The 223,280-nt window shown below is 66.9% G+C and carries 172 protein-coding genes and 1 tRNA gene (1 of these 173 cut by a window edge); 81 read left to right on the top strand and 92 right to left on the bottom strand.

Features of this window, described 5'->3' with window-relative positions; translation table 11 throughout:
• The first annotated feature begins 85 nt into the window (after positions 1-85).
• Positions 86-295 carry a DUF1206 domain-containing protein gene (locus tag Pla123a_RS17360; RefSeq protein WP_146589277.1) on the top strand — a complete coding sequence of 70 codons (210 nt, stop codon included), beginning with the start codon at positions 86-88 and terminating at the stop codon, positions 293-295.
• Positions 296-374: 79 nt separating this feature from the next.
• Here the strand turns inward: Pla123a_RS17360 and Pla123a_RS17355 are convergent, their stop codons facing one another.
• Positions 375-1,268, bottom strand: a complete 894-nt coding sequence (locus Pla123a_RS17355) for a PEP-CTERM sorting domain-containing protein (RefSeq protein ID WP_146589275.1) — start codon at positions 1,266-1,268, stop codon at positions 375-377.
• Between the two features lie 435 nt (positions 1,269-1,703).
• Here Pla123a_RS17355 and ahr point away from each other — a divergent pair, with 435 nt between their 5' ends.
• Positions 1,704-2,708 (top strand): NADPH-dependent aldehyde reductase Ahr, encoded by a 1,005-nt coding sequence (ahr, locus tag Pla123a_RS17350; protein ID WP_146589273.1) that lies wholly within the window; start codon positions 1,704-1,706, stop codon positions 2,706-2,708.
• Positions 2,709-2,834: 126 nt separating this feature from the next.
• Here the strand turns inward: ahr and Pla123a_RS17345 are convergent, their stop codons facing one another.
• The 5 genes from Pla123a_RS17345 to Pla123a_RS17325 all read right to left on the bottom strand — a co-directional run bounded on the left by Pla123a_RS17345 (position 2,835) and on the right by Pla123a_RS17325 (position 9,045).
• Complete coding sequence (locus tag Pla123a_RS17345; RefSeq protein WP_146589271.1) at positions 2,835-3,707, bottom strand: hypothetical protein; 873 nt, start codon at positions 3,705-3,707, stop codon at positions 2,835-2,837.
• Between the two features lie 334 nt (positions 3,708-4,041).
• Entirely contained in the window at positions 4,042-4,299 is a 258-nt protein-coding gene (locus Pla123a_RS17340) for an antitoxin family protein (RefSeq protein WP_146589269.1), read from the bottom strand.
• A gap of 48 nt (positions 4,300-4,347) precedes the next feature.
• Positions 4,348-6,150 (bottom strand): aspartate--tRNA ligase, encoded by a 1,803-nt coding sequence (aspS, locus tag Pla123a_RS17335; RefSeq protein ID WP_146589267.1) that lies wholly within the window; start codon positions 6,148-6,150, stop codon positions 4,348-4,350.
• A 214-nt stretch (positions 6,151-6,364) separates the two neighbouring features.
• Positions 6,365-7,381 carry an NAD-dependent epimerase/dehydratase family protein gene (locus tag Pla123a_RS17330; protein ID WP_146589265.1) on the bottom strand — a complete coding sequence of 339 codons (1,017 nt, stop codon included), beginning with the start codon at positions 7,379-7,381 and terminating at the stop codon, positions 6,365-6,367.
• Between the two features lie 254 nt (positions 7,382-7,635).
• Positions 7,636-9,045: an excinuclease ABC subunit UvrC gene (locus Pla123a_RS17325; protein ID WP_146589263.1), complete on the bottom strand. Its 1,410-nt coding sequence runs from the start codon at positions 9,043-9,045 to the stop codon at positions 7,636-7,638.
• Positions 9,046-9,393: 348 nt separating this feature from the next.
• On the opposite strand from Pla123a_RS17325, the gene Pla123a_RS17320 reads away from it, so the two are divergent.
• Complete coding sequence (locus tag Pla123a_RS17320; RefSeq protein WP_197528069.1) at positions 9,394-11,685, top strand: RNA polymerase sigma factor; 2,292 nt, start codon at positions 9,394-9,396, stop codon at positions 11,683-11,685.
• 112 nt (positions 11,686-11,797) lie between these two features.
• On the opposite strand, the gene Pla123a_RS17315 is transcribed toward Pla123a_RS17320, so the two are convergent.
• The 7 genes from Pla123a_RS17315 to Pla123a_RS17285 form a co-directional block, all read right to left on the bottom strand.
• Positions 11,798-13,600 carry a phospho-sugar mutase gene (locus Pla123a_RS17315; RefSeq protein ID WP_146589259.1) on the bottom strand — a complete coding sequence of 601 codons (1,803 nt, stop codon included), beginning with the start codon at positions 13,598-13,600 and terminating at the stop codon, positions 11,798-11,800.
• Between the two features lie 50 nt (positions 13,601-13,650).
• Positions 13,651-14,961 (bottom strand): acyltransferase family protein, encoded by a 1,311-nt coding sequence (locus Pla123a_RS17310; RefSeq protein ID WP_146589257.1) that lies wholly within the window; start codon positions 14,959-14,961, stop codon positions 13,651-13,653.
• 150 nt (positions 14,962-15,111) lie between these two features.
• Positions 15,112-16,221 (bottom strand): alkene reductase, encoded by a 1,110-nt coding sequence (locus Pla123a_RS17305; RefSeq protein ID WP_146589255.1) that lies wholly within the window; start codon positions 16,219-16,221, stop codon positions 15,112-15,114.
• Between the two features lie 146 nt (positions 16,222-16,367).
• Positions 16,368-17,498: a hypothetical protein gene (locus Pla123a_RS17300; protein WP_146589253.1), complete on the bottom strand. Its 1,131-nt coding sequence runs from the start codon at positions 17,496-17,498 to the stop codon at positions 16,368-16,370.
• 11 nt (positions 17,499-17,509) lie between these two features.
• Positions 17,510-17,815 carry a hypothetical protein gene (locus Pla123a_RS17295; protein WP_146589251.1) on the bottom strand — a complete coding sequence of 102 codons (306 nt, stop codon included), beginning with the start codon at positions 17,813-17,815 and terminating at the stop codon, positions 17,510-17,512.
• A 210-nt stretch (positions 17,816-18,025) separates the two neighbouring features.
• Entirely contained in the window at positions 18,026-18,376 is a 351-nt protein-coding gene (locus Pla123a_RS17290; RefSeq protein WP_146589249.1) for a hypothetical protein, read from the bottom strand.
• A gap of 530 nt (positions 18,377-18,906) precedes the next feature.
• Positions 18,907-19,557: a metal-dependent transcriptional regulator gene (locus tag Pla123a_RS17285; protein ID WP_146589247.1), complete on the bottom strand. Its 651-nt coding sequence runs from the start codon at positions 19,555-19,557 to the stop codon at positions 18,907-18,909.
• A gap of 117 nt (positions 19,558-19,674) precedes the next feature.
• On the opposite strand from Pla123a_RS17285, the gene Pla123a_RS17280 reads away from it, so the two are divergent.
• From Pla123a_RS17280 to rsgA, 9 genes are all read left to right on the top strand, one after another.
• Positions 19,675-20,646 (top strand): alpha/beta fold hydrolase, encoded by a 972-nt coding sequence (locus Pla123a_RS17280; RefSeq protein WP_197528068.1) that lies wholly within the window; start codon positions 19,675-19,677, stop codon positions 20,644-20,646.
• Entirely contained in the window at positions 20,643-21,530 is an 888-nt protein-coding gene (locus Pla123a_RS17275; protein ID WP_146589243.1) for a triphosphoribosyl-dephospho-CoA synthase, read from the top strand. The genes Pla123a_RS17280 and Pla123a_RS17275 overlap by 4 nt, the downstream gene beginning before the upstream one ends.
• 20 nt (positions 21,531-21,550) lie before the next feature.
• Positions 21,551-22,042 carry a 6-pyruvoyl trahydropterin synthase family protein gene (locus Pla123a_RS17270; protein ID WP_146589241.1) on the top strand — a complete coding sequence of 164 codons (492 nt, stop codon included), beginning with the start codon at positions 21,551-21,553 and terminating at the stop codon, positions 22,040-22,042.
• Between the two features lie 197 nt (positions 22,043-22,239).
• Positions 22,240-22,710: a chemotaxis protein CheX gene (locus tag Pla123a_RS17265; protein WP_146589239.1), complete on the top strand. Its 471-nt coding sequence runs from the start codon at positions 22,240-22,242 to the stop codon at positions 22,708-22,710.
• A gap of 188 nt (positions 22,711-22,898) precedes the next feature.
• Positions 22,899-23,888: a flagellar motor switch protein FliG gene (gene fliG, locus Pla123a_RS17260; protein WP_231956525.1), complete on the top strand. Its 990-nt coding sequence runs from the start codon at positions 22,899-22,901 to the stop codon at positions 23,886-23,888.
• A 154-nt stretch (positions 23,889-24,042) separates the two neighbouring features.
• Positions 24,043-24,966, top strand: a complete 924-nt coding sequence (locus tag Pla123a_RS17255; protein WP_146589235.1) for a hypothetical protein — start codon at positions 24,043-24,045, stop codon at positions 24,964-24,966.
• 253 nt (positions 24,967-25,219) lie between these two features.
• Positions 25,220-26,368: a Gfo/Idh/MocA family protein gene (locus Pla123a_RS17250; protein ID WP_146589233.1), complete on the top strand. Its 1,149-nt coding sequence runs from the start codon at positions 25,220-25,222 to the stop codon at positions 26,366-26,368.
• Positions 26,369-26,635: 267 nt separating this feature from the next.
• The gene (locus tag Pla123a_RS17245) at positions 26,636-27,181 is read left to right on the top strand and encodes a hypothetical protein (protein ID WP_146589231.1); all 546 of its coding nucleotides are present in this window, start codon (positions 26,636-26,638) and stop codon (positions 27,179-27,181) included.
• A 294-nt stretch (positions 27,182-27,475) separates the two neighbouring features.
• Positions 27,476-28,534, top strand: coding sequence for a ribosome small subunit-dependent GTPase A (gene rsgA, locus Pla123a_RS17240; protein WP_146589229.1), 1,059 nt, complete (start codon positions 27,476-27,478; stop codon positions 28,532-28,534).
• A 572-nt stretch (positions 28,535-29,106) separates the two neighbouring features.
• Here the strand turns inward: rsgA and Pla123a_RS17235 are convergent.
• The 9 genes from Pla123a_RS17235 to Pla123a_RS17195 form a co-directional block, all read right to left on the bottom strand.
• Positions 29,107-30,519 carry a Gfo/Idh/MocA family protein gene (locus Pla123a_RS17235; protein ID WP_197528067.1) on the bottom strand — a complete coding sequence of 471 codons (1,413 nt, stop codon included), beginning with the start codon at positions 30,517-30,519 and terminating at the stop codon, positions 29,107-29,109.
• A 94-nt stretch (positions 30,520-30,613) separates the two neighbouring features.
• Positions 30,614-32,932: an MMPL family transporter gene (locus Pla123a_RS17230; protein WP_146589227.1), complete on the bottom strand. Its 2,319-nt coding sequence runs from the start codon at positions 32,930-32,932 to the stop codon at positions 30,614-30,616.
• Between the two features lie 120 nt (positions 32,933-33,052).
• Positions 33,053-34,507, bottom strand: coding sequence for a replicative DNA helicase (gene dnaB, locus Pla123a_RS17225; protein ID WP_146589225.1), 1,455 nt, complete (start codon positions 34,505-34,507; stop codon positions 33,053-33,055).
• A 209-nt stretch (positions 34,508-34,716) separates the two neighbouring features.
• On the bottom strand, positions 34,717-35,247 hold the full coding sequence (gene rplI / locus Pla123a_RS17220) for a 50S ribosomal protein L9 (RefSeq protein WP_146589223.1): 531 nt from the start codon (positions 35,245-35,247) through the stop codon (positions 34,717-34,719).
• A 150-nt stretch (positions 35,248-35,397) separates the two neighbouring features.
• On the bottom strand, positions 35,398-35,841 hold the full coding sequence (locus tag Pla123a_RS17215) for a single-stranded DNA-binding protein (protein ID WP_146589221.1): 444 nt from the start codon (positions 35,839-35,841) through the stop codon (positions 35,398-35,400).
• 114 nt (positions 35,842-35,955) lie between these two features.
• Positions 35,956-36,345 carry a 30S ribosomal protein S6 gene (gene rpsF, locus Pla123a_RS17210; protein WP_146589220.1) on the bottom strand — a complete coding sequence of 130 codons (390 nt, stop codon included), beginning with the start codon at positions 36,343-36,345 and terminating at the stop codon, positions 35,956-35,958.
• A gap of 136 nt (positions 36,346-36,481) precedes the next feature.
• Positions 36,482-37,039 carry an aminoacyl-tRNA hydrolase gene (gene pth, locus Pla123a_RS17205; RefSeq protein ID WP_146589218.1) on the bottom strand — a complete coding sequence of 186 codons (558 nt, stop codon included), beginning with the start codon at positions 37,037-37,039 and terminating at the stop codon, positions 36,482-36,484.
• Between the two features lie 81 nt (positions 37,040-37,120).
• Positions 37,121-37,756: a 50S ribosomal protein L25 gene (locus Pla123a_RS17200; RefSeq protein ID WP_146589216.1), complete on the bottom strand. Its 636-nt coding sequence runs from the start codon at positions 37,754-37,756 to the stop codon at positions 37,121-37,123.
• 298 nt (positions 37,757-38,054) lie between these two features.
• Positions 38,055-38,999: a ribose-phosphate diphosphokinase gene (locus Pla123a_RS17195; RefSeq protein WP_146589214.1), complete on the bottom strand. Its 945-nt coding sequence runs from the start codon at positions 38,997-38,999 to the stop codon at positions 38,055-38,057.
• Between the two features lie 288 nt (positions 39,000-39,287).
• On the opposite strand from Pla123a_RS17195, the gene lpxA reads away from it, so the two are divergent.
• A complete protein-coding gene (gene lpxA, locus Pla123a_RS17190; RefSeq protein WP_197528066.1) occupies positions 39,288-40,151 on the top strand; it encodes an acyl-ACP--UDP-N-acetylglucosamine O-acyltransferase in 864 nt (287 codons plus the stop codon).
• A gap of 155 nt (positions 40,152-40,306) precedes the next feature.
• Complete coding sequence (locus Pla123a_RS17185) at positions 40,307-41,548, top strand: aminotransferase class I/II-fold pyridoxal phosphate-dependent enzyme (RefSeq protein WP_146589210.1); 1,242 nt, start codon at positions 40,307-40,309, stop codon at positions 41,546-41,548.
• A 20-nt stretch (positions 41,549-41,568) separates the two neighbouring features.
• On the opposite strand, the gene Pla123a_RS17180 is transcribed toward Pla123a_RS17185, so the two are convergent.
• Positions 41,569-44,136, bottom strand: coding sequence for a CehA/McbA family metallohydrolase (locus Pla123a_RS17180; protein ID WP_146589208.1), 2,568 nt, complete (start codon positions 44,134-44,136; stop codon positions 41,569-41,571).
• A 610-nt stretch (positions 44,137-44,746) separates the two neighbouring features.
• On the opposite strand from Pla123a_RS17180, the gene Pla123a_RS17175 reads away from it, so the two are divergent.
• Positions 44,747-47,260: an ankyrin repeat domain-containing protein gene (locus Pla123a_RS17175; protein ID WP_146589207.1), complete on the top strand. Its 2,514-nt coding sequence runs from the start codon at positions 44,747-44,749 to the stop codon at positions 47,258-47,260.
• Between the two features lie 96 nt (positions 47,261-47,356).
• Here the strand turns inward: Pla123a_RS17175 and Pla123a_RS17170 are convergent, their stop codons facing one another.
• From Pla123a_RS17170 to Pla123a_RS17160, 3 genes are all read right to left on the bottom strand, one after another.
• Complete coding sequence (locus Pla123a_RS17170; RefSeq protein WP_146589205.1) at positions 47,357-47,908, bottom strand: DUF7691 family protein; 552 nt, start codon at positions 47,906-47,908, stop codon at positions 47,357-47,359.
• A gap of 149 nt (positions 47,909-48,057) precedes the next feature.
• Positions 48,058-49,440 (bottom strand): sigma-54-dependent transcriptional regulator, encoded by a 1,383-nt coding sequence (locus tag Pla123a_RS17165; protein WP_146589203.1) that lies wholly within the window; start codon positions 49,438-49,440, stop codon positions 48,058-48,060.
• Between the two features lie 8 nt (positions 49,441-49,448).
• Positions 49,449-50,849, bottom strand: a complete 1,401-nt coding sequence (locus Pla123a_RS17160) for a sensor histidine kinase (protein ID WP_146589201.1) — start codon at positions 50,847-50,849, stop codon at positions 49,449-49,451.
• A 222-nt stretch (positions 50,850-51,071) separates the two neighbouring features.
• Between Pla123a_RS17160 and Pla123a_RS17155 the strand changes: the two genes are divergently transcribed.
• Positions 51,072-52,097 (top strand): DUF1559 domain-containing protein, encoded by a 1,026-nt coding sequence (locus Pla123a_RS17155; protein WP_231956523.1) that lies wholly within the window; start codon positions 51,072-51,074, stop codon positions 52,095-52,097.
• A gap of 129 nt (positions 52,098-52,226) precedes the next feature.
• On the opposite strand, the gene Pla123a_RS17150 is transcribed toward Pla123a_RS17155, so the two are convergent.
• The gene (locus Pla123a_RS17150; RefSeq protein ID WP_146589197.1) at positions 52,227-53,759 is read right to left on the bottom strand and encodes a sulfatase family protein; all 1,533 of its coding nucleotides are present in this window, start codon (positions 53,757-53,759) and stop codon (positions 52,227-52,229) included.
• Positions 53,760-53,933: 174 nt separating this feature from the next.
• On the opposite strand from Pla123a_RS17150, the gene Pla123a_RS17145 reads away from it, so the two are divergent.
• The 3 genes from Pla123a_RS17145 (at position 53,934) to Pla123a_RS17135 (ending at position 57,197) form a co-directional block, all read left to right on the top strand.
• Complete coding sequence (locus tag Pla123a_RS17145; protein ID WP_146589195.1) at positions 53,934-54,347, top strand: GntR family transcriptional regulator; 414 nt, start codon at positions 53,934-53,936, stop codon at positions 54,345-54,347.
• A gap of 241 nt (positions 54,348-54,588) precedes the next feature.
• Positions 54,589-55,512 (top strand): ABC transporter ATP-binding protein, encoded by a 924-nt coding sequence (locus tag Pla123a_RS17140; RefSeq protein ID WP_146589193.1) that lies wholly within the window; start codon positions 54,589-54,591, stop codon positions 55,510-55,512.
• A gap of 236 nt (positions 55,513-55,748) precedes the next feature.
• Positions 55,749-57,197: an ABC transporter permease subunit gene (locus Pla123a_RS17135; RefSeq protein WP_146589191.1), complete on the top strand. Its 1,449-nt coding sequence runs from the start codon at positions 55,749-55,751 to the stop codon at positions 57,195-57,197.
• 467 nt (positions 57,198-57,664) lie between these two features.
• On the opposite strand, the gene Pla123a_RS17130 is transcribed toward Pla123a_RS17135, so the two are convergent.
• Positions 57,665-59,086, bottom strand: a complete 1,422-nt coding sequence (locus tag Pla123a_RS17130) for an MFS transporter (protein ID WP_146589189.1) — start codon at positions 59,084-59,086, stop codon at positions 57,665-57,667.
• Positions 59,087-59,288: 202 nt separating this feature from the next.
• On the opposite strand from Pla123a_RS17130, the gene asnS reads away from it, so the two are divergent.
• Complete coding sequence (asnS, locus tag Pla123a_RS17125) at positions 59,289-60,683, top strand: asparagine--tRNA ligase (protein WP_146589187.1); 1,395 nt, start codon at positions 59,289-59,291, stop codon at positions 60,681-60,683.
• A gap of 253 nt (positions 60,684-60,936) precedes the next feature.
• Here asnS and Pla123a_RS17120 read toward each other — a convergent pair whose 3' ends face one another.
• The 6 genes from Pla123a_RS17120 to Pla123a_RS17095 form a co-directional block, all read right to left on the bottom strand.
• Positions 60,937-61,305 carry a hypothetical protein gene (locus Pla123a_RS17120; RefSeq protein WP_146589185.1) on the bottom strand — a complete coding sequence of 123 codons (369 nt, stop codon included), beginning with the start codon at positions 61,303-61,305 and terminating at the stop codon, positions 60,937-60,939.
• Positions 61,306-61,344: 39 nt separating this feature from the next.
• Positions 61,345-62,259, bottom strand: coding sequence for a TRAFAC clade GTPase domain-containing protein (locus Pla123a_RS17115; RefSeq protein ID WP_146589183.1), 915 nt, complete (start codon positions 62,257-62,259; stop codon positions 61,345-61,347).
• 74 nt (positions 62,260-62,333) lie between these two features.
• On the bottom strand, positions 62,334-63,569 hold the full coding sequence (locus tag Pla123a_RS17110; RefSeq protein WP_146589181.1) for a formylglycine-generating enzyme family protein: 1,236 nt from the start codon (positions 63,567-63,569) through the stop codon (positions 62,334-62,336).
• Positions 63,570-63,646: 77 nt separating this feature from the next.
• Complete coding sequence (locus Pla123a_RS17105) at positions 63,647-64,270, bottom strand: hypothetical protein (RefSeq protein WP_146589179.1); 624 nt, start codon at positions 64,268-64,270, stop codon at positions 63,647-63,649.
• Between the two features lie 273 nt (positions 64,271-64,543).
• On the bottom strand, positions 64,544-65,671 hold the full coding sequence (carA, locus tag Pla123a_RS17100) for a glutamine-hydrolyzing carbamoyl-phosphate synthase small subunit (protein WP_146589177.1): 1,128 nt from the start codon (positions 65,669-65,671) through the stop codon (positions 64,544-64,546).
• A gap of 64 nt (positions 65,672-65,735) precedes the next feature.
• Positions 65,736-66,782: a thioredoxin-disulfide reductase gene (locus Pla123a_RS17095; RefSeq protein WP_146589175.1), complete on the bottom strand. Its 1,047-nt coding sequence runs from the start codon at positions 66,780-66,782 to the stop codon at positions 65,736-65,738.
• Between the two features lie 233 nt (positions 66,783-67,015).
• On the opposite strand from Pla123a_RS17095, the gene acs reads away from it, so the two are divergent.
• Complete coding sequence (acs, locus tag Pla123a_RS17090; protein ID WP_146589173.1) at positions 67,016-68,971, top strand: acetate--CoA ligase; 1,956 nt, start codon at positions 67,016-67,018, stop codon at positions 68,969-68,971.
• Between the two features lie 136 nt (positions 68,972-69,107).
• Here acs and argF read toward each other — a convergent pair whose 3' ends face one another.
• The 3 genes from argF to argB form a co-directional block, all read right to left on the bottom strand.
• A complete protein-coding gene (gene argF, locus Pla123a_RS17085; protein WP_146589171.1) occupies positions 69,108-70,025 on the bottom strand; it encodes an ornithine carbamoyltransferase in 918 nt (305 codons plus the stop codon).
• An 86-nt stretch (positions 70,026-70,111) separates the two neighbouring features.
• Positions 70,112-71,329: an aspartate aminotransferase family protein gene (locus Pla123a_RS17080; RefSeq protein ID WP_146589169.1), complete on the bottom strand. Its 1,218-nt coding sequence runs from the start codon at positions 71,327-71,329 to the stop codon at positions 70,112-70,114.
• Positions 71,330-71,393: 64 nt separating this feature from the next.
• Complete coding sequence (gene argB, locus Pla123a_RS17075; protein WP_146589167.1) at positions 71,394-72,317, bottom strand: acetylglutamate kinase; 924 nt, start codon at positions 72,315-72,317, stop codon at positions 71,394-71,396.
• Between the two features lie 266 nt (positions 72,318-72,583).
• Between argB and Pla123a_RS17070 the strand changes: the two genes are divergently transcribed.
• A complete protein-coding gene (locus Pla123a_RS17070; RefSeq protein ID WP_146589165.1) occupies positions 72,584-72,922 on the top strand; it encodes a tetratricopeptide repeat protein in 339 nt (112 codons plus the stop codon).
• Between the two features lie 200 nt (positions 72,923-73,122).
• Positions 73,123-73,623 carry a hypothetical protein gene (locus tag Pla123a_RS17065; RefSeq protein ID WP_146589163.1) on the top strand — a complete coding sequence of 167 codons (501 nt, stop codon included), beginning with the start codon at positions 73,123-73,125 and terminating at the stop codon, positions 73,621-73,623.
• Positions 73,624-73,705: 82 nt separating this feature from the next.
• Here Pla123a_RS17065 and Pla123a_RS17060 read toward each other — a convergent pair whose 3' ends face one another.
• Positions 73,706-75,322: an SPFH domain-containing protein gene (locus Pla123a_RS17060; protein WP_146589161.1), complete on the bottom strand. Its 1,617-nt coding sequence runs from the start codon at positions 75,320-75,322 to the stop codon at positions 73,706-73,708.
• 69 nt (positions 75,323-75,391) lie between these two features.
• Positions 75,392-77,065, bottom strand: a complete 1,674-nt coding sequence (locus Pla123a_RS17055; protein ID WP_146589160.1) for an SPFH domain-containing protein — start codon at positions 77,063-77,065, stop codon at positions 75,392-75,394.
• A 480-nt stretch (positions 77,066-77,545) separates the two neighbouring features.
• Here Pla123a_RS17055 and cimA point away from each other — a divergent pair, with 480 nt between their 5' ends.
• The 3 genes from cimA (at position 77,546) to Pla123a_RS17040 (ending at position 79,816) form a co-directional block, all read left to right on the top strand.
• Positions 77,546-79,123: a citramalate synthase gene (gene cimA / locus Pla123a_RS17050; protein WP_146589158.1), complete on the top strand. Its 1,578-nt coding sequence runs from the start codon at positions 77,546-77,548 to the stop codon at positions 79,121-79,123.
• Between the two features lie 187 nt (positions 79,124-79,310).
• Positions 79,311-79,646: a hypothetical protein gene (locus Pla123a_RS17045; RefSeq protein WP_146589156.1), complete on the top strand. Its 336-nt coding sequence runs from the start codon at positions 79,311-79,313 to the stop codon at positions 79,644-79,646.
• Positions 79,616-79,816: a hypothetical protein gene (locus tag Pla123a_RS17040; protein WP_146589154.1), complete on the top strand. Its 201-nt coding sequence runs from the start codon at positions 79,616-79,618 to the stop codon at positions 79,814-79,816. The genes Pla123a_RS17045 and Pla123a_RS17040 overlap by 31 nt, the downstream gene beginning before the upstream one ends.
• Before the next feature lie 104 nt (positions 79,817-79,920).
• Here the strand turns inward: Pla123a_RS17040 and accD are convergent, their stop codons facing one another.
• The 4 genes from accD to scpB all read right to left on the bottom strand — a co-directional run bounded on the left by accD (position 79,921) and on the right by scpB (position 83,175).
• Positions 79,921-80,775, bottom strand: a complete 855-nt coding sequence (accD, locus tag Pla123a_RS17035) for an acetyl-CoA carboxylase, carboxyltransferase subunit beta (protein ID WP_146589152.1) — start codon at positions 80,773-80,775, stop codon at positions 79,921-79,923.
• Positions 80,776-80,905: 130 nt separating this feature from the next.
• Positions 80,906-81,484: a histidine phosphatase family protein gene (locus Pla123a_RS17030; protein WP_146589150.1), complete on the bottom strand. Its 579-nt coding sequence runs from the start codon at positions 81,482-81,484 to the stop codon at positions 80,906-80,908.
• Between the two features lie 25 nt (positions 81,485-81,509).
• Complete coding sequence (gene rpe / locus Pla123a_RS17025) at positions 81,510-82,220, bottom strand: ribulose-phosphate 3-epimerase (RefSeq protein WP_146589148.1); 711 nt, start codon at positions 82,218-82,220, stop codon at positions 81,510-81,512.
• Positions 82,221-82,530: 310 nt separating this feature from the next.
• Positions 82,531-83,175 (bottom strand): SMC-Scp complex subunit ScpB, encoded by a 645-nt coding sequence (gene scpB / locus Pla123a_RS17020; RefSeq protein ID WP_231956521.1) that lies wholly within the window; start codon positions 83,173-83,175, stop codon positions 82,531-82,533.
• A 309-nt stretch (positions 83,176-83,484) separates the two neighbouring features.
• On the opposite strand from scpB, the gene sthA reads away from it, so the two are divergent.
• Entirely contained in the window at positions 83,485-84,900 is a 1,416-nt protein-coding gene (gene sthA, locus Pla123a_RS17015) for a Si-specific NAD(P)(+) transhydrogenase (RefSeq protein ID WP_146589145.1), read from the top strand.
• 207 nt (positions 84,901-85,107) lie between these two features.
• On the opposite strand, the gene Pla123a_RS17010 is transcribed toward sthA, so the two are convergent.
• The gene (locus Pla123a_RS17010; RefSeq protein ID WP_146589143.1) at positions 85,108-88,437 is read right to left on the bottom strand and encodes a valine--tRNA ligase; all 3,330 of its coding nucleotides are present in this window, start codon (positions 88,435-88,437) and stop codon (positions 85,108-85,110) included.
• A gap of 203 nt (positions 88,438-88,640) precedes the next feature.
• Here Pla123a_RS17010 and rph point away from each other — a divergent pair, with 203 nt between their 5' ends.
• On the top strand, positions 88,641-89,372 hold the full coding sequence (gene rph / locus Pla123a_RS17005) for a ribonuclease PH (RefSeq protein WP_146589141.1): 732 nt from the start codon (positions 88,641-88,643) through the stop codon (positions 89,370-89,372).
• Between the two features lie 130 nt (positions 89,373-89,502).
• On the opposite strand, the gene Pla123a_RS17000 is transcribed toward rph, so the two are convergent.
• Positions 89,503-93,675, bottom strand: coding sequence for a VWA domain-containing protein (locus Pla123a_RS17000; protein WP_197528065.1), 4,173 nt, complete (start codon positions 93,673-93,675; stop codon positions 89,503-89,505).
• Between the two features lie 348 nt (positions 93,676-94,023).
• Here Pla123a_RS17000 and Pla123a_RS16995 point away from each other — a divergent pair, with 348 nt between their 5' ends.
• From Pla123a_RS16995 to Pla123a_RS16985, 3 genes are all read left to right on the top strand, one after another.
• Positions 94,024-95,946, top strand: a complete 1,923-nt coding sequence (locus Pla123a_RS16995) for an SLC13 family permease (RefSeq protein ID WP_146589138.1) — start codon at positions 94,024-94,026, stop codon at positions 95,944-95,946.
• A gap of 154 nt (positions 95,947-96,100) precedes the next feature.
• The gene (locus Pla123a_RS16990; protein ID WP_146589136.1) at positions 96,101-97,294 is read left to right on the top strand and encodes a S1C family serine protease; all 1,194 of its coding nucleotides are present in this window, start codon (positions 96,101-96,103) and stop codon (positions 97,292-97,294) included.
• A 511-nt stretch (positions 97,295-97,805) separates the two neighbouring features.
• Positions 97,806-98,333 carry a hypothetical protein gene (locus tag Pla123a_RS16985; protein ID WP_146589134.1) on the top strand — a complete coding sequence of 176 codons (528 nt, stop codon included), beginning with the start codon at positions 97,806-97,808 and terminating at the stop codon, positions 98,331-98,333.
• Between the two features lie 101 nt (positions 98,334-98,434).
• On the opposite strand, the gene tsaD is transcribed toward Pla123a_RS16985, so the two are convergent.
• From tsaD to Pla123a_RS16970, 3 genes are read right to left on the bottom strand one after another with little or no spacing between them, the layout of a single operon-like run.
• Positions 98,435-99,484 (bottom strand): tRNA (adenosine(37)-N6)-threonylcarbamoyltransferase complex transferase subunit TsaD, encoded by a 1,050-nt coding sequence (gene tsaD, locus Pla123a_RS16980; RefSeq protein ID WP_146589302.1) that lies wholly within the window; start codon positions 99,482-99,484, stop codon positions 98,435-98,437.
• Positions 99,484-100,728 (bottom strand): S41 family peptidase, encoded by a 1,245-nt coding sequence (locus Pla123a_RS16975; RefSeq protein WP_146589133.1) that lies wholly within the window; start codon positions 100,726-100,728, stop codon positions 99,484-99,486. The genes tsaD and Pla123a_RS16975 overlap by 1 nt, the downstream gene beginning before the upstream one ends.
• A gap of 51 nt (positions 100,729-100,779) precedes the next feature.
• Positions 100,780-101,850: a DUF1207 domain-containing protein gene (locus Pla123a_RS16970; RefSeq protein WP_197528064.1), complete on the bottom strand. Its 1,071-nt coding sequence runs from the start codon at positions 101,848-101,850 to the stop codon at positions 100,780-100,782.
• A gap of 200 nt (positions 101,851-102,050) precedes the next feature.
• On the opposite strand from Pla123a_RS16970, the gene Pla123a_RS16965 reads away from it, so the two are divergent.
• The 5 genes from Pla123a_RS16965 to Pla123a_RS16945 all read left to right on the top strand — a co-directional run bounded on the left by Pla123a_RS16965 (position 102,051) and on the right by Pla123a_RS16945 (position 108,452).
• The gene (locus Pla123a_RS16965) at positions 102,051-102,419 is read left to right on the top strand and encodes an MTH1187 family thiamine-binding protein (protein ID WP_197528063.1); all 369 of its coding nucleotides are present in this window, start codon (positions 102,051-102,053) and stop codon (positions 102,417-102,419) included.
• A 30-nt stretch (positions 102,420-102,449) separates the two neighbouring features.
• Positions 102,450-102,929 carry a flavin reductase family protein gene (locus Pla123a_RS16960; protein WP_146589127.1) on the top strand — a complete coding sequence of 160 codons (480 nt, stop codon included), beginning with the start codon at positions 102,450-102,452 and terminating at the stop codon, positions 102,927-102,929.
• A 220-nt stretch (positions 102,930-103,149) separates the two neighbouring features.
• Positions 103,150-105,393 carry a polyphosphate kinase 1 gene (gene ppk1, locus Pla123a_RS16955; RefSeq protein WP_146589125.1) on the top strand — a complete coding sequence of 748 codons (2,244 nt, stop codon included), beginning with the start codon at positions 103,150-103,152 and terminating at the stop codon, positions 105,391-105,393.
• A 142-nt stretch (positions 105,394-105,535) separates the two neighbouring features.
• The gene (locus Pla123a_RS16950) at positions 105,536-105,910 is read left to right on the top strand and encodes a cupin domain-containing protein (protein ID WP_146589123.1); all 375 of its coding nucleotides are present in this window, start codon (positions 105,536-105,538) and stop codon (positions 105,908-105,910) included.
• Positions 105,911-106,181: 271 nt separating this feature from the next.
• Positions 106,182-108,452: a glycoside hydrolase family 2 protein gene (locus Pla123a_RS16945; RefSeq protein WP_146589121.1), complete on the top strand. Its 2,271-nt coding sequence runs from the start codon at positions 106,182-106,184 to the stop codon at positions 108,450-108,452.
• Between the two features lie 702 nt (positions 108,453-109,154).
• On the opposite strand, the gene Pla123a_RS16940 is transcribed toward Pla123a_RS16945, so the two are convergent.
• The 6 genes from Pla123a_RS16940 to Pla123a_RS16915 form a co-directional block, all read right to left on the bottom strand.
• Complete coding sequence (locus tag Pla123a_RS16940) at positions 109,155-113,828, bottom strand: M56 family metallopeptidase (RefSeq protein ID WP_146589119.1); 4,674 nt, start codon at positions 113,826-113,828, stop codon at positions 109,155-109,157.
• Entirely contained in the window at positions 113,825-114,247 is a 423-nt protein-coding gene (locus Pla123a_RS16935) for a BlaI/MecI/CopY family transcriptional regulator (RefSeq protein ID WP_146589116.1), read from the bottom strand. Before Pla123a_RS16935 ends, Pla123a_RS16940 begins: the two co-directional genes overlap by 4 nt.
• 370 nt (positions 114,248-114,617) lie before the next feature.
• Positions 114,618-115,202, bottom strand: a complete 585-nt coding sequence (locus Pla123a_RS16930) for a hypothetical protein (protein ID WP_146589114.1) — start codon at positions 115,200-115,202, stop codon at positions 114,618-114,620.
• Positions 115,203-115,340: 138 nt separating this feature from the next.
• Entirely contained in the window at positions 115,341-116,246 is a 906-nt protein-coding gene (locus Pla123a_RS16925; protein WP_146589112.1) for a lipase family protein, read from the bottom strand.
• 160 nt (positions 116,247-116,406) lie between these two features.
• Positions 116,407-117,585, bottom strand: coding sequence for an aldo/keto reductase (locus Pla123a_RS16920; protein ID WP_197528062.1), 1,179 nt, complete (start codon positions 117,583-117,585; stop codon positions 116,407-116,409).
• Between the two features lie 83 nt (positions 117,586-117,668).
• On the bottom strand, positions 117,669-118,565 hold the full coding sequence (locus tag Pla123a_RS16915) for a secretin N-terminal domain-containing protein (RefSeq protein ID WP_146589108.1): 897 nt from the start codon (positions 118,563-118,565) through the stop codon (positions 117,669-117,671).
• A 301-nt stretch (positions 118,566-118,866) separates the two neighbouring features.
• On the opposite strand from Pla123a_RS16915, the gene Pla123a_RS16910 reads away from it, so the two are divergent.
• Positions 118,867-120,579, top strand: a complete 1,713-nt coding sequence (locus tag Pla123a_RS16910) for a hypothetical protein (RefSeq protein ID WP_146589106.1) — start codon at positions 118,867-118,869, stop codon at positions 120,577-120,579.
• Between the two features lie 75 nt (positions 120,580-120,654).
• On the opposite strand, the gene Pla123a_RS16905 is transcribed toward Pla123a_RS16910, so the two are convergent.
• The 7 genes from Pla123a_RS16905 to Pla123a_RS24710 form a co-directional block, all read right to left on the bottom strand.
• Positions 120,655-121,857 carry a 6-phosphofructokinase gene (locus tag Pla123a_RS16905; protein WP_146589104.1) on the bottom strand — a complete coding sequence of 401 codons (1,203 nt, stop codon included), beginning with the start codon at positions 121,855-121,857 and terminating at the stop codon, positions 120,655-120,657.
• A 241-nt stretch (positions 121,858-122,098) separates the two neighbouring features.
• The gene (locus tag Pla123a_RS16900) at positions 122,099-122,827 is read right to left on the bottom strand and encodes a polyprenol monophosphomannose synthase (RefSeq protein WP_146589102.1); all 729 of its coding nucleotides are present in this window, start codon (positions 122,825-122,827) and stop codon (positions 122,099-122,101) included.
• A 58-nt stretch (positions 122,828-122,885) separates the two neighbouring features.
• The gene (locus Pla123a_RS24715) at positions 122,886-123,710 is read right to left on the bottom strand and encodes an RDD family protein (RefSeq protein WP_197528060.1); all 825 of its coding nucleotides are present in this window, start codon (positions 123,708-123,710) and stop codon (positions 122,886-122,888) included.
• 280 nt (positions 123,711-123,990) lie between these two features.
• Entirely contained in the window at positions 123,991-124,926 is a 936-nt protein-coding gene (locus Pla123a_RS16890) for an SDR family oxidoreductase (RefSeq protein WP_146589100.1), read from the bottom strand.
• Positions 124,927-125,025: 99 nt separating this feature from the next.
• Positions 125,026-125,559: a hypothetical protein gene (locus tag Pla123a_RS16885; RefSeq protein ID WP_146589098.1), complete on the bottom strand. Its 534-nt coding sequence runs from the start codon at positions 125,557-125,559 to the stop codon at positions 125,026-125,028.
• Positions 125,552-127,258, bottom strand: a complete 1,707-nt coding sequence (locus Pla123a_RS16880) for an ExeA family protein (RefSeq protein WP_146589096.1) — start codon at positions 127,256-127,258, stop codon at positions 125,552-125,554. The genes Pla123a_RS16885 and Pla123a_RS16880 overlap by 8 nt, the downstream gene beginning before the upstream one ends.
• A gap of 79 nt (positions 127,259-127,337) precedes the next feature.
• On the bottom strand, positions 127,338-127,508 hold the full coding sequence (locus tag Pla123a_RS24710) for a hypothetical protein (RefSeq protein WP_197528059.1): 171 nt from the start codon (positions 127,506-127,508) through the stop codon (positions 127,338-127,340).
• A 184-nt stretch (positions 127,509-127,692) separates the two neighbouring features.
• Between Pla123a_RS24710 and Pla123a_RS16875 the strand changes: the two genes are divergently transcribed.
• The 10 genes from Pla123a_RS16875 to Pla123a_RS16830 all read left to right on the top strand — a co-directional run bounded on the left by Pla123a_RS16875 (position 127,693) and on the right by Pla123a_RS16830 (position 136,686).
• Complete coding sequence (locus tag Pla123a_RS16875) at positions 127,693-128,358, top strand: phosphoribosylanthranilate isomerase (RefSeq protein ID WP_146589094.1); 666 nt, start codon at positions 127,693-127,695, stop codon at positions 128,356-128,358.
• 191 nt (positions 128,359-128,549) lie between these two features.
• The gene (ahcY, locus tag Pla123a_RS16870; protein WP_146589092.1) at positions 128,550-129,911 is read left to right on the top strand and encodes an adenosylhomocysteinase; all 1,362 of its coding nucleotides are present in this window, start codon (positions 128,550-128,552) and stop codon (positions 129,909-129,911) included.
• A gap of 273 nt (positions 129,912-130,184) precedes the next feature.
• Positions 130,185-130,508 carry an ArsR/SmtB family transcription factor gene (locus tag Pla123a_RS16865; RefSeq protein WP_146589090.1) on the top strand — a complete coding sequence of 108 codons (324 nt, stop codon included), beginning with the start codon at positions 130,185-130,187 and terminating at the stop codon, positions 130,506-130,508.
• Positions 130,509-130,583: 75 nt separating this feature from the next.
• A complete protein-coding gene (locus Pla123a_RS16860; protein WP_146589088.1) occupies positions 130,584-132,005 on the top strand; it encodes a permease in 1,422 nt (473 codons plus the stop codon).
• A gap of 12 nt (positions 132,006-132,017) precedes the next feature.
• Entirely contained in the window at positions 132,018-132,266 is a 249-nt protein-coding gene (locus Pla123a_RS16855) for a thioredoxin family protein (RefSeq protein WP_146589086.1), read from the top strand.
• Positions 132,263-132,727, top strand: coding sequence for a nitrophenyl compound nitroreductase subunit ArsF family protein (locus Pla123a_RS16850; protein WP_146589084.1), 465 nt, complete (start codon positions 132,263-132,265; stop codon positions 132,725-132,727). The genes Pla123a_RS16855 and Pla123a_RS16850 overlap by 4 nt, the downstream gene beginning before the upstream one ends.
• A 41-nt stretch (positions 132,728-132,768) precedes the next feature.
• Positions 132,769-133,251, top strand: a complete 483-nt coding sequence (locus Pla123a_RS16845) for a nitrophenyl compound nitroreductase subunit ArsF family protein (RefSeq protein ID WP_146589082.1) — start codon at positions 132,769-132,771, stop codon at positions 133,249-133,251.
• Positions 133,248-133,925, top strand: a complete 678-nt coding sequence (locus Pla123a_RS16840) for an aromatic aminobenezylarsenical efflux permease ArsG family transporter (RefSeq protein ID WP_146589080.1) — start codon at positions 133,248-133,250, stop codon at positions 133,923-133,925. The genes Pla123a_RS16845 and Pla123a_RS16840 overlap by 4 nt, the downstream gene beginning before the upstream one ends.
• A gap of 275 nt (positions 133,926-134,200) precedes the next feature.
• The gene (locus Pla123a_RS16835; RefSeq protein ID WP_146589078.1) at positions 134,201-134,854 is read left to right on the top strand and encodes a hypothetical protein; all 654 of its coding nucleotides are present in this window, start codon (positions 134,201-134,203) and stop codon (positions 134,852-134,854) included.
• 323 nt (positions 134,855-135,177) lie between these two features.
• Positions 135,178-136,686: a PEP-CTERM sorting domain-containing protein gene (locus tag Pla123a_RS16830; protein ID WP_197528058.1), complete on the top strand. Its 1,509-nt coding sequence runs from the start codon at positions 135,178-135,180 to the stop codon at positions 136,684-136,686.
• Here the strand turns inward: Pla123a_RS16830 and Pla123a_RS16825 are convergent.
• Positions 136,683-139,139 carry an alpha-L-rhamnosidase-related protein gene (locus Pla123a_RS16825; protein WP_146589074.1) on the bottom strand — a complete coding sequence of 819 codons (2,457 nt, stop codon included), beginning with the start codon at positions 139,137-139,139 and terminating at the stop codon, positions 136,683-136,685. The two genes, Pla123a_RS16830 and Pla123a_RS16825, sit on opposite strands and share 4 nt — an antisense overlap.
• A 341-nt stretch (positions 139,140-139,480) precedes the next feature.
• On the opposite strand from Pla123a_RS16825, the gene Pla123a_RS24705 reads away from it, so the two are divergent.
• Both Pla123a_RS24705 and Pla123a_RS16820 read left to right on the top strand, forming a co-directional pair.
• Positions 139,481-139,807, top strand: a complete 327-nt coding sequence (locus tag Pla123a_RS24705; protein ID WP_197528057.1) for a hypothetical protein — start codon at positions 139,481-139,483, stop codon at positions 139,805-139,807.
• On the top strand, positions 139,755-141,368 hold the full coding sequence (locus Pla123a_RS16820; protein WP_197528056.1) for a S16 family serine protease: 1,614 nt from the start codon (positions 139,755-139,757) through the stop codon (positions 141,366-141,368). Before Pla123a_RS24705 ends, Pla123a_RS16820 begins: the two co-directional genes overlap by 53 nt.
• Positions 141,369-141,401: 33 nt before the next feature.
• On the opposite strand, the gene Pla123a_RS16815 is transcribed toward Pla123a_RS16820, so the two are convergent.
• The 3 genes from Pla123a_RS16815 to Pla123a_RS16805 form a co-directional block, all read right to left on the bottom strand.
• Entirely contained in the window at positions 141,402-143,441 is a 2,040-nt protein-coding gene (locus Pla123a_RS16815) for a YgiQ family radical SAM protein (RefSeq protein ID WP_146589070.1), read from the bottom strand.
• 179 nt (positions 143,442-143,620) lie between these two features.
• Positions 143,621-146,362 (bottom strand): dockerin type I repeat-containing protein, encoded by a 2,742-nt coding sequence (locus Pla123a_RS16810; protein WP_146589068.1) that lies wholly within the window; start codon positions 146,360-146,362, stop codon positions 143,621-143,623.
• Between the two features lie 267 nt (positions 146,363-146,629).
• The gene (locus Pla123a_RS16805; protein WP_146589067.1) at positions 146,630-147,085 is read right to left on the bottom strand and encodes a DUF4339 domain-containing protein; all 456 of its coding nucleotides are present in this window, start codon (positions 147,083-147,085) and stop codon (positions 146,630-146,632) included.
• Between the two features lie 374 nt (positions 147,086-147,459).
• Here Pla123a_RS16805 and Pla123a_RS16800 point away from each other — a divergent pair, with 374 nt between their 5' ends.
• A complete protein-coding gene (locus Pla123a_RS16800; protein ID WP_146589065.1) occupies positions 147,460-151,686 on the top strand; it encodes a lamin tail domain-containing protein in 4,227 nt (1,408 codons plus the stop codon).
• On the opposite strand, the gene pyk is transcribed toward Pla123a_RS16800, so the two are convergent.
• From pyk to leuS, 7 genes are all read right to left on the bottom strand, one after another.
• Positions 151,687-153,114, bottom strand: coding sequence for a pyruvate kinase (gene pyk, locus Pla123a_RS16795; protein WP_146589063.1), 1,428 nt, complete (start codon positions 153,112-153,114; stop codon positions 151,687-151,689).
• A 268-nt stretch (positions 153,115-153,382) separates the two neighbouring features.
• Positions 153,383-154,405 carry a hypothetical protein gene (locus Pla123a_RS16790; RefSeq protein ID WP_146589061.1) on the bottom strand — a complete coding sequence of 341 codons (1,023 nt, stop codon included), beginning with the start codon at positions 154,403-154,405 and terminating at the stop codon, positions 153,383-153,385.
• Between the two features lie 113 nt (positions 154,406-154,518).
• Complete coding sequence (locus Pla123a_RS16785; RefSeq protein ID WP_391542652.1) at positions 154,519-154,842, bottom strand: Dabb family protein; 324 nt, start codon at positions 154,840-154,842, stop codon at positions 154,519-154,521.
• An 87-nt stretch (positions 154,843-154,929) separates the two neighbouring features.
• Positions 154,930-157,152 carry an ATP-dependent zinc metalloprotease FtsH gene (ftsH, locus tag Pla123a_RS16780; RefSeq protein WP_231956520.1) on the bottom strand — a complete coding sequence of 741 codons (2,223 nt, stop codon included), beginning with the start codon at positions 157,150-157,152 and terminating at the stop codon, positions 154,930-154,932.
• A gap of 326 nt (positions 157,153-157,478) precedes the next feature.
• Positions 157,479-158,249 carry a toxin-antitoxin system YwqK family antitoxin gene (locus Pla123a_RS16775; protein WP_197528055.1) on the bottom strand — a complete coding sequence of 257 codons (771 nt, stop codon included), beginning with the start codon at positions 158,247-158,249 and terminating at the stop codon, positions 157,479-157,481.
• 178 nt (positions 158,250-158,427) lie between these two features.
• On the bottom strand, positions 158,428-159,720 hold the full coding sequence (locus Pla123a_RS16770) for a glucose-1-phosphate adenylyltransferase (protein ID WP_146589056.1): 1,293 nt from the start codon (positions 159,718-159,720) through the stop codon (positions 158,428-158,430).
• Between the two features lie 156 nt (positions 159,721-159,876).
• Positions 159,877-162,510: a leucine--tRNA ligase gene (gene leuS, locus Pla123a_RS16765; RefSeq protein WP_146589054.1), complete on the bottom strand. Its 2,634-nt coding sequence runs from the start codon at positions 162,508-162,510 to the stop codon at positions 159,877-159,879.
• Positions 162,511-162,783: 273 nt separating this feature from the next.
• Between leuS and Pla123a_RS16760 the strand changes: the two genes are divergently transcribed.
• The 7 genes from Pla123a_RS16760 to Pla123a_RS16730 all read left to right on the top strand — a co-directional run bounded on the left by Pla123a_RS16760 (position 162,784) and on the right by Pla123a_RS16730 (position 170,724).
• Positions 162,784-164,079 carry a homoserine dehydrogenase gene (locus Pla123a_RS16760; RefSeq protein WP_146589052.1) on the top strand — a complete coding sequence of 432 codons (1,296 nt, stop codon included), beginning with the start codon at positions 162,784-162,786 and terminating at the stop codon, positions 164,077-164,079.
• Positions 164,080-164,110: 31 nt separating this feature from the next.
• A complete protein-coding gene (locus Pla123a_RS16755) occupies positions 164,111-164,479 on the top strand; it encodes a hypothetical protein (RefSeq protein WP_146589050.1) in 369 nt (122 codons plus the stop codon).
• A gap of 46 nt (positions 164,480-164,525) precedes the next feature.
• Complete coding sequence (locus tag Pla123a_RS16750; protein ID WP_146589048.1) at positions 164,526-165,755, top strand: cofactor-independent phosphoglycerate mutase; 1,230 nt, start codon at positions 164,526-164,528, stop codon at positions 165,753-165,755.
• Positions 165,756-165,797: 42 nt separating this feature from the next.
• Positions 165,798-166,184 carry a GxxExxY protein gene (locus tag Pla123a_RS16745; protein WP_146589046.1) on the top strand — a complete coding sequence of 129 codons (387 nt, stop codon included), beginning with the start codon at positions 165,798-165,800 and terminating at the stop codon, positions 166,182-166,184.
• Between the two features lie 64 nt (positions 166,185-166,248).
• Entirely contained in the window at positions 166,249-168,027 is a 1,779-nt protein-coding gene (locus tag Pla123a_RS16740) for an aspartate kinase (RefSeq protein ID WP_146589043.1), read from the top strand.
• Positions 168,028-168,203: 176 nt separating this feature from the next.
• Entirely contained in the window at positions 168,204-168,869 is a 666-nt protein-coding gene (locus Pla123a_RS16735) for a hypothetical protein (RefSeq protein ID WP_146589041.1), read from the top strand.
• Between the two features lie 190 nt (positions 168,870-169,059).
• The gene (locus Pla123a_RS16730; RefSeq protein ID WP_197528054.1) at positions 169,060-170,724 is read left to right on the top strand and encodes an amidohydrolase; all 1,665 of its coding nucleotides are present in this window, start codon (positions 169,060-169,062) and stop codon (positions 170,722-170,724) included.
• 16 nt (positions 170,725-170,740) lie between these two features.
• Here the strand turns inward: Pla123a_RS16730 and lptE are convergent, their stop codons facing one another.
• Together lptE and Pla123a_RS16720 are read right to left on the bottom strand one after the other, a co-directional pair.
• Positions 170,741-171,286, bottom strand: a complete 546-nt coding sequence (gene lptE, locus Pla123a_RS16725; protein ID WP_146589039.1) for an LPS assembly lipoprotein LptE — start codon at positions 171,284-171,286, stop codon at positions 170,741-170,743.
• A 99-nt stretch (positions 171,287-171,385) separates the two neighbouring features.
• Positions 171,386-172,786, bottom strand: a complete 1,401-nt coding sequence (locus Pla123a_RS16720) for a tetratricopeptide repeat protein (RefSeq protein WP_146589037.1) — start codon at positions 172,784-172,786, stop codon at positions 171,386-171,388.
• Positions 172,787-173,070: 284 nt separating this feature from the next.
• On the opposite strand from Pla123a_RS16720, the gene Pla123a_RS16715 reads away from it, so the two are divergent.
• Together Pla123a_RS16715 and Pla123a_RS16710 are read left to right on the top strand one after the other, a co-directional pair.
• Positions 173,071-175,725 (top strand): M1 family aminopeptidase, encoded by a 2,655-nt coding sequence (locus Pla123a_RS16715; protein WP_146589035.1) that lies wholly within the window; start codon positions 173,071-173,073, stop codon positions 175,723-175,725.
• A gap of 86 nt (positions 175,726-175,811) precedes the next feature.
• Positions 175,812-176,663: a hypothetical protein gene (locus Pla123a_RS16710; RefSeq protein ID WP_146589033.1), complete on the top strand. Its 852-nt coding sequence runs from the start codon at positions 175,812-175,814 to the stop codon at positions 176,661-176,663.
• Between the two features lie 163 nt (positions 176,664-176,826).
• Here Pla123a_RS16710 and Pla123a_RS16705 read toward each other — a convergent pair whose 3' ends face one another.
• Positions 176,827-179,709 carry a DNA translocase FtsK gene (locus Pla123a_RS16705; protein ID WP_146589031.1) on the bottom strand — a complete coding sequence of 961 codons (2,883 nt, stop codon included), beginning with the start codon at positions 179,707-179,709 and terminating at the stop codon, positions 176,827-176,829.
• Positions 179,710-180,075: 366 nt separating this feature from the next.
• Between Pla123a_RS16705 and Pla123a_RS16695 the strand changes: the two genes are divergently transcribed.
• Entirely contained in the window at positions 180,076-181,104 is a 1,029-nt protein-coding gene (locus Pla123a_RS16695; protein WP_146589029.1) for a hypothetical protein, read from the top strand.
• Positions 181,105-181,253: 149 nt separating this feature from the next.
• On the opposite strand, the gene truB is transcribed toward Pla123a_RS16695, so the two are convergent.
• Positions 181,254-182,126, bottom strand: coding sequence for a tRNA pseudouridine(55) synthase TruB (gene truB, locus Pla123a_RS16690; protein ID WP_146589027.1), 873 nt, complete (start codon positions 182,124-182,126; stop codon positions 181,254-181,256).
• Positions 182,127-182,669: 543 nt separating this feature from the next.
• Here truB and rsmG point away from each other — a divergent pair.
• The 5 genes from rsmG (at position 182,670) to Pla123a_RS16665 (ending at position 186,808) form a co-directional block, all read left to right on the top strand.
• Positions 182,670-183,383 carry a 16S rRNA (guanine(527)-N(7))-methyltransferase RsmG gene (gene rsmG, locus Pla123a_RS16685; RefSeq protein ID WP_231956519.1) on the top strand — a complete coding sequence of 238 codons (714 nt, stop codon included), beginning with the start codon at positions 182,670-182,672 and terminating at the stop codon, positions 183,381-183,383.
• Between the two features lie 246 nt (positions 183,384-183,629).
• Entirely contained in the window at positions 183,630-183,986 is a 357-nt protein-coding gene (locus Pla123a_RS16680) for a DUF3467 domain-containing protein (RefSeq protein ID WP_146589025.1), read from the top strand.
• Positions 183,987-184,114: 128 nt separating this feature from the next.
• The gene (locus Pla123a_RS16675; RefSeq protein ID WP_146589023.1) at positions 184,115-185,206 is read left to right on the top strand and encodes a cysteine desulfurase family protein; all 1,092 of its coding nucleotides are present in this window, start codon (positions 184,115-184,117) and stop codon (positions 185,204-185,206) included.
• A 25-nt stretch (positions 185,207-185,231) separates the two neighbouring features.
• Positions 185,232-185,957 carry a protein kinase domain-containing protein gene (locus Pla123a_RS16670; protein ID WP_146589021.1) on the top strand — a complete coding sequence of 242 codons (726 nt, stop codon included), beginning with the start codon at positions 185,232-185,234 and terminating at the stop codon, positions 185,955-185,957.
• Positions 185,958-185,959: 2 nt separating this feature from the next.
• Entirely contained in the window at positions 185,960-186,808 is an 849-nt protein-coding gene (locus tag Pla123a_RS16665; RefSeq protein ID WP_197528053.1) for a PP2C family protein-serine/threonine phosphatase, read from the top strand.
• Here the strand turns inward: Pla123a_RS16665 and Pla123a_RS16660 are convergent.
• The 3 genes from Pla123a_RS16660 to Pla123a_RS16650 are packed head-to-tail and all read right to left on the bottom strand — an operon-like array spanning position 186,805 to position 188,062.
• Positions 186,805-187,245: a universal stress protein gene (locus Pla123a_RS16660; RefSeq protein WP_146589016.1), complete on the bottom strand. Its 441-nt coding sequence runs from the start codon at positions 187,243-187,245 to the stop codon at positions 186,805-186,807. The two genes, Pla123a_RS16665 and Pla123a_RS16660, sit on opposite strands and share 4 nt — an antisense overlap.
• A complete protein-coding gene (locus Pla123a_RS16655) occupies positions 187,242-187,757 on the bottom strand; it encodes a CBS domain-containing protein (RefSeq protein WP_146589014.1) in 516 nt (171 codons plus the stop codon). The genes Pla123a_RS16660 and Pla123a_RS16655 overlap by 4 nt, the downstream gene beginning before the upstream one ends.
• Before the next feature lie 17 nt (positions 187,758-187,774).
• Positions 187,775-188,062 carry a hypothetical protein gene (locus Pla123a_RS16650; RefSeq protein WP_146589012.1) on the bottom strand — a complete coding sequence of 96 codons (288 nt, stop codon included), beginning with the start codon at positions 188,060-188,062 and terminating at the stop codon, positions 187,775-187,777.
• Positions 188,063-188,358: 296 nt separating this feature from the next.
• On the opposite strand from Pla123a_RS16650, the gene Pla123a_RS16645 reads away from it, so the two are divergent.
• The 8 genes from Pla123a_RS16645 to fliM all read left to right on the top strand — a co-directional run bounded on the left by Pla123a_RS16645 (position 188,359) and on the right by fliM (position 198,184).
• A complete protein-coding gene (locus Pla123a_RS16645) occupies positions 188,359-189,825 on the top strand; it encodes a sigma 54-interacting transcriptional regulator (protein ID WP_197528052.1) in 1,467 nt (488 codons plus the stop codon).
• A gap of 119 nt (positions 189,826-189,944) precedes the next feature.
• The gene (locus tag Pla123a_RS16640) at positions 189,945-190,391 is read left to right on the top strand and encodes a hemerythrin domain-containing protein (protein ID WP_146589008.1); all 447 of its coding nucleotides are present in this window, start codon (positions 189,945-189,947) and stop codon (positions 190,389-190,391) included.
• Positions 190,392-190,520: 129 nt separating this feature from the next.
• The gene (locus Pla123a_RS16635) at positions 190,521-190,931 is read left to right on the top strand and encodes a bifunctional nuclease family protein (protein ID WP_146589006.1); all 411 of its coding nucleotides are present in this window, start codon (positions 190,521-190,523) and stop codon (positions 190,929-190,931) included.
• A 23-nt stretch (positions 190,932-190,954) separates the two neighbouring features.
• Entirely contained in the window at positions 190,955-192,250 is a 1,296-nt protein-coding gene (locus Pla123a_RS16630) for a hypothetical protein (RefSeq protein ID WP_146589004.1), read from the top strand.
• Between the two features lie 92 nt (positions 192,251-192,342).
• On the top strand, positions 192,343-194,727 hold the full coding sequence (locus Pla123a_RS16625; RefSeq protein ID WP_146589002.1) for a right-handed parallel beta-helix repeat-containing protein: 2,385 nt from the start codon (positions 192,343-192,345) through the stop codon (positions 194,725-194,727).
• A 59-nt stretch (positions 194,728-194,786) separates the two neighbouring features.
• Positions 194,787-195,680, top strand: coding sequence for a dihydropteroate synthase (gene folP / locus Pla123a_RS16620; RefSeq protein ID WP_231956518.1), 894 nt, complete (start codon positions 194,787-194,789; stop codon positions 195,678-195,680).
• Positions 195,681-195,785: 105 nt separating this feature from the next.
• The gene (locus tag Pla123a_RS16615; protein WP_146589000.1) at positions 195,786-197,066 is read left to right on the top strand and encodes a glutamate-5-semialdehyde dehydrogenase; all 1,281 of its coding nucleotides are present in this window, start codon (positions 195,786-195,788) and stop codon (positions 197,064-197,066) included.
• Positions 197,067-197,110: 44 nt separating this feature from the next.
• Complete coding sequence (fliM, locus tag Pla123a_RS16610) at positions 197,111-198,184, top strand: flagellar motor switch protein FliM (protein ID WP_146588998.1); 1,074 nt, start codon at positions 197,111-197,113, stop codon at positions 198,182-198,184.
• Here fliM and Pla123a_RS16605 read toward each other — a convergent pair.
• Complete coding sequence (locus Pla123a_RS16605) at positions 198,181-200,025, bottom strand: carbon starvation CstA family protein (RefSeq protein ID WP_146588996.1); 1,845 nt, start codon at positions 200,023-200,025, stop codon at positions 198,181-198,183. The two genes, fliM and Pla123a_RS16605, sit on opposite strands and share 4 nt — an antisense overlap.
• Before the next feature lie 167 nt (positions 200,026-200,192).
• Here Pla123a_RS16605 and Pla123a_RS16600 point away from each other — a divergent pair, with 167 nt between their 5' ends.
• Complete coding sequence (locus Pla123a_RS16600) at positions 200,193-201,560, top strand: DUF1015 domain-containing protein (protein WP_146588994.1); 1,368 nt, start codon at positions 200,193-200,195, stop codon at positions 201,558-201,560.
• A 165-nt stretch (positions 201,561-201,725) separates the two neighbouring features.
• On the opposite strand, the gene Pla123a_RS16595 is transcribed toward Pla123a_RS16600, so the two are convergent.
• The 3 genes from Pla123a_RS16595 to Pla123a_RS16585 all read right to left on the bottom strand — a co-directional run bounded on the left by Pla123a_RS16595 (position 201,726) and on the right by Pla123a_RS16585 (position 204,306).
• Positions 201,726-202,529 (bottom strand): hypothetical protein, encoded by an 804-nt coding sequence (locus Pla123a_RS16595; RefSeq protein WP_146588992.1) that lies wholly within the window; start codon positions 202,527-202,529, stop codon positions 201,726-201,728.
• A gap of 70 nt (positions 202,530-202,599) precedes the next feature.
• Positions 202,600-203,454 carry a hypothetical protein gene (locus Pla123a_RS16590; RefSeq protein WP_146588990.1) on the bottom strand — a complete coding sequence of 285 codons (855 nt, stop codon included), beginning with the start codon at positions 203,452-203,454 and terminating at the stop codon, positions 202,600-202,602.
• 6 nt (positions 203,455-203,460) lie between these two features.
• A complete protein-coding gene (locus Pla123a_RS16585; protein WP_146588988.1) occupies positions 203,461-204,306 on the bottom strand; it encodes a hypothetical protein in 846 nt (281 codons plus the stop codon).
• Positions 204,307-204,547: 241 nt separating this feature from the next.
• Between Pla123a_RS16585 and Pla123a_RS16580 the strand changes: the two genes are divergently transcribed.
• The 3 genes from Pla123a_RS16580 (at position 204,548) to Pla123a_RS16570 (ending at position 206,658) form a co-directional block, all read left to right on the top strand.
• Positions 204,548-205,294 carry a ParA family protein gene (locus tag Pla123a_RS16580; RefSeq protein WP_146588986.1) on the top strand — a complete coding sequence of 249 codons (747 nt, stop codon included), beginning with the start codon at positions 204,548-204,550 and terminating at the stop codon, positions 205,292-205,294.
• Between the two features lie 37 nt (positions 205,295-205,331).
• Positions 205,332-206,369, top strand: coding sequence for a ParB/RepB/Spo0J family partition protein (locus Pla123a_RS16575; protein WP_231956517.1), 1,038 nt, complete (start codon positions 205,332-205,334; stop codon positions 206,367-206,369).
• Between the two features lie 215 nt (positions 206,370-206,584).
• Positions 206,585-206,658: transfer RNA gene (locus tag Pla123a_RS16570), tRNA-Pro, on the top strand.
• 233 nt (positions 206,659-206,891) lie between these two features.
• On the opposite strand, the gene Pla123a_RS16565 is transcribed toward Pla123a_RS16570, so the two are convergent.
• The 7 genes from Pla123a_RS16565 to Pla123a_RS16535 form a co-directional block, all read right to left on the bottom strand.
• Positions 206,892-207,410: a sulfotransferase family protein gene (locus tag Pla123a_RS16565; RefSeq protein ID WP_197528051.1), complete on the bottom strand. Its 519-nt coding sequence runs from the start codon at positions 207,408-207,410 to the stop codon at positions 206,892-206,894.
• Positions 207,411-207,496: 86 nt separating this feature from the next.
• Entirely contained in the window at positions 207,497-208,720 is a 1,224-nt protein-coding gene (locus Pla123a_RS16560; protein WP_146588980.1) for a hypothetical protein, read from the bottom strand.
• A 95-nt stretch (positions 208,721-208,815) separates the two neighbouring features.
• On the bottom strand, positions 208,816-209,256 hold the full coding sequence (locus Pla123a_RS16555) for a hypothetical protein (RefSeq protein ID WP_146588978.1): 441 nt from the start codon (positions 209,254-209,256) through the stop codon (positions 208,816-208,818).
• 101 nt (positions 209,257-209,357) lie between these two features.
• Positions 209,358-210,467 (bottom strand): DUF1559 domain-containing protein, encoded by a 1,110-nt coding sequence (locus tag Pla123a_RS16550; protein WP_146589288.1) that lies wholly within the window; start codon positions 210,465-210,467, stop codon positions 209,358-209,360.
• A gap of 35 nt (positions 210,468-210,502) precedes the next feature.
• Entirely contained in the window at positions 210,503-212,476 is a 1,974-nt protein-coding gene (locus tag Pla123a_RS16545) for an alkaline phosphatase family protein (protein WP_146588976.1), read from the bottom strand.
• 111 nt (positions 212,477-212,587) lie between these two features.
• A complete protein-coding gene (locus Pla123a_RS16540; protein ID WP_146588974.1) occupies positions 212,588-213,592 on the bottom strand; it encodes a PEP-CTERM sorting domain-containing protein in 1,005 nt (334 codons plus the stop codon).
• A 127-nt stretch (positions 213,593-213,719) separates the two neighbouring features.
• On the bottom strand, positions 213,720-214,418 hold the full coding sequence (locus tag Pla123a_RS16535) for a PEP-CTERM sorting domain-containing protein (RefSeq protein WP_146588972.1): 699 nt from the start codon (positions 214,416-214,418) through the stop codon (positions 213,720-213,722).
• 487 nt (positions 214,419-214,905) lie between these two features.
• Here Pla123a_RS16535 and Pla123a_RS16530 point away from each other — a divergent pair, with 487 nt between their 5' ends.
• Positions 214,906-215,796, top strand: a complete 891-nt coding sequence (locus Pla123a_RS16530) for an AraC family transcriptional regulator (protein WP_146588970.1) — start codon at positions 214,906-214,908, stop codon at positions 215,794-215,796.
• Between the two features lie 192 nt (positions 215,797-215,988).
• On the opposite strand, the gene Pla123a_RS16525 is transcribed toward Pla123a_RS16530, so the two are convergent.
• A complete protein-coding gene (locus Pla123a_RS16525) occupies positions 215,989-217,503 on the bottom strand; it encodes a hypothetical protein (RefSeq protein WP_146588968.1) in 1,515 nt (504 codons plus the stop codon).
• Between the two features lie 59 nt (positions 217,504-217,562).
• The gene (locus Pla123a_RS16520) at positions 217,563-218,102 is read right to left on the bottom strand and encodes a sigma-70 family RNA polymerase sigma factor (RefSeq protein WP_146588966.1); all 540 of its coding nucleotides are present in this window, start codon (positions 218,100-218,102) and stop codon (positions 217,563-217,565) included.
• Between the two features lie 352 nt (positions 218,103-218,454).
• Between Pla123a_RS16520 and Pla123a_RS16515 the strand changes: the two genes are divergently transcribed.
• The 3 genes from Pla123a_RS16515 to Pla123a_RS16505 all read left to right on the top strand — a co-directional run.
• Positions 218,455-219,528 carry a DUF1559 family PulG-like putative transporter gene (locus tag Pla123a_RS16515; protein WP_146588964.1) on the top strand — a complete coding sequence of 358 codons (1,074 nt, stop codon included), beginning with the start codon at positions 218,455-218,457 and terminating at the stop codon, positions 219,526-219,528.
• Positions 219,529-219,627: 99 nt separating this feature from the next.
• Entirely contained in the window at positions 219,628-222,630 is a 3,003-nt protein-coding gene (locus Pla123a_RS16510) for a PEP-CTERM sorting domain-containing protein (protein ID WP_146588962.1), read from the top strand.
• 551 nt (positions 222,631-223,181) lie between these two features.
• On the top strand, positions 223,182-223,280 hold the 5' portion of the coding sequence (locus Pla123a_RS16505; RefSeq protein ID WP_231956516.1) for an endonuclease/exonuclease/phosphatase family protein. Its footprint extends 756 nt past the window's final position; only the first 99 of its 855 coding nucleotides appear in the window; the start codon lies at positions 223,182-223,184; the stop codon falls past the right edge of the window.

Here is a 223,280-nt window from a genome sequence, read left to right as displayed (position 1 = left end):
ATCTTCCACACCGCCTCTAAGGCGACCAAGCCACCGCATCAAGACCAATCTTACTACTGTCAGAGGGTTAACGGCGTAACGTGGCGTGGTGTTCGCCATCATCGGCGGCTTCATTGTCTACGCCGCGGTGACCACCAACCCCGAGAAGGCCGGCGGCCTGCCCGAAGCGCTCCACTGGATCCGAGCCCAGGCGTACGGCCCGTGGCTGATGGCCGCGGTCGCCGCGGGGCTGTTCTGCTACGGCGTGTACAGTATCGTCGAGGCGGTCTACCGACGCGTGCAGACGCCTGCCTAGCAAACTCCCTCAAACAACAAGAGCCCCCCTGGCAAGCGTGCTCAGGGAGGCTCTTTTACGCGAATGAACTCAGCAACGCCTAGCGGCGACGCTTGCGCCCCACGGCGGTTAGGCAGCCGAGCAGCGCCAGCGCGACGCTGGCCGGCTCGGGCGTAACTACCACGTTGTCGATGATGACGCCGTTGGCGCCGTTCGCCGAGTTGAAGACGTCCATGCCGCCCAGCAGGATGTTGCCGCCGCTGTAGAACCCGCCGCTGTTGTCGTAGGTGTCCATCACGACGCCATTGAGCATGTAACTAACAAGGTCACCGTTGACGCGAACGCCGACCTTTACCCACGAGCCACGCGGGTTGGTCGATGCTGGCCCAGCGGAGGCGTCGAAGCCTGCCGGGAGGACCGGCTGGTCGGCGTAGTCGCCAAGGCCGGTGTACCCCGTGCTGGTAGCGTTGCCCTCGGCGTAAATGCCGAGGTCGCCGGTGCCGTCGCCGCCTTCGCCGGAGTAGACCCACGCGAGCGGCCCGCCGGAAGCGCCGAATTCGTAAGGGGCGACTGGGGCGTTGTTGTCGAGGAACAGGCCGGCCATGCCGTGCTCGGTCGATCCGCCACCGCCGTCGTTGTAGACAAACATGTCGGCCAGCAGGGTGTAGTTGCCCGAGAAGCTCATGCCGGTGGGGTAGATGGCGTAGGACTCGCCCTCGTTGACGGGGCCGTCGTCGACTTTGTTGACCTGCACGAACACGCCGGTGGTGTCCGTGCCGCCGCTGGGGTTGGCGATGCCCAGCGTGCTGTAATCGAAGGCGAAGTCAACGCTGCCATCGGGACCAACTTCGCCCTCTTGCTGGCTGACGATCGACCACCGGGTCCCGGCGGCGCCGTCGTTGAAGTCGTCTGAGAAGAGTGCTGCGTTTGCCGCAGCAGCAAACAGGGTCGCCGCGGCCGCGGTGGCCGCGAGCACAGGTAGAGTCCGAGTCATGAGGTCGCTCCTTAGGTGTTCGATCGCCTGTATCGACACGCCGCAAACCGGCGGCAGCGCTTCGGTTGATCGTGTTCGGCTTCCCGGTGGCCGTCAACCAAACAAGTTGTTGCGCAACGACTTCTGCGCGAGGTAAAGAGCCGCTTGCGCAACCGGTAGAGAATTCTCCCTCGGTTAACCGCTCAACGGCCCGGCGACCGTCCGACGAAGCCGTCGCAGAGCTGCAGCGGTCGGATTGGGAACCAGGTCGCCCGCCGCGTCAGGACAGCGGAAGGCACAGCCCCGGGGACTTCTGAACCGACCGGCCCGTCCCCTAACCTTGCCTCGACAGTAGCATGCGATGCCGAGCCTAGCACGGACGCCTCTAGCGCCTGCATAATCGACGGCTGAACGGCTCCGACTCCCTGCCCCAAACCTTTGCCGAGAGATCTCCGAATGATCCACGCCTACGCCGCGTCTGCTCCCGAAGCCGACTTCGAGCCATTCGAGTATGACCCCGGTGAGCTCGCGGCCGACCATGTCGAAGTCGAGGTCGAGTTCTGCGGCGTCTGCCACAGCGATCTCAGCATGAAGAAGAACGACTGGGGCATCTCCCAATACCCGTTTGTCGGCGGGCACGAGGTTGCCGGCCGCGTCGCCGCGGTAGGCGACCGCGTGCGTGGGCTCGAGGTCGGCCAGCGGGTCGGCGTCGGCTGGACGTCGGGCTCCTGCCTGCGGTGCGACCAGTGCCTGTCGGGCTACCAGAACCGCTGCCCCGACGCCGAGGGGACCATCGTCGGCCGCCACGGCGGCTTCGCCGACCGCGTCAGGGCGCAGGCCGCGTGGTGCCTGCCGATCCCCGAGGGCGTCTCGTCGGTCGACTGCGGGCCGCTGTTCTGCGGTGGGCTGACGGTGTTCAACCCGCTAGTTGAGAACGACATCGCCCCGACCGCCCGCGTGGCGGTCGTCGGCATTGGCGGCCTGGGGCATATGGCGTTGCAGTTCGCCAACGCGTGGGGCTGCGAGGTGACCGCGTTCAGCACCTCGCCGGAGAAGGAGGACGAGGCCCGCCAGCTGGGCGCCCACCACTTCCTCAACTCGCGTGACGAGCAGGCGCTCAAGTCGGCCGCCGGCTCCTACGACATGGTGCTGGTGACCGTCAACGCGTCCCTGGACTGGGATGCCTATATCAACACCCTCCGCCCGGGCGGCACGCTGCACCTGGTCGGCGCCGCCGAGAAGATCGAGGCGACCGTGTTCCCGCTGATCGCCGGCCAAAAATCAATCAGCGCGTCGCCAACCGGCGCAATCGTCCGCGCCAAGGAGATGCTCGAGTTCTGCGCCCGCCACGACATCAAACCGCTGACCGAGCAGTACCCGATGAGCCAGATCAACGAGGCCATGGCGCGGCTCGAGTCGGGCGAGGCGCGGTACCGGGTGGTGCTGAAGGCCGGGGAGTAGATGGGGGCTAATAGCTGGTCGCCGCTACCGAGCGGCGGTTGCTGGTTCTTCGGAAGGATCGCCAGCGCGCTGAACCTGCCCCAGACCTTTCCTCGAGCGCCCGCCCAGTCCAGTGCCGCTTAACGGCTACCCGTAGAAATGGTTTGGCTGACCCATATTGTAGAATCTCAATATGCGCTCGAACGTTGCTTTGTCATCGTCCAGTTGGTCAGGCGGAAACAGCTCACCTGACATTCTTTGCCAGTACCACTCTCCGTCCAACTTCTGTCGCACCATATGGTCGTGCGCTATCAACCCCAACACTAGGCGATGATTCAAAAGAGGTCGTAGTATGGGGTCTAAAACCTTCCACTTATCGGCTAATACGCGTCGATAGCCAGTGATGAACTCTCGATCAGATACCGGTTTCGGGAAAATCCGATTCTGTGGATTGAACGCCAAGGCGGTATCGAGAACTACAACACCATGCAGTCCTGATTTCTTCACCTGGCGCACGCCGTCCCGCACGCGTTTGCTCACACTTGCTTCACTCTTTACTCGCATTGCGGCCATTCCGTATCGTACTCCATCCAAACCGAACGTAATGTCTGGCTCCTCATAGCGAACGTCATCGAACGAAGCCGCGATGCAAGCCCCGCCAACATGGAGTTCGAAAACAGCGTCGCGTCCCCTAGAATTGACGCGATCCTTTTGTGGAAGATCCGAATCTTTCACAACGCTGGACAGAAGTCGTTTGAATGCAGGGTCGGCTGCGTTAAGGTCGTGTTGGTCCAGAATGAAGCTAAGAGATTGAAGGTCGCGTACACTCTCAATCGCACGTTCGAAACGAGGATCATCAGGATCGACTCTTCCTTTTCCATTCGCGAAGAGTCGTTGGATATCTCCAATCCTGGAAGTTGAAGCGACTTTGATTCCAGCGGCCTCCAGTTTCTCGATAACGTTCTTAAGTTCGTCGGGGCGGCTTCGCTTCGGAATCCTTGGCGGTACGTAGATTTTCATGGCCATTTCCTAACCGACGCGGACTTCCAAGAAATAGAAAGGTCGACTCCCAGTTAATAGCGAAGTCGCCGCTGCCGAGCCGATCTAGATCCAATTATCAGGTTAAGCAATAGGCCGCTACTGATAGATCCCTGGGACCAGAATAGGTTCATTCTGCGAGAACTTTCGCGATACCCCTAGTAGGCGGCCGCCTCACCCAATTTTTCGAAGACAAAGTTCGTGGTCCGTGCACTACCGGCAAGCGAGGCAAGGAGCGTGCAGCACTTGAGGCGCCGCGGCACGTTCCGCACGAGGGCGCTAAACCAATTGGCGGCGGCAACAGAGGTCGCCCCATCTACGCTGGCCCATCGGGATCGCCGTACAGCAGCTCATCGTGATCTGCGGAGGACCATTGCTGGGCATCCGCCGGCTGCGGAGTCTCGTCGGCGATCTGCCAAAGGTCGCTCTGCGGCGATGGCGATTCGCCTGTAGCATCGGCCTCATCCGTGGCCCGGCCGATGACTACCCGGACGTGCGCACCCTCAGGCAGGTTCAGCGGCGTGCTCGGCCGCAGAATGCCGTTTTCGTAGATCGCGTCGACTTGCTCGTCCATACCGGCAGTATACCACCGCGACTAGCCGCAAGGCAAACCTACTGCCCCCTACATATCCACCTTCACCGCCAGCTCCTTCAGCTGACGCGCGTCGACTGTGCCCGGTGCGCCGGTCATCAGGTCCGACGCCTTCTGGGTCTTCGGGAAGGCGATGACGTCGCGGATGTTGTCGATGCCGCCGAACAGCATCACCATCCGGTCCAGGCCCAACGCGATGCCGCCGTGCGGGGGCGCGCCGTACTGCAGGGCCTCGAGCAGGAAGCCGAAGCGGTCCTGGGCCGTTTCCTTGTCGATGCCCAGCAGCGTGAAGACCTTGCTCTGGGTCTCGGCGTCGTGGATCCGGATGGTGCCGCCGCCTGCCTCCGAGCCGTTGATCACTAGGTCGTATGCCTGGGCGCGGCACTTCTCCGGGTCGGACTCGAGGAACTCCAGGTGCTCGGGCAGCGGCGCCGTGAACGGGTGGTGCATGGCGGACCACTTGCCCTCGGCCTGGGGGTTGTCGGCGTCCTCGGCCCGCTCGAACATCGGGAACTCGACGACCCAGCTGAAGTGCATGTCCTTCGGGTCGTACAGCTTCATCTCCTCACCGATCTTGGTCCGCAGCGCGTGCAGCACCTTGCAGGTGCCGAGCCACTTGTCGGCGGAGAACAGGATCAGGTCGCCCTCCTCGGCGCCGAGCCGCTCGCCCATCTCGGCCAGCAGCTCGTCGGAGAAGAACTTGGCGATGTTGCTGTTCAGCACGGGGTTGCCTTCTGGGCCCTTCTCCCCGCGGAACCAGGCGAGGCCCTTCGCGCCGAAGCCCTTGACGAACTCGGTCAGCGCGTCGATGCCGCGGCGGCTGTAGTGTTCGGCGCCCTTCTTGACGCAGATCGCCCGGACGTGGCCGCCCGACTCGACCACCGACTTGAACACGCCGAAGTCGCTCTGGGGGGCGATGTCGGTCAGGTCGACAATCTCGAGGCCGAACCGCAGGTCGGGCGCGTCGTGCCCGAAGCGGGTCATCGCCTCGTCGTAGGTCATGCAGGGCAGCGGCAGCTGGACGTCGATGTCGAGGACCTCCTTGGCGAGCTTCTCGACCAAGCCGTCGATCATGCCGGTGATGTCTTCCTGCTCGACAAAGGCCATCTCGAGGTCGACCTGGGTGAACTCCGGCTGCCGGTCGGCGCGGAGGTCCTCGTCGCGGAAGCAGCGGGCGACCTGCACGTAGCGGTCGTAGCCGGCCATCATCAGGACCTGCTTGTACAACTGCGGCGACTGCGGCAGCGCGTAGAAGTGGCCGTGGTGCACCCGCGAGGGGACCAGGTAGTCGCGGGCCCCCTCCGGCGTGCTGCGGCCGAGGATCGGGGTCTCGATGTCGATGAAGCCGTGCTCTTCGAAGTAGTCGCGCATCCGCTTGGTGAGCTTGTCGCGGAGCATCATGGCGCGCTGCATCACCGGCCGACGCAAGTCGAGGAAGCGGTGCTCGAGCCGCAGCTCCTCGCCCGGCAGGTCGGTCACCTTGGCCGACGGCGAGACCGGCGGGGTCTTGGCCTTGTTGAGCAGCTTGAACTCGGTGGCGCGGAGCTCGATGTCGCCGGTGGCGAGCTTCGGGTTGTGCTGCCCCTCGGGCCGGGCCGCGACGTTGCCGGTAACCTGGATCACAAATTCTGCGCGCAGGTCCTTGGAGGCCTCGATGAACGCCTCGGGCGTGTCGGGCGGGTTGAACGCAATCTGCGTCAGGCCGTACCGGTCGCGGAGGTCCACGAACAGGCCGCCCCCGTGGTCGCGGTAGCTGTCGACCCAGCCGCAGAGGGTCACGACCGAGCCGGCGTCGGATTCACGGAGTTCACCACAGGTGTGCGTGCGGAGCATCGTCAGAAATGGGAAGGGGGAAAGGCGAAAGGGGAATGGAGGCTCCCCCGGATCGGTTAAAGCGAATCGCTGATTGTACTTGCGCCGGCGGGGGCCGGAAAGTGAGGGAGTCTTCCCAGGGAAAGTGCCGCCATAGCACAGCCCACCCCGCCAGGAGTGGGACAATCCTGCTGCCGGGCTAGTCCCACCCCTGGCGGGGTGGGCTACCGCAGGACTAACCGCTGGGTTGGTTCAGCCACTCCCCGAGCCGTCGCATGCCCTCTTCGGTCGAGACCCGCGGCAGGTAGCCGAAGTCCCGCTTGGCGGCCTCGATATTGAAGTAATGGTGCGTCGAGAGCGACCGGGCCAGGAACCGCGTCATGCGGGGCTCCTCCCAGTTGCGGGTCAGCCGGTGCCAGCGCTCGAGCGTCAGCCCCGCCGCAACCGCCTTGCGGGCCGACACCGCTTTGTCGACCGGCGGCAGGTCGACCAGCGCGAGGATCTCGTCGATCCAGCCCCAGCAGTTGACCGGCTTGCCCTGGCTGACGAAGTACGCGCTGCCGGCCACTGAGCTGTCGGGCTCGGCGAGCGCGTCGGCCGCCAGCAGGTGCGCCTCGGCGGCGTTCTCGACGTAGATCGTGTCGACCAGGTTGTGGCCGTCGCCAACGCGGCGGAGCTGGCCGGAGCGGGCCCGCTGGATCAGCCGCGCGGTGAGGTGGTGATCCCGCGGCCCCCACACCAGGTGGGGCCGCAGAGCGCACACCTTGAACTCCCGCCCGTCGGCCAGCGGCTGGCCGTTCATCGACAGCGCGAAGTTTTCGGCGATCGCCTTGGAGTGCGGGTAGTGGGCAAGCCACTTGGTAGGGTACGGCGCCGACTCGTCGACGTTCTTCTGGTGCCGCCCGTCGAATGTGACGCTCGGGCTGCTGGTGAACACCATCCGGTCGACATTCGAATCCTGGCATGCGCCGAGCAGGTTGAGCGTCCCCTGCACGTTCGACTGAAAGTAGTCGTACCAGCGGCCCCACACGCCGACCTTGCCGGCGACATGAAACACGCAGTCGACCCCCTCCACGGCGCGGTTCACCGCCTCGCGGTCGGCCAGGTCGCCGGCGTGCATCTCAACCCCCGCGGCCGCCAGCTCGGGGTAGTCGCCCCGCGCCAGCCCGCGTACCTGATCGCCGCGGGCGAGCAGTTGTTCGACAATGTACCGGCCAAGGAATCCGCCGGGGCCGGTGACGAGGGCGAGCATCGAAGAGTCGCGGGGAATGGTTTCAAGGAGCCGGCGAGCTACGCCTCGCCGCGGTCGGGGGGACCCATTACCTTCCGCGGAATGGGCCGCGAAGGCAAGGGCCGCCGGCCGAGAGGCGTTCTCGGGTGCCGGGGGCGCTCCCGCCAGGGAAGCCCCCGAGAGGTACTGGCCAGGGGTGAGTACATCTCGGGGGCTTCCGCTAGCGCGGAGCGCCCCCGGCACCCTCCAGTGTTGCCCCCACGCCTGCTCCTGCCCTACTCCCCCAGCGTCCGCTTCCGCCGCAGCAAGTGGTGGTAGTGCTGGGCGAAGCGGTGCGACTCGTCCCGCACGTACTGCAGCAGCCGCAGGGCGAACGAGTTGCGGCTCAGCTCGATCGGCTCGCTCTCGCCGGGGCGGTAGATCAGCTCCTCTTTTTTGGCGAGCGAGATCACGGTCGGCGGCTCGATGCCGAGCGACTCGAACGCCTGCATCGCCCGCGAGAGCTGGCCCTTGCCACCGTCGACTAGCAGCAGGTCGGGGAACGCCTGGTCGGTCTCCTCGAGCCGCTTGAAACGCCGGGCGACTACCTCGCGGATGCTGGCGAAGTCGTCGATTCCCTGCACCTCGCGGATGCGGTACCGGCGGTAGCCCGGCTTGAACGGCAGGCCGTCGATGAACTGCACCAGGCTGGCGACCGTCTCCTGCCCCGCCAGGTGCGCGATGTCCACGCCCTCGATCACGCGGATTGGCTCGGGCAGCTTGAGCACCTTCTGCAGCCCGGCCAGGCCCTTCTTGGGGTCGACGTAGAACACCTCGGGTTGGGCGTCCTTCTCGAGGTCGCCCCGCTCGTCGAGCCGCTCGAGCAGCGTGATCTCGTCGCGAAGCCGAGCCGCCTTCTCGAACCGCAGCTCGGCGGCGGCCTCCTTCATCTCGGCCTGCAGCTCGCGGAGCAGCTTCTTCTTGCCGCCGTCGAGGAAGGTCTTGAGCCGCGCGATGTCGCGGCGGTAGTCCTCCTTGCTGACCCGCAGGTTGCACGGCGCGGTGCACTGGTCGATCGACGCCAGCAGGCAGGGGCGGAACCACCGCCACCGCTCGTCGCCGTCTTCGATGTCGAGGCTGCACGTGCGGAACTTGAAGATCCGCTGCAGCACCTGCAACGCGCCGCGCAGCGCGTACACGCTGGTGAACGGCCCGTACAGCTTGGCCGCCGACGACTTCGGCGTGCGGGTGATCTCGACCCGCGGGAAGTCTTCGTGCGTGGTGATCTGCAGGTACGGGAACGACTTGTCGTCGCGGAGCTCCTTGTTGAACTTCGGCTGGATGTCTTTGATCAGCCGCGCCTCCATCAGCATCGCGTCGACCTCGCTGTCGCACTCGACGCACTCGATGTCGTGCGCCTCGCGGACCAGGTCGCGGGTGCGGGCGTCGGCCGCGGCGGCGGCCAGGAAGTAGCTGCCGGCACGCGCGCGGAGGTTCTTCGCCTTGCCGATGTAGATCACCCGCCCGGCCGAGTCGTGGAACAGGTACACGCCCGGCGTGGTGGGGAACTTGCTCTTGACCTTCTCTGCCGCGCGGGCGAAGAACTCGCCCTGCGTCTTCGGCAGTTCCGGCGCAGCGGCGCCGGTGTCCCCGGCCGGGGTCGACTCGATAACAGCGGGCTCGTCTGGGGCGGCGTCTTCGGGCATGGGCGGAATAAGTAAGCTTAGAACCGCCGCGCCTGGCCGGAAAGTGGCGTTTCCCCTGCTGGCCCCCTGCTAGCGTTGCGGGAATGCCAAGGAATAACACTCCCATTAGCCGGCGAGCTACGCCTCGCCGAGAGTCCTGGGGTTCGCTCTGATCGTCAGGAGTGCGTTCCCTGGGACATCCGCCGAGGCGTAGCTCGCCGGCTATTTTTTGCGGTTCTTTGCCATGCCGCCCTCCCCTGCTCTACGATGAGCGGGCTTTTCCTGATTTCCTCAGATTTCTCGCGCCCGGGGTCACTCTGTCCACGGCACTACGGATGTAGCAACCCAACCGCAGCGAGCACGCCGCCGATGCCCCACGCCCAACCCGCGCTGAAGCTGACGACCGACGAGGACTGTGAGGCGCCCGCCGCCTCCGGTCAGCTCGCCGCCGAGCCGACCGACGCCCAACTGCTCGCCCGGTTCGCCGCCGAGCGGGACGAGCACGCCTTTGGCCAGCTCGTCGAGCGGCACGGCCCGCTGGTGCTGGGGGTCTGCCGCCGCAACACTTTCTGCCCCGAGGACGCCGAGGACGCGTTCCAGGCGACCTTCCTGGTGCTGGCCGAGTCGGTCCGCAAGATCCGCCGACGGGCGTCGCTGTCGGCCTGGCTGTACGGCGTCGCCCTGCGGGTGAGCGGCCGCGTCCGCCGAGCAGGCCCGCACGGCGCCACGCAGAACCTGGAGGGCGATGTGGTCCTGCACGCCGACCCCTTGGACGAGCTGCTCGCCCGGCACGACGGCATGGTCGCCGACGAGGAGCTGACCGCCCTGCCCGACAAGCTCCGCCGCCCGCTGGTGCTGCGGTACCTGGCCGGCAAGAGCAACGTCGAAACGGCCGCCGAGCTCGGCATCTCGGTCGCCGCGCTCGAGGGCCGGCTGAAGCGTGGCAAGAGCGAGCTCCGCGCCCGGCTGCGCCGCCGCGGCGTCACGCTGGCGGCGGTGGTCGCCGTGCTGAAGGCGACCCGCGCCGAGGCCGCGTTGCCCGAATCGCTGATCTCCACCGCCACGGCCGTAGCCTGCGGCGGAACCGGGACAACCGCTGAACTCAATGCCAATCCCACCGTTAACCCCATCGCCGCCGAGGAACTTAGCGCCATGCACGCCTTAGGAATCCCCAAGCTGCTGATCCCGCTCACCGCCGCCGGCGTCGCCGTGCTGGCGTTGGGCGTCCACCTGGCGTACTCGCAAGGTACCGATGAGGGCGGCGGCGCAGTCCCGCTGCAGCACGCGGTTGAGCAAGTGGTCAGCGAAAGCGAGTTCGCGGTCGCCGCGGCGCCGGCCAGCCAAAGCTCCCCGGAACCCGCCATCGCCCCCGTTCAGAATCCTCCGGCGTCTGCGCTCATGAGCCGCCTCAGACCGCAGAGCGAATCAGTCGCCAAAATCGAAGCCGCTCTCAGCAAGCCGCTAACCAGACAGGGTCTCGAATTTCTCGACATCCCGCTGGAAGAGTGCATCGACTTCTTGCGGAACGAGTACGAAATCGAGATTCAGCTTGACGAGAAGGCGTTCGACGACCTAGGAATCGGGACCGACGAGCCAGTCACAATCAACCTGCGAAACATCAGCCTCGAATCCGCCTTGAACCTGATGCTAGCGCGGCTCGACCTGACGCATGTGATCGCAAACGAGGTGCTGCTCATCACGGGGCAAGAAGAGGCTGAAACGCACTCGTCAACCAAGCTCTACCCGACCAGCAGACTCGGCTACGACGCCGAGCAACTGCGGCAGACGTTTATCACGATCGTCGCTCCCCACACCTGGTCCGAGAACAAGGGCGAAGCCGAGATCGAGGCCCTCTCCAATGGCGACCTGCTCGTGCGGCAGACCTACGCCGGGCACCGCGAGCTGGCAAAGGTGCTGGAGCAGCTCGCGGCGGTTCCACCGGGCGAACAGGCCGCGGAGCCTAAGGACCGTGACGATCAGGTGACCACAAGAGTCTACCAAGCTTCCGATCTCGGGATCCCCCCCAAGGAGTTGCAAGAGCTCGTTGCGGCCGTAGTGCAGCCAGACACCTGGGCCGACGAGAGCCGCGCCGGAATCAACGCATCTGGCGAACACGGGCTGGTGGTGAGCCAGTCTGAAAGCACGCACAAGCAGATTAACGCTTTGCTGCAGCTTGTGCGGCGCGCCAAGGGAGCGGCGCCCGCGGCAGAGACAGCCACGACCACGCCAGACAACGCGGCCAGGGAGCGAAGCGACGACCTGTTGCAGTCACTGCTGCGGCGACGCGAGGAAGTGCTGCGAGAGGTTCAACGCAAGCAAGATGCCTACGAAGCGTTGGCACAAGAAAGCGGGTCGATCGTCGATCCACAGAATGCCGTGGAGAACCAGCTCGACGTAGTTCTGCTCACTAAGCTTCAGGACGAGCTGCTCAGCCTACGACGCATGGAGGCCTTGGAAGGCAAGCCGTCGGGCGACTTCCGCCAGGAACTCGAAGCCGAGGTCGACAGTATCGAGCAACGCCTCCGCCAGCGTTCCTCTAACGACACCGAGCTGCAACGGCGCCGCGAAGAGATCGAGCAGCTCCAGCAGGTCGCGGCCGAGCTCTCCAAACAGATCGAGGACCTGAAGACCGAGCAGGCTCTCCGCAACGCCGATGAGTAGCAAGCCTCAGTAGCCGGCGAGCTACGCCTCGGCGGTTGCCCCTGAGCATGCTCTCCTGACGATCGGGCCGTTCACCAGGGCTTCCGCCGAGGCGTAGCTCGCCGGCTGCTTGTCAAACTCCGGCGAACTTCCGCAGGTCGGCTTCCATCTCGTCGAGGCGCGCCTCGAGGTCGGCCTTGGTCTCGTCGAGGTCGTGGAGCTGCTCGGCGGGCGTGTAGGCGAACATGTAGAATTTGATCTTCGGCTCGGTGCCGCTGGGGCGGCAGGCGACGTAAGTCCCTTCTTCCTGCGTGTCGAGGATCACGAGGTCGCCGGTCGGACCCTCAAGCGGCGCCGACGGAGCCGTGCCGCCGACGGCGATCTTGACGTTGTTTAGGTAGTCCCGCACCTGCTTGATTGGCAGGCCGCCGACGGCCTCGAGCGGATCGGTGCGGAAGGCGGCCATCACCTTCTTCATCTCGGCCATGCCCTCGCTGCCCGGCATCTGCACGTTGACCAGCCGCTCGGCGTGGCAGCCGTGCTGCCAGAACAAATCGTCGAGCTTCTCGTGCAGCGACTTGCCGTTGGCCTTCAGCTTGGCGGCCAGCTCGCACGCCAGCATCGACGCGACCGCGCCGTCCTTGTCGCGGGCATAGGTGCCGGTCATGTAGCCGTGCGACTCCTCGCAGCCGTAGAGGAACTTGTCGGGGCCGTTCTCATCGATCGCGCCGGCGATCCACTTGAAGCCGACCAACAGGTCGCCCACCACCTTGGCGCCGTAGCTGTCGGCGATGCGGCGGACCATCTGCGTGGTGACCAGCGTCTGCACGACAAAGTGCTCTTGGGTCAGCGTGCCGGGGTAGGTCTCGACGACGTAGTCGCACAGCAGGGCGCAGATCTGGTTGCCGGTCAGGGTCTTCCAGTCGTTGCCGCCGGAGATTACCGGCGCGGCCAGGCCGATGCGGTCGCAGTCCGGGTCGGTCGCGACGCACAGGTCGGCGCCGCTGGTCTTGGCGTGCTCGATCATCGCGTCGAACACCACCGGCCGCTCGGGGTTCGACACGTGGCCCGGCACGTTGGGAAAGTCGCCCGAGGGCTCGGCGTGCGGGCCGAAGATCTCCACGTCCTTGAAGCCGTCGCCGGAGAGCGCCGGCACAACCGCCGTGGCGCCCACGCCGTGCAGCGGCGAGTACAGCACCTTCAGTTCCCGCGGGCCGGGTCGGCCCTGCGCGACAACGTTCTCGATGAACGCCTTGTCGACCTCGTTCTCGCAGAACACGATGTCGCCGTCCGCGACGGCTTTGTCGAAGTCGACGCGGATGATCTCCTGGCAGTTCATCACCCGCTCGATGATCCCCTTGTCGTGCGGCGGCAGCACCTGGCCGCCGGTGCTCCAGTACACCTTCACCGCGTTGTCGCTGGGAGGGTTATGGCTGGCGGTGACCATGATGCCGGTCGAGCAGTTCTTGTAGCGGACCGCGAACGACAGCTCGGGCGTGCTGCGGTAGCCCTGCAGCATGTAGACCTTGAAGCCGGCGGCGACCATGATCTCGGCGCACAGCTTGGCGAACCGCTCGCCGTTGTGGCGGGTGTCGCGGCAGAGTGCGCATGACAGCTCGGCCCCCTCGCCCAGCGTGTCCTTAATGTAGTTGGCCAGGCCCTGGGCGCTCTCGCCGATAGTGCGGTCGTTGATGGCGTTCGAACCGAACGGGTACATCTTGCCGCGGCGGCCGCCGGTTCCGAACGGGATGATGGTCCAGAACACGTCATCGAGGGTCTGCCAGTCGCCCCGCTCGACGTGCTCGACAATCTGGTCGGCGTACTCGGCGTAGCGGTCCTCGGTGAGCCAGGCGGTTAGGTTCTCGAGGGCGGAGTCGGTCAGCTTGCCGTCGGCGACCGCGCCCTTGGCGGCGGTCAGCGCTTCGTCGATGGTCATACGGGTTCTGCGGGTTTTCGATGGTTCCAACTGCCAGAGCGAACCATAAATTAGCACAGAAGACCCGGGCGGCGTAGCGGGGCCACGTTCGGCGTTCTTACCGCCAGGACGCGAGAGCGATTGCAGCCCGCCGGGCGGCATCTCGACGCCCGATAAAGAAGTGAACCGCCAAGACGCCAAGTCGCCAAGGGGCTAGGGGCAGTCCGCGAACCGACAATCAGTGTGGGCAATCGTGCTGACTCGCGAGCGGGTCGGGCGGGCACTACCCAACCGCCAGGCTTGGCGTCTTGGCGGTTCCCAAGCTTCAGCCAAGAGAGGTGCGGACGCCTGCCCCGCAGACAGGCGAGCGAGGGCCCTTCGACCAGGTGGTGCAAGGCCGCCGCCAGCACGACGGCGACCGCCACCGCGGCGGCGACGCCAAGCCCCGGGGCGATGCCTGCGGCTTCGGCCGAACGCATGATCACGTAGCCGATGTTCTGGTGCACCAGGTAGAGCGGGTACGAAAGCGCGCCGAGGTAGACCAGCCCGCGTTGGTTGAGCCACGGCAGCCGGCCGTGGACGGCGGCGGCCAGCAGCCCCGCCAGCCCGATGCCGACGACGCCAGCGGTCACACCGTGGTGCAGCACGTCGGCCAGCAAACAGAGGGTGACGCCGAGCACGGCCTCGAGGCTGTCGATCCGCCGCTGCTTCAGCGAGTACAGCAGGATGCCGACGCCGAACAGCGGGATGTACTTCAGGCTGCCGAGGGTCATCAGCTTGGTGACGTGCGCGGCGGCGGCCGGCAGCAGGCCGTGCTCGGCGCCCAACGAGATCAGCAGGGCGGCGACCGACACGGCGACCCAAGCGACCACCGCGGTCAGCGGCCGCCGGAACACGCCGCTGCGGAACAGCAGCAGCATGTTGGCGTAGAAGATCACCTCGGCCTGCAGCGACCAGTACGCGCCGTCAACGTGCTCGGCGCCGAGCAGCGACTGGACCATCGTCACGTTCAGCAGCGCGTCCCGCGGCGAGACCTCCTGCCCCGGCAGCCCGAACCAGGCGACCACCGCGAAGGTCAACCCAACCGCGACCCAGTACGCCGGGTACAGCCGGCTGAACCGGCCCCACACGAACGAGAACCAGCCCGTGGTCCGCTCGAGCGTCATCAGGATCACAAAGCCGCTCAGCATAAAGAACAGGTCGACGCCGTACTCGCCGAGGGAGACCGACCAGCCGAGCGGCGTCGCGCGACCAAACAGCGCCTCAAACCGCGTGGTGAAATGGAACAGAACCACTGCGACGGCGGCCAGTCCACGCAGGGCGTCGAGTTCCAGGATGCGGCCCGTCGAGGGAGCAGCGGAGGAGGCGTTCGGCTTCGTCATGCAGGCAGTCGCCGGGCGGGAGGAGGGAGTCCGCCACGGGAGGATGCAATCGAGGCGCCAGCCGCCAGAGCCCGGCAAAACGCCGGCAATCTGCCCGCGACTCTGTTGCGGAAACACAACCACCTTGCGATTTGGCCACAACGAGGCCCGCTACGCGGTCGCTTCGTACGCCGGGAAGTCGGTGTACCCGCTGGCCCCGGTCGGCGAGTACCAATCCTCCATCGGCGCCTCGGGCGCCAGGGGCCAGCCGTTGGCGAACCGCTCGGCCAGATCCGGGTTGCTGATGAACGGGCGGCCGAACGAGATCAGGTCGGCGTCGCCGCTGGCGATCGCCTGGTCGGCCGACTCGCGGTCGTAACCGCAGTTGCCCATCAGCGTGCCGTGGTAGTGCTTGCGGACCTCGGCGAGCGTGACCGGCTCGCCCAGCTCGTGGAAGCCGAAGCCGAGGCCGTCCATCACGTGCAGGTAGGCCAGGTTGAGCTGGTCGAGCTGCTCGAACGCGTGGGTGAACTGCTCGCGGTAGTCGGGCGATCCCATGCCATTGAACGAGCCGTTGGGCGACAGCCGCACGCCGACGCGGGTCGAGTCCCACACCTCGGTGACGGCGGCCATAACCTCGCCGAGCATCCGGTAGCGGTTCTCGATACTGCCGCCGTACCGGTCGTCGCGGTGGTTGGTCTTGGACTGCAGGAACTCGTCGAGCAGGTAGCCGTTGGCCGAGTGCACCTCGACGCCGTCGAAGCCGGCCTCCTTGGCCCGCGCGGCGGCGTTGCGGTAGTCCTCGACGATTTCGGGGATCTCTTCGGTGTCGAGCGCCCGCGGGGTTTCGTAGGGCTGCTTGCCGGTCGGCGTGTGCGCGTGCTCGCCGTCGATCGCGATCGCCGACGGGGCGACCGGCGGGGCGCCGGCGTGGAACTCGCTGTGCGAGGCGCGGCCGGTGTGCCACAGCTGCATGAAGATCCGCCCGCCGGCGTCGTGTACGGCTTCGGTGACCTTGGTCCACCCCAGCTGCATCGGGTTGGTGTAGATGCCGGCCGACTCGTTCCAGCCATTAGCCTGGGGCGAGACGGTAGTCGCCTCGGAGATGATCAGCCCAGCCGACGCCCGCTGCGCGTAGTAGGTCGCGTTTACTGCCTGCGGCACGCGGCCCTTGCCGGCCCGCCCCCGGGTGAGGGGCGCCATCACCACGCGGTTCTTCAGCTGAAGTCCGTGGAGGTCGTAGGGCGAGAGCAGCGAATCGGTGCTGGTGGCTTGAGCCATGCAGATTCCTTGGGGCTAGAGGGCGGGGGCCAGAGCGGCTAGCGCGGGCAGGTCGGCGCGGTGGGGAGTTAATCATAGCGCCAACGCTTGCTTCGGCAACCGGCAAGCTGGAAAGGGGCCCTATCGCTGGCGGACCCGTGTGGCGCTCAATCGGTGGCGGTTGGCGCCGCTGCCAGCAGCTGGCGGGCCCACTGCCGCGTCGGGGTGGTCACGCTCTCATCCGCGGCAACGGCTTCTAGCCGCTCGCGCGCCGCCGAGGATTCGCCCTGCTGGCTCAACGCGATCGCCGCATAGACGCGGGCTGCCTCGCCGAGGCGGCTGGCCCCGTCGAATCGAGAAACCGCATCGCCACCCGACTCGGCGAGGGCGTTGAAGTCGGTCAAGGCGTCGGCGGGCTTGCCCTGATGCAGCAGCAGCTTGCCGTGGAACAGCAAGTAGTCACCTGCGAACTCTGGGGCGCCCTCGAGGTGCGCGAGGTGCTCGGCACACTTGTCGAGCTGTTGCGGCCCGACAGCGCCGAAGTTCAGCAGGCGCAGCGCCTGGAGGTGGTCTTCTTGATGCGTGTGCTCCTGGACCTCGGCGTCGGTGAGCGGCAGGAACCGGCCGGCTGGGATCACCTCAACGCCGTCCGCTCCGGCCAGGTGGTCGACCAAGTAGTAGGCGTGGGCCGCGCCGAAGACCACGGCGATCCGCTGGCCGCGATGCTGCTCGGCCAACTTGCAGACGTTTTCGACGATGTGGTCGTTCCGCGCCTGCCACGGAGACTTGCCGACGGCGAGCCGCTGCAGGTCGGCGTGGTAACGGCGCCACAGCTCGTAGTTGGCGTCGGAGTTCGCGAGCTCGAAGGTCAGCGGCTGAGCGTTCTTCGCTTGGAAGACCGCCTCGATCCGCTGCAGCTCAACGCCGTGCCCGGCGGTGCGGAGCCCGGACAGCCACTGGCCTAGTTGCAGCTGGTAGGTTGGTTCCAACCAGTCGCACTGCTCGACCGCCAGTCCAAGCTGGTCGGCCCACGGCTTGGTCACACGCGATAACTCGTAGGGGGCGTAGCTCCACGGGTCGGGAGCATTGAAGGGCGCCTCGACCGCAAGCAGATCGGGCTCCGCCTTCACCAGAAACGCGCGCAGGTGGCCCGGCGTGAACCCAGCGGGCATGTCGGTGAGAAAATGCTGCGTCCCGACTACGACAACTTGGGTAGGCTCCGCACCGGCGGAGTGGGGGGAGCCAAGCAGCGACAAAGCGAGGACCGAGGCAATCCAGAACACGACGGGCTGCCCCACCGGAGCGTCCCCTAAGCTTCTTCGATGACTTCCTTGACCGGCTGCACGAAGTGCGGCGACTTGCCCTTGGAGGTCAGCTCTTCGGCCTTCTTTTCGGCCTCTTTCTTCTGGCTGTAGTCGTACAGCGCGACCCGCTTGAGCGACTGGTTGAAGACGCCCCAGAACGCCTTGAGGCGGACCTCGGCGGCGGCCTTCTTGGTCTTGCGGGTGGTCTTCTTCTTGGCGGCCTTCTTCTTCTTGGGGGCTTCTTTCTCCAGCTTCTCGGCTGCCTCGGCCTCGGCACGTAATTCCTTGCGACTTACTACTTTACGTGCCATCTAACCGATGCCTGGGAGGGAGGAAAGAATACGACCACCAAAATCCAAGTCCTGAATATACCGGAATTTGCGGCCGCTGACTATCGGCGCCCGCCCACCCGATGGCGGGATGCGGCGCAACCTGCGGCGATCCATTGGTCGACTTGATGGCGGCACAATTTCAAGGCCGCTCAGCCTGAAGGCCGCCCTGAAGGCCGCCCCAACGGCCGTTTAGTCGCGGGCGATCGTGATTCCCAGCTTTTCTGCCTGGATCGTCAGCGCCGGCTGGAAGTAGATGATGGGGCGGTGCGACTTCTTGCCGTTGCGGACCGGCGATCGCTCCCGCGCCCAGAAGTACGTGCGGTCGACCAGCTTGCGTGGCAGGCGGCCGCGCTCGACGGTGTCCACCACGGCGTCGATGAATTCGACCTCCGAGGGGCGCCTCGCCTGGAGGCCCAGCACCAATCGTTCGCGGAAGGTGGGCTCCTTCCCCCCCTGCTGCGCGGCGAACAGCCCCGCGGTCAGGCAGAATACCAGAGCGATGCTCAGAAATGCGGCGGACTTGTGGCGGTAACGGCCCATATTCGTGCGTTGGTTCGGCTTGCGGTTTCCCCCTCGCGAGCGGCGCAGGGGCGGATAATTAGCAGGCCCGCCGCTCGCCGGCAATGCCGATTCGCCACCCGCCACCCCGATAGCGGGGCCCTGTGGGCGCGCGGTTTGCAACAGCGTGAAACGTGAAATAAAAGCTCGCCAGCAAGGTTTCGCGGACTAGGATTATTGTGTAGGTTTGCCCGTCCCACGGCGGCGCCAAACCGGCTCATGTCGCCCGCCGCCGGGAGACGATAACTACACGCACACGCAAGCAACCGCCGGCCGCAAGCAATCGCCTGCGTCGGCGGACACGATTCAAACTTTCCGGTCGCCATTCCGTCGGGAGGACCACTAATTTGATTGGCCCGGGTCGGTAACATGGCAGCGCGCAGCGCTGTTCGACCTGCGTCTTTCTTCAAGCGACTCCACTCCGTCGCAAGCGACCGGGAGTTTGTTACAAGAGAAGGCCGCGTGGGTTCGCCCCACGCGGCCTTTTTGCTGCGCTGTCGCTTTCGCTGCGTCTACTCAACCATCACGCGCGACGCCTCGTCGGCGCTCAGCGTGCGCCGCCCGGCGTCGACCTGGACGACCAACGCGCCCTCGGTCGAGGGCGGGGCCAGCCGACCCTCGGCGCCGATCTCGAGCCCCGCGTCGCTCAGCTTCCGCAGGAACTCAGGCGACTGGTCCACCACACGCGTAACCCGGAACGGCACGCCGGGCGGGTGGTCGGCCAACGGCCCGTCGGACGGCGCGGCGATCGAGCCGTCCGACGCGGGGATCGGCTCGCCGTGCGGGTCGACCGACGGGAAGCCGAGTTGGGCGTCGATGCGGTCGACCAGCCAGTCGCTGACCGCGTGCTCCATGTTCTCGGCCTCGTCGTGGACCTCGTCCCACGAGAGCCCGAGCGTCTGCACCAGGAACAGCTCGATCAACCGGTGCCTGCGGATGACCCGCATCGCGAGCCGCTCGCCGGACGCAGTCAGGTGGACCCCTTCGTACGGCGTGTAAGTCGCCAGGCCGCTGTCGGCCAGGGTCTTGAGCATGCTGGTGACCGTGCCGGGCGACACGCCCAGCGCGGCGGCGATCTGCCCGGTGGCGATGGTCTCCGCCTCGTGCTCCCCGGCGAGGTGCACGATGGTCTTCAGGTAGTTCTCGACAGTAAGGCTAGCCACACGGCGTGCTCCTGGATGATAATCACGGGGCTGAATCACCCTTACCTCGAGGGGCGGATACCCCAGCCACAGCAGTGGGCCCGCCTTCCTCAACCACTAGCACTCCCCAGCGTAATCATGCCAGTCGGCGATGCCAATCTAGCCCCCGCCGCCCGCCCGGCCGACGCCGCGCCGGGTGCTAGACCTGCCGCCGAGCTCCCGCCTGAGGTCCGACGGCACGTCGAGTTTCCCAGCCACTGGCTGTCGACTCCGCAGGGGCGGCTGCACTACGCCGACGAGGGCCCCAAGGGCGCCGAGCAGACGCTGCTGTTCGTGCACGGCAATCCGACCTGGAGCTACCACTGGCGGCGGCTGATCAAGAAGTTCCGCGGCGAGCGGCGGTGCGTCGCGATGGACCACCTCGGCATGGGCGGCAGCGAGCTGCCACCCGAGCCGCTGCGGCTCGCCGACCACATCGACAACGTGGTGCGGTTGATCGACACGCTCGACCTGCGCGGGGTGACGCTGGTCGCGCAGGACTGGGGCGGCTCGATCGGCCTGGGCGCGCTCGAGCAACGCCGCGACCGCTTCGAACGGATCGTGCTGTTCAACACCGGGGCGTTCCCGCCCGAGAAGATCCCGCTGCGGATTGATGTCTGTCGCACGCCGGTGCTCGGGCGGTGGGCCCTGCAGGGGCTCAACGCGTTCTCGTGGGCCGCGCTCCGGATGACGCTCTCCCGCTCGCCCGACCTGCCGCCGGGCGTCGGCGAGGCCTACCTCGCGCCGCACCCCGACTGGCGCCGCCGCCGCGCAGTGTACGACTTTGTCGCCGACATCCCCCGCAACGCGTCGCACCCAACGTGGCAGACGCTGGAGAAGATCGAGGGCGGCCTGCCCGCGCTCGCCGAACTGCCGATCTGCCTGATCTGGGGGATGAAGGACTGGTGCTTCGCGCCGTGGTGCCTGGAGCGGTTTCTTAAATCGTGGCCCGCGGCCGAGACCCACCGCCTGCAGGACGTCGGCCACTGGGTAGTCGAGGACGCGCCGGTCGAGGCCGAGAAGATCGTCGCGCAGTTCTTGGGCTCGACCCCGGCGGCGGGGCGGCAATGAGCCCCGCCGACCCGGCCCGGCCGGGCAGCCTGGGGGCGTGCGCGACGCTCGCCTGCCTGTGGGAGGCAACCGCCCCCAAGCCGGGCAACGTCTACCGCGGCGCCGACTTCGCCGACATGTCCTACGGCGACTTCGTCACGGCGGCGGTCGCGGTGGGTCAGGTGTTCGACAGCGCGGCCGACCAGACGGTGGGCGAGCTGACCCTCAGCGCGGTTCAGGCGATGCGGGCGGCGGTCGCGGTCAACACGCACCTGGGGACCATCCTGCTGCTCGGGCCGCTCGCGAAGGGCGCCGGCCCCGCTGGCGGCATCTGCGGCGCGGCCGCCGCGGTCGCCCGACAAACCACCCGCGACGACGCCCGGCTCGCCTACCAGGCGATCCGCCTGGCCGCCCCCGGCGGGATGGGCGAATCCGCCAAGGCCGACCTCAGCGAGCAGTCGCCCGCGGTCACGCTCTACGAGGCGATGACCCTCGCCGCCGACCGCGACCTGGTCGCCCGCCAGCACGCGGGCGGCTTCGCCGACGTCGCCGCGGTCGCGGCGCAGATCGCCACGCTCCTAGCCGACGGCGCGCCGCTCGCCGACGCGATCGTCCACGCCCACACCGCGCAGATGGCCGCCGCGGCCGACACGCTGATCGCCCGCAAGTGCGGGCCCGGGGTCGCCGCGGAGTCGGCCGCGCGGGCCGGGCGGGTGATCGACGCCGGCCCTCTCGGCAGCGACGCCTACCAGCAGCAGCTGGCCGACCTCGACTTCTGGCTCCGGTCCGACGGCCACCGCCGCAACCCCGGCGCGACCGCCGACGTGGTCGCCGCGGCGTTGTTCTGCCTGCTGGTCGAGGATCGGTTATCCTGGCCGGTGCGGTTCTACGGCGCCCCGAGCTGACCTCCCTCCAGAATCCAATCATGTCCGAGCAATACCACGTGCGGGTCGCCAAGGAGCACTTCGTGTTCTCGGCCGCCCACTTCATCACCTTCGGCGACAACATCTGCGAGCGGCTGCACGGGCACAACTACGCGGTCGCGGCCGAGGTGCACGGCCCGCTGGACGCCAACCAGTATGTGGTCGACTTCATCCTCGTGCGGGACACGCTGGCCAAGCTGACCCAGGAGCTCGACCACCACGTGCTGCTGCCGACCAAGCACCCCACGATCCGCGTCGAGGTCGCGGGTCAAGAGGTGACCGCGACCTTTGAGGAACGCCGGTGGGTGTTCCCGCTCGGCGATTGTGTCCTGCTAGAGGTGGAAAACACTACCGCAGAGCTGCTCGCCCGCGTGCTCGGCGAGCGGTTGCACGAGCGGCTCCGCGAGGGCGGCTACGCAAGCCCTGCCGCCATCACGGTTTCGGTCGACGAGTGCAACGGCCAGGAGGGCGTCTGGAGCTGGACGGCCGATTGACCCGTTCCGGTTGTGCGGGCCCTGCCCTCGGCGCAACCGCTACACCCGGCGCCGAAGTGTGGGCCGTCTGCCGTAAAGCGGGCGCGGTTGGTCCCCGCGTCGCTGTGGGAACCTAGTCTTGGGGTACACACAGCTCCGCACCCGTGCGGCGGCACTCCGTCTGCCCTCTGGGCGCCACCTGAGTCAGTGGATGCACAATGCAAGCCGAACACATTAATCCGTTCCTGAAGGCCGTCTCTAACACGTTCAGCACGATGCTGAATGCCGAGGCCCGCCGCGGCGACCTCACGCTCGGCGACCCCAAGGTGCGCAAGTATCCGATCAGCGGCATCATCGGCCTGTCGGGCCACGCGATCGGCACCGTGGTGATCAACCTCTCCGAGGAGGTAGCGATCAAGGCGGCGTCGGTCATGTTGATGGACGAGATTACTGAGCTGAACGACGACGTCATCGACACCGTCGGCGAGCTGGCCAACATGATCGCCGGCCAGGCGAAGGTCGAGCTCGAGCAGTACGAGCTGTCGGTCAGCCTGCCGAACGTCGTGACCGGCGTCGGCCACGAGGTCCGCTTCCCGTCGTCGTCGCCCCCCGTGAGCGTCAGCTACGACACCGACTTCGGCCCGCTGCTGCTGGAGGTTGGCTTCGAGCCCTCCAAGGTCATCGCCTAGCCAACCCGCACGGCGCGGCGCCAGCACTGCTAGCCGCGCCGGGCGGCCCGCCAGGGCCGCTACAGTCCGCCTAATCGTTACTTCTTCTCATGAGCGCCTCCGCTGGGCGCCGATACCAGACTGCGCGTAGCGCGGAATGGAGCGTCCCCACCGCGCAGGTCTTTGGGCCCCAGGGAAGAGTTTGCGCCGTGTCCGACATCCACAACGCCGCCGTGCTGCTGATGAGCCTCCCCGAGGACGACGCGGCCGATCTGCTGAGCCGACTCGAACCGTCCATGGTGGAGCAAGTCTCGATCGAGATCGCGCGCACCAAGCGGATCCCGGCCGACGAGCAGATGTCGGTGATCCGGTCGTTCGCCGACGCCAACCCCAACACCGGCAGCGGCGCCGGCGGGCTCGACCTCGCCCGCAACCTGGTCCGCAAGGCGCTCGGCTCCGAGGCGGGCGACACGCTCGACAACATCCGCCAGTCGATCGAGGCCCTGCCCTTCGGCTTCCTGCGGAACGTCGACAGCCAGAACATCCTCACCTACGTGATCGACGAGCACCCGCAGACCATCGCGTTGGTGCTGTCGCACCTGCCGGCGGCCTTCGGCGCTCAGATTCTGGCCGGCCTGCCGCAGGAGAAGCAGCTCGCCGTGGTCCGCCGCGTCGCCGGCATGGGTCAGACCAACCCCGAGATTATCCGCGAGGTCGAGCGCGGCCTCGAGCGCCGCATGAGCAGCGTCATGAGCCAGAGCTTCCAGATGGCCGGCGGCATCGAGTCGGTCGCCGCGATGCTGAACGTCTCCGACCGGTCGACCGAGCGGACGCTGCTCGAGAACCTCGCCACCGAGGACCCGCAACTCGTCGAGGAGATCCGGCGGCTGATGTTCGTCTTTGACGATATTGCCAAATTCAACGACCGCGACATCCAGAAGATCCTCAAAACGGTCGAGAACTCGCAGTGGGCGCTCGCCCTCAAGGGCGCCAGCGCGGAGCTCAAGGACAAGGTCCTCGGCAACATGTCCCAGCGGGCCGCCGACATGCTCCGCGAGGAAATGGAGTACATGGGCGCCGTCAAGCTGTCGGCCGTCGAGGCCCAGCAGCAGGAGATCGTCGACCTGGTCCGCGGCATGGAAGACTCCGGCGAGATCGAGATCAACGCCAACGGCGAAGAGGAGATGATGGTGCAGTAGCCCCCTCGGGGCTCGGCAGGGTGTAGACGGCCGCCGCGGCTGGCCGTTTTATGAGGTAGGCTTGGGTAGGTCGCGTAAATTCCGTCTGCCAGCCACCTGCCCTGATCTCCTCCCACGCCGGTTCTCGGCCCTACCACGAGGTCTTACCGCACCCATGCTGACGCCGCTACGCGCCATGACCCTGCTCGGATTCGTTTGGCTGCTGCCTGTCTCGGAGATCGCCGAGGCACGCGGCCCTCGAGGGGGAGGAGGCCGTTCTATCGGCGGCTTCTCTCGTGGCGCTCCGGCAGGCGGGTCGCTCGCGGCCCCCGGCGGCCGGCTCAGCGCCCCCGCGGCGGGACAATTCTCGGCCGGCCAGCGCGGCGGCGGCCAGTTCGCCCCCACCGGCGCCAGATCGCCGGCCGACGTCCAGCAGTTCCTCTCTGGGCAAACGCCACCTGCCGCCGCCGGCCAGCAGTACCGCAATAGCCAGCAGCAACGCAACGGCCAGTACGGCGCCGCCGCGCAGTCGGCCGCCCAGAACTTCCAGAACGGCCCGCAGCCGTTCTCGCCCGCCTGGTACGCCGACCACCCCCAGGCGTGGCAGTACACCCACCCCCACGCCGACGCGGCGGTGGTCGCGTCGGCCGCGGCCGTGACCGGCTGGCTGGCGTACGGAACCTACCCGATGGCCACATCGTCCTCGACCACGGTCGTGTACGAGTCGACCAGCCAGACCGCCATTAGTGAAAACGCACCGCTCAGCTCGCCATCGGACGCCACGCCCCAGTGGCTGCCGCTCGGCGTGTACGGGCTGAGCCCCACGACCGGCGCCCTCAGCGCCCAGTCGGTTCAATTGTCGGTCGCCCAGAACGGCGCGCTGCGGGGCGTCTACTTCGACCAGCTCACCGGCACGACCCAGAACCTCAGCGGCCGCGTCGACAGCTCCAGCGGCCAGGCCGAGTGGTCGCTCGACGGCTCCTCGACGCGGTTCACGACCACCCTTGCCGACCTCACGCAGCCGAGTGGGACCGTGCAGGTCACACTCGCCGGCGGCCAGCAGACGGCCTGGACGCTTACCCGGGCCGACGGCTCGTAGTTCGTCGCAGGGGAGCCGCGGTTGATGGGTGCCGGGGGCGCTCCCGTAGGGAAGCCCCCGAGACGCGCCAACCGGACCTCGAGGACAGTCGGGGGCTTCCGCTAGCGCGGAGCGCCCCCGGCACCCGCTCTCTGGTGTTACCCCGCCAAGTCTCTAAGCCCGCGTGAGCTATCCACGGGCAGCTAGCCGTAGCCATCGCCGAGCCGCTAGAATGCGGGGGAATTCATTCCCCCGGAGGACAGCGGCTCGAGCTATGAAGACGATCAAGGCAGGCGTAATCGGCACCGGTTTCATTGGCCCCGCGCACGTCGAGGCGCTGCGGCGGCTCGGCTTCGTCGAGGTGATCGCGGTCGCCGAGCGCGGCGCCGAGCTCGCCCAGGCCAAGGCCGACGAGCTCTCGATCCCCAAGGCGTACGGCGACTACCACGAGCTGCTCGCCGACCCCGATGTGCAGGTCGTGCACAACTGCACGCCCAACCACCTGCACTTCCAGGTCAACAAGGACATCATGGCCGCCGGCAAGCACGTGGTGAGCGAGAAACCGCTCGCCATGGACTCTGCCGAGTCGCGCGAGCTGGTGAAGCTCGCCAAAGAGTCGGGCGTCGTGAACGCCATCAACTTCAACTACCGCTACAACCCGCTGGTGCAGCAGGCCAGGTTGATGTGCGCCGGCGACCAGGTCGGTCGCGTGCTGGCCGTGCAGGGCAACTACCTGCAGGACTGGCTGCTCGAGGAGACCGACTGGAACTGGCGGCTCGTGCCGGAGATGTCGGGCAAGAGCCGCGCGGTGGCCGACATCGGCTCGCACCTGTGCGACATCGTGCAGTTCGTCACCGGGCTGAAGATCGTCCGCCTGATGGCCGACCTGCAGACCCTCCACCCGACCCGCAAGAAGCCGAAGCAGGAAGTCGCCACGTACTCCGGCCAGGAGCTGAAGCCCGAGGACCTGGAGGACGTGCCGATCAACACCGAGGACTACGGCTCCATCCTGGTCGAGTTCGACTCTGGCGCGCACGGCGTGCTGACGGTCAACCAGTGCGCCGCGGGCCGCAAGAACCGCTTGTTCTACGAGATCGACGGCGCCAAGTGCGCCCTCGCCTGGGACCAGGAACGCCCCAACGAGCTCTGGATCGGCCGCCGCGGCGAGCCCAACCAGATCATGCCGAAGGACGCCAGCCTGATGCTGCCCGGCGCCCAGGAGTACGCCCACTACCCGGGCGGCCACGGCGAGGCCTGGCCCGACGCCGGCAAGAACCTGTTCCGCAACGTCTACGGCTTCATCGCCGGCCAGCGCGCCGGCGGCGACTTCGCCACCTTCATCGACGGCCACAACGAGATCGCCATCTGCGACGCCGTGCTGGCGAGTAATGAACAGAAGCAGTGGGTCGACGTGGCGTACTAGGCTGGCGGGCGGTCCGAGCCGGAACCGCCTCGGCGCTCCCGTTTGCCAATATGTACACGGCCCGGCTACCAGGCCAGGTTCGCATGACTTACGTCGAAACGCCCCCCCACGCAGTCCTTGGAAGCTGATGACAAAGAATTCTGGCGACCATACTCTCGCGATTCTCAAGGCCGGTATCGCTGGAATTCCGCTAGTCGGAGGTTCTATCGCAAGCTTGATCGGCGACTACATTCCAACGGCTACTGAGCGTTCTCGAGAGAGAGAGCTATGGAGCTACTCCGGATACGTGTCGCTGATTTGGGAAAACGGATTGACCCCGAAGCGGTAAACAAGGACGAATTCTCCGAGCTGTTCAAGTCGTGCTACCTGACAATCGCACGCACGCATCAAGAATCCAAGCTAAGAGCAGCGGCGGCACTGATCGCGAACATATTGTTGAAGTCTGGGGACGACGACAAATTGAGCTACACGGAGTTAGATCATTTCGCTCGCTGCGTTGATTCTCTTTCAATCGGTGCTGTGGAGACACTAGGGCGCGTTGTCAGTATTGCAAGAGTCCACGAAAGTTGCAGGTTCGGTCGGGAAAATGTTCGCCTTACCTTCGAGAGTATTCACGCCAAATCCAATGGAATGGCTGCTGATCTGCTGATGAGCCTGCTAGAAGAACTAAACTCCCTTCATCTGGTCCACCTAACCGGCTCCCCGAGTGTTCGAACAGAAAGCTATGGGAACTATCCACTTGAGCTCCCTCCGATCGGTGCCCGTTTCGCTACGCACATATTGCAGGTTGATTCCAAGCCAGGAAGCGGTTAGTAACCTGTGATGCCACCCCAGGACGCCTGCCGCTAGGCGGGCAGAACACCTCTTTCACAATTGGCCCCGACCGGGCGTATTACAGGCGTTAGCGCGGCCCTTGAGGCTTAAGTTTGTTACGGGTGCCGATGCCCCAAGGCAATGCCCTGGGCTATTGTAAATTGCCCCTTCAGGGCAAGGGCACCGGCTGCCTCATCGGGCTGAGCGACCCCTCCCGCATTCGATCGGTCGATCACCGCGAACCTCTTCCCGCGCTCCTGTGTCTACGGCCCTGAACCCACAGGGCCCAGAGTCATGGACACCGAGCGACTTACTGCGATTGGTTGGAAGCCCTGCTTCGAGCGGCAGCTGCCCGCCGATGTGGGAGACGGGCTCGTGGTGGCGCGGGTGTCGGCGCACTACGGGAGTCAGGTGCTGCTGCTCGGTGAGGCGGGCGATCGGCGGGCACCAGCGCAGCTCGCTGAGGCGGCCGGGGAACTCGCGGTTGGCGACTGGCTGATTGTCACCGCCGCCGACGGCCGGGCGGTGCAGCGGCTCGAGCGGCAGACGCTGCTCTACCGCAAGGCGGCCGGCGAGCAGGCGCGGCCGCAGCTCATCGCGGCCAACATCGACACCCTCTTCATCGTCAGCTCGTGCAACGCGGACTTCAACCTGTCGCGGACCGAGCGGTACCTGGCCCTCGCCATCGAGGCGGGCGCCGAGCCGGTCGTGGTGCTGACCAAGGCCGACCTGTGCGAGGACCCAGCCAACGATCCGGCCCACTTGCGCCGGCAGGTCGAGCGGCTCCGCCCCGGCCTCATCGTCGAGACCCTCGACGCCCGCGACCCGGAGCAGGCCAATGTGCTGCGGACCTGGTGCGGGCCGGGGCAGACGGTCGCGCTGCTCGGCTCTTCGGGCGTGGGGAAGTCGACGCTGGCGATGGCGCTCGGCGTGGGCGACCTGGCGACCGCCGCCATCCGCGAGGACGACGCCAAGGGCCGCCACACCACCACCGCCCGCTCGCTATACCTCATGCCGGGCGGCGGCGTGCTGGTCGACAACCCAGGCATCCGCGAGCTGCAGCTGCCGGCCTGCGTGGCGGGCGTCGAGAGCGTGTTCGAGGACGTCGTCCGGATCGCCGAAGGGTGCCGGTTCCGCAACTGCCGCCACGAGGGCGACGCCGGCTGCGCGGTAATCGCCGCGGTGGAGTCGGGCGAGCTCGACCAGCGGCGGTACGCCAACTACCTGAAGCTGCTGGCTGAGCAGGCGCACAACGCACGGACGCTGGTCGAGCGCCGCGAGCAGGACCGGCAGCGGGGGCGGTACATCAAGTCGGTGCTGAAGGACCACCGGCGGCGGCGCGAGGAGACGTGAGCCGCCGAGTGCAGCGTTCTAGGGTGGCATTCGAGAAATCGATCGCCCCGCCGTTTTCTTGTGGCGACGGGCCACTGAGCGCGGTCCAATAGTAGCGCTGGTTGGTAGACGCCGGGAGCCAACGGCGGCTGGGATGACCGGAGGCTTTTGTCCCTGCTGACGTGCAGAAAGGGACAAAAGTCGGAACTCAAGAATGGGGGCCAATCGCGTCGAGGCTGCTATAGCAGGGTGAAATGGGCCTCGGGGCGTGCGGTGGGCGGCGACTTTTGTCCCTATAATTGCGGGTCGGAATTGGGGACAAAAGTCGCGTGGGGAGTAAGAGATGGAGGAGCTACGCTCCACTGTTTCTTGGCCCCCTCTCCTAGCCTCTCCCCCCTTTGGGGAGAGGGATTGTGCTCGCCGCTGCGCGGCATTGCTGCCAACAGCCAACAGCCAACAGCCAACAGCCAACAGCCAACAGCCAACAGCCAACAGCCAACAGCCAACAGCCAACAGCCAACAGACCACAGACCACAGACCACAGACCACAGACCACTGACCACTGACCACTGACCACTGACCACTGACCACTGCTACACGTTGATCTCGTACCCTTCGCGCTGCTCGCGGGCGATGAACGAGTCGGCCTGGGGGTCGTCGACGAACTGCTCGCGGTCGGTGTCGTAGACCAGCTTGCGGCCGAGCCGCATCGCGATGTTGGTCGCGTGGCAGACCGACAGCGCCCGGTGGTGCGAGGCGGCGTCGGAGATCGGCTGGCGGCGGCTGCGGATGCTGTCGACAAAGTCGCCCATGTGCGACTTGGGCGCCGGGCGGCCGTAGAGCTGCTCGAAGTAGTCGTCCGGCAGCGGGTTGTCCTTGAGCTCCTCGACCGGGGCGCCGGTCAGCTTGCCGCGGTTGACGAACAGCCGCTGCTTGTCGCCCTCGAACAGGATGCCGTTGTCGAAACCAAGATCGTCGGCGCGGTCGCGGATGTCCATCACCAGGCCGTCCTCGAAGGTGCACCGCACCTTGAAGCTGGTGGCGCAGTTGAAGCGGTCGTCCTGGGTGGGGTAGCCGTCCTTGAACGGCACGGGGTGGTTGACCTCGAGCGGGTCGATCTCGATCCGGCCGACCGGGCCGCCGCTCTTCTGGGCGGCCCACATCGCGATGTCGACGTGGTGGGCTCCCCAGTCGGTCAGCTTGCCGCCGGAGTACTCGTAGAACCAGCGGAAGGTGTAGTGGGCGCGGCCGTTGGGGTTGTACGGCACCGAGCCGTACGCCGCGTCGGCGCGGAAGTCGGTCAGCGGGGTCTGGCCCTGCCACCTCTCCCAGTTGAGCTGGGCGGGGACGTCGATCACGGGGATCGGCCGTGCGGGGAGCGAGCCGCCGATCGCGCAGGTCAGGTGCTGCAGCTTGCCGACCCGGCCGTGGTGCACCAGGGCCGTGGCCTTGGCAAACATCTGGCCCATCTCGGTCCGCTGCTGGGTGCCGACCTGCAGGACGCGGCCGGTCTTGTCGATGGTCTCGAGGATCTGCTGGCCCTCGCGGATGGTCAGCGTGAGGGGCTTCTCGCAGTAGACGTCCTTGCCGGACTGCATGGCCTCGATGACGATCTTCGAGTGCCAGTGGTCGGGCGTGACAACCATCACGGCGTCGATGTCGTCACGGTCGAGCACGCGGCGGTAGTCTTCGAAGTGCAGCAGGTCGCCGCCGTGCCCGTTGCGGTTGTTCTGGTCGCGTACCGCCTCGTAGGCGCGGCCCCGGTGCACGGCGTCGACGTCGGCCAGGGCGATGGCCGGTCCGAACTGGCACGCGCCGCGGAAGATGCCCATGAATCGGTCGCCGGTGCCGACGAAGCCGAAGCGGATCTTGTCGTTGGGCGCGGGGGGGGTGTCCTCGGCGCTCGCGACGCCGGGCAGCAGACCGCCGGACAGCAGCCCGCCGGCCCCCGCCGTGAGGGCGCCCGCCTTTATGAATCCCCGCCGGTCCAGGTTCGTGTGCTTCATCAATCGACCTTAAAAAAAGAGAAGTGACCGCCGCGTCGCCGAGCCAGGGGCGCCGCTTACCGAAGTAGGATTATGGACGATTGGCGCGCCGGGTTCAAACTTTTCCCTTCACGCGAAAACCCCGCTCCTGCCAACTTAAAACTAGGGAAAAGTAGCACGGCACCAGCAGCGTCCGCACGACGAACGTGTCGAGCACGACGCCGAGCGAGAGCGCGAAGCCGAGCTCGATCATGCCCCGCAGGCTGCCCGCCATCATCGACACGAACGTGCCGGCCATGATCACGCCGCAGCTGGTGATGATGCCGCCGGTCTGGATGATCGCCCGGCGGAGGCCCTCGCGCGGCCCGAGCCGCCGCTGCTCTTCCAGCACGCGGGTGGTGAGGTAGATGTTGTAGTCCTGCCCCACCGCGACGAGGATCACGAACAGGAAGATCGGCGCCTTCCAGTCGAGGCCGTGGTAGGTCGGGCCCCACAGCCAGCCGAAGAACAGGTCGGTCGCGCCGAGGGTGACCCAGTAGCTCAGCAGGACGGTCGCCACCAAGTACAGGCACGCCAGCGGGCGGCGGGTCAGCACGAGCAGCACCGCCAGGACGGCGAGCACGCTGTAGAGCTGGATCGTCCGCTGATCGGTCGCCGCGACCCGCTCGAGGTCGACCAGGCCGGGCGTGGCGCCGGCCAGGCGGAACTCGGCGTCGCGCCACGGGTTGGGCTCGCCGCGCAGCTTGGGGAGGTTGTTGATTTGCCGCAGCGACTCCCGGATCGCCGGGACCATGTCGCGACCCGCCTGGCCAAACGGGTCGCCCGCCAGGATCAGCGACATCTGCAGCACCTCGCCGCTGTAGCCCCGCGCGCTGGAGACGAAAGAGTTGATCGACAGCGGGCTGCCGGCCGCCGCGGAGCTGTACAGCGCCGCAAACGAGAACCGCCGCTGCTGCTTGGGGTCCCCGCCGGTCGGCAGGTAGGGGCTGCGGACGTCCTGCACGCCCGGCAGGTCGTACAGCGCGTTGTGCAGCAGAGCGACGTCATACCGTGCGTCGGGGACGCTGAGGTCGGCGCCCGGCAACCGCACGACGAGCTTCATGGGCGCGAGCCAGCCATCGCCGAAGTACCGGCCCACGAGCTTCGCGCCCTCCAGCGACCGGCTCTGCTGCGGCAGGCTCGCCAGCAGGTTGTGCTCGGTCGGCGCGTGCCAGCCGAACCACACCAGCGGCGACATCACGGCGACGCAGACGAACAGCACGGCGGCCGGGCGGGCGAGGACCGTGTCGGCCACGGTCGCCCAGACGCCCCACGTGTCGTCGACCGGGTCCTCGGTCGGCGCGCCGCCGGGCCAGAATACCCGCGGGCCGAGCGCCCTCAGGAGCGACGGCGCGAAGCTGACGCAGGCCGCCAACGCGACCGCCAGGCAGAGCGCGATGATCGGCCCGCTCGAGGCGAACTTGCCGTACTCCGCGAACGCCATGACCCCGAGGCCCAGGATCGTCGTCAGCGCGCTGCCCGCCAGGGCGCCGCTCACGTTGCGCAGTGCGATGCCGGGCGCCCGGTGGGGCGTCACCCCGCGGCCGAGCTCTTCCCGGTAGCGGGCGATCAGGAACAGGCAGTAGTCGGTCCCCGCGCCAAACAGGATCACAATGACAAACACCCGCGTGGTCGTGAAGACCTTCAGCCCCACGTCCAGCGCGCCGCCCGGCCCGAGGACGTTGGCGAGCAGCACGATCAGGCTCATCGCCACCGACACCGACAAGCCGATGGTCGCCAGCGGCACCAGCACCAACAGCGGCGCCCGGTAGATCAGCACCAGGCAGGCCAGCACCAGCAGCAGCGTCGCTTGGTGGGTCGCCTGCAGGCTCTCGCGGGCGGCGGCGAGCGTCTCCGCGCCGATGGCGGCCGAGCCCGTAAGCGAGAACCGAAGCCCCACGGGGGCGTTCACCATGCGGGCGCCGATCTGGTCTTCGATGCTCTTGAGCACCCGGATATTGTCGACCGACATCAGCGGGTTGCTGAGGCGGAGGATCACCATCTCGGCCGCGCCACCGGGGGCGAGCAGCATGCGGCTCACCAGCGGGCGTTTGGCGTGCCAGACGCCAACGATCGGCAGCTCGCCCCCCTCCCCTTCCAGCAGCAGAGCGACGTCGAGCGCGAACTGGCGGTCGGCGACCGTGAGCGGGTCGCCGTCGCGGTCGAACAGCAGCACGACCTCGCTGTGGCTCGACTCCTCGGGGAACGCTTCCCGCAGGAGCTCGTCGGCCGCCACGCTGGCGGCGGTCCGCGGCAGGTGCTCGAGGTCGCCCTCGTGGGCGACGGTCTCCCAGTCGGGGGCAACCAGCCGCAGCGACACCGCCAGCGCCACCCACGCCAGCAGCACGATCACCCAGTGCTTATTGGCGAGTTGGCGCAGGATTCGGGCGGGCATGCGAACGCGGGCCGGGCGAGAGGGCGGAAAACCGACTGGCTAGTCCTGCAGCGTAGCCGTTGGAAGGCCGGCGGCCAAGGAGCGAGTCGTCGGTCCTGCCCGGCGGCCGGCCGCACCCCGCTAGAACGAATCGTCCCCGCCGTAGCTCGGCAGGTCGTCGTACCGCTGCGGAGCCGCGTTCACGAACCGGGTGTAGTCGTGCAGCCAGGTGAGCTTCACGTCGCCGACCGGGCCGTTACGCTGCTTGCGGATCAGCAGCTCCGCCTCGCCGCGGCAGCGTTCGCGGTCTTCCTCGTTGGTCTGGTAGTACTCCTCGCGGTGCACAAACATGACGACGTCGGCGTCCTGCTCGATGGCGCCGGACTCACGCAGGTTGCTGAGCTGCGGCTTGTTGTCACGAGAGTTCTCTACCTGCCGGTTGAGCTGGCCGAGGCACAGCACCGGCACGTCGAGCTCGCGCGCCAGGCCCTTCAGGCGGCGGGCGATCTTGGCGACCTGCTCCTGCCGCGGGTCGCTCGGCTGGTCCGGGTCGATCAACTGCAGGTAGTCGATGGCGATCAGTCCGAGGCCGTCGCGCCGCTTGATCCGCCGCGCCACGGCCGAGATCTCGGTCATCGTGCGGCTCGGCGAGTCGTCGATGAACAGCGGCGCCGAGCTGATCTCGCCGGCGACCTGGATCAGCTTGCTGCTCTCCTCACCCGTGATCTGACCGTTCCGCAGGCGGTGGCCACTCACCCGGGCGCGGGAGCAGAGCAGCCGGTCGGCCAGCTCGATCGCCGACATTTCGAGGCTGACAAACAGCACGGGCTGGCCGCAGTCGACCGCCACGTGCTCAACGATGTTCATCGCCAACGCTGTTTTGCCCATCGAAGGTCGGGCGGCGAGGATGATCAATTCCGAGCCGTGCATGCCGCCGGTCATCTCGTCGAAGTCGTCGAAGCCGGACTCGACGCCGCCCGCGTCGTGGCCTTCCTGCATGCGGTCGTTCATCCGCGCGAGCGACGCCTGCAGCACGTCGCGGATGGAGTTGACCTGACCCTGCCCCTTCTCCTCGAGGATGCTGAAGACCCGTTCCTCCGCGCGGCTCAGCACGCTGCGGGGGTCCATGCCGGCGTCGAAGGCGTCGGTCAGGATGTCGGCGCCCGCGTGGATCAGCGAGCGGAGGATCGACTTCTCCCGGACGATCTTGGCGTAGTACTCGGCGTGCGCGGCGGTCGGCACCGCCTCGCCGATCTCGGCCAGGTAGGCGCCGCCGCCGATCGATTCGTACTCGCCGGCGTCCTTCAGACGCTGCACCAGCAGCACGACGTCGATCGACACGCCCTCGGAGTGCATGTTCTGGATGTGGCGGTACAGCCGCGCGTTGGCGTCGCCACTGAAGTCCTCGGCCGACACCAAGAGGGCCACGTCGTCGAAGACCTCGGGGAGCAGCAGCAGGCTGCCCAGCACGGCGCGTTCCGCCTCGGGACTCTGCGGCGGGGTGCGGCCCAAGAAGTCCTGGGCGAGCCCGTTCGACTGCGAGTCGCGGGCGCCGCGTCCCTTGCCGTTGCGGCCGTTTTCTCTCCCTGACGCCATGGCTGTTGCTCCGTCAACCAGAAACTAGCTGCGCCGCCGCCCGCACGTGGGCCCCAACAACAGCGCGATGAGAGACAACCCGCCGCCCCCCCCGAAAGCTGGGTGGGGACGGGCATAGCGATTCGCCGCGCAGCCCCAGGGTGGAGCTGCGCGGCGATTCGAATAAGCGTTTTGCAGATGGGAGGCTGGCGTGGCCAGCAGTCGGCTGCCTACTCGGCGCCGACAGCCGGGACGACCCAGACCTTCAGCTCGCCCTCGACGTCGGCCGACAGGCGGAACTTGACGGTGTACAGGCCGAGCTCCTTGAGCACGCCCTCCAGGCGGACCTGGTCGGCGGCCAGGGTGACGCCGCTCTTCTTGAGCGCGGCGACGATCTCGGCGGCGCCGACGCTGCCGTAGAGGTGCCCCTCTTCGGTGGCCTGGGCCTCGATCGTGACGCTCTGCTTGCTGATCTCTGCGGCGCGGCTGCGGAGGTCGGCCTGACGCTGCAGGGCGAGCTGCTGCAGCTTGGCCTTGTGCTTCTCGACCATCCGCTGGTGGTGGTCCGAGGCGACCGTCGCGAGGCCCTGCGGCACCAGGTAGTTGAGTGCGTAGCCCGGCTTCACCTCAACCACCTCGCCCTGCGAACCAAGGTGCTCGACCGACTGGATCAGCAGAACCTGGTACCCGCCGTGCGGGCCCTTCGGCAGGCGCTTGTTGTTGCTGGACTTACGCTTGATCTTCTTCTGCTTGGTCGGCATGGAACGATTCGCTTGAAAAAGGGCCGCTGGACTGATGGAACCGGTCGGCCGGCAGGGCCGGCGGTTGATTTGTCACCGGGCCGCGGCCACGTGGGACCGCCTGCCGGCAGGAATCGAACTCTGAGTATTGAAACTCTGTGTGTGCTGCGATCAGAACGGGATGTCGTCTTCGGGCGGGATGTTGGCGCCCGCGGACGACGACGCCGGGGCGGGTTGGCTGTAGGCGTCGGATCCGCCACGCGGGCCCCCGCCGCCAGAGCCACCGCCGGTGCGGCCGCCGAGCATCTGCATCTTGTCGGCGATCACCTTCAACTTGGAACGCTTCTGACCGTCTTTTTCCCAGGTGTCGAGCTTCAGCCGCCCTTCGATCAGCACCGGGGCGCCCTTGCTCAGGTACTCGTTGGCGACCTCCGCGGTCCGCGACCAAAGCGTCACGTCGACGAAGGTGGTTTCATCGACCCACTGGTCGCCCTTCTTGACGCGGTCGTTGACCGCCAGCCCGATCTCAGCGACCGCGGTGCCGCTCGGGATGTACCGCAACTCAGGGTCGCGGGTCAGGTTGCCGACGAGGATAACTCGGTTGTAGCTGGCCATTATGCTGATCCTTGGAGTGGCGAGGGCCTACTGAACAAGCGTCCAGTACGCCAGTCAGGCTAGCCTAAAGCCCGCGACGAAGCAAGCGAGGCGAAGCCGGTCCTGCCAATACGCCTAGGCGCCGGTGGCGGCGGGCTCGCCGGACTCCTCGGCGGACTCCTCTTCCTCCTCGGGCGACGCGGTGGCGTGGGCCAGGATCGGCTCAACCAGACGCGGGTGGATCTTCAGGACCAGCTGACGCAGCACCTGGTCGTTGAGATCGCACAAGCGGTTGAGCGCCCCAACCTCGGTTCCGGGGAGCTTGAAGTACATCAGCCAGTAGGCGCCCTTGCGCTGCCCGTTGATCGGGTAGGCCAAGCGGCGTTCTTCCCACAAGCGGCTCACCAGCACGTCGCCGCCGAGCTCGCTGATGTGCTGCTCGACGCTGGCCGAGGCAGCCGACTGGTCGCGCGCAAACTTGTTGGCGTCAAAGATAAACAACCCTTCGTAGACGTTGCCGGCCATGCCGCCACCTCCGAAATCACCCGTTAATGCGGCGCCGGAGCGCCGCTTGAAATTCGTTCCACGCTACCCGTTGGGGTGCGTCACTCGCGTTTAGTCGCCGCCCTGGCCTGCCGCACTTGGCCTGCCGCCCGGTCAGCTAGTTGTATTGATTCATCGCGTCGGCGATCCCGCTCTGGGCCCACAGGGCGACCGAGTCGGCTGCCCGACCTACCGCCGCCTGAGCCTCGTCCGCCTCCTCGGCGGTGAAACGCCCCAGCACGAAGTCGGCCGCGTCCCAACGCTCCGGCACCGGGCCGACGCCTATCCGGAGCCGCGGCGCCTCTTCGGAGCCAACCGCCCGGATAATATCCTTCAGCCCGTTTTGGCCCCCGGAGGAGCCGCCCGCCCGGTACCGCAAGCGGCCCAGAGGCAGATTGAAATCGTCGCAGATGATCAGCACGTTTTCCAGAGGCGCCTTGTAGAAGGCAACCGCCTGCTGCACGGCAAATCCGCTGCGGTTCATGTAGGTTTGCGGCCATATCAGCAGCGATTTCTCGCTCCCAATCCGGCACTCCGCGACCCGGCTGTCGAACTTGGCCCGAGGGACCTCGCCGGACCACCGCTCGAAGAGCAGATCCAGCGCCTCGAACCCGACATTGTGCCGCGTTTTGCCGTACTTCTTGCCAGGATTACCCAGCCCAACAATCAACTTCATGGCTTCGACGTTCCCGCCGCCAGAGGCAGGCCCTCCGGCCTCCGGTCCAAACCGTTCCCGGCCCAGACCGACCAACGGGCGTTACGAATCCGACTCTTCGTCCTCTTCCTTCTTCCCGATTACCTCGGGCTCCGAGCCGCCGCCCACGGCGCCCTCTTCATCGTCAGCCGGCTCGCCGGCCGGCGGTACGCAGTGGACGATCACTTCCTGCTCGTCCAGCAGCACCTTGGCGTCCTTCGGCAGGTCGATGATTTTGTCGGCGTGCAGGCTTTCGCCCAGGTGCAGCCCCGAAGCGTCGATGTGCAGCTTCTCGGGGATCTGCGAAGGCGAAACCTCGATGCTGACGGTGTGGTGAATGAATTCGAGCACCCCGCCCTCGTTCTCGCCCGGGGCTTCGCCCTTGAGCTCGACCGGGATCTCAACCGTGACGCGGTCGCCCGCCTGCACGCGGAGCAGGTCGACGTGCAGCAGCCGTTTGCCGAAGGCGTCCCACTGCAGGTCCTGCAGCAGGGCCTGGCCGCTGGCGGCGCCCTGCAGCTCAACCAGCTTGCCGCCGTGCCGCAGCACGGTCCGCAGCTGCTCCTTGGCAAGCGTCAGGCTAACCGAGCCCTCGCCGTGGCCGTACAGCACGGCTGGGATCTTGCCGGTCGCCCGCAAGCGACGGTTGTGTAGTTTGCCGACCTTGTCGCGCGGCTCTGCCTTCAGGATGTCCGACATGACGATGTGACTCCGAGTCAATAAAAGAAACCGGCCTCACGCCCGCTAGGACAACGGTCCCGCGTGACGGCTCCGGTGGTGTTGACGCTTTTCGGCGACGCGTGCCCCAGCGGCCGCAAGCGGGCGGCTGGGAATCCCAGATTGTGACAGGATTCTGGCCGAGATCAAGGGGTATTTGGCGCCGCAAGCGTAGGGTTCACCCCTGCGACTGGCCCAGATCCGCGGATTCCGGGGCCGGATTGGCGTGCGCAAACCTTGCGGCCGTTCCGGCGCCTGCTCCTGCCCGGTGGAAAACCTGTTAGCGGAACAGCTTGCTGACCGACTCGTTGCGGTGGATCGCCTTGATCGCCTCGCCCAGCAGCGGGGCCGCGCTGAGGATCTTGGTCTGGGGCAGGATCTGCTCCGGCTTCAGCGGGATCGAGTTGGTGCAGACCAGGCTGGCGAGTTCGGCCTCGCGGAGGTTGTCGATGGCGGAGCCGCACAGCACGGCGTGCGAGCACGCGACGTGGATCTCCTTCACCCCGTGGTCGTGCAGCACCTTGGCGGCGCCTCGGATCGAGCCCGCGGTGCTGATCATGTCGTCGAACATCAGGGCGACCTTGCCCTTAACCTCGCCGCCCAGGATATTCGCCTGCACTGTCTGCGTGGCGCTGACCCGGCGTTTGTCGATGATCGCCACCGAGCCGCCGAGCCGCTTGGCGTGGCCCAGCGCCCGCTTGATGCTCCCCTCGTCCGGGCTGACGATCACCACCTCTTCGAGGTTGATGTCGGACTGCAGGAAGTACTCATTCAGCACCGGGGCCGCGTACAGGTGGTCGACCGGCACGTCGAAGAAGCCCTGGATCTGCGGGGCGTGCAGGTCCATTGTCAGCACCCGGTCGGCGCCCGCCCGGGCAATCATGTTCGCCACCAGCTTGGCGGTGATCGGCACCCGGCCCTCGTCCTTGCGGTCCTGCCGCGCGTAGCCGTAGTACGGGATGACCGCGGTGATCCGCTCGGCGCTGGCCCGCAGGCAACTGTCGATCATCACCAGCAGCTCGATCAGGTTGTCGTTGACCGGCGGGCAGGTCGGCTGGATAAGGAAGACGTCGCGGCCGCGGACGTCTTCGTCCACCTTGCAAGAGATCTCCCCGTCCGGAAATGTCCCCAGTGAGATCTTGCCGAGCGGCACCCCCAGGTATTCGGCGATTTCGCGGCTCAGCTTCTGGTTGGCGCGGCCGCTGAGGAGCTTCAGATCGTGCATGGGAGGGGCGTTCGGGTAGCGAAAGAAGGCGGGCCCAGCATCATTGCAAGAATCGCGACCGGGTTCCAGTGGCGGCCCGCGGACCTCCTCCACATGGGTGGTGCTAGCAAGGCCCCGCGGCCGCGATGGGCACAACGGAGGCAAAACCGCTCTGGTTGGTTAAGCCCGCACGACCTGTGCGTCCGATACCCAGAGCTGGCGACCACCGCCCGAGACGCCCAACGCACGGGGCCCCTTCCGCAAGGGCCAGGCGACCAGGCGCTCGAACCGCATACTGGAGGAACTGCTGTGGCCCACGACCCATTGGCCCGTATCAGCCGCCAAGCCAGCATTGGCGAGCAAGTTTCCATTGGCCCCTTCTCCGTTATCGAGGCCGGCGTCCGCATCGGCGACCGCTGCCGGATAGCGGCCCACGTCACGGTGAAAACCGGCGTGACCCTCGGCGACGACAACGCCATCGAAGAGGGCGCCGTGCTGGGCGGAGCCCCGCAGCACCTCAACCGCATCCCGCACCCTGGCCCGGTGATCATCGGCGACCGCAATGTGATCCGCGAGCACGTCACGGTCCACCAGGCGATGCACGCCGACGGGCAGACCCGCATCGGCAGCGAGTGCCTGCTGATGGTCGGCTCGCACGTGGCGCACGACTGCCAGATCGGCGACAATGTGGTGCTGACCAACAACGTGCTGCTGGCCGGTCACGTGCAGGTCGGCGACCGGGCATACCTGGGTGGCGGCTCCGCGGTGCACCAGCACTGCCGGATCGGCCGCGTCGCGATGGTGGGAGGCCTGGCCCGCGTGGCCCAGGATGTTCCTCCTTTTGTGATGATCGACGGCGACAGCTCGCTGCTGGTCGGCCTGAACCGGGTCGGGCTGAAGCGGGCCGGTTTCTCCGCCGACGAGATCAACCTCATCAAGGAAGCCTACCGCCTGTACTACCGCAGCGGCCTGAGCTTCAACGAGCGGCTCGAGCTGCTGGCGGAACACTTCGCCGGCGGGGCGGCCGGCGAGTTCAGTGAGTTCTTCCGCGGCGGCTCACGGGGGTTCGTCCGCGAACGCCGCTCGCCGCCCAACGTGGCAATCCGCCCGATGCACGAGGCCGTGGTCGAGCGGCGGGAAGCCCCCGCCCCCGCGATCAAGCGGGCCGGCTAACCACCGCCTGCATCGCGGGGTCCGCCCCGCCGGCAATATTGAGGATCGCCAACGGGGCGGCTCTACAAGGGGTCTGCCCTGGGGCGTAGACTAATGGGCCTTGCGCCGACCGGCGACTGCCGGCCACGCCACTGTTTCTGCCAGGCCTACCACCCATGACCGACGAAAACCGCCCCTCCAGCTACGAGCCGAAGAACGACTTCCAGATCCAGGTCGCCCAGCGGGTGACCCGGCTGCCGCCGTACCTGTTCGGACGCATCAACAAGCGGATCCACCAGAAGCGGACCGCCGGCGACGACGTCATCGAGCTCGGCATGGGCAACCCGACCGACCCGCCCGAGGAGCTGGTCATCGAGAAGCTGGTCGAGGCCGCCCGCGACCCCCGCAACCACCGCTACAGCAAGTCCAACGGCATCGGCAACCTCCGCAAGGAGGTCGGCGCCAAGTACTTCAAGAAGTACGGGGTGCGCCTCGACACCGACGAGGAGGTGATCGTCTGCCTGGGCTCCAAGGAGGGCTTCAGCCACATGTGCCTGGCGATGATGGGCCCCGGCGACACGGCCATCGTCCCCGCCCCGTACTTCCCGGTGCACGTCTACGCCATCGCGCTGGCCAGCGGCAACGTCATCCAGCTCGACGTCACCGACCACGACCGCTTCCTCAAGAACATCGCCTACACCTGCGAGACCCTCTACCCGAAGCCGAAGCTGCTCTGCCTGTGCTACCCCCACAACCCGTCGAGCGTGGTGGTCGAACAGGCGTTCTTCGACGAGGTGGTCAAGCTCGCCAAGAAGTACGGCTTCATGGTAATCAGCGACTTCGCCTACGCTGACGTCGCGTTCGACGGCTACAAGCCGCCCAGCTTCCTCGCCTCGAAGGGGGCGATCGACGTCGGCGTCGAGTTCACCACCATGAGCAAGGGCTACAACATGGCCGGCTGGCGGGTCGGCTTCTGCTGCGGCAACCGCGAGATGGTCTCCGCACTGGCCACCATCAAAGGCTACTACGACTACGGCATGTTCCAGGCGATCCAGGTCGCCGCGATTATGGCCCTCCGCCACACCGACGCCGCGGTCGAGGCCCAGAGCGTCATCTACCAGTCCCGCCGCGACGCATTGTGCGACGGCCTGGCCCGCCTCGGCTGGGAGGACTCCCGCCCCAAGGCCGGCATGTTCGTCTGGCAGCCGATCCCCGAGCCGTGGCGTAGCCGCATGAGCACCATGGACTTCGCCATGATGCTGCTCGAGGAGGGCAACGTCGCGGTGAGCCCCGGCAGCGGCTTCGGCCCCGCCGGAGAGGGTTTCCTGCGGATGAGCCTGGTAGAGAACGAGGAACGCCTCCGCCAGGCGGTCCGCCAGATCAAGGCCTGCCTCAAGGAAGCCGAGACGCGATACTAGCCAACGCCCCTGCCATTCGCTTAGTGGTGGTGATTCACGTGATCGTGCCCGTGCGTCGGCGCGTGGTCGGCTTCGACCGGCAGCGGGGCGTCGAGCAGGTCGCCGTTGGCCTGGAAGCCGCCGCCGTCGACGTCGATGAAGATCGGGTTGCTGACCGCGATCGGCATCGCGGCTCCCTCCGCCTCGCCGTAGACAACGCCCAGCCGGTTCCCCTCGCCCAGCGCGACGACGATCACGTGCGCGTCCTGCTCGAGCGGCAGTTCGAGCTCACACTCGAACCGCACGGCCCCCTCGCCGCGGAACTTGTCGGCGTCGGCCGTCCTCAGGAAGTTCAGCTCGGGGACCGCCCGGCCGTTCAGGATCACCTGCACGCGGTTGATGTCGAGCCAGTTGGGGCACTGCACACGGACATGCAGCGTCGGCTTCGCGTCGACGCTCACCAGGTCGTCGCCGGGTCCGGTGGTCTTGCCGGCGGCGGTCGCCTCGACCTCGAGGTACGGACCGTTGGTCATCACCACCTGGCCGTGCTCGAGCGCGTGGCACACCTCCTGGACGCTGGCCTCGGCCGGGTTGTCGGTCGAGCACCGCACGAAGTTCCGCAGCCAGCCGCTGCCGTAGTAGTTGTAGTGGGCGTCGGTGTTGACCAGGCCCGGCACGCGGTAGCCAAGATTGAGCATCTGCATCCAGCGGAGCATGGCGTTGCCCCGGCCGCCACGGCCCTCCTCGGGCCCGGCGAAGATCGTGTCGAGCGGGTGCACCTCCATCACGTCGGCAAAGTGGAACATCTGGCGGAAGCCGCGGTCGGACTGGCCGTCCTCGTCGCGGTCGCCGAGCATCTGGGCGACGTTCGGGTGGTTGATCTGCACGACCTTGTCGCTGCCGCTGTCCCACATCGCCAGCCGCTCAATCTGCACCTCCGGGTCGGGGTGGGTCGTCGGACCGCCGCCGTTCTGGGTCCGCGGCTTGTGGACCAGGGGGAACGCGTTCTGGTGGTTCAGCGGCAGCGGCGCCCCGGTCAGCTCCATGCCGGTGCAGGTCAGCACACGGTCTTCGGCGTCGAAGTACCGCAGGTCGGCGTCGTAGGAGTCGACCCGCTGGTGCTCCGTGCAGGGGATGAACTCGAGGTGATCGGCCAGCAGGTTCAGCACCCGGCCTTGCTGGCTCGCCGTGTTGTCGCCCGAGGGGGACGAGTGGCTGTGCAGCTCGGCGCTGATCCAGCCGGTGGTGTCGACCGAGCGGGTGAGTCGCTCGTTGAGTTTGGTCGTCTCGTTGGCGGCGACGCTCAACTCCTTGATCACCGCGTCGAACTCCGGGCCGCGACTCACGACCACCTTGTACTCGCCCGGCAGCAGCTGAACGTCGAACCGCCCGTTGGCCGTGTGCCACAGGTTGCGGACGCCGTGCACGGCGCTGTCGGGGCCCCAGCTCGGGTCGGCCACACCCTGGCCGAAGAACGCCAGCCGGCACGGGACGCCCTCGCCGGTGTCGTCGGTGATCTTGCCCGTGATCCGACCGACTGGCGGCAGCGTCACGACTAGGCTCTCGGCCGCCTCGCCGAGCTGCATCACGTGATCCTGGTCCTTGCGGCCGAGCGATTCGACCACCCAGCGGTACTCGCCGGGCGGCAGCGCGGCCTCAACCACGCCTTCGGCGTTGGTGCGGCCGCTCGCCACGACTGCACCGTTGGCCACTGCTTTGACCAGCGCCCCGTCGACCGGCGTTCCGTCGATCGGCTCACGCCCGTCGTTGACGGTCACCTTCACTTGGGTAGTCGACGCGCCTTGGTCGGCCGCTACGCGGGCGAGCAGCTCTAGGGTGTCCTTCGCCGGGTAGACGCGGCGTTCGACCACCAGCGACTCGCCGGGCTGGATCACCGCGTCGCCGCTCTCGGGCCGGTAGGTTAACTCGTACGGCCGACGCCGCTCGCCCTCTTTGGCCGCGATCTTCCAACCGGGCGTGGCCACCGTGACGCCGTAGGCTTGGCGCCAGTAGTCGTCGTGGCACCACCACAGGTTGGCGGCCTTGTTCAGGCCGAACGAGAACTCGTTGTCCGCCCGGACGCCGTCCTCGGGGACGAGCTTGAACGGCTGGTCGCCCTTGTTCTTGAACACGGTCCGCACCGAGAGGTAGTCCACGCCGTCGGCCAGCTCGTAGCCGACCACTGCCTTGATCCCCTTGGCCACGGCGTTCTTGCCCGGCTTCAGCCGGAACGCCTGCCGCGCGGCGCCGTCGACCGGCTCCAACTCCGCGGGCCATTTCGCCGCCTTGCTGCACCTCCAGCCCCGGGCGTGGGGGTACAGGCAGCTGAGCTGATCGCTCGGCTCGTCGACCCGCGTCAGATCGATCAGCGCGCCGCCGACCTGCTTGACGGTGAGGTTCGCGTTGCGGGTCGCGACCGCGTCGGCGATGACGGCCACCAGCCGGTCGCTCTTCAACGCGTAGTCGCCGTAGATGGCGTCGACCTCCTTGCCGGCCGGAACGAACGCGTCCCAGTTCTGCTCGGTGAGCCGGGCCTGTTCAGCCGCAAACGAACACGGCGCCAACGTCAGACCAATCAACAACGCAACCAAGATCCGCCAACGGGTCATTGGGAGTACCCCAGGTAGGAGTGATTTAGGTAGGGATGCACCGGTCAACCTTAACCGGGTCGCCGCGCCCACTCTACCCGCCTCCCGACGCGTTGGAAACGATCTTCCCCGCGGTATCGGGAAAGCCGCCGCGGGCCGCGTGAAGATTTGATGAACAACCCCACAAACGCGCACCGCAACCGCGCGCCTCTTGAACGTACCCGGTGACTTTTGTCCCTAATTCCGACATCGGTTCCTAAGGACAAAAGTCGGGGACGATCTCTCCCATCGCCCTACGCTACCTCTGCAATAGCAGCCTCTGCGAGATCCAACCTCCGCGTTTGCCCCACGACTTTTGTCCGTTCGCGCCCGCCAGCGCGGACAAAAGTCGCACCTAGGCCCGGCGACCCGTCAGTGACTGCCGGCGGGATTGCGGATCGCCAGCAGCCTTTTATTGGACCGCGCTGAGACGGCGATTTCTACAACGAAATGCCATGCAGCCTGTGATTGTGGAGCGGTGATTATCTACCGTGATTGAAGGCAGGGAATCGCGAGGTCGCCTAGAAGCGGAGATATCGTAACCTGCTACAATGATCCGCCTCATCTGTTGTCTCCAATCTTAGTGCGCCCCATGACTAGCCACTCACTCTTAGACGCCGCATCTGCCGGCGACCTGAAGACCGTGAAGTGCCTCTTGGCTGCCGGTCACGACGTCGATCAGCGCGGAACACCGCTTTCGAAGGCAGAGCTAGAGCGGGCCAAGGCCGCGGCCGAACTTGGCGGGCTGGACGTCGCGATGGACTTGATCCGCCGCCACTTCGACTACACGCCGCTAATAGCCGCGGTGAGTGAAGGGCACTTTGAAGTCGCCGCCATGTTGCTTGACGCCGGCGCCGCCCCGGACGCTGACGACAGCCTTGGGCGGACGCCGCTTTCGCTTGCTATCGGCTGGAAGAACGGCGGGCTGGCCGAACGCCTAGTCTCGATGGGCGTGGCGGTGAACGGCAAGGACTCCGATGGCGACACCCTGCTTACCCAGGCAATCCGCGCACAACTGTGGGGCGTCGCCCATGCGTTGCTCGACGCTGGCGCAAATCCGGCGCCCAAAGGTATCGCGGGAAGCAGCCCGATGCACGCGGCCTCCGAACAAGAGGGACCAGTCGCCGAGAAGCTCTTTCTGCGCTTGCTCGAGATGGGGGTGAAGCCTGACGCCCCGGCGATCCTGGCCAACGCGATCGACAAGCACTCTCCGACGGTTGTTAAAAGACTGTGCGACTCGGGTGCAAAGCTTCAAAGCAAGACGTCGTACGGCGATCCCCTGCTGCACGCGTTCCAGCGCGGCGACCTCGATTCGCTGCGACTCTTGTTGAGGTGCGGAGCCAAGGTCGTTGAACGCAAGAGCGACTGGGGGGTGCTTGGGTACGGCGCAATGTCGTCTGCGGATCCAACCGTCATCTTCGAGTGCGCCGAGGTTCTGCTTGCTGAGGGCGCGAACCCGAACCACTCCGACGGCCGCGGATTCACCCCGCTGCACGCCAGTGTGCGTGCGGCGAACCCCGGGTTCGCTGCCTGGCTAATCTCCAAGGGCGCGAAGCCAAGCCCGCTCTTCGACGGCAATCAAACGCCGCTCGATCTCGTCGAGGAGGAACTAAGGTGGGCAAAGCGGGCAGGGGCGGAAGCCAAGCTACAAGAGCTGCGTGAAATACTCGAAGCAGCCGGCGGACGCAAAGGCAGGCAGCGAGTCGAGCGTCCCGACGACAACCCCGTTTTGGACCTGCCGCCTAGCGAGCGGAGGGGCATTTGCGAGATTGGATTCTCAAAAGCCTACCAGATTATGGTCAAGGGAGAGATCGACGCCTTCACGAGTATGCTGCAGAAGGACAAAAAGATCGACAGCGTCGAGCGGGACGCCTACTCCCGCATGGGCACGCTGCAGCGGCCGATCGGCGATTTGCTTTCCATCGTCAAGCTCAAGGGCCAACCGTGGCTGTACGTCAGCGGCTGCCGCCCTCATCACGACAGCCCGATGCAGGCGTGGAGCAAGAAGGCCCGCCTGCCCGTCCTCCTCGTACGGGAGGAAAGCGTATCGGGCACGCTCTCCTACGCGTTGTACGACCGAGGCGAGTGCCAGGAAGCTTTCGAATCGGACGGCCAGTGGTTCCGCGGCGGGGTCGAAATTGATCCGGACGTACACGACGATTCCGAACGAATGCAGGGCACGGACTTCCGCTCGCAGCTGCGCGACCCCGAGGAGATGGATTGGTCGCTGTATGAGTCCGAGTGGGAATTTGTCGAGCAGTTCCTGCGCAGCCAGGACGCGTACCTGACATTTGTCCAAGCGACTCTTCCCAGCGACGAAACCCAGCCGGCTATTGTCTGCGGCTACCACCCGGACGAGGTCACCGCCGAGCAAATCGAGCGAGTCGACTTTGCCTACTACAAGCCGGACGAATACCAACAGCGGGCGGCAAAGGCGCCGAAAACGGACAATCTCTACGAAGCGATTCGTGGGGCCGACGTCGAACAGACGCGAGCGGCCTTGGCCGCAGGGGCCGAGCTGAATCAGCTTCCGCCGCGACACAAGCACGCGTACCTAACGCTCGCGTTGGGCGGCGCCCTGCACCTCCACGATCATAGTATTGTCGACCTGTTGCTATCGGCCGGGGCGGATCCAAACTTCGGCGGGCATGAGCCACCGCTGGTCTACCTAACCGATCGGGGCGGTCGCCTGGATGACCAAGTAACTCTCACGTCAAAACTGGTAGCGGCAGGCGCCGACATCAACAAGGCAGTACCGAAGACGCCCGGGGACGAGTTCGTGCCCTACGCCCACACAGCGCTCCATGTGGCCGCCCGCGCGGGCGACCCAATTGTCGTGAAACTTTTGCTACGCAGCGGCGCCGACCCGAGTCTCAGAGACTCCTATGATCAGACCGCCCTCCAGCTTGCGCGGTCAAGGCTCAAGCACGTAAGGAAAGACCTGTTAAGGCAAGAGCCGAGTTTCACCACGGCCGCCGATGAAATCCGCGCCAGGGAAACCGTCGACCTGCTAGCGGCGGTCGAGCGTGGCGATCTCGACCCGGCTTCGCTGCCTACAGATGACGAACTGATCGCGTCCGGCCAGCTCCATCCGCCGAAAGATTGACTCGCGGTCAGGCATTGCTCCACGGGTACGCAGCGATTCACTGCAGCGTAAGGCCGGCGGGCCGGCCTCAACGAAGCTGTGCGTCTGCCGCGACCCCTACGCATAAAAGAACACCATATCCAGGTGCGCCGTGCGGCCCGCTTCGAGCCAGTCGATGTACTCGTCGAGCAGGTCTTCGATGTCCTCGTCGACGGTCTTGGTAAGGCGTTTGCGCGCGGCGGCGATCGCCTTGTCGATCTCGCCCCGCTTGAGGTGCCCGATCGACGGGAAGTCGTCGTTCTCGGGCAGCGGGACCGGCGGGCCGGACTCGGTGAGCAGCTCCTCGAGGCCGCAGTCCTCGACGGCCTCCCACCGCACGCCGGCCCACATCTCGGGCAGCAGCTCGTCGCCCAGGCAGCGGCAGAGCGACTGCAGGGCGTAGCCGTACTGGTGGGCGTCGTCCTCGCTCTCTGGCGCGCTCTGCGTCCCGGCCATCACCAGCTCGCGGAGCGCGGCGGCGAGGCTCAGCTCGTCGTCGTCGAGGTCGTCCTCGTCGAACTCCTCGGGGGCGCTCTCGATGACCCGCGTGACGAGTTGCTCGTCACCAGAACCGACTGCCTTGCTCAAAGCGTCGATGTCGACGACGTAGGCCGTCAAGACATAGCTCATCCTAACCGACTCCAAAAGGGCTCGAGGAAACGGCGCCGGCGGGCGTCATCCGTCTGTCCCGCGGCTCAGCTAAATATTGTCGACCTGCCCGGTGGGCGGCAAGACCTTTCTTCGCAAACAGGGCCATCTTGGCAAAGTCGCCCCGACCGCTACGGGTCGGCGTCGACCCCCAGCTGGTCGAGCTTGCGGCGGAGGGTCGTGCGGTGCAGCCCCAACGCCCGGGCGGCGGGGGCGCACTGCCGGGCGTGCTGGTCGAGTGCGGCCTGCAGCAGCGGCGGCTCGACCTGCTCCAGGTAGCGGTTGTAGACCTGGCCGGCGGCCTCCGGGTCGGCGATCAGCTCGCGGGCGCGGTCGGCCAGGGCGGACTCTAAGTTGCGCGACGCGGCCGGGTCGGCCGCCTTGGGCTCGATCGGGGGGAGGTGCTCCGGGAAGATGTCGCCGGCCGGCGACACCAGCAGCGCGTGCTCGATCGCGTTGCGGAGCTCGCGGACGTTGCCGGGCCAGTCGCGGGACTCGAGCTCGGCGATCGCCTCGGCCGAGAGCGACGCGTCCGGCCGCCGCGTCCGCGCGAAGTGCGCCGCCAGCAGGGCGATGTCCTCGCGGCGATCCCGCAACGGGGGCAGCTCGATCTCGTACGCGCACAGCCGGTAGAACAGGTCCTGGCGGAAGTCGCCGGCGTGGACCATTGCGCGGAGGTCGCGGTGCGTGGCGGCGATGGTGCGGAAGCTGGTCTTGACCGGCTGATCGGCGCCCACCGGCAGGACCTCGCCCTGGTCGAGGGCGCGGAGCAGCTTGGCCTGGATGGCGAGCGGGATCTCGGCGACCTCGTCGAGGAACAGCGTGCCGCCGTCGGCCTGGGCGAGCAGCCCGCGGCGGGTCCGCTGGGCGCCGGTGAACGCGCCCTCGACGTGGCCGAACAGCTCGGCCTCGGCGACCGTGGGGCTGAGCGCGGCGACGCTCACCGCGACAAACGGCGCGTCGGGCCGGGGGCCATTGTGGTGGATCGCCTGGGCGGCGACCTCCTTGCCGACGCCGGTCTCGCCGCGGAGCAGCACGGGCGCATCGGCGTGGGCGGCGAGCGCGATCTTGTGGAACACGGCCTGCATGCGGGGCGAGCGGCCGATCACGCCGGCGACCGCCGACTCTTCCTCCTTCGGGCTCGCTGGCTGCGGCGCGGGCCGCAACGCCCGCTCGATGACCGACCGGATCTGCGCGAGGTCGAACGGCTTGAGCACGTACTCGAACGCCCCCTGGCTCACCGCGCGGACCGCGGTCTGCAGGTCGCCAAAGGCGGTGATGATGACGATCGGCACGTCGCCGCAGAGCTCGCGGAACGACCGCATCGCGGACAGCCCGTCCTGACCTGGCAGGCGGACGTCGAGGATGATCAGGGCCGGCGGTTCGGCCGCGGCGGCGTCGAGCCCCTGCTCGACCGAACTCGCAGAGGTGACCCGGTGACCCATGCCCTCGCCCAGCCGGGTGATGCCCCAGCAGATGGAGCTCTCGTCGTCGATGACTAGCAGGTTGGCCATGTGGGTCGTTAGGGTTTGTCCGTTGGAGCGAGCGGCAGGGTGAGCTCGAAGCGGGTGAGATCGGCGTCGCGGCGCCAGCAAAGCTGGCCGCGGTGACGCCGGGTCGCCTGCTGGCTGAGGGCCAGGCCGAGCCCGACGCCTTCCGGCTTGCTGGTGACAAACGGTTCGAACATTCTAGCAGCCAGCTCGTCGCTTGGCCCGGCGCCGTTGTCCGTAACGCACAGCCGCCATCGGTCGTGGTCGGCGTCGGTGGCGATCCGGACCACGGCCGGCGCGGCGCCCGGGCTGCCGACCGCGGCCTGGGTGGCGGCTTCCAACGCGTTCTGCAGCAGGTTAATCACGACCTGCGTGATCGCCTCGCGGTCGACTGCAACGACTGCTTCGGGGGCGCCAGGCGTCCACTCGACACACGCGGCGGCGTGCTCGGCCGACGGCGTCACTAGCGGGAGCGCCTCGGCCACAAGGTCGTCGAGCCGGGTCGGCTGGCGGCGTGACTCGCCCTCCTCGACGCCGAGCCGCAGGTACCGCTGCAGCTGGCTCTCGATCAGCCGCAGCTGCCGTCGCGCCACCGCGATCGCGTCGTCGTTCCGAGCGGGGCACTGCTCGGCGTGCAGGTCGATCGCCATCCGGGCGCCGGTCGCCGCGTTGCGGATCTCGTGGGCTAGTCCGGCGCCGAGCATGGCGAGCGTCTTGGCCCGTTCGGCGCCGCGGATCTCCTCCTCGTACACGCCGAGCCGCTCCGCCGTGCGGTTGATCGCCCGGCAGAGCTCGGCCAGCTCGTCGTCGCGCGGCGGCAGGGCGAGCGGGCGGTGGTCGCCCTCGGCCAGGCGGCCGACCTCGGCGCCGAGCCGCGCCGTGGTGCGGGCGATCCGCTTCGCGATTTGGTTGACCGCGATCGCCACCGCCGCCAGCGACAACGCGCCAACGATCAGCGGCGGCGCGACCGCCGCCCACAGCGACCGGCGGTACTCGGCCAGCGGGATTAGCACGTGCAGCAGCTCGCCCGGCGCCCGGCCGGCCCGCTGCGGCATCCGCATCGCCGCGTGCAGCCGCCACTCGCCGGCGACCTCCACGGTCTGACTCAACGTGATCGAGTTGGCCGTGTCGACCAGCTTGTCGACCGGCAGTTGCTCGGGCGGGTCGGCCAGGCTGGCGGCCCGCGGGGCGCCGCGGGCGTCGGTCAGCACGAGCTGGGCGCCGGTCAGCCCGCTCATCTGCCGCAGCACCGCCGGCGTGAGTGGGAAACCCGAAGTCGCCAGCACGTCGGCGACCCCTTGTACTCTTGCGACCACGGCGTCGCGGGCGGCGGCGTAGGCCAGCCAGGCGTTGGCGCCGCCAATCACCACCACGCTGGCGAACGACACCGCCAGCACCGGCAGCAGGATCTGGTTTCGCAGGGGCCAACGCATACCATGATTCTAGCCCTGCGGCTCGCGTGGCGCCGGGGGCTGTCGCGCGGCTCGACTAAGTGTCGAACGATGCGACAGCCGGCTGCCACACCGTGCCCCGCCAATCACGCCCAACCCCGCCTTTTCCTGCTTGCCGCGCCCGGGCGGAGCATTCGCACTCGCCGGCATACCAATTGCAATCCTTCCCGGCCCCACCGCTCCCACCGACGCCAGAGGAATGCCTTGCCCCCCCTGCCCCGCCCCGCCCGTCGCGCGTTTACCCTCGTCGAACTGCTGGTCGTGATCGCCATTATTGGCGTGCTGATCGCGCTGTTGCTGCCGGCCGTGCAGGCCGCGCGGGAGGCGGCCCGGCGGTCGCAGTGCGCCAACAACCTCAAGCAGCTCGGGCTGGGCATCCTCAACTACGAGAGCGCCCGCAAGCACCTGCCCCCCAGCGCCATCGTCGACCCGCAGGACCTGTCGAGCAGCAACAACGGCTCGTGGGGCGTGCACGGGCGGATCATGCCGTACCTCGAGGAGGGCAACCTGCGTGACCTGGTCGACCTCGAGACCGCCTGGGACAACCAGCTCTCCATCAGCGGCGTGCGGATCCCGGTCTTCCAGTGCCCCAGCGATCAGCAGGCGGGCGAGGTCCGCGACCCGGGCGGCGGCAAGGCCCTGCTCTACTCCACGACCTACGGCTTCAACTTCGGCACGTGGTTCGTCTACGACCCGGCGACCAACAAGGGGGGCAACGGGCTGTTCTTCCCCAACAGCCACCTGCGGCTCGCCAAGGTGACCGACGGCACAAGCAAGACCCTGCTGGCCGCCGAGGTCAAGGCGTGGACCCCTTACCGCCGCAACGGCGGCCCCAGCTCGACCGACATCCCGAACACCGTCGCCGAAGGGATCGCCGCGATCGGCTCGGCCGGGCAGTCGAAGCTCGACCCCGCCACCGGGCACACCGAGTGGCCCGACGGGCGGGTGCACCACACCGGCTTCACCGCCACGATGCGGCCCAACACCGAAACCTTGCACGAGGACGGCGGCGTCACCTATGACGCCGACTACAACTCCTGGCAGGAGGGCAAGTCGTCCGGCAGCTCATCGCCGCCGACCTACGCCATGATCACCTCCCGCAGCTACCACCCGGGCGGCGTGCAGGCCGCGATGGCCGATGGCTCCGTGCGGTTGTTCCAGGAGAGCCTCGACCTGGCGGTGTGGCGGGCCTACGCGACCCGCGCCGGGGAAGAGGTGCTGAGCGAATAGCGAGGAACATCGCTCGCCCGTCGCGGAGCGACGCTCGACGCGGCGCCCGCTGCTTGCCGCCCTGCCCGTGCCTTCTTAGTTCCACGCACGCCGCGTGCGAGCAGCGGGCGGCGCGCCGACGTCGACCCTCTACTGGGCGGCCGACAACTCGCTGCCGCGCGACTCACGCGCCGCCTTCTCGATCTGATTCCAGTCGGGGTGCCTCACTCCGCCACCCTGATAGTGGTGCCTCTCAAGCTCGGCGCCGCGTCCCTCGACACGGGGGTCTCCGGTCGCTACGAGCTCGCCCCACAGCCGCTCGGCGAGCTCGGCTTTCCTGACCGCGTAGCCCAGCTTGCCCGCCACGTTGTGCAGTTGGTCGGGGTCGCTGCGCAGGTCGTACAGCTCCTCGGCGGGCCGCTTGGCGAACGCCAGCTCGTACGCCCGGCGGTGCTCGTCGCTGGCGTCTTGGTGCTCGACGATGTTGAACTTGGTCGGGCCGTTGTCGCAGTCGGAATACCACGCGCCCGGGTTGAACGCCAGGCGAAAATTGGGAGTGCCGTTCGGCCAACGGTTGGGCGAGAAGTTGCGGATGTAGAGGAAATCGTGCGTGCGGATCCCGCGCGATGGGTAGCCGCCACGGTCGGGCGCCTCCTGGATCGGCGTGTGCCGCTCCTTGCCGAACAGCGTGTAGTCGGCGGGTTGGTACTCGCCTTCGCCGGTCAGCAGCGGGGCGAAGCTGCGGCCGGTCATGTCATCGGGAACCGGCACGCCGGCCAGCTCGAGGAATGTCGGCGCGAGGTCGATCAGGTTGATGAAGTCTTCGGACTCGCTGCCTGCCTTCAGCCGTCCGGCGGGCCAGCTCACCGCCAGCGGCACCCGCGTGCCGAGGTCGTACAGGTTGGCCTTGCCGCGCGGGAACGGCATGCCGTGGTCGCCGGTCACGACTACCACCGTGTTCTCCCACAGGCCGCGCTCTTTGAGCTGCTCGATCGCCGCGCCGACCAGGCGGTCGAAACGCTGCACCTCCCAGTAGTAGTCCGCGACGTCGCTCCGCACGGTGTCGTTGTCGGGGAACGAGGCCGGCAGCTCGATCTTGGCGAGGTCCATGCCGCTCTCGACGCCCGAGCCTGCCGTGTACGGCCGGTGCGGGTCGCTGCTGCCGAGCCAGAAGCAGAACGGCTGCTGGGCTTCTGGCCCCTGCCCCTCACGCTGCTTAAGGAAGGCGGCAAAGCTCTTGTAGCGCCGGCCAGCGACTTCGCGGTCGGCCGGATCGAGGCTGCCCGGGCCGTAAGCCTTGCCGGTGTGGCCAACGCGGTAGCCGGCCTGCTTGAGGATCTCGGGGTAGGTCGTGAACCGGGCGGGGAATTCCGACCACAGATTGGCGCCCGGGCCGAGCCGCCAGTGCCACTGCCCGGTCAGGATCGCGTTGCGCGACGGCGTGCACGACGGCGCGCTGACGTAAGCGTGGTGCAGCAGCAGCCCCTCGCTCGCGAGCCGATCAAAGTTGGGCGTCTGGACCACCGGGTCGCCGTACACGCCGGCGTGGGGCCAGCCCCAGTCGTCGGCGATCGCGAACAAGAAGTTCGGCCGCGGGGCGGGCTCTGCCACCGCGGGGCAGGCCAGCGCGGGCAGGGCCAGCGCGGCCACGATCGACAGGGCAAACAGGGTCGGTAGTCGCATCTTCGCCTCCTCTATCGATGCACCGCGCTGCCGCCAAAAGCCAGCGGCTGACAAGCAATTCACTCCTATCAACCTAATGCATCGCCGGACGAGAATCTTCTTTAAATCCCTCTTGACCGGCCGGTGACCACTGTTACACTTGTGTAATCACTAGTCCCCCTGCGAGGCCCCACGATGCTAATCCGCATCGAAAAAGGCTCGAGCGTCCCCATCTCCAAGCAGCTGGCCGAGCAGATCGCCACCCTCTGCGCCGCCGGCCGCTTGCAGCCAGGCGACCGCGTGCCATCCGTCCGCGAGCTGGCCCGTGAGCTGGCGGTCAACCAGAACACGGTGCTGCGTGTCTACGAACGCCTGACCGGCGAGGGGCTGCTCGAACGCCGCCACGGCCAGGGGACGTTTGTCGCCAAGACCGCCGGCCGCAAGGCGGCGGCGGCGCACGAGAAACGGCTCATCGAAGAGCTCCGCCAGCTGGCGCGGCAGGCCCAGGGGCTCGGGCTTTCCTCCGACGAGCTCCACGGGCTGCTGGCCCAGGCGTGGGAGCAGCTCGGGGTCGAATCGGCCAAGGCAGAGGAGGCGAATCAGTCATGAAGATTAGAGCGAGTCGAGAAACGGCGACTGGATCGCCGCTGCGCGCGGACTCGGTCCCACGAAACAATTTGCCCGCGGCGTGCCTGTCCCCCTTTTTCGACGGTTTCGGTAGGCGACGCTTGAAAAGGGGACAGGCACGCGACCGCCGGTTGCCTGTCCGCATTGCGCTGAACTGCCTGGCGATCACGAGCCAGTCCCCTATTCAAGCTCCCCCTGCGTTACTGCATGAGAGGCCATTAGCATGAGCGACTACGCGATTGAGATGAGCGGCGTGAGCAAATGGTTCGGCCGCAAGGTGGTGCTAAGCGGCGTGACGCTCAACGTCGAGCGGGGCAAGACGTTTGCTTTCCTGGGCCGCAACGGCGCCGGCAAGACCACCTCGATCCGGCTGCTGATGGGACTGCTGCACCGCTCGGACGGCGCGGTTCGGGTGCTGGGGCTCGACCCCGAGGTCGACCCGCTCTTGGTCCGCGACCGGGTCGGCTACCTGGCCGAGGACCAGACCATGTACGGCTGGATGCGGGTCGAGGAGATCGTCCGCTACATCGCGCCGTTCTACACCAGCTGGGACCACGACCTCGCGCGGATGTACCTGGGCGAGTTCGAGCTGCCGCTGCGGACCAAGATCAAGCACCTCTCGAAGGGGCAGAATGTGCGGCTCGGCCTGGTGCTGGCGCTCGCCCACCGGCCGGAGCTGGTGATCCTCGACGACCCGGCGCTCGGGCTCGACCCGATCATGCGCAAGCAGTTCAACCGCGACCTGATCACCCACCTGCAGGGCGAGGGCCGCACGGTGTTCTACAGCTCGCACCTGCTGTACGAGGTCGAGCCGATCGCCGACGAGGTCGCGATCCTCGACAACGGCCGCGTGCTCCGCCAGAGCGGCACCGAGGAGCTCCGCGCCGACGTCAAGCAGCTGATCGTCACGCCGCAGGGCGCCACGCAGATCGACGCCCGCAGGGTGCTCGACCAACGCCCCGACGGCGAGGAGGTCGCCCTGGTGGTCGACAACGCCGCGGCCCTGACTCAGCAGCTCTCCGAGCGGGGCGAGCTGCGGAAGGTAGTCGATTTGAACCTGGATGAGATTTTTGAGGCGTACGTGGTTGGCAAGAAGCCGGCAGACGATGCGCTGCCGGCCCAGAGCCCACTACCGACGCCCGCCTAGCACACTACTCTCTCCCCCTCTGGGGGAGGGCCGGGGTGGGGGCGCCCCGTGCACCTACTTCACCCCCACCCCGGCGTCTACTGGATAAACGGCTCCCCCAAAGGGGAGGTGAGGCACATCAGCACTTCCTTCCAAAGGCCCCCCCCATGAACAGCCCTTGGCTCAACCTGTTGTGGAAAGAATGGCGCGAGCACCAGTGGAGGTGCCTAGCGCTGCTGTTCATCCTGGCCTGTCTGATGTTGCTCACCAAGCCAGACAACCTGCGTGACTGGGCCGACTCGCTGATGATTGTCTGGATGCTCGGCATCCCGTTCGGCCTGTTCGTCGGCGCCGCGGTGGGAGCCGGCGAGAACTCGCGCGGCACGATGCCTTTCGCCACCGCTCAACCAGCGCCGCTCTGGAAGCTCGCCATCGCCAAATTGCTCGCGGGGGGCGTCGCGTGCGTGACGCCGGGGATGCTGATCATTGCCGCATTCTATGGACTCGATTTCTGGGGCGGCACGATCAGCCAGGAACTGGCGGGCGGGTTTCGCCACCAGATCCAGCCGGTAGGTTCCGGCTTTCTCGATCCGCTGACGTTCTACCTCTATCTCACGCTCGTCACGACACTCAGCATCTACCTGTGGACCGCCGCCCTGGCGGTCAACTCGTCGGACGAGGTCCGCGGCGCCGTCTGGGCCCTCGGGTTCTTCGCCGTATGGCTCGCCTTTCTGGCGACGATCGCGTTTGCCATGCAGAAGCTTGCGGTTCCCTCGGGTCGCGGCACAGGAGCCATGAGTCTGCTCGCCATGTTCGGCCCCCTCGGGCCAGCCGCGATTCTCAATCCGCGCGACTTGCAGGTGCCCTGGCTGTTGGGGATCTCGGGCGTCGTCCACCTGGTGGTCGCGGTCGCCTTCGTGCGGTTCTTCGGCCGCCCCATCTTCGCAGCCATTTCCCGTAATCGGCCGACAACAAGCTTGCCCGAGCTGGCGCCGAGTTACCTGCCGCCCCCGTTCCGCAGCACGGCTCGGGCGCTGGCCTGGAAGGAACTCCGCGAGTGCGGGCCGATTGCCGGGGCCGCCGTTGCCGCCAGCCTGATGATCGGATCCGTGATTGTGGTGGCCGCGATCATCGAGAGCCCGGACTGGCTCCTTCAAGCTCACCACCGCCGTGAGTTGGCGACCATGCTTGTGGCGCCCCTGCTCTACCTCGGCCCGCTGGCGGCCGCGATCATGGGGATCGGCGTCACGCTGCGGGACCTCAGCCCGCAGCTCAACACGTTCTGGCGGTCGCGGCCGATTCCTGCGGACCACGCCTTCTGGATCCCGGTCGCGACCGGGGGCGCGTTGCTGATGATTTGTTTCGCTCTTCCGGCGTGGGGTCTCGTCACCTGGGCCGGTGGCGTGTTTGAGTCCGGCAACAACGCAGCAAAGAGCCAGGAGTTAATCGGCATCGGCGCCGCCGCGCTGCTGCTGTTCTTCGCCGCTGGCGCCTGCGCCGCGGCCGCGACACGCGACGCCGTGCGGGCTGCGATCCTCTCCTTGGGTATCTCGCTGGTACCGGTGGTCTGGACCGGCGAAATTCTCGATCGCCAAGGCATAATCACCGAAGTGTGGCAGGTGATGGCCGTGCTCGGAGGCATCGCCCTCACGGCCATCCTCGCCGCCTGGGTCCTGTTCCGCAGCGACTGGCCGGTGCGGGGTTGAGCGGTCGGCCAAGGCCGGCGGGTGACGCAATCGTCGGGCCGCCTTTCTGCCGAGTTCTTTGTAGAGAGTGGCCGCCGCGCGTGATCTAATGGGTTCGTGCAGGCGTTCCCTTCCGGATGAAGGGAGCTTCTCGTAGCGCAGTCCTACGGCTGGCGCCGTGGGCTGTCAGGAGGCTGGTCGCGGGTTGGGTGCGCGGGGTGACTGCTGCGCGGTTGGAGGTTTGCCGCCGCCGATGGCCGGCACAAGCCGTTTTGTCCCCTAGGTGGGATGGCGCCAATGCTGGCGGACAAAACCCTGCCGATGCCTGCCACCATGTAAGCAACAGACCCTGCTATACAAGCGTGGAACGAAACCAGGGGCCGAATGCGGCCGGGGTATTGTCCCCTCCGCTCGATATTTCGGACTTTACGGCCCAGACAAAGTCCAGCGGACAGAACCGAGCGGACAGAACCTCGCCGCCGGCGGCCCTACTCCGGCAGCGGCTGATCCTTGGTCTCCGGGGCGAACAGCAGCGTTACGAGACCGACGAGGAAGATCGAGCACATCGCCACCGCGGCGTAGCGCTCGCGGAGCGGCGACTCGGCGAAGCCGAACAACGTGGCCGCGATCCAGGCCGAAACGAAGCTGCCGCCCGCCGCCGCGAAGCGGCCCAGGTTGTAGCAGAACGAGGTGCCGGTGCTCCTCAGCCGGCTGGGGAACAGCTCCGGCAGGTAGATTGCGTAGCCGGCGAACAGGGCCAGCTGCGAGGCCGCCATCAGCGGCATCATCCAGTACGCCTGGGTCGGGGTCTCCATGAACCAGTAGGCCCCCGCGGTAGAGAACAGCGCCATGACGAACGCGATCGCGAACGCCGGCCGGCGGCCCATCGCGATCGCCACCTTGGAGAAGATCCACATGCCGATCGCCGCGCCGACCATCTGCAGGAAGAACGCGATGTTCTTCGAACGCTTGACCTGTTCGCCGATCAGGCCGGCGGTCTCGGGCTCGGCCAGCCGGGCCTGGGCCTGGGCGTCGGTCAGGCCCTCGGCCTGGAACGCGATGAGCTGCTCGTTCTGGAAGTGGCCCTGGAACACGACCTTCTGGATGTCGACCGCGTACTCGCCGATCGCCCACAGGCCGATCACGCCGGTCGAGGCCAGGATCGCGCCGACGATCAGGTTGCGGCGCCAGCGGGCGTCGCTGACCAGCCCGGCGTACGGCGCGATGATGGCTCCCTTGGGCAGCGTGCCGGCCTCCTTGGCGCGGAGCCACGGCTCGGGCTCCTTCAGGCGGCCCTGGATGAAGATCACCAGCGCGGCGGGCAGGATGCCGACCAGGAACACGTACCGCCAGCCCTCGCCGGCAACGATCGTGCCGGAGCGTTCGAGCGAGTCGACGGTCTCCTTAACGAACACGGCCAGGATGTTGCCGCCGGCCGAGAGGATCTGCAGCATGCCGAGCGCGCCGGCCCGGGCGCCGTCGGGCACGGTCTCGGCGATCAGCGCGACGGCCAGGCCGAACACCCCGCCGACCCCGACGCCGGTCAGGAAGCGGAAGAAGGCGAAGTCCCACACCGATTGGCTGAAGAAGTTGGCGCCGGTGCAGACCGAGTAGATCAGGACCGAGACCGTCAGCATCTTGGCGCGGCCGTAGCGGTCGCCCAGGGCCCCGAAGAACATGCCGCCGATGCCCCAGCCGATCAGGAAGATGGCCGTCACGTACTTGCCGTACTGCTGCACCTGCGCAACGGTCGCGTCGGTGGTCAGGGCGTCGATCGCCGGCACCCGCGCCAGGGAGAACAGCCGCTGGTCCAGGCAGTCAAACGTCCAAGCAGCCGACGCCACAATAAACACAAACCAGTGGTAGCCAGTGAGCTGTCGGTACCAGGGGAGCTGCTTTGACTTGGACATGAACGTTTCCAGGAGAATGCTCGAATAGGGCTCGCCCGCCGACAAGAGCGGCGGCGGGCCAGCCACGTTTATGACCGCCCTGGCGCCGCGGTTCAACCCTGGAGCGGAGAAAGTGGGGATGAGTCCAAGGGGTCCTGAGCGTTAGAATCGTCGGGACCTACCGGTCTGGAATCCCCTGTGAACGCACCGAACAGAACCTTTCATGCAAAAACTATCCGTGCGCGAGGCGCGTCTCGAGTCCGCCATTGGTCAGCAGGCCCGCCTGCAGGGCTGGGTCCGCACCCGCCGCGACTCGAAGGGCGGCTTCAGCTTCATTGAAATCAACGACGGAACCTGCCTGGCCAACATCCAGGTGATCGCCGACGCCGCGCTGCCGAACTACGAGGACGAGGTCCGCCACCTCACCGCCGGCTGCAGCGTCACGATCGACGGCGAGGTGAAGGCCTCCGGCGGCAAGGGCCAGGCGACCGAGCTGCACGCCGCCGCGGTGACCGTGCACGGCCTGGCCGACCCGGAGAGCTACCCGCTGCAGAAGAAGCGGCACTCGATGGAGAAGCTCCGCGAGTGGGCCCACCTGCGGCCGCGGACCAACACCTTCGGCGCGGTGATGCGGGTCCGCAACCAGGTCTGCCGCTCGGTGCACGACTTCTTCCAGGAGGACGGGTTCCTCTACCTCAACACGCCGATCATCACCGCCAGCGACTGCGAGGGCGCCGGCGAGATGTTCCGCGTCACGACGCTCGACCCGGCCGACCCGCCGCGCAACGATCAGGGCGCGGTCGACTACACGCAGGACTTCTTCGACCGTCCGTCGTTCTTGACGGTGTCGGGGCAGTTGGAGGGCGAGGTCTACGCCACGGCGCTCGGCAAGGTCTACACCTTCGGGCCGACCTTCCGCGCGGAGAACTCCAACACCTCACGGCACCTGGCCGAGTTCTGGATGGTCGAGCCCGAGGTCGCGTTCAACGACCTCGAGGACAACATGGACCTGGCCGAGCGGTTCCTCAAGCGGGTCGTGACCGACGTGCTGGAGAACTGCGAGGAGGACCTCGACTTCTTCGAGCAGCGGATCGACAAGGAGGTCCGCGAGCGGCTCGGCAAGATCGTCGCGGGGGGCTTCGCCCGCACCACCTACACCGACGCGATCGCCGCGCTCGAGAGCTCGGGCGAGGCGTTCGAGTTCCCGGTGAGCTGGGGCGTCGACCTGCAGGCGGAGCACGAGCGGTACCTGGCCGAGAAGCTGCACGGCCGGCCGGTGATCGTGCACGACTACCCGGCGACCATCAAGCCGTTCTACATGCGCGTCAACGACGATGGCCGCACGGTCCGCGCGATGGACGTCCTCGCCCCCGGCGTCGGCGAGATCATCGGCGGCAGCCAGCGCGAGGAGCGGCTCGACGTGCTCGAGAGTCGCATGTCCGAGCAGGGCCTGAACCCCGACGACTACTGGTGGTACCTGGACCTGCGGCGGTACGGCACCGTGCCGCACGCCGGGTTCGGCCTCGGCCTGGAGCGGATGGTGCAGTTCGTGACCGGCATGGCCAACATCCGCGACGTCATCCCGTTCCCGCGGACGCCGGGCAACGCGGAGTTTTAGGGTGGGCTTGAAACCGCCAAGTCGCCAAGACGCCAAGGACTGCGGGCGACGCCGACAGGCCGAGCCGCTGGCGACAAGCAGAAGTGCAGCGTCGCCGCAGGTAGCTTCGCTGCCAAGGCAATGCCGGAGTCAGGGAACTTGGCGTCCTTTGTGCTCTTGGCGACTTGGCGGTCCAACGTTCAACAACACGAGCGGAAGAAGAACGGGAGTAGGACCCAGTCTTCCGAAGCTGTCGCCGTGGCCTTGTGCTTGGCTACTCGGCGACGAGCGTCAGGATCTCGAGCGCGGCGAACGTCTTGGCGAGCGATGCGCCCGCCTGCGTGCGGTAGTCGGCCACGATCGACTCGGCCTTCTTGAGGTACTGCTCGCGCGACTCGTCGAGCGCGGCGGGGTGCGTCTGGGCGGCGGCCTGCCGGTACAGGCGGGCCGACTCGTCCAGCGCGGCGGGGTTGCCGTCGAGGGCGGCGAAGATGACGTCGTCGAGGGCCTCGATCTGCTCCAGCTGCTGCGGGGTCAGCTCCTCACCGGTCGCGCAGCGGACCCTCACCCCCGCCGACAACGGGAGCGGATCGGCGGCGGGCGCCGGTTGCGGGATTCTGCCGAGGGAGGATTCCGATTTCATTAGATAGACGCGAAACTAGGCAAGTCAGGATTACGCCGGCTAGCTCATCTGCGTGAGCAGCCACCCGAGCGGCTCGACCACGCCCTGCGGCTCGATCCGCAGCGGGGTCTCGCGGCGGTGCCCGCCGATGGTCCGCAGGGCCGAGGCCCCGGCCACCGAAGCGCCGAACACGCGGGTGTTGGGGAAGCGGTTCTCGCAGTCCCGCAGCAGCGATTCGGCGTGGGCCTCGGCGAACCCGGTCGGGTCGTCCAGGCAGCTCTGGCGTTGGTCTGCCTTGGTGAGGACCATCGCCAGCGGCGTCCGGTTCACGCGCCGGCTGGCGCGTTTTTCCCGCCGGCGAGACTCGTCGAGCTGCGAGAGCAGCTTGAGCGCGACAAAGTCGCTGTTGTGGTCGCCGGCGTGCAGCTGCTGCGCGTCGGCGACAATCATCATCCCGGAGCACTTCTTTAGCAGGGCCCCAAGGGCGGGGTGCGTGCCGGGGCGGTCGGCCTCCTGCTGCCAGGCCTCGCCCGACACGTCCGCCAGCACCAACTCCGTGCGTTTCTTGCCGCGGCTGCACTCCACCTGGCAGTGGACCCAGTGCCAGTCCTCGGGGTTCAGCGAGGTGCGGTCCGGGTAGTAGCCCGAGGCGAGCGCCGTGGTCGTGGCCTGCTGCAGCCCAATCGAATAGGGCCCGCACACGACGGCGCTGATGCCGCCGACACGGCGGACCAGCATGTCCATCAGCATCCCGAGGTAGACCGTCTTGCCGACGCCGGACGCGCCCAGCACGGCGAGCAGCGCCGGGGCCTTCTTCGAGCCGGCGCAGGCCCGGGAGATCGCCATCGGCGTCGCGCACCGGCAGCACCGTTCCGTGGCGGAGCTGTTCTCCTCGTCACAGATAAGGCAGTTGATCGGCGCGGCCCGCTGAGCCAGCAGGTACGACTCGAGCGGCACGTTGATGAGCTGAGACATAGGGTAATCTGGTCCGGAGTAGTGTGTGCGTTGCAGGCGCCCAATCGGTGCGGGCGCCTAGATGAGCCAGGCTATCAGCCTTGGGCCGCGGTCGACGAGGCGAGCACGTCCATGCTGATCGCCAGGCGGATGCCGATGTTGGGCCGCCGCGAGAGCGGGTGCTCGGCGCTCTGGAAGTGGCAGGTCGCCTGGTTCTCGAAGTACGTGTTGTAGGCCCCGCCGCGGATGGTCCGCAGCGCCGACGGAAAGCGGACGGCCTGCGGCGTGGTCTCGTCCAGAGTGGAGCTGGTCCATTCCCAGACGTTGCCGACCATCTGCTCGACGCCGCCCACCGTAGCGCCGTCTGGGTAGGTGTCGACCGAGACCGGCTTGCCGGCGCCCGACGACCACAGGTTGGCCTTGCGGGTGTCGAACGACTCGCCCCACGGGTAGCGCCGCTGGGCCACGCGTCCCGGCGCCGACTCGATCGGCCACGCGCAGCTCTTGGTCCACTCGGCGTCGGTCGGCAGCCGCTTGCCGACCCAGCGGGCATAGGCGACCGCCTCGTACCAGCTGACGCCGACGACCGGAAGCTGCCCCTCGCCGGTCGGGTGGCGCCCGTCGGACCAGTAGCGCGGCGCGGTGACCCCGGCGCGGTCGACAAAGTCGAACAGCGCGGGCAGGGCCTCCTCGGGCCAGAACTCGAGGGCCTCGTAGCCGCCGGCGTCGACAAAGCTCTGGAAGTCGGCGTTGGTGACAGTGTAGCGGTCGAGGTAGCACGGCTCGACGCGGACGATCGCCTCGGCGCCCGCCTCGAGCAGGCTGGTGGTCGCCTCGTGGCCGAGGGTCTCGCGTTCGGCCGCGACGCCCACCAGCACCGAGCCGGCCGGCGTCAGCACCATCGACTCGTCGAGCGCGCGGATCGCCCGCAGGTACTGGTCCTGCTCGATCTGGCAGGCGGTCTCGCGGCGGAGCAACAGCGCGTACCGGCGGTCGGCCAGCATCTCGTCGACGAGGTCGTTCTCGTTGGTGCTGTTGCGGCGGGGCCGCGGCGGGGTCGGCTCCTCCGGCGGCTCGCCACCGTCGGCGACGCGGACGCCGCCCGGCCGCTGCTCGCCCCACCCGACGCCGCGGGACTCGAGCCCACGCTTGATCAGGTTGCGGGCGACCATGCAGGCGCCAACGCCGCCGGCCCCGGCCAGCACAGGCTGTCCGCAAGCGATGCCGATGAACAGCAACGCGCCACCGGCGGCGCCGATGGTGGCCTCGCTGTCGAGGACTTCCCGCCAGCGGAGACAGCCCCGCAGGGGTGAGAGGATGGCTGCAGACAAGGGTGAGCCTCGTGGGAGGTGGTGATTCGGAAGGAGGGGAGGCCAGGACGCTGAGTCGAGACTTGTGCGTGACGTGTTTACTTCAGCCCACGCTCGGCCCGCTGCTGCCGCAGCTTGCTGAACTGCGCGACGACCGACCCGAGCACCGGGTCGCTGGCGCCCGCGGGGGCGGCGACCGCGGCCGGCGCGAAGTCGGCTGCCGGGGCGGCCTGCTGCTGCTCCAGCATCTTCACCACGCGGCTGAACTCGCCCGACCAGTGCTGGTTCTGCTGGGCCATCTCGGCGCGGGTCGCCTCGAGCTGGACGCCCAGCTCCTGCGCGGCCCGCTGGGCCTGGTGCAGCTCGCCAGTCAGCTTGGCGTTCTCGCCCTGCAGGCCGATGCTCGCGGTTTCGGACGACGCGATCTGCTGCTCGAGCTCCTCGGTGCGCTGCCGGCTCGCGATCAGCTCGGCCTCGAGCTCGGCGGTCTGATCGCCCTGCTCGGCCGCGGCGATCGCGGCGTCCGCCTGCTCCTTCAGACGCTCGCGCTCATGCTCGAGCTGCTCACGCTCACCGGCGAGCCGCTGCTGCCAGGCGTCGAGCTGCCGCTGGTACGCGTCCAGCGCGTCGAACGACTCTTGCAGGTCTTCCTCGAACCGCTGGTGCTGCTCGCTCCAGGAAGTCAGGCATTCGCGCGTCGGATCTAGCGCAATGGTAGCCATAAGGGTTTGCGCCCTTCGGGTGGATTGAGAGTGTTGCCCAGCGGGCGAGAAGGCGCCCGCATCGAAAAGGTGGCTGCCCTAGCGTCAGACTCTGCCCAAGATGAGTCTGTACGCTCTGCCAATTGAAACGTAGGTCACGTTTCGGGTGCAGGCAAACGGCCGGCGGCAGAATCCGCCGCAGCGGGAAGAACGCGGCGGGCGCGGCCACGCGGGCCGGAGAAGTGGCCGGGCCCGGAAAGCGTCGCCTGCCCAGCGGAGGGCAGACTCCGGGCGTCAGTTCTTAATCATCCGCCAGAAGCGGTCGAACAGGTAGTGACTGTCGTGCGGCCCGGCCGAGGCCTCCGGGTGGTACTGCACGCTGAACGCCGGGGCTGAGCGGTGCTGCACGCCCTCGATAGTCTGGTCGTTCAGGCTGAGGTGCGTCACCTCGAGGTCGGCGGGGAGCGAGTCGGCGTCGACCGCGAAGCCGTGGTTCTGCGAGGTGATCTCGACCTTGCCGGTAGTGAGGTCCTGCACCGGCTGGTTGGCGCCGCGGTGGCCGAACTTCATCTTGAAGGTCTTCGCCCCGCACGCCAGCGACAGCAGCTGGTGCCCTAGGCAGATACCGAAGATCGGCTTCTTGCCGAGCAACCCGCGGATGGTCTCGACCGCGTAGGCGACCGGCTCGGGGTCGCCGGGGCCGTTCGACAAGAACACGCCGTCGGGGTTCAGGGCGAGCACATCGGCCGCGGTGGCAGAGCCGGGCAGGATGGTGACCCGGCAGCCCATGTTGACCAGGTGCCGGGGGATGTTCCACTTCATGCCGAAGTCGAGCGCCGCGACGTGCGGCGCCGAGTCGTCCGCCGACGAGTGCTGCAGGCCGTCCAGCCGGGTCCAGGTGCTGAGCGGCTCGCTCCAGGCGGCCGCCTGCTGGGGGGCCACCTCCCGCACCAGGTCCCGCCCCACCAGCCCGGGCGAGGCCTTGGCCCTCGCGACCAGGCTGGCGTCGTCCAGGTCGGTGGTGGAGAGCACGCCGCGCATGGAACCCTGCGACCGCAGCCGCCGCACCAGGGCGCGGGTGTCGATCGACTCGATCGCCACGATATTGTGCTGCTTGAGGTACTCGCTCAGGCTGCTCTCGCAACGGAAGTTGCTCTGGATACGGCTGTGCTCGCGGACCACGAAGCCGCGGAGGTGCGGCTTCTCGCTCTCCACGTCTTCGGCGTTGACGCCGTAGTTGCCGATCTGCGGGTACGTCATCGTGACGATCTGCCCGCAGTAGCTCGGGTCGGTGAGGATCTCCTGGTAGCCGGTCATCGAGGTGTTGAAGCAGACCTCGCCGTCGACCTCGCCGTCGGCGCCGATCGAGACTCCGGTAAAGACGGCGCCGTCCTCGAGCGCAAGCTTAGCAGTGCTGGGCATAGTTACAGGGCAGTGGTGGGGACGCGCGCGGTGCGGGGGGAGCGACAACTCGGGGGAGCGGAAACTACAGGCCTTCTTTGGCAAGCCAGCGTTCGGCGTCGAGCGCCGCCATGCAGCCGGTGCCGGCGGCCGTGATCGCCTGGCGGTAGTAGTCGTCCGACACGTCGCCGGCGGCGAACACGCCTTCGACGCTCGTGTTGGTGCGGAACGGCACGGTCCACTTGAGGTAATTCTTGTCGGTCATCTCGAGCTTGCCCTCGAGGAACCGCGTGTTGGGCGTGTGGCCGATCGCGACGAACATGCCGCCGGCCTCAAGCTCACGGGTCGAGTCGTCGACCGTGCTCTTAAGCCGCACGCCGTTGACGCCGTCGTTCTCGGTGCCGAGCACCTCCTCGACCTCGCTGTTCCACTCGATGGTGATCTTGGGATTCTTCTCGGCCCGATCGGCCATGATCTTCGAGGCGCGGAGGGTGTCGCGGCGGTGGATCAGGTGGACCATGCTGGCGTACTTTGAGAGGTAGTCGGCCTCCTCGACCGCCGAGTCGCCGCCGCCGACCACGATCAGCGGCTTGTTGCGGAACCGCGGCAGGGCGCCGTCGCACACCGCGCACGCGCTGACGCCCCGGTTCTTGTACATTTCTTCCGAGTCGAGCCCGAGGTAGTTCGCCTTGGCTCCGGTGGCGATGATCACCGCGTGGGCCTCAACCGTTTCACCCTGCGAGCTGGTCAGCTTGAACGGGCGCGAAGAGAAGTCGACTTCGACGATGTCGTCGGTGATCACCTTCGTGCCGAAGTTGGTCGCCTGCTGCCGCATCAGGTGCATCAGCTCCGGGCCCGACACGCCCTCCTTCTTGTGCATGTCGGCCAGGTAGTGGTGCTCCTCGGCCAGCGACGTCTTGAAGTACGCGCTGAGGTCGCCGGCGGGGAAGCCGGGGAAGTTCTCGACCTCGGTCGTGAGCGCGAGCTGGCCCAGCGGCATGGTGCCGTTCTGGCGGTTCTCCTCGGTCACGGCGCCCTCAAAGACGACCGGGCTGAGATTGGCGCGGGCGGCGTAAATGGCCGCGGTCCAACCGGCGGGGCCGCTTCCAACGATGACGACGTGTTCTGGCACTTGGGGGGCTTCCGTGTAGTTAGGCGGGGGCCGCTCGAGCTGAGCGATTCCCGAGATTATAGGGCCGGCGGCGGCGAGCGTAAACTCGCCAAAACGCACGCCCGCTAACGGTCGGCTATCTCGATTGCGCAGCCTGCGGCCCGCCGCGCCACTTCGTTTGACACGCGCATTGCACTGGGACACAATCGCAAATCTCTAGTCACGCCCCTCTCTTTTTCTACGCGGAGCCCTCGATGGTAGACCACCACGGTCAGATCGACAACGTGATGCACGAGTCGCGGCTCTTCCCGCCGCCGGCAGAGTTCTCGCAGCAGGCTCGGATCCCGACCCGCGAGGCGTACGATCAGCTGTGGCAGCGGGCGGCCGACGACCCGGTCAAGTTTTGGGAAGAGCTGGGCCGTGAAGAGCTCCACTGGTTCGAGCCCTTCACCAAGACCCTCGAGTGGAACGAGCCGTACGCCGAGTGGTTTGTCGGCGGCAAGACCAACGCCTGCTACAACTGCGTCGACAAGCACGTCAACGAGGGGCGCGGCGGCCGCACCGCTATCATCTGGGAGGGCGAGCCGGGCGACCAACGGACCCTCACCTACTCCGATCTGCTCGAGCAGGTCTGCCGCTTCGCCAACGCGATGAAGTCGCTCGGCATCGGCAAGGGCGACCGGGTCTCGATCTACATGCCGATGACCCCCGAGCTGGCGATCGCGATGCTGGCCTGCGCGCGTATCGGCGCGGTGCACTCGGTGATCTTCGCCGGGTTCAGCGCCGAGGCGATCGCCGAACGCAACAACGACGCCGGGGCCAAGGCGGTCATCACCGCCGACGCCGCCTGGCGACGTGGCAAGGCCCTGCCGCTCAAGCACACGGTCGACCAGGCGCTCGTCAAGAGCCCCACGGTCGAGCACTGCATCGTGCTGGACCGCGTCAACGAGGCGGTCGAGTGGAAGCACGGCCGCGACCACTGGTGGCACGAGCTGGTCAGGGAGGCCTCGCCCGAGTGCCCCGCCGAGCCGATGGACAGCGAGGCCCCGCTGTTCATCCTCTACACCAGCGGCTCGACCGGCAAACCCAAGGGCATCAAGCACACCACTGCCGGCTACAACCTGTACGCCAAGAAATCGTTTGAGTGGGTCTTCGACCACCGCGAGGGCGACGTCTACTGGTGCACGGCCGACTGCGGCTGGATCACCGGGCACAGCTACGTCGTCTACGGGCCGTTCTCCGCCGGCGCGACCTGCCTGATGTACGAGGGCGCGCCGAACCACCCGTCCGAGGACCGCTTCTGGGACATCGTTGAGCGGCACAAGGTGACCCTGTTCTACACCGCGCCGACCGCCATCCGCGCCTTCATCAAGTGGGGCAACGACCACGTCCAGATGCACGACCTCAGCTCGCTCCGCCTGCTCGGCACGGTCGGCGAGGGCATCAACCCGCAGGCGTGGATGTGGTACCACGAGATGATCGGCGACGAGAAGTGCCCGATTGTCGACACCTGGTGGCAGACCGAGACCGGCGGCATCATGATGTCGCCGCTGCCGGGGGCCATCGCCACCAAGCCCGGCAGCTGCTGCGTGCCGCTGCCCGGCATCCTCCCGGTGATTGTCGACGAGGACGGCGACGAGGTCGGCGTCGACAAGGGGGGATGGCTCACCATCGCGCACCCCTGGCCCGGCATGCTCCGCGGCATCTGGGGCGACGAGGATCGCTACCAGGAGGTCTACTGGTCGAAGGTCCCCGGCAAGTACCTGGCCGGCGACAACGCCCGCCGCGACGGCGACGGCTACTACTGGATCATGGGCCGCATCGATGATGTGCTGAACGTTTCAGGGCACCGGCTTTCTACTATCGAGATCGAGAGCGCGTTGGTGTCGCACCCCGAGGTCGCCGAGGCGGCCGCGGTGGGCCGGCCGCACGAGCTCAAGGGCGAGGCGGTCGCCGTGTTTGTCACGCTCAAGAACGCGAAGCCGAGCGACGAGCTCCGCGAGGCGCTCAAGCAGCACGTCCGCAAGGAGATTGGCGCGCTGGCCCAGCCCGACGACATCCGCTTCACCAACGCCCTGCCTAAGACCCGCAGCGGCAAGATCATGCGGCGGCTGCTCAAGGACATCGCCGCCGGCAAAGAGATGGTCGGCGACACCACCACGCTGGAAGACTACAGCATCATCGCGCACCTGCGGGATGATGAAGAGTAGCGTCGACCTCGCTTGCGGCGCGCCCCAGCAGCCGACGGATTACATCCGTCGGACTGCCCTAGAGATGCGGTCAAACCACAGGACGGCGAGCACCGGGGCCTCCGGCGAGGCGTAGCTCGCCGACTACTCGGAAACGCTAGCTCTTCGCGCCCAGCAGCCAGGCGAGCACGCCCTTCTGGGCGTGCATCCGGTTGGCGGCCTGCTCGACGACGCGGCTCTGCGGGGAGTCGATCACCTCGTCGGTCACCTCTTGGCCGCGTTTGGCCGGAAGGCAGTGCAGGAAGATGGCGTCGGACGGGGCGGCGGCCATCAGCCTGCCGTTGACCTGGTAGTCGGCAAAGTCTCGCTTGCGCTGCTCCTCCTCGGCCTCTTGACCCATGCTGGCCCAGACGTCGGTGTAGATAGCGGCGGCCCCATTGACCGCGGCGTGCGGGTCGTCGGTCTCGCTGATGAGGGCCTCGGGGCAGTCGGCCTTGAGCTGGCCGACAAACTCCTTGGGGAACTGGTAGCCCTCGGGCGCGGCAATGGCGAACTCGGCGCCGGTCTTCGCACAGCCGACCGCCAAACTGCGCGCGACGTTGTTGCCGTCGCCTACCCAGGTGATCCGCTTGCCCTCCAGGCCACCGAACTCTTCCCGCACGGTCAGCAGGTCGGCCAGCGCCTGGCACGGGTGGTCGAGGTCGGTCAGGCCGTTCACCACCGGGCAGGTGGCGTGCTCGGCGACCTGCTCTACGGTGCTGTGGGCCTTTGACCGCACGACGATCACGTCGACCATCGCGCTGAGCACGCGGGTGAAGTCGGCGATGCTCTCGCGTTTGCCGAAGCCGGCGTCGTCGCCCAGCATCAGGCTGCCGCCGCCCAGGTGGGTCATGCAGGTCTCGAAGCTGACGCGGGTCCGCAGCGACTGCTTCTCGAAGACTAGGGCCATCATCCGGCCGGGCAGCAGCGGCTCGCGCACGCCCTGCTGGAACTTCGACTTCAGGTCTGCAGCGATAGCGAGGATGGCCTCGATCTCGTTGCTGGACAGATCACTCAGGGCAACCAAATGGCGCATGGTGTTGGCTCTCGACTAGCGGCTGTTTGCGGCGGTTTGGCTCTTATCCCCAGCCCACCCCGCCAGGGGTGGGACGCCCGCGAACGCTACAGCTCCAGGTTTTCGATAATGTTGATCAGGATGTCGCAGCCCTCCTCGACGTCGGCGTCGGTGAGGTTCATGGCGGGCAGCAGGCGGATGACGGTCCCCTGCGTGCAGTTGATCAGCAGGCCGCGTTCCATGCACTGCTGCACGACCTTGGTCCCCTCGACCGACAGCTCCAGGCCGATCATCAGGCCGCACACCCGTAGCTCCTCGACGTACGGGAGCTTCTCGACCAACGGCTCGAGCCGCGCGGCGAAGGCGGCGCTGATCTCCTTGGCGCGGTCCAGCAGGTTTTCTGCTTCGATAGTCTCGAGCGTGGCGATGCCGGCCGCCGCGGCGATCGGGTTGCCGCCGAACGTCGAGGCGTGCATGCCGGGCCGCAGGCTGGGGGCGATCTCGGGCGTGGTCAGCATCGCGCCGCCCGCGACGCCGCCGCACAGGCTCTTGGCGAGCGTCATGATGTCGGGCGTGGCATCCCCTCCCCCCAGAGAAGCGTGCTGGTAGGCGAACCACTCGCCGGTCCGCCCGCAGCCGGCCTGCACCTCGTCGAAGGCCAGGAGCACGTCGTGCTCGTCGGCGATCTCGCGGAGACCCTGCAGGAATCCCGCGGGGGGGATCCGCACACCCCCCTCGCCCTGGATCGGCTCGATCAGGATGCCCGCGGTCTCGTCGTCGATCAGGTTGCGGACGGCGTCGAGGTCGCCGAAGGGGGCGTAGTTGAAGCCGGCCATCAGCGGGCCGAGGCCCTCGTGGTACTTCGGCTGGGCCGTGGCGGTCACCGCGCCGATGGTGCGGCCGTGGAAGCCGCCCTGGAACGTGATGATCTTGTACCGCTCGGCCGGCGTGTGCAGCCGGATGAGCTTGATGGCGGCCTCGTTGGCCTCGGCTCCAGAGTTGCAGAAGAACGCCTGGCCGCCGAAGCTCCGCTCGCTGAGCATCTTGGCCCAGCGGCCCTGGGCCTCGGTGTACCACGTGTTGGGGACGTGGATCAGCTTGGCCGCCTGGTCCTGGATCGCCTTGACCACCCGCGGCGGGCAGTGCCCCAGCAGGTTGCAGCCCCAACCGGGAAACAGGTCGAGGTACGAGCGCCCCTGATCGTCCCACACGCGGCTCCCCTCGCCCCGCTCCAAGCAAACCGGGTACCGGCCGTAGTTGGGGATGACCGCCTCGGAGAATAGCTGGGCGGTTTGCTCGGACATCGATTGGGCGGTTGTCGCCATCACTTACCTCGAAGCTAGTTGTGGCAATATGACCAGGACGCTGCGGCCACTGCGTGAGACATCGCTAGCCCGCAGCGGGTTCGCCAATGATCTCCGTGCCCACGCCGGTGTTGGTGTAAACCTCGAGCAGCAGCGAGTGACGCAGGCGTCCGTCGATGATGTGGATCTTGCGGACGCCCTTCTCGAGGGTGGCCAAACAGGCCTCGACCTTGGGGATCATGCCGCTGGCAATGACGCCGCTGGCGATCAGCTCCTTCGCCTTCGACGAGGTCAGCGTGTGGATCAGCGAGTTGGGGTCGTCCTTGTCCTGTCGGACGCCATTGACGTCGCTCAGGAAGACCAGCTTCTCGGCCCCGACCGCCTGGGCGACCGCCATCGCGGCCGTGTCGGCGTTGACGTTGTATTTGTTCCCGTCGTCGTCGACGCACATCGAGGGGATCACCGGCACCTGGCCGGCGTAGCAGAGGTTGTCGATGATGTCGCGGTCGACACGGGTCACCTGGCCAACGTGGCCCAGGTCGAGCTGCTCGCCGCCGTCGCCGGTCAGGGCGATCCGCTCACCGTACAGCACGTTGTTGTCGGTGTCGCCGACAAAGTTGAGCGGCATCGCGCGGCCGCCGAAGGCCTCGATCTGGGTGGCGATCCCCTCGTTGATTTGACCGGCCAGCACCTTCTCGACGATACTCAGCGTGGCGTCGTCGGTGTAGCGCCGGCCCTGGACGAAGTTCGGCTCGATGCCGGCCTCGGCCATGGCGCGGCTGATCGCGGCTCCGCCGCCGTGCACGACGATCGGCCGCATGCCGACGGTCTCCATAAAGACGATGTCCACCAGCAGGTGCCGCAGGGCGTCCTCGTCCTCCATCACGCTGCCGCCGAGCTTGATCACGGTGACCTTGTCGCGGAACTCGCGGATCCAGCCCATCGCCTCGATCAGGGTGTCGGCCTTCTCGATCGCTGCCTGCTCTGCCTTTTCGATCGCTGCTTGCATGGGTATGGCGGGGAAGCGTAGGTCAATGGGGTTGGACGGGCGAGAATCCCGTAATATAAGGCTCCTGCCGGCGGTGGTCCAGCAGGCGCCAGGACGCCGGCTGGGCTGCCAACAGGCCATTCGCCGCTCGCCGGTGTCAACCCGACCGGCCTAGGGATATAATTCGGGCAGACGCGGTCGCGGCTGCGCCGCCCCGCTCTGTAAGAGTCCCAACTGCGCCCCCCAACCGCGAACCCTAATCTGCTGGCCTACCCGCTGGCCCGAACATGGCGACCATCAACGAACTGTACGACCAGGCCGAAGAGCTGAAGGACGCCGGCGACCTAGACGGCGCCGCCGCCAAGCTGCAGGAGATTCTTGACCAGGACCCCAATTACGCCCTTGGCCACTCCGCCCTGGCGGTGGTGCTGCAGCGCGCCGGCAAGCACGCCGAAGCGGTCGAGCACGCCAAGAAGGTGTGCGAGCTCGAGCCGAGTGACCCCTTCAGCTACACGGCCCTGTCGGTCACCTACCAGCGGGCGTACGCCGGCACCGACGAGATGAGCTACATAGCGCTTGCCGAAGAGGCAATGGAGCGGAGCCGCCAGCTGCAGATGGGCGGCTGAGTTTCCTCAGCTTAGACCCTAGACGTCGCGATTCCGGCTGTGACGCTGGCGCCGGTTTTGCGGGCCGCGTTCCACCAAACGTTGCAATCAATATTGCTGACCGACGGGCCTTCTGGGCCCGGCAGCTAAGCTTGATTCAGGGCCTCAGGCGTTTGGGGCCCCGCGACTCGTGTGTTTCTACGAAGGGGATGGCAAACAAGATGACTGTCAAAATGCTCGTGCTGACCCTCGCCGCTGGCGGCCTGATCGGCGTCGCGGCGAGCACCCAGGCCCAACCGACCCCGGCTGAGCCCGCTCCGAACCAGCCGCCGGCGCTGCCGGCGCCGCCCACCGAATCGGCTCCGGTCGTGGTCGAGTCGCCGGTGATCGAGCAGCATGCTGTCGAATACGCTGCCCCGGGCATCGAGTGCTGCCCGATCAGCGTGGTCCGTGAGGTCGCCACCCTGTCGGCCAAGAAGATGTATCGCTGCTACGGCGGCCCGACGCAACAGACTCTGTGCGTCGACAACCCGGCCGACGGCTGCTGCAAGTACTACTCGGTGTGCGTCTGCGTGCCGGCCTGCTGCACCGGAGAGCCGGTCTGCTGCGACTCGCGCGTCGGACTGCTGGGTCGCGGGTACGTCACCTACAAGTGGCCGTGCGGCTTCGAGGCGAACATCGCGTTCCGCGTACACGGCGGCGTGATTGTCACCTACCGCTAGGCGACTCGCCTAGCACGAAAAGTAAAACGCTGGGGTGGCGTGCCGCCACCCCAGCGTTTTTTTGTTCACCGAACCCCCGCCGTTACCGCTTCGCCGGCGGCGTCTTCGGAGCGGGGTTCTCGAGCGGGAAGTTGGCCCGCACGCCGAAGCCCCCCTCGCCCTTGGCCATGTCGGTCCACAGCGTGCCCGGCCCGGCGTACATCAGCTGCAGCCGGACGTCGTCGGGCAGCGACGACGCGAACACCCAGTTGTTGTAGGCAGCCGGGGTGCCAAACGCCTGCACCGCCAGGCGGAAGCGGTCGGCGGTGGCCTGCTCAACCAGCTTCTTGCCGCCGTTCTCGGCCTCGCCTCGGACCCGTTCGGCCTCGGCCTCGAGGGCGGCGGTCTCCTTCTCGATGGCGGCCACCTTGCGGATGGTCTCGGCACGGATGGTCTCGGCCTCGCGGTCGCCCTCGGCGTGGCGGCCCGCGACCATCTTCTTGGTACCTACCTCCACCGTGCGGCTGGCGAGCGTCACCTGCTCTTCCGCCTCGCGGAGCTTGGCCTCCTCCTTGGCGGTGAGCTGCTCCTGCTCGCGGGTCAGCGTCAGCTCGTCGGCGATAAACGACATCTGGATCGGCTTGCGGACCTGCTCCGGAATGTAGACGTGCCGCACCAGCCCGTACAGCAATGAGATCTGCTTCGCGTCGAGCACCTTGTGGAACTCCTCGAGGCTCTCCTGCTGGTACTTCTCGCGGTCGTCGCCGACCAGCAGCTCGACCGCTTTGTACTCGGAGCCGCGGTTGCGGAGGATCGAGTCGATCTGCGGCAGCACGATCTTCTCTTCGATCGATTCCACGTTGCCGATGGTGCGGATGGCGTGCGGAGCCTGCTCCGGCATCAGGCCCCAGATCGCGGTGAAGTCGAGGTGCATCGAGAAGCCATCGGACGACGGGAACTGGATGCCGCTGTCGCCGTCGGCGATGATCGGCTCGCCGTTCTCGTCGAACACCTCGTTGCCTTCTCGGTCGCGTTTGATCGCCACCTGGATCGTGTTGTGCCGGTAGCCGACTTCGACGATGTCGATGTTCTGCTCGCGGCCGTTGATCAGGTAGATTCCCGGCGGCAGCACGTCCTCGGAGATGCCCGCCTTGGCGCCGGTGAGGTTGTTGGCCGCGAGGTTGGTCACCACGCCGACGTAGCCGGTGGGGATCTCGACCCAGCCCGACTTCTTCTCGGTGTTGCCGCTGGTGAAGGTCTGCAGCCGGACGGTCTCGACCTCGTAGCCGTACGGGTTGATGCGGTACCGGCCCGGGTGCAGCACCTTGCGGAGGATGCCCTTGAACTGGGTCTCGCCGATGTCGCCGTCGACCAGGAACTCGCCGCCGGGCAGGTCGTCGCCCAGCTTGCAGGTCACGACGCCGACCTCGCCCGGCAGCACGACGACGTCGTCCACCAGGGTCCGCTCCCACCAGACGGGGCAGTAGAAGTGGCGGCCGGGCCCGCGCAGCTTGGCCAGCACGCCGATCTGCCCCTCCTCGGCCCAGTGGCCCGGCACCGCGTTTTCACGCGAGCCGAACACGAGCGGGCCCTTGTACCGCAGCATCAGGCTCTGCCCCTCGTCGACGTAGACCCGGTTGATGGTCCACTCGACCCAGGCGTACGAGCCGAGGCCCACAATCAGCAGGAACGCGACGGCGGCGATCGATCGAATACTCATGACGGGTCTCCTTGGCCCGGCGGCGCCGGGCATTGAGAGTCGGTTGTGCGGAAGACGCTGCGGCGGTCGCTACTCGGCAGGACCGGGGTCGCTCGGGCCGGGCACGGCCGCCGCGGTCGGCGGTGCGAACGCCCGGAACACGTCCATCAGCGGCGAGTCGGCCGTGTTGGTCATAATGTTGCGGTAGCCGGGCGCCAGCTTCTGGTACAGCACGTAGCGGGCGTAGGCCTCGCCGTCGTTGCCGAGTGCCGCGACCGCCGCCTGCCAGCCGGCCGCGTCGGCCTCGTTCTGGTAGCCAACCACCGCGGCCTTGGCCTCGGAGCGGGACATGATGGCCTCGGCCTCGTCGCGGGCGGCCTCGAGCTTCTGCTCGGCGACCGCCTTGTCGCGGTTGGCGGCCTCGAGCGCGACCTGCTGCTCTTCCTTGGCGAGGGTCACGGCCTCGATCACCTGCCGGTCGGCGCCGATCAGCTCGCGTTTCTGCTCGATCAAGGCCTTCTCGGTGGCGAGCTTCGCCTCTTGCTGCTGCTGGAGAATCTGCTGCGTGTACTGCTTGAGCTCTTGGGCGTTTACCTCGCGGTCTCGGAGCGGCTCGGCGATCGCCTGCGGCGGCTTGATCTTCGTGATCAGCGCCTGCACGATCTCGATGCCCTGCGACTTGCAGGTCTCGGTGATGGCGCGTTGGAACTCGGTCTGGAACGCGGTGCGGGTGACGCCGCCGATAAACTCGCGGGCCGACGTGTTCGACCCCCGCAGGCGGCAGAACGCACGGGCGTTAGGCATGATCACCTTGTTGATGATCTCCTGCGAGATGTCGCTGGCGCCGTCGGCGTCGTTGGTGACGTCGTTGTAGGTGACGTAGGTCAGGGCGGCGGTCTCGGGGATCACGCGGAACTCGATGATGCCGTCGAGCGAGATCGCAAACCCGTCCTTGGACGGGAAGGTCATGTCCTTGCCCTTGGACAGGTTGAACCGCTGCGACCGCGTGTCGATCGAGTTGATCCGGTACAGGTAGGGGTTCTTGTAGTACGTGCCGGGCTCGTAGGTAACCTGCTGCGGACCGCGGCGGCCCGCCTCGACCAGCAGCGTGTTGGGCTCGTCGGGCATCGGACCCGCCAGGTTCGTGACGATCCCCTTGTAGCCGGCCGGGATGATCTTGGGGTCCCACAGCTCGATCACCTCGACGTAGTCGCTCCGCCCTTTGCGGTTGCCGCCAACCTCTTGCTTCGTGACGCGGTCGATCACCATCGCGTTGATCGCGTACCGGCCCGGCTTGAGCACGTCGTCGATGATCCCCTTCTGGTTCTTGTTCTCACTCTTGGCGATGAAGTCGCCGTACGGCAGGTCGTCGCCGTACAGCCGGACCCGCACGCCCATCTTGTCGCGCGGGATCTCTACCATCGGGTAGACCTTCCAGTTCCAGAAGTAGGGGTTGTAGAAGTACCTCCCTTCGGAAAGCACCTGCAGCTGCATCCCCTTGTGCTCGGCGTTGGGCGCGAGCTCCTGATCGTTGGTCAGGTCCTCGCCCGTCTTGCGGGTCAGCACCGCAATGTGCCGGTCGGGCACGTTGATCCGGCAGTTCGTGTAGACGAACCAGCCGAAGCCGAGCACGCCAAACACCAGCAGCGCGACCGCGTAGGGCCCGCGGCTGAGGATCGACCTAACAAGCGAGGCCCCCCGTCGCTTGGCTTGTTCGACGATTACGAGTTCCGATTCTGGTTCCGCGTCGTAGTCCGAATCCATTGCATCGCCTTGGGTAAAGCCTGGCTCGTCCGCCGCCGCCCCGAACCTCGGGCCGGGGCGGGGTGTCTGGCAATATAGCGTAGCTCCCGCAAACCGCGGGCTCGGCCGCGCCGGTAGCAGGGCGTATTTGCTTGGGCGTATTCGCCGCTCCGGGGCCGATATTGTCCACCAACCGCCGCCGCCCCGTTCGCGGTTTGACTTCACGGCCGCCGGGCATTAGCCTTGCAGTACCGTCACAAGCCCTCCGAGAGTCTATCGAAACGTGTCCCCTGCCCCCGCTAGCCGCCGCCGACGCATGGTTGTCGGGATTATTGCGATTACCCGGGAGCAGCGGCCTTAGGGCGGTTTGACGGAAAACGTTACAATCCACAGCCCCGAGGCCGAAAACGGTCTTGGGGTTTTTTTGTTGGCTCTCGGCTATCAGCTATCCGCTGTCGGCAGAAGGGCCAGCCGACAGCCGATAGCCAATAGCTGACAGCCATGCAAATCGAAATCTACGACACCACCCTCCGCGACGGCGCCCAGGGCGAGGGCGTGAACTTCTCTCTGGACGACAAGGTGCTCATCGCCCGGCGGCTGGACGAGGTGGGCGTCGATTTCGTCGAGGGGGGCTACCCGCTCTCTAACCCCAAGGACGCCGAGTTTTTCCAGCGGATCGCCGCCGACCCGCTCAAGCACAGCAAGTTGTGCGCGTTCGGCATGACCCGCCGCCGCGGCATGAAGCCGGCCGACGACCCCGGCATGAAGTCGCTGATGGACTCCCAGGCGCCGGTCGTCACCATCGTCGGCAAGACCAGCGACTTCCACGTCGCCGAGGTGCTGCGGGTCAGCGAGCAAGAGAACATCGACATGATCGCCGAGACCATCGCCTACTTCGTCGGCGAGGGGCGCGAGGTGATCTACGACGCCGAGCACTGCTTCGACGGGCTCAAGATCAACGAGGCCTACGCCCTGCAGACCCTCACGGCGGCCGCCGACGCCGGCGCGATGCGGATCGTGATGTGCGACACCAACGGCGGAACCATGCCGGAGGAGGTCGCCCACTACGTCAAGCTGGTGCAAGAAGCGGTCGACAAGCCGGTCGGCATCCACACGCACAACGACTGCGAGCTGGCGATCGCCAACAGCCTGGCCGCGGTGGACGCCGGCGCCACGCACGTGCAGGGCACCATCAACGGCTTTGGCGAGCGGTGCGGCAACGCCGACCTGATCAGCGTGATGGCCAATCTGGGCCTCAAGAAGAAGGGCTATCAGGTGCTGGGAGGGAAACAGACCGAGCACCTCACCGAGCTCTCCCGCTACGTGTATGAGATCGCCAACATGGGCTACCGCATCAACCAGCCGTTCGTCGGCGCCAGCGCGTTCGCCCACAAGGGCGGCATGCACGTGCACGCCGTCAACCGCGTCGCGCACAGCTACGAGCACATCCCGCCCGAGAGCGTCGGAAACGAGCGTCGGGTGCTGGTGAGCGAGCTCTCGGGCCGGTCGAACATCCTGGCGATGGCGACCAAGCTCAACCTGCAGGAGGACAAAGAGCTGATGGACCGGATCCTCCACGAGGTCGTGGAGCTGGAGAACCAGGGCTACCAGTTCGAGGCCGCCGAGGCGTCGTTCGCGCTCTTGGTGCAGCGGATCGCCGGCACCTTCGCGCCGCACTTCGAGCTGGTGAAGTACCACGTCTCGACCGAGAGCCGCGGCGGCGTTTCTTTGAATGAGGGCCCTGTAACCGAGGCGACCGTCAAGCTATCGATTGACGACGAGATCGAGCACCGCGTCGCCGAGGGGGACGGCCCGATCAACGCCCTCGACGGCGCACTCCGCAAGGCGCTCAAGGGCCGCTTCCCGGCGCTCGCCCAGATGCAGCTGGTCGACTACAAGGTCCGCGTCATCAACAGCGAGGCCGCCACCGCCGCCAGCGTCCGCGTCATCATCGAGACCCGCGACTCCGACGGCGAGACCTGGGGCACGGTCGGCGTCAACGAGAACGTCATCCAAGCCAGCTGGGACGCCCTGGTCGACAGCTTCGAGTACAAGCTAGCCAAAGAAGGCCGCGCATAGACGCCACCGACATGGCTACCACCGTCAAGAGCAGCCGCCGGCGGTAGCCGGCGGTTTCCACGCTGCCAAACGTACCCACAATGTGCACCGAAGACTGAAGGCTTCCGCCCTCAGCTGCAGGAACTGGATGGCCGCGCTGCACTTCGTGTCTTCGTAGTTCCCAACCTGTCACCGCCTCGATCCGCCAATGTTCAATCGACTCTCTGACTTGCACAAAGCGATTCTGAGCGTGCTTGGACTCGTGGTGCTGGTGCTGCTCGGCGCCTACCTGCTCGTCGGCGGTCGCGGCAAGATGACCTCTGCTACCTCGCCTGATGGCCGCTACGAGGCGGTCCTCGACGAGCGGGCGTGCTACATCGATCGCAACTTCGATATCTTGCTGCGTAATAGCCAATCCGGTGAGACGCGAAAAATCGGGTGGCCGCTCTGCCCGGACCAGTCGCCCACCATCGCACGCGAGAGCACTTTGTCTGGTCGCCCGATTCGCGTTACGTGGCGCTCGTCGGCGATCGCTACTACGTGACCGACGAGGCCGAGCTCCCGTCGGGCGACCTGATCATGCTGGTGTACGACACAGTCGACGGCGCGTTTTACTCAAACTACGACCAGGAGAAGACCTACCCGCCCTTCCCCGCCGACCGCGCGGTCGAAGTCTTTGGCGACGCGATCCTGCAGCCGGCGCCGGCGATCTAACAGCCGACGGCCAGCGTGCTGCTAACAGTTCACTGGTGGTGCGCCGAATCCTGGCGGCTTCCGCCGTCAGTTGCTGAGAAGAAGCTGCGAACCGTGACGCACCGTTACTTGCCGCAGTAGTCGATCGCGCGGGCGATCTCGGTCTTGAGGTCGGCGCGGCGGACGATGCGGTCGATGTAGCCGTGAGCGAGCAGGAACTCGCTCGTCTGGAAGCCCTCGGGCAACTCGGTCCGCAGGGTCGCCTTGATGGTGCGGGGGCCGGCGAAACCGATCAGCGCCTTCGGCTCGGCGAAGATCAAGTCGCCCAGCGAGGCAAAGCTCGCCGCGACGCCGCCCATCGTCGGGTTGGTCAGCACGCTGATGAACAGGCCGCCGGCCTGGTCGTAGCGGGCCAACGCCGCTGAGACCTTCGCCATCTGCATCAGCGACAAGATGCCCTCGTGCATCCGGGCGCCGCCGCCCGAGCCGCTGGTGATGATCAGCGGCAGGTGCTGGTCGGTCGCACGCTCCACCAGGCGGGTGAGCCGCTCGCCCACCACCGAGCCCATGCTGCCCATGATGAAGGCCGAGTCCGTGACGCCGAACGCCACCCGCCGGGCGCGGATCATGCCCGAGCCGGTCAGGGCCGCGTCCCGCAGCCCGGTCCGCTTCTGCTCGGCGACGATCCGCTGGGCGTACGGCTTCTTGTCGGCAAAGCCGAGTGGGTCGGTCGGCATCAGGTCCGCGTCCCACTCCTCGAAGGTCCCCTCGTCGAGCATGTGCCTGACGCGGTCGACCGCGCTAAGGTACATGTGGTGGCCGCACATCGGGCAGACGTTCATCTGCTCGGTGGCGGTCTTGCGGAAGATGGTCTCGCCGCAGTCCTGGCAGCGGATCCACAACCCGCTGGGCACGCCACGCTTTTCACGCGGGCCGGTGGGAGTCGATTCGCCTGTCGCCATGGAGGGGGACCGTTGCATCTGTCGTCGAACGCGGGCCTATATCGAGGGGCGGGGCCGGTCGCCCCACGAAGCCCCCATGATACCAATCAGTCAGCGGCCCGGCCATGCCATCGGAGGCCGGCAGCTGGACCAGCGACCCCACGCGGAATTACGCACCACCGATGGCGGCGGGGGTCTCGATCGCCTCCCAGCTGGCGTGCCCCGGCTCCCGCCCCCAGAAGTCGGTCAACGCGTCCTTCCGCAGCAGGTGGCGAACCAGGCTGGCAAGCGGTTCGGGGACGACCAGCACCACGGAATCGTGCGATTTGTGCTTCTTGAGCACCTTGCGGAGCACCTCGCCAACCCGCTCCTCGGCCGCCTGGACGGTCTCGCCCTGCGGCGGGCAGACAGTCTCTGGCTGCTCACGCCATTGACGAAAAACCTTTGGCTGCTTGGTCTTAACGTCCTCGATCAGCATCCCCTGCCACAGGCCGTGGTCGAGGTTGGCCAGCTTCTCCACCGACTTCGGCCGAACGTCAAACGCGGCGCCCAATTCCTTGGCGGTCTGCTCGCACGACTCGCACGGCGACGCGTACACCGCCTCGGGATGGAATTCGCCCAGCTCGCCGATCACGTCGGCGACCTGCTCGCGACCGTCCGCGCACAGCGGGATGTCCAGGTTGCCCTGGATACGGCCCTGCTGGTCGTACTCGGTGGCGCCGGGGGTGACGAGGAGAATGCGGAGCATCCCGGTTGGTTTCCTGAGGAGGCTGCTAACCTGCGCGGCCCGAGCGGGCAAGCCGGTTCAGCGAGTCGACGCGTTCACAGTAGTCGTCGGCGCCAAACACCGCGGTGCCGGCGACCAACAAATCGGCGCCCGCCGCCGTGCAGCGGGCGATCGTGGATTGATTGACGCCGCCGTCGACCTCGAGCAGGGCCCGGCAGTCTGGGTCGTCGCGGAGGCGGCTCAGCTTCTCGAGGGCGACCGGGTCGAACTGTTGCCCGCCGAAGCCCGGCATCACGCTCATGACGAGCACCAGGTCGCAGTGCGGCAGGGCCGGCAGGATCTGCTCGAGCGGCGTCGGCGGGTTGAGCGACAACCCGGCCAATGCGCCCGACGCGCGGATCTCCTCCAGCAGCGGCCGCGGGTCGTCGAGCACCTCGGCGTGCACGGTGATGCAGTCGGCCCCGGCGTCGCGGTAGCGCTGGGCGTACTCGGCCGGATTGTCGATCATTAGGTGCACGTCCAGCGGCAGGTCGGTCAGCGCGCGGATCGCCTCGACCACCGGCAGTCCGAACGACAGGTTCGGAACGAAGTGACCGTCCATCACGTCGAGGTGCAGGGCGTGGGCGCCGGCGGCCTCGATCGCCTTCACCTCGCTGGCGAGGTTGGCGAAATCGCACGCCAGCAGCGACGGCAGCAGCACGGGGGCGTGCTGGCGGAGCAGGGCGGCGATCGATTCGCGGCTGCGGCTGGAGGGCATAGACGGGGTGGGGCGGCGTACAGCGCGGTTCGGGCAGCGTTGGTCCCAGCGCAGTCGGCCGAGGGGACGCCCAACGAGTCGTGCAGGGCACTTCGTTTGCAAGTGGGGCACGCAAAAAACGCCCACCAGCCGGCCGCGTCAGCGGCCGCAAGCAAACCGTTGTGGCAGGATCGCCAGTCGGCATCAAGCCCCGCCAGCTGCCGGGGTCCGAAACCGACGCTACTGCAGAGCCCGCAGGACGCCCATAACCTGCTGCCACCAAACGCCTTACAGACACTGACCGAACCGTAGCCCGGCCCGCCAACGGCAGTCAGTCGTCGAGTTCTGCGGCACGCGGCAGCTGCTCGACGCTATCCAAACCGAAGAATCGCAGGAAGCGGCCGGTGGTCGAGTAGCGGCTTGGCTGCCCGTCGCCGCCGCAGTCGCAGCGGACCAGACCCCGGCGGACCAGCTGCGCGAGCAGCGTCGAGCTTGGCACGCCGCGGGCCTTGTCGATTGCGGCCGCAGTGGTCGGCTGACGGTAGGCGACCACCGACAAGACCTCGAGCGCTTTGGGCGACAACCGCACCTCCTTGACGCGTCCGTAGAACTTGTCCCGCACGCGGCCCAGTTCCTCGCGGAGCTGCAGCTTGTAGCCCTCGGCGCGGTCGGTGACGACCATCGCCGAGGCGTCGCGTTCGTACTCGGCGTTGAGCTGCGCGACCGCCTCGCGGACGTCCTCGGTTGTGACGTCGCGCATCGCGGCGGCGAGTTCCTCGGCGGTCCGAGGTCGGCCCCCGTCGGCACCGACAAACAGGATCGCCTCGACAATCCGCTTCGGGCAGACGGCGTCGGGGTCGACCGCGCCGGAGAAACCGGCGGACAGGTCCGTCGACGGGTCGTGGGCATCGGCGTCGTCCGCCGGAGCATCTCCCAGCATCTGCGCAAACGCCGCGGTCAGGCGCTGCAGCGACAACGGCGAAGAGCGATCGGTATCGTGGCTTTGAGACACGCGGGCACACAATTCGAGAACGGGGGCGGGATCCGTTTGCCATGCGATGTTAGGTAACTTTCAACCCGGCGAGCAAGATCGTCCGATGCTAGCACGGGGGCCCGCCCCGCATGCGAGGTCGAGCGTCGCCCGCGACGGTCTCCCTGCCACGAGTACTCTGCCACGAGTTCTCTGCCACCGGGCGCCCGACCCGGTCCCGCCTGACCCTTGCCCCGTCTAGCTAGCTTGCTACCCTGACGATTGCTCAAGCCCGCCCCCACCCGAGCCCCCGCCATGAAAAAGTACGACTGCATCGTTATCGGGACCGGCCCCGCCGGCCAGAAGGCGGCCATCCAGGCTGCCAAGCTCGGCAAGAGCGTCGCGATTATCGAGAAGAACAACGTTCTGGGCGGCGCGCAGGTCAACACCGGCACCATCCCCAGCAAGGCCCTCCGCGAGGCCGTGCTGCACCTGACCGGCGCCAACCGCAAGGGGATGTTTGGCCAGTCCTACCGCATCAAGCAGGACGTCGCGATGAGCGACCTCGCTAGCCTGTCGCAGCAGGTGATGCGGCGGGAGTGGGACATCATCCGCAGCCAGTTCGACCGCAACGGCGTCGAACTGATCTGGGGCAAGGCCAAGTTTACCGGGCCGAACACCGTCGAGATCGACAGCCCCGACGGCATGCAGAGCCTCGAGGGCGACAAGTTCTTGGTCGCCGTCGGCACGCGGCCCGCCAAGCCGCCCCACATCCCGTTCAACGGCCACTCGATCGTCACTAGCGACGAGCTGCTCAAGCTCGACAAGATCCCCAAGACGATGATCGTCGTGGGCGGCGGCGTGATCGGCAGCGAGTACGCCACGATCCTCGCCACGCTCGGCGTGCGGGTCACCCTGGTCGAGGGCCGCAGCGACGTGCTCGGCTTCCTCGACCACGAGATCACCGGCGCCTTCCAGTACTTTATGCGGCAGAAGGGCATCACCCTCCGCCTGGGCGAGAAGGTCGACAGCATCGCCGAGGTCGACTCCACGGCCTCTGGGTCGAAGCAGCGGCTCGTCGAGGCGCAGCTCGAGAGCGGCAAGACCCTCCGCGCCGAGACCCTCCTGTTCGCCGTCGGCCGCCAGGGCGTGTGCGGCGCGCTGGGCCTCGATCAGGTCGGCATCGAGTACGACGACCGCGAACGCCTGCACGTCAACGAGCACTACCAGACCAACGTCGAGCACGTCTACGCCGCCGGCGATGTCATCGGCTTCCCGGCCCTGGCCTCGACCAGCATGGAGCAGGGCCGCCGCGCCGTCTGCCACGCCTTCGGCGTCTGCGACGTGCGGAACTACAACACCGAGCTGTTCCCGTTCGGCATCTACGCCGTGCCCGAGATCTCGATGGTCGGCCACACCGAGGAGGAGCTCACCCGCGAGGGCATCCCCTACGAGGCCGGCATCGCCCAGTACCGCGAGATCGCCCGCTGCCAGCTCCTCGGCGACGAGCAGGGCATGCTCAAGATGCTGATCCATCAGGAGACCCACAAGCTCCTGGGCGTGCACATCATCGGCACCGGCGCCACCGAGCTGGTCCACATCGGCCAGGCCGTGATGGCCCTCGGCGGCACGGCCGAGTTCTTCGTCGACAACGTGTTCAACTTCCCGACGCTGGCCGAGTGCTACAAGGTCGCCGCGTACAACGGGCTCAACAAGCTGAACCACGTGTAACGCGGTTGCTGACTGTTCGCTGCTAGCCGCTAGTTCTCTGCAAAGCATTTGCGCAAAATCCCCCTCCCCGGCAGGGGGAGGCCGAACTAGTTGAGTCGGGGGGAGGGGGTTAGCCCCGGTTGGCGGCCAAACTCGCAGCGCAACTGCGCGGCAGAGCCGCGGCGCTTAATTCGAAGCGCAGCCAGCGCGCGCTCTGCGTACGCGCCGCTACTTCTTCTTCAGCTTGGCGAGCGCTTTCTCTACAATCTCCAGTTGCCCCTGAGCATCGGCCAGCTTCCCGCGTTCCTGCTCGACAACCTCGGCCGGCGCATTGCCGACGAACTTCTCGTTCGAAAGCTTGCCCTGGAGGCTGTTGGTGAACTTGCTCAGGTTGGCCTGCTCCTTCGTGAGCCGCGCGATCTCGGCCTCGACATCGATGAACCGGCTGACGTCAACCAGCACCTCCATGCCGGGCACCGTCTTGCTGGCGGTCATGTCGGGCTCGGCCGGCTGGGGGCCGATGTCGGTGAGCGCGGCGTTGGCGAGCTTGATGAAGTACGGCTGCATCGGCTCCAGCAACTCGGCCGTGGCGGCGTCGCACCTCACGACAAACTCCAGCTGCTCCTTCCACGGCACGTTCTGACCCTGGCGGACCTCACGCACGGCGCCGAGCACCGCCTGGAACTTGGCGAACTGCTCCTCGATGGTCGCGTCGATGTCAGAAGCTTGCGGCTCCGGCCACTTGGCAATACAAACCGACTCCTCGACAGCAGCCGGGGAAGGAAGTCCCCGGTTTGGCGCCAGTTTGCCAAGCAGCTGCCACACCTCCTCGGTCAGGAACGGCGTCATCGGGTGCAGCAGCCGCAGCAGCTGATCAAGCGCGTGGGCCAGCACCCGCTGGGCGACCTGCTTGTCAGGGCCATCCTCGGCAAAGCGGGCCTTGGTCATCTCCACATAGAAGCTGCAGAACTCGTTCCAGGCGAACTCGTACAGCTCGCGGGCCGCGTCGGCGTAGCGGAATTCATCGAGCGCCGTGGTGACCTGTTGGGTGACCGTGGCTAGGCGGCTCAAGAGCCAGCGGTCCTCGATCTTGAGGTCGCTCGCGGCGACCGCGGCCGGCTCGTAGCCCTGCAGGTTCGTGAGCGCAAACCGCGAAGCATTCCACAGCTTGTTGCAGAAATTGCGGCCGAGCTCGAACTTCTCGCTGGTCACGGCGCCGCGTTCGAGGGCCAGGTCCTCTTCCTTCTCGGCCCATTGCGTGCGGAACTCCTTGCCGCACTTGTCGCACTTCACCCGCGGCTCGACCCGGTTCTTCTTGGTCTGCTTGATGTTGGCGTCGCAGTGCGGGCAGACAAACTCCACCGGCATGCGGACGTCTTGCGTCTCGGTGGTGAGGTACGCGATGCCGAACCGCAGCGCGTCCGCCCCAAACTTGTCGATCACGTCCAGCGGATCGACCCCGTTGCCCTTCGACTTGGACATCGTCTCGCCGAAGCCGTCGAGGATCTTGGGGTGGATAAAGACCTGGTGGAATGGGACCTCACCAACGTTATAGAGCCCCGTCAGCACCATCCGCGCGACCCACAGCGTGAGGATGTCGCGCGAGGTGATCAGCACGCTGGTCGGGTAGAACTTTTTCAGCAGCTCGGTCTCATCGGGCCAGCCCATGGTGGAGTAGGGCCAGAGGGCGCTGGAGAACCAAGTGTCTAAGACTTCTTCATCACGCTTAGGCTCCCAAAAGCAAAGTTGCCTGATCGCTCTCGCTTGGTCTGAACGCGGAGGCTGGGCCGCTTTGAGTTCGGCGGGCAAGGCAGATGCGCTGCTAGCTAGCTCTGCTGCAAATGCGTCATATGCCTCGTCGTCCATGAAGCTAAGGAGCACTGACGAAGCGTTGTCTCCGGTTCGAGTGCAACTCACCCGACCGTCCACACCGAGTGACGCAGAGAGATCATCAATGGCGGATTCAAACTCTTGGTACACGCGTTCAATGCTCTCCGCTCGCTTGAGATCTGGTTCATAAAGGTTACCATTCAGCCCTACAGACCAGACCGCAATTTGATGTCCCCACCAAAGCTGCCGCCCAACCGGCCAGTCACGCTTCTCGCCGAGCCAGTCGAGGTAGCCCTTGGCGTACCGCTCGGGCGTGATGCTGACGCGGCCGTCGGTGACGGCGTCCATGGCGGACTGGGCAAGTCCCGGTTTGCCAGAACCGGGACCATCAGACTCGTCGTCCATTTTGACGAACCACTGGTCGGCCAGGTACGGCTCGATTGGCGTCTTGCTGCGGTCGCTGTGGGCGAGGTCGATGACGCGGTCCTCGCGGTCGGTCTCGGGGTTGTGCAGGCCGAGCTCGGTCAGGTCCTCGACCACGACCTTCCGCGCGTCCTTCATCGTCAGGCCGCGGTACTTCTCGGGCACGCTGTCGTTCAGCTTGCCCTCGGTGGTCATGATGTTGATCGCGCCGATCGACTCCCCGTCCCCAGAGATACTGCGCTGCCACACCTCGTAGTCGTTGGCGTCGTGCGCGGGGGTGATCTTCACGCAGCCGGAGCCGAGCTCGGGCTTGGCCCAGGGGTCGGCGATCAGCGGGATCTGCCGGCCCGTGAGCGGCAGCTCGAGCATCACGCCGCGGGCGGCCATGCCGCGGAGCTTGATCAGCTCTGGCAGAATTGTTTGCCGGCGCTCGGCGAGGGCCTCGAGCTGGGCCTCGATCGGCGGCTTTTCCTTGGCGGGCGCGGCGGCCAGCTTCTCTTTCAGCTCGGCCTCGACCTTGTCGAGCTGCTTGGCGGGGTCGGGGTGCACCGCCACCGCGGTGTCGCCGAGCATGGTCTCGGGCCGGGTGGTGGCGATCGTGACGTGCGTCGGCTCGCCAATCTTTGGCTCGACAACCGGGTACTTGAAGTGCCAGAAGTGGCCCTTGGTTTCCTCGTGGAACACCTCGTCGTCGCTGACGGCGGTCTGCAGGAACGTGTCCCAGTTGACCAGCCGCTTGCCGCGGTAGATCTTGTTGTCGGCGAACAGCTTGAAGAAGGTCTCACGGACGGCGCGGGCGCACTGGTCGTCGAGCGTGAACCGCTGGCGGGCCCAGTCGCAGCTCGCGCCGAGCTGCTTGAGCTGGCCGGTGATCCGCTTCTCGTACTGGTGCTTCCACTCCCAGATACGGTCGACCAGGGCCTCGCGAGCTGTTTTTTCTGCGGTGCCCAGGTCGTGCCGGCTCTTGCCCTCCTCCTGCAGCAGACGCCGCTCGACCACCGCCTGGGTGGCGATGCCGGCGTGGTCCGTGCCGGGGACCCACAGCACCTCGTAGCCCTGCATGCGGCGCATGCGGCAGAGGACGTCCTGCAGCGTGTTGTTGAGCGCGTGCCCCAGGTGCAGGGCGCCGGTGACGTTCGGCGGCGGGATCACCACCGAGAACGGCGGCTTGTCGCTCTTCGGGTCGGCGTGGAAATAACCGCCTGGATAGTTGGGTTTTGGGTCCTCCCAGAACGCGTACCACTTGTCCTGGGCGGCCGTGTGGTCGTACTGGGCGGGGAGACTCGACGGGTCGAAAGCAGGCATAGTACTAGGACTGTGGGCGGGAGCAGTTTGGTTGCGGGCAGCGTGGCTCGGGAAAAGCAACAGGATACCAGGATTGCGTCGAATTGGGCGAGGGCGCCGCCCGTGGAGGCACAGACACCACGGCCCTCGAGTTGGCTCGCGCCGCGGGTTTTGCCGCTGCTGGCTCGGTTCCACTGGGCCCGGCCGGCAGCTATGCTGCCGGCATGAGCACCCCAGACAAACCCCGGGCGGCCGACGAGCTCCGCCCCCTCCGGCTAGAACGCCCGTTCGCCTCCAACGCCGCCGGCAGCGTGATGATCCACGCCGGCCAGACGATGGTGCTGTGCACCGCCAGCGTGGCGGCGGACGTGCCGCCGTGGCTCGCCGGACGCGGCAAGGGCTGGGTCACGGCCGAGTACAACATGCTGCCGGGCAGCACCTCGCCCCGCAAGCCACGCGACCGCCAAAAAGTCGACGGGCGCACCACCGAGATCCAGCGGCTGATCGGCCGCAGCCTGCGGGCGGTGGTCGACCTCGGGGCGCTCGGCGAACGATCGATCACGGTCGACTGCGACGTCATCCGGGCCGACGGCGGCACCCGCACCGCCAGCATCACGGGCGCGTTTGTCGCCTTGGTCGACGCGGTGCGTTCGATCGAGGTCGACCCGCCCGAGCTAAGCAAGGTGTTCCGCGCCAGCGTCGCGGCGGTGAGCGTCGGGATCGTCGACGGCGCCGTGCAGCTCGACCTCAACTACGAGCAGGACTACGCCGCGGCGGTCGACATGAACGTCGTGATGACCGGCCGCGGGCGGTTCGTCGAGGTGCAGGGGACCGGCGAAGAGGCGACCTTCTCCGCGGCCGAGCTGCAGCAGCTGATCGCCGCCGCCTCGCTGGGGACGACGCGCCTCACCGAGCTGCAGCGCGAGGCGCTCGGCCCGGCCTGGCCCTGCCAATAGCGGGCCCTGCCCAGAACCGACCCTGCCCGGAACCGATCTGGCCCATAGCCGGTCCTGCCAATAGAAAGCGGCGCCGATCGCACGGGCGATCGGCGCCGCTAGTTGCTCTCGCAATCAACCAGCCGCTTGGCTAGTTGTTGTTATTGTTGTTGTCGTCGACCGCCTGAACCAACGCGCCACGGCGACCCAGCAGCACAGTGTTGGGGTTAGCCTCGTTGTCGTCGTTGTTGTCCTGGTTCTGGTCGTTCTGCTGCGAGGCGCCCGCGAACGTGAACGTGTTGACGTCCGAGATCGACGTGAACGACGGCGACGGGCGGACAATCACGTAGCGGCGGTCGGCGGTCGTGACCGCGTTGACCGTAAACTGCGTGCCGTCAGGCAGGACGGTGATCTGCGGCTGGAAGCCGACCGCCCCGCCGCGGTTGCCCGCCAGCTGACGCCGGCGGATCCGCTCGCGGTCGTCCGGCCGCAGGGCCGTGACGCGGGGGTCGGACATCGAACCAAGCTGCTGAGCCAGCACCGCCCGGCCGACCGCCTGCTGGCGGTTGATGGCGTTGGCGAGTTGCTGCTCGTCGACCCGCTCGGCGCGGCGGCCGTTGGCGAGTTCAAACTTCACTGCCGAGGCGTCCTTGCCGACCTTGATCTGGCCACGCTCGTGCTTCTGGTTTTCGCTCCCGTACCCGGTGTAGACGTCCACCGTCACGACGCCGGCGGTGACGTCGCCCCAGACGCGGCGGACCACGGCCTGGTACTCGCCGGAGAAGCCACGGGGGCAAAGGTAGGTCTCGGAGAAGCCCTTGGCGCCGGGGCCGTCCGCCGTGGCGAACGCGTCGCCCAGCATGACGCCGCCGCCCGGGGTGCGGGGGTTGGCGCTCGAGCAGATCGAGCCGTCCGGCTCTTCGACCAGCAGGTCGACATCGGCGTCGCCGGTCCAGGTGACGCGGATCACGCAGTCACGCTGCATCGCGGTCATCAGCTCTTCACGGTACGCGTCACGCTCGGTGATGCGTCCCTCTTCCTCGAGCCGGCGGAGCGTGGCGTTGGCCAGCCGGCGGGCCGAGTCCTCGACGCCCAGCTTGTCTTCGGGCCAGGCGCGACCGAGGATGCCGGTGGTCGCCCAGCGGAGCCCGTCGAGGTCGCTGGTCCGCTCGGCCGCACGCATGCCGAGCAGGTACGCCTCGTGGAGGCTCGGGTCGACCTTGACTACTTGCTTGAGGACCTGGATGGCGCGGCCGTCCAGCTCGAGCTTCATCAGGTAGTGTGAGATCAGCATCAGGTCTTCCGCCGTGGAGCTGAAGTCGACGGCCGACATGATCGCCCGCTCGACGTCGTGCGGCGAGTTGCCGTTGACCTGCATCGCGATGCCAAGGGCCTCGTACATCCAGGGCTGAGGCTGACCGTGACGCAGGGCGTTTTGGATCATCGCGATGACGCCGGCGCTGTCGCCCTTCTTCATCAGCTGACGCGAGGTCGCCCGGACCGCGATCGGGTCCTGGACGCCGTCCGCAAAGTAGGCCGACCAGAACTCGTCGGCGGGTACCGATTCGTCGATCTTGATGACGCTCGCCTTGGCCGGGCGGGTCTTGGCCTGCGGTTCCGCAGCCGCCGCCGGGGCGGTCTGCACGGGGGTCGCCGGGCCGAGGCTCAGCCGTCCTCCGTTCTTGGTGAGGACCAGCTCGTCGGGGACGCTGAAGGCGCCGCCGCCACCGCCGCCGAAGCCGCCGCCACCGCCACCGCCGCCGAGGCCACCACCGCCGCCACCGAGGCCGCCGCCGCCACCGCCCATACCGCCGCCACCGCCGCCGAAGCCGCCGCCGCCGCCGAACGACTGGATCGGCGTCTTGTCGATGACCAGGTCGCCGACGTTGTAGACGCGGACGGTCAGCCGGGTTTCGGCTTCTTCTTCAGTGGTGATCAGCAGCACCTCATCGGCGATCACGTAGGTGAGCTCGAGCTGCTTGAGCATCAGCCGCAGCGCGCTGCGGAGAGAGATGTTGCGGAGGCTAACCGTGACCGGCTCGTCGGTGCCGATGCCGAGGTCGTCCAGCGCGGTCTCGTCGAGCTGGATCTCGATCTCGTACTCATTGCGGAGGAAGTCGACGACCTCTTCCAGCGGGATGTCAAGGAAGTCGAGGCCCTGGCTGGTGAGCGGCGAGGAGAGCGCCTCGGTGATGCGCTGCTCGGAGTCGCTCTCGCCGGTGATCCCGACCGACTCGTACTGCTTGCGACGCATCGTGATCTCACGCCAGAATTCGGCGTCCGGGTAGACGATCGGGGGCTCGCCCGGGAACGGGATCGAGGCCGCCTCGACCTGATAGAGGGTCTCCATGAACATCTTGGCCTTCTGCGCCCGCAGCTGCTGGACCTGGTAGTGGTAGCGGCTCAACGCGGCCCACTGGTCGGCGGCAACCGGGGTGACGCCGAGGGGGTCGAGCTCGCGAACGATCTCCGCGACCTCTTCCGCCTGGGCGTACTGGCTCTCGTCCATCAGGGCGTTGAACCGGTCCATCAGTTGCTTCTCGCGCTCGCGGCTCTGCTCCATCCGGTCGAGCAGCAGCTGCCGCTCGCGGGCGGCGGCAATCGCTTCCTCAGACTGGCGGTCGAGCTCGTCCTTGATGGACGCGGCGCGGGACGCCTGGCGGAGGGCCGTCTCGAGGCGGTCGTTCAGGCTGGCGCGGACGTCGGCCAGCAGCTCGGGGGCGTTCTGCACGCTCTGCATCATCAGCTTGAGCGACTGGATGGCGTCCTGGGGCGAGCCGGACATCACGTCGCGGGCCTCGGAGATCGCGACCTGCACTTCTTTCTCGAGCTGGCGGGCCATCACGCGGTTCTGCCGCTCGACATTGCTGAGGAACTCGTCGTCGCGGACGACATCGGCCGGCGGCAGGCCGCTGGGGTCGTAGTAGACGCCGCCGTCGGAGGGGAAAATGTCCTGCTGCTCGCCCTCGTAGACAATGATCGGGTCGCCGGGCGCCGGGGTCGGGACGTTTTCAAGCTGGGCGACGCGGACCATGTTCAGGTCGGCACGGCTGTCGGTTGGCTCTTCGGTCTCGCCGGTGCGGCGGGCCACAACGCGTTTGACGGTCTGGGCCCGCATGTTGCCCGGGTCGCGACGCAGCACGGCGTCGGCGATCTGACCGGCGCTCGACGAGTCGCCGGTGGCGACCGCGGCCTCGGCCATGTCGGTGAGCTTCTCGACGCCGGTGTTGATCGTGCGGGCGACTTCGTTCAGGCCCGCCACGCCGAGCGTCGGCAGGCTGGCGCCCCGGTCCGACCGGGCGCGGTCAACCAGCTGGGCGAGGTAGGCGTTGGTCTCGCTCGACTCGGGGAGCTCGTGGCTCCACGACTCGGGACGGGCGCCGCCGGCGGCCTGCAGCGAGGCGCTGATCGAAAGCTCACTGGCTCCGTTCTCTAGGCGGCCCACCACAATGGTGTCGCGGTCGGAGCGGAGCGGCGGGAGCTGGGCGGGGTACATTTCGGCGACCGAGTCGCCCGCCTTGGCGTCGGCCGGCCAGGCGACAGTCGCCCGGACCCAGCTGGCCAGCGTGCGGCCGACCTGGGTTCCGCGGCGGTGGTTCTCTTCGTTGGCGCGGTCGACGGTGATCCCCTCGGCGTCATCGGCCAGGGCCATCTCGCCGTCGACGTACAGGTTGCCGCCGGTGCCGTTGGCGATCGCGGCCAGCAGCTCGGCGTCCCGCTGGGGGCCGATGGCGTAGCTCGTTACCGAGACGCGCTCGTCGCGGAGGTGGTCGATCAGCTTGGCGAACGACTCGCCACGCAACAGGTTGGCGGCGCTGACGCCGTCGCCGATGTAGACCACCACGCGGTTCGAGGCGCCCGACTCGTCCAGCCGCTGGGCGGCGGTGCTCAGGGCCAGCTCGAGGTCGGTCGAGCCGAGCGGTGTTTCGTTCTCAAGCTTCGCGACCGCGGCCTTCAGGTCGTTGCTGCCGGCGGGGGCGAATCGCGTCCCCATCGGGCGGGCTTCCAGGTCGGTCGCGAACAGCTGCACGCGGTCCTCGGCACGCAGCTTGGCGAGCATGCCCTTGAGCGCTGCGAGGGAGGTCTCGCGGTAGGCGCCGGTCTGGCTGGCCGAGGTGTCGAACAGCACAGCGATATTGCGGCCCGCGATCCGGTCGGCATCGGCCGATCCAAGGTCTGCTGTCAGGCTGGCGGAGAAGTAGGTTTCGCCGCTGTCGTGGTGGAACACGCCGACAGGACCAACCTGACCAGCCGAGGCCCCACTGGGCAGCAGCACGGCAAACGTGGCGGCGAGGGCGAGCGGGTAGCGTGTAAGAAGTTTCATCATGAACTCGTGGGCCATCGAACAGGCGCTCCGATTGCGTAACTCAAATCAGCGACCGCTCTGTTCCGAAGCGAGGCGACCGCGTAAATTGGCTGACTCTGTGCATTTAGCCAGATATCCCCAGTTTATCCGGGCCAACTCCTCGACGCCATAACTTTCCCCTATTTTCAAGGGTCCAGTCGTGCGGATTGTAGGGTGAGCACCCCCTGTCACTCGGCGGCTCGGTACTCAATTATTGCTCGGCCAACCCGCCTGGGAGCCGAATAAAACCGGATACGCGCCTCTCCTCCGCCGCACGTCGGCGGGATAGCCTTTGCACGCCCCCTGCCCTGCGGGCGCCCACCTCCCATGCTTGCAGCCCTCCTGATCGCCCAGCAGCCGGCCCTGACTTGGCAGGGGGGGCTCGCGATCCTGGTGACCTTTCTGGTCTTCCTGGGGCTCCAGGTGCGGCGGGTGCCGGTCGAGCTGTTGTTCCTCAGCGGGCTTGCGGTGATTACGTTGGCGGGGGTCATCCCCCCCACAACGGCGTTGTCTGGCTTCTCGGAGCGGGCGGTGATCCTGATCGGGGCGCTGTTCGCCGCGGCGGCAGGCCTGCGGACTACCGGCGCCCTCGACTGGATCGGCCAGACGCTGCTCGGCCGTGCGACCACCGAGCGGGGCGCCCTGTTCCGCCTGGCGTTGGTCGCGCCGATCTCTGCGGTCGTCCTTAACACCCCGCTGGTTGCGATGTTCGCGCCCGTGGTGATCGACTGGTGCCGCAAGCGAGAGGTGTCGCCGTCGCGGTTGCTGATGCCGCTCTCCTATTTCACGATCCTCGGCGGCGTGGTCACCGTGATCGGCACCAGCACGACCCTGGTCTGCAACGCCAAGCTGGGCGAGAGCAAAAAGGCGTGGGAAAGTGTCCCGGGTCTCCAGGCCCAAATGTCGGACATTGGCCTGCTCGAGATCACCTGGGTTGGCCTGCCGGTGATGCTAATCGGCGTCGCGTACGTGCTAACGGTCGGGCGGTGGCTGCTGCCCAACCGTTTGGAGCCCTCCACTTCTTTGGCCGACCGCCGACGCGAGTACCTGGTGGAGCTCGTAGCGCAGGACCACTGCCCGCTGATCGGCAAGTCGGTGGAGGACGCCGGCCTGCGTAGCCTGCCCGGCTTGTTCCTGATCGAGATTGCGCGGCGGGACCAGGTGATCACACCCGTTACGCCACGCGACGTGATTCAGGCGAATGACCGCATGGTGTTCACCGGCGTCGTCGAGACCATCGCCGACCTCGAACGGGTTTCCGGCCTGGTGCCGGCGGTCGACGAGACCTACGAGCACGAGCCGGAGAAGCGCACCCGCCGACAGCTCACCGAGGCGGTGCTGTCGCGCACGTCGCCGATCATCGGCTCCACGGTCCGCGACGCTAACTTCCGCGAACGCTACAACGCGGCGATCGTGGCCGTCCACCGCAACGGCGAGCGCCTGACCAACAAGATCGGCAACATCCGCCTGGAGCCGGGCGACACGCTCCTGCTGCAGACGCGCGACGACTTTGTCGAGCAGCACCGCAACAACCGCGACTTCTACCTCGTGAGCCAAATCGGCGGCTCGTCCGCCCGCCGGCACGACCGGGCGATGATCGCCGTGGGGCTGTTCCTGCTGCTGATAGGCTGGCTGATGGCGTCGTCGCTTTTGGGCAGCGTCACGCACCTTGGCCCCGTTCCAACCGGCACCCTGCTGGCGAGCGACGCGAAGCCGATCGCCGCGATCGCGGTCGTGCTGGCGATGATTGTCACCCGCTGCCTGTCGGGCTCCCAGGCCCGCGCGGCGATCGACCTGCAGGTCCTGATTACGATCGCGGCCGCCATCGGATTGGGGCAGGGGTTAGAGAAGAGCGGCGCCGCGAGCTGGATCGCCCACGGGCTGGTTGGCTGGACCCAGGCCGCGCCGCTGCCGCCGGGCTCCGCGCCGCTCGCGCTGCTAGTGGTCGTGTACGTGGTGTCGATGCTCATGACCGAGGCCATCACCAACGTGGCCGTGGCGACCATCATGATCCCACTGGCAATTAGCGTCGCGGTGGCGGGCGACCTCAACCCGCGGCCGTTCATAATGGCGGTGGCGATCGCCGCGTCGCTCAGCTTCGCCACGCCGATCGGCTACCAGACCAACCTGATGGTGATGGGCCCCGGCGGGTACCACCCGCGGGACTACCTGCGGGTCGGCGGGCCGCTGACGCTACTGTGCGCGGTGGTCGCCCTGACGCTGATCCCGCTGATCTGGCCGCTCGGCTAGCACCCGCGGGGATCCCGCGGCAAAACGATCTTGCCCGCGAACGATAGCGGGGGCATCATCGTACATCTAAAGAACCAGTAATCGGACCGCTGGCGCGTGCCGCGCAGCGGCTCACGCCGGGCCCGCCAGCCAACTTTAGAACCCTATCGGAACCATGCACTCACTCCGCAACCGCACCACGCTGACCTGCGTCCTCTGCACCCTGGCGGGGGCCGTTATCGGCGCCGCGCTGATGGCGGGCCGCGTCGAGTTGCCGTCGGTCGAAACGCCGGCGTACGCCCAGACGACCCTCTCCGAGCCCCACTCGGCGTACGCCGTGAACCAAGCCAACGCGCGTCCGCAGCAGCGCCAGCCGCCCCTCGCCCTGACGCCCGAGGAACTGGCAAACATCCGCGTCTACGAGGTCGCCCAGCAGGCGGTGGTCAACATCACGACCAGCACCATGCAGGCCGACCGCTTCTTCGGCGTGCAGCACGCGCAGGGCTCTGGATCCGGCTCGATCATCGACCGCCAGGGTCACATCCTGACGAACAACCACGTCATCGAGGGCGCCGCGGAGATCCAGGTCACGCTCTCCAACGGCGAAACCTACGAGGCCCAACTCGTCGGCGCCGACGCCGAGTACGACATGGCCGTCCTCAAGATCGACGCCCCCGCCGACCGGCTCGTGCCGATCGAGATGGGCACGTCCGACGACCTGCGGGTCGGCCAGAAGGCCTTCGCCGTGGGCAACCCGTTCGGCCTGGAAGGCACGCTCACCACCGGCATCGTCTCGAGCCTCAACCGCTCGCTGCCGAGCCGAGTCAGCAACCGCAGCATGACGTCGATGATCCAGACCGACGCGGCGATGAATCCCGGCAACTCCGGCGGCCCGCTGCTCGACAGCCGCGCGCGGATGATCGGCATGAATGTGGCGATCGCCTCGAAGTCGGGCCAGAACTCCGGCGTCGGCTTCGCGATCCCCGTGAACCGCGTCCGCCGCTTCCTCCCCGAGCTGATCGAGCACGGCAAGGTGGTCCGGCCCGACCACGGCATCATCGACCTGATGGTCACCAACAACGGCCTAACGATCGCGCGGTTGCGCCCCAACGGGCCGGCCGACCAGGCGGGGCTGCGTGGCTTCCGGATCGTGCGGCGTGAACGCCGCCAGGGCGCCGTGCGCTACATCGACACTCGCATTGACCGCTCTTACGCGGACAGCATTGTCGCAATCGACGGCGCGCCGGTCCAATCGGCGGAGCAGTTCCTGGAGGCCATCGATCGCTTCTCGCCGGGCGACGAAGTGCCCGTCACCGTGATCCGCGAGGGCCGCCGCCTGGACGTCTCGTTGCGCCTCGGCGCGACCTAGGGCGGACGACTCAATCCGCCCAAAGCAGCTAAACTTCCCGTTGTTATTCTGGCGGCGGGAATTTCAGGCAACCGAAACGCGCCGCCTCACAGCGTCCGCCGAAGCGGCTGCAAACCGTTGATCCCACACGGTTTAATCGATTGGGGACTCACCGGACGGCAATTTGCTCGGCTGGTCGATCTTGACCCAATCCGCGAAATCGGCTTTGTCGACCGCCCCCGCCCCCTTGCACTGCGCTGCCTGTCCGTTAGATTCCGATCCACACGCAGTCCAACTTTTGATCCGCACCTATTGAGGCCGTCGGACTGACGGTCCCTCCGGCAACCATCCCACCTGTTCGGCCGTTCGGCCCACGCAGAGTCGTCGCGGTCCCCTGACCAGACGCTCACCAACGCGTGCCCCGGCCATCCCCGTCGAGTCTACCAGGGCGCTCGCTCTCCGCTTGCCGGCAGGGCGCGTGTTGCTGCCCAGCGTCGCCACTGGTCGCCGACAATCAAAAGGAGTTTGGAAGATGCTTACGAGCTTGTTTACCTTGGCGATTGCAGCGGCGGTTGCGCCGTCGGCCGTTGAAGCCCCGCAGTGGGAGTCCGACTACGGCAAGGCCCTCGAGCAGGTCCGCGCGGACGACCGCCCCCTGCTGGTAATCCTCGACAAGCCCGGTGAAGAAGTCGACGCGAAGCTGCTGTCCGACAAGGACGACAAGACCCTCAGCAAGTACGACCTGTGCCGCGTTGACGCGAGCACCGAGTACGGGCAGAAGGTCGCCAAGGCGTTTGGCGCCAAGAGCTTCCCGCACGTTGCGTTTGTCGACAAGTCGGGCGCGGTCGTGCTGCACACCCACCAGGGCAAGATCAGCGCGGACTCCTGGAAGTCTTCGCTCGCTAAGTACCAGGCGGGCGAGCAGCCGCAGCGTCACATCGTGATGCGTCCGTCGACCGAGTCGTCGAACGTGATCTACGAGGCCCAGCCCGTGATGCAGTACGAGCAGCCGGTCTACCGCGACAACTCTTACTGCCCGAGCTGCCAGAAAGGCTTCTAGCCCGCCGCAGCTTCCGGTAGTTGAAACACACAAAGGCGGCCCTCATTCGTGGGGGCCGCCTTTTTTTCGTTCCCGCGCGGCCCACGAGCCGACCCTCTCGGCTAGCGTTCCAGGCCCGGCGCAATGTCGAGATCAAGCGGGGCGAACTTGCCCGCGCGGTAGCGCTCGACCGCGATCGCGCCCATCACCGCGTTGTCGGTGCAGAGCGACAACGGCGGCACGTGCAGCCTCCAGCCGCCCCGCGTGGCGTCGGCCTCGAGCCGCTCGCGGAACGGCTTGTTAGCGGCGACCCCGCCGCCGACGCACAGCGTGTCGAAGCCCGTCGTCCGCATCGCCTGCTCGGCCTTGCCGGCCAGGCAGTCGATGACCGCCGCCTGGAACGAGGCCGCCACATCGGCGACCTCCTGCTTGGAGAGCATCGGGGTCTCGCCGTTCGCGGGCTCGGCGTTCTGTGGCCCGGTTCTTTGGGCCTTGCCGGGTCCGATCAGCTGGTACCGCACGGCAGTCTTCAGCCCGCTGAAGCTGAACGCTAGGCGGTCGTCCCTCAGCAGCGGGCGGGGGAAGTTGTAGCGTTTTGGGTCGCCCTGCTCGGCCGCCTTCTGGATGGAGGGGCCGCCCGGGTACGGGAGGCCCAGCAGGCTGGCTACCTTGTCGAAGGCCTCGCCGGCGGCGTCGTCGATCGTGGCGCCGAGGAGCGTGAAGTCGGTCGGGGCGTCGCAGCGGTAAAGGTTCGAGTGCCCGCCGCTGACGATCATGCCGACACAGGGGAACACGTTCTCGCCGGCCGCCATCCGGCAGGCGTAGACGTGCGCCTGCAGGTGGTTGATCGCGATCAGCGGCAGCCCGGTAGCCGCGCACAGCGTCTTGGCGGCGACCACGCCGACCAGCAGCGACCCCGACAGACCCGGCGTGTTGGCGACCGCCACGGCGTCGAGATCGGCGAGCCCCAGCCCGGCGCGCGCGAGCGTCTGATCGATGACCGGCAGGATGCGTTCGACGTGCGCGCGGGACGCGATCTCCGGCACCACGCCACCGAACCGCTCGTGCAGCTTTTCCTGCGACGCGACCACCGACGAGAGCACCTCGAGCTCGCCGGTCACAACGGCCGCGGCGGTCTCGTCGCAGGTCGACTCAATGCACAGCAGCTTCATCATTCGGCCTGGCTGCTCACGCGTAGTTGTTCGATCGCCCGCGCCAGCTGGGGGTCGGCGTTGGGGCGTTCGCCCCGGCCCCACGCGGCGTGCAGCCGCCGCGCCTGGTCGGCTGTCAGGGCTACAGTGTTCTGCTCAATGGGCGACACCCCCCAGACGTCGCTCTCGGTCGCGTCGGCGAAGCGGTGGATGTTGGCCCCGCTGGGGCGGCGGTAGGCGGCGGTCGTGAGCTTCATCCCGCTGCGTCCCTCGTCGAGCGCGATCACGCTCTGCACGCTCCCCTTGCCGAAGGTCCGCTCCCCGACCAACGTCGCCCGGCCGTGGTCCTGCAGGGCCGCGGCGACGACCTCGCTTGCGCTGGCGCTGTAGCGGTTGACCAACACGACCACCGCCACGCCTTCAGCCGCCTGGCCGTCGCCGGCGGACAGCACTCGGGGCTCGCCATTACGACCCACAACCGAGACGATCTCGCCCTGCTCAAGGAACAGATCCGCGACGTCCACCGCGGCTTCGAGCAGGCCACCGGGGTTGAAACGCAGGTCGAGCACCAGGGACGCAGCGCCCTCGGACCGCATCTTCCGGAGAGCGTCGCGGAGCTCGCCGGCCGTGTTGGCGTTGAACGAGCCGATCCGTGCATAGGCAATGCCGGGATCGACCATCCGCACGCCCGACACGGTAGGCGCGGTGAGCCGTCTCGATTCGAGGAGCACAGTGCGGGAGTCGCCCGGTGGGTCGCCCGCGAGGGTCAGCCGGACCTCCCCGGCCGCGGCGAGTTCGTCGGCCTGAGCAAGCGTCATGCGTTCGGTCGACCGACCGTTGATCGCCACGACCCGCTCGCCCGGCTGCAGGCCGGCGTCCTCAGCGGCCGAACCGGCGCGGACGCCCAGCACCGCGAGCCGGCCGTCCTCAATCGCAAACTCGACGCCGGCGGTCGGCCGGCTTTCTTCAGCAAGCCTCTGCAGCTGCTGGAACGTTTCCGACGGGAGGTAGGTCGAGTACGGGTCGAGCTCGGCCAGCATGCCGCGGATCGCGGCGTCGAACAGGCGGTCGCGGTCGACCGGCGTGGCCGCATTCAGTTCGATCTGGGTCACGACCTCCGCAAGTTCGCCGTAGCGCCGCAGGTAGTCGCGCTGGGTCGCTTGATCGACCCCGGGACTTGCCCGTTCGGCCGCCCCGACACGATAGGCCAGGCCGGGCATGACGGACAGGCAGAGCAGCAGCGGCGTCAGGCGGAGGTTTCCCATGCCAGACAGTCTAAGCCATCGGGCCGGGGAAGGAAGGCGCCGCGGGCGTGATCAATAGTCGTACCAGAGCCCGACGCCGGCCTGTTCCTCGAAGTTGTTGAGGAACTGGTACTGGGTGCTCTTGCCGTTCATGTAGTGCAGGCCCAGCCGCATGGTGTTGCCGGTGCAGTTGCGCCACAGCCATCCCATGTGGGTGGTCCAGTCGCCGCCGAAGTCGAGCTCCTGCCGCAGGTGGGCGTTGGTCGCGAAGAACGGCGTGCCGGAGAACCCGGTCGGGCCCGCCTGCGAGTACTCCACGCCAAACTGGAACTCCCACGGCTCGGCCCCGCCGGCGGTGAAGAACGCGTAGGCGGTCTCTCCGTACAGTCGCCAGTCTGGGGTCGGGTTGTACGAGACGCCCAGCATGATGGCGTCCCGCACGTAGTTGATCCGATCGACCGTCGGGTTTCGGACCTGGTACTCGTCGCCCAGATGCGAGCTGAGGTGGTAGTAGCCGGTCTTGAACTGGAAGTCGCCGCTGCCGTAGGTCAATGGGACGCCGAAGCGGAAGTCCGACGACTCGACGTCGCGTTCCTCGTCGAGGTTCAGGCGGACCAACGCGGCGCCCTCGATATCGAGCTGCCAGCCCTGCGGCCGCAACGGGTCGTTGTCCCCGTAGCGGATCACGCCGCGGCGCCCGCCTACCGTGGCGTCCCACAGGTTCTGGCCGTGCTCTGCCGTGCCCGACACGTTCATAAACTTGGTGCCGATGCGCGGCTCGCGGGGGCCGGCCAGGAACGAGTGCCAGATCAGCGTGTCGGGCATGCTCTGCCAGGTCCAGCAGCCGCTTTGGCGGCCGTAGTGCGAGGGCGTGCACGACCCGTAGCTGTCGTAACAGTAGTCGCTAGCGAGGACAATTTCGCCCACCTCGCGGCTCGCGGGCAAAGCCTGCTGGGCGACGCGCGGGGCGTCGTCGAGGATGACAAAATCGGAGATGCCGACCGCGCTGCCGCTCGGCTGCGTGAACGCGGTGCTCTGCAAGAAAGGATCAACCGGGGGCGTCGCCGCCACGGCCGCCGCACCGACCGCCAGCGCAGCCGCGATCAGGGCAAGGGTTACCGGTCTTGTGAGTGCGTACCACATGCGTCGTTGTGACGGGGCTGGGTCCCGCTCAGTAGGGTGTGACGACCCGAGAGCGGTAGGGCGGGGAAGGTAGCGGAAACAGCGGGGCCGCAATAGTCCAATAGTCGGCTCACGGCGGGTGGTTACAATAGCTGAACTGGTTGTCAGGCATCCGATGCGGGATGCCTGCGGCGTCGACGCTGGCGCCGCTAGCAGGTAGGATGGACGCCGCGAGAGAGCGGTGCAATGCGGTCGAGCAACGGGTGGACTCCACGATGGTGTTGATGGAACTGAGCGTCGTGCCATTGGGCCAGGGCGAGAGCGTCAGCCAGTACGTCGCGCAGTGCGTGGACGTCATCGCCCAGTCGGGCCTGGACTACGAGCTCAACGCGATGGGCACCGTTGTCGAGGGCGAGCTGCCGCAGCTCTTGGCGATCATTCAGCAGTGCGTAGACTTGATGTCACGGCACTCCGACCGCGTCACTGCTAGCGTCAAGCTCGACCACCGCGCCGGCGCCAGCGGACGCATCCGCGGCAAGGTCGCTAGCGTCGAGACCAAACTCGCAGCCAACAAGAACCAACCCGGCTAGCCCGGCACAGCAACGACGGAAAGCACCACCATGCCGCAGCGTGAAGGCATCGACCGCATCATGGGCAAGCTGCCCAGCGGGATCTCCATCTTGACTATTGGGACCGAAGACAAGGCGACCGGCATGCTCGCCAGCTGGGTCATGCAGGCCGGCTTCGAGCCCCCGATGGTGAGCGTAGCGATCAAGCAGGGCCGCTACGTCGCCGACTGGATCACCGACGGCCAGCCCTTCAACCTCAACTTGGTCGGCCAGTCGCAGGGCATCCACCTCAAGCACTTCGGCAAGGGCTTCGAGCCAGGCACGCCGGCGTTCGAGGGCGTCGACACCGTGACCTGCCCGCGCGGCGTGCCGATCCTCCGCAAGTCGCTCGGCCACCTGCAGTGCGAACCCCGCAGCCACGTCGACTCGGGCGACCACCGGATCTTCATCGCCGAGGTAGTCCGCGGAGCGCTGTCGGATGAAGAGCTTGCGCCAATGGTGCACATCCGCAACAGCGGCAGCCACTACTAAGAGCGCCCTCGAACGCTAGTTCCCGAGGTACGCCCGCATCGTCCCGAAGCGGCGCGTCCCGGTCTCCCGCGTCCCGACGCCGGGAAGGCGCCGGCCGGCTCTCACCCTAGGGCTGGGCTGAAGCCCCGCGCAATAGCTGCATAATCCGCACATCCGGCCTAAAATAGCCCGTTTATCACCACCCAGGCACGGACGCGCACTACACTGGTAGGAGCCTGCCATGTCCGAACCCGATTTCCTGCCCGAGCACTTCATCAACCGCGAATTGAGCTGGTTGGACTTTAATGCGCGGGTGCTGGAGGAGGCCCAGGACGAGAGCAACCCACTGCTCGAGCGGGCCAAGTTCCTGGCGATCTTTTCGTCCAACCTGGACGAGTTCTTCATGGTCCGCGTGGCCGGCCTCCGCGAGCAGGCGTTCTCGGCCGGCGCCCCGCAGGACCCGCCGACCGACGGCACCAGCCCTATCGTGCAGCTGCAGCAGATCGCCTACCGCACCCGCCAGCTCGTCGAGCGGCAGTACGACTGCTGGAACCAGTCAATCGCTCCGGCGCTGGCCGCCGAGGGGATCCGCCTGCACAAGGAGGCCGACCTCGAGTCGGGGCAGGTCAAGCAGCTCGACAAGTTCTTCCGCCAAAGGGTGTTCCCGGTGCTGACGCCGATGGCGATCGACCCGGCGCACCCCAGCCCCCGCTTCCACAACCGCGGCCTGTACCTGGCGGCGACCCTCAACCGCTACCGGGGCATCGGCCCCGAGAAATTGTTCGCGGTGGTTCAGCTGCCGCAGGTGCTGCCGCGCTACGTTCCGCTCGACCCGAACGGCGGCTCCGACTTTGTGCTGCTAGAGGACATTGTCGCGAACCGGCTGACCGACCTGTTCGGCGGCTACGACCTCAACAAGTGCGGCGCCTTCCGCATGACCCGCGACATGGACATCGACCTCCTCGATGAGGAGGGCGACGACATGCTCCGCGCCATCGAGACCCGGCTCCGCGCGCGGCAGCGCAGCGAGGCCGTGCGGCTCGAGGCCTCGGCCGCGATGGACGCGTCGCTGGTCAACATGCTGGCGGCCGAAGAAGAAATCAAGCGCGGCCGCTCCGACGACCCGCAGGACTACGACGAGGTCTACTCGATCGACGGCCCGCTTGACATGACCTCGCTGTTTGAGCTCGGCGGCCTGCTCGACCGCCCGGACCTCCGCGACCCAACGTTCACGCCGCGGATGCCGCCGCAGCTGGGCGGCGACATGTTCGCCGCCATTAGCAAGGAAGACGTGCTGCTGCACCACCCGTTCGAGTCGTTCCAGCCGGTCGTGAGGTTCATCCAGCAAGCGGCGGTCGACCCGAACGTGCTGGCCATCAAGCAGACACTCTACCGCACCAGCGGTGACAGCCCGATCATCAGCGCGCTGATCGAGGCCGCCGAAGCCGGCAAGCACGTCACCGCGGTGGTCGAGCTCAAGGCCCGCTTCGACGAGGCCGCCAACATCTCGTGGGCCCGCCGCATGGAGCGGGCCGGCGTGCACGTGGTGTTCGGGTTCATGGACCTCAAGACCCACAGCAAGCTGGCCCTGGTGGTCCGCCACGAGGGGGGCAAGCGGGTCCGGCAGTACGCGCACCTCGGAACCGGCAACTACAACCCCACCACCGCCAGGCTCTACACCGACATCGGCCTGTTCACCGCCGACAAGGCGCTGACCGAAGACGTCGCGGCGTTGTTCAACTTCCTCACCGGCTACTCGCAACGCAACGAGTGGCAGAAGCTGGTCTCGGCGCCTCAGGACCTGCACCGCCGCACGCTCGAGCTGATCGAGAACCAGACCCAGCGCGCCGCCGCCGGCAAGAAGGCCCGCATCTTCGGCAAGTTCAACTCGCTGGTCGACCGCGAAACGATCAACGCCCTGTACCGCGCCAGCCAGGCCGGCGTACAGGTCGACCTGGTGATCCGCGGCATCTGCTGCCTGCGGCCGGGCGAGCCCGGCGTGTCGGACAACATCCGCGTCCGCAGCATCGTCGACCGCTTCCTCGAGCACAGCCGCATCATGGTGTTCGGCGTCGGCGATCAGGCGGAGGTTTACTGCAGCAGCGCCGACTGGATGCCGCGGAACTTCAACCGCCGCGTCGAGGTGATGTTCCCGGTCGAGGCGCCCCCCCTCCGCCAGCGCATCCTCGAGGAGATCATCCCGATCTACCTCCGCGACAACCAACGCGCCCGCGTGCTGCAACCCGAGGGGACGTTCGTCCGCGTGACGCCGGACGAGGGGGAACCGCTGCACCGCAGCCAGCAGGAGCTGCTCGCCCTGGCGAGCGGCACGCCGCTGCCAAACCCGTCCAGCAGCCTGGCCGTTGCGGGCAGCAACGGGCCGCCGGCCCGGCGGGAGAAGAAGCCCGACACCCGCAAACGCCCCACCGCCAAGAGCTCGGCTCCGAAGCGTCCCGGCCCTAAGCGGCGTTCGAAGTCGGAGTAGCGCCTGCGTTCGATCCCCCGCGGCCCGTTTGCAAAGCGCGGCGTTCTCTGGTCTGCTTGTTCGCAACCAGGCTGAGCCAATTTCTACACCGAACCCGGTCCGGCGGCGCGACCCGCCTGCCAGAACCACAAGCACGCGCCCCATGCCCAAGCTCATCGCGACCCCCTCACGCATCGAGGCCGCCGGTCACCCCCCAAAGCTGATCGACGAGTTCATCGGCCGCGTGAACTCCGGCGACGACTCGATCAGCATCGCCCGCATGCTCAGCCCCCAAGGCTGGAGCGAGCCGGGGCAGACCCCCGAGTTCGACGAGTACACCGTTGTGCTCGCCGGCGAGCTGCACGTTGAGAGCCAGGAGACCACGCAGGTCGTCCGGGCCGGCCAGGCAATCGTCACCAAGGCAGGCGAGTGGATCCGCTACAGCACGCCCGACCTGCCCACCGAGTACATCGCGGTCTGCCTGCCGGCGTTCTCGCCCGACACGGTGCACCGCGATCCAGACGGAGCGGGCGGGTAGCGACACGGCGGCGGTTGCACGGAGCTGCTCTCCAACCCAATAGTGGACCGTGCAGGTGCGGCGGGCGCTACGCCCCGCGCCCACTGCTACAGGATCACCCCCGTTCTTGTATATGGCGGTTGGGTCGCCAAATCTGAACGAGATTCTCGACAGAATGCGGAAAGATTTTCTTCGCTTTCCAAGCGGTGTTTAAGCTGCGCATACTGGCTCCCTGACGACTCACACACTCGGCGGCCTGGAACCCGCCTGTTGATCCCGGGAGCAACTAGAGATGCAGCGCGGACTCACCTTCTTAGTTACCATCGCACTCGCCAGCGCCGCCTTCAGCGTGCAGGCAATCGACATCGTCGACGACGCCCGCTACCTGACCGACGCGCCCGCCGCAGGCTGGCAGGCGCCCGGCTTCGACGACTCGTCGTGGAAGGAGGGCAAGGCCGGCTTCGGCTCGGAGGGCACGCCGGGCGCTCGGGTAGGCACCGAGTGGCTCGCGCCCGCCATCTGGGTCCGCAAGGAGATCAAGCTCGACAAGGTCCCCGCCGAGCCCGTGCTGTTCGTCCACCACGACGACAACGCCGAGATCTACGTCAACGGCAAGCTCGCCGCGGAGCTCAAGGGCAACACGGTTGAGTACGTGGTGCGGCCGATCAACGCCGACGCCGCGTCGGCGCTGAAGGCGGGCAAGAACGTGATCGCCATCCACTGCACCAACAACAACGGCGGCGGTCAGTTCATCGACGCACACGTCATGAACAAGGGCGACCAGCTCGACCTGCCGCAGCCGCCGCGCAAGGAGCACCCCAAGGGATCGGACCTGATCACCAAGTGGGGCGCCGAGGTGACCCCCGAGAACGCGTGGACCGAGTACCCGCGGCCCCAGCTCGAGCGCAGCAGCTGGCAGAACCTCAATGGTAAGTGGGACTACGCCATCACGCCGATCGACCAGCAGACCACCCCCGAGAAGTGGGACGGCAAGATCCTGGTGCCGTTCTGCCTGGAGTCGAAGCTCGGCGGCGTCGAGCGCCTGCTCTACGAGGACCAGGCCCTCTGGTACCACCGCACGTTCACCCCAGACAGCAAGGGCGAACGGACGCTCTTGAACTTCGAGGCGGTCGACTACCGCTGCGAGGTGCTGGTCAACGGCAAGTCGGTCGGCGGCCACCAGGGCGGCAACCTGCCGTTCACGCTCGACGTCTCCGACGCGTTGACCGACGGCGAGAACACGCTGGTCGTGCGGGTCGAGGACGCCACCGAGGAGTGGCAGCTCCGCGGCAAGCAGGTCCGCAACCCCAACGGCATCTGGTACACCCGCGTGTCGGGGATCTGGCAGACCGTCTGGCTCGAGCAGGTCTCGGGCGCGTACGTCGCCGACCTGACCCTCGATTCCGACGCCGAGGCGGGCCAGATCACCTGCGTGGTCGACGCCGCCGGCAGTGACGCCAAGTCGGCCCAGGTGGTCGTCAAGGACGGCGGCGGCGTGGTCGCCCGGGGCGAGGGCAAGCCGGGCGAGGTCATCACCCTCACGGTCGCCGACGCCAAGCTGTGGTCGCCCGACTCGCCGCACCTGTACGACCTCGAGGTCACGCTCGCCGCCGCCGACGGCGGCGAGGGCGACTCGGTCAAGTCGTACGCCGGCATCCGCGACGTCACGAAGCAGCAGGACGCCGACGGCGCCTGGCGGCTGATGCTCAACGGCAAGGAAATCTTCCACTGGGGTCCTCTCGATCAGGGCTGGTGGCCGGACGGTCTGCTGACCCCGCCGTCGGACGAGGCCATGCTGTGGGATGTCGAGTACCTCAAGGCGGCCGGCTTCAACATGATCCGCAAGCACATCAAGGTCGAGCCGCGGCGGTACTACTACCACTGCGACCGCCTCGGCGTGATGCTGTGGCAGGACCAGGTCAGCGGCGGCCGCAGCCCGCAGTGGACCCGCATGCGTCCTAACCCGAACGACGCCCAATGGCCGGCCGAGGCGCACCAGCAGTACATGACGGAGCTCGACGGCATGATCGACTCGCTCGAGAGCCACCCCTCGATCGTGGTGTGGGTCCCCTTCAACGAGGCCTGGGGCCAGCACCGCACGGTCGAGGTCGGCAAGTGGACCGCGAAGCGTGACCCGTCGCGGCTGGTCAATATCGCCAGCGGCGGCAACTTCTGGCCGGTAGGCGACATCGCCGATCAGCACGCTTACCCCGACCCGGCCTTCCCGTTCCAGCAGCGTCGGCTCGACCCGTTCGTAAAGGTGGTGGGCGAGTTCGGCGGCCACGGCTGGCCGGTCAAGGGCCACATGTGGGACGAGTCGCGCCGCAACTGGGGCTACGGCGGTCTGCCGAAGGACAAGCAGGAGTACAAGCAGCGGTACGAGCGTTCGCTCGACAAGCTGATCGAGATGCGCGGCCGCGGCATCGCCGGCGCCGTCTACACCCAGACGACCGACGTCGAGAACGAGATCAACGGCCTGGTGACCTACGACCGTAAGGAAATCAAGTTCCCGGCCGAGGAGCTCGCCAAGCTGCACAAGGAGCTGCTGAAGGACCGCCAATAGCGGGCCCCTGCAAAGCTCCGTAACGATCCCCCCGCGACAGCGGCTCGGGCGTGCTTCGGCGCCCCGGGCCGCTTTTCTTGCGCCCTGCGTTCCCCTGATTTTTGTCCGATAGGTTTTGTCCCGCACAACCGCCTGCACCGGCGAGCAAGAACCCGCTCCCACACGTGTTTCGTCCTGCTATAGCAGTCTCCGTAAGCTTTCCCTCCCGCGTCGCGTTTAGTCCGAAAAATCTAGCGGAGGGGACAAAACCCCGGCGCGTTCCTCTGCCCTGCCCTCACCTGTAGCAAGCTCCAGCGAAAGCCGGAGGGCAGCCCCGCTCACATGGCCTGTTGCTTGGAGCGCGCAGCAGCCACTAAGACTGCCGGCTTCCACCGGCAGCGGCTGAGCGCGCGAACGGCATTCTGCTGCGTCTCTCTATTGGAACGCGCGGAAAGCTAATTCTCAACAAAGAAATCGGCGCCAGCCCCCGATTGTGGCACGGTGGTCCCCCACCGTGAGGGCCATCAGCCACGGGGCCTTGGCCCCCGGTTCAAACCCTCAAACCGAGCCAACAAACCGGACGCTAACGCGTGCCGGCTGATGGCCAACACCTCGCCTGCCCATCGTCCCGCCTTGGGTGGCACGCCCTGACAAGGGCGTGGTGAATCACCACCGGCGCCCCCACGCCCTTTCAGGGACGTGCCACCCTGCCACGACGCTTGCCTATTGCTTCATGCGATACGGCTCGCGCCGCTGGTACAGCTCGAGCCGCTCGCGGAGCTTAGGCAGCTCTCTTGGGTTCGCGAGCTCGATGGCCCGCTGCTGCGTTTCGACCGCCCGGTCGAATTCGCCGACCTCGGCGTACGCCGCGGCGAGCGTGTCGAGCACCTCTGAAACCACCGCATCGCGGGAAGGACTGTGCCCGCGTTCCTCCGGCATGAGGGCGTCAATTTCCGCCAACGCCTGCTGCGACAACTCAATCGCCCGGCGCCCATCACGGAGCTCCTGCTGCGGAGCGGAAGCGAGCAAGTGCGCTAGGTTATTGAGGGCTGGATACTTGGGAAGCGCGGGCATAGCGATCGACTTGCCCCATCCAGCGATCGCGTCGGCGTAGCGTCCCGCGTCCTGATCCAAGCGGGCCTTCGCCCACACCACGGACCAGCTATTGGGCGACTCTTCCGCCAACACGTTGAGCCGCTTGATTGCTTCTCCGCGGTCTCCGTGGAGATCAAACCTCATAGCCTCGGAGACCCTCTCTTCGACGGTGAGCTCACGGCGTGCCACGGGGTAGGATACCGGGTCGTCCGCTTCTCCCGCCGCCGCGGGGACCGCTGCTCCCGGCGCCCACTCTGCAACTCCACTCCAATCGCGGTTAGGGCCGAGATTAGCTAACATGAGCCGCCCGGCCTCGTCGGTAACGCGGAGCTGGAACCGGCCCTGCTTGCTAATTTCTACACTGCGTTGGCCGAGGCCAAAGTGGTCGCTGCCGTCGGGCTGGAATCGAGTGACCGCCCGCATCGGTTGCTCGGTCCTCAACGGCTCGCCGCTCTCGGCGTCGACGAGCTGCACCGTGATCACCCGGCCCTTGGTGACGAGCAGGTCCGGCGTGCGGTTGGGCTCCGTGGTACTCTGAGCGTCGACCACGACCGCCGCTGCCGCAATGCGAGGCGGCAGGCTTTCTTCCCAATTGCCCAGATCGGCGCGAACGGTGTAAGCGCCGGGCGGAAGCTCGCGGCACTCGAACTCGCCGTCTGCATTCGTGCGCACCATGGCGTGGCGGTGTCGTGGCGGCGGCAAGAAGACGGCGCCCTCCGCATCGGCTCGGTGGGTCTGCAGGACTACGGCGACGCCGGCCACCGGGCGTCCCGCGTCGTCAACAACGCGCCCCGTGATGACCGCGGCTGGTTGCAGGGTAATGTCCATGCTGCTCGGAACCCGATCCACCGGCGCCAGACCTACCGCGAAGTCTGGGTGCGAGACCTCGAGGCGTTGTTCCATCTCGACGAACAATACATCCTGACCCGACTCCAATGCGGCGGCCTGCTGGTCGGCCTGACGCGCGCGTTGCGCCGCGTAATCCCTGGCGTGCAGGTCGTCGATCGCGAACTGCCCGCGGTCGTCGGTAGTCGCGGATCGAATTTCTGCCAGACCTGGAACCCGAGGCTGGTCCATCGAGACACGCGCCCCAGACACCGCACGCCCGGCTTCGTTGACGACCTCCCCACGGAGCACGGCGCCCTTCTGCATCGACAGATCGATCCGCTGCCCCTCGCTTGCGATTGTGCGGGCGTCCATCATCGACTCCTCTGAAGCCAGTCCCGGCGCGCGGACCGTCACCACGTAGACCAGCGGGGTCGGCCCCGAGCCTGTCGACTCCTCGGGGACATCCTCGGCGGGGACGACATTGGCCCAACGGCAACGCCCTTCTGCGTCCGTCTCCATGGTTCCGACCTGCTCGGCCCCTTTGCCGTCCGGTCGGAAGCGGTAAAGCACGACCTGGGCGCCTTTCACCGGGTCGCCGTCGGCCCGCGTGCAGTTCACCTCAATGGTGTTCGCCTCGCCCGGCCTCGTGGCAGCATAGCCCGGGTCCGGCAGTGCACGAAGCGCACCGGTGACCGCCATTGATTCGCCGTCTTCAAAGGAAGCAGCCGCGTTGTCAGGCTGACCGGCGTCCTCCGCCGGCGGCTCTTCTCTCCCGTCTTCGGCGACAGCGGGCAGCACGATCTCGACCTCCTTGGTCTCGCCTTCTTTGAGCTCGTACTGCTTCTTGACGACCCCGTAGCCGGGCGCCGTGACCGATAGCCCGAATGGCTCGTCCGGCAGGAGCTGACTCGTCCGCCAGGCGCCATCGCCCTGAATCTCCATGTGCACATCATGTCCACGCGTGTAGGTGGACGCCGTGCCTGCCGCTTCGTTCGAGTAGTGGATCTCGCACTGCAGGCCCTCGAGGTCTCCACCTTCGGGGTCCCTAGCGCGGACCAGAAGGATCGGCGCAGTGTACTTCACGACCTCGATCGGCCCGATGTCCTCGGTGAGCCGATCGAACTTGAGCTCTGGGTTCCCGGACAGCGGGCCGCCCTGTTTGGTCCGGACACGCAGCGCGCCGTGCTCGTTGGTCATGAACCGGACCTCAACGTGCCAGGCGCCCTTGGGCACGTCAATCTCGATCTCGCCATTGGCGTCGGGGTTGGGGTGCAGGGCAAAAAACCCTTGGCGGTCTTCGGTCGCGTAGCCGACCAACGAGTAGCCGTGCCCACGGGTGGGTTTGCCGTCGCTGTCGAGGTTCTGCGTGTGGAAGTGCACGGTCTCTGTGGCCCGCAGTTCGATCGGCTCAGCGCCGGCCTTGTCGTTCAGTTCCACTTGCTGCACCAGGAATGTAGCCGGCAGTGGTCGCTCCTCACGGGTCCTGTCCGGGTTTTCTGCAGGGCGTTCTGCGGGGACGACCTCGTACCCGCCCGGCGGCAGCGGTGCCATGATGAACTCGCCTTGCTCGTTGGTAAGCGCTGATCGATCGATGCAGTCGGCGACCGGCATCTGGATCGGTTTCTTGGCGGGGCCGCTACGCAGCTCGGCATTTACCCACACGCCCGGCGCCGGGGCGCCTTCCTGGTCCAAAACACGGCCCCGCATTCGCAGTCCTGCGGAAAGGCTAAACTGGCCCAGGTCTGTCTGCTCACCAGTCAGTTTCAGTAGTCGCTCCTGTTCGGCGCCCTCCGGTTCTCCTTCATCAGCCGAAGACGCCTCTAGCAAGTGCGTCTCGGGCGCCAGATCCTGAGGCAAGAACCACAGCACCGCGGGTCCTCCCCGGCATACGTTTAGGGTGAATCGGCCCTGGTCGTCGGTCTTCGTGTCGGCGAACGATCCATACTCTTGGAGGTCACGCGGCTGGGCCTTGGAGTAGATCAGTACCCGCACCGCCGCGGCAGGCGAACCGTCGGGGCGGAGCAGCTTCCCGGAGATCCGCTCGCCCGGGTGCAGCTCGATGCGACTAAAGAACGGCTCCTCGCCGAGCTTCTGATTCTTGCGGATCATGCTCAGCGCGTAGCCCGAAGGGCTCTTCCGCGCGTAGTCGGGGTGGGTCGCCTCGACCTCGATGTAGAGGTACTTGTCCGCTAAGCGTTCCGGTGTGATGGTGAACTCGTACCGGCCGTCCTCGCCCGATCGGTAGGTGGTTTCATCGAGCAGCGGCCACGGGTCCTGCGACGAGGTCCGCAGCCGCACCAGCACCTCGGCGCCCGCGATCGGCTCGCCGTTGTCCTTGTTGACGACCGTCCCGCGGTAGGTCAGGCCATTGGAATCGTCTTGCTCTTCGGCTGCTTGCTCGGCCTGCTCGTCGGCGGCCGAGGGCGGCGCCATGGTCAGCAGCGAAACCCCAACGCCCAGCGCCACACAGGTCGCGGCGCTAGCGCACCGCCAGCGCACTCCGCAGGCCGACAGCACCGTCACGCCCGAGTCGAGCAACGCCGCCACGCGCCGTTTGACCTGCGAGCGGCCCTCCCACAGCCCCACCGCACCCGCCACGCGGGGTGGGCGGGCAGAGCTGCGGGCCCACTCGACCAGCTGCTCGGCGTAGGCTAGGCGGTCGCCCTCGCCGGCAGCGGCGGCGTCGGCGAGTTGCTCCTGGTTGAAGCGGACCGCGCGACGCAGCAACCAGAACAGCGGGTTGGCCCACAGCACGACCATCAGCGTCCGCAGCGCGGCCAGCAGCCACAGGTCGCCGTTGCGGACGTGGGCCAGCTCGTGCGCGAGCAGCGGCCGCAGCACGGCGGTCGACGCGTCTCGCAACCGCGCCGGCAGCAGCACCACCGGCCGCAGCAGGTTGAGCGCGACCGGCGATCCGAGCCGGTCGTGCAGCAGCAGCCGCGGCAGGGCGCCAGTGTCCCACAGTTCGCGGGCGATCGAATCGAGCGCGTCACCGGCGGCCCGACCATCGGCGACCAGCCGCCGCGCACTGAGGCTGCCGATCGTCAGCCAGGCCAGCACACACGCGCCGCCGCTCACCGCCGTTAGTGCGAGAACGTCCGGCAGACTCAAGCTGTATCCGCGAGCCCGCGCCGCGCGGACCGGGGGCACGACCTCGCCCGTGGGCGGCGTGCTTGGCATTGAGTTAGCGAGCTGAACGGGCGGGAACGCGTGCGGTGGCGGAACAGGCGTTTCCGGGATTGGTGTTGGCGCCGGCGCCTCTGCCCAAGCGGTCAGCAACGAGACGCTCGACCAGCCGGGCGTGGCGTACAGCACGCCCGCCAGGGCGATCGCACCGCAGGCCGCCCACGCAACGGCAATCCGGTAGGCGGGCTGGCGGAGCAGCCGCATCGCCAAGAGGCCCGCCGCCAGCAGCACAGCCGAGGCGAGGTGGAAGTCGGTCAGCCAACGCAGGAGTGATTCCGAGGGGATCATCGCTTGCCTCCCTTTCTGCCGGGTTTGCTCTGCTTGCGGGCCTCGGCGATCATCGCCTCGAGCTCGTCGAGTTCTTTCGCCGAGAGCTTCTTGCCCTCGAGGGCGTGCACCAGGTATTCGTCGACGGCGCCGTCAAAAACACGCTGCAGAAAATCGCCTGCCAGGTTGCGGAACGTGCGGGCCCGCTCGAGCAACGCCCGGTACAGGTACGCCCTCCCCTCCCGCCGGTGGGCGACGTACCCCTTCTGCTCCATCACCTGCAGCAGGCTGAGCACGGTGGTGTAAGCCAGATCCTGCCCGTGGCGGGTCATCTCGTCCGCGATATCACGGACGGTCGACTCGCCGCGGTCCCACAGGACCTTGAGCGCTTCGAGCTCGCGTTGAGAGGGCTGCGAGGGGTCCGGGACGCTGTCTGCCATGGCGTGGCTCGCGGTCGGGGTAAGGGTGCCATCCAGAATTACTGGCCCACCAGTAATTGCGAACGCAGTATTACGGGTCGACCAGTAGTTGTCAAGAAAAAAGAGCGAGCGTCGCCCCCGATTAGAGCACGATGGTCAACCACCGCGACCGGCCCATCAGCAGCGGGGCGTTGGCCCCCGGTTCGGCAGACCCAACACGCACTGCCAGCAAGCTGGACAGTGCCACCTGCCGCGCCGACGAGTACCGCCACTACTCAGTACGCAGGTGGCACGTCCCTGACAAGGGCGTGGTGAATCACCACCGGCGTCGCCACGCCCTTTCAGGGACGTGCCACCCCGCGGGGCCAGGCATTGGCTCTAAGCTATCGACCTACATCGCCTGCTCATTTGGCTTGACCATTCCATAAGACTGGGACGCGTGGGAATCAGGCAAGCCAAAACTCCGTCGTCTCGTAAGCTGCCCTCTTGTTGATTCCAAGAAGTCGCCGAGTTCCTGAATCTCGCTCGCGCTGAACCCGCTCAAGGAAACATGGACCACGCTGAATGGGCAGTGGCACACGAGGGAGTCTCGCGAGAAGTCGACGCGGCTCACCAACTCCCAGACAATCTTCTTGCTCCACGCGTTCTGCAATCCGTAGGTGAGGTCGGAATCGCTCAGTTCCACGAACACGTTTGCGCTGCCCCCCTTGCGCGCTAACCCTGAGTAGGCTCGCGCTTTCCGGAAATGAGCAACCAGCAATGCAGAGACGCCTACGAGTCCTCCCCACGAGACCAATCCCCCGATAACAACGTGCAATCCCTCAGGCCCACGAGCAACCGAGGACTCGGCATAGAAGGCAAGGAGGACCAGCAACACGCAGAGACCCAGCCACATACCAGCGTCGCTTGACTCGCGAAACAGGGCTTCCGATCGAGTCTTCTGCTCGATGACTTTTCGGTTGGCAGTCAGGTGCATCAATCAGTTCTATTGGCTTGGCCGAGCGCATAGACGCGACGGCGCCAGGCGGCTAAGCACGAGCGTCGCCCGGCGTTCTCGCAAGCTAAAGGGCAAGCCGGGCGCCTTAAGGACGCACCAGCTGAGGTGTCACACGGCCTACGCCGACCGCACCGCCTTCTTCGGCTCGGTCGCGCGGGCCATCGTGCGGCGGGGCTCGACCGTGCTCTGGAGGTCGTCGTCGGCGTTGGACTCGGCGTCGACGACGTGGCGGATCGCCTCGATGTACTCCCCCATGTTGTGGTCGGTGAACTGGTCGATGCGGCAGCGGCGGAGCGAACGCACGAAGCCCCAGAAGCGGTCGCGGGCCCGCATCAGCCCGTCGACGGTGCTGATTTTTCCGTTGCGGTTGAGGTACACCTCGGTTCCGGCGTGGCGGTAGCCGAGCCAGCGGGGCGGCACGCGGGGGACGATGTCGTTGTTGTTGACCCAGCGGTAGTAGTTCAGCTTGACGTGGTTCACGTAGCGGTGGTTGCCGACCCGGGGCGAGCCGAACGTGAACAGCCCGGCCGGGTCGGACGGGATGTGCGAGATCTTGCAGCGGCCGGCGCAGATGGCGGTCATCGCGCCGCCGAGCGAGTGGCCGGTGAACCAGAGCGTCCGCTCGTTGCTCTGCAGCGCCTTCTCGAGCCGCGGCCAGAGGTCGTCGACCTCGCGTTTGAAGCCGCGGTGCACGCGGCCGACGGTCTCCGCGACGTCGGTCACGGCGTCGAGGTCGGCGCGGATGTCGTTCCACTCGTGCGGCTCGGTGCCGCGGCAGGTCACCACGCAGTCGTGCTCGCTGCCGAAGACGTACGCCTGGGCGCCGTCGCGGTCGTAGTAGCGGGTCTCGGGGAGCCCGATGTCGTTGGCCAGGCGGCCCGCCTCGCCGCGTGTGAAGTACGACAGCCGCGACAGCTCGGCGAACAGCAGCGACTGCTGCAGGAAAGTCAGCTCGGCAATCGGCCGATCGAGCTTCGAGTAGATCGGCACCTGGACGACGGCTTCGGCGGGCGGCTGGCTCATGGTGGTATCGATCGCCTTGGCGGCGCAGGCGGGTCCGAGCGGGTCCGAGGAAATCTGCCAGAGCGGTCAGTCTAATCCCGCCCAGCAGACCGCTCAAGCAATCGCGGCAGCTAGCGTCCGGGGCGGCCGTGCGGAACGCCGGCCGCAGCCTGCCCAACCGCTATTCTTGACTCAATCGCTTCACCGCCTCGCCGCCCAGGAGCTCGTCGGCCTCACGCAGCCAGCCGACAACATCGTCGGCGTGGGGCGATTTCTTGAACGCCTTGGCAAGCTGCTCGTCGTCCAGCGAGTCGATGTGCCCCGCCGACAGGCCGGGGAACCAGTGCCCCCCGCGGCCGAGCAGGTTGTAGCGCATCTTGCCGTACTCGACCATGTCGTAGGCGACCGCCAGGGCCCGCAGCCACAGCACCATCGGGGCGTTCATGTAGCCGGGCGAGTCCTGGTCCCACAGCGGCAGGCCGGCGCCGAAGTTGGCGGTGAGGACCTCCTGCGGATCCATCCCGGTCGCGGCCTCGAGGGCCTGCTCGAGCCGCTCGACGATCGGCGCGACGAGCTCATCGGCCCGGTCGGTCATCTCGAGGGCCGCCATCTGCAGGTCGAAGTCGCTCGGCTTCGACGCGCCGAGGCTCAGCGTGTGCACCTCCGGCCGGCGGAGACAGAACAGCGTGTTGAACACGATCGGGTGCAGCGGACCGCACAGCTCGACCAGCTTGTCCGACGGCTTGTAGAGGAGGCCGCCCTTGTCGTTCGGCGAGATGACGAACACGCCCATGTCACGGGCCGCAGCGGCCTCGACCGCGGGCCAGTTCCACTGGCTTATGTAGTACCAGTGCAGGTTGACGTAGTCGAAGCCTCCGTGCGCGTCGGTGTTGATGGTGTCGAGGATCTGGTGCGTCAGGCCGTGCGTCGAGAACCCGACGTGGCGCACCTTGCCCTCGGCCTGCAGCTCGCGGGCGACCTCCAGGCAGCCGCCCGGCCGGACCGACTGCCAATGCAGCTCGTAGTTGTTAATGCCGTGCAGGCCGAGCAGGTCGACGTATTCGAGGTTGAGCCGCTCGAGCGACTCCAGGCACTGCTGGCGGAACACCTCAGGATCGGCATTCGGGGCGATCTTCGTCTGGACGATGATCTCGTCCCGCGGCAGCTTCGGCAGCACGAGCCCGAGCTGCCGCTCGCTGGTGCCGTAACCGCGTGCGGTCTCGATGTGGCTGACGCCGAGCTCGACCGCGCGGCGGATCGTGGCCTCGAGGTTCCGCTGGTTCTCGTCCTCCACGACGTCCAGCAGCGCGTCGTCCCAGGTCTGCTGATAGCGCATCCCCCCGCAACTAATCACGGGCATCTGCAGTTCGGTGCGTCCAAAGCGTCGGTATTGCATGCCCGCCGTTGTAAGCGGAATCCGCTGCGCGGGCAATGCGGCGCCGGCTATTCCCGCGTGACGTCCACGACATACAGCAGCCGCAGCCCATCGGGCCCGCCGCCCGTGCTGTACAGCGACGCCTCGCCGTCGGGGAGCCAAAGCGACGTCTGCAGCGTGCACATGGTGACGGTCGGCGGCACAACGTACCTGGGGACGGACTCTGCGTCCTCGTCGGGAGAGCTGCCGGTGTCTGTCGGCGAAATGCGAGAGTCTTCCACAAAGAGTTCAGCAACAGCGCCGCCGGTGACCCGCCGCACGCGGAGCCGCACCGCGGCGCCGACCGATTCGTAGGTAAAGTTCTTGGTGACCACACCCTCCCGACTAACGGCCCTGCTTTGTTCGACCGGACACCGTGATCCCGCGTTCATCTGGACTTCCTGCTCTGCCAGCAGCCCGCACTGCAGACGGGCGGGCTGGGACACGAGTCCTGCCTCGGCCAGCGACGCGACCAGCTCTTGGCACTCGTCGCGCGGGAGGTTGAGCGGAAGCCGGCCGCCTGCTTTCTCCTTAACCAGAGCGTCGAGCCGACCTGATTCATCATCGACCTGCCAGACCGTGACGTCGACGCGGTACTGCGGCGTCGCAGTCCGGCTGGTCGGCTCCCGGTCTAGCGACTCGATGATCTCGGCTATCTGGTCGAGCGTCTGTGGTGAGCCAACGGCCACGAGCTGGTTGCTGGGCTCATGCACAGCCAGCCGGAGAGCGTGGCCCTCGAAGAGGCTGTCGAGGGGGACCTTCACGATCGACGGAGTGGTTTCTTGGAGCCGAAACACACGGACCTCCTCCTGCGGGGCGGGAGGCTCCTCGCGCGGGACGTCGTCCGCGGCCCGCGCCGCGGCGTTCCACGGGGACACCGCCAGCACACCGACCAGCAACACCGCAACTCGCTTTTGCACAGACATCACGTTCCTCCAAGCAAGATGAGAGACAGGCCGATCGGAAAGACTCGACGCACGCAAGGGACCGAGCCGGACGACGTACAAAACACGGCCGGGCGGTGACTAGTCGCTTCTCAGAGCCTAACCACGCAACGGCCTGCCGCAAAGAATGAAACTCCGCTATCGACGTCTGGGCTCGTTCAACGAGCAAAAACCCCTCCCCGCCGCTCGGGAATACTGCCGGCGGCGGCCAGCGAAATTCGCTTCGTCTTATCTCCGCGTTTTCTCATCTCAATCGCGGGCCAGCGGTTAGGAGGAACCCTGTATGTCGATGAACTCATCTCTCTGGGTGCGCCGGGTCTACCCGAGCAACCCGGCGTATCTCTTCAGCGCGGTCCTGGTGCTGTGGGGCCTGAACCTTGGCTTTCAGGGACGCGACACCGCGACCGACGCCGCTTGGCTCACCCTGCTGCTGTGCGGCTACTCACTGGCGGTGGCGTTGGTGGGGATCATGGTGATCCGGCTGGGTCAGCTCTGGGAAGACGCCCGCACCGTGCTGCTGGTTCTGCTGCTGATGTTCACCGCGCTGTCGACCGTGTTCGACTCGCTGTGCCTGAACCAGTGGCCGGCAGGGGCGGCCTGCCTGGGGTTCGGGCTCGCCTTTTCGGTGGTCGTCAGCGAGGCGGTGCTGCGGTCGCTCAACCTCAAGCTGCCGGCCGCGTTCCGGGCGCCGCTCTATTTGCAGCTTGCCGTGCTGTTCGCGTTCCCCCCGCTGCTCGGCTACTTCTCGCTCGACGGGCGGAGCGACGACATGGTCCGCGGCGTGCTGTCCTACTGCGTGGCCGCCGGCGTGGCGACCCTCTGCCTGGCGCCGGCGGCGCTGCGCGGACGCGAGGCGTTGCACCCGGCGGGCTCCAACTGGCGGTGGCCGTTCTACCCCTGGTCGCCGTTTGTGCTGCTGATCGTGGCGTCCGCGATGCGGACGTGGATGCTGTGCGTCTCGTTCTCGCCGGCGAAGGGCGCCGACTCCGCATTCTTGCCGCTGCTGCTCTGCCCAATCGCCGCGGCGACCGCGGCAGTGCTGCTGGTGCTCGGCGTGCGCAACCGCAGCTTAGCGATTCAGAAGCTGGCGCTGTTCGGCGGCGTCGCTGTGCCGGTGGCCGCCACCCTCCCGAGCGATCTCAATCCGGCGCAGACCTACCTGCTCGGTGTCGTGCAGGCTGCGAGCGGCAGCCCGCTCGTGATTGCTCTGGGCTTCAGCGCGGCGCTCGGGCTGGCGGGCGCCGCGGCCCGCCGGGTGGGCGGCGAGGCGCTGGCCGCGTTTTCGCTAGCGGCGATGCTGTCGCTCAACGCGGGCGAAACCTCGCTCCGCGGGGCGTGGCCGCTCAGCGCCGCCGGTGCGAGCGTGATGGTCGGCTGGATGGCGGCCCGGTGGGCCTACAGCCGCCACGCGGCGCCGCTCGTCGGCGGCGTTGCCCTGGGACTGATCGGCTGGCGGTCGGAATTGGCGTCGCTTTTGGAACTGGGCGCCTCGTCGCTGCAGACCGCCTACGCGGTGACGATCCTGCTGCTGGCCACCCCGCTTGTCTGCCGTGACCGAGTCTCCCGCGCGCTGCGGCCCTGGACTCCGCTGGCGTTGGCGGTCACCTGCATGGCCTTCGTGACCGTGTACCCGGCCGTGTGGCCGGTTCAAGCAAACTGGTCGCCGCCGGTCGCCGCCGCGGTGCTGGCGGTCGGCGGCGGCGCCTACTTCCGCATGAGCCGCGACCGCTGGGCCGTCGCGTCGCTGGTGGTTTGTCTCGCGGTCGCCGGCCTGGCGGCGCTGCAGGCGGTGCTCGTCGGACTTGCCAGCCACCGGCTGCGCGAGGGTCTGCAACTCTACGCCATGGGCGTCTGCCTGCTCGGCTTCGGCGTGCTGGTGAGCCTCTGCAAGGCGGGCTTCGCCTGGCGCCTGCTCGACTGGCTCTCGGCGGGCCCTGCGAGCGCGGCCCCAATCCCTCAGCCCGCAAGCCCTAGTCCGCCGCCGCTGGAAGAGTAGGGCCCCGCTAATGAAAAAGCCCCGGGCAATCATGCCCGGGGCTGTTTGACTACTGCTACGGTTAGGCGGTCATGGCTACTCCGCCAACGCCGCTTCCAATTCGGCCGCGGCCGTATCGAGCAGGTGCTCGCCGTGGTGTTGGACCGCGAACTCGCGATCCTCCTCACGGGTAAAGACGCCGCTCGAGGCGTCCTCGGCGGTGCGGTCGCCGAAGCTGATGCCGAGCGCCCGGGCGGCCCGCACGGCGGGGCCGGTCGGGTCGACCTGGCGGATCTTGTGCACCGCCTCGAGGATCGGGACGCTGACCATGTCGGGCGGGCGGCTGCAGATCATCTCGCCGAACTTCTCTTGGACGATCAGCCGCACCGCGTGGGCGCCGAACTGCGTGGCGAGCACACGGTCGAACGTGGTCGGCTTGCCGCCGCGCTGCAGGTGGCCGAGGATGCAGAGCCGCGCCTCGCGGTGCAGCCGCTTCTGGATCTCGTCGGTGACGATCTTGCCGATGCCGCCGAGCTTGACCTGCTGGCCGTCCTGCTCGGCGCCGACCATGCCGCCCTCGGGCAGGTGGGCGCCCTCGGCGACCACTACTAGAGTGAACTTCTTGCCCTGGCTCTCGCGGTGCAGGATCTTCTCGCAGATGTGCTCGAAGGTCCAGTCGATCTCGGGGATCAGGATCACGTCGCCGCCGCCGGCGATGCCGGAGTGCAGCGCGATCCAACCGGCGTGCCGGCCCATCACCTCGAGCACCATGATCCGCTCGTGGCTGGCGGCCGTCGTGTGCAGACGGTCGAGGGCGTCGGTGGCGCACTCGATGGCGCTGTCGAAGCCGAACGTGAACGCCGTGGCCTGCAGGTCGTTGTCGATGGTCTTGGGGACGCCGACCACCGGGATGCCGCTTTCGTGGAACTGCTGAGCGATGGCGAGCGAGCCGTCGCCGCCGACGCAGATCAGGCCGTCGATGCCGAGCTGGCGAACGGTTTCTTTGACGCCCTCGATCAGGTGCGGGGCGATCTCCACGCGGTCCTCGACGCCCTTGACCGCGGCAAAGCGGCCCTTGTTGGTCGAGCCCAGGATGGTGCCGCCCTGGTTGAGGATGCCCTTGGTGCTGGACGGGGTCAGGTTGACGTACTGCACCGGGTCGTACAGGCCCTCGTAGCCCTTGAGGAACCCAACGCAGTCGTAGCCCAGCTGGTGACAGCTCTTGACCGCGCCGCGGATCACGGCGTTCAGTCCGGGGCAGTCGCCGCCGCTGGTGAGGATGCCGATTCGCTTGCTCATTGAGTCGCCCTTCGAGTGAGGTAGCCGTCTTGGCGGCGCCGCCCTCTTACCAATGCCGAATGCATCAGATGCGAGGGACGCGCGACGCGATTGATTTGCACCGCAAGATTAGGTCGCCCCCCCGGCAGGGCCCGCGAGAATCTGGACCCGCAACGCATAAACCGTCAGCCGGGCAACCGTTACGAGCGGCCCAGCCAGGTCTACCAATCGCTAGGAGTGGCCCGAGGAGGTCCGCCATTCGCTAGGAGTGGCCCCGCGAGGTCCACTCGCGCCACCCCAGTACGGCAATCACGCGGAGGGCCGCCCGCGCTTCGCTCAGGTTGATCTTCGAGGCCCCAGCGACGCGGTCGCGGAAGGTGAAGGGGGTCTCGGCAAAGGTGGCGCCCTGCCGGCGGAGCCGCCACAGCAGCTCCTCAAGATATGCGTAGCCGAGCGTTAGCACGTTATCGAAGTCGACCTCGCGGAGCTTCGCCACGCGGTAGGCACGGAAGGCCCCGCTGCAGTCCTTGACCGGGAGCCGCAGGGCGCGGCTCGCCACGGCGTTCAGCACCCAGCTGGTTACCCGCCGCCGCAGCGGCCAGCCTTCGATTCCGCCGCCCGGGACGTACCTCGAGCCGATCGACACGTCGGCGTGCTCGACGCCCGCAAGGACCGCGGGGAGCCGGTCGGGGGGGTGGCTCCAGTCGGCGTCGAGCGTCGCAACGACTTCGTAGCCGCCGGCGATCGCGTGGCGGAAGGCGTCGTAGCTGGCGGAGCCGAGCCCCAGCTTGCCCGCCCGGTGCAGGCAGGCGAGCCACGGGTTGCCGGCCGCGTACTTGTCGACCCAGTCGCCGGTGCCGTCGGGCGAGTTGTCGTCCACCACCAGCACGTCGGCGTGCGGCGCGTGCTCGTGGATCGCGTCGATCAGCCCGGGCAGGTTCTCGCGCTCGTTGTAGGTAGCAATCGCGATCAGGGTTTTGGGGGTCGCCATCGGGATCGCGAGAGGTTCTTCGGCGGGGGTCACAGGCTCCCGGCCGAGGGTACCCCGCCTACGCCTTCACAACAAGCGTGCCCACCATCATGTCGTGCAGGGCCTGCTTCTTCGGCGTGAACGCCGCCATTAGGTACCCGATCATCAGCGTAAGCGTTGAGACGATCTTGGCCAGATAACGAGCCACAGCACGACCGAACGAAATCGGGTGTCCATTGACGTCGGTCACCTTGATGCCGGCCATCCGCTTCCCGTAAGTCGCTTGCGAGGCTGAGGACTCCATCAACGCAAAGTAGAGCAGGCCCGCCACCTGGGCGACGACCTGGATCGCCAGCTGAACCACAGCCAAACCGCTCTCGGTCTGCGTCATCCCGGCAATTGCAGCTGCGAACGCCATCGAAAACCCAATTGCCCACGAGATTGCCAGCAGGACCAGACCGTCGACGATGGCGGCGCCCCAACGCGACATGAAGCCAGCGTAAACCAGCTTATTCGAAGCCGACAGCTCTGCCTTGTACTCCGCCAACGGCGACGCGTACGGGTTCACCGTCTCCTGGGTCCCCGCCGCGGGCGGGTCCGGGAAGTCGAAGTCGTCCTCGTCGAAATTGCTCGAACCGAGATCGTCGAACAGGTCGTCGGCCGGAGGCTGGGCCGGAGATTGGGGCGGCGGACTCGGCTTGGCTGGGGCCGCAGCGACCGCCGAGGTGCTGCCGACCGCCATGCCCGACTTGCTGGACTGCCGGGCCATCATCTGCCGCAGCTGCTCTTCGCTCGGCATTTTAAGAGTCTTGCCGCAGCCGGGGCACTTACCCTTTTTACCGGCGTGGGCGAGCGAGATCTTCAGCGACGCGCCACAACCAGGGCACTTAGAGCGAACACTCATGTTTTCGGTCGATCCGAAGAGGGATCGCCGCTGCACTAAATAGCCGTTAGACGACATAGCCGTTAGACGACATAGCCGTTAGACGTCCGCCCGAAAGGCGACGCCAGGTAGGCGGCAGCTGGCGCGGTATTGGGAACGAGCGTCCTGCCAAGGAACGCCCGACGCGCCTCTTGTGCCTCTGTCCGCAGGCCATCCTAGGCTAAACGGCGCCGCGAGTCGACTTTTTTCTGGCGACGCCAAGGAAACCGCGCATCGCCCGTCCGCTGCCCGTGGGAAGTCGCTACGCGATCGACTTGTAGTACTCGACCGACTGCCGCAGGCCTTCTTCCAGGCTGAAGCCAGGCTCGTAGCCCAGCAGCGTGCGGGCGCGGGTGATGTCGGCCAGGCTCTCGCGGACGTCGCCGGCGCGGGCGTCGGCGAAGATTGGCTCGACCTCGGTCCCCAACAACTTGTTGAGGGCCGCCATCAGCTGCAGCAGCGTGAACCGCCGCCCGGTACCGACGTTGAACACCTGACCGACTGCCTCCGGGCGTTCGGCCGCCAGCAGGTTCGCCTGCACGACGTCCCGCACGAAAACAAAGTCGCGGGACTGCTCGCCGTCGCCGTAGATGGTGGGGCGTTCGCCGGCCAGCAGCTTGCTGACGAAGATCGGGATCACGGCCGAGTACTCGCTCTTGGGGTCCTGCCGCGGGCCGTAGACATTGAAGTAGCGGAGGCAGGCGGTCTCCAGTCCGAACGACTTGGTGAACGCCTTGCAGTAGTACTCGCTGGCGATCTTTGCCGCCGCGTAGGGCGAGAGCGGGTCGTGCGGGTCGTCCTCGCGCTTGCTTGAGCAGGGCTGATCGCCGTACGCGGCGCTGGACGCGGCGAACACTACCCGCTTGACTCCCGCCTTGCGGGCGGCGTCGAGCACGTTGACGGTGGCGGTCGCGCAGGCCGCGTGCGAGGCGAGCGGGTCTCGCACACTGGCCGGCACCGAGGCGAGCGCCGCCTCGTGGAACACGACGTCGGCGCCCTCAATGGCCTTGGCGACCGCCTGAGGATCGCCCGCGTCGCCCTTGATGAGCTCGCAGTCGGAACCGAGGTGCACGAGATTCGCCTCGAAACCGGAGCAGAGGTTGTCGAGCACACGGACCTTATCGCCCCGCTCGACTAGTGCGGTGGCAATGTGCGAGCCAATGAAGCCGGCGCCGCCGGTGACCAGGTAGGTTGTCATGTCGGGAGATTGCGTCTGGATTGGGGCGTGGCGGGGAAGGCGGCCGTCAGGCGCAAGAATAGGTCATTCGAGCCGGTCGGCAAGGGTCGGTTGCACGCCCTAGGCCGCGTCGAGCCACATGCACTCGCAGCGGTAGACGCCGTCGCCCCTGAGCCGGCGGACAAGCCGGTGCGTGTGGGCGAGCTCGCCCCGCCCTGCCCGGCTGACCACGACCGTCCGGTCGGCCAGGCCCGCGAGCCGCGTTTGCAGACCGGGGTCGCTGCCGCCCAGAGCGATCAGCGTGGTGGCGTACGCCGCGCGACACTCCTCGAGCAGCAGCACCCAGTCACGCCGCCGCCCGCCGGTAGCGGCGACGCCGCTCCGCCACACCCTGGCGGTCGACACGCGGGTCAGCGGCGACCGATCTTCCGCTCCGGCAAACCGGTCAGAGACCTCCAGCAGCAGCCGCTCGGACTTTGCGTCTTCGGCCCGCAGGAGCACCGTCAGCGCCGCGGCCGCCGCGTCGGCCTCGAAGCCGCTCGGCGACAGGTACAGCTCCACACGGCCGCCGCCGGCAGCCAAGTCAGCCACGGGCAACGCTGCGAGCGGCAGGAAGGTCGACCGCGGGACGGGTTGGTCGTGTCGCCTATCCATGCCGCAGCTTGGCGAAGAGCTGGCGGTACTCGAGCCGACGCGCCATCGGCTGCTTGATCCCCTCGATCTCAACCAGGTCGTCCTCGATCACCAGAATGTCGCGATCGGACGGAGCGTCACCGCTGTTCGCGGGGGCGTCGATCGAGAACGTTGACAGCCGCTCGTCCGGCGTGTCGTCGAGAGTCTCGTCGAGCACGTCGTCGTCTTCGTCCAGCAGCTCGAACTCGTCCTGCTGCAGGCGGAGCAGTTGTGTCTGACGCCGCTCAGAAGCGAATGGCTTAGAAACATCTGGTTGTACGGCGTCTGGCTCACTGACAACTGGCTCGCTGACAACGGGCGCACTGGCAACTGGCGGCTCGGCGACCGGATCGTCGTGGTCCGACGACTCTAGCGTGCCGCTCAACTCGTACTCTTCGTCGGCCTCGGCGTCTTGCTGCTCGTCGCGGGCGAACGAACCGGCGATCGTGCTGAGCTTCGGGTCGAGCGTGTTCGTTACTATCGGCGTCGAAGCCTGGAACACCATCTCCAGGCCGGAGAAGCGGTCGATCACGATCTCCTCCTCCTGGAACTCTTCTCCGAACGGGTCGTCCGCTACCTCCGGAGACGACGCGGCCATGATCGCCCGCTCAACCGGCTCGGCAATCCCCAGCGCTTCGTCGGCGTTCCAGACCGGCTGGCGGCTTGTCGCCTGCTCGACGGCCGCCTGCTCGTCGATCCGCGCCTCGGGGAAGGCGGGAGACTCGGCGATTGGCTCCCGGAGCGGCTCGTGTGGAAGCTCGTCGGAAAGCTCGGCGAGGTCGCCAAACTCGACAACACTTGCCGAGGTCTCGACGGCGACCTGCGTCGCGACCGACCGACGCGGCTCGGCCGGCGTCCACGGAGCCGGCAGCTGGTGCAGGTCCGACCACGCCTGCTGCACGACCTGGGCGTCGACTTGGTCGCGGGAGTTGGTCACCGCCGCCCGCAACGCCCGGTCGCAGATCTGGCTGACCAACCGCGGCACGCCGTCGGTGGCGTGGAACACGGCGTCGAGCCCCTCACCGGTGAAGACCTCGTCCGGGTCGGCGCCGACGGCGGCCACGTGACTCCGGACGTACTCGCGGGTCTCTTCGTAGGTGAGTGTGCTGAGGTACGCCCGGGCGCCGATCCGCTGGTTGAACGACTCGAGCTCGGGGCTGGCGAAGGTCTCCTCGAGCGCCGGCCCGCCGAGCAGCACCAGACGCACGATCGGCTCGCCGCGGCGGGTCAGGTTCGACAGCACCCGCAGCTCCTCGAGCAGACGCGGCGTCAGCAGCTGCGCCTCGTCGACGAGCACCGCAACGCCGTTGGGGAACGCCTCGGCGTCCTGCAGCGACTCGATCAACGACAACCGCAGCTCGCCCTCTTCGCGTTCGCGGTAAGGCAGGTCGAGACCAAACAGCACCGCCTGCAGCAGCGCCCGGCGGGTGCAGACCTGCGAGCCGGTCAGCCTCGCAACGCCGAACCGCTCCTCGAAGCCGCTCGCCAGCACCTCCAGCAGCATGGTCTTGCCCATGCCGGGGGCGCCGATCACCAGCGCGGGTCCGTCGCCGCGGCGGACGCACGCGTCGACGCCGCGCCTTGCCTGCTCGGCAATGCTGCTAGCAAAGTAACGTTCGGCGCACGCGTAGGCGGGGAAGGCGCGCTCTTGGTCAGCTTCGGTCGCGGCTGGCATGGTCATCACGGGTTTCCGGGGCAGGCACACTAGAGGGAGTCGGGGGCGGACGTCGTTTTGGATCGGCGCCGGCCGGACGGGGGCTTCACGTAATGCGGCGGCGGACGCCACATTCGCCCGTTAGCTGGCGGACCGGCGTCCCGAGCGCCCGCTCGGCGTCTCGGGCGTTGGGGGCCGACTCCCGCCGCCCGCCCACTACCGCCAGGGCGGCGATCAGCGTCGCGAGGCCGAGCAGCAACTGGATGGCAAGCAGCATGTCGGCTTCACCCCGATAAAAACACATCGTCCGCACGTGGATTGCTTCGGCGCGCACCGGGCCCTGAAACAAGCCAACTCTCCCAGACCGGCAAGGCTTGCCTAAACCGCGCTGGCGGCCAATACTCCACCTGTCGGTGGCGCGTGCCGCCGCGTCCCCTCCAGTCGAAATCTCCGCTCACGCCATGTTCCGCGTAAAGATCTGCGGCGTAACGAGCATCGACGACGCCGAGATGATCGACGCCGCCGGCGCCGACGCTATCGGGCTCAACTTCTACCCCCAGAGCCCGCGCTGCGTGACCGCGGAGTTTGCCTCGCTGGTCGCCGAAGCGCTTGCCGACCGGGTCCAGCGGGTCGGCCTGTTCGTCAACGAGCCGGCCGACCGCGTCCGGGAACTCGCCAAGCGGTGTCGGTTGTCCGCCGTGCAGCTGCACGGCGATGAACCGCTGTCGATGATCGCCGAGCTGGAGCCGCTGCCGGTAGTGCTAGCTCGGCGGCTCACTCGCGAGACGCTGCCCGCCTTCGCCGCCGAACTGGCCGCCCTGCCGGCCGCCGCCCTGCCGGCCGCGCTGCTGGTCGACGCGGCCGTGCCGGGCCACTACGGCGGGTCTGGGCAGACGGCCGACTGGGGGGCCCTCGCCGGCCACGACCACTGGCGCCGCGGGGTACCCATGATCCTGGCCGGCGGCCTGCGGGCCGAAAACGTCGCCCAGGCCGTGGCCGCCGTCCGCCCGCACGGCGTCGACACCGCCAGCGGGGTCGAGTCGGCGCCGGGAGTGAAGGACCCGGCCCAGACGGCGGATTTCATCTCTGCGGCCCGCCGGGCGTTCGGTCTCGCTGCCGCCGATTGACCGGATAAGCCCGCTGAATCGTGCGTTTTAGGCGGCCCCGGCGGGTTGTGGCGGCGGCTCCCGGAACGGTAGAATCGAGAGATTGGACGGATCCCCCACCGGCGTCGCATTTCCGGGCCCCAACTTTGCGGTCCACGACGGCGCGCTATAACTACGCATCCCACCAAGCGAAGTACTCAGGAGAGCCCCACGTGTCTCAGGTTGAAATGGAAAAACTCCCTTACAAGGTCCTCGACTGCACCCCCGAAGAGTTCGAGCGTCTGGCCGCATTCGGACGGCAGGAAATCAACCTGGCCGAAAACGAGATGCCCGGCCTGATGGCCCTCCGTGAGAAGCACGGCAAGGACAAACCGCTCAAGGGCGCCCGCGTCGCCGGCTGCCTGCACATGACCATCCAGACGGCCGTCCTGATCGAGACGCTCGTCGAGCTGGGCGCCGAGGTCACCTGGTCGAGCTGCAACATCTACAGCACCCAGGACAGCGCCGCGTGCGCGGTCGCCAAGGCCGGCATCCCGGTGTTCGCCTGGAAGGGCGAGACCAACGAGGAGTTCGACTGGTGCATCGAGCAGACGCTCTTTGCGTTCCCGTCGGGCAAGCCGCTGAACATGATCCTCGACGACGGCGGCGACCTGACCGCCATGGTTCACGACAAGTTCCCCGAGCTGCTGGGCGACATCAAGGGCCTGTCGGAAGAGACCACCGCCGGCATCCACCGCCTGGAGGTGCTCGCCCGCCAGGACCGCCTGGCCGTGCCGGCGATCAACGTCAACGACTCGGCCACCAAGAGCAAGTTTGACAACCTGTACGGCTGCCGCGAGAGCCTGGCCGACGGCGTCAAGCGGGCCACCGACGTCATGCTGGCCGGCAAGGTCGCCGTGGTCTGCGGCTACGGCGACGTCGGCAAGGGCTGTGCCCACAGCCTCCGCTCGTACGGCTGCCGCGTGATCGTCACCGAGATCGACCCCATCAACGCCCTGCAGGCCGCGATGGAGGGCTTCGAGGTCACGACCATGGAGGCCGCCTGCACCGAGGGCAACCTGTTCGTGACCACCACGGGCAACAAGGACATCATCCTCGGCGAGCACATGGTGCAGATGAAAGAGGACGCCATCCTCTGCAACATCGGCCACTTCGACACCGAGATCGACATCGCCTGGCTCGAGGCACAGGTCAAGGCCGGCAAGGCGACCAGCGAGGTCATCAAGACTGAAAAGGAAGGCGCTGTCGACCGCTACACCTTCAAGGACAGCGGCCGCTCGATCCTGACCCTCGCCAAGGGCCGCCTGGTGAACCTCGGTTGCGCCACCGGCCACCCGAGCTTTGTGATGAGCAACTCGTTCACCAACCAGACGCTCGCCCAGATCGAGCTCTGGAACAACAAGGGCGAGTACGAGAACAAGATCTACCGCCTGCCGAAGCAGCTCGACGAAGAGGTCGCCCGGCTGCACCTCGAGAAGATCGGCGTCAAGCTGACCAAGCTCACCCAAGAGCAGGCCGACTACATCGGCGTCCCGGTAGAGGGCCCGTACAAGCCGGACCACTACCGCTACTAAAGATCGTGCTACTCAGCTTTGGTCTGAGTACCTGAAACGCAAAGCCCCTCGTCACGACCGTGGCGGGGGGCTTTTTTTGCGCCCGAGCAGAAGCGGCCGGGGGGACGGATCCGCCGCAGGCCCGGGGGGCCCGGGACGATGGCCCCGTGGACGTGCATTGGGCCGCACCTGGCGAGCTCCTGGCTCCCGCTGCCGAACATTTCTTGACGCCTGCTCGGTTCAGGACTATATTTGTATAATCATGCAAGTAAGCAACAGCCGAGTTAGGCAAGTATGAACCAAGCCGAACGAGCCAAGTACGAGACACGCGCCAAGGTTCTCAAGGCCCTGGCCCACCCCGCCAGGCTGAAGCTGGTTGATCTGCTCGCCAAGCACGAGGAGGTCTGCGTCTGCGACCTAACCCAAGAGATTGGGATGGATATGTCGACCGTGTCTCGACACCTGACGCAGCTCAAGAATGCGGGCATCGTCGAGAGTGACAAGCGGGGGCAGATGGTGTTCTACAGCCTCCGCGTGAAGTGTCTGAAGAGCCTGTTCGCTTGTATTGAATCGGTAGTAAAGTGCCATGTCGACCAGCAGCTGAAGGTGCTCTTGTAGCAACGGCGTAGAACGCCTTTTTATTTCGCCAACAACTTGCACATTCTTGCAAATACGCAACAAGGGTACGGAGCGATGAGTCGGGAGTGGAAGATCTTGGCGGCGTTCTTGGGCGTGTTCCTGCTCGCCTACTTGGCGCCGTTGGCGACGCCGCGGTTCGACGCCCAGGCCGACCCGCTGGCCGCCAAGATCACCGGGGCCATTGTCGAGGCGCTCCTGCTGCTGCAGTGGTACGCCCGCAACCACACGCTCGCGTGCGTTGTCCCGGCGTTGTTCATCGCCGGCGCCATCACGACTTTCCTCTCTAAGGAGGCGGTCCTCAAGCACCTGGGGCCCAAGGCCAACAAGGTCGAGGCCTACTCCGTGGCGTCGGTTTCCGGGACCGTGCTGGCCGTCTGCTCCTGCAGCGTGCTGCCGATGTTCGCGGGCATCTACCGCATCGGCGCGGGCCTGGGCCCGGCCGCCTGCTTCCTCTACGCCGGCCCGGCAATCAACGTGCTTGCCATCTTCCTCACGGCGCGCGTCCTGGGATTCGAGCTGGGCGTCGCGCGTGTGGTTGGGGCCATGGTTTTCGGAGTCGTCATCGGCCTCATCATGGCGCTGCTGTTCCGCACCAGCGAGGACGAGCGGAGCAAAGTGACGCTCGCGCAGCCCGACCCGCCGGCCGCCAGACGCCCGCTGTGGCAGAATGCTTCGTTGCTGGCCGCGATGCTGGCGCTGCTGGTGTTCAGCGACTGGTTCAACCCGGGCGACAAGGTAGTGCAGCTGGCCGACGGCCAGCGGTTCGAGGCGACGCTGCAGTACGAAACCGAGAACAGCCTCGACCTCCGGCTCAAGCGGCCCGCGCTTGGTCGCGAAGCCTCCGAGGTGGTCCGGCTCGCCAAGGCCGACGTCGCCAGCATGACGGACGTCGACACCTGGGTCACCCGCGTCCACCACTACCGCTGGTGGCTGGCGGGCGCCATGGGCGTGCTGGTCGCTGCCATGAGCCTGGCCTGGCTGAACCGACAGGACTTCTCCGAGTGGATGGGCAACACGTGGGAGTTCTCCAAGCTGCTCCTGCCGCTCCTGTTCGGCGGCGTCTTTGTCGTAGGATTCCTGGGCGCGCTCATCCCGGAGAAGGAGGTGGCGTCCTTGGTCGGCGACAACAGTATGACGTCCAACCTGATCGCATCGGTGGTGGGCTGCGTGTTCTACTTTGCCACGCTGACGGAGGTGCCTATCCTCGAGGCCCTCATGCGGAACGGCATGCACCACGGCCCGGCGCTGGCGCTGCTGCTGGCCGGCCCCGCCCTGTCGCTTCCCAGCATCCTCGTGATCCGCAGCGTCGTCGGCTACGCCAAGACCGCCGCCTTCGTTGCGCTGGTGGTCGTCATGGCGACCATCGCGGGAATGGGCTTCGGCGAGTTCTACCCGTCCACGCCCGCACCAATCACCCCGGCCGCTACGACCTCGGCCGCCCCTCCGGCCGCCACCGTCGTGGCGGTCAGCTCGTAGGAGATCCGTCAGATGACTATCGTTCAAGTCCTCGGAACCGGCTGCAAGAAGTGCGTCTCGCTGAAGGAGAACGTCGAGACAGCGTTGAAAGAGATGGGCGTCGAAGCTGATGTCCAGAAGATTGAAGACATCAACCAGATCATTCATTTCGGCGTCATGTCTACCCCCGCGCTGGCCGTCGACGGCGAGGTGAAGATCGTCGGCAAGGTCGCGACCCCCGCGGAGATCAAAGCCGTCTTGTCACAAGGGGAACTCGGATGACCGCGAAGAAACTGGTCGCCTCGGGGCTGCTGCTGTTTGCCGCCGCCTCGGTAGTCGTGCTGGTCGGACGCGAGGTGCGGGCGCCGACGGCGGATGATGCGGCCCGAATGACCGAACAGTTGCCAGACAATGGGCTGGTCGTCTACTACTTCCACGGCGATACGCGGTGTCACACCTGCCGCAACATCGAGGGATACGCGTACGAAGCAGTTCAGGCCGCGTTCGCAGACGAGCTGGCCGAGGACCAGCTGCAGTGGAAGGTCGTCAACTACGAGCAGCCGGAGAATAGCCATTTTGTAACCGAGTACGACATCGTCGCCCCGACGGTCGTGCTTGTTCGAACGGCCAACAGAGAGCGGGCCGAATGGCGAAACCTCGACCGGGTCTGGGAGTTAGTCGACGACCACGGAGGATTCACCGAGTACGTCCAGAGCGAAGCCCGCTCCATGCTTGGGTTATGAGTGGGGCGATCCCCGTGTTTATTCGAGAAGGAGGGTGAAGCGTGGCGACATCAACGATACTTGCAGCCGTGCTGGCGGTTGGCGGCGCAGTCGTGACTGGCTCCCCGGGCGCCGAGAAGCAGCCGGTAGAGACTCCGGAGCACCAGGTCGTCGCGATCTACTTTCATCGCACTCAACGCTGCCCAACCTGCAAGCGGATCGGCGCGATGGCCGAGCAGGCGGTTACGCAAGGCTTTGAGAAGGAAGCGAACGCCCCTATTGTCGCGTTCCGCTTTGTCGACTTTCAGGACGGCAAGAACGCAAAGATAGTCCAGAGCTACGGCGTCGATGCTCCGACGCTGGTTCTCGTCAATGTCTTCGCAGGAGAAGCCGCGTCCTGGACCAACCTTCCAAAGGTCTGGCAGCTGGTTGGTAGACCAGACGACTTCCGGGCCTACGTCCGCGAAGGCGTCGCACGCTACCGGAAACAGTCCCGAGAAGAAGCGGAGCTGGAGCACGAGGAGGCCAAGGAGTCGAATAGATGACCGAGCAGGTGCTGGCCGCCGGAACCGCCTTGTGGCTGGGCGTGCTTACATCGATCAGCCCTTGCCCGCTGGCGACCAACATCGCCGCGATCAGCTACATCGGCCGCCGAGTCGACAGCACACGACACGTGCTGCTGGCGGGGATGCTGTACACGGCGGGTCGCGTGATGGCGTACACGGGGCTGGCGTTTCTGCTGGTCAGCACCGCCCTCTCGACGCCCGGCGTGTCCCAGTTCCTGCAGAGGTACATACACCTGCTGCTTGGGCCGACGCTCATCATCACGGGCGTATTCCTGGTCGGACTGATTGATGTCAGTCTCGGAGGCGGCGGCGTTTCCGAGTCGGTCAAAGCGCGGATCGACCGCCTGGGCATCTGGGGGGCGTTGGCGTTGGGATTCCTGTTCGCGCTGGCGTTCTGCCCAACCTCTGCTGCCCTGTTCTTCGGCAACGTGATGGCGTCGGTCTCCGCCGGATCGACGACCTTGCTGCCGCTGCTCTATGGGGTCGGCACCGCGTTGCCGGTGATCGGGTTCTCGGTGCTGATCGCTCTCGGCTCCCAGAAGCTCGGCCAGGCATTCAACGCCGTAAGTAAGACCGAACGCTGGGCCCGACTCGTGACTGGCGGGGCCGTGCTGGTGGTCGGCTGCTTCCTGACCCTCAAATCACTGCTTTGACCCACCCCTGGGATACTCTTATTGATCGCTGCGCCGCCAATAGACCGAGGCCGACCAACGGAAGGCCGGTTTCTGTGTGAGCAGACTCAATGCGGCGGGTTCATTCGCCGCGCAGTCATGACAAACAGTTCGCAGCCGGCCGCCCCGGCACATCGGCGCGACCGACAGCTTCGTGGGCCGCAGTCGGCTGGATCGCTATCCTGAAGGGTGAAGCAACGGGCCCTGCCCGGCCCGCTCGCCTCAAAACGTCCTCGGGCAGTACTGGGGAGAGATCGATGTTCACGTTCAATGCGGTTCGCCTACTAGAGGTGGGGTTCATGGGGGGCTTGCTGGCGTTGGTCGGCGCAGCGAGCGGAACGGGTGCGGTGATTGTAACCGCGTCGCCGGAGGGGCCGGACGTAGTGGTCGCCGGCGGCGGAACGCTGAACCTTGGGGACGGCCTCTTTACCCCGCAGCTCTTCGGCGCCGGTGGGGGCATCCTGCCGGCGGGTGAGATTGTGATCGGGCCCCCAGCCACTGTTGGGGTCGATGGGTACGTTCTGAATGACTTCCGCGGACCGCTGTCGTTCGGCGTAGCCGGCGTCGGACCCAGCTTCTTCCCGCTGGCGCCAACCAGCGGATCGGGCGACACGTTCGGCGTCGAGTTCGGCGGGCTCAATTTCGGGTTCGGCGGCCTGGTGATAACGCCGCTCGGGTATACGCCAGGAACGCCGCTCGTTGGTTCGTCGACTTACGCGGGCAGGACCCTGTCGTCGCTAGGCTTGGCCCCGGGTGAGTACCGCTGGTCGTGGGGCTCGGGCGGCGGTGCCGACTCGTTCACGCTGCGGATCGTGCCCGCACCGTCGGCGGCCGCCTTACTGGTGATTGGGATGGGAGGCGGCCTCTTGGTGCGTACCGACAGGTCCATTAAGAGGGTTGGCGTAGGTTGACTTCCTCGCGGGCGGGATGCTCGGACAACCGCACACGCGCCCTGACGCGGCCTTTCCCCCCTCGTTTGGCCGCCAGAGAGCAGCAAGTGGCCGCCGGCGCCCTCGCATGATAAACTGGAAGACGCCAAAACGGGGGCACATCGCGTCGCGCCTCGCCTAACTCCTGAATTCCTCTTAGAGTCGAACTAATACCACGAACCCGCGTTGCCCTACCCTCGCGCCCGCTAGCCGGGATCGCTGAGGATTAGGCGAGGCGGGTTTTTTCGTGCCTGCTCTTCCCTACTCGCCTCCCAATGCCTCGACGCTGCTTTGATTCCACTGCCATGAATACCGCCGCTCGCGTCCTCGCCTTGCTGATGTTCGCTGTCGCCGTGCCCGCGCCCGCACAGCACCAAACCAGCACGTTCTCGCCGGTGCAGGTTGGCTCAGATCTGCCGTACGGAGTAGACCTTCGCAAAGTAACGCTCGGGTCCGCCGCCCTCCCTTCGCTGCACTCATATGCGGCCGCGGAGTACGACGGTAAGTGGGTGTTGCTCTCCGGCCGCACCAACGGACTACACGGCTTCAGCCAGATGGCGGCCCAGAACTTTCCGACCGCCGACCGCAACTTCGACGTGTGGGTAATCGACCCGGTGGCCGGCGAGTCGTGGAGCCGCTCGCTGCACCCGGACGACCAGCAGAACTCCGGGCTGACCGCGACCCAGGCCATCTCGATCGGCACGACCAACAACCAGTTTGTGCAGCTCGGCGACCGGCTCTACCTGACCGGCGGCTACACCTTTGGCGATGGCCAAAACGGAACGGCGTCGACGCTCACTGCGCTCGACCTGCCCGGCCTAGTCGGCTGGGTGCAGGGCGGCCAGGGCACGGCCGCCGACCACATCCGTCAGGCGAGCGACCCGCTGTTCCAGGTCACCGGCGGCGCGATGTACGAGATGAACGACAAGATCCACCTGGTGTTCGGCCAGAACTTCTTCGGCGGCTACCAGCCCGGACGCAACGGCGACTACACCGAGCAGGTCCGCAGCTTCGAGATCGTCGACGACGGGGTCAACCTGTCGTTCGCCAACGCGACCTCGACCACCCCGAACCCCGACTTCCACCGCCGCGACCTCAACGTGTACCCAGTACTTAAGCCCGACGGCGCGGGCGGCATCGAGGAGGGGCTCACCGCGTTGTCGGGCGTCTTCACCGCCGCCAACGGCGTGTGGACCGTGCCCGTCGAGATCGACGCCCTGGGGCAGCCGTCGATGGCGAACCCCAATGCCGAGGGCGTGTTCCAGCAGGCGATGAACCAGTACCACTCCGCCAAGCTCGGCATGTACTCGGGCGACACCGGCGAGATGCACGAGCTGTTGTTCGGCGGCATCACTGTGAACCAGTACGACTACGACAACGAGGACTTCGTCCGCGACGACGGCGCCCCCAACACCAGCCAGATCACGAGCGTCGTGGTGGACGAGAACGGCGATTACTCGCAGCACCTACTGGGCGCCTTCCCGTACCTGGACGACGGCGCAGGCAGCTACTGGCGGCTTGGCGCCAACGCTGAGTTCATGGTCGCGCCCGGCGTCCCGCGGTTCGACAACGGCGTGATCGACTTCGACGCCCTCCCGGCTGGCGACAACGTGGTGGGCTACATCTTCGGCGGCCTGGCCGCCAATGCCGACCACGTCCGCAACAACCCCAGCGCGATCTCCGTGGCCTCGGACATGTTGTTCGAGGTGACGATCCGAGTTGCGCCGAGGGCCGTGCCAGAGCCGTCGAGCCTGGCGGGTGTGCTGCTGGGGTCGGCCTTGGCGTGGGGTGGTTGGCGCCGCATACGCCGCTAGCGGATCGAAATCGTTGTTGCCTCGCCCGCCGCCAGCGGGACGACGCGGCCGCCCCAGCGGAATTCGCCCGGCACGCCTTCCGGGAGGGAGATCGTCCCCTCGCACGCCTGGGCCGCGTGGTCGAACCTAAGCTGGCCAGTGATTTCCCCCTTCGGGTGCGGCAGACAGACGCTCATCTCGTCGAGCGTGCCTGGCTGTGGAGCCACCAACACCGACGCGAAGCCCGGAGCCGCCGGTCGCACCCCAAACAGCGACGCCCGGGCGTGGAACAGCGGGTGGCTGCCCCACGCGTGGCAGTCAGAGCGGGTCGGCTCCGGGCTCTCGATTGGCGTCTTCAGTCCGTTAAGTCGCAGCTCTTTCCACAAACTCCACCGCGATAGAATCTCATCCCCGCGGCCGTGCTGGGCGAGCACCTCGAACAGGTAGTACGAAAAGTAAATGGAGCACTGCTTCAAGTCCGACGCCTGAAGCATCGCGCCGAGACACTCCTCTTCGCGGCCCTCTGGCAGGATGCCGCTCAGCAAGGCCAGGCACTGGGCGTGCTCGCTGAAGTTGGCATGGCCGCGGTCGTCGGCCAACAGCTGGCGGTCGGCCACCCAGAATTGCTCGACGATGGATTCGGCGAGTCGGTCGGCCCATCCGCGGTAGCGATTGGCGATGGCGGCCTCACCGTACGCCTCCTCGACCTCGGCGGCCTGCTGCAACGCCAGCAGCAGGTGCAGGTTCACCACGCTCGACTTGCCTTCCTTCGCGCCGGGCGGGTTGCCATTTCCCCAGCCGTTGACCCAGTCGACAAACGGCCAGCCCGGCAGCGGGCCGAGCAGGCCATCGTCTTCCAGCCGCAGCAGAAAGTGGTCGATTGTCCCCCGCGTAGCGGCCAATCGCTGGCGGACCCACGCCGGGTCGTCCCGCCAGTAGGCGAAGTCGCGGACCATGCCGACCCAGATCAACGCGAAGGTCGGCGAGAGCTGCGGCGTCCGGCTGGGGTAGTGCTCGGCGACAATGCCCCACAAGTCGGTCGACCACTCGAAGAGCTCGATCGCCCGCTTCGGCAGCCGGGTGTCGGCGGTCATGGCGTAGGTGGTGAGCAGCTCGACGCGGGTGTCGCCGACGTACATCAGCTGCTCGTAGTAGGGGCAGTCCATGTAGGTCTCGTGGGCGCAGACCTGCATGCCGCGGACCATCAGCCCTTGAGAGAGGTTGAGCTCGTCGTCGGACGACTCAAATCGGCCCTCATCTTCGAGCGGGTAGCGGGTCTGCAGCAGGTCGAGTCGCTTGATGGTGAGCGGCTCGGCAGCGGTCTGCACCGTGACCAGCAAGTATCGTCCGGACCGCCACCACCAGGTCTGAAGCTCTTCTTCACGGCCGCTGGCAATAAACGTGTCGGCCACGCCGTGGAACGCCTTGCCGTTGACCTCGTCGCGGTTCCCCTTGTTCCGGATGGCGGCGCCGTTGGCGTCGGTCTCGTAGAGCGACTCGGCCCACGCAACCCGCACCGAAGAATCCTTGCCACCGGCCAGCGTCACCCGCGGGTAGGCCGTGCAGTAGTCCCCCAGGTCGAACAGCACCCGGACCGCGGTGTCTGCGGGCACAGTGATCTCTGATTCCCCGGCAGCCACCGCCTTCCAAGCGTCGCGGTCAGGAGCGTCCCGATGCTCGTCGGTGACGATGAGCGGCCCGGCCGGCTTCCCGTTGTCGACAGCGCGGACCTGATGCAGTGAACGCGGCTCGAGCTGCTGGTCCGGCAGCGGCGAGGGATGGAGCCGCCAACCGGTCCGCATCAGTCCGTACGCGTTACCGCCGAGCGGCGGTAAGATCACAGCCAGCGGAACCTCGGCGTCGCGGCGACTCCGACGCGCATCGATTGTCTGCTGCCGGCCTACGAAGTCGGGCCCCGGCCCCGGCGCAAACGACCAGCCCTCCACGCGGCGCGCACGCCAGCGACCGGCGCCGGTGCTCAGGACCTCGGCGAGCTGGCCCTCGGCGGCAAACAAGAATCCGCCGCGGTGGGTAGTCTGGGCGCACGGGGCGTCGTCGCCGATCCAGGCGACCGTGGCGGTGAGCTTGTGCTCGCCGGCCGGCAGACTAAGTCGGTAGGTCGCGAACGACCAGTGGGCCACATCCGATCGGTCGGGGCCGACCGACAGGAGCCTTCCATCAAGGAACAACTCGTATCGCTGGTCGGCCGTGACATGCACCGTCACCTCCGTATCCTCGCCGACGGAGAACGTGTTCTCGAACTCGAGCACCAGCTCTTCATCGACGCCCACGCCCTCGGCCCAGACCCATGCGGCCTGCTCGATGGCGTACTGCCGGTAGATATTGCGGTCGAGCGGCGCGCTGGTGGGCGGCGTCACGATGCGCTGGGGGCGGGGCTCATCGCCGGGGGCGTCGGGCGCTGCCAACGCGATGAGGACAGACAAATAGACGGGAAGCAAGCAGCGGGGAGCCATGGCTGTCGGATTGGTTCGTAGAGCGAGATACTACCGCCAGAGCGGCTAGGTCGATTCTCCCCTGCCGGCGCGCCGCTCGCAACTCTCGGCATCGACCGCTCAGGAGGCGTCCGCGGCTGTGGTAAGATGAGATGGGCGGCACACAGGGGTACGCCTCGCGGCGCATTGTTGACTTGAATTCATGATCGGTGCATAGTGGCGACGTCTCGCGCCGCCACCGACAAGACCTAGCTGATCCCGCCCGCTGACCCGGGCGGAGTCGCGTTGGACGCAGGCCGCGATAGACCACGGCGCCCAGAGTGCCAATGAGCAAAAGAATTGCCCCCGAGCGGAGACTCCCGATGCTGCGTATTCAGTTGCTAGCCGCGCTGCTGCTTGCGAGCACGTGCCCGCCCGCCGTTCTGGCGGAAGAGCCGGTGACGGTTCAGATGCTGTCTTACTACCAATCTGGAAGCGAGGTGGGCGGGGTTTGCCAGCCGGTGGAAATCTGGTTTGACCGGACCCCCGGCAGGGCGTTTCGACTTGCCTTCATCGAAGACGAGATCGATGGCTACGGCGAGATGTGGCGGGCCGCCGCCTGGCAGGCCGCGTTGGTGGCCGCCGACCTTTCGGGACGTGAACGGCGTCCGACTGTTCTTCCAACGCAGCGGACGCGTCGACGGGCCTAGCGCCGGAGCGTTAACCACCATTGGGGTGCTCGCGGCCCTGCGCGGAGACACCGTGCTGCCCGATGTCGCCATGACCGGGACGATCAATCCGGACGGCACCATCGGGCCGGTCGGCGGCGTGCCCCACAAGATCGACGGCGCCGCCGAAGCGGGCATGCGGCTGGTCCTGATTCCCTACGGCATGCGGAACGACCACGACCTGGCGGCCGACCGCGACGTCGACCTGTTCCAACGCGCCGCCGACCGCGGCGTTGAACTCCGCGCTGTGGGCGACATCTACGAAGCCTACCGGCTGGCGACCGGTCAGCAGCTGCCGCGGCCCGCCCCGGCGCCGGCGCCGACCCTGGCCAATGCCAACTACCAGCAGGCCAAGATCATCGCCGCCAAGTGGCGCACCAAGTTCCGCGACGAAGCCGGCAAGTACGCCCAGGTCCCGGACGAGTACAAGTCCGACTACACCGACGATGTCATGGAGGGCGCCCGCGAGTGGGACGGGGAGGTCGATGAGCATTTCAACCAAGGGCTCGCGCCGCCGGCGTTGGTCAGCGCGATCGCGGGCGCCAGCGATGCGGCGCTGGCCAACGAGGTCGCCCGCACGATCTGGGTCGATGAGAAACGGGGACGCAAGGCGGCGACCGAGTACGCCGAACGCTTCGCGCAGGCCCCAATGAAACGCCGTATCGCGATCGACCGGTTAAAGAACTACTCGCCGCGCACCCTCGGCGCGCTCGGCACCTCGATCTACGGCTACATGAGCCTCACCGAGGGGATTACCTACGAGCGGCTGGCGGACCTGCTGCTGAGCGGAGAGCTCAAGAAGCCCATCCTCACCGAGTTGACCGAGGAGGACGATGCGGAGCTCGAGCGGATCCTCGAGGCGGTCTACTTCATGCAGATGGCCAGGCAGTGCTATGAGTATGTCGAGGACGTGCTCGAGTTGGCGGGCTACATCGAGGGCCTGGCTACCCCGGAGTCGATGCCGCTCAAGGCGACCGCCGACTTCTTCCGTCGCGCCTCGCAGGCCAACCTCAATCAGTTTGAGAAGATGGTCGTGGAGCAGGCCGCCCAGGGAGCGGGCGTCACCTTCAGCCGAGCCCAGGACGCCATGCTCAGCAAGGACGAAGACTACCTGCTGGCGTGGGCCGCCCGCAAGTTTTCTCGGGCAGAGATGTTCAAGGAGTTCGAGGGCGACAACCTCTTGCTAGCCAGGCTGGCGTTGTCCATCCGCACCTACACGATCTCCTCGATGCTGATTGCGAAGTATTATTCGCTGGGCGTGGAGCTGGACGAGGACGGCTGGATTTCCAACGTCAAGCGCGACGCCCCACTCAAGTACATGGTCGACTTCGCCGAGGACCAAACGCGGCGGAACATCCAGATGCTCCGCAACGCCGGGGTCGACCCGTCCGACGTCGTGTTCGATTACATCTCAGCCGGTGCTATGGGCAGCGGCGACGAGGTGGACCAGCTCGATTCGCTCAACTGGTACTGGGAGTGCAATACGGTCGCGCGGACCATTGCCTACCTGGGCGGGTTCGCTACCGAACCGCCCGCCGAATAGACGGCCGGCCCTTTGGTGCGGCGCTCGATAGCGTCAGTCCATCTTGCGGTCCGGCCGGTAGCCCTTGCCCGGAGCCCGGCGGGACTCCTTCCGCTTGCCCTTTTTCTTCTTGTCCCCGGCGCCGGCCGCCTTGGCGTGCACGTACTCGCCGCGGAACCGACGGTTGGCGTCCTTGCGGCGGGCCTTGAAGGCCTCCGGCGGCGGGTTCTCGGGGATCAACGCGTCGCACCCGGCGCCGATCAGGTCTTCGCGGCCGGCGGCGAGCAGGGCCTTGCGGACCTCGAAGTAATTGGCCGGCTTGAAGAACTGCATCAGCGCCCGCTGCATCTTGCGGTCGTTCAGCTTGCGGGCGACGTGCACCGGCTTCTTGGTGAACGGGTCGATGCCGGTGTAGTACATCGCCGTGGCGACGTCGAACGGTGCGGGGATGAAGTCCTGCACCTGGTCAGGTCGGTAGCCGGTCCGCTTGAGGAACACGGCCAGGTCGATCATGGCGTCGAGATCGCTGCCGGGGTGGCTGGCGATAAAGTACGGCACGATGTGCTGCTTCTTGCCCGCCTTCTTCGACTCCTTCTTGAACACCTCGGTGAACTTCTCGAAGTCGCCGTTGCTCGGCTTCCGCATCTTGTTGAGCACGTTCGGGTCGGTGTGCTCGGGCGCGACCTTCAGCAGCCCACCCACGTGGTGGCGGACCAGGTCCCGCATGTACTTCGGCGAGAGCCGCGCCAGGTCCATCCGGATGCCGCTCGCCACCAGGACCTTCTTGATGCCCGGCGTCTCGCGGGCCTCCTTCATGACCTCGATCAGCGGGCCGTGGTCCGTGCCGAGCAGCTTGCAGACCGTGGGGTGGACGCACGATTGCCGCCGGCAGACCGCCTCGACCTCGGGCTTCGAGCACCGCATCTCGTACATGTTGGCCGTCGGGCCGCCGATGTCGCTGACGACTCCCTTAAACTCGGGCGAGGCCGACATCCGCTGCACCTCGCCGACGATCGACTCCTTGCTCCGCGACTGGATGATGCGGCCCTGGTGGGTGGTGATCGAGCAGAACGTGCAGCCGCCGAAGCAGCCACGCATGATTGTGACCGAGTCCTTGATCATGTCGAACGCGGGGACCGACTCGGTGTAGCGGGGGTGCGGCAGCCGGGTATAGGGCAGGCCGTACAGCCGGTCCATCACCTCCTGCGAGACCGGCAGCGGCGGCGCGTTGGCCACCACCGCCTGGCGGTCGTGGAACTGGACCAGCCGCCGCGCGTTGTAGGGGTTGGTCTCATTGTGGATCATCTTGGTCGCCTCGGCGAAGGCCGGCTTGTCGTCGCGGACCTCCTCGAAGCTGGGGATCACCAACGCGTCTTCGGGCGGGGTCTCGGAGGCTCCGAGCGCGTACGCAACGCCGCGCATGTCGCGCAGGTCGGCGACCGTTTCGCCCTCGTCCAGCCGCCTCGCAATCTCGACGATGCTGTCCTCACCCATCCCGTAGACCAGCAGGTCGGCCTTGCAGTCGAGCAATATCGAGCGGCGGACCTTCTCGCTCCAGTAGTCGTAGTGCGCCAGCCGCCGGAGCGACGCCTCGACGCCGCCGGCGATCACCGGCACGCCCTTGTAGGCCTCGCGGGCGCGCTGGCAGTAGGCCAGCGTCGCGCGGTCGGGCCGCAGGCCGATGCGGCCGCCGGGCGAGTAGGCGTCGCTGTTGCGGACCTTCCGGTTGGCCGTGTAGTGGTTGATCATCGAGTCCATGTTGCCGCCGCTGATCGCAAAGAACAGCCGCGGCCGACCAAACGTCTTCCACGCCTCGCAGCTCTGCCAGTCGGGCTGGCTGACGATGCCGACCCGGTAGCCGGCCGCCTCGAGCACGCGGCCTAACAGGGCCATCGCGAAGCTCGGGTGGTCGACGTACGCGTCGCCGGTGATGAACACGATGTCGACCTCGTCCCAGCCGCGGGCGCGCATCTCCTCGACGCTCATCGGCAGGGGCTGCGGCGGGGCGCCGTTGTGGGGCAGGACCGGCAGGGAGGCCAGCGCGTCAGCCGTTTGGCCCGGCGCCGGGGGATTGTTGAGAATGGGGAGCTGCATGTCGCGATTATACGCAGGCGTCGCGCGAACCGACCAGGACGGTGCGGCAACTCTGCGGCGGGGCCGGGCGCCGACGGTCTTCTCCCGCCGGTCAGTGCGACTACGTGGGTGATCGCTTGCCGGCCACATGCGGATTGACGCGACCAAGGCGGAGTGGCGTTGGACCCTAGCGGCGGACCCTAGCAGCGGGCCGATCCAACCCCACGCCGACGCTGGCAAACGCATCCCCATGCCGCCAGGCTAGCCATCAAAGCCGCCGCCATCGGCTCGGGCGCCGAGCTGGTAACTGCCGGCGTGAAGTGGTCACGCCACAGCGTGTAGTCGGCGGCGTCGACACGGCCGTCGTAGTTGGCGTCGGCGCCATCGCCGATGTGGTCGACCACGGCGCCGTACTGGCTCAACCACTCGTCGAGGTCGGCGGCGTCGACGGCGCCGTCGCGGTTCAAGTCGCCCGGCAGGACGCGGGTTAGCGTAAGCAGTCCGGCGGGGTCAAAGTAATCACGGCGGAAGCTGTTTCCCGTGGCCGATAGGTCGAACTCAAACGCGCGGCCATCGACGTATGTGCCGCTCAGCAAACCCTGCCGCTCGGTCCACAGCAGCGACTCGCCCGGCTCGAGCCCTGCGATTGGCGTCCCGTCGAGGAGAAACTCGGCGGCGACGATCTCGAGTTCGGCGCCGGCCAGTAGGTCGAGCTCGTAAAGTAGCTCACCGCCGGCGACAACGCCGGAGGAACCCGCGTCGATTTCGATGCCCGAGGTGCGGGCGGTTCCAGAGAACTCGATGCTCGAGCCGCTTTCAACGTAGATCGGGAAACCGCGGCCCCCGATGCTCACCTGACCCCCAGCGATACGCGCGTGGGATCCGTCACGGAGGTAGGTGTAGCCAACCGCCCCGTCGGACGACACTTCGAGACTGCTCTGCGAGAGTGTCGCCATGTTCACTTCGCCCGTTCCGCCGACTCGCACCGAACTCCCTTGCAGCGTGGTGGTCGTGCCTACGCTGCCCTGATCGACCTCCAGGTCTGCGTCGTGCAGCGTCAGGTCGTTGCCGACGGAGCCGGCGCCGGTGACATGGATCGAAGATCCAGGCAAGGCGTTGAAACTGTCGGTTACGACGCCGCCGTCCACGACGACCATCACCTCCCCGGCCCGCAGTCCAGCCAGCGACACTATCTGGTCGACGACGATGGGTTCGGTCTGAGCCGCTGGAAGCTCGGCAGGCAGAAGGGCCACGCTTGACGGGGCAATGGCGTCGCCCAGCAGGTCCGACAGGATGAACGGCGATCCGTCGGCGAGCACGCCGGTGAACACGGCGCCGGCCGGAACCTCAATCGTCGCCGGCTCTTCCTCGTTGAGCGACACCGGTTGCCCGTCGACGACGAATTCGCCTCCTCGAAGCAGGAGCGTCCCGCCACCGCTGGTAACGAGTGGGCCGTCGAACATTCCTCCGGAGATGTCGAGTTCTCCCCCGCCGAGGAACAAGTCGGGCCAGCGAGCTTCGAGCGTGCCGCCGGTCATCTCCGCCGCGGCGCCCGCAGCGATCTGTAGCCCACTCAGACTGCCGCCAACGAGCTCAAGCCGACCGCCGGATTTCACCTTGGCGCCACTGACTCGACCGTCCCCATCAATGACTAGGGTGCTGCCGGCGAACACGTCGATCCGATCGACGCTGCCGCCGGTGGCGTGGACCTGGGTCCCGAGCATCGCGTCGAACCCGTACTCGACCACGCCGCCGGAGATGTTGATCTCGGCGCCGATCGCCTTGCCGCCGTAGCGGAGCTTGCCGCCTGGGAGCACATTGAGCGTGCTTCCATGGCCGGCGACCACATTGAAACGAGACGTGGCGCCGTCGTCGACGTTCAGTGTCTGACCGGCGCGGAGACCAAGCGGCGCGTCGCCGAGCGACGCCGTAAAGACGCCCGGCGTCGCGGGCAGCGGCTCGGCGGCCTCCAATCGCAGCTCCGATAACGTGTCGCCGTCCTCGGTGGTAAAAGCGAACGGAGTGCCGTCGGCCAGCACGCCCGACAGCAGAGCACCAGTCGGCAGGGTCGTTGTTAATTGGCTGCCCGGCCCGGCGAGTCCGGTAACCGGCACGCCATCGATCTGGAATTCAGCGCCAGCGAGCGTCGCCGCCACACCGGGCTCCAGCGTTACGCTGTCGCCGAAGGTGCCGCCACTCAGGCGGACCTCGCTCTGGCCGCGGGCGATCAGCCCGCCGCGGACCTCGCCCCCTGAGAAGTGCGCCGTCGCGTCCAGTATCTCGAGGCCGCTTTCGAATTCCCCACCGCTGGCGTTGAGCGAGGAGCCGGGCAGGGCGTCGAATCCCCAGGCGATCGACCCGCCGGCCATGTTCAGTTCTCCCTCGAGGTTGTAGTACGAGTAGATGCGTCCGCCGGAGAGGTTGACGACGCTGCCGAGCCGGGAAACGAAGCCGGTGTGAATCAGACCACCGCTCATATTGATGACGCTGTTGTCCCGCGCCTCGAACGATGGTCCGATGTACCCATCGCTGAAGTTGAGCACTGCCGGTTCTACCTCCTGCGTTGCGGGGGCGCCAATCACGGCGAAATCGTGCGAGATAATGCCCCCACTCACGTCGACGGTGGTCCCGTAGGACGCCGAGAGCTGATTGACGCGACCTCCGGTCAAGACGAAGGACGAACCATGCTGGAGGTTCAACAAGCCGAACACTTCTCCGCCCGACATATTCAACTGGGCGCCGGAGTAGAGGTACAGGGAGCTGCCCACCGACCCCGCTGCCAGATTGAGGGTCGACTCGCCGCGAAACTCGGCGAAGCCGCCGATGCTGCCACCCAGGACGTTCACTTCGATATTGCTGTCGCTGCTGAACTTTCCCGCGTCAAATTGATTGCCCAGCGCGCCGCCAACTAGCACGTTGACTTGGGTGTCGCTGCCAATCATGGAAGGCGGCGCGTCAGGTGGCAGGTTCCAGACGGTCGTAAAGTTGCTAGGGTCCGACTGAGCGTCCGCTGCAACTGCGGCGGATACCACCACGAAGCACACCATTGAGGACAAGCACGCACGCATCGGGCATTCCGTTAGTCACTGGAGCTTAAAGAGACCCTGCCAGTGTACTGCCAACCGCAGACGGCTGTCCAATTACAGCGAACGACGCGTCTGTGCCTGGCCCCTTGCCACTCCACGCATCTCAGGAGGCCCGGCCGACGTTTATTCGAACTCCAGGCCCTCGACCTCCCGCGCCCGCCGCCACTTGGGCGACTTCGACGACCACACGCGGCAGTTCGGCTTGAGCAGGCCCTGGCGGCCATGCACCTTGAGCTCGTCGAACGTCAGAGGGCCAACCTTGGCTTCTTCGCCGATGTAGTGCCAGCTGACCGCCGAGGGTTTCGGCTTCTTGGCCGCCTGCTTGTTCTCTTGCTCTTGCTGCCTGCGGTCGAGGGCCGCCTGCACGTCGGGCGGCAGGCCGGCCATGATGATCGTCGAGGCCGATAGGTCCTCGAACAATCCCTTCACGCGGTGCGCGCCGACCCACTCCCCATCGGGACCTTTGCGGACCGAGTCGTCGGGCGTGACCTGGTGGCTGCGGGCCATCTCCAACAGCTGCTTGGAGGTGAACGGGCCCAGCTCGGCCCCCATCAACCGACAGTACCACTCGGTGGCCATGATACGCCTCGCGCGAAGAGAAGAGAGAAGAGGAGGAGCCCGCCATCATCGCAACGTCAAGAATCTTACGCCGATTGCAGCCCCAACACCAGCAGAAGACGCCGCGATGTCAGGCCAACTCAGAATGCCTGGTGGGACGCCGCCCCGCGATGCACCGGGGAGCATTTTTCCTGCAATCACGTCCGTTTGCTTTCCCCGCACGCGATTATCTGGGCATAATAGAAGATCCTTATCAGACAGCGGGCAGCGTCGGAGGCTCTTCACTTCCCGACAGTGTCGAACGTTTCTACCTCCCGCGTAACCGGCTTGCGTGCCTCGGCAGCTGCCCTCGGGCAGCGACTGCAAGCGAAGATGGATAGCGTCAAGGATCCACCATGAATCGGCAGACCCCTAAGAATCCCCGCCGGCGTTCGCTGGCGAAGCGACGGCTCCGCGGGGGCGAGCGTCTGGAGGAACGCCGGCTGTTGGCGGTCGTGATTAACGAGATCCACTACGACCCTGACGTCGCCACGGAGCAGGTTGAGTTCCTGGAACTGCACAACACGGGAGCCGAGACGGTCGACTTGGCCGGGTGGCGGATCGACGACGCCGTGGACTACACGTTCCCCGCCGGCGCCGAGATCCCCGCCGGCGGGTTCGTGGTGGTCACGCAGAACGCCAACGAATTCAACGGCAAGTTTGGATTCGCGCCACTGGGCGAGTGGGAGCAGGGCGACCGCTTGAGCAACGAGGGCGAAAAGATCGAGCTGCTGGACGCGGCCGGCGTGCTGGTCGACGAGGTCACCTACCGGCCGGGCTTCCCGTGGCCGACCGTCGGCGAGGTCGGCAACTCGCTCGAGCTCATCAACCCGGCGCTCGACAACGACTTAGCGGGCAGCTGGCGTTCCTCGGGCCTGTCGTCGAGCGCACACGCGGGCGAATCGCTGGTGCAAACCGGCAGCGTGTGGCGTTACCGCAAAGGAGTAGGGTCCAACCCGCCGGCCAATTCGAACACGCCGGCTACAGACTGGCGGAGTTCCGATTTCAACGAGCTGAACGACGCGGTGGCGTGGCAAGACGGGGCCGCCACGCTCGGCTACGGTGACGGCGACGACGCCACGGTGCTGTCCGACATGCGGTTCAACTACAGCTCGATCTACGCCCGGCGCACCTTTACGCTCGACGCGAATCTGCCCGACGCGCTGGAGCTGCGTGTGTACGTCGACGACGGCGCCATCGTGTACCTGAACGGCGCAGAGGTCGGCCGGTTCAACGTTTCGGCTGGCGCCAAAAACCACGACAGCACCTCCGGATCCAACCACGAGGCCGAGTGGGAAACCCTGCAGATCGCCAACGCATCGAGCCTGCTCACCGCCGGCGAGAACACGGTGGCGGTCCACGCGCTCAACGGGACACTCGACAGCAGCGACTTCTCGTTCAACCTAGAACTGAGCGTGCCCGACGCCACGGTGGGGCTCCCCACGCCCGGCGCCGTGAACTCGGTGCGGTCGACCAACGCGGCGCCGCAGCTGCGGCAGCTCTCGCTCTCCAACCCGCAGCCCGGTTCTGGCGAGGAGGTAGTGGTCACGATCAAGGCGACCGACCCGGACGGCGTGCAGCAGCTTTACCTCGAGTACCAGACGGTCGACCCTGGCGCCTACATCCGCCTCACCGACCCCGGGTACGACACCGGCTGGACGTCCCTCGCCATGAACGACGACGGCGTGCTGGGGGACGCCGTCGCCGGCGACGACGTCTACTCGGTGACCCTGCCCGCCAGCCTGCAGGTCCACCGCCGGCTGGTGCGGTACCGAATCACCGCCGAGGATGCGCTCGGCGCCAGCGTCACCGCGCCCTACGCCGACGACCCGCAGCCGAACTTTGCGTACTTCGTCTACGACGGCGTGCCCGACTACACGGCGTCGTTGCGACCGGGGTTCGAGCCGAGTGTGGTCTACAGCGGCGACGCGCTCGACGACATCGCCACCTACCACCTGATCGCCAACGCGACGGACGTCACCAACAGCCAGTACAACGGGCAGTACAACGAGGTGCTGTTCCGCGGCACCCTGGTCTACGACGGCGTGGTCTACGACCACGTCGAGTTCCGCAACCGCGGCGTCGCGTCGACCTACCAGGTCGGAAAGAACAAGTGGAAGATCGAGTTCCTCAATGGTCACCACCTGCAGGCGCGGGACAACTACGGCGCGCCATTCGGCGAGACCTGGGACGAGATCAACGTGCTGCCGGGGACCAACCCCTGGTGGCGCAACGACATCTCGACCGAGGGGACCGTGCTCTCCGAGGCTGCCGCGTTCAAGCTCTACGACTTGGCCGGCGCGCCCTCGCCGTACACCACGTACTTCAACTTCCGGGTGATCGACGGCGCGTCCGAAACCGGCGGCGACCAGTACAGCGGCGACTTCTGGGGCCTGTACGTCGGTATCGAGCAGCCCGACGGCAGCTTCCTCGACGAACGCGGCCTGGAAGACGGCAACGTCTACAACATGCACAGCAGCGTGTTCGGCGCGACCAACCAACGCCACCAGGGCTCTGAGTCGGTCACCGACCGGTCGGACCTCGCGGCGTTCATGTCCGGGATCGACGGCGGGTTCGAAACCCTCCAGTGGTGGGAAGAGAACCTCAACTGGGACGTCTACTTCGCGTGGAACATCGTCAACCACCTAGTCAACAACTCAGACATCCGCCCCAACGAGAACGTCAACTACTACCGCGATCAGGTCAGTGGTCAGTGGTACGTCATCCCCTGGGATCTCGACCTCACGTTCGAGGACGCGCCGCACCTGGGCAATCCAGTGACCAACCGCGAGAACATCCGCTCGCTGCTCTCGCAGCACCCGGAGGCGGCCCTAGCGTACGAGAACCGGCTGCGTGAGGTCACCGACTTGCTGCTCAACAACGGCGACGCCGCGCTGGTGATCGAGGAGCTCGCCAACGTGCTGGCGCCCGGCGGCGATCAGACCATTGTCGACGCTAACCAGGCGATGTGGGACTTCCACCCCCGCAAAGTAAAGAAGGGCATCTGGTACGAGAACTTCAACCCGCAACTGCTCCAGAGCGAGACCTTCGCCGGCCTGGTCGACTACATGCAGGACTTCGTTAGCCCCGGCGGCTACGGCTACAACCTCGTCCAGTCACGCGGTTCGGAGTCCGGCGTCCCCAACAAACCCTCGATAAGTTACGTGGGGGCCGCCCAATTCCCTGTCGATCAACTGGTGTTTGAAGCATCCGCCTTCAGCGACCCTCAGGGCGCCGGTTCGTTTGCCGCGATGGAGTGGCGGGCAGCCGAGGTGCGCAGCTCGCAGACCGCCGGCTACACCTCGGGCACGCCCTTCCTCTACGAGCTGAACAGCGTTTGGGAGTCGGGCACGCAGACCACGTTCACCAGCCAGCAAATGGCGCCGGCCGACGCGTTCGAGCCGGGCGCCACGTACCGGACGCGGGTCCGCATGCAGGACGCCGACGGGCACTGGAGCCACTGGTCCGACCCCATCGAGTTCGTCGCCGGCGCCGCCGCGCTCAACCCCACGGTAGCGGTCACGGAGGTCCACTACCACCCCAGCGCCGGGGTGGTCGCCGACGAGAGCGACCTCGAGTTTATCGAACTGCTCAACACCGGCGTTTCGGCCACCGACTTGTCGGGCGTGCAGATCGTCGACTTCGCGTCCGAGCCGTATGTGATCGACTCCGGCGTGATGCTCGCGCCGGGCGAGCGGCTGATTGTCGCCCGCACTCCGGAGGTGTTCACCGCGGTCTACGGCGAGGGCCTGAACGTAGCTTCCACTGGCTTCGGAGACCGCAACCTCGGCAACGGCGGCGACACCGTGACGCTCCTTACCGCCCAGGGGGTCGCCATCCTCTCGTTCACCTACGACGACTCTGCCCCGTGGCCCACGGCCGCTGACGGAGACGGGGCCTCGCTGGAGATTGTTGACCCGCTGGGCGACCCCAACGACCCCGCAAACTGGCGCGCCAGCGCCGTGGCCGGCGGGTCCCCGGGCGCAGCCGGCCTGGCCGTGCCGGCGCTGGCAGGCGACTACGACAACGACGGTGATGTCGACCGCGGCGACTACGACACCTGGCGCAGCCAGTACGGTCTTACGCTGTTAACACCAGGCGCCGGGTCCGACGGCAACGCCGATGGGGTGGTCAACGCGGCCGACTACGCAATGTGGCGTGACTACGAGGCCGCGGCCCTCGCGGCAGCGTCCGTCACGGGGGATATCGACAACGAACCTGTCGCCCTGGCTTCGCCGCTGGATGCCAAGGATTGGAGGCCGGCTTCCTCAGACTACATTGCCGCGCTGGCGCCTCTGTCGGAGCCAGCCGCCGCGTTCTCGGTGGCCTCGGACCAGACCGCGATCCAACCGGCGACCGAGTCGTCGTTGTCGAACCAGCGGGCGCAACAACTCACCCAACAAGTGAGCAGTGAGCGCCGCACGCGTCCGCAGCAATCGCCGTCGACGCTCCGTGGCGGCGCGGTGATTGACTCTGAGGAGCTCGGGCGCGACCAGTACTTCAGCGAGATCGGCCTGATGGATTCGTCGCGTCCCGCGGTCGGGCCAAGCCGCCCGCTGAGGACCCCCTGGCGAGGCGTCTGATCAGTCGATCTGCCGCAGCTGCAGCGAGTCAATCACCTGCCCCTCGGCCAGCGCGTTGGTGATCACGACCAGCCAGGTACCGGCGTCGCACCACTGCTTGCGTTTGAGGTAGACCAGCGCGTCCTGGATGGTCTTCTCCGGGTCGTCCGAGAACGGCATCAGGAACGGCTCGACGCCCCACGGCAGCATCAGCTGGCGGAAGATGTCCTCGCGGTCGGTGAACGCGTAGATCGGAACGCCCCGCGGACGCAGCGCGCCGAGCACATACGCCAGGAAGCCGCTGCGGGTAAACACCACGATCCCCGAGTTGCCCAGGTCCTGCGCCAGCGTGGCGGCCGAGCGGAGCATCTTGGCTTTCGGTTCGCGGAGCTTGATCGCCGAGTTCAGCTTGTAGTCGACCGACGGCTCGATGCTCGCGATGACTTTGTTGAAGACCTCGATCGACTCGAGCGGGTAGGCGCCGGTGGTGGTCTCGCCGGAGAGCATGATCGCGTCGGCCTGCTCTCGGATGGCGTTGGAGATGTCGGAGATTTCCGCCCGGGTCGGCATTGGCGAGTTGATCATCGACTCGAGCAGGTGCGTGGCGATGATCACCGGTCGGCCCTCGGCCTGGCACGCCTTGACCAGCTCGGTCTGCACCAGCGGCAGCTGCGGGTACTCGATCTCGATGCCGAGGTCGCCGCGGGCGACCATGATCGCGTCGGACTCCTTGATAATCTCGACCATGTTGCGGACGCCGGCCTGCTCCTCAATCTTCGACACGATCCGCGCGGTGGACCCGAGGTCGGTGAGGTGCCGGCGGAGCTCCTCGACGTCGCCCGCCGCACGGACGAACGACAACGCCACGAGGTCGATGCCGGCCTCAACGCCGGCGGCCAGGTCCTCGTGGTCCTTCAGCGTCAGCGAAGGCAGGTGCACGTGCACGCCCGGCAGGTTGATGTGCCGTCGCGATCCGAGCACGCCGGGCGTCATGACCTCGCAGCGGATGTGGTTGGCGCCCTTCTCCACCACGCAGAGCCGCAGCAGGCCGCTGTCGACCAACACGAACTGGCCCTCCTCGACCTCGTTCGGCAGGCCCTTGTAGTTGACCGAGACGCGCAGCACGTCGCCGGGCGGGCGCTGGTCGTGGGTGGTGCAGAGCTCGAGCTGGTCGCCCCGCTTCAGCTCCACAGCGCCGTCGACGTCGCCGGTGCGGATCTCGGGGCCCTTGATGTCGATCATCACCGCGACATGCCGGTCGAGCTTGTCGGAGACCTCGCGGATCCGCTTGACGATGTTGATCACCCACTCCCGCGACGCGTGGGCCATGTTGAGCCGCAGGATGTCGACGCCCGCGTCGATCAGCTTCTCGAGCATCTCGGGCGACTCGGTCGCGGGGCCGAGGGTCGCGATGATTTTGGTGTGGCGGTAGGACCGGGGAGGTTGCATCGGCAGGGCGGGGGTGGAGGGGCAGTGAGGAACCCACCAGGGGGGAGCATTTCTCGTTCCCACCTTCGCGGTAATGTGCCCGCCTGGCAAGCCCAGCCCCTCAAGGCCGCAGGAATCGCCGCCGGAAACCGACTTGCCGCACTTCGTAGCGCCCCGCCCCGGCCCTGGGGGGGCGGCGGCCCACCGGCGGCGGGCTGCCCGAGAATGCGCTCGGGCGCCCAACAATTAGTCAGGGCACGGCCGGTGATTCAGGCCTCGGCCCGCCGCGCTAGGCTCGGCGCCGCACCGCCGCCAACCCCGCGACCAGCAGCAGCACCGCAGAATGCGGCTCCGGGGCGGCGGTCGCCCCAGAAGCAGACCCGGCGCCAATGCCGTAGCTGGCGGCCCACAGCTCGTAGTCGCTGTCGCCGATGGCGCCCCCGTCGCCGTTGCCGCCGAGCAGGTCGCCCTCGAGCTGGCCGAAGTTATCACGCCACAGGGTGTAGTCGCCGGCGTCGACCACGCCGTCGCCGCTGAAGTCGCCCGACTGGCCGCCCGTGCCCGGGTCGCTGGCGTGGATCTCAAGGTTGCGGAACAAGACGACCTCGCTGCCGCCGTCGGTCTGGGCGCTGAACCGGATGCTCAGCGAGGAGCCGACCCCAGAGAGCGGCGCCGTGAGCGTGGTGAAATTGTTGCTGAGCTGCACCCCAGCAAGGAACAGCGGGTCGGCAAGCGCACGGACCGAGCCGTCTTCGAGCGTGTAGTCGACGTCCGGCAGTTCGTCGTCGACGAAGCTCTCGAACACCGGTGCGAACTGGCCGCCATCGAACGCCGCCTCAACGAGGAACGTGTCGGCCCCGCTGCCGGTGGCCTCGAAGTCGCCCATCGCGGCGAAGCTCATCGACAGGTACAAACCACTCGAGTTGAGCGACGTGTCGAAAGTCCAAACCGCCGACAAGGGGTCGTTGTTTGGGTTGTCGTTGTTGTTGGTGTCCACCACGCCAAAGAACGGGTCGTTGTCGGCGGCCTTGATGGCGCCGAATGAGTCGCCGCCGCCGCTGGAAGAGTCGTCCAGGAAGTTGGCCGGCGCGGTCGCACGAGACTCCACGCCGAAGACGTCGGTGTCCGCGGTGAACTCGAGCGAGAACGGGTTGGCTGCGTACGGCTCAACGCCCAACGGCAGCGGGCCGAAGCCAAAGCCGATCAGGTTCTGATTAGCGCCCGCCCCAACAGCCGAGCCGACCACCTGGCCGTACACGCTGGGCAGTGACAAGCAGACGACAGCAAACAGCGTGGACAGAAGACGCGACATGGTGCGTTCCCGGGGATTCTACAGGGGCGCCTGAACAGACCAACGCCCTAAGCATACCCAGCCACGCTGCGGATTGCCACAACGACAAGAAGAAATTCCCCCACGCCGGGCCGCTAAACCCGCGAATCGAACACCCGCACCTGGGCCCAGGTTTCTTTATTGGTCTCGATGAACTTGAGGTGCCGCGGGTGCTGCTGGTAGACGTCGTGGGCCGCGCGGTCCTCGAACACGACGTGCAGCGCGACGTCGAATTGGTCGTCGTTGACGGGGCGGTCGAACTCGGGCGCGCGCTCGCCGGCGCTGAAGTACACGACGCCGTCGTGCCCGGCGAGGTGCTCGTGGCACGAGGCGACCAGCGTCCCCACGGCGCTAGGCGAGCGGTCCTTGAGCGTAAAGAAAACCATGTGGGCGACACTCTGGCTGGCCGGGTCTAGCACTTCGGTAGCTCCGCAACGGGTAAAGAGATAAGTGGCAGAAGAATGGTGAAAGGGGTCGTTAACACGGCGGCCGAACACCGCCCCCGATCACTCCGCGTCGCGCGGCGAGGTGGTGGTTGGCGCCGGCGGGGCGATCTCAAGCGCCGCGCCGATCGGCGGCAGGGCGCCCTGGGCGGGCGGGCCGATCAGGGCGGTGATCTCGTCCTCGTCGAGCTCCTCCTTCTCCAGCAGGCCGTTGGTGAGGGTCTCGAGCTTGTCGCGGTTCTCGGTCAGCAGCGAGCGGGCGCGGTCGGCGGCGTTGTGCAGGATCTTCGAGACCTCCTCGTCAATCACCTGGGCGGTGTGCTCGCTGAAGTGCCGCTGGTCCTGCACGATCTCGCGGCCGAGGAACGGGTTCTCCTCGCCGGTGGAATACGCGACCGGGCCGAGCCGTTCGCTCATCCCCCAGTGCGTCACCATCCGGCGCGCGAGCGAGGTGGCCCGCTTGAGGTCGCTCTCGGCGCCTGCGCTGAATTCGTCGTAGATGATCTTCTCGGCCGCGCGGCCGGCGAGCGCCATCGCCAGGGTCGCCTGCATCCGCGACTGCGGCATGTTGTGGCGGTCCTCGTCGGGCGTGAGCTGCGTGACGCCGAGCGCCCGGCCGCGGGGGATCACGGTCACCTTGTGCACGCGGTCGCACTCGGGCAGCATCCAGGCCACCAGCGTGTGGCCTGCCTCGTGGTAGGCGGTCTGCTTCTTCTCTTCCTCGGTAAGCAGCTCCTCGCGGTTGGCGCCCATCATAATCTTGTCGCGGGAGTACTCGAAGTCCTCCATCTCGACAAACTTTTTGTCGTGCCGGGTCGCCCACAGGGCGGCCTCGTTCGCCAGGTTCTGGATGTCGGCGCCGGTCATGCCAACGGTCGCGCGGGCCAGGCGGTCGAAGTTGACGTCCTCGGACAGCGGGATCTGGCGGGTGTGGACCTCGAACAGCTGCTTGCGGCCCTCGAGCGTCGGGCGGTCGACCGTCACGTGGCGGTCGAAGCGGCCGGGCCGCAGCAGCGCCGGGTCGAGCACGTCGGGCCGGTTTGTGGCGGCGATGACGATGACGGTTTCGCTCGGAGTGAAGCCGTCCATCTCGCTGAGGATCTGGTTGAGGGTCTGCTCGCGCTCGTCGTGGCCACCGCCCAGGCCGGCGCCACGCTGGCGGCCGACGGCGTCGATCTCGTCGATGAACAGGATCGCCGGCGCATTGCGTTTGGCGGTCTTGAACATGTCGCGGACCCGGCTGGCGCCGACGCCCACAAACATCTGGATGAACTCGGAACCGTTGATGGAGAAGAACGGCACGCCCGCCTCGCCAGCCACGGCCTTGGCGAGCAGCGTCTTGCCGGTGCCGGGGGGGCCGTTCATCAGCACGCCCTTGGGCACCCTGGCGCCGAGCTTCTGAAACTTCTCGGGCTCGCGGAGGAACTCGACGATCTCCTTCAGGTCGCGTTTAACGCCCTTCAGGCCCGCGACGTCGTCGAAGGTGACCTTCGGGCCGCCCTCGGGGCTGTACCGCTTGGCGGGGCTCTTGGTGACGCTCCCCAGCATGCCGCCGCCCATCATCTGGTCGCGGGCGCGACGCATGAACGAGAACATCAGCACCACCATGCCGATCAGCAGCAGGAACCAGATGAACGTCATCAGGCTGCTAAGGGGGAACTCCTGGGCGTTGGATACCTCCGCGCCGCTGGCGACCAGCTTGTCCTTAAGCTCTTTTTCCTCGAACTGATTGTTGCCGAGGACCACAAAGAACTGCTTGCCGAGCTGCCGCGGCTCCTGCCCCGCCGCGGCGATGTTCGGGGCCGTCTCCGGCGAATCGGCGTCCGACGCGTCGGGACTGGCGTCGTCCCCCGCGGCCGGGGCGGGCTGCTCGGTCGAATCGGCGGGCGTTTCTGGTTCGCCGTCTGGCGTTGGTTCGGTCGCTTCGTCTGGCGCCCGATCGCCGCCGGGCTCCGCTCCCTGCTCTTCGCTGGCTGCGGGCTTACCCACGTTCGCCGAGCTGGCTTGGGGATAGATCTTTGGAGCCTTAACAAACTCGCCGCTCATCTGACCGCCGGCAAAAACGGCCGACTCGATGTTGCGGTCCTCGATCTGTGAAAGCAGGTAGGAGTAGCTGATCTCGTCCGGCCGCTCGCCGAACTGCGACACCAGCAGCAGGCCCACCAGCAGCAGCAGCGGCAGCATGGTCCAGCTGAACGACGCCACCGGCCGTTTGCGGGGCGGCTTGTCCGGCTTCTGATTGGAGGGCGTGGCCGGCGGTTTGGGGGAGGACTCGTTGTCGGCCATGCTGGGTCGGCGAGGTTTGATGTCGCGTCCCGCTGCCAAAGGCGGCGGCCGCTTCAATCGGGGCTATAGGCGGCCGCCCCCAATGCGAAACAGGATCTGCACGGGCGTGCAGGGGCCCGAACCGGGGGGCGGCGGGACCCAAGATTGTACGTCGTGGCGGCGGTCGTGACGAGCCGCGGCCCGCACATTCGCGGCGCCAATTAGGGACCGGATCGCCAGATCCGGTCCGTCGGCTGGCTGGTCGCCGCTCGCAGGGCTGCTGCTGGCCGAATTGCTAACAACCGGAGCCGCCCCCGCCGGGGGCGAGGCAACTGGGCAAGACCCGACTAATTCCTGACGGGCTTGCCGTCCTCGTAGGTCTGAGCGATCTCGCGGCCGTCCGCGGTCCACTGCTTCGCGACCCCGTGGCGTTTGCCCTCGCGGAAGGGAATCTCGGCCCGCTTCGATCCGTCCTCGGCCCACTCGACCGCGACGCCGGTCATAACGCCGTTGTCGAAGCTCGCCTCGCGCATCGGATTGCCGTTCTCGTACCACCACTTCCAGGTCCCGCTGCGGACGCCCTCGGTGTAGGCGTGCTCGGTGATGAGGGTCTCGCCGTTGTCGGCGTAGGTCTCCCAGGTGCCGTCCCGCTTGCCGAGCTTGAACGAGCGGCGGGCCTCGAGCGTCCCGTCGGCGCGGTGCACCTCAACCTGACCGTCGGGCAGGCCGTCCTGGAACGTCACCTTCTTGGCGAGCTCGCCGTTGGGACGCCAATAGGTCCACTCGCCGGTCGGCTGGCCGTCGACAAACTGGCCGTCGACAAACTGCTGGCCGTCGCGGTAGTACTCGCGGTAGATGCCGTTGCTCACCAGGCTGTTGTCGGAGTACTTGGTGAGCCCACGCTCAATCTTCGGCTTGCCGTTGTCGTAGGTGTCTCGTTGGACGCTGTTCCCGACAACCTGGGCGGGGACCTCGTCGGCGCTCTCCTCGAGGTAGATCGCCGGGCCGTCGTAGGCCTTGATCTTCAGGTCCGACGAGCCCTGCGACCACGCGACGCCAGCGGCGGACAAGCAGCAGAGAACAGCCAATACGGGCGAGTCAAAACGGGGACGCGTCATGTCTGAACGTTTCCTGGACGGCGAGAGCAAGGTACGAGGAGGGAGGCGCCCCGCCATTTCAGCCGGGCGCTTGCTGCCAGTATGGCGTACGGGCTCCGGGGCGTCCACGTTCGCGCGAAAAGCTGCGGGAGATGCGGTTTGGTCCGATTCTGCCGCCCAACCGCCTACGCACTGCGGCCTAGAGATGCCAGTCCGGCCCCAGCGTGCAGTTCTTCGGGACCACCAGGATGCCGTCGCGGACGACGCAGTTGCGGCCCTCGCCGTAGTCCTCCTGGCCGGTGTCGTTGACCACCTTCAGGCCGGGGGCGATGCGGCAGTTCTTGTCGACAATCGCGCCCTGAATCAGTGTGCCATCGCCCACCCCCAGCGGCGGCTCGCCGGGCGGCAGCGCGGCAAGCTGCGAGGGGGTCTCGTACATGTCGGCGCCCATCAGGATCGAGTCCTTGATCACCGCGTTCTTGCCGATGCGGCACCGCAGCCCGATAACGCTGTTTTCGATTTTCGCCCCCGGCTCGATCACGCAGCCTTCGGCGATCAGGCTCTGGGTGATCTCGGCGCCGTCGCACCGCGTGGGCGGCAGGAACCGGGCGCGTGTGTAGATCGGCGCCGAGGCGTCCGCCAGCGAGAACGGCGAGTCCGCCCGCGCCATCGCCAGGTTGCACTCGTAAAACGAGCGGATCGTGCCGATGTCCTCCCAGTAGCCGTCGAACAGGCTCACCTGGACGTGCCGCTGCTTGATGGCGTTGGGGAAAATCTCCTTGCCGAAGTCCGAAGAATTGCTCTGCTCCAGGGCCTCGACCATGGCGTCGCGGTTCCAGAGGTAGATGCCCATCGACGCCAGGCAGTCGCGGCCGTGGCTCTCGACGCCGCGGGCGTCGATCCAGGCCGGGTCCATGCGGACCTGGTCGAGCTGCTCGGCGGTCTTCGGCTTCTCGACAAAACCAATCACGCGTCCGGTGTCGTCCAGCCGCATGATGCCGAGCGCCGAGGCCTCCGACCGCTCGACCGGCTTGCCGGCGATCGACACGTCCGCGCCGCTCGCCTGGTGCTCGGCCAGCATCTTGGCGAAGTCCATCCGGTAGAGCTGGTCGCCCGACAGGATCAGCACGTAGTCGAAGCCGGGCTGCAGCAGGTAGCGGAGGTTCTTGCGGACCGCGTCGGCCGTGCCCTGGTACCAGTCGAGCGTGGCGTCGGCGTCCATGGTCTGCTGCGCGGCCAGGATCTCGACAAACCCGCCGCCGAAGGCGTCGAACCGGTAGGTGCCACGGATGTGCTGGTGCAGGCTGGCGGTCATGAACTGCGTCAGCACGAACACGTGGTTCAGCCCCGCGTTCAGGCAGTTGCTGATCGGGATGTCGATCAACCGGTACTTGGCCGCCAGCGGGACCGCCGGCTTGCTGCGGTAAGTAGTAAGCGGCTGCAGCCGCGTGCCACGACCACCCCCCAGAACAACGGCTACGACATTTTTCATAGTAGATCGCTAAGCAAAGAAGGCCCAATGTTCGCAAAGAAAAGACCGAGAGCGCCGCCCTGCCCTCTGGGCGTCAACCTAACACAGGTCGCCCTTGCGATACAGAGACAACATGCCTCGCGTACGAAATGCGGATTCTCCGCGCCCGCCGATCCCCTACTTCACCACTAGGTTCACCAACCGCCCAGGCACGTACAACTCCTTCACGATTGACTTCCCGGCGATCAACTCGGCTATCTTCGGATCGGCCTTCGCGGCGGCGAGGGCCTCGTCCTGATTGGCGTCTGCGGAAATGTTGACTTTTGCCCGGACCTTGCCGCTTACCTGCACCGGTATCTCGATCGTGTCCTGCTTGAGCAGCGACTCGTCGAACGCCGGCCACGGCTCGTAGGCGAGCGTTGCGTTGTGGCCCAGGGCGAGCCACATCTCCTCGGCCACGTGCGGCGCGAACGGCGCCAGCAGCAGCACGAACGGCTCCAGGCACGCCCGCGGCCGCGACGACTCCTTGGTGAAGAAGTTGGTGAACTCCATCAGCCGCGCGATCGCCGTGTTGAACGATAGCTTGTCGATGTCCTCGGTGACGGCCTTGATCGTGGCGTGCAGCGTCCGGAGCTGATCGTCGGTCGGCTGGTCGTCGGTCAGCGCCTCGGCGAGTTGCATGGCGTCGCTGCGGTCGTCAATGACGAGTCTCCAGGCCCGGCCCAGGAAGTTTCGCACGCCCGACACGCCGTCCATATTCCACGGCTTGCTGTCGGGGAGCGGGCCCATGAACATCTCGTACAGCCGCAGGCTGTCGGCGCCATACTCGCTCACCACATCGTCGGGGTTGACCACGTTGCCGCGGCTCTTGGACATCTTTTCGTTGTTCTCGCCCAGGATCATGCCCTGGTTGACGAGCTTCTGGAACGGCTCGCGGGTGTGCACCACGCCGCGGTCGAAGAGGACCTTGTGCCAGAACCGGGCGTACAGCAGGTGCAGCACCGCGTGTTCGGCGCCGCCGATGTAGAGGTCGACCGGCATCCACGCCTTCTCGATCTCGGGATCGATCGGCGCCTCGCTGTTCGTCGGGTCGAGGAACCGCAGGTAGTACCAACAGCTGCCGGCCCACTGCGGCATGGTGTTAGTCTCGCGCTTGTACTTCACGCCATCGATGACCGGGTACAGCCACTCCTCGGGCGCCTTGTCCAGCGGCGGCTCGGGCCGGCCGTGCGGCTTGAAGTCGACCAGGTGCGGCAGGTCGACCGGCAGCTCGTCCTCCGGCACCGTGCGGACAATACCGGTGCGTTGTCCGTCATCATCGAGTTGGTGCATCAGCGGGAACGGCTCGCCCCAGAACCGTTGCCGGCTGAACAGCCAGTCGCGGAGCTTGTAGTTGACCGCCTGCTGACCGAGGCCCTTTTCCTCGAGCCAGGCCGTGATCTTCTGCTTGAACTCGGCGGTCGGCGTGCCGTCGAAGTCGCCGGAGTTAATGGCGATGCCCTCGGCCGGGTAGCACAGCTGGCCGGCGAGGATCTTCTCGGCGTCCTCCGGCGGGACGTCGCTCGCGGGCTGCACGACCGCCTTGATCGGGATGTTGTACTTTTCGGCGAACTCGAAGTCCCGCTCGTCGTGCGCCGGCACGGCCATAATGGCGCCGGTGCCGTAGCTGATCAGCACGTAGTCGGCGATCCAGATCGGGATCTGCTCGCCATTCACCGGGTTGATGGCGTAGGAGCCCGTGAACACGCCGGTCTTGTCCTTGGCGAGCTCGGTGCGGTCGAGGTCGCTCTTGAATGAAGCGGCCTTCACGTACTCGTTAACGGCGTCGGCCTGCTCTGCGGTGGTCAGCTTGCCAACCAGCGGGTGCTCGGGCGCGATCACCATGTACGTGGCGCCAAACAGCGTGTCGGGCCGTGTGGTATAGACGCGCAGCACGTCCTCGGCCGGCTTGGCGGGGAAACTCCCCGATGCCGCTGGCGCCTTTGCATCGGCCAGGCGGAAGTCCACTTCAGCGCCGACACTGCGCCCAATCCAGTTGCGCTGCAGCGCCTTCACGCCCTCGGGCCAGTCGAGGTCCTCTAGCTCGCTCTCCAGGCGGTCGCCGTAGGCCGTGATCCGCAGCATCCACTGCCGCAGCGGGCGGCGCTCGACCGGGTGGCCGCCCCGCTCGCTCTTGCCGTCGATCACCTCCTCGTTGGCCAGCACCGTGCCGAGCGCCGGGCACCAGTTGACCGGCGCCTCGCTCTGGTAGGCGAGCCGCTGCTCGTCGACCCACTTGGCGGCGAAGTCCTCGCCCAGCTCCTGCACGTCTCCAGGGATATCGAGCTCGGCGATCGGCCGGCCCTTCTGCTGCTCCTTGTCGAACCAGGTGTCGTAGAGCTGCAGGAAGATCCACTGCGTCCAGCGGAAGTAGTCGACGTCGGTCGTGGCGATCTCGCGGTCCCAGTCGTAGCTGAAGCCGAGCATCTTCAGCTGCCGCCGGAACGTGGCGATGTTCTTCTCGGTCTGCACCCGCGGGTGCTCGCCGGTCTTGATGGCGTGCTCCTCAGCCGGCAGGCCGAACGCGTCGAACCCCATCGGGTGCACCACGCTGACGCCCTGCATCCGCTTCGCGCGGCAGACAATGTCGGTCGCCGTGTACCCCTCCGGGTGCCCCACGTGCAGCCCATCGCCCGACGGGTAGGGGAACATATCCAGCGCGTAAAGCTTGGGCCCGTCCCCCTCCGGCAGCTGCGGCGCAGCAAAGGTCTTTTCCTTGTCCCAGTAGGCTTGCCACTTGGGCTCAATCGTCGCGGGGTTGTAGCGGGGCATGTTGAATCGCAGGAGTGCGGAATTTGTAAGGCAGAGTGCAGTCGCAGGTCGTCCTGGCTGGTTGGAAGCCGAACCGGCGATTCTACCGCCGGAACCCATCAGCGCAAACCGCTCCGCCCATTGACCTTCGGTCGATTCGCCAACTACCATGAGGGGTCGATTTTCGGCCGCGGATGAACACGGATGAGCACCGATCGGTCAGACAAGGGACCGATCTGCGTCCATCCGCGTTCATCTGTGGCTCATTTCTTCTAGCGGCCGAGCGATATCACCGTGGAAAAGACCAAAGTTGGCATTATTGGCCTGGGGACCGTCGGCAGCGGTGTTGCGAAGATCCTGCTGGACCACGGCGACCGCACCGCCCGGCACGCCGGCCGCGTGCTGTGGCTCGAGAAGGCCGCCGTGCGGGACCTCAGCAAGCCCCGCGACTGCGACCTGCCCGACGGGGTGCTGACCGACAGCATCGACGAGGTCATCGACCACCCCGAGATCAAGGTCGTCGCCCAGCTGATGGGGGGCATCGAGCCGGCCCGCTCGGTCATGATCCGGCTGCTGGAGTCGGGCAAGGACGTCGTCACGGCCAACAAGGCCCTGCTGGCCGAGCACGGCCCGGAGCTGTTCGACAAGGCGCGTGAGCTCGGCCGGTCAATCGCATTCGAGGCCTCGGTGGCGGGCGGCATCCCGATCATCGCCAACCTGAGCCAGTGCCTGACCTCCAACCAGGTCACCTCGCTGCACGGCATCCTCAACGGCACCAGCAACTTCATCCTCGACAAGATGCACACCGAGGGCGCCGCCTACTCGGATGTCGTGGCCGAGGCCCAGCGACTCGGCTACGCCGAGGCCGACCCCTCGATGGACGTCGACGGCACCGACGCCGCCCAGAAGCTGGCGATCCTGTGCCAGCTGGCCTTCGGCGCCCGGCTCAACTGGCGGGACATCCCGCGGTCCGGCATCGACACCGTGGACCTGCTCGACGTGAACTACGCCCAGGAGATGGGCTACAAGATCAAGCTGCTGGCGATCGCCGACCTGAAGGAGCACGGCCTCGACTGCGAGGTGAACCCCGCGCTGGTCCGCGCCGGCAGCCCGCTCGGCGAGGTAGGCGGCCCGTTCAACGCGGTGCTGGTCAAGGGCGACGCGGTCGGCCCGCTGTTCTACCACGGCCAGGGGGCGGGCCAGATGCCGACCGCCTCGGCCGTGGCCGCGGATCTGATCGACACCGCCGTCGGACGCACCGCGATCACCTTCCGCACGCTCGGCCTCTGGTCGGACCAGGTGAAGGGGGTCGACCAGGCCGACTTCGCCACTTCGACCGGCAAGCGTTACGTCCGGGCAATGGTCGAGGACAGCCCCGGCGTCCTGGCCAAGGTCACCGAGGCGTTCGGCGCCGAGGGGATCTCGATCGCGTCGATCCTCCAGAAGGAGCCGTTGGAAGGCGACACCGCCGTGCCGCTGGTCGTGATGACCCACCGCGCGAGCGAAGCCGCCACCGACCGCGCCTGCGCCAAGATCGCCGCCCTCGATGCGTGTCGAGGTGAGCCGGTGAAGATGTGGGTCCGGGACTGACGATTGCGGATTTCGGATTGCAGATTTCGGAATGGCAGAAGACTCCGAGGACTACCACGACGACACCGCCCTCCGGTGGTACCTCAACGCCTACTACCCTCATCTCTTCAGCGATGAGGAACGCTGCGTCATCGCAATCGCTGTACTGCGAAACAAGCAGTCACATCGAGAAACTCCAATTGACCATGCAAAAGACGACATTGAGTCATACATCAACGGAAGCGATCGGATACGTCAGATCATCGAAGGTGACATCGAAAGCTATTTAGACGATGCAGCGAGACGGATCATCTCTCAGAAAAGGGAAGATGTGTTCATCAATCGGTGTCCTGCTTGCCAACGTATTGTTCGTACTCCGGTTGCCAAACAATGCCTCTGGTGCGGACACGACTGGCACTAGTTGATTGCACACAATCCGCAATCCGAAATCACCAATCCGAAATCGAATGAAATACCTCATCATCATCCCCGACGGCGCCGCCGATCAGCCGCAGGAGTCGCTCGGTGGTAAGACCCCGCTTGAGGCGGCCGCTACCCCGCACATGGACGCGGTGGTCGCCCAGGGGGTGATCGCCAGCGCGTGCCACACGCCTGACGAGCTGCCGGCCGGGTCGGAGATCGGCAACCTCAGCCTGCTGGGGTACGACCCGTTCGCGCACTTCACCGGCCGCGCGCCGATGGAGGCCGCCGCCCAGCGGATCGCGCTCGGCAAGGGCGACTGGGCCGTCCGCTGCAACCTGGTCACCATCGGCGAAGTCGACGGCGAGCGGGTGATGCAGGACTTCACCGCGGATCACATCTCGACCGAGGAGTCGACCGCCCTGTTCGAGTCGGTACAGGCCGAAATCGCCAGCGACCCGAAGTGGAAAGGCGCGCTCGAGTTCGTGCCCGGCGTCAGCTACCGCAACCTGTTGATCTGGCGGGGGGCGAAGCTCGCCGCGCCGTTTGACAAATCGACCCGCACCGAGGCGCCGCACGACTGGACCGACCTGCCGGTCGCCAATGCCCACCCACGCGGTCCCGGGGCCGATGTGTTGGTCGAGCTGATGGACGCGTGCGCCGACTTGCTGGCCGACCACCCGGTCAACAAGACCCGCATCGCCAACGGCAAGAGCCCGGCCACCAACACCTGGCTGTGGGGCCAGGGGGGCGCACCGTCTCTCGAGCCGTTCGCTCAGAAATTCGGACCCAAGGGCGCGATGATCACGGCGGTCGACCTGCTGCGGGGCATCGCCGCGCTGGTCGGCTGGGACCGGATCGAGGTCGACGGCGCCACCGGCTACCTCGACACCGACTACGCCGCCAAAGGGCGGGCCGCGATCCAGGCATTAAACAAGTACGACATTGTCTGCGTCCACATCGAGGCGCCCGACGAAGCCAGCCACGAGGGCCGCTGCGATGAGAAGGTCAAGGCAATCGAGCAGATCGACCAGCACATCGTCGGCCCGCTGCTCGAAGCGCTAACGAGCCACGGCGACTGGCGGGTGATGATCAGCCCCGACCACCCGACGTTCCTCAGCACCAAGAAGCACACCCACGGCAACGTACCGGTCGCCATGGCCGGCGCCGGCGTCACCCCCGACGCATGCCAGGCCTACGGCGACACAAACGCCGCGGCCAGCGAGCTGACGTTCGACAAGGGGTGGGACGCGATGCGGTGGTTCATCGGCGAATAAAAAAACCGCCAAGACGCCAAGTCGCCAAGGGAAGCGAGTTCTATGCGAGAGCCCGATGCAGAACTCGACCAACTGGCGGCGGAAGTCGTCGACGCGGCCTTGGAGGTACACAAGATCCTCGGCCCCGGGTTCCTTGAGTCAACCTACGAAGAAGCCCTCTGTATTGAACTGGAATTGCGAGGCGTGGCGTTCGAACGCCAGAAACCCGTTGCACTACGGTACAAGGGGCGCCCCGTCGGAGATGCCCGGCTCGATTTGCTCGTCGGTGAGCGATTGGTCGTCGAGCTGAAAGCGACTGAAGCGCTGCACCCTATCCACCACGCGAAGGTCATCAACTACCTGAAGGCGACCGAGCTTGAGCTCGGGCTACTAATCAATTTTCACGTCGTCTTGCTGAAAGACGGCATTAAGCGAGTTGTCTTAACCTAACGGAAACCAACTTGGCGTCTTGGCGTCTTGGCGGTCCCCATCAACAACCGTTCCACTAGCAACCATGTCCCTAATCGTTCAGAAATTTGGCGGCACCAGTGTGGCCGACGCCGAGAAGATCCGCGCGGCGGCCCGTCGCGCTCTCCGCGCCCAGCAGCAGGGCGCCCAGGTGGTGATGGTCGTCAGCGCGATGGGCAAGAACACTGACATCCTGGTGGACCTCGCGGGCCAGGTGTGCGACGACCCCTCGCCGCGTGAGATGGACATGCTGCTGTCGACCGGTGAGCAGGTCTCCGTGGCGTTGGTGGCGATGGCCATCCACGACCTCGGCGGCAAGGCGGTCAGCCTGACCGGCGGCCAGATCGGCGTCCTGACCGACAGCTCGCACACCCGGGCGCGGATCCAATCGATCGACACCAGCCGGATGCGGAGACTGCTGGACGAGGGCAACATCGTCATCGCGGCCGGCTTCCAGGGGGTCGACCAGGAGCTGAACATCACCACGCTGGGCCGCGGCGGCAGCGACACCTCGGCCGTGGCATTGGCGGCGGTCCTCGGCGCCGACATGTGCGAGATCTACACCGACGTCGACGGCGTGTTTACGACCGACCCGCGGCTGGTCGCTTCGGCCCGCAAGATGATGCAGGTCAGCCACGACGAGATGCTCGAGCTCGCCAGCCTTGGCGCCGGCGTGATGCACAGCCGCTCGATCGAGTTCGGCAAAAAGTTCCACGTGCCGATTCACGTCCGCAACTCCGGCGTGTTTACCGACGAGCCCGGCACCATCATCGGACCCATCAGCGAGTCCGACGACCGCCCCGTCAGCGGCTGTGCGCTCACCAAGGAAGAGGCCCGCATCACGATCGAGGGCGTGCCCGACGAGCCGGGGGCCAGCCTCAACATCTTCCGCCGACTGGCCGACCTCAACATCACGGTTGACATGATCCTGCAGACCCCCGGCAGTGAGGGGAAGGCGAGCATCTCGTTCACGGTTGTGCAGGGCGACCTCGCTCGGGCGTTGGCCGCCGTGCGTGACGCGGCCGCCGAGCTCGGCGCCGGCCCGATCTCGCATGACGAAACGGTCTGCAAGGTCTCGGTGGTGGGACTCGGCATGGCGACCCAATCGGGCGTTGCCGACCGGATGTTCCGCGCGCTCGCGGAGTCCAATATCAACATCCAGGCCATCACCACCAGCGAGATCAAGGTGAGCTGCCTGGTGAAGCGGGAGCAGGGCCTTGAGGCGCTGCGCGCGGTGCACGGCGAGTTCGAACTCGACCGCGCGCCCGCCAAGATCGTGCCGTTCGAGGCCTCGCAGAAGGTCTCGCAGGCAGCCGACCTTGCGGCCGTAGTCAGCGGGCTGCAGGCGATGGAGGACCTGACCGTGCAGGGCTGCGAGCTCGACGACTCGCAGGCGTTGATCACGATGTCGCACGTCCCCGACCAACCGGGCATCTCGGCCGACATCTTCGAGGGGGTCGCCGCCGAGGGAATCATTGTCGACATGATCGTCCAGGGCGTCGGCGCCGACGGCAAGACGACCGTCAGCTTCACCGTGCCCGCCAGCGAGATCGACAGCGCCCGCAAGGTGGTCGAAGAGCTCAGCTCAAAGCTGGGCGGCGACGTTACCGCATCCGAAACCGTGGCGATCCTGTCGGTCAACGGCGTGGGGATCCGCAGCCACACTGGGGTCAGCACCCGGATGTTCCGCGCCCTCAGCGAGTCCGGGATTAACGTCGAGTTGATCTCGACTAGCGAAGTCAAAGTGAACGTGGTGGTCGCCCGCGAGCAGGGCGATTCCGGCCTGAGGGCGCTCAAGGCAGCGTTTGCGGACGTGGTGAAGTAGCCAAGAACACCCATTCGGGTGGGTATTGTCGCTAAAATGCGGACTACCGGTAAACTTTCTGTTGATCCGAATCCGCACAGCGGTCACACTAGACTACGCTGCGTCCCCATTCTAACACCGAGCAGACAGTTCATTGGCGCGGCGACCTGCCTAGATTTCCCACCAGAGAAGCACCCATGGCGATCCAAAAACCCCTCCTGGCCGGCCTCGTTGCGTCGTTGCTCATGGCGCAGTGCGCTTTTGCTGACCTCGTTACCGCTTCGTTCAACACCAAGACCGGCTCGGCGTCGGGGGCGTTCTACTCGCTCACGGTGCCAGTCAGCCAAAGTGGCGTCACGTTCGACGCGACGCTAAGCGTCATCGGCTCGGGCAACATCCACACCTCTACCGCCGGGCTCGGCGTTGTAGGCAATGGCCCGAACGCGGTGTCGAACGGCGAGTTCCTGTACCTGTCGATGAGCGTCGCGAACGTGGTCGGCGGCACGGCGTCGTTCGACGGCTTCAAGACCGCCAGCCTCACCAGCTCGGGCGTGAATGACACGGTCGTGTTCAGCCTCGACCCCATCATCCCGACTACCGGCGACAACTTTTACACGGGCACTAACAGCCAGGCGGCTCCGATCAATATTGACAGCCTCACCGGCGGGAACCTGCCCCAGTCGTTCTTCGCCATCGCCGCGCCGATCACCCCCGGCGACGGCGGTAACGCCTTCCGCCTCGGCGGAGTCATCGGCCAGTTCACGGTGGCTGCGGTGCCCGAACCGACCGCGTTCCTGTTTGGCAGCCTGGTCGCGGGCAGCGTCGGCATGGTCGTCGCCCGTCGCCGCAGAGCTCGCAAGTAGGCAGCAGCTGTCACAGCCTGCCACGAAAACCATCTAGCCGCCCGCATCACCGATGCGGGCGGCTTTTTTTGTGCCCCCCACCAGAAGTCAGAATGCTCTGCGCAATCGGTTGCTTGATGCCGACAAGCACGGTCGGTTATCAAGGAGCCGTAAACGAGGCGGCGACAACATCGATGCAGGACCCAAGGGCATGATGCGTTTAACTACCGCCGCTACCATAGCGCTGCTGATAGCGAATTTGACGCCCTGCTGCTCGGCCGAAGACGGCCCCGCCACGCTGATTGTCGTCGGCGGGCCGGTGTGGACCGCCGATCCTGCTCGCCCCACCGCCGAGGCGGTCGCCGTCCGGGGCAACAAGATCGTGGCAGTCGGCAGTCGAGCCGATGTCGAGGCGCTCGCGGACCAATCGACGCGCGTCGTCGATGCCGGTGGCGGCCTCGTCATCCCGGGCTGCATCGACTCGCACGTCCACGTGTTCACCGGCGGCAGCAACCTCAGCGGTGTGCAGCTCCGCGACGCCGACTCACGCGAGCTGTTTGTCCGCCGGATTGCGGAGCACGCCGCCACGCTCCCTGCCGGGGAGTGGATCACCGGCGGCGACTGGGACCACACCCTGTGGGGCGGTGAACTCCCCGACCGGGAGTGGATCGACGAAGCCGCCGGCGACCACCCGGTCTGGATCAAACGGCTCGACGGCCACATGGGCCTGGCCAGCTCGCTGACCCTGAAGATGGCCGGCGTCGACGACCAGACCGAAGCCCCCGACGGGGGCGCCATTGAACGCGACGCCTCGGGCCGCGTCACGGGCCTGCTGCGCGACAACGCCATGGGACTCATCGGCGGCGTGCTCCCACAGCCGTCGGCCGAGACCATGCTGCGGCACCTCGACGCCGCCACCGACTACATGCTCGAGCGTGGCGTGACCTCAATCTGCCAGATGGGCTCGCTCCGCGACCTCACGGCCCTGCGGGCGGCGCGTTCCGGCGGCCGGTTGCGGATGCGCGTCCGGGCGTACACGCCGCTGGAGCGCTGGGAGCTGCTCCAACGCGACGTCCAGGAGAACGGCCCCGGCGACGACTGGCTGCGGATCAACGGCCTGAAGGGGTTCGTCGACGGCTCGCTCGGCTCCCACACGGCGGCGATGCTCGAGCCGTTCGACGACAAACCGTCCGACCGGGGCCTGCTGGTGAATCGCCCCGAGGACCTGCTGGCCTGGACCCGCGGCGCGGACCGGGCTGGCTTGCAGGTGGTGGTCCACGCGATCGGCGACCGCGCGAACCGAATCCAGCTCGACATCTTCGAGCAGGTCGCGCGGGAGAACGGCCCCCGCGACCGGCGGTTCCGCATCGAGCACGCCCAGCACCCGCACGCGGACGACATCCCGCGGTTCGGCGGGTTGGGCGTGATCGCCAGCATGCAGCCCTACCACGCCATCGACGACGGCCGCTGGGCCGAGCCGCTGATCGGCGTCAACCGCTGCCGCACGACCTACGCGTTCCGCAGCCTGCTCGACACGGGCGCCAAGCTCGCCTTCGGGAGCGACTGGTTCGTGGCGCCCGCCTCGGTGGCGATGGGGCTCGAGGCCGCGGTCAACCGGCGGACACTCGACGGCAAGAACCCGGACGGCTGGTACCCGGAGCAGCGGATCTCGCTCGACGAGGCGCTGCGGGCCTACACCGCCGACGCGGCGTACGCGATGTTCGACGAGGACAAGCTCGGCATGCTGAGCCCCGGCAGGCTGGCCGACATCGTGGTGTTTGACGTCGACCCCCGCGAGGCGCCAGCCAAGGTCAGCGAGGCCCAGGTGGGGGTGACGATCGTCGACGGTCGGGTAGTGTACGAAGCGCAACGCTAAGTAGCGTGCGACGCGACTACCACGGCTCTTCCATCAGCCCGACGATCTGCTCGGCCAGCCTGTGGATGGCGGCCTGCTGCTGCGAGGCCACCGTCTGGCCCGCGGCCGGGATCAGCAGCGAAGACTCCTGCACCTCGGTCAGGCCGCCCGGCAGCGGCATCGACTGGGAGGGCATGATCGGCAGCCGGCGGCGGTTGATCCACGAGACCTCCGCGGACAGCTCGTTCTCGAGGTACCGCGCCTGATCCAGCCCGTCCTCGGCCACGACACGGCGGGCGTCGGGGCGGAGCCTGATGGTCAGCACGCTGTCGGCCGACGGGTCGCCGACGACCTTGAACGGGGTCTTCTGCTCGATCTCCTTGCAGACGGCCTCGGTCAGCCGCTCGCCGAGGTCGCGGCGGAAGCTTTCCGACTCGATCATCGGAACGTAAACGGTGTGCACGTCGGGGGCGTAGAGCGATCCCGAGCCGGCCTGGTAGTTCGCGCAGCCCGCGACCGCGAGCAAGCAGAAGCCGACGAGCATCGGCCGCCGGGCTGTCTGTCGGTGTTTAGCGCCAACCATATTCGGACTCTGAACTAGGGAAACGGCCCTCCGAGCCAAGTCACGCCCGGCCGAGGCGATTCCGTTTGCTTCGCTCGGGTCGGCGAATCGGGGAGGCGCCTACTTGGTGGTCGCGTCCCCCGGCGCCTCGGCGACGCGGGTCTCGGCGTCGCGGCGGAGCTCGGGGATCTGGTTGACGATCGATCGCTCCCTGCTTTCCGGGAACAGGTCGACCAGCCAGCTCATCGGCTTCTCGGGCCTGGCGGGCTCGCCGCCGATCTCCGCGAGGCGTTCCCGCGCCTGCTGCGCTACCGGTGAAGAACCGTAGTTCTGGGCGATCCGGCCGTAGTACTGCCGGGCCGCGCCGTAGTGTGAGGTCTTGTCGTAGTACTGCGCCATGCGGAGGTCGCGTTCCTCGGTCGCCTTGGCGACCTCGGCCTGGGCGCTGCGGAGGCGATCCTTCTCCTCGTCGGTCAGGCGACCGGCGAACTGCGTGCGGATCTGCTTCAGCAGCACCTTGGCCTCGTCGAGCACGGCGCCGTCGTAGTCGGCGCCCTGGTACTTGCGGAGCTTGGCCTGCAGGCCGAGCACGTGGGCGTTGAACTGGTGCTCGCTGCGCGGGTACTCCTTCCGCAGCAGCGAGTACTGGTAGTCGGCGTCGCCGTAGCGCTCCTGGCGGAAGTAGATGCTGGCGGTCGCCATGATGGCGTCGTCTGCCCAGGGCCCGGTCGGGTCGTTCAGCCGGATGCTGTCGTAGGTCTTGATCGCCTGGCCGATGGTGTCGAACGTGGGGCGGGTGCCGTCCAGCAGGTTGGGACGCAGACGCGCCGTCTTGTTGTAGTCGAAGTAGTGCTTCTCCCAGTACTGCGCGATCACCCACTGGCGGCCGATCAGCGTGTTCAGGTTCCGCGTGTTGGGGTGCTTGCTAACCAGGCCGTTGAAGGTGTCGCGGGCCTTGAGGTACTTGTCCTGCCAGAAGTAGCACTCGCCGAGCATGAACAACGCCTCGGCCTCGACAGTCGACCCGGCGGCGTAGTCGGCGGCCGACTCGAAGCGGCTGGCGGCCTTGCCGTACTCCTGCTGCTGGAACAACGTCTTGCCCTCGGCAAGCATCTGCCCCGCGACGCCCTGGTCGGCGCCGCGGCCGACCGCCTCCTTGAGGTTCTTGATGTGCGTCTTGGGGTCGAGGCCCGGCAGCAGACCGACCGGCTCGTCTTCGTCGACCAGCGAGTCGATCACCTCGTCGGCCGGCGCGTCCATCGGGCGGCCCTTGGCGTCGTAGTAGCCGTCGTAGCCGGGCACCTGGTATCCCTTGCCCGGCGTCATGACGGCGGACTTCTTGTGCTGCTTCCACCACTCCTCGGTCCCCGGTCCCGTGCGGCCCGACGCCGGCGCATCACCGCCGCCGCCAAAAAACGGCCAGTCGATCGCGTGGGCGGCGGGGGGAGCGCAGCACAACGAGGCGAGCGCAATCGCGGCGGCGGACGCCAGCGGGAGCAACGTTTTCAGGCGGTGACGCATTCGAATCCCTTGTTTGATCTCGGGCCTGGCTGGCCGCGTACGCCTGCCGGGGCCCAGTTGGGGGTCGCGGAGACTAGGAGTTTCTCGCCGCTGGCGTCAAGGGCGACTGGCCCCGCCCCGCCGCCGCCGGCCGGCAGAGGGACCTTGCAATCGACGGCCGAGCGGCTCATCTTACCCAGACCCCCCGGCCGCCCGATCGGCGGGCTATACTTGCTACCACCCGCCCTCCCAGTGCAGCCCCTGGCGCCTGGCTGCATCATGCCTTCCTGCGAGACACCGCTCTGATGACGAGACTCCCGCTTACCGTTTCTCTGTCGACCATCGCCCTCATCCTCGCGTGCGCCGCTGGCGCCGCGGCCGCCGAAGAGCTCTGCGTCTGCCGCTACTGTCAGGGGGCGGCGCAGCTCGGGCCGGAGCCCGGCGCCACCACGGATGCCAGGCACTATGCGCCGGACCGGGTCATTGACGTGCTGAACATTAAGATCAACGTCACCCCCGATTTCGAAACCCACACCATCGCGGGCGAGACCACCCTCACCTTCAAACCGATCAGCCGCCCGGTAGACGAGGTCATCCTCGACGCGGTCGACCTGCGGGTGACCAGCGTCACCGCGTCGCAGGAGATCAAGGACTGGGTCAACGACGGCGAGCACCTGACGATCTTGTTCGCCGCGCCGCTGAAGCTCGACCGCGAGGCCGAGGTAGTAGTCAAGTACACGGCCGAGCCGGACAAGGGCCTCTACTTCCGCACGGCGAAGGACGGCTACCCCGCCGGGGACACGCACCTGTGGACCCAGGGCGAGCCGCACGAGGCGCGGCACTGGTTCCCCAACTTCGACTACCCCAACGAGAAGTCGACCAGCGAGGTCATCTGCCACGTGCCGAGCGAGATGACCGTGTTGTCGAACGGCAGCCTGGTCTCAACCGACGAGGCCGACGGTCAGAAGACCGTCCACTGGAAGCAGGACCTGCCGCACGCCAGCTACCTGATCTGCCTGGCCGCCGGCAAGTTCGCCGAGCTGACCGACCAGGCGGGCGACATCCCGCTCGGTTTCTACACACAGCCCTCGCTGGCCGAGCACGCTAAAAACTCGTTCGCCGACACCGCCAAGATCATGGAGTTCTACCAGCAAGAGATCGGCGTGCCGTACCCCTGGGCCAAGTACTACCAGGTCACCGGCCGCGACTTCATCGCTGGCGGCATGGAGAACACCACGCTGACCGTGCTGACCGAACGCACCATCTACTCCGACGAGACCGAGAACCTCCGCTCCAGCCGCAACCTCGACGCGCACGAGATGGCCCACCAGTGGTTTGGCGACTACGTCACGTGCGAGGACTGGGCCAACCTGTGGCTCAACGAGGGCTTCGCGACCTTTTACACCCACCTGTACGACGCCCACAAGCTGGGCCGCGACGAGATGCTGTACCGCCTGTACAACGACGCCACCCGCGCCATCCTTACCAAGGACAAGGACACCCGGCCCATCGTCTACCGCGGCTACAAGGCGGCCTGGGACCAGTTCGACTTCCGCGCCTACCCCAAGGGCGCCTGGGTGCTGCACATGCTCCGCAGCCAGCTCGGCAAGGACCTCTACCGCCAGGCGATCAAGAACTACCTCGAGAAGCACGCCTTCACCAGCGTTACCACGCCCGACTTGATGGCCGAGCTCGAGGACGTGTCGGGCAGGTCGCTCGACCGCTTTTTCGACCAGTGGGTCTACCACGGCGGCTTCCCGGTATTGAAGGTCAGCTACAAGTGGCTGCCCAAGGAGGGCCTGGCCAAGGTGAGCGTCAAGCAGACCCAAGAGGTCAACAACGACGTGCTGCTGTTCCACCTCCCGACCAAGCTCCGCTTCGCCGTTGACGGCAAGAACATCGACCACGCGATCACGGTCGACCAGAAGGAACAGGACTTCTACGTGCCGCTCCCTGGCAAGCCGTCGATCGTCCGGTTCGACCCCGAACTCACCGTGCTCGCCAAGGTTGAGTTCGACAAGCCGCAGGAGATGCTCGAGGAGCAGCTCAAGAACGAGCAGGACGTCGTCGGCCGGTTGCTGGCGGTCGCGGCCCTCAAGAAAAAGAAGGACGCCAAGTCGCTCGAGGCCCTCAAGACGGCCCTCAACTCCGACCCGTTCTACGGCGTCCGACTGGCGGCCGCCGACGCCCTGTCCGACCGCGAGTCCGACGAGGCGTACGAGGCCCTGGCCGCCTCGCTCAATCAGGAGGACGCCCGCGTCCGCAAGGAGGTCATTGAGTCGATCGGCAAGTTCTACCGCGCCGAGGCGCTCGAGCAGCTCAGCAAGGTCGTGTCCGAAGAAAAGAACCCCGACATCGCCGCGTCGGCGGTACGTTCGCTCAGCGCGTACACCGACCCCGCCGCACTCGACGCGATCCGCGGTGCGATGGGCAAGGAGAGCTTCCAGAACGTGCTGGCCGAGGCCGCCATCGCCGCCGCCGCCCGCACCGCCGACCCGACGCTGACGCCCGCGGTGATGCGGACCCTCAGCGCCCGCCGCCAGGACTTCACCGACCGCGGCATGGCCGAGTCGCTGCAGGCGCTCGGCAAGCTGGCCAAGGACACCGAGCACGCCCCCGCCGCCCGGAAGGTGATCGTCGGCTACCTGAACGACCCGTCGAGCAAGGTCCAGACCGGAGCGGTCGAGGCCCTTGGCGAGCTGGGCGACCGCCGCTCGATCGCCGCGCTGCGGACCTACAGCAGCCGCGAAGACCGCCTCGGCCGGGCGGCCAAGCAGGCGATCGAGAAGATCGAAAAGGACGCCCCCAGCGCCCCGAAGGAGGTCTCCGAGCTGCGGAAGCTGGTGCGGGAGCTCGGGGAGCAGCAGGAGAAGATGGCCGACCAGCTCAAGGAGCTCAAGGGCAAGAACGACGCGGACGCCGCCACGGGCGACGACGAGAAGAAGGAGCCCGAGAAATAGCCGCCGCATTCACACTCCGCTAACACGGGGCGGCTAGACTCGGACGCGTCTGCGTCCCGAGAACACCCCGATGTGAGGAGTCCGAAGTGCCGCGGGTCTTACACCGTCCGAGCGCGAGCCCCTTTGCCGCGTTCTTGTGCCTGCCGTTGGTCGTGGGGGGAGTCCCCGCGGCCGCCGATGACAACGCCACCAAGGCCGACTACGACCTTAAGCAGGTCGCCCGTTTCGCCGCGACCGAAGCGGTCCAGGCGGTCGCCGTCGACGAGTCACACTTCTACGCCATCGCCAACTCGGCGATCGGCAAGTACGACAAGCGGTCGGGCGCGCCGGTCCGCCGCTGGGCCGCCACCGACGAGCTGCCGCTGCGGCACCTCAACTCGGGCGTCGTCCGCGACGGGCGGCTGTACTGCGCGCACTCGAACTTCCCTAAGTTCCCGGAAACGAGCTCGCTCGAGGTGTTCGACGCCGCGACCCTCGAGCACGTCGACTCGCACAGCTTCGGCATCTACGAGGGCTCGCTCACCCTGGTCGACCGGCACGACGGCGCCTGGTGGGCCGTGTTCGCGCACTACTCAGAAAAGGTCAACGACGACCCGCTCGCCAAGCCGCACACCTACACCTCGCTCGTCAAGTTCGACGAGCACTGGCGCCGCACGGCGGGGTGGGTCTTCCCCTCCGAGGTGCTCGACCGCTTTGCGCCGCACAGCTGCTCCGGCGGCGGCTGGTCCCCCGACGGGCGGCTCTTTGCGACCGGGCACGACCGCGGCGAGCTGTACGAGCTGGCTCTGCCGCGCTGCGGGTCGACCCTCAAGCTGAAGCAAACCCTGTCACTCGGGATCACCGGCCAGGGGATCGCCTGGGACCGGAGCACGCCCGGCGTGATGTACGGCATCAGCCGGCCGACGCAAGAAGTCACGGCCTGGCGGCTGGCTGACTGAGCTATCGCATCCGTTTGGCTAGAGGCAATAGACACCGTAGCCTAAGGCATCGCCCTCGGTTGGGGGATGGGAATCGTCCCCCCGTTGGCTGAGGGCCGACCTCAACCCACGGACCTACGGCGAGCCTGGCCGTTGGCCAAGCAACTCTCGGTCCGCTAACGAGCTACGCGCTGTCCTGCAGCGGCTCCTCGTCTTCTTCCTCTTCGTCCCACTCGCCGTCCTCTTCCTCGTCCCACTCTTCTTCGTCGGCCTCGCCTTCTTCCTCGGCGTCCTCCTCCTCGGCCTCGTCCTCCTCTTCGTACTCCCACTCCTCGTCGTCTTCGGCCGACTCGCCTTCGGGCGATTCGTCTTCCTCTTCCTCTTCCTCGTACTCGTCGGTTTCGTCGTCTTCGTACTCGTCCTCTTCGCTGTCATCGACGGCTGCCTCGGCTTCGACCTCGGCCGCTTCGGTCGCCTTGAACGACGAGGTGGTCGCCGGGGGGGGCGTGGCGGGTTCTTCCTCGTCGGCGGCGTTCTGGTCGCGCGCCTCCCAGTCGGCAACCGACATCATCACCTCGCGGGCGTTCGAGCCGTTGTACGGCCCGACGATGCCGTCCTCGGCCATGAAGTCGATCAGCCGCGCGGCCCGCCCGTAGCCGATGCCCAGGCACCGCTGCAGCAGCGACACGCTGCCGCGGCCCTCGCGGACCACGACGTCCACTGCCGCCTCGTAGAGCTCGTCGCGTTGCTTGAAGCCGCCGGCCGACTGCTCGGCCGCCTCCTCTTCCTCCTTGGTCTTCAGCTGCATCAACTCCGCGGCGAACTGCTGGTCGTCGGTGCCGACGTAGTCGACCACGCGGGTGATCTCGTCGTCGCTCAGGTAGGTGCCCTGGCCACGCAGCAGCATGCTGGTGCCGGGCGAGAGGAACAGCATGTCGCCGTTGCCCAGCAGCTTGTCGGCGCCCATCTCGTCGAGCACGACGCGGCTGTCCGTGCGGCTGGCGACCTGGAACGCGATGCGGGCCGGCAGGTTGCTCTTGATCAACCCGGTGATGACGTCGACGGTCGGCTTCTGGGTGGCGAGGATCAGGTGGATGCCGACCGCCCGGCTCTTCTGCGCCAGGCGGATGATGTGCTGCTCGACGTCCTTGCCGGCGGTCATCATCAGGTCGGCCATCTCGTCGGCCACGATGACGATGAACGGCAGCTGCTTGGGCACCAGGCTGAACTCCGCGTCGGACATGCGGCTGCCGTCCTCGTTGCGGACCCGGTCGCGCAGCTCCTCCTCGGTCAGCTGGTTGTAGACGCTCACGTGCCGCACGCCGGCGTTGGCCAGCATCCGGTAGCGTTCCTCCATCTTGTCGACCGCCCAGGCGAGGATCGCCTCGGCCTTGCGCATGTCGGTCACCACCGGGTGCATCAGGTGCGGCAGCTTCCGGTAGCCCGACAGCTCGACCATCTTGGGGTCGATCATCAGCATCCGCACCTCGTCCGGCCCGCGGCTCATCAGGATGCTGACGATGATCGAGTTCAGGCAGACCGACTTGCCCGTGCCGGTGCGGCCGGCGATCAGCAGGTGCGGCAGCGCCGCCAGGTCGACCGCCATCGGGTTGCCCGCCACGTCCTGGCCGAGGTAGATCGGGATCTTCATCCGCCGGGCGCGGCCGTCGGTCTCCTCGATGACCGACCGCAGCCGCACCAGCTGGCGGGTCTCGTTGGGCACCTCGATGCCGACCGTGTTCTTGCCCGGGATCGGCGCGACGATCCGCACGCTCGGCACCCGGCACGCGATCGCCAGGTCGTCGGCCAGGCCGGTGATCTTCGACAGCCGCAGGCCCGGCTCGAGCTCGATCTCGTACTGCGCGATCACGGGCCCGGTCTCGACCTCGACGACCTTCACGTTGAAGCCGAAGTCCTTGAAGGTCTTCTCCAGCACCTTCGCCTTGCGGCGGACCTCGCGCTCGTGCTCGTCGTAGCTGACGTCCTCGCTCGGCAGCAGCAGGTCGAGCGGCGGCAGCTCGTAGTCGAAGTCGAGGTCGGCGTCCTGGTCGGCCGCCTGCAGCTGGTCGATGATCTCGTCCCGCTCGCTCTTCGGCTTCTTGATCGGCACCTGGGCCGGCTTTTCGGCGGCCGGTTCTGCCTCGGCCGCCGGGGTCTCCTCGGCGGGCGCGGCGGGCTTGCCCTTGAGCCCCTGGGCCAGCTTGGCCGCCAGGCCGCTCAGCCCCTTGGCGGACGGGGCCGTCGCGGGCTGGGCCTCCTCCTCGACCTCGTAATCGGCCTCCTCTTCTGCGGCCGACTCCTCCTCGACCTCGCCCTTGGCGCCGGGCGTGCGGATCGTGAGGCCACCCTCGTCTTCGGCTTCTTCTTCCTCCTCATACTCGTCTTCTTCGTACTCGTATTCGTACTCTTCGTCGTCTTGCGCCTCGTCCTCCTCGCCGCCGAGCGACGGCGCGTCGAGGTCGGTCAGCTGCCGCTTGGACTTCACCCGCGCCGCGGCCGCCTGGGCGTGCCTGCGGACCGTGTCGAACCCGGCGCCGGACGCGACGGTGGCGGTCGCCGCCCAGCGGAACAGCAGGTAGTCGGTCGACAGCAGCAGCCCCGCCAGCAGCACGCTGATCGCCACGATGTACCCGCCCGCCGCGGCGAAGTGCCCCTCGAGCCACGCCCGGCCCATCGCCCCCAGGTAGCCGCCGGCGCCGATCACCGGCCCGGGCGACCAACGCGGCAGCATCATCGCGGCGATGGTCGCGAGCCCCAGCAGCGAGAGCGCCCAGCCAATGCTGCGGGTGACCGGCTGGTTGACCTCCTTGCGCATCAGCAGCAGCACGGTGATGGTCGCCAGCGAGCCGACCGCGTAGTACGCGCCAACGCCCATCATCTCCAGCAGGTAGTGCGCCGCGTACGCGCCGCCCCAGCCGCACGCGTTGTGCGTCGTGTCAGACGGCGGCCAGACCAGCGAGCCCGGCGGGTCGGCCTTGTGGTACGTCGACAGCGCGACCGCCAGGAACAGCGTCCCCGCGGCGAGGGCGATCGCCACCACATCAAGCTGCCGGCTGCGGTCGGGCATGGGCAAATGGGGGAAGGTGGAAGGTGGAAGGGAGACGGGGGGAAGGCGGATGGCCGGGGAGCAGGAAACGGGGACTGGCTCGCCGCCGGCCAGAGACGACGCCGCCCCGGTGTGCGGCAGCGTGCCTGTCCCCGTTTCCTGCGGCGCATACCTGCGGCGCTATCGAGGAGCATCGACCGCCGCTGGCTCACGAAATGAGCCTTGGCAACCGCGACGCTAGCACCGCTGCGAAACTCTGCCGCCCCGTAACCCGCGTGCCCCGCACGACCGGCGTGACCCCAACGGAGGGGGATCTGCTCTACCCGCGGGCGGCGTTGGCTGCTACAAGCCGCAAGAAGGTGTGCACGCAGTCAGTTCTTAGATCGCATGAAACCCCTCCTCACCATCGCCGCCGTGCTCTGCTCGACCCCGCTGGCGTTCGCGCAGGCCGACTTCGCCACCGGCAGAAGGGACTCCCAGTTTGTGCTGCCAGAGATTAAGGCGGCCCTATCGCCGACCCACTCAGGGGTCGGGTTCGCGCCGGTCGGACGGATGATGTTCCGCTCGGCCGCCATCACCGACGCCGGGGAGGTCACCGCGTTTCCAGGCGGTTCGTCCTACCAAGTCCGATTCAACACGCTGGCGGTCGAGTTCACCACCGTCCAAACGCTCCACGAGCAGCTCGAGCACTTCTCGGGGTCCATCGAGCTGATGGGGCAGCACCTGTGGAACTGGTCGAGCGGCGTCGAGGACAAGCGTCCGGCGCTGCGGCTCGGCGTGCAGAACGCCGCGTTCGCGATGGACGTCGGCCACGCGCCGATGGCGGACCGCGGCGTGCTTGGGCCCCGCCCCTCGCCGGGGACACCGCCAGGCCCTTGGCGTGTTGTGCAGTACGTGGCCTACGGCGTGCGGGCGGACGACGCCGGCAGCGACTTCCGCTTCGATGGCCTGACCGATGTCGCCGGGCGGGTCTTCTCGGAGACCGACCGCGACGAACTGCTCATCGGGCCGCAGCTCGCCGTGGGCGCCGTCGCGCAGCGGGGCGGGTGGCTGTGGGACGCCAGCCTGCTGGCGGTGGCCGGCTACCGCCGCGCCAACACCACCCAGATCAACGGCTTTGGCGACGACGCCGTGCCGGGCGGACTCAACAACCTCTTATTCTTGCAGCCGACATACTCCCGCTACGGCGAGAGCCACGACACGGCCGCGTACCTCGGCGAGGCGCGGCTGATCGGCAGCTACTACTTCTCGCCCCACCTGACGCTCGACCTGATGGCCAATGCGGTCCTGGCGCCCGAGTCTACCGAGGCGACTCAGATCGTGGAGTACCGAGCCCCTGACTTTGGCATTGGCCGCACGGAAGACGGCCTCGTGGTAAACGGCAATGTATTCGTGGGGCTGACTTACCTGCGGTAGCCCAGCCACTGTGGGAAGGGGACTCCGACCCCGATGCCCTGCTGGTAGACATCGCCATCGGAGACGGCTCCCGGAGTGTGCACTGCTGCGGGACTGGGCCCCCAACCCGATGGCATCTAGTCCCGGCTCGGAGAGCCGGGGATACATTGTCACCCTGCGACAAACACGCGGCTGGGCCAAAGCTGGCCCTGCTTCGGCTGCAGCAACGCGACAAGGGCGCCGTGCTGGTCGACCGCGGCTGCTTCTTCGCCATCGATGGCTCCGTCGATGGGCATGCCACGCCGCAGGAGCTCTTCTTCGATGTCAGTGATCTCGCGCCTCGGATGGCAGGGCAGCGCCTCGAGGGGCGAACGGAGGTGCTGCTGCAGCATCTCGGGCTCGATCGACTTGCCCGGCATGCCGTCGGCGAGGGCGAACGGGCCGATGGCGGTCCGCACCAGCTCGGACATCACGGCGCCGGTCCCTAGCGACTGGGCCAGGTCGCGGCCGAGCGAACGGATGTAGGTGCCGCTGCCGCAGCGGATGGCGAGCTGCAGCTCGGGGTACTCGTACCGCACGACCTCGAGGCCGTAGATCTGCACCGGCCGCGGCTTGAGCTCGACCTGCTCGCCGCGGCGGACCCGCTCGTACGACTTCTTGCCGCCGATCTTCACGGCCGAGTAGGCAGGCGGGACCTGCTCGATCTGTCCGGTGAAGGGAGGCAGGGCGGCCTCGATCGCGGCGAGCAGCGGGATTGGCGCGTCGGCGATCTCGGTCGGCTCGAGTTCGATGTCGTCGCTCGGGCTGGTGCAGCCAAGGCGGAACGTGCCGACGTACCGCTTCTCCATCTGCTGCACCCGCTCGATCAGCCGCGTCGCCGGGCCGAGGCACAGCACCAGCACGCCCGAGGCGATCGGGTCGAGGGTGCCGGCGTGGCCGACCTTGGCCTTCGAGCCCGACTGGCGCAGCAACCACTGCACGCGGTTCACGACATCGCGCGAGGTCGGGCCGGGCGGTTTGTTGACGTTGAGCAGGCCGAACATCGGTGGGTCTGGTAGTCGGTTGTTGGTGACTGGTGGTTAGTAGCACGCACGAAGCGCCGCAGCTCTGCCGCGCCCGTGCGTCCCCCTCGCCGGCCGGTGGAAGGGGGTCCGGCGCCCCTTTCGTTGTCGAAAAGAGCCACCCCGGGGGGTAAAACTAATCCTACGGCGTCCCCTATCGATTCCAACAGGCCCTCTAGAAGGCCGAGGAGCGTGCGAATGCATTCCGGGTCCGGACTTTTGTCCCTGCTGGCGCGCAAGAGCGGACAAAAGTCGGCTGCGGCGGCAGGCGGGCGTTCCGCGTTGACGCTGCTATTGCAGCGTAAGGGGCGACTTGGGGCTCGCCATGGGGCCCGACTTTTGTCCCTATAATTGCGTGGGCTCAGAAGGGACAAAAGTCGCCCAGCAACGGCTGACCGCGACGCCCCCACCGGACAGGCCCCCAGCCCGCGATTCACGCCGCCGACCCCGTCCGAGCTATAGCCGATCCGGGGCCAATGCCCGATACTACAGGGCTTGCCTACCGATCCCGTGAGTGACCAAGCCTTGACCGAACCTGCAGAAACCCCCGACCCGACCGACGCCCGCGCCTCTGCCCCCGAAGCCGACGCAGCCGCCGACGACCGCTCGCTGGCCGATGTGCTAGCGGAGTTTGACTACTCGTTCCCGCAGGAGCAGATCGAGCAGCTCGACGCCTACCGCCGCGTGCTGTGGGAGTGGAACGAGAAGATGAACCTCACCCGACACACCACGCTGGAGAAGTTTGTCACGCGCGACGTGGGCGACTCGTGGGAGCTGGCCAACCTGCTGGAGAAGGGCGAGCGGGTGCTGGACGTCGGCTCCGGCGGTGGCGTGCCGGGCGTGATCCTGGCGATCATCCGCCCCGACCTCGACGTGAGCCTGTGCGAGTCGGTCGCCAAGAAGGCCCAAGCGCTCGAGGACATCGTGCAGACCCTGGGGCTGGACGCCAAGGTCTTTGGCGCGCGTGCGGAGGACCTGCTGGAGGTCACGACGTTCGACACGCTGGTGGTGCGGGCGGTGGCGCCGATGCGGAAGCTGCTGTTCTGGCTGGCGCCCCGCTGGGACGCGTTCGACCGGCTGCTGCTGATCAAGGGCCGCAACTGGGTGGCCGAACGGGGCGAGGCCCGGCACTACAGCCTGCTGAACAAGCTGGAGCTGCGGAAGGTGGCCGAGTACGTCACCCGCGGCGCGGACGCGGTCAGCGTAATCCTGAAGATCGAACCGAAGGAGCAGGACTAACGTCCGAACTCTGGCGCCGGCCGGTGGCGCGGCCGCCGGCGCCGGTTGTAGCGAACAAACGAGGCCCCGCTTGCGAGTCGTGGCACAACCGCCGGTCGCGCCTATGGCCCGGTCGGCAGCGATCGCTTAAACTTGCGGAGAGTCGCGGCAGACCGCTGCGGTCCGCACCGGCGGTCGCCGCCGAGCTACTGCTGTCCGTTTGACGCCCCAACGTAACGACGCCCCTACGTAACAAGGACTAATGCCATGGCGGACACGCCCGAAAACGCCCCCGAACAAGAAGCCCCGGCCGCCGAGGGCGCCCCGCAGCCGCAGCAGCAGCGTCAGCGTGTCGAGATCAACGACAAGGACGCCCTGTGCACCTACGCGAACTTTTGCCGCGTGACGGGCACCCCCGAGGAGCTGATCCTCGACTTTGGGCTCAACAGCCAGCCGTACGGCGTGCCGACCGAGCCGGTCGAGGTCAAGCAGCGGATCGTGACCAACTACTTCACGGCCAAGCGGATGCTGCAGGCGTTGCACTTGTCGGTGCAGCGGCACGAGCAGGCCTTCGGCGTGCTGGAAACCGACGTCCAGAAGCGGGTGATCGGCAAGCAGTCGTAGCCCGGGCGTCGTGAACCGGGCCGAGCGGTCGTGTTGCAGCGGCCGTAGCGGTTATCGGGGGCCGGGATTCGTTGTGGACGCCGGGGCGTGAGGTACGCTTGGCGTGACACGCCACCCCGGCCCTCGCTATGCGCCCGATCTACCTCGACTACAACGCCACGACGCCGCTCGCGCCGCCTGTCCAGGAGGCGATGCTGCCGTTCCTGGCGGACCAGTACGGCCACCCCTTCGCGGACCACGCGTTGGGGCGGGCCGCTGCGCAGGCGATCGAGGACGCGCGGAGCCGGGTCGCATCGGCCATCGGCGCCTCGGCCCACGAGATCTACTTCTGCAGTGGCGCCACCGAGAGCTGCCACACGGCGCTGGCGATGCGGCCCCGCTGGGCGGTCACAACCACGGTCGACCACCACGCGGTCCGCCAGGCCCCGTGCGGCGAGGACCTGACCGTGGTGAGCGTCCCCGCGAGCGGCGTGGTGTCGCCCGAGGCGGTGGTCGACGCGGCAGTCGACGGCGAGACCCTGGTGAGCGTCGTGCACGCGAACAGCGAGGTCGGCCTGCTGCAGCCGGTGGAGCGGATCGCGTCGCTGCTCGAGGGCCGCGGCGTGCTGCTGCACACGGACGCCTCGCAGTCGTTCGGCAAGGTGAAGGTTGACGTCAACGAGCTGGGGGTCGACCTGCTGACCCTGACCTCGCACAAGTGCTACGGCCCGAAGGGTGTCGGCGCGCTGTACGTCCGCGATGGGGCCGCCCTCAAGCCGCCCCAGTCGAGCGGGCCGCTGCTGCGTCCCGGCACGCCCAGCGTGGCGGCGATCGCCGGCTTTGGGGCCGCGGCCGAACTGGCGTCGCGGAGCGTCGACGAGGCCGCTCCGCGGCTGGCTGGCATGATTGAACAACTGGTCGGGCTGCTCCGCTCGGCCATCGGGGAGGAACTGATCATCTGGGGTGAGGGGCAAGTCCGCCTGCCCAACACGGTGGCGGTTGCGATGCCGGGCGTATCCGGCGCGGAGGTGCTGTCGGCCTGCCCCGAGCTTTGCGCAACACCACTGGCGTGCGGCGGCCAGGGCGGGGTCAGCCTGTCGCCGACGCTGCGGGCGATGGGGGTCGATCCCCAGGCTGGGAGCGGCAGCGTCCGGCTGTCGGCCGGGTGGCACTCCGAACCCGACGACATCGAGCGGGCCGCCAGCCTGCTAATCGGGGCATGGGAGCGACTCTCCGGATAGAATGCCCACGGAGAAAAACACGCCTATGTCACCGACATCCATCACATCGTTCGACTTCAAGCCCGGCGCCCGGATAGGCAAACGGTACGTCGTGCAGAGCCGGCTCGGCGTCGGCTGGGAGGGCGAGGTCTACAAGCTCCGCGAACTCGACACCAACATCGAGCGGGCCGGCAAGTTCTTCTTCCCCCACCGCAACCGCCGCCGCAAGGCGTCGCGGGTCTACGCCCAGAAGCTGCACAAGCTGCGGGCGTTCCCGATCCTGATCCAGTACCACGCGAGCGACATCTTCGAGTTCAAGGGCCAGGACGTCGTGTTCCTGGTGTCCGAGTTCGTCGAGGGGGAGCTGCTGGAAGACTTCCTGAGTCGCCAAAGGGGTAAACGGATCGGCGTGTTCCAGGGGCTGCACCTGCTGCACGCGCTGGCCGCCGGCATGGAGGGAATCCACGAGGCCCGCGAATACCACGGCGACCTGCACACCCGCAACATCATCGTGAGGCGGTTCGGGATCTCGTTCGACCTGAAGCTGCTCGACATGTACCACTACGGCCCCGCGACTTCCGCCGACCTGCAGGACGACGTGGTCGACCTGGTCCGGATCTTCTACGACGCGATCGGCGGCGCCGAGCGGTACGCCAAACAGCCAATCGAAGCAAAGCAAATCTGCCGGGGTCTCAAGCGCACGCTGATCCTCGAGCAGTACCGCACCGCGGGCCAACTGCGGCATTACCTGGAGACCATGCAATGGTCCTAACCGTGGCGAATCCAATGCAGGGCTGGGATACACTGCCGACCGATAGCGGCCACGCGGAGGCGATGTGGACCGAGCGCGACGAGCCGTCGCAGGCCAATTGGCGGACCGCGGCCGGCAGGGTGACGGCGTACTCGGCCCGCAGCCCGCACAAGGACACCCCGAACGAAGACGCGCTGGCGGTGGTCGAGACCAGCGAGGGCGGGCTGGTCCTCGTGGTGGCCGACGGCATGGGCGGTCAGGCCGCCGGCGAAGCGGCCGCGAGGCTCGCGGTAGAGTCGGTCGTCAACGCCGTGCGGGGCTCGGACCTCGACGCCGAGCGGCTGCGGTCCGCGGTGGTCGACGGCATCGAGGAGGCCAACCGCGCCGTGCTCGCGCTGGCCAACGGCGCCGGGGCGACCCTCGCGGTGGCGCTGATCAGCGAGCCGTTCGTCCGCTCGTTCCACGTCGGCGACGCCAGCTTCCTGTTGATGGGTCAACGCGGGCGGGTCAAATTCGAGTCGATCGCCCACTCGCCGGTCGGGTACGCCGAGGCGGCCGGCCTGATCGACGCGGTCGACGCCATCCAGCATGAGGAACGGCACATTGTCTCGAACTGCGTGGGCGACGAGAAGATGCGGATCGAGATCGGGCCGGTGCTGTCGATGGCCCAGTTCGACACGCTGCTGGTCGCCTCCGACGGCCTTGTGGACAACGTGCTGCCGGGCGAGCTCGTGTCGGGCCTGCGATCGGGGCCGCTCGAACACTGCGCGGCCGAAATCGCCGACCTGGCCCGGAGCAGGATGGTCAACGAGTCGCCCGGCCTGCCGAGCAAGCCCGACGACCTGACCTTCCTGGCCTACCGCCGGGGTTAGTTGCGGAGCACGATCACCGGGCAGTGGGCCGCGCGAACCACACGTTCGGCGACCGAGCCGAGCAGCAACCGCTTCAGCCCGCTGCGGCCGTGGGAGGGCATCATGATCATGTCGATCTTGTGCTCCTCGGCGTAGTCGACCACCTCCTCGGCCGGGGCGCCAAACCGCACGGCAAAGTGCACCGCCGAAGCCCGCGGGTCCTTGATGTGCTGACGGTACGAGTCCTCGATCCGCTCGGCGCGGGCGTGCTCGGTGATGTTCTCCCAAACAATCGCTGGGTCGGCCACCGGGTAGCTCGACATCGGCGGCGCCACGTGCAGGACGCTCAGGTCCGACGGGTCGGCCACCATGTCGAGCGCGTCGATCACGGCCTGGTCCGCCTGCGGCGAGAAGTCGGTCGGGACGAGGATCTTCTTCTGGCGTTTGAACGAGATCATTTGGGGGCTCCTTTCGCGCTTCGCTCCGGCGCCACGGCGGGGGCGTCCACCCAGGCGGCAAGGAGGTCTAGCGGGCTGATAACACCGACCGGGCGCCCACGGTCATCGACGACAATCAAGCGGTGCAGGCGGGCGAGGCACATCTCGCGGCTCGCGGCGCGGAGCGACGCGTCGCGATCGACCGTCTGCACGTAGCGGGTCATGTGGTTGGCGACCGAGTCCTCGCAGACCTGCTCGATCCGGTAGGGCCCGGTCGGGGTGTCGCGCACCAGGACCTCGGTGATCGGGCAGCGGTCCCCGGTTGCGCCGGTCGCCTGCTCGACGAAGTCCATCGCGCTGAGAACGCCCACCACGACGCCGGTCGAGTCCACCACCGGCGCTCCGGACACGTCCGCCTCGCGGAGCCGCCGAGCGGCGTCGCGCATGTTGGCGGTTTCGTCTAGCGTGATCACCAGACTGCTCATCACGTCGGCGACCGTCAGCCGGTCGACTTTTTGGGCAAGAACTTTCATCGTGACGCCTCCTATGGCTAGTCGCGCGACGGCGAGGGGCTGCTGAGACCACCGCAGCAAACAACGTCTACCCGATTCTCGACACGGCACCCCGCTGGCAACGGTCCGACAGCGGTCTGCAGCACCGACTTGAGGTAGAACGACGGGACGCGGCCCGAGAGGACCACACTCCCTTCACAGTAGGTGACCTCAACCGATTCGAGGTGACCGGCGAAGTGGTCGTTGTGCTCGATCCTGGTGCGGGCGAGTCGGACGAGGGTTTGCGGCGTTGGCCGCGGCACGACAGAGTTTGCGACGCCATTCATGACAAGCTCCTCCTGTAGGCGACCCGGCGAGGAACTCTATCCGGCGACAGCCGGATCCCAACCGGCCTCAACGCGGGGTCGACAACCGCGGTAAAACACCGCTGAGTCACCTGAAATGCTGCAAAGATTGCGCCCGCCGTAAGAACACTCGAATCGGCCGATTTACGCTAGGTCGCAGCGGTGGGTGCGCCGTTCTGACCCACAGGTCGTGCCGATGCCGCACAGTAACCCATGACTTGGGGCGGCGGTGCTGGTAAAACCTTCAGGGAGTAGTCCCCTGCCTCATGATCAATTCGATGTCAGCCGATTCCTTAGCGAAACACCAAGAGATCCAGCACTACGTCGGCTGGACCGCCGAGGACGCCCGCCGCGTCCACGCGGCGGCGGACATCGTCCTCGACGGGTCCGAAGAAATCGTCGACGACTTCTACGACGAGATCCGCCGGCACGAGTCGGCACGAAGCGTCATCCTCGGGGGCGACGTCCAGATCGATCGACTCAAGTCGACGCTGCGGCATTGGATGCGGATGCTCGTCACGGGCCCCTACGACCGCGACTACCTCGTCGCCCGCCTGAACGTCGGTCGGCGTCACGTCAACATCGGCCTCGATCAGGTCTACGCGAATGCGGCTCTGGCGCGGATGCGGTGGCGCCTGTCGCGGTTGCTGCGGGCGAATTGGAATCTCGAACCGGCCGAGCTCGCCCCGACGCTCGAGGCGTTTCACAAGCGTCTGGACCTCGACTCGATCATCATCCAAGACGCGTACCAGGCCGAGTACCTCGCCCAGCAGCAGTCGCTGAGCAAAGAGAATCTGCAGCTGCGCACCGCGCTCGATCGCAGCCAACCCGCCTGGGAGATTGTCGGGGAGAGCGCCGCCATGAAGGCCGTCTACCGCCTGATCGAGCGGGCCGGCCCCACCAACAAGCCGATTCTGATACAGGGCGAGAGCGGCACCGGCAAAGAGCTGGTCGCCCGGGCGCTGCACCGCGCTAGCCACGCATCCGACAAGCCGCTGGTTGCCATCAACTGCGCCGCGCTCCCCGAGACGCTGCTCGAGAGCGAATTATTCGGCCACGAGAAGGGGGCCTTCACCGGCGCGGTCGCGAGCAAGCCCGGACTGTTTGAGGTAGCCGACGGCGGCACCCTATTCATCGACGAGATCGGCGAGCTCGAGGGGGGCCTGCAGGCGAAGCTGCTGAGGGTGCTGGAGGATGGGCTGCTGCGGCGGGTCGGCTCCATCAAGGAGCAGAAGGTGAACGTGCGGATCCTCGCTGCCACAAATCGCGACCTGGCAAAAGAGGTAGAGCAAGGCCGCTTCCGCGAGGACCTCTACTACCGCATCAACGTGCTCCGGATCCACCTGCCGCCGCTCCGCGAGCGGGCAGGCGACATCCCGCTGCTGGTCGAACACTTCGCGGAGGACGGGTGGACCTGGGACCAGGACCTGCTGCGGATTTTGGAGGGGTACGGCTGGCCAGGCAATGTGCGGCAATTGGCGAACGCCCTCGATCGAGCCATGATCCTCTCGGACGACGATTCACTAAAAGCCGACAATTTGCCTCCAGAAATCGTCCGCACTAGCCAAGAAAACCCCACTCCAACGGGGGGGAACGACGGTGACCTCGACTCGGTGAACCGACGGCACGTGTGCGATACGTTGGCGCGCTGCGATGGGAACAAAACGCGCACCGCCCGCGCGCTCGGAGTAAGCCGTCGCACACTCTACCGGCTGCTCGAGAAATACGGAATCGACCCCCAGTAAAGGGGAATCTGCAGCGGAATGCGCCCCTCTTGAGCGCCAAATCCTGAAATCATTTGATCCGGCACGTAGGTTGCGTAGCTGCGGTAATCGCAACGCCTTCCTCGAACCGGAGCCGACCCATGACCGACGAGACGAAGCCTGACCTCGCGCAGCCGATTATCCAGAGCGAGCACGAAGAGTTGTTGTCGCTGCTGCGGAGTCTCAAGCGTAGGCTCGACGGACCCGCATGGGGAGATCAGATGGTGGCTTCGCTGCTTGATTCGCTGCGGGAGCACCTCGACACGCACTTCACCTACGAGGAATCCGAGGACGGGTTCGACCACCTGGCCCGGCGTGCGCCATGGACCTCCGATCGCATCGACGCGCTGGTGGCGGAACACCGCCGGCTGATGGCCTCCGCGTGCGACCTGGCTTCCAGGGCCCGTAGTGGCCCCCGGACCGTTCCGGTCTGGCAGGAATTGCAGAACGGTTTCGAGCGACTCCACGACGATCTTGTCGCCCACGAGTCGAAAGAACACGACCTGCTACAGGAAGTCTACACGCAGGATATTGGGGACAAAGACTAGCGGCGGGCCCGGCGGTGCATCCCTTCTTCTGACGCGGCAAGCTATAATACTGGGGTCACGTTCAGGCCGCACGTACCGGCCCCGCCCCCGGTGGGCCGGGGCGCGCGGCGGCTCAGAGGATGCCCAGCTATGCCCGTCGCGATGCAGCTCTCGCGGATCATCATCAGCGAGATCAATGACCAGCAAGTTATCTACCTCAAAGAGATTGAAGGAGATCGGACGTTTCCCATCCTGATTGGCATCTTCGAGGCGACCAGCATCGACCGCCATGTGCGCGGGGTCGAAACGCCGCGGCCGCTGACCCACGACCTGCTGGTGCAAACGATCGAGTCGCTGGGCGGCGAGTTGCAGGATGTCGTGATCAACGAGCTCCGCGAGCACACCTATTACGCCAAGCTCCGCGTGCGCCAGGACGGGGAGCTGATCGAGATCGACTCGCGCCCGTCCGACGCAATCGCGGTCGCGGTGACCTGCGTCCCGCAGCTCCCAATCTATGTCGCCGAAGACGTCCTCAACGACGTCATGCGCGAGCAGATGTAGCGCACCGCAAGAAAGCGGGCGCCGTGGCCCTTGTGCCTGCGGCCGCCTCGCGCGGGCGGGCGATGCTCTTGCTGGCGGCGGTTCTCGCACTGCTCGTGCACGGCGGCGCCTGCCGAGCCGAATCCGACTACGACGCCGCCCCCATCCGCTACTCTAGCTCCGCGCCCGAAGATGTCGTCGCCCAGCTGAAGAGCGCGGTCGACGAGGGCGTCGTGCGGCTCGAATGGGACGCCGACCACGGCTGGCTCCCCGCCCTGCTGGACTACCTGGCGGCGCCGACCGATTCGCAGACGCTGGTCTTCTCGAAGACCAGCCAGCAGCGGCGGCTGATCTCGCCCGACCGGCCCCGCGCCCTCTACTTTAACGACGACGTGTACCTTGGCTGGATCCCCGGCGCGCCGCTGCTAGAGGTGTCGGCGGTCGACCCGCGGCTCGGCGCTGTCTTCTACACCGTGGACCAGACCAACCACGACCGCCCCGACATTCAGCGCGACGGGGGCCAGTGCCTCGCCTGCCACGCCACCCGTCAAACCGAGGGCGTGCCGGGCTACCTGCTGAGGTCGGTGCACCCGGCCGTGACCGGCGAGCCACGACTCGACCTCGGCGGCCTGGCCAGCACGCCCGCCACGCCCTACTCCAAGCGCTACGGCGGCTGGTACGTCACGGCTCGGCGGGACCCCCTCGGGCACCGCGGCAACTCCATCACCCGTGGCGACAGCCTCGTGCCGCTGGCCCCATCGCCGCTGCCGACGCTCGATTCGGTGCTCGCCACAGACCGCTACCTGCGGCCCGACAGCGACCTTGTCGCGCTGCTTGTGCTAGAGCATCAGGCCCACCTGCACAACCTCATCGCGAGGGCGGGCCAGGAGACTCGACGGGCGCTGCACTACAACGCGGCCCTCAACGACGCGCTCGACCGCCCCGCCACGCACCGCTCTGACAGCACACGCCGTCGGATTGACGCCGCGGTCCGACAACTGGTCCGTGGGTTGTTGATGGGCGGCGAGCCGCCGCTTCGCGGTCGGGTCGAGGGGAGTGGCTTCGCGGAGCGCTACGCATCGGAAGGCCCGTTCGACCCGGCCGGACGGTCGCTCCGCCAACTCGACCTGCGGACCAGGCTGTTCCGCTACCCCTGCAGCCCGCTGGTCTACAGCAAGGCGTTCGACGCGCTGCCGGAAGAGGCGCTAGCGTCCGTCCGCCTGCAGCTAGCGGCGGCGCTCGCGGAGTCCCCCGCGGAGGGCTTCGAGCACCTCTCTGCCGCCGACCGACGGGCGATCCGCGAGATCCTGACGGCGACCAAGCCGGGCCTGCTCCCGTAGCGGAGTTGCTCGGCCCCACCGCATCTGCTAATAGCGGATCCGCCGCGTGGAGTGTGCCGCGTGGAGTCCCCCCGCCCCGATCGTTGTTCGCTATGAAGCCCCTCCTCGGCGTCGTCGCCGCCTCGCTGCTGGCGCTGCTGGCAAACGCCGTGAGCGCGCAGCAGTGGCAGTCGGCTGGCGTCTCGAAGATGACCGCCGCGTACGACCCCGGCTCTGGCGCCGTACTAGTCGATACGGGCGCCGGCCAACGGCTGGTCGACCCGCAGGTGGTGCAGGCGTCGGTGTACCAACCCCCTGGTCGCGCGTACGCGATCGAGGATCGGTTCTCGGCAACGCCGTCGGTCGCGCAGCCGGGCTATGGGTCTGCGGCGGTCGTGGCCCCGCCGGGAACGGTCTACGGGGCGACCCCGGTCTACGCTGGCGCGCCGACCTACGCGCCCGGCATGGCGGCTCCGAATGCCGGGTTTGCCGCCCCGGGGTACACGCCTGGTTACAACGGCTGCGCTCCGGTCGACCCCTACGGTTGCGGCCCGGTCTACGGTCAACCCGCCCCCTACGCGGCGCCGTCGGCAAGCTTGTTTCCGTCGCGGCCGGCCCACGCCGAGATCGAGGGCCGCATGGGCGACCCGGCCGAGGTGCTGCAGGGCAACCTGATGCTGCCGTTCTGGCAGCAGCAGAACGTGTTCTGGTTCCTCGACCTCCGCGGCCAGTACGACGACGAGCGCGCCGGCGAGGGCAACTTCGGCGTCGCGCGCAGGGAGCTGCTCTCCAGCGGGATGATCACCACGCTCTACGCCTTCTACGACATCCGCCACTCGGCGTACAACAACAACTTCCAGCAGGGCATGGTCGGCTTTGAGATGATGACGCTCGACTGGGAGTACCGCGTGAACGGCTACCTGCCTTTCAGCGGCGCCCAGGCCACCGGGCTGAACGTCGCGACGCTCGACGTCAACAACAACATCGTCGTGCAGCAGGGGCTGGAGCGGGCCTACTTCGGCATGGACGCGGAGTACGGTTTCTTGCTCTCTCGGCCAGGCGGCCAATACGACTCCGAGTACCGCGTCTTCCTCGGCGGCTACTGGTTCGACACCGACAAGGCCGGCTACTCGACCATCGCGGGGCCGCGGGCACGGATCGAGGGTCGCTGCTTCGACCTGCCCTACCTTGGGTCGGGTTCGCGGTTCACCTACGGCTTGAGCTACCAGTGGGACGACGTCCGCGACTCGCAGTGGATCGCCAGCGCCAACCTCCGCATCCCGTTCGGCGCCGGCAGCCGGGCCGCGACCAAGCTGTCGTTGATCGAGCGGCGGATGCTCTCGGCGCTCCGCCGCGACGAGGCGATCGTGACCGGCTCTGCACTGAGCACGTCCGAGCAGGCCATCATCAGCTCGACCGGCGCGGTCGCGACCAACGTCGCTACGATCGATGCCGGCGCCACCGCCGCCGCGGATGTCGCCGCGGCCGGCGACATCGTGGTCGTTGCCAACAACATCAACCTCGGGGCGACCGGGCCGATCGCCCTGAACGCGAACCAGTTTATTGGCGGTCGGTTCCAGGTGCACGGGCAAGACACCGGCGCGGTGGCGACCTTTGGCCAGCAGCGGACCGTCTCCGGAAACGCGGGCGCCGACGTCCTCCAACTCGGCAACAACGCCACGATCACGGGGCTGAGGATCTCAGGGGGCGACGCCGGCATCGGTGGCGACAACGTGACTGGGTTCAAGATCACCAACAACCACATCAGCGGCGGCGCGGGCGCTGGGGTTCGGTTGCAGAACATCAGCGGCGGTGACATCGTTGGCAACACCTTCGTCGGAGGCGGGACCACCGGCAACGGACTCATCGCCGCCACACTCCTCGGGCTGAGCGACGTGCGTGACAACTCGTTCACCGGCTTCGCCAGCGATGGCGTCCGTATCACGACCTACAATGGCGGCGTGTTCTCCGGCAACTCTGCGTCGGGCAATGGCGATGATGGCTTCCAGATCTCGACCTACGCAGGCGGAAACCTCACGGGCAACACCTCTCACAACAACGGCAACGACGGTTTCGAAGTAGGCACTGTCAACGGCGGAGTGATCTCAGGCAACACGGCCGAAGCCAACGGCGACGCCGGTTTCGATTTCATCAACGCGGTCACGTCGGGCAGCATCACGGGCAACCTGGCGGCCGGCAACACCGACAGCGGGTTCGACTTCGACGATGTTACCGGCGGCCTGATCCGACAGAACACGGCTCGGACAAACGGCGTCGACGGTTTCCAGTTTGCCACGCTCACCGGCGGCGGTATCGGCTTCAACACCGCAGAGGCCAACGCCGACGACGGTTTCCAGATCGACTCGTTCACCGGCGGCGTCTTCAGCGACAACACGGCGAGTGACAACACCGACGACGGCTACGACGTGACCGGAGCCGGCGGCACGGCGGCGGGCAACACCGGCAGCGGCAACGGGGCGAACAACGTCTTCCCGTAGCCAACGCCCGGTGGGCGCCCCGGCTGAACTCGGCGGCCTCGGCGCGCTATAATGTCGGGATGGCCTTCGATCACCTCACCCCACGCGCCGGCAGCTGGGCGCTCCGCACGACGACGCTCGATCTTAGCGGCCCGCCGCTGCTGATGGGCATCGTCAACGTGACGCCAGACAGTTTTTCCGACGGCGGGCGGTTCGTGGAGATCGACGCCGCGGTCGACCACGCGCTGCGGCTGGTGGACGAGGGCGCAGCGATCCTCGACATCGGCGGAGAGAGCACGCGCCCGTACTCGGACCCCGTCGAGGCCGTCGAGGAGCTCCGCCGGGTGCTGCCGGTAGTCGAACGGCTCGCCGCCCAGACCGCGACGCCCCTCTCGATCGACACCAGCAAGGCCTCCGTCGCCCGGGCGGCGATTGACGCGGGCGCCGAGATCATCAACGACGTCACCGGGCTCGAAGGCGACCCGGACATGCTCGGGTTGGCGGTCTCGTCCGGCGCCGGGGTGTGCGCCATGCACATGCGGGGCACACCGCAGACGATGCAGGACCATCCCGTGTATGATGATGTCGTCGGCGAGATCCTAGAGTACCTCCGGCTGCGGCGGGACCGGTTGCGGGATGCCGGGGTCGAACACGCGAAGGTCTGCCTCGACCCGGGCATCGGCTTCGGTAAGACCCACGAGCACAACCTTCAGCTGATGCGTGCGGCCGAACGCTTTCATGCGCTCGGCTGTCCCCTCTTGGTGGGTCACTCCCGCAAGGGGTTCCTGGCTCGCCTGCTCGGAGACAAGCAGGCCGACCGCACCGCGGCGACCGTAGGCGGATCGCTCGCACTCGCCCAACAGGGCGTCCAGGTGCTGCGAGTCCACGACGTCCGCCCGACCCGCGAAGCGATGCTAGCATTCGCCGCTTGCGGCGGCCTCGACCGCAGCCACGCTAGCACTAAACCATTCTGACAAAATGACTTAGGCGGCCGACTGGTCAACGTTGCCTCAGATCGCGACGCCTGCCATACTCGCACCGGCGCTCTGCGCCAGAACCTTCTGACCTCACGATTCTTCATGCCTGCTCAAACCAAATCTACTGTCGACCTAGCAGCCTACTGCCACGAGGTGGCTGAACGCGCCAAGGTGGCGTCGGCTCAGCTGACTTCGGTTTCTGGTCAACAGAAGATCGATTGGCTGCGACAATCCGCGAACCTGCTTAGGACCAGCGCCGAGGTCATCAATGCGGCGAACCAGAAAGACCTGGCCGCCGCGCCGGACTACGGGCTGACCGACGCCCAGGTCGACCGGCTGCGGCTAACGCCCGACCGGATCGAGTCGATCGCGGTGGGGCTCGAGGAGGTCGCGGCGTTGCGGGAGCCGGTGGGGCGGGTGCTCGACTCCACCGTGCGGCCCAATGGGCTGCGGATCGACAAGGTCTGCGTGCCGCTTGGGGTGGTGTTCTTCATCTACGAGTCGCGGCCCAACGTGACCGCCGACGCCGCCGCGATCTGCGTCAAGGCGGGCAACGCCGTGATCCTGCGGGGCGGCAAGGAGGCGCTGCACTCGAGCCGCGCAATCGTCGACCTGCTGGCGGAAGCCGCCGAGGCCGCCGGGCTGCCGCGCGACGCGGTGCAGCTGGTGTCGACCACCGACCGGGCGGCCGTCGGGCACTTTCTCAAACAGTCCGACTTCATCGACGTCGCGATCCCGCGAGGGGGCGAAGGCCTCATCCGCCGGGTGGTGGCCGAGGCGACCATGCCGGTCATCAAGCACTTCGACGGCAACTGCCACGTGTACGTTGACGCCGCCGCCGACCTCGACGCCGCCGAGGCGATTGTCGTGAACAGCAAGTGTCACCGCCTGGGGGTGTGCAACGCGGCCGAGTCGTTGGTCGTCCACGCAGACATCGCGGCCGAGGCGGTCCCCCGCCTGGTCATCGCGCTCAACAAACAAGAGATCGAGGTCCGCGGTTGCCCCAAGGTGTGCGAGCTGGCGCCGTCCGCCGTGCCGGCGACCGAGGAGGACTTCGGCGCCGAGTTCCTGGGTCCGACGATCTCGGCGGTGGTGGTGGGCTCGCTCGACGAGGCCATCCGCCACATCAACCGCTACAGCTCGGGCCACACCGAGAGCATCGTCACCACCAATCTGGCGGCCTCCCGCGAGTTCGCCGAACGCATCGACAGCGCGGCGGTGGTGATCAACGCCAGCACGCGATTCAACGACGGCGGCGAGTTCGGCCTCGGGGCGGAGATCGGCATCAGCACCGACAAGTTCCACGCCCGCGGGCCGTGCGGCGTGGACGAACTGACAAGCTACAAGTACATCGTCCACGGACAGGGCCACACCAGAAAGTAGCCAAGGGTCCGGGACGGACGCAACCCAATCGCAAGGACGCGAACATGGGCGACGTGCTCAGCCAAGCGGAAGTTGAAAACCTGCTGAGTTCGCTGGACGGCGACCCGACTCCTGCTGCGCCCGCGCAGCAGGCGGCCGCCTCCCCCGCCGCGCCGGTTTACTCGTCCGTCCCGGCGCCTCCTCCCCGCACGCGCGAAAAGGTCACGCCGTACGACTTCAAGCGCCCGGAGCGCGTCGGCAAGGATCAGATGCGGGCGCTGCAGACCATGCACGAGGGGTTCGGCCGCAACTACGGCGCGGCGCTCTCGGCGCTGCTGCGGACGATCGTCGAGGTGAAGCTGACGAGCGTGGACCAGCTGACCTACAGCGAGTTCATCTTCAGCCTCGAGAACCCAACCTGCTTCAACCTGATCAACGCGGCCCCGCTCGAGGGCCAGCTGATCCTCGACATCAACCCGTCGCTGCTGTTCCCGATCATCGACCGTCTGCTGGGCGGCGGCAGCGAGGCGACCCCGCCGGCGCGGCGTCCGCTCACCGAAATCGAGCTGCTGCTGGTCGGCCGGATCACGGGGCTGTTCCTCAACGAGATGCGTTCGGCCTGGGAGAACGTCATCGAGCTCGACCTGAGCGTCGATCGGGTAGAGAGCAACCCGCAGCTGGTGCAGATCGTGCCGCCGAACGAGGTGGTCGTGCTGATCAGCTTCGAGCTCACCATCGGCGACGTTCGGGGCATGGTGAACCTGTGCATCCCGTTCAACTCGATCGAGCGGATCGGGCAGGAGCTCAGCGCCAACAGCTGGGTGACCTACTCCAGCAAGCCGGCCAGCCCCGAGGCGATCCAGCGGCTCGGGTTGCAGGTGCAGTCGGCGGCGGTCGAGGTGGTGGTCGAGCTCGCCGAGACCACCATCAGCACGGCCGACTTCATCGGCCTGCGGGTGGGCGACATCATCGCCACCGAGAAGGACGTCCGGCAACCGCTCTGCATGCTCATCGAGGGGCGTCGCAAGTTCGAGGCGTCCGCCGGGGCGTTCAAGGGCCGCAAGGCAATCCAGGTGAGCGGCGTGATTACCGACCCCGCGCAGCGGACCGCGAAGCAGGCGGACGAAGACGCCGCTTAGGCACGCTCAGCGACTGGGGTGTCGTGCGCCGGTTGGCGCTCCAGAACCTTCCAGGCGCGGGGCAAAACAATCGCCGCCTCGATCACCATCCAAACCTGCAGCAGCAAGATAACCACGCCGAAGCCGAGCAGCACGTGCTTGCCGTTTGGCCAGAAGTCTTGGGCAATATTCTGCGCCATCGCCCACCCGGGCACGACCAGCATCAGCACCATCGGGAGGGCGGCAAACCAAACCGGCAGCCCGCGGCGGAGCAGGTAGAAGACGATCACCATGAGGGCGAGCCCCGCCAGCAGCTGGTTGGTGGCCCCGAACAGCGGCCACAAAATCAGCCCCCCGGAGCCGGGGCCCGAGCCGCCGTCGATCAACGCAACCGCCCCGCCTGTGACCACCGCGATCCCGGTCGCGATGTGCTTATTGGTCAACGGCGCTACACCAAGCGTGCCGCCCAGCTCTTGGATCACGTACCGCTGCAGCCGGGTCGCCGTGTCGAGGGTGGTGGCGGCGAAGCAGGCGACCAGCACCGCGATGATGGCCACGCTCAGCCTCTTCGGCACTCCCAGGGCGCTGACGAAATTGGCGCCCCCCTCGACGAACCCGCCGACCATCTGCGGCAGCTTGTGGTTCTTCCAGCCGCCGCTGGTGACGGTCTGCCCCTGCTCGTTGGTGCTGGTCGTGATCCGAGCGTCGTACTTTGATTGCCAGGCGGCGGCGCCGGTCAGCGTCTTCCCGTCAGGCGTGGTGACTCCCATCCCGAGCCCGGCACAGCAGGCCAGGATAACAACCACGGCGAGCGCGCCCTCAAGCAACATCCCGCCGTAGCCGACCAGCCGCGCGTCGGGCTCACGGTCGATCTGCTTGCTGGTGGTGCCGCTGGCCACCAGGCAGTGGAAGCCGCTGCACGCGCCGCAGGCGATGGTGATAAACAGGAACGGGAAGATGGGCGGCGCGTCCTCTGGGATCTCGGTGGCGATCATTGGGGCGGCGGACAGGCTGGCCTTCCCCGTCAATCCGGCCACCGCCAGCCCACCGACCAGCAGTGCCAGGGCGACCATCAGCTGGTGGCTGTTAATGTAGTCCCGCGGCTGCAGCAGCAGCCACACCGGCAGGACGCTGGCCACGTAGCAGTACGCAAGGAGCAGCATGGTCCAGACCACGACGGGATTTCCGTAGGCGCCCAACGCGTCAATCGGGGCGAGGCTGAAATCGAGCCCCAACTCCGGTGCGTAGGCGCCGACCGCGACCGTGGCGTAGAGCACTACCAGGGCGATGACCGACGGCCACAACAGACCGACTCCTGCGCGGTAGACCAGCAAACCCACCACAACCGCGAGCGGCATGGCGGTCCAGACGCTGAGCACCGAAGCGGGGTACAGCTTGAAGATGATGGCGATCACCAACCCGAAAATGGCCAGCACGACCATCAGCGCAAAGAACAGCACCAGCAGGAACAGCAGCTTGGCCCGTGGCGAGATCACCCGGCCGGCGACCTCGCCGATGGTCTGCCCCTGATTGCGGAGGCTCAGCACCAGGGACCCGAAGTCGTGCACCGCACCGACAAAGATCGACCCGAGCACCACCCACAGCAGGGCCGGGAGCCAACCCCAGAAGACGGCGATCGCCGGCCCGACGATCGGCCCGGTCCCCGCGATGCTAGTGAAGTGGTGGCCGAAGATCACGCTCGGCTTCGTGGGCACAAAGTCGACATCATCCCGCAGGGCGTGGCTGGGGGCGACCGCCTCGGCGCTCAGCTGAAAGATCCGCTGGCCGATCCACCGCCCGTAGGTGTGGTAGGCGACGATGAAGGCGAAGAACGAGCCGAGGGCGACGGCCAGGGTGAACATGCGAGGGGAGCTCGGTCGGGTGTGAAGAGATCCCCTCTAGTCTAATAGGGGCGGCCGCAGCTCCGCCAGCGGCCGCAGGCCGGGCGGGTTCCAGCCTTCCACCGGGTGGATTACACTGCCGTGCTCGGTTGGTCCCCTCACCCGCGTCCCACGCCCCTCCCCGCACCATGCCCCAGATCGAAGCCTTCCGCGGCGTCCGCTATGACCTTGGCCACGTTGGCGGCCTGTCGAATGTTGTCGCCCCGCCGTACGACGTGATCGGCCCCGAGCTGCAGCAGCAGCTCTACGACCTGCACCCCAACAACTGCGTGCGGCTGATCCTGAACAAGGACGAGCCCGGCGACGACGACTCCAACAACCGCTACACCCGGGCCGCCAAGCTGCTGAAGGACTGGCAGCGGGACCGCGTACTGTTCACCGAGGGCGACCCGGCCGTGTACGTCTACCACCAGACGTACGAGGCGGGGGGCATCGAGTACACCCGTCGCGGTTTCATGTGCCGGGTCAAGCTCCAGAGGTTCGGCGAGGGCGACATCCACCCGCACGAGGAGACCCACGGCGGGGCCAAGGCCGACCGCCTGAAGCTGTGGAAGGCGTGCAAGACCAACATGAGCCAGATCTTCGGCCTGTTCCCCGACGAGGAGAACGAGGCCCAGGAACTGCTGATGGACGCCATCGCCACCGCCACTCCGCTCGAGGCGACCGACCACCTGGGCGTCACCAACAGCCTCTGGCCGGTAACGGACGTCGCCACGATCACCAAGCTGCAGGCGATCATGGGGGGCAAGCCGACCTACATCGCCGACGGGCACCACCGCTACGAGACCGCCTGCAACTACCGCGACGAGGTCGCCGAGGCGTACGCCGCCGAGAACGGCGGGGCCACCCTGCCCGACGACCACCCGGCCAACTACGTGCTGATGATGTGCGTCTCGATGAGCGACCCCGGCATGCTGGTGCTGCCGACCCACCGCCTATTCCGCAACATGCCCGAGCTGGATTCTGTGGAACTCGTCGAGAAGCTGGGCGACTCGTTCGACCACGAGTTCGGCGGCAGCGGCCCCGAAGAGGCGGCCGCCGTCTGGGGCATGATCGACGCCGAGCAGGACCAGGGGACCCTCGCCCTCTACACCGCCAAGGACCAGCAGTGGACCATGGTCACGGTGTCCGAGAAGGGGCGCCAGAAAATGGCCGAACTCTCGTCCGACCACAGCTCCGACTGGCAGGGCCTGGGCGTCAGCCTGCTGCACCGGTTGATCTTCGAGAACCTGCTCGACGCCCCCAGCGAGGCCGCGCCGAAGTACGTCCGCTCGATCGAGGAAGTGGTTCAGGGCCTGACCCACGGCGACGACACCGGCCGGGACCTGACCGGCCAGATCGCCACCGGCGGGGCCTTCAACCTGGCGGCGATCGTCATGCCCGCCACGCTGGAGCACATCCGCCAGATCAGCAACCACGGCGAACGGATGCCGGCGAAGAGCACCTACTTCTACCCCAAGGTGCTCAGTGGCCTGGTGTTCAACCCGCTCCAGTAGGCTCGGCGAAGCTCCCCCGCAGCGCGTTCCACGCGTGGCTGACTGTTTCACGTGAAACGCTCAGGCGGTTCTTGCCGTGCGCGCGTGCTGGGTGTTTCACGTGAAACAGGCAAGCCGGTCGACCGCCCCAAACTGGCCGCCCAAACCGACTCCCCGCCAGCGAGATCAGTCGAACGGCGAGGCCGGGGCCTCCTCGACCCCGCGGGCTGGGGCTGGCATTGGGAACCGCCGACCCAGCAGCCGGTGCGAGACCCACACGCTGACCGGCAGCAGCAGCACCGCGACCAGCACCCCGCCCAATAGCACCCGGGCAACCGGGACGTCGAGCAGCCCGCTCACACGCAGCAGGCCCATCACGAAGCTGGCGACCGACATCACGCCGAACATCGCCGCTAGGCTAATCTGCAGGTTCAGCGACCGACGCGCGGCAGTGATCTGGGCGTCGGCGGACCAGAACGACTCCCGCACAAATTGCTTGAGCTCGCGGGTCGCCAGGTAGGTCGCCACCGGTTGGATCATCATCACCGCGACCACCGGGCCCCAGAAGAAGTCGTGCGGGTCGTCGACCACGCCGGCGGAAATGGGCAACACGCCCGTGACAGCGGCGCCGCCGGCGATGAACCCGGCCAGCCAGTCCTGCCGCACCGGCGTGCCCGAGAGGGCGAACACCAGGGCGACCATGCCGAGCACCATCGCCCCCACCAGCGCGAACCAGAAGTAGCCGAGGCCCGCCAGACCGACGACCGTGAGCGCCTCGCCCCAGACCGATTGCGGCGAGAGCAGCCCAAGCGGGGTCGCCTCAAACCGCCCGCCCCACAGCCGGGCGGCGACCGCCACCGGCACGTACGCCGCGCCGGCGAAGGCGATCGCCGAATGGATCTCCCGCCAGTTGACGTCCTGCAGGCGGCGGGGGCGGCGTTCCAACTGGGCCAGCCGGCGGGCCGACGGACGGGGCTGTTCGTAGCTCATCTGACGATTGCTGGTTTCACGTGAAACAGGCAGACCTGACCGGCTCCGCCCCACCGCAGCTGATGCGGCATCACCGCTGCTGCCTCATCGCCTTCAGCCTACCGCCAAACCTCCTACTTTGCACGCGCCGCCGCCAGCGGCCGAACCAGATGGCGAATGGGAGAGAGATAGTTTGCCAGACCAGCCAGGCGCCAACGAGCGCATAGAGCGGCAATGTGAGCTGGCGGAAATAGCTGAGCGTGCCCAACGCCAGACTGGTCAATAGGGTGAGCAGCAGCAGTTGACGAATTGAGAAGGTCAGGCTCATAGTTCCCGGCGCATCGCCGACGTTGGGTGGTGGCGCAAACCGCCAGTTGAGAAGTCCTGCGTAGGCTCCACCGCACTGCAGGAACGTGGTAGCAAGCAGCGGCCCCAGCAAAATCTCTATCGCCAACACATCCAGCTGAGGTTCCTTTAACGGCCGGATGAAGTGCAGCGGCAGGAATGCGACGAGCGCTACAACGCCCCCCGCCAATGCACCGTGGGTTTCCCAGCGACATTGCAGCTTCATCGATTTGATTGCAGCCACATACACGGGAAGCACAACGGCGCTGATCGCACCACCGTAGGCAGCCGTCACCGCGAACACCGGGAGCATGGTGGCTAAGTAGGGAATCAGCTCAGAAAGGACCTGCCAGCCCACGGCTCCAAGGGGCGGTCCGCGCAGCGATGAGAGCCACAATAGGGTGCAAAGTGTGACCGAATAGACGCCGCCCGACAGAGCCAGCATCGATCCCAGATAAGTCCACGGCCCCTGGCGCACATTGGAGTAGACATCAAGCCGCGACGGGATCACGCGGACGCCGGGCTCGTTGTTATCCTCCGGCGGGGGCTGCTCCTTGGGCAGCGGGATCGGGCGGATGTAGCGTTTGGTGAGGCGGGCCATCGGCGGCTAGGCTCCGGCGCTGCGGACGGGCGGCGCGCTGGTCGGTGTGGCGGGCATTTCCCTCAAGGCCCCAAAGCGACGACTCCGCCGCAGGCGCCTGGCCAAGGTCAACGCGGGGCGGCGCCCGACCGTCTGGCACACCATCCAAAACGCCACCGTAAGCAGCATCGATAGATTGAGCATCTCCGTCAGCCGCAGCACCGCGAACCCCACACTCAGCACCAGCGTTAGCCCGAGCATCTGGCGGACGCTGAACGACGCTCGGTTCGGATCACAGGCTTCTTCATCAAGCCCCGCGTCGCAGCGCCGCTGCTCGAGACCGAGTCCCCCGCACGCTCCGCCGACCTGGCCAACGAAAATCGCCAACACCGGGCCGAGCGCCACGGTGCATAAAAACATGAACAGTTCCATGCCGCCCGGCAGGACCTGCGGCCGCCACAGGAACTCGCTGCACACGACGTAGACCATCGGTGCGAAGTAGGCGTAAGCCACCATCCCGCCGCCGATCACGCCCTTGGTCCGCCACTGCCACTTGACTCCGATGGCGCAGGTGGCTGCCCAGAGAACGAACAGCACCGGGACACACAGCACCGCGGAGGCGAACAGGGCCGCCCCGCAAGCGACGGTCGTTACCACCACGGTCGTAACCCCGACCTCCAGGATGTCTTCCCACCGCGGGTGTTCAGACCCCACGAAGATGGATAGCACGACCAGCGGCAGCGACACCACGAGCACTAGGATCGGGTAGCACATCGCCGCCATTGAGATCCCGACCCCGATCGCCGGCCACTCGGGATCAGGCTCTGCCGGCCGGGGCGGCGGACTCTCGGCGTTGGGCAGCGTGCTGGTCATTGCTATCACCACTGCGTATGCGCTCGAAAACCTCGGGATGATTGCCGTTCCGCCGCCGGCCTTCCGATTCTACAATCCCCCGCCGCCAGATACGAACGAGTAGTCCAATCCACATCGCGTCGATCAGCCCACCCCGCCAGGGGTGGGACCGAACCCTAGCGCGGTCCCACCTCTTGCGAGATGGGCTAAGGCCGAACAACCAGCTACCGCGAACATCAGCCTCCGAGCACCAACCTGCACCATGGGTCGAGTCCACTGCATCGCGAACCAGAAGGGCGGCGTCGGCAAGACGACCACCGCCGTGAACCTGGCGGCCGGCTGCGCCATGGCAGGGCTGCGGACGCTGCTGGTGGACCTCGACCCGCAGTGCAACGCCACCAGCGCACTGGGCCGCACGCCCTCGCCTCGACATCCATTAGTAGAGAAAACCCCGATCGCCGACTCGGTCGCCCCGACCGAGATCCCCGACCTCGAGGTGCTGCCCGGCAGCCGCAGCTTCCAGGACGCCGACGCGCTCGCCAACGCCGACGACAGCCAGGCGAAGCTCGTCGCCGACCACCTAACCGCCAGCCTCAGCGTCTACGACGCGGTGCTGGTCGACTGCCCGCCGTCGCTCGGCGCGCTCACCCAGACGGCCCTCGCCATGGCGGACGAGGTGATCATGCCGTTGGAATGTGAGTACTTTGCGATGGAAGGGTTGACTCAAATGATTGAGCTCATCAAACGGGTGATGCGGCGTACGAATAGCCGATTACAGTTTGGCGGGATTCTGCTGACCAAGTATGACGACTCGCTCGACCTGACGCGGGAAGTCGAACGCGAGGTCCGCGATTTTTTCGGCGACATCGTGTTCCACACCGTGGCGCCGCGCGACGTCGCCCTGGCCGAGGCCCCCAGCCACGGCCAGTGCATTATGGACTACGCCCCCCGCTCCCGCGGAGCGAGGGCCTATATAGAGCTTTGCCAGGAGGTGCTAGGACGTGTCTAATCAGCAACGCCGTTTGGGTCGAGGACTAGAAGCATTGTTGGGCCGCTCGCTGGACGAGCAGCCCGCCGGGCAGCCGCTGCCGGCCGACGCCGCCGCGCCGGCCGACGCCGTGCCCGCGGGCGAGGACCCGGCGCTCATGAACCGCGACGAGTCGGGCCAGCTGTGGCTCGAGCTCGGCGTGATCAAGCCGAACCCGCACCAGCCCCGCAAGCACTTCGACGAGGTCGAGATCGCCGACCTGGCCGACAGCATCCGCGAGCACGGCGTGCTCCAGCCGCTGGTCGTCCGCCAGATCGACGACCGCTTCGAGCTGATCGCCGGCGAGCGCCGACTCCGCGCCGCCCAGGCCGCCAGCTGGCAACGCGTGCCGGTGCAGCTGAAGCAGGTCACCGATCAGCAGATGGCCGAGATCGCCATCGTCGAGAACGTCCAGCGGAAGGACCTCGGCCCGCTCGAGAAGGCGGCCAGCTTCCACAAGTACCTGCAGGACTACGGCTGCACCCAGGAAGACCTCGCCAAGCGGATCCACATCGACCGCTCGACCATCGCCAACCTGATCCGCCTGCTCGAGCTCCCCGAGCAGGTCAAGCAGATGATCTCCGCCGGCGAGCTGACCCAGGGCCACGCCCGGGCGCTGCTGCCGCTGGGCGAGGTCGACCAGCAGGTCGAGATGGCCAAGCGGATCAAGCGCGAGAGCCTGTCGGTCCGGGCGACCGAGCAGGCGATCCAGGAGTTGAACCGCGGCGAAGACGACCTGCTCCGCGTGGTCGGCGAGGACGGCGTCAGCCGCAAGCCGACCGCGGCCCGCAACGATCAGCTAGCATCGCTAGAGCAAGAGCTGCAGACGGCGCTTGGAACAAAGGTCTCCCTCAGCCGCAATGCCAAGGGCAAGGGTAAGATCACCATCGCCTTCAAGGACGCCGACGAGTTCGAGCGTCTGCGGCAGCACCTGGCGGGCCAGCAGTCTGTGCAGCCGGCGGCGCCCGAGCAGGAGCCGGCGCAAGAGTTCGTTCAGCAGGACTCGAGCTTCCAGCAGGACGGCTACCAGGATGGCGGTTTCGTCGCGGCCGGCTAGCGAGGTCGATCATCACCAAGCGGAAACGCTCGTCGCAGCTCCAGCCCACCCCGCCCGGGGTGGGACTTCGCCGGAGTTCGGTCCCACCCCTGGCGGGGTCGGTTACTACTCAATGCTTCGAACCGCAGTGCGGCGGGCGCCGCCGAGCGGTCCGTTGCTGCGAACCAATCGGTAAGCTACGATATCAACTCAGGTGGAGCCACTAGCTCCAACCACGGGGCGTGGCGCAGCCTGGTAGCGCGACTGCTTTGGGAGCAGTAGGTCGCATGTTCGAATCATGTCGCCCCGACTTTCTCTAAACCCTTGCCGATCAAGAGTTTGCGATACCCGCGGACGGCCCGCGGCGCGGCGTTTCCCGGGAAGTCACAGCGGTATTTACCGCTTTGCACTTTCCGGAGGCCCGCGCTACACGCCGTCCTAACCGCAAACTTTCCTTCTATCGCAAGCACAAGCGTAGCGGCCACGGCCCCGCGAGAGAGCGGCATATTGTTTAGGGCACGCGATGGTGGGGCGTTTGGAGCGTCATTCCGGACCACTCTGCTGCCGGTAGAGGGTGGGGTCGACGGCTTCTACCATCGCGCCCTCGTCGAGTCCCCCGCCTAGGAATCGGTTCACCTCGGCGGCCACTTCGGCTGGGCAGTCGATACAGGAGCGGTGCTGCACTTTGAGCACTTGAGCGTCACTTGCTTGGAGGAATCTGTCGACCGCCTCGACCTGCTTGGAGAATAAGCCTTCGAGCTGCGCGTCGGACAGCGCCGCCCCCTGCTTGCCGGATCGTTCGAGCATGGTTCGCTGCGACCTCACCACCTCGATCAGGTCCCGCTGCATGAACACGATGCGGTATTTCTCCCGGGGCAGATACTCCAGCAGCTGCACGATCACCTTGACCACTTTACCCCTGGCGTCGCCCAGCCACGAGTTGTCCGACCTCAGGCTCTTCGTCTTGTCGTACTCAAGGTACCCGCGGGGGTTATCCTCGTCGGCGCCGCGTTGTCCGTCGGTCAACGGGGCAAGTCCGCCAGCGACGAGCATCTGCATCATCATCGATGTGCCGGATCGCGGTAGGCCCGTGACAATAGTGATAGCGGAGTCGGCAGTAGTGGAGTCGGTGGTAGCGGAATCAGCGCTCATTGCCTCAGTTTGCCATGCCCGCACCGGATTGGCCAGCTCGACAGCGCCAAGCAGCACAGCAGGAGCGACCCGGGCTCTGGGATCGGCGGTGCGGTCGCGGCCGACGAGCCGGCGCCGGGGGATCCGTAGTTCAATCTCCAGAGCTGGTAGTCGGATTCGCCGACGACCCCGTCGAAGTCGCCGTCCGCGTCCAGCAGGGTGGTCGAGCCCCGGGTGTCACGCCACACCGCGTAGTCCGTCGCGTCTACGAGGCCATCGCTGTTGAAGTCGCCGGCCAATCGGACGGGCGCCAATTCGCTGTAAGAAGTGAGCGCGTGGAAATCGATGCCGCCGATGCTGGTCCCGTAGTACGAACGGAGGGAATCCGCCATCTCCAGGAGCGCGTCAAAGCTCGCGAAGGTGTCGCCGGGACCGATCTCGGCCACGTTAAGGCCGATCCGCACCTCGCCATCAAAATTAGCCACTTCGTAGCCGACGCCGCTGACGATGCTGGACAGGGTGCTGCGCTCGTAGGCCATCATCGAGAAGCCGTCGAGTGACAGGGCGATGTCGTCGAACCACTGGTTTCGATCGGCCGGATTGGCCCAGCCGAGGTTGGATGTGAGGTTGTCGAACCACACCGGGAGGTCTGAGTAGATCCGCACGTACGAGCACCCGTTGTCGTCGAGCCGCTCCCGGACGGCTGCGTAGGTGTCGCGCAGCTCGAGCAGAATCGCTTGCCGCTCGGCCGCACTGCCATTCTGGAACGCGCTCGTGACGTGCGGCTCAAGATCGAGGTGCACCGCGTCGAAGCGCTCGCGAGGATCGGTGCGAGCGTTGTTGAATTCGACGAGTCGCGTCTGCACCAGGTCCGCCATCTGCGTCGGGCTGAAGTTGACCAGGCCGAACAGCATCTGCGACGAGATGTTCGCGTCGTCCAGGCTGGCGTTCCAAGAAGCCGGCACCTCGGGCGTAGAATTAGGTAGGGTTCCGAAGCTCGTGTAGATGCGGTCGAAGCCCCAGTGCTTGAAGTTGGCGATCATCTCGCGTTCCTTCGCCTTGTCGCCGAGCACGTTCACAGCGCCGGCCGGGTGCGACGCGCTGCTCCACATCCAGGCCGAATTGGTCGTCTGGGCCGGGGCCCGGGCACACAATGAGACCGCGACCAGCAGCGCCAACAGGCGGCACGGGATACGCGCGCCCAGCGACGCCGCTGCGAGATTGCGTAGGCCTTGGATCAATGTAGGTCCCTTTCCGGAAGTCAAATCCGCCGTGGTCGTGGCGGTAAGAGCCGCCCTGCGGCCGACAAAATCCGGCGGCGTGGGGCGGGCTGGCGTCACTTGGCTCGATCGATCTCGAACAGAAGGTCGTCGCGGTCGCCGTCGATGTCGACGACAAACGGCGTGGTTTCAGGCTTTGCGAACTTGGCGTCCACGTAGGAGATGGGCTCCATCGGCGCCTTCCAGATGGAAAAGGTCACCGCGTACTTGCCGAGAAAGATCCCGTCTCCTGGCTTCCGTGTGTAGACCTCGAATGTGCCGTCGGGTTGGATGGCGCCGCTGGCCGCCTTCCGCACCTCCGCGGTCGAGTCGTCGGTTGGCTGGAACTGCACTAGGCACACCCCACCCTCGGGCACGCTGCCATCCTTGTACAGCACCTTGCCACTAACCTGCGCCGTCGCCGGTCGTCCGCTACACCCAAGCAGAGCCGGGGCGGCGGCCAACAGGAGCAACGCCAGGGCAAGACGCGCCGAGGGCTTCAAGTGATTTGCGTTCAAAACGGTGCGTTCCTGCGGGAAAAAACAACCTGATACTTGTGCTCGTAGAACTGGCGCCGGGGAAAACTGGCGCGCGGCGTCCCCCCGGCAACGGGGCTCACTTACAGACTGCTCCCGTCGGCGCTGCCGATCATAAAGTCCCACAGCGACCCCCAGGGGCCGTGGTCTCCGCTGGTTTCGATGTCATCGCTGACAAACTGCACGCTGCCGTCGCACATCGCCAGGTTCACGCCGCCAACATGAGAGCTGCGAGCCGTCGCCTGCGCGAAGTACCGGTCGGGAACGCAGGACATGCACTCGGCTTGATTCTGGTCTCCCAGGCTGAGGTCGCAGTAAACGTCGTCCGAATTTGGGTAGCACGCATTCGGTCCATTGGCGTCACCCCCGGAGCCGAACATGGCCAGCAGGCTCGCGCCGGCGTGCCCCATTGCCCAGACCCCACGGGCGTCCTTGGAGCTCAGGCCGGCGCGGACCTCTCCAATCATGATCGTCTTGGTCATGCCGTCGCTGATCCGCCTCGCGGAGACCGAGGTGTTGACCCCCATCACCCCGCGACGGCGGGCATTGTCCCTCCAGCCGTCTTTGCCGGAGGACCACGCGGAGCCGCTGGGGCCCTCGGTGCAGTAGTAGTCGTCGGGACCCACAGGGCTAGGGCCACACGGCGCCTTGAACAGGAACGATCCGCCCGCGTTTGCCGCGTAGTTGGTCCGCCCCCAGTTGTCGCCGTGCGCAGGGTAGTTCCCTTCGTAGAGGACTTGGTTGTTCCCGTCGGTCGGGCAGAGGAGCACGGGGATCTGAGCGCCACGCGCCTGGCGGTTGCGCAGTTCGCTATCGGTCGTCCCTCTGCCGTTTATCTTCACCGACAGATCGAAGAGGTCGTAGGTGGCCTGCTGTTCGATGTAGGCGAGAATCTGGATGATCCAGTTGGGGCCAAAATGGATGGGGTGCCCGAGATCGGGGTTCTTCGAGCTGTCGTGCGTCATGCCGATCGGGAACTCTTTCTGTGTGGTTTCGTAGTTGATCACCGCGAGCGCGACGTTCTTGGTGTTGCTCTGGCACTGGGAACGCCGCGCGGCCTCGCGGGCCGACTGGACCGCGGGGAGCAGCATCGCAATGAGGATGCCGATAATGGCGATGACCACCAGCAGCTCCACCAGGGTGAACGCCTTTTTCTTGTGCGCGCGGGGGCTCGACTTATCGTTCTTGATCATCGGATTGGCTTCCTTATCGTTTTGAACCGTCGGCGTTAGAGGCCGGCCAGTTCCTGATGTCGGTTGGCTCGAAGCGGGTCTCTTGATCGGTAGAGAACCGCCAAGCGGTAGTGGGCGTCTTTGAGCCGGTATCGCATCGCGAGGCACGTTTCAAACGCGGCTATCGCTTGTTCCTCGCGGCCGTCCCCGTGCAACGCCACTCCGAGGTGGTAGTGGGCCGATGGGAAGTAGTGAATCAGGCCGACCGCGAGCAGCGAGTGCTCGATGGCGTCGCCGAAAGAGTCCCGTTCCAGGTGCACCGCCGCCAGCCCGTCGTGGGCCATCGGGTTTTCTTCGAGCAGCGACAGGGAGCGTCGGAACACCGACTCGGCGTCGTCCCAGGACTCCGAATCGAGCAGCAGCTGGCCGACGCGGTTGAGGATGCCGGTGTCGTCGGGGCACTGGTCGAGCACCTCCCGCGCCAGCCGCAGCGCTTCGTCCGGCTGGCGGTTCTTTTCCGCCAGCCGGACGCGCATCAGCTGGACAAACGGCGACTGCCCCATCTCGCCGTTGAGCTGATCCAGGATGCTTGCGCACTCCGCCGCGTGGTCGAGCTGCAGGTGGCAGCACGCCGAGTGAGCGAGGTACAGGTCTTTCTTGGCCGGGTCGTCCGCACAGAGTTCCACCAGCTCCTGCCAGATCGGCAGCGACTGCTCCAGGCGGTTGCTGTCGGACAGCGCCAGGGCCAGGTTGGTCTTGAGGTCGATGGTGGTGTTCTGCACGGTCTGCTGAACGTCTTCGCTGGGCGGTTCGATGTACCCCAGGTCCACCAAGTGGCGGAGCGCCTCGGCCGCCTCGACGGGGTCCTCCCGGCGGTCCTCGCTGTGCATGCCGCACTCGCCGTCCACCAGGTCCCAGCTCTTGACGCGTTCGGGCCGCGTTTCTTCGTCGAACGCCTCCAGCCAGGGCCGCCCGTCCATGTCTTCGCCGACCGGCAGCCCGAACAGCGACAGGATGGTGGGCGTCACATCGAGCAGGCAAGCTCCATAAAGCGAATCGTTCTTCTTGAACCCCGGCCCCTTCGCGCAGACCACGCCGAACGGCCGGTGCCAGCTGGTGGGGTCCTTGAACCCGTCTGTGTCGGTCCGCTCGCTCCCGCTGTGGAAGCCGTGGTCGCTCACCAGGATGACGGTGGCGTCCTCGCCGGCGTTGTTCAGCAGCGACTCCAGCATCATGTCGTGGAACCGGTAGCAGTTGACCATCACGTCCTTGAAGATCTCCGCGTCCAGCTCGGAGATGCCCTCTACCGCCGGCGGGTGGTAGGGCATGAAGTGGTGGCCGAACTGGTCGATGGCGTCGTAGTAGACCGCCATGAAATCCCAAGGCTCCTTCGCCATCAGGGCGCACGCCGCGGCCTGGATGCTCGACGTCCGCATCAGCAGTGTGGCCAGCTTACGCAGTCGGTCGTCCTTGGCGCCGTCGATCTCCGCCGCGCGGGTGACAAACGACAGGATGGCCTGGGCGTCGATGTCACGCGGTTTCACCCTCAGCTTGGCCATCGGCTCGATCAGCCGCTCCGGGTGGCAGACGTCGGGAGGCAGGGCGTCGGGGTCCTGGCCCGGCGCCGGCGGATGGACGTAGTAATCGCTCACAACCGCCCCGCGGATCGGCTCGGCCGGGTGACTGGCGAACCAACCCACGACGTTGCTGTTGAGGCCGTTCTGCGACAGGATGTTCCAGATCGCTTTTGTCTTTCGGCTGGTGCTGGTGACGGGCCGTATCCCGGAGCCGTCGGGCAAGGGCTCGGCAAAACCGCAGATGCCGTGCTTGTCGGCCCGTTTGCCGGTGGCGATCGAGTTCCATAGCATCGGCGAAAGGATCGGCCGGATCGTCGCCAGGTTGCCGCTCACGCCGTCTTCGATCAGCGAAGCCAGCGTTGGCATCAGGCCCTGATCGATCAGTGGACGGATCATCAGCCAGTCCGCTGCGTCCCAACCTATCAACAGTACCTTCTCGGCCAGCCGCTTCATCAATCGGTATCTACTCTTCTCAGCCCTGGAGGTGAGGGGTGTCCGTCGGCAGGCAGGGCGCCGATCCAACGGAGCCGACGACGACGCATCGAGGGCGAATACGGCCTCAAACTACCGACGCCGGTGGGAGACCAGCGCGCCGACCCCGGCCGCCAGCAGCGCCAGGGACGATGGCTCGGGAATCGACGAACCCGTCGGCGCGGCCGCCGTGGCGCTGCCCGACGTGCTGCCGAATCGCGATTTCCAGAACTCGTACTCCGACTGCGTAACCAAGTTGTCGGTGTCCGACGGGTCGGTGTTGGGCAGGGTCGTGCTCTGCCCCTTCTGGTCACGCCACACGGTGTAGTCGGCGGCGTCCACGACGCCGTCTGAGTTGTAGTCGCCTGCGACCGGCTCCGGCTTGGCGCCGGCAAGGATCGGAGTGTTGAGATCCGTCTCGTAGGCCCAGTCGTAGAGCGTCCAAACGTGCTCGTAGTAGGGGAAGCTGGCGGTGGTGATGATCTCCGCACGCAGCCGCACCCAGCCGAAGTGCAGGCCGTCGTCGGGGTCGCGGATCGCAATGCCGGCGAACTGATCGCTGGTGGTGTCGCCAAACCCGCCGCCGTCGTCCGCCGGCGAGTACGGGCTGCGAAGACTAGTCTTCAAGACCCCGTACCCGCTCTGCGGAGTGTTCGAGAGGCGACCGGCCTTGACCGTGAGCCCTTCACCAACAGGACCAATCTGATCGCCCGGATGGAAGGCCCGCACGTAGTAGCCCGGGTTGCTGCCCGGGGGATCGTTGAGGCGGGAAAGGGCGTACGAGTACGACTCCGGCGCAGGCTCGCCGGGGTACGCGAGGCCGATAAACCGCCCCGAGGCGTACCACGTACCCCCCGCGTTGTTGCGGAAGTGCAGGTCGAGTTTGCCGGTCGGATCGTTGTCGAGGTTCAGCTCGACAGCCGGATCGCCGCGCATCAACACGATATCCGGCACATCGGTGTAGACGATTGCTCCGCGGGCTGCCTCGCCGCAACCAAACGCCCCCAACCCGGCGGCCATTGAGTAGGACGCCAGCCTCTTTGCTGTCTGATTGGCGCCGCCGCTCTGGTCTGAACGCTTCGAATCTTTGTTCTTCATCGCTGGTCTTTGCCTCAAAGCGAGTTAGCTCGAACTGCTTGCACAGAATTTGACCCACGTGCGCCACCGGGCCCCGCGGCCCGATCGCGTACGCATTCATTCGAAATCGGCCGATCGCCCGCCCTGCTCAGGACGAACGTGAGCGGCTCGCGCCGATGAGGGCGCCCACCCCCGCTGCCAGCAACGCCAAGGACGAAGGCTCGGGAGTGGCGCCCGCGGCGATTGGTGTATCCGGTTCTGACTCGAATGCCCAGTCGAAGATTGTCCCGGTCAGCGGAGCGACGCCGTAGCCGGTGCTCAGGTCGACCGGCTCGGTCTTTACTCGCACCCAGCCGAAGTGCGTCGCGCCGCCGATGTCGAGCTTGATTCCGGCGAACTGCGGGTCGGTTGGGTTGCCGAAGTTTGACAGGTTCGACGTGACGATTCCGTTGTTATTTGCCTCCGGCGTGCCCGGCCCGATTAGGTCTCCCAGCTCGAACGACCGCACGTAGTAGGTGCTGCCCTTGGCCGGTGAGTTTGACAGGTCGGCCGAGGGGGCCACGCCCTGAAACCGAATCCTCGCCAGTCCACCGCCGCCGTTGTTAAAGCGGAAACGGAAATCGTCGACACCGTCGCCATCCATGTCGAAATAACCGCCGGTCGGACTGTCTTGGTTGACAACGATGTCGGGAACGTCTGTGTAGACGATCGCCGCGTCGACCGACTCGCCGAACGCGAAGGCCCCAAGTCCGGCAGCAGCCGTGTAGGAAGATATCTGCTTCGCAATCTGCAGCTTGCTGCGAAGGTTCTGGTGGCTAGTCTCGGAGGCGTGCTTCTTGTTGTGCATTAGGCTACCCGCAGTTTAGGGAAGTGAAGAATCAAGTTGTCGTTCGTTCCGAGTGTCTCTCCTCCGGGCCGCAACGCCCCATCCCGCGTGGCGGCCCGAGGCAGATTGACCTGCGCAGCAGTCGCGAGGTCGGCTGCCGTAACCCAGCCCACCCCCGACAAAAATTGCGCGTGCCTTCTGCCCACAGGCGTCCACAGCGGCCGCCGCCTGAGCTGCCACTCTCTGCGTAGGCTTCAAAATAAACCATGAAACCACGGCATATCTACTTGATTTTTCCCCCTTACTAACACAAATTGTTCCAAAGCAGTGATACGGCTACCTGTAGCCACGTCGGAAATGTGATTTTTGTACTGGTCGCTGGTGGCAGGCCCCCATTGGTAGAAGACATGCAACCAGTCATTGTTCTTCGCAGAGGTTCACGACGAATTCGCCTGTCGCCGCATTGATTAGCTAGCCATGCGTTCAGCCCTACAAGGCAATCTCTAGTATGAAACCGGCATTTGAGAAGCTGATCTCGCCCGAAGGCTGCTCGATCCGTTGCAGCCAAGGGCTCGCCGTCAAGAAGTCAGAAAACCGATGGCACTACCACCCGGAAATTGAGTTGACGCTCATCGAACGCGGCACGGGAACGAGACTTGTTGGCGACCATGTGGAGTCGTACGGGGTCGGTGACATGGTGCTGCTGGGGTCTAATCTTCCGCACCACTGGGCCGTCGTCGAGCCGCGGAAGCAAGACTACACGATCCACCGGGCGATGGTTGTGCAGTTTTCGCCGAGCCTATTCAGCGAGGCATTCGTTGCGGTCCCTGAGATGCAGCCCGTGGGGGAATTGCTGGATCGTGCCAAACGAGGAATTCGGATCACTGGCAAAGCCCGCCGGAATGTCGCCCGAATGATGACCGAAATGCGTGATCAGACAGCGTCGGACCGATTCATCAGCCTGCTGCGATGCCTGTTCTACGTGGCCAGCATCGAGGAGACGACGCTCTTGGCCAGTGAGAGTTATTCTCCGGTGTGGCGCACCAAGGCCGAGTCGCGGCTTAACGACATCCTGACCTACATTCATGTCAATCTGGCCGATCCGGACCTTACCCAGAATGAGCTGGCCGATTTGGCGGGGATGACGCCGTCGGCTTTCAGCCGGTTCTTCCGCAAAGCCACGCAGCGGACGGTCATCAGCTACATCAACGAGAAGCGTATTAGCCTGGCCTGCCGGATGTTGTTGGAACGGGAGCGATCCGTTCTCGACATCTCCCTCGAGGTGGGCTACGACACGGTTTCGTACTTCAATCGCCGGTTTCGCCAGGTCAAGGGCATGACGCCTCGTGAATTCCGCGAGCGGTTTCGAGGGCATGCCGCCTGGGAAAGTCTGGCGTGACACCCTTCGCACGGCGCCCGCAGGCGACGAGTCAGGCGGCCGCAAAGCTCTTGGAGATCCAGGCCTCCGCAAAACATGATCGCAACCCACCTGCCCAGACCGGCACAGCGGCCTGCCGGAGGTAGCCACTGCGGGATTGCTCGCTAGGGGAATCTCCGCGGGCGAGACTTCGCAGGACCGCCTGGTCCGTGGCTAGTCCCCAAACCAGCGGGCCACGACGCGCAGGTCGTCCCAGTCGTCGGCCGGGAGGGAGCCGCTGGTGTCGTTAAAGCCGACGACCGCCGAGCGGTCGTCGCTCGCCAGGACCTCGAAATCGGTATCGATCCACGCGTCGTCTGAGTCCTCGCTCGGCCGGCGGTGGCGACCGTAGATAAAGTACCGGCGGGCACGGTCGGAGTGGTTGGTGATGACGTAGGCGCCGCGATTCCGCTGCTGCCGCGCGCCCTGAACCGGCGCCGACCCGTCGTGACGCCAGACGACCCGCCCCGAGTCGGCCTCGATAATCTGCAGCGAGTTCTGCCAACGCGCGTCAGAGCTAGCCGCGAGCAGCACGCGCTCGCCGGGCCGAACATCAATTATGTAGCCCCTCGCGTCCGGGTTGGCGCGGATATCGGAGGGCTCCGGGAGAGGGTAGTAGGAAACGGACTGCTCCGTTCCGTGGACGCCCGAGTCGGCGGACGTGAACTTTATCATGGCGCGGATGTCGTTGTAGTCGCGGTCGGGCGGCGAGTCGTGCTCCCCCTCCCGCAGCATGCCCGAGTAGCCGCTGTCGTCCCAGCCGAGCACCATCAGCCCATCGTGATCAAGCGAGACCTCAAAATCGCTCTGCCGCCACACCTCTTCTTCCAAACCGTCGTAGAGCATGTGCGAGCCGGTGAAGAGGTAGTGGCGCGAGTAGGGTGAGTCGTTCCACTCGGAGAACTCGCCCACCATCCCCGCCCGCGACTGCCGCACCTTGCTGACGCCGCTCGGCAGGTTGTTGAACTGCAGCGTGCGGCCGGTCAGCTTGCCGGACGCGTCGAACTCGGCGATCGCCAGCGAGTTGCGCCCCATTGCGTCGGTGTCGAAGTAGACGTCCATGCGTTCACCCGGGCGGAGCGAGACAAGGTAGCCGCGTTCCTTCTTCCTGGCGGGGCGGTCGTACCAGGCGGCGCCGCTGCAGAGCGTGAACTGCTGATCGGCGGAGCCGCCGCAGCGAGGCAGCCGCACGCTCGTGATGCCCGCATCGCGGAGCAGGTAGCCGAGCCGCGCGAGCGACTCGTCGTTGCTGATGACCAACCCGTCCTCGCGGAGCAGGTCTTCGGCGGCCGCGGTCCGCGCCGGCCGACTCTGGGCGGCCGGCGGGCCGGTGTCGTTGGTAGAACGCCCGAGCCAGAACGCGGCGACCAGGGCTGCGGCGAGGGTCGCCAGCACGCTCGGCGTGAACCACGGCGAGCGGGTCCGGCCCAGGTCGGCGTTGATGTGCGTCGCCACCAACTCGCACGTCGCCGGCGCGGCGCCGTCCAGCGGGAGCTGGGCGCGGCGCCCCGACAGCCGGACCTCCGCGTCCAGCAGCACGTGCACGCCGACCAGCTTCGCGTAGTGCTCCTGCAGATCCGGGTCGTCACGCAGCAGTCGTTCGAGCTTGGCCGCCTGCTCGGGCGTCGGGCCGTCGTCCGCGCAGGACGAGAAAACCCGCTCCAGTTCTTTCTGCTTTGACAGATCCATCTCAACAGCTCTGCGTTAATAAGTAGCCACCGGGGTACAATCGCCTTGGCGGCGGCCGGCTAACCCGCCGCGATCTTCGATTCAATACAGCTCAGCAGGATCCGGCGGATCCGTTGCAGCGACGAGCGGACCGCGACCTCGGACTTCCCCGCCCGCGCGGAGATTTTGCGGATCGGCAGCCCATCCTCGTACCGCCAGTTGAGCAGATCGAACTGCGTCTGGCCGAGGTTTTTCAGGCAGTCGCGGAGGGCGCCGCGGGTCTCTGGCTGGACGGCGAACTCGTTGTCGCGGCTGGCCAACTGCGACATCAGCTCGAGGCTGAACACGTGTCGGTCGCGGCCGCGGTCGCGGAGGTACGCCTGCACCTGCCACTGCGCCACTGTGCGAGACCACGCGCGGAAGCTGGTGCCCGGCGCGAACTCCGACGCCTTGCGCCACAGCACGAGGTTGGTCTCTTGCAGCACGTTCTCGGCGGCGTTGACGTCGCCGCTGAGGAGCATCGTGATGTAGTGCAACAGCCGCAGCTGCTCGCCGGTTAGCAGCTGGACGAACTCCTCGCCGACGACGGCCGGCTGCTGTTTGACGTTCGGTTCGCTCATAACACTCTCTACCGGCGCCGACCCCCGCGGTCGGCCAAGCGGTGGCGGTTTCTCCACGCAGGCGCACCGCGCACACTGCCCAATGAACCTGATACCAAACCGGGCCGTTTTGTGGCGGACGAATTCCTCGATTCCAGCAGATTTCCCCAAATGTTTAGCCCCGGAACTCCGCGGCCGCTTTTCTTGAAGAAAACGACCCAATCGCCGCCACAAACCGGCCCCGGCCGGTATTCACATGCATCCACCCGTCTACCTCGTGCTGTGCGACGCAAGCGCCAACTCATCCCTGCCCGCGGCGGCGCGCGTCCACCACCGGCCGCTTGGCAGGATCCACCACCACGGGAAGTGAAACGTGAAACGACCGGCATACCAATCGAAAGCAGTCTCGCGAGGCTTCACCCTGGTCGAGCTGCTGGTCGTGATCGCGATTATCGGCGTGCTGATCGCCCTGCTGCTGCCCGCAGTCCAAGCCGCCCGAGAGGCCGCGCGGCGGGCCCAGTGCACCAGCCAACTGAAGAACCTCACGCTGGCGATGATCAACCTGGAGTCCGCCACCGGGAGGATGCCCTCCTCAGGCTGGCGTGGCAACTGGACCGGCGACCCCGACCGGGGTCTCGACCACACGCAGCCCGGCGGCTGGATCTTCGCGATCCTCCCCTACATCGAAGAGCAAGCCTTGTTTGAGCGGGGCCAGGGGCTGACCGGCTCGGCGCGTGGCGCACAGCTTGCCGAGCGCGACCGCACGCCCATCGCGGTGCTCAACTGCCCGTCGCGTCGCAGCGGCGGCCCCTACCCCCAAGCCAATGGCGATCCCTACCCACCCGCAGGTCGGACGGCCTACTCGGGCGATGGCAAGGGCGGCGCCGCAGGGTATCTCCAGCCGGCCGCGGCCCGGAGTGACTACGCCACGAACGTCGGTGACGAGACCGGCTTTGACGGCGTCTGCCAAACTCTGTCGCCCTCGAACTACAACTCGCTGCCCGCCAATTTCCCGCCGAAGGCAAGCGAGTTCACGGGCATCAGCTTCTGCGGCACCGCGGCCAAGCTGCGTCAGATCCCCGACGGCCTGAGTAAGACTATCGCCCTGGGTGAGCGCTGGGTTCCGGTGGCTTCCTACACAGGCGAGGTCTACTTTAAGGCCGACGACTGGGCCATGTACACGGGCTTCCAGGACGACACCGTCCGCTCGACCTACTACGACGGCCGCACCGCGAACCACACACCCCGCAGCGACGCCGACGAGTCGTACCCCACCACCGACCTCAACGCCCGCGAGGCGTTCGGTAGCGCCCACCCCGGCGGGTGCCTGTTCTCGATGTGCGACGGCTCGGTGTCGCTTGTCGCCTACTCTGTCGACGCCGAGGCCTTCCGTCAGATGGGCCACCGCGCCGATGGCGGCGAGGTGAAAGTGTACTCGCGTCGCTAACGGCGGCGTGCGTCCGTCGATCCCCGCCCACGCCCGGGCACAGGCGGGGTCCACATTCTTAGATCTAGTCCCCCTTGCTCTTCCTTCAATAAGCCAGCCATGACTACACCACGAATCGCCAGCCTGATTGCCGCGGCTTCCGCACTTCTCGCCGCACACAATACGTTCGCGTTGAGCATCCTCACCCCGGGCGACCCGATCATCGCCATTGACTTCGATGTCAGCACCGGCAGCGACGTGCGCTCGGGCCAGCTTGCGGACCTGCTGCTCGACGGCAATCCAGCCACGAAGACACTCAACCGGGGCGGCAACAACGCGGGGTTCATCGTCACGCCGTCGGCGTCATCGATCGTCCAGAGCTTCGTGATGACCACCGCCAATGACGCCGAGGGACGCGACCCCGCGTCGTGGATCCTGTACGGCACCAACGACCCGGTCACCAGCACCGAGGGGAGCAACGGCCGCAACGAGAACTGGTCGGCGATCTCCCTGGGCGACCTCACCCTGCCGTCGGCTCGGCAGACAGCGGCCGACCCGGTCGGCTTCGCCAACGCCGCGTCCTACTCGTCGTACAAGATGGTCTGGCCGACCATGAAGGACCCCAACCAGCTGCTCACCCAGGTGGCGGACATCTCGTTCTACAGCTTGCTCGACGGGAGCGGCTCGAACCTCCTGTCGCCGACCGACCCGATCATCTCGATCCGCGACGTCGACTACCGGTCGGAGAGCCGGATCTCTGGCACCGGATCGCCGACCCACGCGATCGACGGCGACCTCAATACCAAGTACCTCAACTTCGGCGAGGAGAACTCCGGCTTTATCGTCACCCCCTCACTCGGCTCGTACGCCGTCTCCAGCTTCCAGATCACGACCGGCAACGACTGGGAGAACCGCGACCCCGCGTCTTGGGCGCTCTACGGCACCAACGACCCGATCACCTCGGCCGACAACAGCGACGGCCAAGAAGAGAACTGGACGCTGATCGACTCAGGATCGGTTGAGCTGCCTTCCGACCGCAAGGCGCTCGGACCCGTCGTCGACGTGAACAACACGGCCGGCGTGTTCAGCTCCTACCGAATGGTTTTCCCGACCGTGCGTGACCCTGAGGGGACGCAGGCCAACTCCATGCAGATCACCGACATCCAGTTCTTCGTCGACGACGCCGCGACCCTCGTCGTGGACCGGCAGACCGGCGAGGTAAAGATCCGCGCCGACCAGGCGATGACCTTCTCTGGGTACGAGGTCACCTCATTGATTAACCAGACCCTCTCCCCCTCCGCCTGGGACTCGGTCGCCTCGACCAATGGCGACCCGGGCGACACATGGACCGAGTCCGCCGAGTCCGGTCCCGCCGGCCTCGCAGAGAGCGACACCGCCGGGGGCGACGACAACGGCATTACGCTCGCAGCGGGACAGATGCTCAGCCTCGGGTCTATTCGGTCAATCCTGCCCGCCGGCTTTGACGACCTGCAGTTCAGCCTATTCGGACTCGACGGCGCCAAGTTCGCCGACGGCGTTGAGTACGTCGGAAACGAGGTTGACGCCGGCGACTACAACGCGGACGGCGTGATCGACCTCAACGACTGGCAGATCTTCCGCGCGGGCTACGGCGGCGATTTCGACGGCATGACCGCGGCCCAGGCCTACCTTAACGGCGACCTCGACGGCGACTTCGACAGCGATTTCTACGACTTCCGGATGCTGGTCGAGCTCGCCGGCGGCGAGGCGGCCCTGTTCAGCTACGCCCCGGTCCCCGAGCCGGGCGTGGCTTCCCTGGCGTTGCTCGCGGGGTGCTTTGGCGCAGTGGTCGGCGCTAGGCGTCGGGCCGCGGCAGCCCTGGCGGTGATCGCGGCGGTCGGCGTCGCGGCGCCCGGGTCGACCGCATCGGCCCAAACGTTTTCCGTTGTGGGTGGCCAGCCAAACCTGATCACAATCCCGGCTGGTCAGGCCAACGACATGGAAACACAGGGGCCGGAACAGCTCTTCGACGACACCTATCTCGACGAGGGGAGCAACATCAACGAAGAGATGTTCGTGCTCGACTACAACGACCCCAACCTGATCGGCTCGTACGCCCAGTACGCGGGCGACGGCGTCGGCCCGATGACGCTGTTCATGGACTACGGCTCGACGGTCTCGGCCAACTGGTTCGCGTACGCCCAGCGGTCCGGGGGCAACCCACTGGCCGACCGCGTGGGCAAGTTCGAGTTCTGGTTCAGCAACACCGACTTCGGCGACACCCTGCCCGAGACCGGGCCGGACGCGGTTGTCGACCTGCTGCCGGACGACCAGCGCCTCATCGGGGCGGCGTTGCGGCCGTACACACTGTCCGGCGACCACTCCGGCCGGTTTGTCGCGGTCCGTCTGACCGCGGCGGCGGTTGCCCTCAGTCAGCCCACCAACAATATCGGCGGGCACGAGTTCCGCCTGCTCGACGGGCCGGGCGACGTCGTGCTCCAGGTGAATCGCGCTACGGGTGAGATGAGCCTCAGCAACAACCAGCCGGGCGCGCAGAACATCGAGATGAAGACCATCAACATCTCGAGCCCAATCGGCGCCCTGCAGTCCGATGAATTCAATGGCCTGGGCGGCGACGCCGCGGCCTTCCCCGCCGGGACCGGGCAGGGCGACGGCTGGGAGATCGGCGAGTCCTCCAGCAGCTACCGGCTGGCGGAAGCGTTCTGGTCGGGCGGCTCGGTTCTCACCGCTGGCGCCTCGGGGCTGTCGCTGGGCGCGGCCTACAACGAGCTGTTCGTCTCGGAGGACGTCGTGTTTCAGTGGATGAACTCCGACGGCAAGGTGTACGACGGGCGGGTCGAGTATGTCGGGGTCGCCCCCGAGGTGCTGCACGGCGACTACAACGACGACGGCGTCGTCAACGCCGCCGACTACTCGATTTGGCGCGACGCTGCGGGGACGACCGCGTCCCTGCCCAACGACCCGACGCCGGGCGTCGTTGACGCAAGCGACTACACCCGCTGGGCCGCCAACTACGGAATGGTGGACGGCGTCGTACCTGCGGCCGCCGCGCCAGAGCCCGCGGCTGTCGTCCTGCTGCTCGGACTGGCGGGCGGAGTGTCTGCTCGCCGGCGGGTCCGGTAGTTCGTCCCGCAGGCCGGATTCTGGCGTCTGTTTCCCTGGGGGCAGTGGGGACCGGCGACCGGGCGCCGGCCTGCGGCGGCGATGACTTCCTGGCGCCCCAGCACCAGGAAGGTCGTTCCGGGACGGTCAGCAATAAATTTCCGCGTCGCTTCATTCTGCTGGGCGAATGCCGCCGCCAGCCAATCTGCGGGCCAAGTTCAGCCATTCACTCTCCTTGGCCAGCCGCTTAATGCGTTCGTCCTCTATGTAGCCCTTCGGTTTGCTCTCATCCGCGACGCCCACCCCTTAGGTGCACGGCTCGAGACCGCCCGCCACTAGCAGCTGCATCACCATCGAGTGCCCGAACGGGGCAGGCCCGTGACATTCGTGAGGAAGTCTGGCTTGGGTATCGCCGGCATCTTGGGGGCTCCAGGCATCACAGAAGCGGGCTGCGTTGGTTCGATTCTCTCCCGAGGACGCGGCGCCCGCCCCCGGCAGGCTTCGCGGCGGTGATCGCGACGAGGTACAATCAGGGGTCCCTCCGGCACGCCCTGCCCCACCTGCTCTGCGCCATGAAAATCCCCCTGCGAGATTCCCTCACGCCCAAACACTGCCGGCCGGGCGTCGCGACCTGGCTCGCCTTGCTGATCGTCATGGCCATGCCGCCCGCC

This window comes from Posidoniimonas polymericola, from assembly GCF_007859935.1.
Taxonomy (GTDB): Bacteria; Planctomycetota; Planctomycetia; order Pirellulales; family Lacipirellulaceae; genus Posidoniimonas; species Posidoniimonas polymericola.
The sequence above is the reverse complement of the archived record's forward strand: the minus strand, read 5'-3'. Positions and strand labels throughout refer to the sequence as shown.

Excerpts from the sequence above, each read along its gene's own strand:
- truB (WP_146589027.1), bottom strand. The coding sequence starts at position 182,126 with ATGTTCGGCCTGCTCAACGTCAACAAACCGCCCGGCCCGACCTCGCGC.
- Pla123a_RS17290 (WP_146589249.1), bottom strand. The coding sequence starts at position 18,376 with ATGGGCCGTTACCGCCACAAGTCCGCCGCATTTCTGAGCATCGCTCTG.
- Pla123a_RS17340 (WP_146589269.1), bottom strand. The coding sequence starts at position 4,299 with ATGGACGAGCAAGTCGACGCGATCTACGAAAACGGCATTCTGCGGCCG.
- Pla123a_RS16995 (WP_146589138.1), top strand. The coding sequence starts at position 94,024 with ATGCTTGCAGCCCTCCTGATCGCCCAGCAGCCGGCCCTGACTTGGCAG.
- Pla123a_RS16850 (WP_146589084.1), top strand. The coding sequence starts at position 132,263 with ATGACCGCGAAGAAACTGGTCGCCTCGGGGCTGCTGCTGTTTGCCGCC.
- Pla123a_RS16635 (WP_146589006.1), top strand. The coding sequence starts at position 190,521 with ATGCCCGTCGCGATGCAGCTCTCGCGGATCATCATCAGCGAGATCAAT.
- Pla123a_RS16920 (WP_197528062.1), bottom strand. The coding sequence starts at position 117,585 with ATGCCCGTGATTAGTTGCGGGGGGATGCGCTATCAGCAGACCTGGGAC.
- Pla123a_RS17235 (WP_197528067.1), bottom strand. The coding sequence starts at position 30,519 with ATGAAGCACACGAACCTGGACCGGCGGGGATTCATAAAGGCGGGCGCC.
- Pla123a_RS16730 (WP_197528054.1), top strand. The coding sequence starts at position 169,060 with ATGATGCGTTTAACTACCGCCGCTACCATAGCGCTGCTGATAGCGAAT.
- Pla123a_RS16550 (WP_146589288.1), bottom strand. The coding sequence starts at position 210,467 with ATGATCAAGAACGATAAGTCGAGCCCCCGCGCGCACAAGAAAAAGGCG.
- Pla123a_RS16740 (WP_146589043.1), top strand. The coding sequence starts at position 166,249 with ATGTCCCTAATCGTTCAGAAATTTGGCGGCACCAGTGTGGCCGACGCC.
- Pla123a_RS16735 (WP_146589041.1), top strand. The coding sequence starts at position 168,204 with ATGGCGATCCAAAAACCCCTCCTGGCCGGCCTCGTTGCGTCGTTGCTC.
- Pla123a_RS16800 (WP_146589065.1), top strand. The coding sequence starts at position 147,460 with ATGAATCGGCAGACCCCTAAGAATCCCCGCCGGCGTTCGCTGGCGAAG.
- Pla123a_RS16675 (WP_146589023.1), top strand. The coding sequence starts at position 184,115 with ATGCGCCCGATCTACCTCGACTACAACGCCACGACGCCGCTCGCGCCG.
- Pla123a_RS16840 (WP_146589080.1), top strand. The coding sequence starts at position 133,248 with ATGACCGAGCAGGTGCTGGCCGCCGGAACCGCCTTGTGGCTGGGCGTG.
- Pla123a_RS16595 (WP_146588992.1), bottom strand. The coding sequence starts at position 202,529 with ATGAGCTACGAACAGCCCCGTCCGTCGGCCCGCCGGCTGGCCCAGTTG.
- Pla123a_RS16790 (WP_146589061.1), bottom strand. The coding sequence starts at position 154,405 with ATGTCGCGTCTTCTGTCCACGCTGTTTGCTGTCGTCTGCTTGTCACTG.
- Pla123a_RS17135 (WP_146589191.1), top strand. The coding sequence starts at position 55,749 with ATGTTGCTCACCAAGCCAGACAACCTGCGTGACTGGGCCGACTCGCTG.
- rph (WP_146589141.1), top strand. The coding sequence starts at position 88,641 with ATGAGCACCCCAGACAAACCCCGGGCGGCCGACGAGCTCCGCCCCCTC.
- Pla123a_RS16755 (WP_146589050.1), top strand. The coding sequence starts at position 164,111 with ATGGCAGAAGACTCCGAGGACTACCACGACGACACCGCCCTCCGGTGG.
- Pla123a_RS17245 (WP_146589231.1), top strand. The coding sequence starts at position 26,636 with ATGGAGCTACTCCGGATACGTGTCGCTGATTTGGGAAAACGGATTGAC.
- Pla123a_RS17345 (WP_146589271.1), bottom strand. The coding sequence starts at position 3,707 with ATGAAAATCTACGTACCGCCAAGGATTCCGAAGCGAAGCCGCCCCGAC.
- Pla123a_RS17055 (WP_146589160.1), bottom strand. The coding sequence starts at position 77,065 with ATGGATTCGGACTACGACGCGGAACCAGAATCGGAACTCGTAATCGTC.
- argB (WP_146589167.1), bottom strand. The coding sequence starts at position 72,317 with ATGCAAGCAGCGATCGAAAAGGCAGAGCAGGCAGCGATCGAGAAGGCC.
- Pla123a_RS16540 (WP_146588974.1), bottom strand. The coding sequence starts at position 213,592 with ATGAAGAACAAAGATTCGAAGCGTTCAGACCAGAGCGGCGGCGCCAAT.
- Pla123a_RS16940 (WP_146589119.1), bottom strand. The coding sequence starts at position 113,828 with ATGATCCCCTCGGAATCACTCCTGCGTTGGCTGACCGACTTCCACCTC.
- Pla123a_RS16930 (WP_146589114.1), bottom strand. The coding sequence starts at position 115,202 with ATGCACCTGACTGCCAACCGAAAAGTCATCGAGCAGAAGACTCGATCG.
- Pla123a_RS16860 (WP_146589088.1), top strand. The coding sequence starts at position 130,584 with ATGAGTCGGGAGTGGAAGATCTTGGCGGCGTTCTTGGGCGTGTTCCTG.
- Pla123a_RS16905 (WP_146589104.1), bottom strand. The coding sequence starts at position 121,857 with ATGAGCAAGCGAATCGGCATCCTCACCAGCGGCGGCGACTGCCCCGGA.
- Pla123a_RS16615 (WP_146589000.1), top strand. The coding sequence starts at position 195,786 with ATGCCTGCTCAAACCAAATCTACTGTCGACCTAGCAGCCTACTGCCAC.
- leuS (WP_146589054.1), bottom strand. The coding sequence starts at position 162,510 with ATGCCCCGCTACAACCCCGCGACGATTGAGCCCAAGTGGCAAGCCTAC.
- Pla123a_RS16520 (WP_146588966.1), bottom strand. The coding sequence starts at position 218,102 with ATGAGCGAACCGAACGTCAAACAGCAGCCGGCCGTCGTCGGCGAGGAG.
- Pla123a_RS16970 (WP_197528064.1), bottom strand. The coding sequence starts at position 101,850 with ATGTGGTACGCACTCACAAGACCGGTAACCCTTGCCCTGATCGCGGCT.
- Pla123a_RS16990 (WP_146589136.1), top strand. The coding sequence starts at position 96,101 with ATGCACTCACTCCGCAACCGCACCACGCTGACCTGCGTCCTCTGCACC.
- Pla123a_RS24705 (WP_197528057.1), top strand. The coding sequence starts at position 139,481 with ATGCTGCGTATTCAGTTGCTAGCCGCGCTGCTGCTTGCGAGCACGTGC.
- Pla123a_RS17280 (WP_197528068.1), top strand. The coding sequence starts at position 19,675 with ATGCCAGTCGGCGATGCCAATCTAGCCCCCGCCGCCCGCCCGGCCGAC.
- Pla123a_RS16915 (WP_146589108.1), bottom strand. The coding sequence starts at position 118,565 with ATGTCTGTGCAAAAGCGAGTTGCGGTGTTGCTGGTCGGTGTGCTGGCG.
- Pla123a_RS17230 (WP_146589227.1), bottom strand. The coding sequence starts at position 32,932 with ATGCCCGCCCGAATCCTGCGCCAACTCGCCAATAAGCACTGGGTGATC.
- acs (WP_146589173.1), top strand. The coding sequence starts at position 67,016 with ATGGTAGACCACCACGGTCAGATCGACAACGTGATGCACGAGTCGCGG.
- Pla123a_RS17270 (WP_146589241.1), top strand. The coding sequence starts at position 21,551 with ATGTCCGAGCAATACCACGTGCGGGTCGCCAAGGAGCACTTCGTGTTC.
- rpsF (WP_146589220.1), bottom strand. The coding sequence starts at position 36,345 with ATGGCCGGCAACGTCTACGAAGGGTTGTTTATCTTTGACGCCAACAAG.
- Pla123a_RS16585 (WP_146588988.1), bottom strand. The coding sequence starts at position 204,306 with ATGACCAGCACGCTGCCCAACGCCGAGAGTCCGCCGCCCCGGCCGGCA.
- Pla123a_RS17305 (WP_146589255.1), bottom strand. The coding sequence starts at position 16,221 with ATGGCTCAAGCCACCAGCACCGATTCGCTGCTCTCGCCCTACGACCTC.
- Pla123a_RS17175 (WP_146589207.1), top strand. The coding sequence starts at position 44,747 with ATGACTAGCCACTCACTCTTAGACGCCGCATCTGCCGGCGACCTGAAG.
- Pla123a_RS17265 (WP_146589239.1), top strand. The coding sequence starts at position 22,240 with ATGCAAGCCGAACACATTAATCCGTTCCTGAAGGCCGTCTCTAACACG.
- Pla123a_RS16695 (WP_146589029.1), top strand. The coding sequence starts at position 180,076 with ATGAAACCCCTCCTCACCATCGCCGCCGTGCTCTGCTCGACCCCGCTG.
- Pla123a_RS17070 (WP_146589165.1), top strand. The coding sequence starts at position 72,584 with ATGGCGACCATCAACGAACTGTACGACCAGGCCGAAGAGCTGAAGGAC.
- Pla123a_RS16815 (WP_146589070.1), bottom strand. The coding sequence starts at position 143,441 with ATGCAGCTCCCCATTCTCAACAATCCCCCGGCGCCGGGCCAAACGGCT.
- Pla123a_RS17080 (WP_146589169.1), bottom strand. The coding sequence starts at position 71,329 with ATGGCGACAACCGCCCAATCGATGTCCGAGCAAACCGCCCAGCTATTC.
- Pla123a_RS16805 (WP_146589067.1), bottom strand. The coding sequence starts at position 147,085 with ATGGCCACCGAGTGGTACTGTCGGTTGATGGGGGCCGAGCTGGGCCCG.
- Pla123a_RS17255 (WP_146589235.1), top strand. The coding sequence starts at position 24,043 with ATGCTGACGCCGCTACGCGCCATGACCCTGCTCGGATTCGTTTGGCTG.
- Pla123a_RS16855 (WP_146589086.1), top strand. The coding sequence starts at position 132,018 with ATGACTATCGTTCAAGTCCTCGGAACCGGCTGCAAGAAGTGCGTCTCG.
- Pla123a_RS17150 (WP_146589197.1), bottom strand. The coding sequence starts at position 53,759 with ATGCGACTACCGACCCTGTTTGCCCTGTCGATCGTGGCCGCGCTGGCC.
- Pla123a_RS17315 (WP_146589259.1), bottom strand. The coding sequence starts at position 13,600 with ATGACCATCGACGAAGCGCTGACCGCCGCCAAGGGCGCGGTCGCCGAC.
- Pla123a_RS16975 (WP_146589133.1), bottom strand. The coding sequence starts at position 100,728 with ATGGGAAACCTCCGCCTGACGCCGCTGCTGCTCTGCCTGTCCGTCATG.
- Pla123a_RS16880 (WP_146589096.1), bottom strand. The coding sequence starts at position 127,258 with ATGACCATGCCAGCCGCGACCGAAGCTGACCAAGAGCGCGCCTTCCCC.
- folP (WP_231956518.1), top strand. The coding sequence starts at position 194,787 with ATGGCCTTCGATCACCTCACCCCACGCGCCGGCAGCTGGGCGCTCCGC.
- Pla123a_RS17295 (WP_146589251.1), bottom strand. The coding sequence starts at position 17,815 with ATGGCACGTAAAGTAGTAAGTCGCAAGGAATTACGTGCCGAGGCCGAG.
- Pla123a_RS16965 (WP_197528063.1), top strand. The coding sequence starts at position 102,051 with ATGGACGCCGCGAGAGAGCGGTGCAATGCGGTCGAGCAACGGGTGGAC.
- Pla123a_RS17130 (WP_146589189.1), bottom strand. The coding sequence starts at position 59,086 with ATGTCCAAGTCAAAGCAGCTCCCCTGGTACCGACAGCTCACTGGCTAC.
- Pla123a_RS16830 (WP_197528058.1), top strand. The coding sequence starts at position 135,178 with ATGAATACCGCCGCTCGCGTCCTCGCCTTGCTGATGTTCGCTGTCGCC.
- Pla123a_RS16565 (WP_197528051.1), bottom strand. The coding sequence starts at position 207,410 with ATGATGCAGATGCTCGTCGCTGGCGGACTTGCCCCGTTGACCGACGGA.
- Pla123a_RS16745 (WP_146589046.1), top strand. The coding sequence starts at position 165,798 with ATGCGAGAGCCCGATGCAGAACTCGACCAACTGGCGGCGGAAGTCGTC.
- Pla123a_RS17200 (WP_146589216.1), bottom strand. The coding sequence starts at position 37,756 with ATGTCGGACATCCTGAAGGCAGAGCCGCGCGACAAGGTCGGCAAACTA.
- Pla123a_RS16935 (WP_146589116.1), bottom strand. The coding sequence starts at position 114,247 with ATGGCAGACAGCGTCCCGGACCCCTCGCAGCCCTCTCAACGCGAGCTC.
- tsaD (WP_146589302.1), bottom strand. The coding sequence starts at position 99,484 with ATGAAGCTGCTGTGCATTGAGTCGACCTGCGACGAGACCGCCGCGGCC.
- fliM (WP_146588998.1), top strand. The coding sequence starts at position 197,111 with ATGGGCGACGTGCTCAGCCAAGCGGAAGTTGAAAACCTGCTGAGTTCG.
- Pla123a_RS17275 (WP_146589243.1), top strand. The coding sequence starts at position 20,643 with ATGAGCCCCGCCGACCCGGCCCGGCCGGGCAGCCTGGGGGCGTGCGCG.
- Pla123a_RS16590 (WP_146588990.1), bottom strand. The coding sequence starts at position 203,454 with ATGGCCCGCCTCACCAAACGCTACATCCGCCCGATCCCGCTGCCCAAG.
- Pla123a_RS17330 (WP_146589265.1), bottom strand. The coding sequence starts at position 7,381 with ATGCTCGCCCTCGTCACCGGCCCCGGCGGATTCCTTGGCCGGTACATT.
- argF (WP_146589171.1), bottom strand. The coding sequence starts at position 70,025 with ATGCGCCATTTGGTTGCCCTGAGTGATCTGTCCAGCAACGAGATCGAG.
- Pla123a_RS16910 (WP_146589106.1), top strand. The coding sequence starts at position 118,867 with ATGTCGATGAACTCATCTCTCTGGGTGCGCCGGGTCTACCCGAGCAAC.
- Pla123a_RS16650 (WP_146589012.1), bottom strand. The coding sequence starts at position 188,062 with ATGAATGGCGTCGCAAACTCTGTCGTGCCGCGGCCAACGCCGCAAACC.
- Pla123a_RS16865 (WP_146589090.1), top strand. The coding sequence starts at position 130,185 with ATGAACCAAGCCGAACGAGCCAAGTACGAGACACGCGCCAAGGTTCTC.
- Pla123a_RS16985 (WP_146589134.1), top strand. The coding sequence starts at position 97,806 with ATGCTTACGAGCTTGTTTACCTTGGCGATTGCAGCGGCGGTTGCGCCG.
- Pla123a_RS16715 (WP_146589035.1), top strand. The coding sequence starts at position 173,071 with ATGACGAGACTCCCGCTTACCGTTTCTCTGTCGACCATCGCCCTCATC.
- Pla123a_RS16625 (WP_146589002.1), top strand. The coding sequence starts at position 192,343 with ATGAAGCCCCTCCTCGGCGTCGTCGCCGCCTCGCTGCTGGCGCTGCTG.
- Pla123a_RS24710 (WP_197528059.1), bottom strand. The coding sequence starts at position 127,508 with ATGCTGCTTGCCATCCAGTTGCTGCTCGGCCTCGCGACGCTGATCGCC.
- Pla123a_RS16720 (WP_146589037.1), bottom strand. The coding sequence starts at position 172,786 with ATGCGTCACCGCCTGAAAACGTTGCTCCCGCTGGCGTCCGCCGCCGCG.
- Pla123a_RS24715 (WP_197528060.1), bottom strand. The coding sequence starts at position 123,710 with ATGAGTGTTCGCTCTAAGTGCCCTGGTTGTGGCGCGTCGCTGAAGATC.
- Pla123a_RS17045 (WP_146589156.1), top strand. The coding sequence starts at position 79,311 with ATGTTCAATCGACTCTCTGACTTGCACAAAGCGATTCTGAGCGTGCTT.
- pth (WP_146589218.1), bottom strand. The coding sequence starts at position 37,039 with ATGAAGTTGATTGTTGGGCTGGGTAATCCTGGCAAGAAGTACGGCAAA.
- ppk1 (WP_146589125.1), top strand. The coding sequence starts at position 103,150 with ATGTCCGAACCCGATTTCCTGCCCGAGCACTTCATCAACCGCGAATTG.
- rpe (WP_146589148.1), bottom strand. The coding sequence starts at position 82,220 with ATGCCCTCCAGCCGCAGCCGCGAATCGATCGCCGCCCTGCTCCGCCAG.
- Pla123a_RS16950 (WP_146589123.1), top strand. The coding sequence starts at position 105,536 with ATGCCCAAGCTCATCGCGACCCCCTCACGCATCGAGGCCGCCGGTCAC.
- Pla123a_RS17170 (WP_146589205.1), bottom strand. The coding sequence starts at position 47,908 with ATGAGCTATGTCTTGACGGCCTACGTCGTCGACATCGACGCTTTGAGC.
- Pla123a_RS16890 (WP_146589100.1), bottom strand. The coding sequence starts at position 124,926 with ATGACAACCTACCTGGTCACCGGCGGCGCCGGCTTCATTGGCTCGCAC.
- Pla123a_RS16660 (WP_146589016.1), bottom strand. The coding sequence starts at position 187,245 with ATGATCTCGTTCAAACGCCAGAAGAAGATCCTCGTCCCGACCGACTTC.
- carA (WP_146589177.1), bottom strand. The coding sequence starts at position 65,671 with ATGCCCAGCACTGCTAAGCTTGCGCTCGAGGACGGCGCCGTCTTTACC.
- Pla123a_RS16535 (WP_146588972.1), bottom strand. The coding sequence starts at position 214,418 with ATGCACAACAAGAAGCACGCCTCCGAGACTAGCCACCAGAACCTTCGC.
- Pla123a_RS17065 (WP_146589163.1), top strand. The coding sequence starts at position 73,123 with ATGACTGTCAAAATGCTCGTGCTGACCCTCGCCGCTGGCGGCCTGATC.
- Pla123a_RS17000 (WP_197528065.1), bottom strand. The coding sequence starts at position 93,675 with ATGAAACTTCTTACACGCTACCCGCTCGCCCTCGCCGCCACGTTTGCC.
- Pla123a_RS17120 (WP_146589185.1), bottom strand. The coding sequence starts at position 61,305 with ATGAAATCGGAATCCTCCCTCGGCAGAATCCCGCAACCGGCGCCCGCC.
- Pla123a_RS16580 (WP_146588986.1), top strand. The coding sequence starts at position 204,548 with ATGGGTCGAGTCCACTGCATCGCGAACCAGAAGGGCGGCGTCGGCAAG.
- Pla123a_RS17180 (WP_146589208.1), bottom strand. The coding sequence starts at position 44,136 with ATGACCCGTTGGCGGATCTTGGTTGCGTTGTTGATTGGTCTGACGTTG.
- rplI (WP_146589223.1), bottom strand. The coding sequence starts at position 35,247 with ATGCCGACCAAGCAGAAGAAGATCAAGCGTAAGTCCAGCAACAACAAG.
- Pla123a_RS16645 (WP_197528052.1), top strand. The coding sequence starts at position 188,359 with ATGTCAGCCGATTCCTTAGCGAAACACCAAGAGATCCAGCACTACGTC.
- Pla123a_RS17060 (WP_146589161.1), bottom strand. The coding sequence starts at position 75,322 with ATGAGTATTCGATCGATCGCCGCCGTCGCGTTCCTGCTGATTGTGGGC.
- Pla123a_RS16770 (WP_146589056.1), bottom strand. The coding sequence starts at position 159,720 with ATGAAAAATGTCGTAGCCGTTGTTCTGGGGGGTGGTCGTGGCACGCGG.
- Pla123a_RS16525 (WP_146588968.1), bottom strand. The coding sequence starts at position 217,503 with ATGGATCTGTCAAAGCAGAAAGAACTGGAGCGGGTTTTCTCGTCCTGC.
- Pla123a_RS17105 (WP_146589179.1), bottom strand. The coding sequence starts at position 64,270 with ATGGCTACCATTGCGCTAGATCCGACGCGCGAATGCCTGACTTCCTGG.
- Pla123a_RS16680 (WP_146589025.1), top strand. The coding sequence starts at position 183,630 with ATGGCGGACACGCCCGAAAACGCCCCCGAACAAGAAGCCCCGGCCGCC.
- Pla123a_RS16960 (WP_146589127.1), top strand. The coding sequence starts at position 102,450 with ATGCCGCAGCGTGAAGGCATCGACCGCATCATGGGCAAGCTGCCCAGC.
- Pla123a_RS16900 (WP_146589102.1), bottom strand. The coding sequence starts at position 122,827 with ATGGCGACCCCCAAAACCCTGATCGCGATTGCTACCTACAACGAGCGC.
- Pla123a_RS16510 (WP_146588962.1), top strand. The coding sequence starts at position 219,628 with ATGACTACACCACGAATCGCCAGCCTGATTGCCGCGGCTTCCGCACTT.
- Pla123a_RS16810 (WP_146589068.1), bottom strand. The coding sequence starts at position 146,362 with ATGATTGGCAGCGACACCCAAGTCAACGTGCTAGTTGGCGGCGCGCTG.
- Pla123a_RS17325 (WP_146589263.1), bottom strand. The coding sequence starts at position 9,045 with ATGCCCGAAGACGCCGCCCCAGACGAGCCCGCTGTTATCGAGTCGACC.
- pyk (WP_146589063.1), bottom strand. The coding sequence starts at position 153,114 with ATGCAACCTCCCCGGTCCTACCGCCACACCAAAATCATCGCGACCCTC.
- Pla123a_RS17160 (WP_146589201.1), bottom strand. The coding sequence starts at position 50,849 with ATGCGTTGGCCCCTGCGAAACCAGATCCTGCTGCCGGTGCTGGCGGTG.
- Pla123a_RS17250 (WP_146589233.1), top strand. The coding sequence starts at position 25,220 with ATGAAGACGATCAAGGCAGGCGTAATCGGCACCGGTTTCATTGGCCCC.
- accD (WP_146589152.1), bottom strand. The coding sequence starts at position 80,775 with ATGCAACGGTCCCCCTCCATGGCGACAGGCGAATCGACTCCCACCGGC.
- Pla123a_RS16670 (WP_146589021.1), top strand. The coding sequence starts at position 185,232 with ATGTCACCGACATCCATCACATCGTTCGACTTCAAGCCCGGCGCCCGG.
- Pla123a_RS17165 (WP_146589203.1), bottom strand. The coding sequence starts at position 49,440 with ATGGCCAACCTGCTAGTCATCGACGACGAGAGCTCCATCTGCTGGGGC.
- rsgA (WP_146589229.1), top strand. The coding sequence starts at position 27,476 with ATGGACACCGAGCGACTTACTGCGATTGGTTGGAAGCCCTGCTTCGAG.
- Pla123a_RS16825 (WP_146589074.1), bottom strand. The coding sequence starts at position 139,139 with ATGGCTCCCCGCTGCTTGCTTCCCGTCTATTTGTCTGTCCTCATCGCG.
- Pla123a_RS17115 (WP_146589183.1), bottom strand. The coding sequence starts at position 62,259 with ATGTCTCAGCTCATCAACGTGCCGCTCGAGTCGTACCTGCTGGCTCAG.
- Pla123a_RS16775 (WP_197528055.1), bottom strand. The coding sequence starts at position 158,249 with ATGACGCGTCCCCGTTTTGACTCGCCCGTATTGGCTGTTCTCTGCTGC.
- Pla123a_RS16875 (WP_146589094.1), top strand. The coding sequence starts at position 127,693 with ATGTTCCGCGTAAAGATCTGCGGCGTAACGAGCATCGACGACGCCGAG.
- lptE (WP_146589039.1), bottom strand. The coding sequence starts at position 171,286 with ATGGTTGGCGCTAAACACCGACAGACAGCCCGGCGGCCGATGCTCGTC.
- Pla123a_RS16600 (WP_146588994.1), top strand. The coding sequence starts at position 200,193 with ATGCCCCAGATCGAAGCCTTCCGCGGCGTCCGCTATGACCTTGGCCAC.
- aspS (WP_146589267.1), bottom strand. The coding sequence starts at position 6,150 with ATGCTCCGCACGCACACCTGTGGTGAACTCCGTGAATCCGACGCCGGC.
- Pla123a_RS17310 (WP_146589257.1), bottom strand. The coding sequence starts at position 14,961 with ATGACGAAGCCGAACGCCTCCTCCGCTGCTCCCTCGACGGGCCGCATC.
- Pla123a_RS16925 (WP_146589112.1), bottom strand. The coding sequence starts at position 116,246 with ATGAGCCAGCCGCCCGCCGAAGCCGTCGTCCAGGTGCCGATCTACTCG.
- Pla123a_RS16945 (WP_146589121.1), top strand. The coding sequence starts at position 106,182 with ATGCAGCGCGGACTCACCTTCTTAGTTACCATCGCACTCGCCAGCGCC.
- Pla123a_RS16835 (WP_146589078.1), top strand. The coding sequence starts at position 134,201 with ATGTTCACGTTCAATGCGGTTCGCCTACTAGAGGTGGGGTTCATGGGG.
- Pla123a_RS16750 (WP_146589048.1), top strand. The coding sequence starts at position 164,526 with ATGAAATACCTCATCATCATCCCCGACGGCGCCGCCGATCAGCCGCAG.
- Pla123a_RS16885 (WP_146589098.1), bottom strand. The coding sequence starts at position 125,559 with ATGGATAGGCGACACGACCAACCCGTCCCGCGGTCGACCTTCCTGCCG.
- Pla123a_RS16530 (WP_146588970.1), top strand. The coding sequence starts at position 214,906 with ATGAAACCGGCATTTGAGAAGCTGATCTCGCCCGAAGGCTGCTCGATC.
- Pla123a_RS17140 (WP_146589193.1), top strand. The coding sequence starts at position 54,589 with ATGAGCGACTACGCGATTGAGATGAGCGGCGTGAGCAAATGGTTCGGC.
- Pla123a_RS16655 (WP_146589014.1), bottom strand. The coding sequence starts at position 187,757 with ATGAAAGTTCTTGCCCAAAAAGTCGACCGGCTGACGGTCGCCGACGTG.
- Pla123a_RS17320 (WP_197528069.1), top strand. The coding sequence starts at position 9,394 with ATGCCCCACGCCCAACCCGCGCTGAAGCTGACGACCGACGAGGACTGT.
- asnS (WP_146589187.1), top strand. The coding sequence starts at position 59,289 with ATGCAAAAACTATCCGTGCGCGAGGCGCGTCTCGAGTCCGCCATTGGT.
- Pla123a_RS17185 (WP_146589210.1), top strand. The coding sequence starts at position 40,307 with ATGACCGACGAAAACCGCCCCTCCAGCTACGAGCCGAAGAACGACTTC.
- Pla123a_RS17215 (WP_146589221.1), bottom strand. The coding sequence starts at position 35,841 with ATGGCCAGCTACAACCGAGTTATCCTCGTCGGCAACCTGACCCGCGAC.
- Pla123a_RS17010 (WP_146589143.1), bottom strand. The coding sequence starts at position 88,437 with ATGCCTGCTTTCGACCCGTCGAGTCTCCCCGCCCAGTACGACCACACG.
- Pla123a_RS16640 (WP_146589008.1), top strand. The coding sequence starts at position 189,945 with ATGACCGACGAGACGAAGCCTGACCTCGCGCAGCCGATTATCCAGAGC.
- Pla123a_RS17355 (WP_146589275.1), bottom strand. The coding sequence starts at position 1,268 with ATGACTCGGACTCTACCTGTGCTCGCGGCCACCGCGGCCGCGGCGACC.
- Pla123a_RS17195 (WP_146589214.1), bottom strand. The coding sequence starts at position 38,999 with ATGCACGATCTGAAGCTCCTCAGCGGCCGCGCCAACCAGAAGCTGAGC.
- dnaB (WP_146589225.1), bottom strand. The coding sequence starts at position 34,507 with ATGGCGTCAGGGAGAGAAAACGGCCGCAACGGCAAGGGACGCGGCGCC.
- Pla123a_RS16545 (WP_146588976.1), bottom strand. The coding sequence starts at position 212,476 with ATGAAGCGGCTGGCCGAGAAGGTACTGTTGATAGGTTGGGACGCAGCG.
- Pla123a_RS17030 (WP_146589150.1), bottom strand. The coding sequence starts at position 81,484 with ATGCTCCGCATTCTCCTCGTCACCCCCGGCGCCACCGAGTACGACCAG.
- ftsH (WP_231956520.1), bottom strand. The coding sequence starts at position 157,152 with ATGGCCGACAACGAGTCCTCCCCCAAACCGCCGGCCACGCCCTCCAAT.
- Pla123a_RS16705 (WP_146589031.1), bottom strand. The coding sequence starts at position 179,709 with ATGCCCGACCGCAGCCGGCAGCTTGATGTGGTGGCGATCGCCCTCGCC.
- sthA (WP_146589145.1), top strand. The coding sequence starts at position 83,485 with ATGAAAAAGTACGACTGCATCGTTATCGGGACCGGCCCCGCCGGCCAG.
- cimA (WP_146589158.1), top strand. The coding sequence starts at position 77,546 with ATGCAAATCGAAATCTACGACACCACCCTCCGCGACGGCGCCCAGGGC.
- Pla123a_RS17145 (WP_146589195.1), top strand. The coding sequence starts at position 53,934 with ATGCTAATCCGCATCGAAAAAGGCTCGAGCGTCCCCATCTCCAAGCAG.
- ahr (WP_146589273.1), top strand. The coding sequence starts at position 1,704 with ATGATCCACGCCTACGCCGCGTCTGCTCCCGAAGCCGACTTCGAGCCA.
- Pla123a_RS16605 (WP_146588996.1), bottom strand. The coding sequence starts at position 200,025 with ATGTTCACCCTGGCCGTCGCCCTCGGCTCGTTCTTCGCCTTCATCGTC.